Genomic DNA, 227,640 nt, shown 5'->3' with positions numbered 1-227,640 from the left:
GTCGCACGCTGGGAAGTAAACAAGGTCCGTCGCCGCTCCTCGCCACCCGGCCCCGCCCCGGGAGCAGAAGTAATAGCTACTCACTAAAGCCCAGATCAAGAGCAAATCTTGACGGATACAACGTCGATGGTGATAATAAGAGGCAGGAGGTCGGGGTCGGCACCCGCTCCCGTAGTAACGAAGCCTGCGGCGATCCGCAGAGCGCAATTCCGAGCAGGACGCACAGAAGCGTTTCGGTCGTAAGGCGAGACCGAGGTACCGAGCTATATCGGCCAACAGCCCTCACCCGAGGAATGTTGCCGTGAGCTTTCCCGTCCCGCCGATCCGCCCCTCTGCCGAGGTCGATACCGCCGCCCGCATTGCACAGCAGGCACCGCCACTTAGCGACGCAACCCGCGCGCGTCTCGCCCTCCTGTTCAAGCCTTCGGCGGTCGGTCGATGACCGGCAAGCCGGCGCCGGGCCGCGCCGCGAGCGGTCGCGCTGGCATGGAGTCCCGCTGGGCCGCCCACCGCGCCGCGCGCCTCGCAGCAGGTCTCCCCGCGACCGTCCGCGAGGAGCAGGGCCGCAAGCCCGACCGCTTCACGGACCCTGCCATCGAGGCAATCTGGATCGACCGTGCCGAGGCTGCCGGCGTCATCCCCTCAGGCTGCACGTCCACTCAGCGCCGCCGTACCGCGTTCCGCTACGCGCAGGCCGTGACGGCCGAGACCTCGCGTCGCGCCGCCGAGAAGGTCACTACGCCTCTCACCGGGACCGACGAGCGCATTGCCTACTACGAGGCCGAGATTGAGCGTCTGGCGAGCGCCGAGCGGATGGACCGTCGCCGCGCCGATGAGCACCAGCGCCAGCGCGAGGCCGCCGAGTCGATCCTCGCCGACCTTCTGTTTCGCGAGGGTCGCGAGTGAGCGGGCTCGTTCCGCGCTCGCGGGCGGACGTTCTCGACGAGCTCGCGGTCATCCTCGACTCCGTTCGCGACACCGCCGACCCGGCGCGCATCGAGGCCGCCGCACACGCCGCCGCGCGCCGGGTGCCGAGCGTCTACCTCGACAGCGCGGAAGTGTGCCGGCGCATCGTCGACGCGGCACCCGAGGCGGAGGGCAAAGAGCTTCGGGCGATCGAGAAGGCCGCGAAGCGGGGCTATCGTCACGGCGCACTCTCCCTCGAGATCGCGGCTCTCACCCCTGTGAGCAAGCTCGCCGAGGCTTTCGAGTACGAAGAGCGCAAGGCGTACAAGCGGCGCGAGCAGCAGATCAACCGCGAGCTCGCCGACGAGGGTAACGACCGCCCGCCCCTCGTGTCGCATCTTATGGACTGGACAGGGCTCCTCGCCCAGCCCGACCCCGAGTGGGTTCTCGAAGGTGTCATCCCGGAGAGCGGAACGGTCATCTTCTACGGGCCTTCCGGCATCGGCAAGTCTTTCGTCGCGCAGTCCGTCGCCGCAGCCGTCGCCGGAGGTTACGACTGGCTCGGCCGTCCTACCTCTCAGGGCAAAGTTCTCTACGTCTTCGCGGAGGGTGCCTCGGGCGCCGGGAAGCGCTTCCAGGCCCTCTCTGACGCCTGGAACAAGGGCGAGCCTCTGGCGGGTCTCTCGGTGCTCCCGATTGCGCCCGACATGACTTCCGACGCGGACGTGTCGGAGCTCGAAGCCCTCAACGCAGAACACGACTTCGCCGTCATCATCTTCGACACCCTCAACCGCGTTGCCGGTTCGGCCGAGGAGAATTCAGCGACCGCGATGAGCGGAGTGCTGAGCAGTATCGAGCGCATCCGTCGCGCTGGATCTCGCACGACGAGCATCATCGTCTCGCACGCTGGCAAGAACGGTGATCTCCGCGGTTCCACTGCGCTCTGGGCGGCGGCCGACACTGTTCTCGAGCTGAGCGGCGAGCCGGAGCATCTCAAGCTCGAAGCGCGCAAGCAGAAGGACGCCCCGGAGGGGATTGTCGGACACCTTCGCCTCAAGCCCTCAAGCCGACACGAAACGCTCATCGTCGAGGGCGTCGCGCCGGGTCAGGGCACCCCTTCCGGAGCCGTGAGCGCGCGCGTCGAGGAATCGCTTGCTCATTTCGTCCGGTCATTCGGAGAGACAGGTGCCACCCGAACGCAATTCGTCGATCTCCTCGTCGAGCTCGGCGTCGCGAAGAAGAGCACCGCCTTCACCTATGTCAACGACCTCGTGAAGCTCGGCCGTCTCGACGCGGCCCGACAGGGCACACGCGGCACCTACTTGACCCTTCCCACCCGCACCACCTTTCCCATCCCGAGCAAGGAGAACTGACGCATGGCTACCACCACCCTCAGCATCGAGTCCGTTGGCTACAGCGCCGCTTCGGCGGGCTACGGCTACACGACGACGACCATCGTCCGGGGCTCGCGCGTCCCGGCGATCGAGAAGGCCGTTGCCGCCTTCGACAAGGCCCACGCGGCCGACGTCGAGATCAAGCGCAAGCTCGAGGTCGCCCGAACGACCGTCCAGCGCTTCGACGAGATCGCGCAGATGGAGGCGTCCAGCGCCGGAGCGACCGGCCGCAAGTTCGATCCCGCGGAGGTGCGCTCTCGCAAAGTCGCCGCGGTCCAGGCGCTCGAAGACTTGGAGCTCGAAGCCGTCGCCTCGAGCAGCTTCCTGACCTCCGTTCGCAGCGACTACATGACCGCCCTTCGCGAGAACCTCGAAGCGCTTCGCAAGGCCGCCCGCGACGAGGCTGCCGACTGCGCCGTCCGGCTGACGACCGCCCTGGAACTCACCAATAGCACCGCCGAGCGTCTCGGCGCAGTCGTGACGCTTCTCGGGGGCGCGGGTGAGCTCGCGAACGGCATGCAGCCTACGCTCACGGCTCCCCGCACCTCGGCGGACAACATCAACGACGGCGGCTTCCCGAACGTCCTCGCGAGTGTCGCGGCCGGCGAGATCGAGCGGTCGCTCGGGTGGCTCTCACGCTGGACTGCACGCGCCGACGAGGAGGCCGAGGTGCGCAAGGCCGAGGCGAAGAAGGCGAAGGCCGAGGCCGCGGGCGGCGAGGCATGACGACCTCTCTGGATCGCGACTTCGGCGCTCCGGACGACCGCACCTGGACTCTCGACGAGCTCTACGACGAGATCACCCGGCAGGCGGTCGACGCGATCGAGCGGCGCGACGGCGACGTCGTGGCCGTCCTCGACGTCCTCCTCGACGTCGCCCGACTTCGCGGGGGCATCACAGATCACCGGAGCGCGAGCGATGGCCACGGTGACGCCTTCTGACGTCTACAGGGCCGCCGTGGTGGCAGCGATCCGTCAAGAGATCGACCGGCACGACGACGAGCGCTGGGAAGCGCTGACAGCCGCATACCGCGGCATCCGAAGCATCGAGGAAAGGAACCTCTTGTGATCCACGACTGGATGGGGCGACAGGTGCGACTGTCGCCCCGCACCGGGCACCAGATCGACGGCGTGCTTTCCGCTGTCGATCAGTACGGCGTCACTCTGCACGACACCCATCCGACGCATCCGCTGGACGCCGCATTCGAGTGGGGAACCGTCCACATCCCTTGGCGCAACGTCGCCAGCACTCACCTGCTCACCGATACCGAAGGAGACCCCTCGTGACCGATGCACGACACCTCAAGGCCCGCGAGGCTGCGCTTCTCGCCGAGCTCCGCGCCCGCCGTAGCGCAAGCGAGAAGCAGGCCGCTCTCATCACCGGCGACGGAGACGAAGAGACCGCCTACGAGGCGTACAGCGGCCCCCTGAGCACGTCTGAGCGCCAGGCCCGCGCCGTCCTTCACTCGGGCGCACAGCGGACCGACGGCACCGCTTCCGAGCGACAGTCGCGCGCAGCGCGGGGCATCGACCCCGGCGAGGAGAGCGACTACGACCGCAAGCGTCGCCTCATCCGCGAGGCGTTCAACCGTTCGGAGGGCTGAGGGATGCCTTGCCGGGTTGATCGGTCGCCTGAGACGGGGGATCTCGTCGTGTGCGATTGCGGCTACGCGGGAGGCCCGTTCACCAATGCGGGCGAAGCTCGCGACGCCGCGCGACGGCACCGGCACGCCCATCCGAAGCCCCGAACCCCCAGACAGCCCGATCAGGGCGACTAGACCCCCGAGAACACCAACAGAAGGAGAATCACTCGTGCCCACCACACAGGTCGTCCAGACGATCGCTCAACCGTCAGGCTCCGTCGACCTCGCGGCGGTCAAGCTCGCAGCGGCGAAGGTCGTCAACTCGAGCGCTACGACCGCGCACGGCGTCACCGTCGAGTCGATCGCAGGATCGTACACACAGACTGGCGGCCACTCGACCGTCATCCACTTGCTCGTCCGGACCTAACGCGACGACCGGGGCGCCCTGCCAGCTTCGGCCGGTGGGGCGCTTCGGCGTAGGAGGCACCATGACCAACCGTGACGAGCTCGTCGCCCGCCTGCTCATCGAGGAGAGATGGGCGCACCTCCACGCGCGCGGCAACCGTGATGAAGCGAGCGACCTGTCGGCACTCCCGATCGAGCGCGGTGGACTCGGCCGGCGCCTGCACCCGGCGACGCTTAAAGCTCGCATCCGCTCCTACGACGCCAAGCGCGCGCAGCGGCTCGAGGAGCAGCGCAACCAGGAGCGGGAACGCCGCGTGCACAAGGCCGTGCTCGCCGCCATCCGCGCCGACAAGCGTGTCGCCAGCCTCGCCGGGAGCAGCGACCCTGACGCTTACAGTGCCGCTCTACGCGCCTACGAACGGGCTGAGGAGCTCGTCGACAAGCGACGGGTCGAGCACGTTCCCCTCACCCGCTGGATGCGCGACAGCGACGAACTCGACGTCTCCCTCGAACTGCGCGAGGCAGTGCTAGGCATCGAGCGGGCAGGTGACGCAAGGGGCCTCGCGACACTACTGCGACTCCGAGAGATCAGGCGGCGTAGGGTCGCGCGTTCTCCTCACGGACCATCCGCGGGATGAAGAAGAGATCCAAGATCCACCAGATGCCGGCGGCGATGACCATGAAAGTGCCGACGACAAGGCCAATTGTGAACCAGCCGATCCACCACAGGCAGAGAAACCCGATTGCCGAACCGACGCGACCGAGGTAGAAGCGATGCGCGGCGAAACCTCCGAGCAAGATCGCGAGGAGGTAGGCGATGCCGGACTCCTTACGGGCACGCATCACTACTGGGGTGGGCGCATACGCCCCCTGTACCCACTGTGCACCGTCCCACCACTGCATCTGCCCGCCCTGACCGGGATACCAGCCGGGAGGGGGAGAAACGCGGGCGGGCTCAAGGGCTGCCGAGCTCGCGGCCTCGGGGACGACCACGACTCCAGGTCGATAGTTGCGCTGCCAGTGGTCGTAATGCGCGCGCGACAGCGCCTCATCGCTGGCGATAGAGCGCGCCTGCGCGTCGCTCATATCGATTCCCACTGATCGCCGCGCTGCCGGATTGGTGAGCAGCGCGCGGAACTGCTCAAAAGACGTCCCCATAGCCGGAGCATAGCGACCGCGCCGTCGCCCCGCGGAAAAGGGGGAGGCACGACACGGGACGGAGCGACCACTGCTCTTCCCGCAGGCGATATGGTCAACGAATTACCTAGACGGGGGGCACATGTCACACAGGGAGTTGCGGAAGTTCACGGCAGAGAGCCTGGCGGCGACCGCAGACGATTGGAAGTCGATCGCGGGGGAGGACGAGTTCCAGGCCGAGCTATCGACGCTGTTCGAATGGTGCGAGGACCATCTCGAGCATCGGGATGGCGACGCATTCGCTCTGGATCTCTACGACCCGGATACGAACCACACCGGGGCGATCCTCGAAATCGTGCGGACGAAGCGCGGCGTCATGACCAAGCTGCTCAAGTTGTATCCCAGTCCGGAATTTTGGAACGCGGACAGCGACCCTGTTCAACGCGACGCTTTGGGGCGCCTCTACGGCGATGCATTTGTTTCCGTGATTGGGGACGGGATAGGCCTCACCGACCCAAGTGTGATAGGAAGTGGTACGACCGAGGTTGACGAGATCAAAATCTTCGGGCGTACCAACGCCATGTACGAGCTCCTGCGCAGTGTTGTGCTGTTCTGGTCGAGCTCGCACACAGGATGGGACGCTAAGATGGAAGGCCGTTGGCTAGCACTCTCGAGACGAAAGTAGGCGGGTCACGATGATCACCACTCAGGCAGAGTCCATCAGGGGCACTGTGATGCAGGCCTTTGAGTCCCTCACGAGTTCGCAGATCCGCGAACTTGTCCATGCGCCTTACGCGGAGCTCCGATCCGAGCTTCTCATGCCGCTTGCGGCGTGACTTACACAAAGCCCCCGTCCAGACTGGACGGGGGCTTTTTCGTGCCCTCTGCCGCCGGTAATCCGCTCTAACACATCAAAAGTGGCCGCGGTGGCCTTCGCCGGCCTGCTCGTCGTCATCATGCGCAGCGACGAGGTGCGCGGCATCCTGACCGATCTCGTGCGTCGCGCGCTGACCGTGCAATGAACCCGTCGTTAGTCTCTCGACTCCGTGGCCTGGGGGAGCGGGGAGCGGTCGCCGCGGAGTTCGCCGTGGCGCTCCCCGCGGTCCTGATCGTGCTCGCCCTCGGCGTCGGGGCGCTCGGCACCGCGGCGACCACGCTGCGCCTGCAGCACGCGGCGATCGAGGGGGCGCGCCTGCTCGGTCGCGGCGACGACGCGGGGGCGTCGGCCGCCCTCTCCGCGGCCGGGGGCACGATGACGGTGAGCCGCGGCGACGGCCTCGTCTGCGTCGCGTCGTCGGCGGCGGTCGGCCCTCCGCTCGCCCTCCCGCTCCCGGTCTCGGTGGCGCGCGCGTGCGCGCTCGACGGGGGACGCTGATGGCGGGGAGCGTGTCGATGATCGGTGTCGTCGCGGTCGTCGTGGGCGCCACCGTGGCGATGGCGGCCGTCGGCGGTGCGGCCGTGACCGCGCGACGCGTGGCCGGAGCGGCGGATGCCGCGGCGCTCGCGGCGGCCGACACCGCCAGCGGGGCGGTCCCGGGCTTCCCGTGCGACGCGGCGGAGCGGGTGACGGCGGCGGCGGGATGGCAGCTGACGGAATGCCATGTCGACGGCCTGGTCGCCACGGTCACCGTCGCCGGGGCGTACGGTGGAGTTCCCCTCGATGCGCGCTCGCGAGCCGGACCTCCCGATGTCTCGAGCCCGTGAGACCTCCCGGAACCCGGACAGGGAGGCGTGTGTATGGTGTGCATCGAAGAAAGGACCCCAGTGGCAAACGGAAAGAAGCTCGTCATCGTCGAGTCCCCGACGAAGATGAAGTCGATCCAGGGATACCTCGGCGACGACTACGAGGTGCTCAGCTCGGTCGGTCACATCCGCGACCTGGCGTCGAAGAAAGAGATCCCGGCCGACAAGAAGGCCGCGTACGGCAAGTACTCGATCGACGTCGAGAACGACTTCGACCCCTTCTACGTGGTCAACGACCGCAAGACGAAGACGGTCGCCGAGCTCAAGCGCGCGCTGAAGACCGCCGACGAAGTCCTGCTCGCCACTGATGGTGACCGCGAGGGCGAAGCCATCGCGTGGCACCTGCTCGAGGTGCTCAAGCCCAAGGTCCCCGTGCGCCGCATGATCTTCCACGAGATCACCAAGGACGCGATCAAGGAGGCCGCCGAGCACACCCGCGAGCTCGACGTCTCGCTCGTCGACGCCCAGGAGACCCGCCGCGTCCTCGACCGCCTGTACGGATGGGACGTCTCGCCGGTGCTGTGGCGCAAGGTCGGTTCCGGCCGCGAGGGCACGGCGCTCAGCGCCGGCCGCGTGCAGTCCGCCGCCACGCGCATGGTCGTGGAGCGCGAGCGCGAGCGCATGGCGTTCGTCTCCGCGTCCTACTGGGACGTCGAAGCTCTCGCCTCGCAGTCCGGTTCGTCCTTCACCACGCGCCTCAACCGCCTCGACGGCGCCCCCATCGCCCGCGGTGGCGACTACGACGACAACGGTCAGCTGAAGAAGGCCGTCGTGGTCCTCGACGAGGCGGCCGCGCGCGCCCTGGCCGAGGCGATCACCGCCGCCGGCCGCGCCACCGTCGCCAAGGTCGAGGCGAAGCCCGGCACGCGCAGCCCCCGCGCCCCCTTCACGACCTCCACGATGCAGCAGGAGGCCGGTCGCAAACTCTCGATGAGCGCCAAGCACGCCATGGGCGTCGCTCAGCGTCTGTACGAGAAGGGCTTCATCACCTATATGCGTACCGACTCGGTCGCGCTGTCGGGGCAGGCCATCGCGGCCGCCCGCGCGCAGGCCGTGGCGCTGTACGGCGACAAGGCCGTTCCCGCCAACCCCCGCGTGTACAAGAGCAAGTCGAAGAACGCGCAAGAGGCGCACGAGGCCATCCGCCCCTCGGGAGAGAACTTCCGCACGCCGGCGTCGCTGGCATCCTCGCTCGACCGCGACGAGCAGAAGCTGTACGACCTCATCTGGAAGCGCACCGTCGCCAGCCAGATGGCGGATGCCAAGTACGAGACGACCACGGTCACGCTTACGGTGCAGGCGGGGGCCCAGGTCGCCGAGTTCACGGCATCCGGGACCGTCTACACCTTCAAGGGGTTCCTCGAGGCGTACGAAGAAGGCGCCGACGAGAAGCGCAACGACGACGACGCCGACCAGTCGTTGCCGGCCGTATCGGTGGGCGACGAGTTGACGGTGAGCGAGGTCGAGCCGAAGGGCCACAGCACCTCTCCGAAGCCCCGCTACACCGAGGCGAGCCTGGTCAAGGCGCTCGAAGAGAAGGGGATCGGCCGTCCGTCGACCTTCGCGAGCATCATCGGCGTGATCCTCGATCGTGGGTACGTCACCAAGCGGGGGCAGGCGCTCGTCCCGAGCTGGCTCGCCTTCAGCGTGGTGCGTCTGCTCGAGGAGCACTTCGCCGATCTCGTCGACTACGACTTCACGGCCGCGCTCGAAGACGACCTCGACGCGATCGCCCGCGGCGAGCAGCGGCGCACCGAGTGGCTGAAGTCGTTCTACTTCGGGTCTGAGAAGCAGGTGGGCCTGCGTCACATCGTCGACAACCTGGGTGAGATCGACGCCCGCGAGCTCAACTCGACGCGCATCACCGACACGGCGACGCTCCGCTTCGGCAAGTACGGCCCCTACCTCGAGGTCACCGACCCCGCGGCCGACGCCGATGCCAAGCCGCGCATCGTCAACATCCCTGAAGACCTCGCCCCCGACGAGCTCACGCCCGAGAAGGCGCAGGAGCTCATCGACGCGCCCGTCGCCGGCGACCGCGTCCTGGGCGAGAACCCCGACAACGGCAAGCTCGTCGTCGTGAAGGACGGTCGGTTCGGTCCCTACGTGCAGGAGACGGATGCCGAGGAGCCCGAGGAGGTCGACCAGGCCACGGGCGAGGTGGTCGAGGCGCCGAAGAAGCGCGGCGTGAAGAAAGAGGCCGCTCCGAAGCCGCGCACGGCATCGCTGTTCCGGTCGATGTCGGTCGACACGATCGATCTCGGCACGGCCCTGCAGCTGCTGTCGCTCCCGCGCGTCGTCGGCGCCGACCCGGCGACGGGCGAGGAGATCACTGCGCAGAACGGTCGCTTCGGTCCCTACCTGAAGAAGGGCACCGATTCCCGCTCGCTCGACAACGAGCAGCAGATCTTCGACATCACGCTCGAAGAGGCTCTGGCCAAGTACGCCGAGCCGAAGTACGGCGCGCGGCGCGCGTCGAGCGCGCTGAAGGAGTTCGAGGCGGACCCGGTCAGCGGCAAGCCGATCAAGCTGAAGGACGGTCGCTTCGGCCCCTACGTCACCGACGGCGAGACCAACGCCACGGTGCCGCGCGGCGAGAACGCGATGGAGATCACCTTCGAGCGAGCCGTCGAGCTCATCGCCGACAAGCGTGCCAAGGGTCCCGCGCCCAAGCGCGCGGCCGCGGCGCGCAAGCCGGCGGCGTCCAAGACCGCGGCGTCCAAGACGACGGCGACGAAGACGACGGCGACGAAGACGACAGCAACCAAGGCGACCGCGACGAAGACGACGGCGAGCAGGGCCGCTGCGTCCAAGACGACCGCCGCGAAGACCGCCACCGCGAAGACGGCCTCCACGAAGACGGCGGCGACGAAGACGGCGGCGACGAAGACGGCCGCGACGAAGACCGCGACCACGTCGTCGACCACCCGCAAGGCCCCGGCGAAGACCTCGTGACCGGCGCCGCTTCCCGGCCGCTGCACGCCCCTCCGGCGGCGGCGGCCGGGGGTCCCGGCCTGTTCGTCACCTTCGAGGGCGGCGACGGCGCGGGCAAGACGACGCAGGCTTCGCTGCTCGAGCAGTGGCTCGTCGGCGAGGGACGCGAGGTCGTGCGCACGCGCGAGCCCGGCGGCACGGAGGTCGGCGTCCGCATCCGAGACATCGTGCTGCACCACCGCGGCCACATCGCCGCCCGCGCCGAGGCGCTGCTCTACGCCGCCGACCGCGCCCACCATGTCGAGACGGTCGTGCAACCGGCCATCGCGCGCGGCGACGTCGTGATCCAAGACCGCTACCTCGATTCGTCCGTCGCCTACCAGGGGGCCGGACGCGTGCTCGACGCCGATGACGTCCGCGCGCTGTCGCTGTGGGCGACCGGCGGGTTGCTGCCCGATCTCACGGTCCTTCTCGACCTCGACCCGACGGCCGCGCGCCGTCGTCTCGACGCCGACGACAAGCCCTTCGACCGGCTCGAGGCGGAGAAGAGCGACTTCCACGCGCGGGTCCGGGCGGGGTTCCTCACCCTGGCCGAGCGCGAACCCGACCGGTTCGTGGTCCTCGACGCCACGCAGCCGCCCGAAGTCCTCGCCGCCCGCGTGCGCGACGCCGTGTCGGCCCGGGTGAGCTGACGACGACCGACGGGATCGTTTCGCGCGAATCGACGCACACCGTCAGCCGACGCCCAGCAGGGGTGTCGGACCCCGGGCTTAGGGTGGAACGCATGTCCGTCGCGCTCGAGTCGTCTCCGCGGGCCGCCGACGCGGCCCCCTTCCCGTGGGACGCCGTCTGGGGCCAAGACGAGGCGGTCACGACGCTGCGCCACGCGGCATCCGACCCGGCCGCTCTCGCCCACGCCTGGCTCATCACCGGCCCGCCCGGGTCGGGGCGCTCGACGCTCGCCTACGCCTTCGCGGCGGAGCTCATCGCCGACCCCGGCGACGAGCGCGCGCAGCATCAGGTGCTCGCGCGCACGCACCCGGATCTCACCGCGCTGCGGACGGAGCAGGTGGTCATCCGCATCGACGAAGCCCGACGTCTCGTGGAGCGGGCCTCGTTCGCACCGTCTCTCGGACGTCACCGCGTGATCGTGGTCGAGGACGCCGACCGCATGGCCGAGCGCACCTCGAACGTACTGCTGAAGGCCCTCGAAGAGCCGCCCGAGAAAACCGTCTGGGTCCTGTGCGCCCCGAGCGACGCCGATCTGCTGCCGACGATCCGCTCGCGCGTGCGCGTGCTGAGACTGCGGGAGCCCTCTGTCGCCGACGTGGCCGGGCTCATCGTCGAGCGCACCGGCGTCTCCGCCGAGGTGGCCGAAGAATCGGCGCGGCACGCGCAGCGTCACATCGGCATGGCGCAGCGTCTCGCCACCGACGACGACGCCCGAGCCCGTCGGGCGCAGACCCTCGCGGCGGTCCTGGCCGTGCGGGGCATCGGCGACGCGGTCGAGGTCGCGGGGCAGATCGTGCGCCTGGCGACCGACGACGCGAAGGCGCTGACGGCCACGCGCGACGAAGAAGAGCGTCGCGCCCTGCTGCGCATGCTCGGCGTCGCCGAGGGGGCCGCCGTGCCTCCGTCGGTTCGCGGGCAGGTCAACGCGCTCGAAGACGATCAGAAGCGACGGGCGACGCGCAGCCTGCGCGACGGGATCGACCGCGTGCTCACCGACCTCCAGTCGCTGTTCCGCGACGTGGTCATGATCCAGTACGGGCGTGAGGCCGACCTCGTCAACGTCGAGCGGCTCGATGCGCTGCGCGCGCTCGCGACCCAGTGGACGCCCGCGCGGACCCTGGGCGTGCTGGACCGCATCTCCGTGACGCGCCGCAACCTCGAGCAGAACGCCGCACCCCTGCTGGCCCTGGAGAGTCTCATGATCACGGTGGCGAACGGATCCGCGCCGTGAGCCTGCGTCGACGGGTCGCGGCCCTGATCGGCGGCCTCGCGGTCGTCGCCCTCGCACTGTCGGGCTGCCTCTACGCGCAGATCCCGCCGATGGCGCCCGACGGCGGTCGCTCGCTCGCCCCGCAGACGCAGGGCGTCGACGCCGCCCTCCTTCCCTACTACGGGCAGACGCTCACCTGGTCGGCCTGCGGCAGCGCGGGCTTCGACTGCACCACGGTGACCGCGCCGCGCGACTACTCCGACCCGTCGGCCGGTGATCTGAGCCTCGCGGTCATCCGGCACCGTGCGACGTCGGGACAGTCGCTCGGCTCCCTCCTGACGAACCCCGGCGGTCCCGGCGTCAGCGGTGTCGACACCGTCCGCGACTCGCTCTCGCTCGTCGCCGACGAGGCCCTCACCCGGTCGTTCGACGTCATCGGGTTCGACCCGCGCGGAGTGGGTCAGTCGACCGCGGTGTCGTGCTACGACGCCGCGGGGATGGACGCCTATCTCTACGACATCCCTCCGGGAGCCCGGGGGAGCGACGAGCGCAACACCGCTCTCGAACAGCGGCAGGCAGATTTCGCCCAAGCGTGCGAGGCAGGCAGCGACGGCATCCTGCCCTACATCTCCACCGAGAACGCGGCACGCGACATGGACCTGCTCCGCGCGGTGCTGGGCGACGAGAAGCTCAACTACCTCGGGTTCTCGTACGGTTCGCTGCTCGGCGCCACCTACGCGGGGCTGTTCCCCGAGCGCGTCGGACGCATGGTGCTCGACGGCGGCATCGACCCGAGCCTCGCGGGCAGCGAGAGCGGCATCGCCCAGGCGGTGGGCTTCGAGAACGCCCTGCGCGCGTTCATGGCGGACTGCCTGCGCACGTCTGAGTGCCCGTTCTCGGGCTCGGTCGACGACGCGATGGACGACGTGGCGTCGATGCTGGCCCGCGCCGACGCGCGCCCCCTCGCCAACGGCGACGGGCGCCTCCTCGGCGCCGACACGCTGCTCACGGCCATCGTCGCCGCGCTCTACAGCGACCAGAACTGGCCCTACCTGCGTGTGGCCCTGGCCGACGTGCAGAACGGCGACGCCTCCGTCGCCTTCCAGCTCGCCGACTTCTACAACGGCAGGGTCGACGGCCGGTACACCGACAACACCATGCAGGCGCTGCGCGCGTACAACTGCGTCGACTACCCCCGCGAGGACGACGCCGACGAGACCGCGGTGCAGCAGCAACTCGCGCAGGAGGCTCCCGTCGTCGCGCCCTACTGGGTCGGGCCCGATGCGTGCGCGGCCTGGCCCGCGCCCCCGACCGGCGCCCCCGCCGCCATCACCGCTCCGGGCTCGCCGCCCATCGTCGTCCTGGGGACGACGGGCGACCCGGCCACGCCCTACGCCGAAGCGCAGGCTCTCGCCGCCCAGCTGTCGCAGGGCGTCCTCGTCACGTACGTGGGCGAGGGGCACCTCGCCTACAACAAGGGCAACGACTGCGTGAACTCCGCCGTCGACGATTACCTCGTCGACGACACCGTCCCCGCCGCCGACCTGCGCTGCGAGTAGCCCGCCCGCGCCGCCGTGCGCCTACGCTTGATCCGTCACATCCCGAGGAGACCCCTATGACCGCGCCCATCGCCGACCTGGCGACCTACATCGACCACACGCTGCTCAAGCCCGAGGCCACCCGTGCCGACGTCGAGCGCGTCATCGCCGAGGGGGCCGAGCTCGGCACCTACAGCGTGTGCCTTTCTCCCTCGTTCCTTCCGGTGGAGTTGCCCGAGGGCCTCAAGCTCGCGGTCGTGTGCGGATTCCCCAGCGGCAAGCACCACGCCGAGGTCAAGGCCGCCGAGGCGGCCCTCTCGGTGGCGCAGGGCGCGCACGAGATCGACATGGTCATCGACATCGGGGCGGCGATCGAGGGACGCTACGACGTCGTCGAGGCCGAGATCCGCGCCGTCCGCACGGCTGCTCCCGCCCCCACGGTCCTGAAGGTCATCATCGAGTCCGCCGCGCTCTCCGACGAGGCCATCGTCGCCGTGTGCGAGGCCGCGGTCGCCGCGGGTGCCGATTTCGTCAAGACCTCGACGGGCTTCCACCCCGCGGGCGGCGCCACCGTCCACGCCGTCCGGCTGATGAAGCAGACGGTCGGAGATCGCGCCGAGGTCAAGGCATCCGGGGGCGTGCGCACGCGCGCCGCGGCCGAGGAGATGATCGCCGCGGGCGCGTCTCGACTCGGTCTGTCGTCGAGCCGCGACATCCTCGCGGACCGCTCCGCCAGCGGCGACTACTGAGCGCGTACCGCGAGGGCCGCTGAAGCATGTAAGATCGATGATCGTGCACGCGACAGCGCGCACATGCCGCCTTAGCTCAGACGGCAGAGCGATTCACTCGTAATGAATAGGTCAAGGGTTCGATTCCCTTAGGCGGCTCCGAAGGCCCCCACCCGCTTCCACCGGGTGGGGGTCTTTCTTCGTCTACGCGATGATCGGCCCGAGCACTTCTCATCGGCGGAGACCACGGCAGCGCGAGGATGAGCGGCCGCAGACTCCTCATCGCCCCACGCCCCGTGACCCCCCGGGAGCACCGTTCACGCTCCTCCGCTCTCCCATGCCCCGTGCAGGCCCCGGAAGCGCCGAAGAGGCCCGATAGGCTGGGAACTCCCGTTCCGCGCCCTGGTGGCGCCCCTCCCGCCCTCAGGAGCCCCGTTGTCGAACGCCCTCGATGCCCTCATCGAGATCTTCACGTGGGTGGGGCTCGGTGGCGGGTCGCTCCTCGCCTTCGTCGCGGTGTTCCTGTTGCTCCTGGACGGGACGTGGCTCCCGGCGCGTGCGGTGGTGGAACACGTCGACGGCGGCCGCGTCGTGCGCTGGTTCGATGAGCACGGCGGCGTCAACGAAGCGCCCCTCTCCGCTCACGACGACGCGAAGGTCGGCTCCGCCGACATGGCCGACATCTTCTACCGCCGCGGTTCGGCCCACCGCATGCGCCTCACCCGCTCGTCGCCCGTGGTGCGCTTCCTCTCGCTGCTCGCGGGAGGCGTCCTGGCGCTGGGCGTAGTGGCGTTCGTGGTCTCGATCGTCCTGCTCTTCGCCCGCGGCTGACCCGGGGTCACGGCGTCCGCCCGACGCGGATGCCGACGCCGCGGACGATCGTGACGCGTAGGCTCGGCTCATGAGCCGGGCCCTGTTCATCGTCGACGTCCAGAACGATTTCACCGAGCGCGGGGCGCTGGGTGTCGAGGGAGGCGACGAGGTCGCCGCGCGGATCTCGCGCTACCTCGACGCGCACGCGGGGGAGTACGCCGTCGTGGTGGCCTCGCGCGACTGGCATCACGGCGACGACGACAACGGCGGGCACTTCTCCGCCACCCCCGACTTCATCGACACCTGGCCGGTGCACTGCGTGGGCGGCACCTACGGTGCCGAGTACGACGAGGTGTTCGACACGGGTCGCGTCACCCATCACCTCAAGAAGGGACAGGGTCGGCCGGCCTACTCGCTGTTCGAGGGAGTGTCCGACGACGGCGAGACGGCCGCGCAGATCCTCGACGGCCACGGCATCCTTCAGATCGACATCGTCGGCATCGCCACCGACTACTGCGTGCGGGCGTCCAGCCTGGACGCCGTGGCCGCGGGCCGCGACGTGCGGGTGCTCACCGACCTGATCGCCGGGGTGCATCCCGACTCCAGTGCCGCAGCGCTGCGCGAGATCGAGGCGGCCGGCGCCGTCCTCGCGCGCTCAGAGGACTGAGTCGCCCGCGTCGGGCTCCTCGTCGGCGCGGGGGATCGTCACCGTCACGGTCGTGCCCTCGCCCGGGGCGCTCTGGATGCGCACGGTGCCCCCGTGCTCCGACACGATGCGGTGGACGCTCGACAGTCCGATCCCGCGACCACCGTCGGTCGCGACGGCGAACCGGCCCCGCTCGCCCTCGTGCGTGATCGAGGCGAGGTCGTCGGGATGGATGCCGCGACCGTAGTCCCGCACGCGGACCGCGGCGCCCTCGTCGGTTTCGAAGGCGTCGACCTCGATGACGTCGTCGGAGTACTTCGCGGCGTTCTCGAGGACGTTGGCGATCGCGCGTCGCAGTCCGAGCACGTCGGCCCGCACCGGGACGGCATCCATGGTCCCGAAGCGCACGCGCCCGAGGTCGCCGGGGAGCACGAGGGCGACCGCCCCGCGGGCGATGAGGTCGAGGGTGGCGCGACGACGGCCGCGCTCGGACGTGGAATCGACGTCGGCCATGAGCGCCTGGGCCATCGCGACGATGTGGTCGCTGGCCTCGCCCGCCAGACGCAGCAGGCGGTGATCGGGCGGGAGGTCGTCGGCGAGGAGGTCGAGGTAGCCGCGCAGGGCCGTCACGGGTGAGAGCAGGTCGTGCGCGAAGGTGCGCTGCAGGGCGGCGCGCTCGTCGGCCGCCTGCTTCTCGCTGGTGAGGTCGCGCACGATCTTCACGAAGCCGAGCACCTGGCCCTGGTCGCTGCGGATGGCCGAGATCGTCACGCGCGCCCAGAACTCGCTGCCGTCGCTGCGCACGCGCCAGCCGGTGTCTTCGACGTGGCCATCGCGCTGTGCAGCGGCGAGCAGTTGATCGGGGATGCCGCGGCGCCGGGCCTCTTCGCGGTAGAAGCGGGAGAAGTGCGAGCCCAGGATCTCGTCTTCGGTGTACCCCTTGATGCGCTCCGCGCCGAGGTTCCACCCGCGGACGAATCCGCCGCTGTCGAGCTTCACGATGGCGAAGAGGTCGACCTGCTCATCCCAATCGCGCGGGATGGAGCGCCGGATGCTCGTCAACGGGTGCGCGGGGTCGACCCCGGGGACCGTCGGGAGGGTCGGCGGCTCATCGGGCACGGTGGTCATGCGGCCGCGCCGTCGGTCGGGCTGCTTGCTGAAGGCATGGGTCGATCATGTCGTTCCCCGCGCCACTCCACCAGCGATTGACACCGGCTCCCGCGCCGCTCACCGGCTCACGACGAGACCGTGACCAGCGTGCGCTGCCACCCGCTCGACCCATCGGGGGCGATGGGGGCCTGCTCCTGGATCTGCAGGTTCCCCTGCTTGTCGGTCGCGCGGACGGCGATGTAGTGGCTGCCGGCCTCAGCGGTCCACTCGAGGCGCCATTGCACCCACGACTGATCGTTGATCGGCGTCGACAGCTGCGTCTCCTGCCAGTCGCCGTTGTCGATCTGCACTTCGACCTTCTGCACGCCCACGGGCTGAGCCCACGCCATTCCCGCGATCACCACGGTGCCGGCGGGGACGGGGGTTCCGATCTTCGGCGTGTCAACCCGCGACGAGAGCTTGATGGGGGCTTCGGCCGCGTAGCCGCGGGGCGTCCAGTACGCCTCGTCCTTGTCGAAGCGCGTCACCGTCAGCTTCGCGACCCACTTCGTCGCGGAGACGTACCCGTAGAGCCCGGGCACCACCATGCGGACGGGGAACCCGTGCTCGAACGGGAGGGGTTCGCCGTTCATGGCCACCGCGAAGATCGCGTCGAGGTTGTCGTCGGTGAGCGCGCTGAGAGGAGTGGATGCCGTGTACCCGTCCACGCTCTCGGAGAGCACCATGTCGGCATCCGCCTGCACACCCGCCATGCGCAGCACGTCGCGGATGGGGACGCCGGTCCAGATGGCGTTGCCGACGAGGTTGCCGCCGACCTCGTTCGAGACGCAGGTCAGGGTGACGCCGTACTCGTTCAAGCCCATGTTCACGAGGTCGTCGAAGCTCAGCTCGACGGGGGTGTCGACCATGCCCTCGATCTGCAGGCGCCACGTGGTGGGGTCGACGTTGGGGACCGTGAGAGCGGTGTCTACGCGGTAGAAGTCGCCGTTGGGGGTGATGATCGGGCTCAGCCCGTCGATCTCCCAGTTGGCGCCCTCGGGCACGGTGACGGTCGTGCGCGGGGCGGGCAGCCGCAGCGCGTCGCGCGCGGCGGCGACGGAGGAGGTCGTGGCGTTGAGGATGCGCGATCCGACGCCGACGACGACCGCGCCGACCGCGGTGAGCCCGGTCAGCAGCAGGAACTGACGTCGACCGGCGCGGAGGCCCTCGATGTCGCGCTCCTCGGCGGCGGCGACCCAGCGCTTCAGGCGAGCGATGGTGAGGATGAGCACGACCACGCCGCCCACGGTGCCGAGCACCGGCGGCAGCCACGCAAGGGCTCCGGCGCCCGCGCGGGTGATGATGGCGGCGGTGGCGAGCGCCCCGCCGATCCCGAGGAGCACCGCACCGACCGGGCGGAAGCGGTACTGCAGGACTCCGGCGACGGCAGCGGCGACGGCCGCGCCGAGTCCGACGCCCACGAGGAGCGCGATCTTGTCGGTCTCGCCGAACAGCGTGATCGCGAGCTCTTTCAGCGGGCGGGGCACGATGTCGACGATGAACGACCCGACCGCGAGCACGGGGCTGGCCGATCGCGCGACGAGCGCGGCGAACAGCTCGGCGATCGCGAGGAGCGCGGCGGCCGAGACGATGCCGGCCAGGGCCGCCCAGATCCAGGCGTGCGGTCGGCGCACCGTCGTGGTGTCGGTGGTCCGTGCCGCGGTGTCGGTGGTCATGGCATCCCTCGTTTCCGGAGTCACGCACGCGCGACCCTGCCTCGCTACCTGTTCGGAGCGGAGAGGGGATCGGATCGCTCCGGATGCGAACGCACCCGCGCAGGCTCAGAAGGGCGTGCGGGCCGGCGGGCGGGAGGGGGCGAGAGCGAAGGCCGCGACGCCCGACACGATCAGCACCAGAGCGACGGTGAGCCCGGGCGTCACGTGCTCGCCGAGGAGGGGGACGGCCACGAAAGCGGTCAGCACGGGGCTGAGTGCTCCGGCGGCGGCGGGGATGCTGCTGCCGAGGTTCTTCACGGCCACGACGTAGCAGGCCGTCGACAGCAGGCCGGTGCCCACGCCCTGCAGCAGCGCGTACGCGCCCCACGCCGGGAGGTCGATCGAGCCGGTGAACAGCTGCGAGGGCAGCGCACCGGTGGCCGCGAGCGCGAGGGCGGCGACGACGGAGACGAGAGAGACCACGGCGATGACGCCCAGGGGGTCGAGCCGCGTGCGCGCGAGGCCGAGCGTGTAGGCCGCCCAGACGAGACCGGCGGTGAGCAGCACCGCGATCCCGCCGGGTCCGGCGGCGCCTCCGGTGAGGGCAGCGCTGGCAGCGACCCCGGCCACGATCGCGGCGAGGGCGATCAGGCGTTGCCGCGAGAGGGCCGCCCGCCCGCGGATCGCGAGCAGGATGGTGACGAAGAGGGGGACCGTTCCGGGGACGAGCAGTCCGGTGAGGGCCGCCGAGGTGAGATGGGCGCCCCACGCGAACAGCAGGAAGTGGGGGAGTCCCGCGAGCAGGATGAGGCCGATCACGGCCGGACGCTCCGCGCGCAGGCGTCGGAGCGTCCGCGGGATCCAGGGGGAGAGGGCCAGGGCGGGCACGCCGAAGCGCACGATGGCCGCGTCGCCGACGCCCATCCCGACTCCCTCGAGCGCCCGGGTAGACAGGGCGAACGACGACCACAGGCAGACGACGGCGGCGACGGCGGCCAGCCCCACCAGGGTGCGCCGCGAGAGGGCGGAGCGGCGGGCGAGGGGGAAGCTGGTCACCCCGCGAGCCTAGGAAGGGCCTCGCGGCAGACGATTGCGAATCTTGCGTCTAACGATCAGTAATTGGCAGAATCTGCCGCATGGAGTCTCTCGACGCGATCGATCGCCTCATCTTGGCGGAGTTGCAGCGCGACGGGCGCCTCAGCAATCAGGATCTCGCCGATCGGGTGGGCCTCTCACCCTCGCCCTGCCTCCGGCGCGTGCGCCGGCTCGAAGACGCGGGGGTCATCGCGGGCTACCGCGCCGTCGTCTCGCCGCCGGCGGTCGATCTCGCGATCACCGCGTTCGTGCGCTTGCGCCTCGCATCGCACGAGGGCGCGACGGTCGATGCCGTGGAGGAGAAGCTCCGCGCGATCCCCTCGATCGTGGAGGCGCACCTGCTCGCGGGGGACTGGGACTACCTCGTGCGGATCGTCACGCCGACCTTCGAGGAGTACGAGCGCCTGCTGCGCGAGCACCTGCGCTCGATCCCGTCGCTCGCCTCCATCGACACCACGTTCGCGTTCGGCGTCACCAAGCCGCTCTCCCCCCTCCCCGTCGACGGCGGGCACGCCGATCGGCGACGCTGACGGGCGACCGCCCGCTCGCGGCATCCGGAACGGGCGCCCCGGAACGGGCGCCCCGGGGCGGCCGGCCATCCGTGCTCAGCGCGCCCGACGCTGCTTCGCGAGTTTCGCCACCACCCGACGACGCACCTTCTGCACCTTGGGGTCGGTCCACACGCGATAGGCCACGGTCCCCGCCGCCACGGCACGGCCGATCGCCGTTCGCGCGATCACCGCCCCCGCCAGTCCCACGGCTCCGGTTCCGATCCATCGTGCAACGCCCATGGGGGCCTCCCTCTGTCAGGTGGAGTCCCAGCCAACGCGACGGAGGTGAGGATGCCACGCCGCTTGCGCCGCCCGGGGACGGTGTGCTGTGCGCTCAGGCGATGCGCTCGCCCACGGCCGCGGCGAACGGTTCGAGGGCGCTGATGACGTCGTCCGACAGAACCGTGGTGCTCGCGGCGACGGCATCGTCGATCTGGCTCGTCCGCGATGCGCCGATGATGGCGGTCGTGACGACGGGGTCGCGCAGCACCCACGCCACGGCGAGCTGGGGGATCGAGAGACCGGCTTCGCGGGCGACGCCGTCGATGCCGCGGATGCGCTCGAGGTAGTCGTCGGTGAGGGCCGAGGCGTCGAGGAAGCGGCTGTCGGCCGCCCGCGAGTCCGCCGGAACCGAGCCGTCGAGGTACTTGCCCGTGAGCAGACCCTGGGCCAGCGGCGAGAAGACCGCGCTGCCGACGGCGAGCCCGCGCAGCGTCGGGAACAGCTCGGCCTCGGGCGTGCGGTCGAACAGCGAGTACCGCGGCTGGTGGATGAACAGGCGCACGCCCTCGGCGGCGAGCAGCTCGTGCGCGCGGCGGGTGAGGTCGGCGGGGTAGTTCGAGATGCCGGCGTAGAGCGCCTTGCCGCTGCGCACGATGTCGGCGAGGGCGTGCACGGTCTCTTCGATCGGCGTGTCGGGGTCGACGCGGTGCGAGTAGAACACGTCGACGTAGTCGGTGCGCATGCGCGTGAGGCTCTGCTCGAGGGAACGCATCAGGTACTTGCGCGAACCGCCGTCGCCGTAGGGCCCGGGCCACATGTCGTAGCCGGCCTTCGTCGACAGGAACAGTTCGTCGCGGTAGCGACGCAGGTCGGTGTCGAGGACGGTTCCGAACGTCGTCTCGGCCGCGCCGTAGGGCGGGCCGTAGTTGTTGGCGAGGTCGATGTGCACGATCCCGCGGTCGACGGCGTGGCGCAGGATCTCGCGCTGCACGTCGAGGGGGCGCGCGCTCCCGAAGTTCTGCCACAGCCCGAGGGAGATGCGGGGGAGAGGGATGCCGCTGGCTCCGGCCCGCTGGAAGGGGACGTCGTCGTAGCGGGTTGCGGCGGCTTCGAACGGCGAGGTCAGGCGGGGGTCATCGGCGGCGATGGGCATGGGACTGCTGCTCCTGGGAACGGGGACGGGGGCGTTCCGACTCTGCCACGGCGTCCGCGATCCCGGGGGACCGCCGTCGCGTGGCGTCGCCTTGTCCGGGCGCAGCGTGGACGCGGGCCGGGACGCCGTCCCGACCCGCGTCGGGAGCTCAGCCCGCGAGCTCGGCGCGCAGCAGGGCCGCGCCCGCGGTGAGCGCGCTGACCTTGTCGTACGCGACGTGACGCGGGAGGGGCGCCATGCCGCAGTTCGAGCTCGGGACGAGCTTGTCGGCATCCACGAACTCCAGGGCACGGCGCAGCGTGTCTGCCACCTCTTCGGGCGTCTCGATGCGCTCGCTGGCGACGTCGAGGGCGCCGAGCATGACCTTCTTGCCCCGGATCAGCTCGACCAGCTCGATCGGAACGTTCGAGTGGTGGCTCTCGAGCGAGATGGTGTCGATGCTCGAGCGTTGCAGCAGGGGGAAGGACTCCTCGTACTGGCGCCACTCCGAGCCGAGCGTCGCCTTCCAGTCGGTGTTGGCTTTGATGCCGTAGCCGTAGCAGATGTGCACGACGGTCTCGGCGCGAAGTCCCTCGGCGGCGCGCTCGAGGGCGGCGACGCCCCAGTCCTTGAGCTCGTCGAAGAAGACGTTGAACGCCGGCTCGTCGAACTGGATGATGTCCACTCCCGCCGCTTCGAGTTCGCGCGCCTCCTGGTTGAGGATGGTCGCGAACTCCCACGCGAGCTTCTCGCGGCTGCCGTAGTGGCGGTCGGCGAGGGTGTCGATCATCGTCATCGGGCCGGGGAGGGCCCACTTGATCGGTCGGTCGGTCTGTGCGCGCAGGAACGCGGCATCCTCGACGAAGACGGGACCTCGGCGACTCACGGCGCCGACCACGGTCGGCACGCTCGCGTCGTAGCGGTTGCGGATGCGCACCGTCTCGCGGTTCTCGAAGTCGACCCCGTCGAGGTTCTCGATGAAGGTGGTCACGAAGTGCTGACGGGTCTGCTCGCCGTCGCTGATGATGTCGAGGCCGCGACGCTCCTGCTCCTGCACCGCGGCGCGCAGCGCGTCGTGCTTGCCCTCGACGAGCACGTCGCCCTCGAGTTCCCAGGGCGACCACAGCACCTCGGGCTTCGCGAGCCACGCGGGCTTGGGGAGGCTGCCGACGGTCGAGGTGGGCAGGAGGGTCGTCACGGCGGCGGTTCCTTCGCGGGTCATCGGACGGGTGCGGCGTAGTCGGCGGCCCACGCGTCGAGGATGTGACGGTGCGGCGTCACGAAGTGCTCCTCGGCGTAGCGGCCCTGGGTGACCGCGAGTCGGCTGCGCTCCTCGCGGTCGTAGTCGATGCCGGTCCGCACGAACTCGGGCTCGTCGAGCGTCGGCCGGTAGACCTCGCCCGCGGGGCTGACGGCGTTGTAGATCTCGGGACGGTAGATCTTCTGGAACGTCTCCATCGTGGCGATCGTGCCCGCGAGCTGCAGGTCGGAGTACTCCGCGGTGAGGTCGTCGCGGAAGTAGAACGCGAGCGGGGCGACGCTGCCGCGCGGCATGAAGTAGCGCACCTGCAGGCCCATGCGGCCGAAGTAGTCGTCGGTGAGCGAGAAGGAGTCCTGCGCGTACTCGACGCCGAGCACGGGGTGGACCACGCCCGTGCGCCGGTAGGTGCGGCTGGTCGACACGCTGATGCAGATCACGGGCGCCTGCGCGAAGCGCTCGCGGTACGCGTCGGAGTCGAGGAAGTGCTGGAAGATCTTGCCGTGCAGGATGCCGAAGTCCTCGGGCACCGTGAAACCCTCGCCGCCTGCGTTGGCCGCGGGCAGCACGACGCTGAAGTCGTAGTCGCGCAGGTACGACGAGAAGTTGTTGCCGACGATGCCGCGGTGGCGCTCGCCGGTGCGCGTGTCGACGATGCTCACGTCCAGCACCTCGATGACGGGGAACTCCTCGTCATCCGCTCCGTCCCCGAAGCGCAGGTGCACCGAGACGATGTCGAGCTCGACGCGGTACCGGTCGGCGTCTCCCGGGACGAGCTCGTTCAGCCGGTGGTTCATCATCGACAGGGCGTTGCGGAGGTTCTGCTGGCGGCCCGCGCCGCGCGCCAGGTTGGCGAAGTTGGTCGTGACGCGCGAGGACTCTGCGGGGGCGTAGTCCTCGTCGAAACGGGTGGTGGTGATGCTGAACGTGATGTCGTTCGCCATGACGGGCCAATCGGGTGCGGGGGCCGGGTGGGCCCGCTGATGGGAGTGGTCCCATCGTGCGCCGCGAGCTCGGTCATCGGGTAATTCCCGCTCACTATGCGGTGCTATAGCTTGGAGCTATGGCGAAGCGGTCGAGCGGCATCACCCTGCAGCAGCTGCAGTACTTCATCGAGGTCGCCGCCGAGGGCTCCATCTCGGCCGCCGCCGACCTGCTCTACGTCGCGCAGCCCACGATGTCGGCCGCCATGAAAGACCTCGAGACGCGCGTCGGTCGCGATCTGCTCACCCGCTCGGCCCGCGGCGTCACGCTCACGGTCGACGGCGTCGAGTTCCTCGGCTACGCGCGCCAGGTGGTGGAGCAGGCCGAGCTCCTCGAGCAGCGCTACCTCGGCAGGCCCCCCTCGCGCCGCCTGCTCGGCGTCTCCGCCCAGCACTACTCGTTCGTCGTCGACGCGTTCGTGCGCATGGTGAAGGCGACGGATGCCGCGGAGTACGAGTTCTCCCTCCGGGAGACGCGCACCTTCGACATCATCGAAGACGTCCGGACCCTCCGCAGTGAGCTCGGCATCCTGTTCCGCAACGACTTCAACCGCAACGTGCTCGACAAGCTGCTGCGCGATTCGGGTCTGGCTTTCCACCCCCTGTTCGTCGCGGAGCCGCACATCTTCGTCTCGCGGCGGAACCCCCTGGCATCCCGTCGACGCGCCACCCTCGACGACCTCGTCGATCTTCCCCGCCTGACCTTCGACCAGGGCGCGAACAATTCGTTCTACTTCGCCGAGGAGATCCTTTCGACGCTGTCGAGCCGGCAGGAGATCCGGGTGTCGGACCGCGCGACGATCTTCAACCTCATGATCGGCCTCGGCGGGTACACGATCTCGACCGGGATCATCAGCGACGACCTCGACCCCGAGATCGTCGCGGTTCCGCTCGAGGTCGACGAGCAGATCGAGATCGGGTGGATCGGCCGCACCGCCATCCCCCTCACCGAGCAGGCGCAGCGCTACCTCGACGAGGTGCGCGCGGTGGTCGCGGGGTTCGGGGTGATGCTGCTCGACGCGGGGTGACGGATGCCGCCCCGCTCGCTGCATGCCGCTGGCGTGATGCGGGGTGCGAGACACTGACCCGCATGCACGGGGGAGCGCATCGCATCATCGGATCCGTCGCCATCGGCCTGGCGGCACTGCTGGCGGCGGGGTGCGGGGTGATGCACTCGCCGGAGTCGAACCTGGAGGACTCGCTCGCCCGGATGGTGGAGGGGGCGCAAGACTCGCTGTGGCCCTATCGGGCGGACATCGTCTCCGACCCGGAGGCTGCGGTGGCTCGGGTCGGCTCCGTCTCCGACGTCCGTCCCGCGTACGTCGACCCCGCCTTCGTGCCGGCCGGGGGAACCTACAAGCTCCTCGGCGTCACGACATCCGCGGAGGGCACGTCGCTCATCCTCGCGACGTCGGGAGGTTCCGAGACGGGCGGGGGACTGTTCTATGACTACCGCAGCGCGGCGGTCTGCTTCGAGCTGCGTTTCCCGGCCGGTGAGCGGAGGATCGACACCCTGGCCTCCGATTGCACCGACGGGCAGGGGCACGGCCTCGCCGACGTCGCCGAGGTCATCGACTACACGCGCCACGGGGAGCCGCGGTCGATCGACGGCCTCGACGTCCGCCGCACCGTGACCGCCGAGGACTACCCGACGATGCCGTGCCAGTGCTCCAGCGGCGGGACGTGCGACTGCCCGGGCGGGTAGATCCCTCTGCGTCCGACGGGTCAGTGCCAGGATGGGGCATGGCATTCGGGATGGCCCACGACGTACGACGCCCGACGGACTCCTCTCGCGCGGATCGGGTGACGTACGTCGAGCTGTTCTTCGATCTGATGTTCGTTCTCGCGCTGACGCAGTTGTCCGCCTATCTCTTCGAGAACCAGACTCCGCTCGGTGCTTTCGAGGGCATCATCATGGTGTGCGCCCTGTGGTGGGCGTGGGTGTCGACCACGTGGGTGACCAATTGGCTCGACCCGGTGACGCTTCCCGTGCGCGGAGCGGTGGTCGCGCTGGGTTTCGTCGCGCTGGTGATGAGCGTCTCGATCGCGGAGGCCTTCGGCGATCGTGCGTGGGCGTTCGCGATCTCGTACGTCGTCCTCCAGGTCGGGCGCACGGGGTTCATCGTGTGGGCGACGCTCCGTCACGATCGGCGGGTCGCGCACGATTTCGGCCTGATCCTCGGGTGGACCGTCGCCGGCGGCGCCCTCTGGGTCGTCGGCGCCGTGTTGCCGCACGCGTGGCAGCTGCCGTTGTGGACGGCGGCCCTGGCTCTCGAACTGCTCGGCACGATCCTCGGGTACCCGATACCGGGTCGGGGAAAGGTCTTGATCGAATCGTGGGACCTGTCCGGCCCCCACATCGCCGAACGCACCTCGCTGTTCGTCCTCATCGCCGTCGGTGAGGGATTGCTCGTCACCGGCCTCGCTTTCGTCGAGAAGGAGTCGTCGGTCTCATCGGTCGCGTCGCTGACGACGGCGTTCGTCGCGGCCGCGGCCGCGTGGTGGATCTACTTCGATCACGGTGAGCGCGTCGGCGCGGAGGCGATCGAGGCCTCGGACGAGCCGGGCCGACTCGCCCGCACGGTGTACACCTGGGTGCACCTTCCGATCATCGGCGGGATCGTGTTGATGAGCGTGGGCGACAAGGAGATGCTCTCGCATCCCGATCAGCGCAGTGCCGCCGCGACGATCGTCATCGTCGGCGCGCCCCTTCTCTTCCTCGTCGGGACCGCGCTCTTCCGGCGGACTCTCGAAGGACGGTGGTCGCGCGCTCAGCTCTTCGGCCTCGTCGGTCTGGCCGTGCTCGCGGGTCTGGCCGTCTTCGTCCCGCTCTTCGACGCGCTCGCGCTGTCGATCACGGCCGCCCTCCTCCTCGTCGGCGTCGCCGCGGGCGAGACGATCGAGCGGGTGCGTCGTGGTCGCAAGGCGGGGGGATGACCGCTCTCGCGTGTGCCGTGTGGTGGGCCCGGAGGGGCTCGAACCCTCGACCCGCGGATTAAAAGTCCGATGCTCTGCCAACTGAGCTACAGGCCCTGATGACACCAGCCTACCGGGACTGTCGCGCCCGGCGTGCTCACCGCCGCGAGCGCGCGACCACCCAGAACAGGTAGGCCCCGCCGACCACGCCGGTCAGCAGGCCCACCGGGATCTGCAGGGGAGCGAGCGCGCGCTGCGCGATGACGTCGGCGACGACGAGCACGGTCGCGCCGGTGAGGGCGGAGCCCACGAGGGGGATGCCGGCGCTGCCGAGCATCCGCCGCGCGAGCTGCGGGGCGGCCAGGGCGACGAACCCGATCGGACCGGCGACCGCCGTGGTCGTTCCGGTCAGGAGGGCGGCGACGACGATCAGGGCCAGACGCAGCCGCGGCGTGCGCACGCCCAGCGCGCGGGCGGTGTCGTCCCCGAGCTCGAGCGCGCGCAGATCCCGGTGCAGCAGCACGAGCACGAGACTCAGGATGCCGATCGACCCGGCGAGCAGAGCGACGTCGTCCATCGACGTCGCGGCGAGGCTCCCGTGCAGCCACTGATCGGCGTTGCGGGCGACGTCGATCGGGGCCCGCGTCAGCAGATAGTCGTTGACCGCGGCGAGAAGCATCGACAGGGCGATCCCCGCGAGGATCGTGCGCTCGCGCGACACCCCGACGCTGCGCGCGATGAGCATCACCACGACCACGGTGAGCAGGCCGCCCGTCCAGGCTCCGGCCGCCGGCGAGGCGGTGGGGGCGATCACGATCAGGCCGATCAGCGCGCCGGTCGCCGACCCGGCGGTGAACCCGACGATGTCGGGACTGGCGAGCGGATTGCGGGCGAGCGTCTGGAACACCGCGCCGGCGAGCGCGAGGGCGGCGCCGATCAGGAGAGCGGCCAGCACCCGGGGTACGCGCAGTCCGAGCACGACGACGCTCGTGCGGGCGTCGGCGTGACCGGTGAGGGCGGACACGACCTCGGGCAGCGACGTGTGGAACGAACCGGTCGTCAGGCCGACCACGGCGGCGGCGAGGGCGACGGCGAGGGTCACCGCCGTGACGAGGACGCCGCGGCGTCGTCGCGCCTGCACGGCGGGGCGGGTCACGTCGTCCTCCGCAGAACGAGCCACAGCAGCAGCGGGGCGCCCAGGAACGCGGCGACGATCCCCGCCTCGATCTCGCCCGGGGCGGCGATGACGCGACCGAGGATGTCGCTCGCGAGGGTGAGCGCGGCCCCGACGAGGGCGGCGAGGGGGAGGGAGCGGCGGACGTCGGGGCCCACAAGGCGGCGCACGAGGTGGGCGACGAGCAGCCCGATGAAGGCCAGGGGGCCGGCGGCCGAGGTCGCGGTGGCGCACAGGAGGGTGATCGCCGCTCCCGCGCCGACGATGACGACCGTGGGCGACACCCCGAGCGAGCGAGCGACGTCGGTGCCGAGCGCGAGCTGGTCGACGCCGCGCGAGACGACGACCGCCAGGACCGCCCCGACCAGGGCGAACGGAAGGAGCTGCAGGGCCACGTCGGGGTCGCGCCGCTCGAAGGATCCGACCGCCCAGAATCGGAACGACTCGAAAGTGTCGTCGTCGGCGAGGGTGACGATGCGCACCACCGCCGATAGGCACGCGGTCAGGGCGACACCGGCCAGCACGAGTCCGACGGTGTCGGCGCGGCGACCGGAGCGGGCCGCGGCGTTGACGAGGACGGCGGCTCCCGCGGCCCCCGCGAACGCGAACCAGACGTATCCGCCGGCCGTGCCCATGCCGAAGAAGGCGATCGCCGTGACCACCCCCAGGGCGGCTCCCGCGTTCACCCCCAACAGGCCGGGGTCGGCGAGCGGATTGCGCGTCACCGCGCGCATGAGCACGCCGGCGATGCCCAGACACGCGCCCGTCAGGAGGGCAGTGAGGGTGCGGGGCGCTCTCAGTTCGTGGACGATCACGCCGACGGCATCCCGACGGTCCGAGAAGAGGGCGGCGACGACGTCCGCGGGTGCGAGGGGTCGCGAGCCGACGGCCAGCCCGGCGACGGCCAGGGCGGCGACGATCACCGTCATCGCGATGATCCACGCGATGAGCCGCGTCCGTTCGGCGCGACGACGGGTGCCGTGGGGAGGGACCGGCGTCGCGGAGGCGACGGTGGTCGGAACAGGCACAAAGGTAAGGATAACCTCACTAGGTGATCGTCTTTCGTTCCCCGTCCCGTCATGCCCGTTTCCGTCCTCGCCGTCGTGGTGCCGCCTCCCTCGGCATCGGAGCGGTCGCCATCGCCGTCCTCGGCTTGACCGGGTGCGCCGGTCCCGCCCCGACGTCCGGGGTGGATGCCGAGGCCGGAGCCACGGGTCAGTGGGTCGTGGCGCGCGATCTCGAGCCGGGCATGGGCTCGAGCGCGAACGACGGCGTGTTTCCGCGTCAGGTCACGCACTTCGCCGGGGTCACGGAGATCCCTTCGGCGCCGTCGCGCATCGCGGTCGTCTCGACCGGCCAGCTCGACGCGCTTCTCACCCTGGGCGTCGTGCCGACCGCCGCGACCCGCGCCGAGAACAGCGGACTCGTGCCGGCCTACCTGCGCGAGGCCTTCCCCCAGGATGCCGCCTCCCTCGATGCCATGACCGACATCGGCGTGCGCACCGAGCCCGACCTCGAAGCCATCGCCCAGGCCCGCCCCGACCTCATCCTCATCAACTCCACGCGGGGTGCGGAGCTCTTCGACGCGCTCTCGGCGATCGCGCCGACGGTCGTCACGAAGGGCAACGGGGTGAACTGGAAGAGCGACTTCCTGCTCATCGCCGATGCCCTCGGCGATGAGGGCGCGGCACGCGGCATCCTGGACTCCCTCCAGGCGGACAGCGCCGCCTTCGCCTCGACGCACGCGGACGGGGAGCCGACGGTGTCGTTCCTGCAGTCGACCGGTGACCGCACCCGGATCATGGGCGTGCCGTCGTTCGCCGGCGGGGTGGCGCAGGACCTCGGGCTCGGGCGCCCGGCGTCGCAGCAGTTCGACGAGACGTCGCAGGACATCAGCGCCGAGCAGATCGATCTCGCCGACGCCGACCACGTCTTCTACGCGGGGATCGGCCAGGGTCTCGCGTTCATCGAGGACGCCCCGCTGTGGCAGACCCTCGGGGCGGTGGCCGACGGCAACGCCGTGGCCGTGGATTACGACCCGTGGTTCATGAACGCCGGCCCGACGGCGGCGCGACTCGTGCAGGACGAGATCGTCGAGGTCGTCGGTCGAGGCTGACTCCCGCAGGCATGACGAAAGCGAGCGCCGAACCCCCTCGCCTGGGGTCCGGCGCTCGCCGTCAGGTCCGATCGGTCGTCGATCGGTCGGAAGCGTGATCGCTCACGCTCCGAGGACTCACATCGGGGGCATCAGCACCGAGTCGATGAGGTACACGGTCGCGTTGGCGGTCTGGACGCCACCGCAGATGACGTTGGCGTCGTTCACCTTGATCGAGTCACCCGAGCCCGAGACGGTGACGTCCTGGCCCTCGACGGTGGTCTGGGTGCCGTCGATCTCGTCGGGCGTGAGCTGACCGGGGACCACGTGGTACGTGAGGATCTTGGTCAGGGTGTCGGTGTCGGTCTTCAGCGAGTCGATGGTCGCGGCATCGATCTTCGCGAACGCGTCGTCGACCGGGGCGAAGACGGTGAACTCGCTGCCGTTGAGCGTGTCGACCAGGTTCACGTTGGGGTTCAGCTGGCCGCTGACCGCCGCGGTGAGGGTCTTCAGGAGCGGGTTGTTCGAGGCGGCGACGGCGACCGGGTCGGCAGCCATGCCCTCGACCGAGCCGGCGCCCGAGGGAACGGCGGCGGCGTAGTCGGCGCAACCGGGGCCCACGAGGTTGGCGGCGGGGTCCATCATCGACGCCGACGCGGAGGGCGAGGCCTCCATCGAGGGGGCCATCGAGCTGCTGTCCTCGGCGGTTCCGCCCGAGGTGGTGCCGCCCGAGCACGCGGTGAGAGCGAAGGCCGAGCCCAGAACGAGGGCGAGACCGGCGACGACAGGCTTCTTGTTGGTGAGCATGACATTCCTCCGAAATCGTTCGGATCGCGTCTGCGACCCGTCAGGGACACCCCGGTGCGAGGGGCGGTTCGCCGTGGAGCGGCTTACACAGGGTCTTCGGGACCCCCCGGGGATCGGATTGCGGAATGTTGCGAAAGGGCCCCGGATTCCCGTCGTCGTTCGGGGAAAAGCCCAGGTCGGGAACACATAAATATTCTTCAGAATGTTTTTGAAACCGTCCCGGAAGGCGGGCTGCGGGCCGGTCGCCGCCCTCCTTAGCCCAACCGCGACGCGCGCGCACGTACGCGTGACTCCCGGGCGACGTAGGGAATGATGGATGCCATGGTGATCGACGGCTTCGACCTCCCCGACGACGGGGCGGGAGCCGCCGACCAGATCGGCGCCCTTCTCCTCCGGGTCGCCGACGGCGACCGCTCCGCCTTCGCCGCCGTGTACGACGCGCTGTCCGCTCGCGCGTTCGGACTCATCCTGCGGGTCCTCGTGGACCGCGCGCAGAGCGAAGAAGTCCTGCAGGAGGTTTTTCTCGAGGTCTGGCAATCCGCCGCGCGGTTCACTCCGAACAGAGGACAGGGAAGGTCGTGGGTACTCACGATCGCGCATCGACGAGCGGTGGACCGGGTCCGGTCCTCGCAGTCGAGCACGGATCGAGATGTGCGTGCGGGCTTCCGGGATATGGATGTCGCTTACGACGACGTCTCCGAAAGAGTAGAACTGAAAATGGAAGGGCGGCGCGTCGTCGATGCATTGGCGACGCTTCCCGACGCCCAGAAGGAAGCCCTCACGCTCGCCTATTTCGGTGGGTACAGCCAAAGTGAGATCGCTACCCTCGTCGGGGCGCCGCTCGGAACGATCAAAACCAGGATGCGCGACGGATTGTCGCGACTGAGGATGGAAATGGGGGTGGACAAGTGAACGAGAGGGATTTCGCCGACCTCGCCGTCGGACACGCGATGAATGCGTTGTCGGAGGCAGATGAACGCGCGTACCAGGAGGCTTTGGCAGGCAATCCGCACTGGGACCACCATGTCCGCGATGCCAGCGACATCGTCACCGCCATCAGCGCCTCGATCGAACCCGTCGAGCCCCCGCCGTCCGTGCGTGAGGCTCTCTTCGCGCGCATCTCCGACCTTCCGCAGGATTCCGCTCCGATGTCGGTGTCAGCCGGCGCGCAGGCGATGCTCGACGACGAGGACTTCGCCGCCGCGGGTGCCGCCCCTGTCGCCTCCGAACGCGAAGCGGTCGCGGTCGGTCCGTCGGCGGCATCCGGATGGGGACCGCGTCGATGGTTCACCCTCGCCGCCTCTTTCGCCGCCGTCCTCGTGCTCGGATTCGGCGCGGTGACGGTCAGCCAGATCTTCTCCCCGCCGCCCGCCGTGGTCGCCCTGCAGCAGATCGAGGACGCCCCCGACGCCCAGTCGGCGACCACCACGCTGCCCGACGGCACCGTCGCGACCGCGCACTGGTCGCCCTCGACGGGGCAGAGCGTCCTCGTGACCGACGGGATGCCGATGCCCGAGGCCGGCAAGACGTACGAGCTCTGGTTCGTGCGGGGCGAGACGCCGATCGCCGCGGGAACCTTCGAACCGGACGCCGACGGCAAGGCGACCGCCGTGCTGCAGGGCGAGATGCACAGCGGCGACGTGATCGCCGTGACGATCGAGCCCGCGGGCGGCTCGCCCGACGGGACGCCCAGCACGGCTCCGGTCGTCGCCGTCGCCACGGCCTGAGCATCCACGGGGGAGCGGGTCGCTCGCGGCCCACTCGCCCCGGGGCACGCTCTAGCCTGGAACGATGAGCGATTCACCCCGCGAATTCCACAAGCCGGTCCGCCGGCCCGCCGAGCTCTTCGATCGGCTGTTCTCGGCCGAAGATCCGGCGGAGGTCTCGCGCGTCGCCCACAGCACCGCCCAGGCTCTGCTCTCTCGGGTGCGTGCCGATCCGAGCGTCGACGTGGTCGAGCGCCTCGTCGCCTTCACCGACGATCACGGCATCGACGACATCGCGGAACTGTGGTCGCGTTCGCCCGCACGGTCGCTCCCCGGTTCGCTGTGGCGGCTCTACCTGCTGCAGCTGATGATCCACGACGATGCTCCGACCGCGGCGCTGCTCTACGAGCGCGGGAGGGTCGAGATGGCCACCGTCGACGCGGTGGTCGCGGGAGCCCCCGCTCCGGCCGGCCCGGAGGAGCTCGTCCAGCTCATCGACACCATCCTGCGCGGTCTGTTCGAGGGGGACTTCGCGGTGGCCCTCGATCGTGCCGCGGCCTTCTGTCGCGTGCAGGCGGCCGGCTCGACGCACCTCGCCGACGACTACGAGAACACCGAGTCGGAGCGTGCGACCGCCCTCACCACGCGCGCGCTGCGGCTCGCGACGTACGCGGACGACCTCTCGGCCTCGGCCGCGCTCTGGCGCCGCGACGCCCTCAGCTGAGCCTTTGCCCTCAGCTGAGCCTTTGCCCTCGGGGGGCCTCACGTGCCGCGTCGCTGGACCCGCAACAGAGTGGCCTCGACGCTCGACGGGGCCAGGAAAGTCGGGCCCGGAAGCGGGGGATGGCGGCGCGGGCGCTGCGCGGCCGTCCCGCAAAAGAAAAGTGCCGGACCGCAGAACGCCTCTCGGCGCAAGGCCGCTCATAGCGGCAGAAGATGGAGCCCGGGGTTACTGCGGCCCGGCTGTAGAAGTGTAACAAGGCGACCGCGAAGACATTCCCTCGCACGCCCCCGTTGACAAGGCCCGGGCGTGTCGGGCCCCCGGCGTAGGCTCGCTGCATGGCTTGGCGTTTCGCTCTCATGATCGACCCCGTGGCATCCGATGATCAGGGCGGCGATCACACCGGCACTCTCCGCGTCGTCGATCCCGACGCCGCCGCTCTGCCGCTCGGCGAACTGAGCGCGCAGCGCGGAGATGGGGTCTTCGAGTCGATCGGGGTGGTCGACGGGCACCCCCACGAGGTCGGACCCCACCTCGAGCGTCTCGCCCATTCGGCGGCCCTATGCGATCTCCCCGCACCGAACCTCGCCCAGTGGCGCGCGGCGGTCGACCGGGTCGCGACCGAAGCCGGGCCGGGGGAGAGCGTGATCAAGCTCATCCTGAGCCGTGGCGTCGAGGGGGGTCCGCACCCCACGGCGTGGGTCACCCTCGCGGACGCCCCCGACAACACGGCGGCGCGGCGAGACGGGGTGCGTGTGGTGACACTCGACCGCGGTTACCCCCTGGGCGTCCCGGCGCAGTCGCCCTGGCTGCTGCTCGGGGCGAAGACCCTGTCGTACGCCGTGAACATGGCCGCGATCCGCGAGGCCAAGCGCCGCGGGGCCGACGACGCCGTCTTCGTCACCACCGACGGTTTCGTACTCGAGGCTCCCACGGCATCCGTGCTCCTCCGGATCGACGGACGGTTCGTCACCCCGGCGCCGAGCGCGGGCATCCTGCACGGCACGACGCAGCTGAGCGTCTTCGCGCACCTCGAGGGGCGTGGTCTCCTGACCACGTACGAGACCGTCCCGGTGGCCGATCTCTCGCGCGCGGATGCCGCGTGGCTGCTGTCGAGCGTGCGTCTCGCGGCTCCGATCTCCGCCGTCGACGGTGTGCCCGTCGCGATCGACCGCGACCTCACCGACGATCTGAACGCGTTCCTCCTCGAGCGTCGCGACTGAGCGGGGTCCGCGGCGGGGACGGGCGTGTCGGGCCGCGCGCGCGTCGTGATCGAGCGTCTGTCGGAGCGAGCACGCCTCGCGATCGCCCGCGCGACGCGACCAGGTGCAGGCCCGACCGAGCGTGCATCGCGATCGAGCGTGCATCACGATCGACGGCCACCGGGAACGACGAAGGCCCCGCCGGAGCGGGGCCTTCGCGGGGCGTCTTATCCGAAGCGTCCCGAGACGTAGTCCTCGGTGGCCTGCACGGTCGGCGCCGTGAAGATCGTGGACGTGTCGTTGTACTCGATGAGCTTGCCGGGCTTGCCGGTTCCGGCGATGTTGAAGAACGCGGTCTTGTCGCTCACGCGCGAGGCCTGCTGCATGTTGTGCGTGACGATCACGATCGTGTACTCGTTCTTCAGCTCGGAGATGAGCTCCTCGATCGCGAACGTCGAGATGGGGTCGAGCGCCGAGCACGGCTCGTCCATCAGCAGCACGTCGGGTGAGACGGCGATCGCGCGCGCGATGCACAGACGCTGCTGCTGACCGCCCGAGAGGCCCCCGCCGGGCTTGTCGAGGCGGTCCTTGACCTCGTTCCACAGGTTCGCACCCTGCAGCGACTTCTCGACGAGCGCGTCGCCGTCGCTCTTCGAGAGGCGTTTGTTGTTCAGCCGGGCACCGGCGAGCACGTTCTCACGGATCGACATCGTGGGGAACGGGTTGGGGCGCTGGAACACCATGCCCACGTGACGGCGCACGAGCACCGGGTCGACGCCCGGGCCGTAGAGGTCGTCGCCGTCGATCAGCACGCGACCCTTCACATGTCCGCCGGGGATGACCTCGTGCATGCGGTTCAGCGTGCGCAGGAACGTGGACTTGCCGCATCCCGAGGGTCCGATGAAAGCGGTGACGGAGCGAGGCTCGATGTCGATCGAGACGCCCTCGACCGCGAGGAAGTCGCTGTAGTAGACGTTGAGGTCCTGGACCTCGATGCTCTTGGACACGAAGGTGCCTTTCTTGGGCTCAGCGCGCCTTGGGCGCGAACACCGCCGCCACGATACGGGCGATCAGGTTGAAGATGACGACGAGGACGACCAGGAGGAAAGCGGCTCCCCAGGCCTGGGCCTGGGAGGCGTCGATGTCCTGCCCCGGGAAGCTGTACGCGGTGTACGCCATGACGGGGAGGGTCTGCATCGGGCCTTCGAACGGGTTGGAGTTGAAGTTGTCGGTGAAGCTCGCCGCGATGAAGATCGGCGCGGTCTCACCGACCACGCGGGCCACGGCCAGCACGACGCCGGTGATGATGCCCGACGCAGCCGTGCGCAGCACGACCTTGATGATCGTCGCCGAGCGCGGGACGCCCAGGGCGAGCGACGCCTCGCGCAGATCGGCGGGCACGAGGCGCAGCATCTCCTCCGTCGAGCGGATGACGATCGGGATCATCAGCACGGAGAGGGCGATGGATGCCGAGAACCCGCTGAAGGCCTTCGGCCCGACGATCAGGCTGAACAGCGAGAACGCGAACAGACCGGCGACGATCGAGGGGATGCCCGTCATGACGTCGACGAGGAAGGTGATCGCGCGGCGCAGCGGGTTGCTGGGCTGCGCGTACTCGACGAGGTAGACGGCGGCCAGGATGCCGATCGGCACGGAGATGAGGGCGGCGATCCCCGTGATGATGAGCGTTCCCGTGATCGCCTGCCAGGCGCCCGCGGTCGCGACGACCTCGAGGGTGTCGGGGTCGAACGCCGTGCCGCCCACCTGCGTGATGAACTGCAGGTTCACGACAGCGAGTCCCTTGGAGACCACGGTCCACAGCGTCGAGATCAGCGGGGCGACGGCGAGCAGGAAGGCCGCGGTGACGAGCCCGCGCACGACGCGGTCGACGGCTTTGCGGCGGTTCTCGACGATCGAGGAGCCGACGCCGATGGCGATCAGGTAGAGCACCGCGGTGAGGATGAGCCACGCGGCGATGTTGAAGCCGCCGAAGAGCAGCTGCAGGCCGGCGACGACGGCCGCGACGCCGACGAGCACCATCGGCTCGATGAAGCGGGGCAGCTGCCCGCTGGTGAGGGCCAGCGGCGCGGAGGGGGCCGTGACGGTCATGAGCGCTTGCCCTTCTTGCGACCCTTGGCGCCGGGGCCCGTCGCGCCGATGATGTAGCGGGCGAACATGTTGACCGCCAGCGAGATGACGAACAGCATCAGACCGGTGCCGATGAGCGCGGAGCGCTGCAGGTCGGTCGCGATCGGGAAGTTCAGCGCGATGTTGGCCGCGATGGTCTGCGAGTTGTACCCGTCGGTCAGCAGGAGCACCGAGTAGATGAGGCTGGGCGACACGATCAGCGCGATGGCCATGGTCTCGCCGAGGGCGCGGCCGAGGCCGAGGAGCGTCGCCGAGACCATGCCGCTGCGCGCGTAGGGGAACACCGCCAGGCGGATCATCTCCCAGCGTGTGGCACCGAGGGCGAGGGCGGCCTCTTCGTGCAGGCGCGGCGTCTGCAGGAAGATCTCGCGCGTGATCGAGGTGACGATCGGGAGGATCATGACCGCGAGCACCACGCCACCGGTGAGCATGGTCGAACCCGTCGACGACACCGGCCCCTGGAACAGCGGGATCCAGCCGAGGTACTCGTTGAGGAACTCGCCGACGGGCAGCAGCAGCGGGCGCATGACGATGATGCCCCACAGGCCGAAGACGATCGAGGGCACCGCGGCGAGCAGGTCGACGACGTAGCCGAGGGCGCCGGCCACGCGACGCGGGGCGTAGTGCGAGATGAACAGCGCGATGCCGATGGCCACCGGCGTGCCGATGATCATGGCGATGAAGGCCGCCCACACGCTGCCGAAGAGCAGCGGGCCGACGTACTCCCAGAAGTTCGACCACTGCCCGTTCTGGTAGCCGGCGAGGTCGCCTTCGCTCCAGTTGGCCGTGATCGCGGGCAGACCGCGAAGGATGAGGAAGATCGCGACGCCCGCGAGGATGATCATGATCGACACCGCGGCCGTGGTCGACAGACCCAGGAAGACGGAGTCGCCGACCCGGCGCTTGCCCACGATGCTCGTGCGGGCCGGGGTCGGATCGGTCGGTGCGGACGGGGCGGTCTCGGTGTCGGAGACGGTGTCAGTCACGGGGGACCTTACGCTCGGCACGGGTCATGGGTGCTCCTCGGTCGGGTGGTCTCTGAGGATGTCGGCTCAGCGGAGCGTTCGACTCGGGTCGACCGTTCCGATCAGCCCGGCCCGACCCGCACGGAAGGTGCGAGCCGGGCCGAAACCGGAGAGATGTTTACTTGATGGCGGCGAGCGTCTCGGCAGCAGCCTCGAGCACCGAGTCGGGCAGCGGGGCCGAGCCGGCGTTCTTTGCGGCAACCTGCTGGCCGAGCGAGCTGGTCACGAAGCCGAGGTACGACTTCACGAGCTCGGCCTGCTTGGCGTCCTTGAACGAGGTGCAGGTGACGGCGTACGAGACCAGCGGGATGGGGTAGGTCTCGGCGGTGAGCTTCGAGTAGTCGAACTTCTTCGACAGGTCGCCCGTGACGCCGTTGGAGGCGTCGACGGCCGCGGCCTCGAAGGTCGCCGTGACGGCCTCGGGGCTGTAGGCGACGGCGGTGCCGTCCTGGATGACCGACGCCGCGTTCAGGTCGCCGATGGCGGAGTGGTCGGCGTAGCCGATGGTGCCGGAGCCGGCCTTGACGGCCTCGACGACGCCGGAGCCGCCCTTCTGCTTGGAGACGTTGCCCTCGATGGGCCAGTCCTTGCCCGCGGGCGAGGTCCACACCGACGACTGGGTCGCGGCGAGGTAGTTCGTGAAGTTCTGGGTCGTGCCCGAGCCGTCCGAACGCGCGACGGTGGTGATGGCGCCGGCGGGAAGCGCGGTGCCGTTGTCCTTGGTGATGGCCGGGTCGGACCAGTCGGTGATCTGCAGCGCGAAGATCTTCGCGATGGTCTCGCCCGAGAGCTTGAGCTCGGTCACGCCGGGGATGTTGAAGATGATCGCGACACCGTCGAGGTAGACGGGGATGTTCACGCCGCCGTCGGTGCACAGCGCCTTGGACTGGGTCGTCTGGTCGGCGTTGAGGGGCGCGTCGGAGCCGGCGAAGTCGTACGCGCCGCTCAGGAAGTTGGTGACGCCACCGCCGGAGCCCTGCGACTTGTCGTAGTTGATCGTGACGCCCTTGGCCTGGGCGTTGTAGGCGCTGGTCCACGCGGCCTGCGCGTTGGCCTGGGCGCTGGAGCCACCCGCGGTGATCGTGCCCGAGAGGTTCGGGTCGATGCTGAAGGCCACGTCGGACGAGGTGGGGGAGGCTGAGGTGCCCGCGGCGTCGCCGGAGCCCGAGGTGCCGGCGCAGCCGGCGAGAGTCAGGGAGGCCACGGCGGCCACGGAGCCCAGCAGGGCGAGTCGGGAGAGCTTCACGGTGTGAATCCTTCGCATGTTTGGGGACGGAACCCGGTGCAGGGTTCGTCGTGAACGGTAAACAGCGACTCTTAAGAGTCTGCGTTGTGCGGGTGAACGGAAGGTGAACCGGGGCGGCCCGTCCGGGGTGTTTCCCGGGGCCTTGTACTGTTCGTCCCCGTGACGACCTCCGCCTCCGCCGCCCAGGCTCCGCTCGATCGAACGGATGCCGCCGCCCCCGCGCGCACGCTCATCGACCTTCTGTCGGCCGTGGCCGCACGGCATCCCGAGGCCTCCGCGATCGACGACGGATCCGGCGCCCTCAGCTACCGGGAGCTGCTCGCCCGCGTGTGGAAGACGGCCGCCGCCCTGCACGACGCGGGGGTGCGACGCGGCGACCGCGTCGGCGTGCGCATGCCGTCGGGCTCGAAAGAGCTGTACGTCTCGATCCTCGCCGTGATGGCTGCGGGGGCCGCGTACGTTCCGGTCGACGCGGACGATCCGGACGAGCGTGCGCGCCTGGTATTCGGCGAGGCGGGCGTGCGCGGGATCGTCGCCGGGACCGGGGAGTTCGTGCCCGCCGAGGGCGACGGCGACCTCGTGAGGTTGTACGAGGGGGCCGCGCCGCACCCGAGCACGAGCGCCGTGCCGATCGTGGCCCCGCCCACGGTCGACGACGACGCCTGGATCATCTTCACGTCCGGATCGACCGGCGTGCCCAAGGGCGTGGCCGTGTCGCACCGCTCCGCCGCGGCCTTCGTCGAAGCGGAGGGGCGCATCTTCCTGCAGGGCGAGCCGCTCGGCCCGGGCGATCGCGTGCTGGCCGGACTCTCGGTCGCGTTCGACGCCTCGTGCGAGGAGATGTGGCTCGCGTGGGGTCACGGGGCGTGCCTCGTCCCCGCCCCGCGCTCCCTCGTCCGCTCGGGCGAGGACCTCGCGCCGTGGCTGCTGCGGCAGGGGATCACGGTGGTCTCGACGGTCCCCACCCTCGCGGCGATGTGGCCGGCCGACTCGATCGAGAACGTGCGCCTGCTCATCTTCGGCGGAGAGGCGTGCCCGCCCGAACTGGCCGCCCGCCTCGTCGCCGAGGGGCGCGAGGTCTGGAACACCTACGGGCCCACCGAGGCCACGGTCGTCGCGTGCGCGGCACCCCTGGACGGCACCCTCCCGGTGCGCATCGGCCTGCCCCTGGACGGCTGGGCGCTCGCCGTCGTCGACGCGGAGGGACTCCCGGTCGCCGAGGGCGAGGTGGGCGAGTTGATCATCGGGGGCGTCGGTCTCGCGCGCTACCTCGATCCCGCGAAGGATGCCGAGAAATACGCGCCCATGCCGACCCTCGGGTGGGAGCGGGCCTATCGCTCGGGCGACCTCGTGCGCTTCGAAGCGGCGGGGCTCGTCTTTCAGGGGCGCGCCGACGACCAGGTGAAGGTCGGGGGCCGTCGCATCGAACTCGGCGAGGTCGAGTCGGCCCTGCAGGACCTTCCTCAGGTCAGCGCCGCCACCGTCGCGGTGCGCACCACCGACGCCGGCGTCCCCGTGCTCGTGGGATACCTCGTCATGGAGGACGGCCGCGAGCTCGATCGCGCAGCCGCCCGCTCGCTCCTGGCCGAGCGCCTGCCGGCCGCGACGATCCCGCTGCTGGGGGTCGTCGACTCCCTCCCCGTGCGCACGTCGGGCAAGGTCGACCGCGCGGCGCTCCCGTGGCCGCTGCCGGGAGTGGACGCCCCCGCCCCCACCGACTTCTCGGCCGACGAGGCGTGGCTCGCCGAGCAGTGGCAGGCGGTGCTGGGGCTGGCCGTGACCGATCGCAAGGCGGACTTCTTCGATCTCGGGGGCGGCTCGCTCGCCGCCGCGCAGCTCGTCTCCCGCATCCGCGCGCGCGTGCCGGAGTTCTCCGTCGCCGACATCTACGACGTGCCGCGGCTCGGCGCGATGGCCAAGGCCCTCGGGCCCCAGCTGGGCGACGAGACGCCGGCGTCGTTCCACCGGGCGGTTCCGACGCCGCGTGCGACGCAGTGGGTGCAGACCGTGCTCGGTGCTCCGCTGTTCATCCTCTCCGGCATCCGCTGGCTCCTGTACCTGCTCACGGCGTCGGCCATCCTGCAGCTCGTGCCCGGGTTCGAGGTGCTGCCGAGCGTCCCCTGGGGCGTGCTCGTGGTCGGGCTGCTGGTCTTCGCGACGCCGTTCGGGCGCATGGCGATCGCCGTGGCATCCGCGCGACTGCTGTTGGCGGGCGTGCGCGCGGGCGACTATCCGCGCGGGGGCTGGGTGCACATCCGGCTCTGGCTCGCCGAGCAGATCGCCGACCAGGTGGATGCCGTCGGCCTGGCCGGAGCGCCCTGGGTGTCGTACTACGCCCGTGCGCTGGGCGCGCGGATCGGTCGCGATGTGGATCTGCACGCGCTGCCCCCGGTCACCGGTCTACTCGTCGTGGGCGACGGGGCGTCGATCGAGCCGGAGGTCGATCTCACCGGGTACTGGATCGACGGCGACCTCGTGCGCATCGGCGAGGTGCGCATCGGCGCCGAGGCGACCGTGGGCGCCCGGTCCACTCTCGCGCCGGGGACGAGGATCGGCCGTCGCGCCGAGATCGCCCCGGGTTCCGCGGTCTTCGGACGGGTCAAGGCCGACCAGTCGTGGGCCGGGTCTCCCGCCGTCCGCGTGGGCGGAACGGCCAAGGACTGGCCGGCCGAACGGCCGCCGACGCCCACCCGCTGGCTCTGGGCCTATGCGGCGTCGGCGGTGCTGCTCGCGCTGCTCCCGCTCGCCGCGTTCACGGTCGGCGGTCTCGTCCTCGCGCAGGGGATCCGCGGATCGGCGACCCTGGCCGACGCGGCGGGAGCGGCCTTCGCCTGGCTCGTTCCGGCCGTCGCCGTCACGGGACTCGTGTTCGCGGCATCCGTGGTGCTGCTTGTCCGCGTGTTCTCGCTCGGGCTCGCGGAGGGGACGCACCCGGTGCGCAGCCGCGTGGCGTGGCAGGCGTGGACGATCGAGCGTCTGCTGGACGCTGCGCGCACGATCCTGTTCCCGCTGTACTCGTCGCTGTTCACCCCCGTCTGGCTGCGGATGCTGGGCGCGCGCGTCGGCCGTGACGTCGAGGCATCCACCGTCCTTCTCCTGCCGTCGATGGCGCGGATCGAAGACGGCGCGTTCCTCGCCGACGACACGATGGTCGCCTCGTACGAACTGCACGCCGGATGGCTGCGGATCGGGCCGGTGCGCATCGGCAAGCGCGCGTTCCTCGGCAACTCGGGCATGGCCGCCCCCGGTCACCGGGTGCCGCGCGACGGACTCGTGGCCGTGCTGTCCGCCGCGCCGCGCAAGGCGAAGGCCGGATCGTCCTGGCTCGGTTCACCGGCTGTGCGCCTGCGGCGTCTGTCGGCGGAGGGCGACGAATCGCGCACCTACCGCCCCACCGCGGGACTCCGACTCGCCCGCACGCTGTGGGAGCTGTGCCGGTTCGTGCCCGTCGTCGTGACGTGCGCCATCGGCCTCGGGGTCGTGTTCTCCCTCGCGGCGCTGTGGCAGGGCGTCGGACCGGTGTGGACGCTGCTGCTGTCGGGCGTGGTCCTGCTCGCGGCCGGGGCCGTCGCCGCCGGCGTCTCCACGGCGGCGAAGTGGGCGATCGTCGGTGTCATCCGTGCGGGGGAGCAGCCGCTGTGGTCGAGCTTCGTCTGGCGCACCGAAGTGTCGGACACCTTCACCGAGATGGTCGCTGCGCCCTGGTTCGCGCGGGCGGCCGCGGGAACCCCGGCGTTGGCCGTCTGGCTGCGGAGCCTGGGCGCGCGCATCGGTCGCGGCGTGTGGTGCGACAGCTACTGGCTCCCCGAGCCCGATCTCGTGACCCTCGGCGACGCGTCGACGGTCAATCGGGGCTGCGTCGTGCAGACGCACCTGTTCCATGATCGAATCATGAGCATGGACACCGTCGAGCTCGAGCCCGGGGCGACCCTCGGGCCCCACAGCGTGGTGCTGCCGGCCTCGACCCTCGGCGCCCACGCCACCGTCGGTCCCGCCTCGCTCGTGATGCGCGGCGAGACCGTTCCCGTCGGTTCGCGGTGGAGCGGCAACCCCATCGGCCCCTGGCGCGCGGTGAAGGTGCGCGCCTACCAGTCGACGTCGTGAGCACCGCCGACCCTTACGCCCCGCAGAGCGGCGACGTGTCATACGACGTGCTCTCGTACGATCTGACGCTCGGCTACCGCGTCCGCACCAACCGGCTCGAGGGCGTCGCGACGATCCGCGCCGTCGCCCGCGAGGCGCTGTCGTCGTTCGCACTCGACCTGGTGGGACTGCGCACGAGCCGTGTCCGGGTGAACGGGATGCCGGCGCGGTACGCCGGCGGACCGCGCGTGCTGCGCGTCACCCCGGGTGGGTCGATCGCCGCGGGAGACTCCTTCGACGTCGAGGTGACGTACGCGGGCGCTCCGGCCCCGCGGCGCTCGCGGTGGGGCGCCGTCGGGTGGGAGGAGCTGACCGACGGTGCGCTGGTCGCGGGGCAGCCGATCGGCGCGCCCACGTGGTTCCCGTGCAACGACCGGCCCGACAACCGCGCGACGATGCGTATGGAGATCACGGTCGACGACGGCTACACGGTCGCGGCCACCGGCGTCGCCGGGGCGAGCACGCGCCGCGGTGGTCGGGTGACGACGACTTTCACCTCGGACGTCCCCACGGCGACCTACCTCGCTGCGGTGCACGTGGGCCCCTATCGGACGCGCCCTCTCGTCGGCAGTGGGGATGGCGCCGTGCCGGCCGTGGTCGTCACGGCCCCGCCCGCGCTGACGGCGGCCGCCGACCGGGCGTTCTCGACGGTGCCCGACATGCTGCGTCTCTTCGAGCGGTTGTTCGGGCCGTATCCGCAGGAGGCGTGCACCCTCGTCGTGACGGCCGATGAGCTCGAGATCCCGCTCGAGGCCCAGGGCCTCGCCGTCTTCGGCATGAACCACCTCGTCCCCGCCGCCCAGCGGCTCGTGGCCCACGAACTCGCCCACCAGTGGTTCGGCAACAGCGTCGGTCTCGCGCGCTGGAGCGACATCTGGCTGAACGAGGGGTTCGCCTGCTACGCGGAGTGGCTGTGGTCGGAGCAGTCTGGTGCCGCCGACGTCGAGAGCTGCGTCGCCGAGAATTACGCCCGTCTGGCGGCGAAGCCCCGCGATCTGCTGCTGGTCGACCCCGGACCCGACGACATGTTCGACGACCGCGTGTACAAGCGCGGCGCGATCGCCCTGCACGCGGTCCGTCGTGCGCTCGGCGACGGTGCGTTCTTCGACCTCCTCCGCGCCTGGACCGTCGAGCACCGGCATGGGCTGGTCACCACCGATGACTTCCGTCACGCCGTCGAGCGGGCCGGGGGAGCGGATGCCGCGGCGGTCCTGTCGCGCTGGATCGATCACGAGGCGCTTCCTCCGCGTCCCTGAGCGTGGCGCGAAGCGTCAGCGCACGGCGATGGCGGCAACGAGGCCCGCGGGGGCCTCGATGTCGACACCGTTCCAGTTGCGAGGTTTCCTCGCGACGCCTCCGTCACCGACCGCGTGTCGGATGCGGGCCGTCCAGGCCGGACCCTGACCGCGCACCTCCACCCGCGCCGGATCGACCGCGAGACCTCGTCCATCGGCCTTGAGCACGGCCTCGACGCGGGCCCATCCGATCGCATCCTCGCCGCCGTGCGGGAGGATCCGCTCCAGACCGGCGGCGGCGGCGGGGACCGCATCGACGCCGATCCGCGTGTGGTTCCACGTCACCGCCACCACGGCCCACCCCGGTGCGTAGGAGACGGAGACGGCGGCATCCGCCCCCTCCACGCGCGGGCGACCGTGATCGCCCCCGCACGCGGCGCAGCGCGACGAGACGGTCGCGCCGGGGAGCAGCTCAGCGAGGAGGGCCCTCGACGCATCGCGCCGGGGCGAGCCGGCGGAAACCTCCCGCCAGGCCACCTCGACACCGGGCGGAAGCGTCACACCTGCGGTTCGTGCGTCTCGATCGCGACGATGCCCGCGCCGGGGTGCTCGACCGGCACGTGCACCACTGAGAACGCGGCGGGCTCGAGCGCCGAGGCGCTGCCGAGGTAGGAGCCGCTCATGGTGCCCGTCGCCAGCGCGAGCTCGTGCAGGATGTCGGGCAGCACGGGTCCGTGGCTGGCGAGCACGACGGGCTTGCGCGAACGCACCCGCTGCCCGATCACCGACCGGGCGTCGGCGCGGCCGTCTTCCCAGGCGTCCTGGCTGATCGACTCGGCGAACTGCACGCGCTGACCGATCGCCTGGGCGATGGGCGTGGCGGTGCGGACGCAGCGCTCCGCCGGGCTGGAGATCACGCGACGCACCCCGAACGCGAGCAGCGGCCCCACGATCGCCTGGGCCTGGCGTCGGCCGCGGGTGGTGAGCGGGCGGGCGGTGTCGCTACCCTCCCAGTCCTCGCGCGACCGCGCCTTCGCGTGCCGCAGCACGACGATCGGGAACGTCGGCAGGGCGCCCTCGTCGACGATCCGGCAGAACTCGTCGAGGATCTCGATGTCGACGGGGTAGCTCAGCCGCTTCCGCGCCTTCTTCAGACTCACCCACTCGATCGCGGCGACCTCTTTGTTCGGCACGAACGACGAGGTGCGCACGGCCGCGTCGGTCGCTTCGGCCGCCCAGTAGTGCACGATCTTCGTCCGGCCGTTCGGCATCCGATATCTCGACACCCCCACGGGGACGCCCAGGGCGACACGGATGCCGGTTTCTTCGCGGATCTCGCGCACGGCGGTCTCGGCGAGGGTCTCACCGGGGTCGACCTTGCCCTTGGGCAGCGTGAGGTCGCGGTACTTCGTGCGGTGGATGAGGAGGATGCGGAGCTTGCCCTCGATCACCCGCCACACGACACCGCCCGCGGCGTAGACGGCGGTCTCGGTCACCGCGCCGTCCGCGCGCGCCGCTTGCGCTGCACGAGCGCCATCGTGTGCTCCTGCAGGTCGACCAGGGGAGCGCCCTCGGCGTCGGTGCTGTGCCGCGTCCATTCGCCCTCGGAACCGAGGTGCCAGGAACTGGTGCCGTCGTTCATCGCGAGGTCGAACAGCGTCGTCAGCTCGCGAACCTGCGCCTCGTCGACCACCCGGACGAGCGCCTCGACGCGCCGGTCGAGGTTGCGGTGCATCATGTCGGCGCTGCCGATGAACACCTGCGGGTCGCCGTCGTTCGCGAACGAGAAGATGCGCGAGTGCTCCAGGTAGCGGCCGAGGATCGAGCGCACGGTGATGTTCTCGCTCATGCCCGCGACCCCGGGCTTGATCGAGCAGATGCCGCGCACCCACACCTCCACGGGCACCCCGGCCTGGCTGGCGCGGTAGAGCGCGTCGATGATCTGCTCGTCGACCATCGAGTTGACCTTGATGCGCACGCCCGACGGCCTGCCGGCGAGGGCGTTCTGCCGCTCCTTGTCGATGTGACGCAGCAGCCCCTTGCGCAGGTGCAGGGGGGCGACGAGGAGGCGCTTGAACTTCTTCTCGATCGCGTAACCGCTGAGCTCGTTGAACAGACGCGTGAGATCGCGACCGACCTGGTCGTCGACGGTGAAGAGGCCGAAGTCCTCGTAGATGCGACTGGTCTTGGGGTTGTAGTTGCCCGTGCCGACGTGGCTGTAGTGGCGCAGGCGCCCCTCTTCTTCGCGGATGACGAGAGCGAGCTTGCAGTGGGTCTTGAGGCCGACGAGGCCGTAGACCACGTGCACGCCCGCCTTCTCGAGCTTGCGCGCCCACACGATGTTGTTCGCCTCGTCGAAGCGCGCCTTGACCTCGACGAGGGCGAGCACCTGCTTGCCGGCCTCCGCCGCGTCGATGAGGGCCTGCACGATGGGGCTGTCGCCCGAGGTGCGGTACAGCGTCTGCTTGATGGCGAGCACGTGCGGGTCGCGCGCGGCCTGCTCGAGGAAGGCCTGCACACTCGTCGCGAACGACTCGTACGGGTGGTGCACGAGCACGTCGCCCTTGCGGATCGCGCCGAACAGGTCGGCGCGGCCGTTCTGCTCGGGCGGCTGGAAGGCCAGCGCCGTCTTGGGCACGTGGGGCGGGTAGTGCAGGTCGGGACGGTCGATGCGCGACAGGTCGAACAGGCCGCGCAGATCGAGGGAGCCGGGGAGGCGGTAGACCTCCTGGTCGGTGATGTCGAGTTCGCTCAGCAGCAGGTCGCGCGTGACGTCGTCCATGTCGTCGGTGATCTCGAGACGGATGGGCGGACCGAAACGGCGGCGGAGCAGCTCGGCCTCGAGGGCCTGGATGAGGTTCTCGGTCTCGTCCTCCTCGATCGTCATGTCCTCGTTGCGGGTGAGGCGGAACGCGTGGTGGTCGAGCACCTCCATCCCGGGGAAGAGGTCGCCGAGGTGATTGGAGATGAGTTCTTCGAGGGGGAGGTAGCGCACGCCCGGACCGTCGCCGGCGACCTCGACGAAGCGCGGGAGCATGGGCGGCACCTTGAGACGCGCGAACTCCTGCCGCCCGGTGCGGGCGTTGCGGATGCGGATGGCGAGGTTCAGCGACAGCCCCGAGATGTAGGGGAACGGGTGCGCCGGGTCGACGGCCAGCGGCATGAGCACGGGGAAGACGTTGCGCTGGAAGTACTCGGTCAGACGGGCCGCGGTGTCGTCGTCGAGCGAGTCCCAGGTGACGACCTCGATGCCGGCCTCGGCGAGGGCGGGACGCACCTTCTCGGTCCAGGCGGCGGCGTGGCGCAGCTGCAGGCGATGCGCCTCGGCCGAGATGTCGGCGAGCACGTCGAGCGGCGCACGGCCCACGTTGGTGGGAACGGCCAGGCCCGTCACGATGCGACGCTTCAGACCCGCGACGCGCACCATGAAGAACTCGTCGAGGTTGCTGGCGAAGATGGCGAGGAAGTTCGCCCGCTCGAGGACCGGCACGGCGGGGTCTTCGGCGAGTTCGAGTACGCGCTGGTTGAACGCCAGCCAGCTCAGCTCGCGGTCGAGGTAGCGGTGGTCGGGCAGCTGGTCGTCGTCGGCCTCGACGGCCTCGTCGAAGTCGTCGTCGTCGGCGTCGCCGAGCCCGGCATCCAGCGCGTCGTGTTCCATCATCCCCACATCATTGCAGGGGTCGGTGACACGGGAGTGAACACGCGGTTCCGCACGTCTCAGGCGGGGGCGGATGCCGCCGCGGGCGCGTCGTCCTCGTAGACGTTGAACCGGTATCCGACGTTGCGCACGGTGCCGATCAGCTGCTCGAGATCACCGAGCTTCGCGCGCAGTCGTCGCACGTGCACGTCGACCGTGCGGGTGCCGCCGAAGTAGTCGTACCCCCACACCTCGCTCAGCAGCTGCTCGCGCGTGAACACGCGGGAGGGGTGCGTGGCGAAGAAGTGCAGGAGCTGGAACTCCTTGTAGGTCAGGTCGAGCGGCTTGCCGTGCACCTTCGCCGAATACGACGACTCGTCGATCGTGATTCCGGAGGTCTGGATGCGCGTCGACACCTGGTCGACCGTGCGCCGCCCCATCGCGAGACGGATGCGCGCGTCGATCTCGGCGGGGCCCGCGCCCACGAGCACGACGTCGTCGATTCCCCAGTCGGTGGAGACGGCAGTCAGGCCGCCCTCGGTGACGATGAGCACCAGGGGGGCTTCGACGCCGGTGGTCGACATGATCTTGCACAGCGACTTCGCGCCGACGAGGTCGAAGCGCGCGTCGATGAAGATGACGTCGGCGCTGGGCGCGTTGATCAGCTGCGCCGCCTCGGCGGGGATCTGGCGCACGCGGTGGCTCAGCAGTTCGAGCGCGGGCAACGCCGCACCGCCGCCGGGGGCGGAGCTGAGAACGAGAAGCTGAGCCAAGTGGACCTCCCCGCGCGGCCTGCCGCGCACCCGATCATCTTAGGGTGAGGCGCCGCGCCCCACCGTCACCGGCGCTTCGCGTGCATCCGCGAGGCCCTCTGAGTGATGATGGGGGCATGTCGACTCCCGACCTCACCCCCCGACGCACCTTCGGCGGGATCGTCGCCGTCTGGGTGCTCGCCGCTCTGGCCGGGGTGGCGATCGGTCTGTTCGCCCCGGCGGGATGGCGCGCCCAGTGGATCAGCGTCGCCCTCGGCGGCTGCATCATCGCGGCGTTCGCCGTGCAGCTCTGGTACGGCCGGTCGCAGGCCTTCATCCAGCGCATGGCGCTGAGCAGCCTCGGCGCCCTCGTCGTCCTCGGCGTCATCACGGCCGGTTTCGCGCTGGCGCAGCTCGCCGCCCTCTAAGATCGAAGCATGGACCTCCTCGCGCTCGAACTGTTCTTCGTGGGACTTCTCGGCCTCGCCTCGCTAGCGATCGCCTTCGTGTCGGGAACGGTCATCTGGAACCTCTATCGCGGCCAGCGCTGAGCGCTCCCGTGATCGAGATCCCGACCGACCTTCCGGCCGACCTCGTCCCCCTGTCGTGGCTCGTCGGTGTCTGGGAGGGCACCGGCGTCATCGACTACGAGGCCGACGGACGCACCTTCTCGGGCGAGTTCGCGCATCGCGTGAGCTTCAGCCATGACGGCGGCGCCTTCCTCAACTACTCGGCCGACGCCTGGCTCCTCGAGGGTGACGAGCGCCGCCCCCTCGTCTCCGAGATCGGCTACTGGCGACTGGCGCGGCCCGTCGGTGACGCCGACGCCGGTCCCGCTCTGCTGCCGCCGACGGCACCCGCCGTCGAGCGCACCGCCGACGACGTCGAGGCGCTGCGCAACGCCGACGGCGGCTTCGACATCGAGGTGAGCCTCGCCCACGCCGACGGCGTGCTCGAGCTGTACGTCGGGCAGGTGAAGGGCCCGCGCATCGACCTGGCGACCGATGCCGTCGTGCGCACGGCCGGTGCGAAGCCCTACGCCGCGGCGACGCGCCTGTACGGCCTCGTCGACAACCACCTCCTGTGGGCGTGGGACATCGCCGCCCTCGGCCGGGAGCTCGGCTCCCACGCGTCGGCGCGTCTCGCCCGGGCGGAGTGACATGAGCACCCTCACCGACGTCCCCGGTGCCGTGATCGACGACCGGGGACTCCGCCACGTCGGTTCCCCTGTCGCGGAGCAGCGCAGACTGGCCTCCGGTCGCGCCCTCGCCCCGCTCGGCGACAGGCGCGTGATCTCCGTGGGCGGAGACGACCGCCGCAGCTGGCTCGACTCCCTCTCGTCGCAGGCGCTCACGCACCTGGCGCCGGGGGTGTCGACCGAGATGCTGATCCTCGATCCGCAGGGGCGGGTCGAGCACGCGGCATCCGTCATCGACGACGGAGAGACCGCCTGGCTGATCGTGGACGCCACCGACGCCGAGGCGTTGGCCGCGTGGTTGACCCGCATGCGCTTCCGCCTGCGGGTGGAGGTGCGCGAACGCTCCGAGGACCTCTTCGTGGTCGGCGGAACGCGCGAGGCGGTGGCGGGGCTCCGCACCGTCGCGCCCGTCTGGGTCGACCCGTGGCCCGAGGTCTCTCCCGGCGGCTGGGCGTACGCCCGCGTCGAGCCGCACCCCGGCGCCGAACGCGACTGGGCAGAGGCCGTCGTGGATGCCGCGGAGTTCGAGCGACTGATCGACGCCGCCGTGCGCGGCGAGCTGTCGTTGGCCGGCCTCGACGCGGTCGAGGCGTTGCGGGTGGCCGCGTGGCGCCCGCGCGTCGGGGTGGACGCCGACGAGCGTCTGCTCCCGCACGAGATGGATTGGCTGCGCACCGCGGTGCACCTGTCGAAGGGGTGCTACCGCGGCCAGGAGACGGTGGCGAAGGTGCACAATCTCGGGCACCCGCCGCGCCGTGTCGTGGCCCTTCAGCTCGACGGCAGCGACAATCTGCTCCCCGTCCGCGGCGACGAGGTCCTCGCCGGCGACAACGTGGTCGGCACCATCACCTCGGTCGCGGTGCACCACGAAGAGGGGCCGATCGCCCTGGCCCTGGTCAAGCGCACCGCCGCGGACGGGGTGCCGCTCGTGGTCATGACCGCCGACGGTCCGCTCGCCGCCTCCGCCGAGACCATCGTCCCCGCGGATGCCGGTGCGACGGCGGCTGTTCCGCGCCTGCCGCGCCTGGGCCGCCGCCGCAGCAGCACCCAGGAATGAGCGCGGACGAGTCGTCGACGACCGTCGGGGTCGTCGTCCCTCGTTCCCGCTGGAGGTCCACCCTCTCCCGGCGCGTCCACCGCGTGCGCGAGTCGGTGCCCGCGATCGCCCAGATCGTCGTCGCCGCGACGGCGGCATTCGCCTTCGCGCACTTCGTGCTCGGTCACCCGGTGCCCCTGCTCGCCGCGACCGTGACGGTGTCGAGCCTCGGGCTGGTGCGCGATGCCCGACCGTGGCGGGTCGCGGAGACCGTGCTGGGCATGCTCGTCGGCATCCTGATCGCCGAGGTCGTGCTGCTCGTCGCCGGTGCCGGCTGGTGGCAGATCGCCGTGGCGATGGCCGTCACGCTCGTGGTGGCGCGCTTCCTCTCGCCGCAGCCGGGGTTCGGGCTGGCGGCCGTCGTGCAATCGCTCATCGCCCTCGTGCTCGTCTCGGGGGCGCCGTTCCTGCGGCTCGTCGACGGGGCGATCGGCGGTGTCGCGGCGCTCGCGGTGACGGCCCTCATCCCGAGGACGCTGCGGCGCACGGAGCTGCGCGACGCCGATGAGCTGTTCGACGCCTTGGATGCCGCGATGTCGACGATCGTGCGGGCTCTGCGCAAGGGCGACCGGGCCCGTGCGGAGCGCGGTCTGGAACGCGCGCGTTCTCTCCAGACCTACGTCGACGCGTGGAGCGGGTCGTTGGAATCGGGTCGCGAGGTGGCGCGGATCTCACCGTTCCTGCGCCGTCAGCGCACCGAGCTGCAGCGCCACGAGCGCGTGCGGGAGGCCCTCGACCTCGCGACGCGCAACCTGCGGGTCGTGGCGCGCCGCGCCGCCTATCTCTGCGCCGATGGGCAGCCGCGCCCGGTGCCCGCCGATCTGCTCGCCGAGCTCGCCCGGGCGGCCGCCCTCGTGCGCGACGGTCTCGACGACATCTCGATGGAGCCCGCGGCGCGCGAGGCCCTCACCGCGCTCACCCGTCGCCTCGACCCCGCGCGGCTCCTCCCCGACGGCGGGATCGGCGAGCTCAACCTCGTCGCCGCGATGCGCCCGCTCGCGGTCGACCTGCTCGTCGCCGCGGGCGTGCCGTCGGCCGACGCGCGCGCCCTCCTGCCGCGCATCTGAGAGACGCGGGCACGCCGCGCTCGCGCGGATTACCGCGGAGCGACGGCCTCCCACGACACCCCGACCTCGCCCAGTCTCCACCGGTCGCGGCGCACCAGCGGCCAGCCCGCGTCGGCGAGGGCCTGCATCGCGGTGCGCCAGCGGTGCACCGGCCCGAAGGGGGCGACGCTCGCCGCGCGCGCCCACTCGCGATCGAGGGATGCCACGAACCCGTGCACGCGCTCGCCGTCGACGTTGCGGTGGATGAGCGCTTTCGGCAGGCGCTCGGCCGCGATCGCGGGGGAGTCGAGCCCGCTGAGTCGCAGCGAGACCGTGAGGGTGCGGGGGACGGCATCCGCTCCCACCTCCGCCCAGGTGGCGATGCGGCCGATCTCGTCGCACGTGCCCTCGACGAGGATGCCGTCGGGCTGCAGACGGCCGCACATGCGCGCCCACGCCTCGGCGACGTCGGCCTCGTCGTACTGCCGCAGTACGTTCATCGCCCGGATGACGGCCGGGCGCCGCCCGTTCGGCACGGGCACCTCGAAGCCGCCGCGGGCGAAGGAGATGCCGGCGACATCCTCGGCCTGTTCCCTCGCGCGCGAGACCCGGTCGGGATCGATCTCGAGGCCGAGGACGGTGGCATCCGGTCGGCTCCGGTGCAGCCGGGAGAGGAGCTCGAGTGGCGTCACCGCGCTCGCCCCGAAGCCGAGATCGACGACGAGGGGATCGTCCGTCCGGCGCAGCACGGGGTGGCGGGCGATCCACCGGTCGATGCGGCGCAGGCGGTTGGAGCCCGTCGTGCCCCGCGTGGGGCGTCCGACGGGCGAGGGGGTCACTCCGACATGATGCCAGCATCGACTCGGGAGGCGGGCCCGCGCGTCGATAGCATGGGGTCATGCCTCACACGCTGATCCTCCTCCGCCACGGGCAGAGCGAGTGGAACAAGACCAACCAGTTCACCGGCTGGGTCGACGTGCGACTCACCGACCAGGGCAAGGACGAGGCCAAGCGCGGCGGCGAGCTGCTGGCCGAGTCCGGCGTTCTCCCCGACGTGCTGCACACCTCGGTGCTCAGCCGCGCGATCCAGACCGCCAACATCGCGCTCGACGCGGCCGACCGCCTGTGGATCCCGGTGAAGCGCTCGTGGCGTCTCAACGAGCGTCACTACGGCGCGCTGCAGGGCAAGGACAAGGCGCAGACCCTCGAGGAGTTCGGCAACGAGCAGTTCATGCTGTGGCGTCGCTCGTTCGACGTGCCGCCGCCGCCGCTGCCCGCCGACGACCAGTACAGCCAGGTCGGCGACCCGCGCTACGCGGGGATCGACGGCGAGGTCCCCGACACCGAGTCGCTCGCGATCGTCATCGACCGCATGCTGCCCTACTGGCACAGCGACATCGTCCCCGACCTCCAGGCCGGCAAGACGGTGCTCGTCACCGCGCACGGCAACTCGCTGCGCGGCCTCGTCAAGCACCTCGAGGGCATCAGCGACGCCGACATCGCCGAGCTGAACATCCCCACCGGCATCCCGCTCGTCTACCGCCTCGACGACGACATGAAGCCCCTCGGCCCGGGCGAGTACCTCGACCCCGAGGCCGCCGCCGCGGGTGCCGCCGCCGTGGCCGCGCAGGGCAACAAGCACTGACGCCGCGAACACGAAAGGGGGTGGATGCCGCGGCATCCACCCCCTTCCGTGTCCAGGCCGTGATCAGATGACCGGGCTCGGCTCGTGCTCGACCTCGTCGTCGGCGCCGGCCCAGTCGCCGGTCGCGAGGTAGACGACCTTCTTGGCGACCGACACCGCGTGGTCGGCGAAGCGCTCGTGGTACCGGCTGGCCAGGGTCGCGTCGACCGTCGCCGTGGCCTCGCCCTTCCAGGAGTCGCCGAGGACCTTCTCGAAGACGCTCACGTGCAGCTCGTCGATGTCGTCGTCGGCGTCGCGGATCGACTCGGCGATGCGCAGGTCCTGCGTGCGCAGCAGCTCGGCGAGCTTGCGCGCCACGTCGACGTCGAGCTCACCCATGCGGGTGAACGTCGTCTTGAGGCCCTTCGGGATCGCGCGCTCGGGGAAGCGCGATCGCGCGAGCTGAGCGATGTGCTCGGCCATGTCGCCCATGCGCTCGAGCGAGGCGCTCACGCGCAGGGCGGTGACGACGATGCGCAGGTCGCGGGCGACGGGCTGCTGGCGGGCGAGGATCTCGATGGCGAGCTCGTCGAGCTCGACCGCCTTCTCGTCGATGATCGCGTCGGCTTCGATGACCTCTTCTGCGAGGGAGACGTCGCTGGTTCCGAAGGCACGCGTGGCGCGGTCGATCGCGACCGTCACGAGGTCGGCGATCTCGACCAGGCGGCTCTGGACGTCCTCGAGGGACTGGTGGAATACTTCGCGCATCGCGGGTACCTTCCTCGTCGGCGGCACGGCACATGGGTGTCCCGCAACCCTCGGGGATTCTTCCCAGCGAAGGTTAACGAGTGGTGCTGTGACAGTGAATAGTAGCCTCTGCCGCGGCCCGGGCGGGGGTGAACGGCGGGTGACGTCGCATCCGTCCCTTTACGCTGTGGATATGGAACAACCGCAGCTCTCGCTGCTCGCGCTCCTGGCGGGTCTCCTCATCGGGGCCGCGGTGGTCGGCCTCGTCGCCGGAGCCATCCGCTCCCGGAACCGCACCCTGGCGCAGACCTCGACCGAGGTGCCGGAGGGCGTGGAGGCCATGCTGGATGCGATGGACGACCCCGCGTTCGTGTGCGACACGTCGTCGACGGTGCTGGCGCTCTCTCCCGCGGCGGAGGTCTTCGGCGTGCACGCGGGCGAGGTCATCGCGAGCGAGGAACTCAAGCGCGTCGCACGCGTCGCCCGCGACACCGGGGCGGGGATCGCGGAGAACCTCCGGCTGCGCCGCGGCGCGGCTCCCGCCGAACCGAGGCTCGTCGCCGTGCGGGCGACGCCGATCTCGGGGCGCCTCACCCTCCTGGTCCTGCGCGACATCACCGAGCGCGAGCGCGTGGAGGAGATGCGGCGGGACTTCGTCGCCAACACCAGTCACGAGCTGAAGACGCCGGTCGGCGCCGTCAGCCTTCTGGCCGAGGCGATCGAGTCGGCCGCCGACGACCCCGCCCAGGTGCGTCACTTCTCGACGCGCCTGCAGGCCGAGGTGACCCGGCTGAGCGCTCTCGTCAACCGCATCCTGAGCCTGTCGCGTCTGCAGGCGGCCGATGAACTGCGCGACGTGCGCGACGTCTCGATCGACGAGGTCGTGACCGCCGCCGTCGAGGCCTACGCCGTACAGGCCGATGCCGCCCAGGTGACGGTGGTGCGCGGCGGGACCAAGGGGCTGTGGGTGCGCGGAGAGCCGCAGATCCTCACCGAGGCCCTCGGCAACCTGGTCGCGAACGCGATCGCCTATTCGCCGGAGGGGTCGAAGGTCGGCGTGGGGGTCAAGCTCGACGACGGCGTCGTGGAGATCGCCGTGACCGACCGCGGTATCGGCATCCCCGAGAGCGACCAGCATCGGGTCTTCGAGCGCTTCTACCGCGCCGACCAGGCGCGCTCGCGGCGCACGGGAGGCACGGGCCTCGGCCTGTCCATCGTCAAGCACGCGGTCCAGCGGCACGGCGGCGAGGTCCGACTCTGGTCGAAGCCCGCGCGCGGCTCGACCTTCACCATCCGCCTTCCGCTGTCCGAGACCCCCGATCTCGACGGCACCCGCTCCAAGCCGCGTCGCAAGGGCCGCAAGGCCACCGCAGCGATCGCCGTACCCGTGAAGGGAGACACCGCATGACCCGCGTTCTGATCGTCGAGGACGAACCCGATCTCGCCGACCCGCTGGCCTACCTGCTGCGCCGCGAAGGCTACGAGGTCGAGATCGCCGAGGACGGCGCCCTCGCCCTCTCGGCCTTCCGCGAACGGGGGGCGGACATCCTGCTGCTCGATCTCATGCTGCCCGGGATGCCGGGGACCGAGGTCTGCCGCCAGCTGCGGCTGACGTCGCAGGTGCCGATCATCATGCTCACCGCGAAGGACTCCGAGGTCGACATCGTGGTGGGCCTCGAGCTCGGCGCCGACGACTACGTCACGAAGCCGTACTCCACGCGCGAGCTGCTCGCGCGGATGCGGGCGGTCCTGCGGCGGCGCTCGCCCGAAGAGAGCGACCTCGACGACCGCGTGCTGTCGGGTGGACGGGTGGTGCTCGACATCGACCGGCACACGGTGGCCGTCGACGGCAGCGAGATCAACATCCCCCTCAAGGAGTTCGAACTGCTCGAGGTCCTGATGCGCAACGCGGGTCGCGTCCTCACCCGCGGTCAGCTGATCGATCGGGTGTGGGGCACCGATTACTTCGGCGACACCAAGACGTTGGACGTGCACATCAAGCGCATCCGGTCGCGCATCGAGCGCAACCCGAGCGAGCCCAGCATGCTCGTCACCGTCCGCGGTCTCGGCTACCGCTTCGAGGCCTGAGGTCCGGTTCCCGCGATCCGGAAACGACGAAGGCGCCGACGGAGACCGTCGGCGCCTTCGTCGTTCGTGTCAGGACGCGGGAGTCGCGGAAGACGACGGCGTCACGGTCGGCATGACCGGGACCGGGGTCACCGAGAAGGACGGCGCGGGCGTCGGCGCGAGCGTCGAGAGGTAGGCGAGGGCGCCGTCGAGGACGGGCACCTGCATGAGCGATCCCTCGCCGTCGCCGGACTGGAAGTACACCGGGACGGTCGAGCCGGGGACGGCGTCGATGTCGTTCAGGCGCAGCGGCTCGGTGTCGGAGGTGAGGTCGCCGAGGCTGAGCGTCTTGTTCGCGGGCACGATGACGTTGGACTTCACCGCGGAGGAGCCCTCGCCGACCTCGATGCGCAGCGTGAGCGAGTCGGAGGTGTCGTTGACGATGGCGGCCACGAGGTTGCCGGTCGTTCCGTCTTCGTCGGCCACGATGAGCGCGTTGCGCACGTGCAGCGGGCCGGAGTCGGCGGGGACGTTCACGCCGTCGGAGGCGGAATAGTCGATGGTGGTCGCCTGCGGTGCGATGAGGTTGCACCCCGTCGTGCCCAGCACGACAGCGGCACCCACGGCGATGGACGCGATCAGGCGCGTTTTCACGGATCCTCCAAGAACGGCAGACGACATCGGAATCATCCTACGGGGTCCGAGGCGGCGACCCGGCCCCGTCGCCGCCGTACGGGCGCACGGGAGCAGGAGGGGTGCGGAGTGGGCGGAACCTTAGCGCATGCGGGCCTGTGGTATCCTGGATGTTGCCGAAAGGACATAACTCCATGCTTTTTGAGGTTGGCGAGACCGTCGTTTACCCGCACCATGGCGCGGCCACGATCATCGAGGTCAAAGAACGCGTTATCAAGGGCGAGACGAAGAAGTACCTGAAGCTCAACGTCACCCAGGGAGACCTCGTCATCGAGGTCCCTGCCGACAACGTCGACCTCGTCGGCGTCCGTGACGTGATCGGCAAGGAGGGTCTCGATCGCGTCTTCGACGTGCTGCGCGCGCCTTTCACCGAGGAGCCGACCAACTGGTCGCGTCGCTACAAGGCGAACCTCGAGAAGCTCGCGTCGGGCGACGTCATCAAGGTCAGCGAGGTCGTTCGCGACCTGTGGCGCCGCGACCAGGACCGCGGTCTGTCGGCGGGCGAGAAGCGCATGCTGGCCAAGGCGCGCCAGATCCTCGTGTCGGAGCTCGCTCTGGCCGAGAAGACCGACGAAGACCGTGCGAGCGTCGTGCTCGACGAGGTCCTCGCGTCCTGACGCCTCACGATCGGCGCGCACCCTCCGAGGGGTGCGCGCCGATCGTCGTCGCGGGCACGGGCGGGGCGTCGCCGCGCTAGCGTGAACGGGTGACTCTCACTCCGGTTCCGCGCCTCGCGGTCATCGTCGTCGCCGCCGGCTCCGGCTCCCGCCTGCGCGGGGGAGCGCCGAAGGCCTTCGTCGGCCTCGACGAGCGCAGCATCCTGCATCACGCCCTGCGGGGAGTCTTCGCCGCCGAGGCGGCCCAGGTGGTGGTGGTCGTCCCCGACGGGTTCGAGGGGGAGGCGCTCACCGACGCGCGGGACGCGGCGGGCGACCGGACCGACCTGGTCACCGTGGTCACGGGCGGCGCCACGCGACAGGAGTCCGTCGCGGCGGGCCTGGGAGCCCTCTGGGCCGATGTCGAGATCGTCCTGGTGCACGACGCAGCGCGGGCTCTGACCCCGCGCGCGGTGTTCGATCGCGTGGTCGCAGCCCTCGACGCCGGTGCCGTCGCGGTCATCCCGACGCTTCCCGTCGTCGACACGATCAAGCGCGTCGACGCCGAGGGTCACGTGATCGCGGCGGTCGACCGCTCCGAGCTCGCCGCCGCGCAGACGCCCCAGGGGTTCCGTCGCGACGTGCTCGAGGCGGCGTTGCGCAGCGCGGACGACGACCACACCGATGACGCCGCGGCGGTGGCATCCGCCGGTCATCCGGTCCTCACCGTCGAGGGCGACGCGGCGGCGTTCAAGATCACGACGGCCCCCGACCTCGAGCGCGCGCGGGCGATCGTCTCGGAGCGTCCCCTCGCGGCGACGGTCGCCGCCCCGGCGCAGCGGGGTCCGCAGGTGGGCATCGGGACCGACGTGCACGCGTTCGGCGGTGACGGCACGCTGTGGCTCGCCGGACTCGAATGGCCGGGCGAGGTCGCGCTGTCGGGTCACAGCGACGGAGATGCCGTCGCCCACGCGATCGTCGACGCCCTGCTCGCCGCCGCCGGCCTCGGCGACATCGGTACGCACTTCGGCGTGGATCGCCCCGAGTTCGCCGGCGCCCACGCCGACGCATTCCTCTCGCACACGGTGGGTCTGCTGTCGGCGGCGGGCTGGCGCGTGGGCAACGTCTCGGTGCAGGTGCAGGCCAATCGTCCGCGCTTCGCCGCGCGGCGCACCGAGGCGGAGCGCGCACTCGCGGCGGCCCTGGGCGGCGCCGCGGTCTCGGTGAGCGCCACCACGACCGACGGTCTCGGTTTCACCGGGCGCAGCGAGGGCGTCGCCGCCTTCGCGACCGCCCTGGTCCTGCCCGCCTGAGCCCCTCGTCAGAGGCGACGGGTCATGAAGGTCGACAGCGGGTCGGCCGCGTACGGCGGGAACGGGCCGCACTCCTCGAATCCCTCGCTCAGGTAGAGCCGGCGGGCGGGGACGAAGTCGTCGGTGCTCCCCGTCTCGAGCCAGAGGCTCTCGATTCCCCGCTCACGCGCATCGTCGACGATGCGGCGGAGGATCGCCCGGCCGACACCCCGCCCGAGGAACGCATCGACCACCCGCATCGACTTCAGTTCCGCGCGGTCCGCGCCGAGGTCCTTGCACGCGCCGATTCCCGCGAGGTCGCCGTCGACCCACGCCGACCACATCCGGATGCCGTCGGCGGCGAGCCCGTCGACATCGAGCGCGTGCACGCTCTCGGCGGGCGTGTTCGCGAACATCCCCGCCAGGTGCGCGGTCACGAGGGCGCGGACGGCGGGGGAGGACGGATCGTCGGGGCGGATCTCGAGGGTCACCCCGGCACCCTAGTGCGCGGGTGTTTCGAGCGGGAGTCCGCGCCCCGAGCGCACGGAGCGGCGGCGCGCGGCCGACACGGGTCGTGGTCGGGGGCGGCCGGTAGGCTGAGAGGGTGACCGTTCGGCTGTATGACACGAAAGCGCAGGCTCTGCGCGACTTCGTCCCTCTCGACCCCTCGAACGTCACCCTCTACGTCTGCGGCCCGACCGTGCAGTCGGGCCCGCACATCGGGCACGTGCGCGCCGCCCTCGCGTTCGACCTGCTCCGTCGTTGGCTCGCCCATCGCTACGGGCGGGTCACGTTCGTGCGCAACGTGACCGACATCGACGACAAGGTCCTCGCCAACGCCACTCCGGCGGAGCCGTGGTGGGCCCTGGCCTACCGCATGGAGCTCGAGTTCACCCGGGCCTATGCCGCCGTCGGCATCCTTCCCCCCACGTACGAGCCGCGCGCGACCGCGTCGGTCACGCAGATGCAGGAGCTGATCGGCGAGCTCATCGATCGCGGTCACGCGTACGCCGCCGCGGGCGACGTCTATTTCGACGTGCGGTCGTGGCCCGCCTACGGCGAGCTGACCCGGCAGGGCTTGGATGCCATGGAGCCCGCCGCCGACGCCGATCCGCGCGGCAAACGCGACCCGCACGACTTCGCGCTGTGGAAGGGCGCCAAAGACGGGGAGCCGCAGTCGGCGATCTGGGCCTCGCCGTGGGGCCCGGGGCGACCCGGGTGGCACATCGAGTGCTCGGCCATGTCGCGGCGCTATCTCGGTCCCGAGTTCGACATCCACGGGGGCGGGCTCGATCTGCGCTTCCCGCATCACGAGAACGAGATCGCGCAGTCCACCGCCGCGGGCGACGCCTTCGCCCGGTACTGGGTGCACAACGGCCTCGTCACCGTCGACGGGCAGAAGATGTCGAAGTCGCTCGGCAACTTCACCCTCGCCGCCGACGTCCTCGCCGCGCACGACCCGCAGGTCGTGCGTTACGCCCTCGCGGCGGCCCATTACCGCTCGAACCTAGACGTGTCGGATCGCGCCTTCGCCGAGGCGTCCAGCGCGCTCGAGCGCATCTCGACCTTCCGCGAGCGCGCGTCGCGACTCCCCGCCGCCGCCGATGGGCGCACGGACGAACCGGGGGAGATCCCCGCGGCCTTCGCGGCCTCGCTCGACGACGACCTCGGGGTGCCGCAGGCGCTCGCCACCCTGCACGAGACGGTGCGCGCCGGCAACAGCGCCATCGACGCGGGCGACACCGCGGCGGCGATCACCGCCGCGCGCGCGGTCACTGCGATGCTGCGCGTCCTGGGGCTGGACACCGCGGCACCCGCCGCCGCGACGGGAGCGGTCGACACCGCGCTCGACGCCCTCGTGCAGGAGATGATCGCGCAGCGCGCCCGCGCCCGCGCCGACAAGGACTGGGCTGCCGCCGACCGCATCCGCGATGCCGTCGCCGCCGCCGGAATCACGCTGGAGGACACTCCGGCCGGAACCAATTGGAGTATCGATGTCTAAGCCTGGACGCCCGGGAGCACGCAACCCCGGCAAGAAGAAGGGCCCCCTGAAGGGCACCGGCGGGCATTCCCGCAAGGCGCTCGAGGGCCGCGGGCCCACGCCCAAGGCCGAGGACCGCGCGTGGCACCCCGCCGGTAAGCGCAAGGCCGCCCAGGAGCGGTACGCCGCGGCCGGCGGCAAGGCGAAGCCGGGCGTGCGCGCCGTCGGCGGCAACCCGAACCGCAAGAGCCCCAAGGCCTCCGACGACACCGAGACGGTCACCGGCCGCAACTCGGTGCTCGAGGCGCTGCGGGCGAAGATCCCCGCGACCGCGATGTACATCGCGCAGCGCGTCGAGATGGACGACCGCGTGAAGGAGATGCTGTCGATCGCGACGAACCGCGGCATCCCCGTCCTCGAGGTCACCCGCCCCGAGCTCGACCGCATGGCCGGCTTCGACGGCGTGCACCAGGGCGTCGCCCTGAAGGTGCCGCCGTACTCTTACGCGCACCCGCAGGACCTGCTCGAGCAGATCATCGACCGCGGCGAGGTTCCGCTGCTGGTCGCCCTCGACGGCGTGACCGACCCCCGCAACCTCGGCGCGATCATCCGCTCCACCGGTGCGTTCGGCGGTCAGGGCCTGATCATCCCGCAGCGCCGTTCGGCGAGCGTCAACTCGGCCGCGTGGAAGACGAGCGCGGGAGCCGCCGCGCGCATCCCCGTCGCCCTCGCCGCCAACCTCACGGCCACGCTCAAGGAGTTCAAGAAGCAGGGCGTCTTCGTCCTGGGTCTCGACGGCGACGGCGACGTGTCGCTGCCGGCCCTCGAGCTCGCCGACCGTCCCGTCGTGATCGTGGTGGGTTCCGAGGGCAAGGGCCTCTCCCGCCTGGTCACCGAGACGTGCGACCAGGTCGTGTCGATCCCGATCTCGACCGCGACCGAGTCGCTGAACGCCGGTATCGCGGCATCCGTCGCGCTCTACCAGGTGTCGACGCTGCGCGCCGCGAACTGATCCCCGCCCCTCAGGAAGGAACGTCATGCCCCGTATTGCCGTCATCGGAGGAACCGGCTACGCCGGTAGCCACATCGTCGCCGAGGCCGCACGTCGCGGTCACACCGTCGTGTCGGTCGCGCGGTCGGTTCCGACCGAACGCGTCGAGGGCGCGACCTACCTCGAGGGGACCGTCCTCGACGTCCCCGGTCTCGTCGCGCAGCTCGAGGGTGTCGAGGTCGTCGTGTCGGCGGTCGCGCCGCGCGGCGACATGGAGGGCAAGCTCCGCCCCGCGATCGCCGAACTCGTCACGGCCCTGCCCGAGAACGTGCGCGTGGGCGTCGTCGGCGGTGCGGGCGGTTCGCTCGTCTCCGAGGGCGGACCGCGCCTGATCGACACCGACGGCTTCGCCGAGGAGTACAAGCCCGAGGCGCGCGAGGCCATCGGCATCCTCGAAGACCTGCAGGCCGACGACACCGGGCGCGATTGGTTCTACGTGCACCCGGCCGGAGGCTTCGGCGCGTGGGCTCCGGGGGAGCGCACCGGGTCGTATCGCGACGGCGGCGACGTCCTCGTCGTCGACGACAACGGCGACTCCTTCATCGGCGGTGCGGACTTCGCGGTCGCCGTCGTCGACGAGATCGAGAACCCGAAGCACTCGCGCGGACGCTTCACCGTCGGTTACTGAACCGTTCCGTCACGACGAGGCCGTGGCATCCCGGGTCGATCCCGGATGCCACGGCCTCCGTCGTTCCGGGACGATCACGCCGCCGCGGCCCCGGTCGGGCGCGAGATCACACGATCGGCCCGAGATCGCCCGATCGGTACGTGTGCTCTCGGCCCGAGCGTGTGATCTCGTGCGACGGCGACGGCGAGGACGCGGGCCGCGGGCCGCGGCTCAGACGAGATCGCGCCAGTCGACCAGGTCGGTGTCGGTGGTGGGGACCTCACCGGTGGCCGGAGCGTCGGCGTCGGACACCGTGGGGATCGACATCGTGTCGGTCGGCGGACCCATCACGGTCGCCTCGTCGCGGCGGTGGCGCAGGACGTCGTCGATGTATGAGCTGACGACCTCGGCGAGGGGGACCGAGCGCCCGCGCGCCTGCGACATGTACCACCGGTGCTCCAGCACCTGGTGGAACACCTCGGCGGGCTCGAGCTTGGCGCGCAGATCCCACGGGATGGCCATGACGATGGGCTCGAAGACACGGGTCAGCCACTCGTGGGCGACCATCTCCTCGTCGGCGCCCAGTCGCGAGACGCGCGCGCGGAACTCGTCGAGGTCGTTGAGCAGACGGCGCGCCTGGTTCTCTTCGACGTCGAGGCCCGTCAGGCGCAGGAGGCGGCGCTGGTGATGACCGGCATCGACGACCTTCGGCTGGATCGAGACCTGCGTGCCGTCGCTCGCGGTGCGGATCGACATCTCGCCGATGTCGAAGCCGAGGGCGTTCAGGCGATGCACGCGCTCGGTGATGCGCCACGACTCGTCGACCGCGAACGACTCCTTGTCGGTGAGGGCGCCCCACAGCGAGTGATACGACGATACGAGCCCGTCGGCGATGGCGACGGCATCCACCCCGCCCTCGAGCCGGCCGCCGGCTTCGAGGTCCATGATCTCGCCGGCGATGTTGGTGCGGGCGATGTCGAGGTCGTGGGCCCGCTGTCCGGGGCTGAGGCGGTTGCCGTGCAGCTCGCCGGTCTCGGCGTCGACGAGGTAGGCGGCGAACTCGCCGGCATCCCGTCGGAAGAGCGTGTTCGACAGCGAGACGTCGCCCCAGTAGAAGCCCACGTTGTGCAGGCGCACCAGGAGCACGGCGAGGGCGTCGACCAGACGCGTGGCCGTGTGCGGGCGCAGCACCTGCGTGAACAGGGCGCGGTAGGGGAGCGAGAAGCGCAGGTGGGCGGTCACCAGGGCCGCGGGGAGCGGACGGCCCGAGGCGTCGGTGCGTCCGGCGATGACCGCGACGCGGTCGACGCACGGGGCGGCGAGACGGTCGAGGTTGCCGAGCATGTCGTACTCGCGGCGGGCCATCTCCTCGGTGGTCTCCTTGATGGCCACCACGCGGCCGGAGAGGTTCGCGAAGCGCACGAGGTGACGGGAGATGCCCTTCGGCAGGGCGACGATGTGGCTGCTCGGCCAGTCGGCCAGGCCGGTCGACCACGGCAGCTGCAGAAGACCCGGGTCGACGGTGCTGGCGGTGATGCTGAGCGATTCGGACACGGAAACCTCCGGGAAAACGGTGCGGCGCGCCCCCGGCCCGACCAGGTCGGGATGCCGAGGACGCGCCGCGTCGATGCGTGGGTCAGGCGGAGGCGATGGCCCGGTCGGTCAGGCGCTCGCCCGACTCGAGGTCGAACACGTGCACGTGTCCGGGGACCGGGGCCAGCACGACCGTCTCGCCCGCGTTGGGGTGACGGCGACCGTCGACGCGAGCGACGAGGTCGGTGCGCTTGCCGTTGATGTCGACGTGACCGTAGAGGTAGCCGTCGGCGCCGAGCTCCTCGACGAGGTCGACGACGACCTTGAGGCCGCGGCCGTCGGCCGGGGCGACCTGGATGTCCTCGGGACGCACACCGATGGTGACCTCGGAGCCGTGGGCCTTGCCGATGGTGTCGGCCTCGACGGGGACCACGAGGTCGCCGAACTGCACGCCGCCCTCGGCCAGGTCCGCGGTGAAGAGGTTCATCGCGGGCGAGCCGATGAAGCCGGCCACGAAGACGTTCTTGGGGGTCTCGTACAGGTCGCGCGGGGTGCCGACCTGCTGCAGCAGACCGTCCTTGAGGACCGCGATGCGGTCGCCCATGGTGAGGGCCTCGGTCTGGTCGTGCGTGACGTAGACCGTGGTGACGCCGAGGCGACGCTGGAGCGAGGCGATCTGGGTGCGCGTCTGGACGCGGAGCTTGGCGTCGAGGTTCGACAGCGGCTCGTCCATGAGGAACACCTGGGGCTGACGGACGATCGCGCGACCCATGGCGACGCGCTGACGCTGACCACCCGAGAGGGCCTTGGGCTTGCGGGTGAGGTACTGCTCGAGGTCGAGGAGCTTGGCGGCCTCGAGGACGCGGGCCGCGCGCTCCTCCTTGCCGACACCGGCGATCTTGAGCGCGAAGCCCATGTTCTCGGCGACGGTCATGTGGGGGTACAGCGCGTAGTTCTGGAAGACCATCGCGATGTCGCGGTCCTTCGGGGGCACGTCGGTGACGTCGCGGTCGCCGATGAGGATGCGACCCGAGTTGACCTCTTCGAGGCCGGCGAGCATGCGCAGCGAGGTGGACTTACCGCAGCCCGAGGGGCCGACGAGGACGAGGAACTCGCCGTCTGCGACGTCGAGGTTCAGCTTGTCGACCGCGGGGCGGGTTCCGCCCGGGTACAGACGGGTTGCGTTGTCGAAGGTGACGGACGCCATGTTTTCTTCTCCTTCACCGGCAGGTACGTGCCGGACGATCCGTAGTGAATGGAATGAACGGGGGCGACCCCGTGCGCCCGACGTTGGACGCAGGGTCAGTATCGCACGTGTCTGGCCATTTCTCAGCCAGCCTCGTTAGCATCGTTGATCGTTCGCCCCACCCGCGCGTTCCCCCCGATTTCATGCGGCAGTCGTTTATGCCCGGAAGGTTTCATGTCCCACGACCAGACCCCGAACGTTCCCGCCGAACGCGACCGTCGCGAAGCGGTGCGCGAGAAGGCGCAGCAGGTCAAGGCCAAGCAGACGCGCTGGCGCATCGCGCGGCGCTCGATGCTGGCCGTCGGGGCCGTGGCGGTCATCGCCGTGGGTGCGGTGGGCGTCTCCGCGGCGCTGAACTCCCGTGAGGCCCGTTCGCAGGCCCTGCCCGACGCGGCGACCGACGACGGTTTCGTCGTGACCACGGCGACCGGTGTGGCCGACCCGCTCGCCGATCAGACCGTCGACGGCAGCGCCGCGACGATGTCGGCGGATGCCGCGCCCTCGGCCGCCCCGACGCCGGAGCCCACCGGTTCGGCGGCCCCCGTCGACATCCGCGTGTACGTCGACTACATGTCGACCGAGGCGCACGAGTTCCAGGCGGCCAACGCCACCCAGCTGTCGAAGTGGGTCGACGACGGTGCCGCGACTCTCACCTACTACCCGGTCGCCATGCTGACCTCCAAGTCCAACGGGACGAAGTACAGCCTGCGCGCCGCGGGCGCGGCCGCGTGCGTCGCGACCCACGCGTCCGACCGCTTCTTCGCCTTCAACCACGAGCTGCTCACGAACCAGCCCGCGGTGGACTCCGACGGGTACAGCGACCAGCAGCTCGCGGACATGGCGCAGGGCGCCGGCGTCAGCGACGTCGCCACGGTGCGCGACTGCATCGAGGACGAGACCTACACGTCGTGGGCCAAGGCCGCGACCGACCGCGCCATCAAGGGCCTGCCCGACACCGACGGGCGCGCGCTGACGGCGACGCCGACGGTGCTCGTGAACGGAACCGAGTACGTGGGCAACATGGACGACGCGAAGGAGTTCGCCCAGTTCGTGCTGACGGTCGACAGCAACGCCTACTACTCCACGGCCACGCCCACTCCGGCGGCATCCGCGCCCGCCACCCCCGTCGGCTGACCGGCCGACGCATCCCGGCAGGCCGACCGCCCCGTGCGGTCGGCTTCCTTATGAGATTCTGGTGACATGAACGACGAGCTCGAGGACTCCCCACCGCGGCGGTCCGGTGATCAGTTGCGGGTGTGGGTCAGCGAGTTCCTCGGGCAGGGCCACGCCGTGTCGGGCACCATCAAGGTGGTCGCTCAAGAAGACGCCGACCGTCAGGACACGGGCCTGGTCGTGATGAACCTGCGCAACACCACGGCGTCGATCTACATGCAGCCGCGCGGTTACGACGACCCCCTGTGGGAGGCGACGCTCACCGCCCGCCCCGAGGACCTCACGCTGAGTCCGCACGACATGGCGAGCCTCGCCGCGGAGCTCGTCATCGCCGGGAACCTCTGCTCCTTCCTGCAGTTCAAGTCCCTCGAGTGGGATCGCGAGAGCGGCCGGCACGCCTGACGACGTCGCGCGTCGTAGACTCGTTCGCCGGGGCGCTCGTCGCCCCACGCCGGCTTGGCGCAATTGGTAGCGCACCGTACTTGTAATACGGGGGTTGCAGGTTCAAGTCCTGTAGCCGGCACCGACTCGTTTGCGCGGTCCTCGCGCGCGGCCGGGGATCAGGATCCGTGACGCGCGGTCCACTCCCGGAACGGCGCCGTCGCGTCATCCACGCGGATCTGCTCGGCGGGCAGCGACCGGTCCTCGGGCGCCTTCGCGTACTCCCCGTAGAACGTCGCGAGCGTCATCAGCCGGTTGCCGTCCTCGTAGTGCTCGCCCTCCTCGTCGCGCGTCACGGCGTAGAAGAGGCGGTCCGGCTGGGCGTAGTACACCGCGCCGAGGCACATCGGGCACGGGTAGGCCGTGACGTACATGTCGTGACCCGAAAGATCGGTGAGGCCCTTCTCGGCGGCCGCACGGATGGCGCGGATCTCGGCGTGCGCCGTGGGGTCCCCCTCCTGGGCGACGTGGTTGACCGCCTCGACGACGATCTCGCCGTCCTTCACGATGAGGCAGGCGAACGGCTTTCCTCCGGCATCCACGTTGTCGTGGGCGCGGGAGACGGTGAGGGCGGACAGTTCCTGGTGGTTCATGCCTCGACGCTAGGCGCCGGCTGCGTGCGCGAGCCGGGCTGTGCGGAGAGGGCTATCCGTGCTACCGGTCACGACAGGGCGCGCGCGAGGGCGACGAGGAACACCCCGGCCGCGGCGATCGTCACCAGCCCCGCGAGCAGAGCCCCGGCGATCGCGAGCGCGCGCAGGGGTCCCGGGCGCGACCCGGCCTCGCCGGCGAAGAGCAGCGCGGCGACGCCGACGGCAAGCATCACGAGATCGCCGACGAGGCCCCCGGGCGCCCAGACGACCGCCGCCAGAGCCGCCAGTCCCGCGACGAGCGCGATGACGTGACGGACCTGGTGGCGCGGTGATCCGGCGGCGGAGGTCACGGTGCGGCTCCCCGTCAGCGCGGGCGCACGCGGAGCCACCGCGAGCCGTGGGCGCCGAGGGTGAGACCTGCTCCGAGCCAGATCGGTGCCGACGTGACGAGGTCGAGGGCCTCGGGAGCCAGACCCGACAGCGTCAGGGGGTCGATCTCGACCGCGGAGTCCGCGACGTTGGCGATCACGAGCACGCTGAACCCGTCGTCGCCGGGGCGGAGGAACGCGACGACCGACGGCACGCGGGCGTCGAAGGCGATCAGCTCGTTGCCCGCGAACTCGGGCGTCGACCGGCGGACGGCGAGCAGCCGCGTCAGGCGCGAGAACACGCGACCGGCGGGGGTGGTCGCATCCGTGCGCTCGGCGTACGCCTGAGCGGGGCGGAAGGGCCGGTGCACCCACCGGCTGTCGCCCGCCTCCTCCGGACGGCCGGAGTAGCCGTAGTCGTTGAGCTGGGCCACCTCGTCTCCGAGGTACAGCAGGGGGATGCCGCCGGTCGACAGGGCGAGCGCGTGGGCGAGGATGACCCGGTCCTCCCCGCCGGCGTCGCCGGCCTCGATCCCGGCGAGGGATGCCGTGGTGCCGGTGACGCGCGCGTCGCCCGTGCGCGGGTTCTCCTGGAACGGCACGCCGCGCGCGAACGTGCCGGGGGCGCGGCCCACGTAGAAGTCGTTGAGGAAGCGCCGGTGCGGGTATCCGTCGATGCCGAGCTCGGCGGCATCCTCGTCGGCGAAGGTCCAGCCGATGTCGTCGTGGCTGCGCACGTAGTTGACCCACGCGGTGCCTTCCGGGAGGGCGTGACGGCGCTCGAGGGCCTGCTGCAGCAGGCGACCGTCGCGGGTCGCGAGGGCCTCCCAGGTGAGCGCCATCTGCAGGGGGTTGTAGGAGATCTGGCACTCCTCGGGCGAGATGTACGACACCACCTCGTCGGGGTGCACGATCGCCTCCGACTTGAACAGCAGTCCCGGGGCGGCCATGCGCAGCACCGCGTTGAACGCCTGCAGCAGCAGGTGCGCCTCCGGCAGCGACTCGCACGTCGTGCCGAGCCGCTTCCAGATGAAGGCCACGGCATCCATCCGCAGGATCTCCACGCCCTGGTTCGCGAGGAACAGCATCTCTCCGGCCATCGCCTCGAAGACGGCGGGGTTGGCGTAGTTCAGATCCCACTGGAAGTGGTAGAACGTCGCCCAGATCCAGCGACCGTCGTCGAGCTGCACGAACGACCCGGGGTGGTCGTCGGGGAAGATCTCGCGCGTGGTCCGCTCGTACGCGTCGGGCATCTCGCGGTCGGGGAAGATGAGGTAGAAGTCCTCGTACCCCGCCTCGCCGGCGATCGCCTTCTGCGCCCAGCGGTGCTCGTTGCTGGTGTGGTTGAAGATGAAGTCCACCACCAGCGAGATCCCCGCGCGGCGCAGCTCGGCGGCGAGCTCGGCGAGCTCCGCCATGGTGCCGAGCTTCGGATCGACCCGCCGGTAGCTCGAGACCGCGTAGCCGCCGTCGCTGTTGCCCTCGGGGCTCTCGAACAGCGGCATGAGGTGCAGGTACGTCAGACCGAGCTCGCGGAAGTACGGGATGGACTCGCGGATGCCGCTGAGTCCGCCCGCGTACCGATCGACGTAGCAGACGCCGCCGAGCATCCGCTCGTTCTCGAACCACTCCGGATCGCTTTCGCGCGCACGGTCGAGCGCCTTGAGGTCGGCGGGCCGGGATGCCCAGGAGCGTCGGGCGAGGTCGACCACGGAGGCCAACCGCTCGAAGCCGTCGGCGCGCTCGCCGTAGAGGCGGGTGAACAGGTCGTGGAGGCGCGGCAGGTGCACCTCGACGTGGGCGAGGAAGGTGCGGTCGACGTTGTCCGCCGTCAGGTCGGCGAGGATCGCCGAGACGTCGTGGGAGGAGCGCTGGAGCTGTGTCACGGGGAAAGCCTGGCGTATGCCGGGCCCATCCGTCGACAGCGGCGCGGGGTGGGCCCACCGGGGCGCGGCACCCGGCGCCGGGCGGACGCCCCCGTACGATCGAGCGGGGCCCCGGTGCGGGCTCGAGGGAGGAGAGTCGTGTCGGAGCGCGGAACGATCGGCGTCGCCGTCGGCGGAGCGGTGCTGATCGGGGCCCTGACGGCCCTGCAGGCGCGCATCAACGGCACCCTTGGCGCCGAGATCGGCGACGGATTCGTCGCCGCCGCGATCTCTTTCGGCTCGGGACTCGCGATTCTCATAATCCTGTCGGCGCTCCTGCCCGAGGGGCGACGCGGGTTCGGACGGCTGGTGGACGGCATCCGCTCTCGATCCGTGCCGCCGTGGATGCTGCTGGGAGGGCTCGCGGGCGCGTTCACCGTCGCCAGCCAGGGCCTGACGGTCGCCACGATCGGGGTGGCGCTGTTCACGGTCGGTTTCGTGGCGGGGCAGACCACCGGCGGTCTCGTCCTCGACCGGATCGGCTACGGGCCCGCGGGGGTCGTGCCGGTCACGGTGCGCCGGGTGGTGGGCGCGCTGCTGGCGATCGGGGGCGTCGTGGTGTGCCTGTCGGGCGATGCGCTCGGCGGGGTTCCCCTCTGGATGCTGATCGTCCCGGCCGTCGCGGGCGCGGGAGTCGCGTGGCAGCAGGGGACGAACGGCCGTCTGCGCGTCCGCGTGGAGAGCCCGCTCACCGCGACCCTGGTCAACTTCATCGGCGGGACCGTGGTCCTGCTCGTGGCGGCGTCGGTGCACGTCGGCATCGTGGGGGCTCCCCGCGTCGTGCCGACGGAACCGTGGCTCTACGTCGGGGGAGCGGTGGGAGTCGCCTACATCTTCTTGTCGGCGGTGGTCGTGCGACGCACGGGTGTGCTGCTGCTGGGTCTCGGGTCGGTGGTCGGCCTGCTCACGACCTCGGTGCTGCTGGACGCCCTGTGGCCCGCTCCCGCCGCACCCGCGACCCCCGTGGCCCTGCTCGCCGCGGCGGTCGCGATCGCCGGGGTCGTCGTGGCCGCCGTGCCGTGGAGGCGCCGGATCCGCTGAGCGCGCTCGGGGCGGATGCCACGCGACCACCCGGGTATCCGGGCTGCGCCCGCTCGATCGCTCCGCGAACGCGACGACGCCGCCGGCCGGAGCCGACGGCGTCGATCGCACAGGGACGGGCGGGGGTCAGAGGCGCGCCTCGTCGACCTTCCGCCGCTTCTTGCCCCCGGGCATGCGGGACAGGTGCTTCGCGGCATCCACCGTCTTGCGGCGGATCGGACGCGACATCGTCGGCTTGCCGCCCACGTAGAGCCAGCCCAGCAGCACCTCGTGCTTCGCGAGGCCGTGGGCCTTGGCCAGCACCTTGTGGCGCGTGTTGTCATCGGTGCGCCAGAACACCCCGAAGCCCGCCTCGTCGAGCACGAGGCTCAGCATGTGGGCGACCCCGGATGCCACGGCCTCCTGCTCCCACGCGGGGATCTTCTTGGAGCCGAGGTCGGCGACGACCGCGATGATGAGCGGGGCGCGGCGCGGCTTGGAGGAGTACCCCTTCTTGCCGTCCGCCTTGTTCAACGCGCGGGCGAGGATGTCGCGATCGGCCCCGCGGATCTCGATGAGCCGCCAGGGCTTGAGGCTCTTGTGATCGGCGACGCGTCCCGCGGCCGCGACGAAGGCCTCCAGCTCCGGTCCGGTGGGGGCGAGGTCGGTGACCTTCGACCACGACCGGCGGTCGCGCATCGCCTCGAGGGCGCTCATGCTCCGTCGGCGGGGGAGTCGGCGGGCGTGAAGTTCAGCGACAGCGAGTTCATGCAGTACCGGTCGCCCGTGGGGGTGCCGAAGCCGTCGGGGAACACGTGCCCGAGGTGCGAGCCGCAGTTCGCGCAGCGCACCTCCGTGCGCTGCATCCCGTGGCTGTTGTCGTCGAGCAGCTCGACGGCCTCGGGGCGCACCGACTCGTAGAAGCTCGGCCATCCGCAGTGCGAGTCGAACTTGGTCCCGCTCTGGAACAGTTCGGCTCCGCACGCGGCGCAGGTGTAGAGGCCGGCGCGGCTCTCGTCGAGCAGCTCACCGGTCCAGGCGCGCTCGGTACCCGCCTGGCGGAGCACCGCGTACTGCTCCGGGCTGAGCTCGGCGCGCCACTGGTCGTCGGACTTGTCGACGGCGTAGGTCATGTCTTCTCTCCTTCGTCTCCTCCATTGTCTCGTGCCCGGCGCCGCTCAGGTCGTACTGCGATGATTCGGGGGTGGATCAGGATGCCGTCGCCGCCGTCGTCGCACGATACGGGCGCTTCGCCCGCGACGAGGCGCCCGGGAGATCCGCCGTGTACGAGGCGTGGGCCCGCCGTGTGGTCGACGACGCCGACCTCGCCGCCGCGCTGGCCCGGATCCCCGACACGCGCCGTCAACCCCCGCTCGTCTTCGCCGTGACGCGCGTCCTCGGGGCTCCGACCGACGACGTGGACGCCTGGGCGCGGTGGGTCGTCGCGCACGCCCACGAGGTCGAGGCGCAGTGCCGGGTGCGCAGCGTGCAGACCAACGAGCCGCTCCGGTGCGCCGCGCTGCTGCCGGCGCTCGCACGCATCGAGGGTCCGATCGCGCTGCTCGAGGTCGGTGCGAGCGCGGGTCTGTGCCTGTATCCGGATCGCTACTCGTACCGGTACCACCGGGGCGACGAGGTGATCGCCCTCGACCCCCTCGACGGGCCGTCAGCCGTCGAGCTGCACAGTGCGCTGACCGGAGAGCCGACGTGGGCGATGCCCGAGATCGTCTGGCGCGCCGGCATCGACCTGAACCCGCTGGACGCCCGCGAGGACGACGACCGCGCCTGGCTCGCCGGACTCGTCTGGCCGGGGGAGCACGGCCGGCGCGAGCGCATCGTCGCGGCCCTCGACGTGGCCGCCGCGGATCCGCCGCTGCTCGTCGCCGGCGACGGCGCCGAGATGCTCCCGGCGCTCGCCGCGGAGGCCCCGCGGGACGCGACGCTGGTCGTCACGACGCCGGGCGTGCTCGCCCACGTCCCCCGCGCGGGACGCGAGGCGATCATGGATGCCGCGCGCGCCGCGGGCCGCTGGATCACCCTCGACGCCCCCGGGCTGCACGACGGGTGGACCACTCCGGCGCGACCGGAGCAGGGCGGGTTCCGTCTCGCCCTCGACGGCGAGATCCTCGCCGACGTCGATCCTCTCGGCGCGTGGGTGGCGTGGCATCCGGGACGGACGGGCCGCGCGCAGTAGCGTGACGAGCGTGCCTCTCTCCGACCGCGATCTCGCCTTACTCGCCTTCGAGGGTGAATGGCGTCGCCATGCGGGAGCGAAAGAGGAGGCGATCCGGGCCGAGTTCGGCCTGACGCCGGCCCGGTACTACCAGCTGCTCGGTCGCCTCATCGACACCCCCGAAGCCCTCGCGCACGACCCGATGCTCGTGCGGCGCCTGCGCCGTCGGCGCGACGACGCGGCCGCGCAGCTGCGGTCGCGGCTCGGTCGGACGGCCGCGCGCTGATCGGACGCGCAGACTCCGACCGATAGCATCGTCCAATGGCCAGTTCGACCTTCCCTCGGGATCGTTTCGACGACCTGCCGGACTCCACCGGCCGCGTCGGCGCGCACCGCGCGGAGAAGCCGCGTCTGCGCGGATGGATCGTGTTCTTGTGGGCGGCCATCGCGACGCTCGTGCTCATCATCGTCGGGATCTTCGGCACGCTCGTCGCCTCGGGGCGCATCACCTTCGGTTCCGACACCGCTCCGGTTCCGACGGTCTCGGCCGAGCCGACCGTCGCGGCCGTCGTCGACACGACCTATTCCGTGGTCGTGCTCAACGGCACCGGTCAGGACGGCCTGGCGGCCTCGGTACGCGACCAGATCGTGGCGGCCGGATGGTCGGGCGACACCGTCGAGACGGGCGACTCCGACTCGTCCGACTTCGCCCGGACCACCGTCTACTACCGCTCCGAGGGCGACGAGGCCGCGGCGCAGGGGCTCGCCCAGGCGATCGGCGGGGCCGAGGTGGCGCAGAGCGACTTCCTGCAGCCCACCGACGACCCGAACACCCCCGACGACGAGAGCGCCGTCAAGCGCCTCGTCGTGGTGATCGGCCTCGACCGCGCCTCCGGCGCGACCCCCTCGACGACCGCTCCCTGACCCCCGCTGCGCCGCGTGTTTCCGCGGCGTAACAAGTTGGGGGCACGCGCGTCAACAATGGCCGACGGGGCCCGTTCGGCGGCATCCCGCGTGCTTACGATGACCGAGTCATCCAGCAACAGGAGATTCGCATGACGCAGGGCACCGTCAAATGGTTCAACGCCGAGAAGGGCTACGGGTTCATCACCGTGTCCGATGGGCAGGACGTGTTCGTCCACTACTCGAGCATCGAGATGTCGGGCTTCCGGGTCCTCGAGGAGGGGCAGGCCGTCGAGTTCACGGTCGGGACCGGCCAGAAGGGCCCTCAGGCGGAGTCCGTGCGACTGGCCTGATCCGCTGTCGCGAACGCCGTGGCATCCCTCTCCGGATGCCACGGCGTTCGTCGTCTCACGGACGACGTCGTGGCTTGCACTCCCCAGGGGCGAGTGCCAGAATGAGTTAGCACTCGCTTTCGTCGAGTGCCAAAATCTGGAAGTCACCCGTCCGGGAGGGACGACACACTTATGGCAAAGATCATCGCTTTCGACGAAGAGGCCCGGCGCGGTCTCGAGCGCGGCCTCAACACGCTGGCCGACGCCGTCAAGGTGACCCTGGGCCCCCGCGGTCGCAACGTCGTGCTCGAGAAGAAGTGGGGCGCCCCCACGATCACGAACGACGGCGTCTCGATCGCCAAGGAGATCGAGCTCGACGACCCGTACGAGAAGATCGGCGCCGAGCTGGTCAAGGAGGTCGCCAAGAAGACCGACGACGTCGCGGGTGACGGAACCACCACCGCCACCGTCCTCGCCCAGGCGCTCGTGCGCGAGGGCCTGCGCAACGTCGCCGCCGGCGCCGACCCCATCTCGCTCAAGAAGGGCATCGAGAAGGCCGTCAAGGCCGTCACCGACGAGCTGCTCTCCTCCGCCAAGGAGGTCGAGTCCAAGGAGCAGATCGCCGCGACCGCGTCGATCTCCGCCGCCGACCCCGCGATCGGCGAGCTCATCGCCGAGGCCATCGACAAGGTGGGCAAGGAAGGCGTCGTCACCGTCGAGGAGTCGAACACCTTCGGCACCGAGCTCGAGCTCACCGAGGGCATGCGCTTCGACAAGGGCTACATCAACCCCTACTTCGTCACCGACCCCGAGCGTCAGGAAGCGGTCTTCGAAGACCCCTACATCCTCATCGCGAACCAGAAGATCTCGAACATCAAGGACCTTCTGCCCATCGTCGACAAGGTGATCCAGGAGGGCAAGGAGCTCCTCATCATCGCCGAGGATGTCGAGGGCGAAGCGCTCGCGACCCTGGTGCTCAACAAGATCCGCGGCATCTTCAAGTCGGTCGCCGTCAAGGCCCCCGGCTTCGGCGACCGTCGCAAGGCGCAGCTGCAGGACATCGCGATCCTCACCGGCGGCCAGGTCATCACCGAGGAGGTGGGCCTCAAGCTCGAGAACGCGACCGTCGACCTGCTCGGCCGTGCGCGCAAGGTCATCATCACCAAGGACGAGACCACGATCGTCGAGGGTGCCGGTGAGTCGGAGCTGATCGAGGGTCGCGTGACCCAGATCCGTCGCGAGATCGAGAACACCGACAGCGACTACGACCGCGAGAAGCTCCAGGAGCGCCTCGCGAAGCTCGCCGGTGGCGTCGCCGTCATCAAGGCCGGAGCCGCGACCGAGGTCGAGCTCAAGGAGCGCAAGCACCGCATCGAAGACGCCGTGCGCAACGCCAAGGCCGCTGTGGAAGAGGGTGTCGTCGCCGGTGGTGGCGTCGCGCTCATCCAGGCCGGCAAGACCGCTCTGGCGAACCTCGAGCTCTCGGGCGACGAGGCCACCGGTGCGAACATCGTCAAGGTCGCCATCGAGGCCCCGCTCAAGCAGATCGCGCTGAACGCCGGTCTCGAGCCCGGTGTCGTCGCCAACAAGGTCTCGGAGCTCCCCGTGGGCCACGGCCTGAACGCCGCGACGGGCGAGTACGGTGACCTGTTCGCGCAGGGCATCATCGACCCCGCCAAGGTGACCCGTTCGGCTCTGCAGAACGCGGCATCCATCGCGGGTCTCTTCCTCACGACCGAGGCCGTCGTCGCCGACAAGCCCGAGAAGGTCGCCGCTCCCGCGGGCGACCCGACGGGTGGCATGGACTTCTGATCCACGCCTGACGCCTGAGAACGCCCCCTCCTCCGGGAGGGGGCGTTCTTCGTTATGCGGGGCCGCGCCGTGGCCGCGCAGGTCGGCTGCGCGCGGGGGCCGCGCGGTCGGCCGCGCGCGGCTGCCGCGCCGACAAGCCGCGCGGGGGCCGCGCCGTGGCCGCGCGGGTCGGCTGCGCGCGGGGGCCGCTCCGGTGAGCGGCGCGCGGTGCGCGGTGAGCGGCGAGAGCATACGATCGGCGCGAGATCACGGGCTCCGGCGCCGTCGCGTCGTGTGTTCTCGCGCCGATCGTGTGCTTTCGCGGTGCCACGGCGCCTCCGGGCGGGGAGCCGGGGCGGGGAGCCGGGGTGGGCGTCGCGGGGTCAGGCCTCGGGGCGGTAGCCCTCGGGGAGGCGCTCGAGCGGCTGCGTCTCGATCAGGGCGTGCTCGGCGGCGTCGCGACGGTCGGCCAGGGGCAGCGAGACCCGGAACGTCGCGCCCCCGCCGGGGGTGTCGACGACCTCGACCGTCCCGTGCAGCAGATCGACGATGGATGCCACGATCGACAGGCCGAGACCGGATCCTCCGGTCTCGCGCGTGCGCGAGGTGTCGGCTCTCCAGAACCGCTGGAAGATCTGGTCCCGGATCTGCTCGGGAACGCCCTCGCCGTGGTCGATGATCTCGATCCAGCCCATGTCGTTCTCGGCATCCACGCCGATGCGCAAGCCGATGGGGGAGTCGTCGGCGGTGAAACGGCGCGCATTGCCCAGCAGGTTCGCCACCACCTGCCGCACCTTGTTCTCGTCGCCGAGGACGATCGGCGCGAGCCGCGGCGACGAGCGCGTGACGCCCGCCGGCGGCGCCACCGGGGCTTCCCCCGTCGTGGCGGCCGGGTCGGCGGCATCCTTCTGCCGACGGCGCAGGCGCGACAGCGTGGCCCCGGCGATCGCCATGGCGGAGGTGGGCGGAGCCGCCCGCCGGCGGGTGGAGGAGGTCGCCGGGTGGCCACCGGAATCGAGCAGCGGATCGAGGGTGATGGTCGGCAGCACCAGCTCGTCGCGCGAGGTGGTGTCGTCGACGGTCACCTCGCGCTGCGGCGAGGTGACGCGCAGGTCGAGGGCTGCGTCGCGCGCGATCGGGCGCAGATCGAGGGCGGTGATGGAGACGTCGCGTCTCTCGTCGAGGCGGGCCAGGGCGAGGAGGTCCTCGACCAGCGCGCCCATGCGGATCGCCTCCTTCTCGATGCGCTCCATCGACTGGGCGACGTCCTCGTCGGAGCGGATGGCGCCCATGCGGTACAGCTCGGCGTACCCGCGCATCGTCACGAGCGGGGTGCGCAGCTCATGACTGGCGTCGCCGATGAAGCGGCGCATCTGTCGCACGGTGGCATCCCGCTGCCCGAGGGCGCCGTCGATGCGCGCGAGCATCGCGTTGATCGCGGTCTTGAGCCGCCCCACCTCGGTGTCGGGCACGATGTCGGTGAGACGCTGACTGAAGTCGCCGGCCGCGATGTCCATCGCGGTCGTCTCGACCTGCCGGAGGTTGCGGAACGCGAGGGTGACGAGCCACCGGGTCAGAAGAGCGGTGGCGATGAGGATGAGCAACGCCACGAAGGCGTAGATGCCGATGTACGCGGCGACGATGCGGTCGGTGGGCGCCAGAGGCTGCACCACCATCTGCGTGTAGACCCCGGGGTTCCCGGGCACCTGCAGCACCCCGACGCGCGCCAGGAAGTGCGCGCCCGACTCCGGGTCCTCGAGTTCGATGCGCCGATCGATCTGCCCGTACGTCTGCTCCACCGTGAAGGTGGGGGGAAGCTCGGGAAGCGTCTGCGACGCGGTGCCGTTGTAGAAGGCCTCGCGGCGACCGTCGGGTCCGTAGACGACGACCATCGAGCCGATCTGCGGGGCGTTGTCGACCTGCGTGAACTCGATGCCGCCGTCGATCGGCGTCGTGGTGAAGATGCTGTTCGCGATGCTGCCCGCCGCCTGCTGGGCGAGCTGCTCGTCGAGGTTGTTCACCAGGGTGGTGCGCAGGAACACCATGGTCCCGATGCCCGCGGTGAACAGACCGATCGCCAGGAGCGCGACGGTCACGCCGGTGACCTTGGTCCGAAGGCTCAGACCGCGCCACCAGCGCGTCAGCGCATCGTCGGAGGGTGTCAGGACGGCGGCCTTCCGCTCAGGCGCTCTTGCCCGACTTCAGCATGTAGCCGAAGCCGCGCTTGGTCTGGATGAGCGGCTCGGAGGAGTGCGGATCGATCTTGCGGCGCAGGTACGAGATGTAGCTCTCGACGATGCCGGCGTCGCCGTTGAAGTCGTACTCCCAGACGTGGTCGAGGATCTGCGCCTTCGACAGCACGCGGTTGGGGTTGAGCATGAGGTAGCGCAGGAGCTTGAACTCCGTGGGGCTGAGGTCGATCGACACGTCGCCGACGCTGACGTCGTGCGTGTCCTGATCCATGGTCAGCTCGCCGGTGCGGATGATCGACTCCTCGTCGGCCTGCATCGTGCGACGCAGGATCGCCTGGATGCGGGCGACGATCTCGTCGAGGCTGAACGGCTTGGTGACGTAGTCGTCGCCGCCGGCGTTGAGGCCCTCGATCTTGTCCTCGGTCTCGTCCTTCGCGGTGAGGAAGAGGATGGGCGCGGTGTAGCCCGCGCCGCGCAGGCGCTTGGTGACGCTGAACCCGTTCATGTCGGGCAGCATCACGTCGACCACGATCAGGTCGGGTTCTTCTTCGAGCACGGCCGAGATCGTCTGCGCGCCGTTTGCCACGGCTCGCACCTGGAAACCGGCGAAGCGCAGGCTCGTGATGAGCAGGTCGCGGATGTTCGGTTCATCGTCGACGACGAGGATGCGAGGAGCTGTCATCCCCTCATTATCGTGATCCCACCCCGCAATGTGCTGGATATGGAACGGAAAGCCGCGTGCTGATATGCGTCAGGCGGCCGCGGCGTCGATCCCGTCGGCATCCAGGATCGTGTACGCGTACCCCTGTTCGGCGAGGAAGCGCTGGCGGTTCTGGGCGAAATCCTGGTCGACCGTGTCGCGGGCGATGAGCGTGTAGAAGCTCGCCGTGTGGTTCGACTGCTTCGGTCGCAGCAGGCGTCCGAGGCGCTGCGCCTCCTCTTGCCGGGAGCCGAACGAGCCCGACACCTGGATCGCGACGGAGGCCTCGGGGAGGTCGACCGAGAAGTTGGCCACCTTCGATACGACCAGGAGCGGGATGCTGCCGTCGCGGAAGCCCTGGAAGAGCTCTTCGCGCTCGGGGATGGGCGTCGCGCCGGTGATCTGCGGTGCGCCGAGCGCCTCGGCGAGCTCGTCGATCTGGTCGAGGTACTGCCCGATGACGAGAACGCGCTCACCCGGATGCCGCTGCACCAGGCGACGGGTGACGTCGATCTTCGCGGGGGCCGTGGCGGCGAGGCGGTAGCGGTCCTCGTCGGCGGCCGCGGCGTACTCGAGCCGCTCGTCGGCCGGGAGGTCGATGCGCACCTCGTAACAGGCGGCGGGCGAGATGAAGCCCTGGGCCTCGATCTCCTTCCACGGCGCGTCGAAGCGCTTGGGGCCGATGAGGCTGAAGACGTCGCCCTCGCGGCCGTCCTCTCGCACGAGCGTCGCCGTCAGGCCCAGTCGCCGACGCGCCTGGAGGTCGGCGGTGAGCTTGAACACCGGGGCGGGGAGCAGGTGCACCTCGTCGTAGAGCACGAGGCCCCAGTCCAGCGCGTCGAGCAGCGCGAGGTGGGCATACTGGCCTTTCCGCTTCGCGGTGAGGATCTGGTACGTCGCGATGGTGACCGGCTTGATCTCCTTGACCTGGCCGGAGTACTCCCCGATCTCCTCGGGCGTCAGGGTCGTGCGGCGCAGCAACTCGTCGCGCCACTGACGGGCGCTGACGGTGTTGGTGACGAGGATGAGGGTCGTCGTGCGCGTATCGGCCATGGCCCCCGCGCCGACGAGGGTCTTTCCCGCGCCGCAGGGGAGCACGACCACGCCCGACCCGCCCTCGGAGAAGGAGTCGACCGCCTGACGCTGGTAGGGACGCAGGCTCCACCCGTCCTCGGCGAGGTCGATGGGGTGCGGAGTGCCGGGGGTGTAGCCGGCGAGGTCTTCGGCGGGCCAGCCGATCTTCAGCAGCTCCTGCTTGATGTGTCCGCGCGCCCACGCGTCGACCAGGTAGCTGTCGGGGCTCGGGTGCCCGATCAGCAGGGGAGCGATGCGCTTGTTGCGTGAGACCTCGCCGAGGACCGCGGCATCCGTCGAGCGCAGCACGAGGGCGCCCTCGTCGTCGCGCTCGATCACCAGGCGCCCGTACCGGTTGACCGTCTCGCGGATGTCGGTGCTGACCGACGCGGGGACGGGGAAGCGCGACCACTTGTCGAGCGTCTCGAGCATGGCGTCGGCGTCGTGGCCGGCCGCGCGGGCGTTCCACAGACCGAGGCGCGTGATGCGGTAGGTGTGGATGTGCTCGGGTGCGCGCTCGAGCTCGGCGAAGACCGCGAGCTCGTGCCGCGCCGTCTCCGCCTGGGGGTGCGCGACCTCGAGGAGGACGGTGCGGTCGCTCTGCACGATCAAGGGGCCGTCAGACATAGCGTTCGAGTCTACCGGGGTCGCGACGGGCGCGGCGTCGCCCGGCCTCAGTCGACCGGGGCGACCGCGTCGATGTGCGACAGCGGGAGCGTTCGTTCGACGTCGGCGGCCCGGTCGCGACCGCGCAGACGGCCACCGCCCAGCCCCGTCGCCTCGAGGCGGAACACCCGCGCCGACCCGTCGGGCAAGCGCACGGTCACGTCGACGACGGCGCGTGCACGGACGGCCTGATCGAGCTCGCGCTCGAGCCACGCGGCATCCGAATCCCCCGCTCCGCTGCGCAGGCGCTCGAGGAGCGGACCGTAGGTCTCCGCGGGGTCGGGGGCCGGCTGCTCCGCGCCGGAGAGCTTCGCGCGCTCGAGGGCGCGCGGTCGACCCTCGGCGTCGACGGCGACGGCGGGGTAGTGGGCGTCGGTGAGCGCCCAGAACACGACGTCGGCCGACACGTGCGAGACGAGATCGTCGTCGTCTCGGGCGAGCGCGACCGACCGCAGCGACTGGTCGACCTCCATCGATCGGCGCAGCGTCTCGTCGTCGGTCGTCACCCGGGTGAGCTGCGTCTCGGCGTCGACGCCGACGCGTACGCGCCCGTGCTCGGCGGACGTGCGCTCGATCACGTAGGCGAGCGGCTGGGGGAGGCCCGTGAGGGAGATCTCCGTCAGGAACGCGCGGAGCGATTCGGCCGTCTCTCCGGCGGTGATCGCCGCGCCGATGGTGCCGGCGCTGAAGCGGTAGCTGGACGCCTGGGCGCGGGATTCGCGCGCCGCCATCGTGCGCAGTCGCACGTCGAGGTGCGGCGCGAGGGGTCCGGGGGCGATCGCGGTGAGGTCGTTCTGCAGGTAGACGCGGTCGACCTCGGGAGGGAGGAGGTCGCGCAGCGCGGAGGTGTCGAGGTCGCCGCCGGCGGCGAGCGGGGCCGCCCACGGGACGACGCGTCCCGCGCCGTCGAGCAGTCCCCACCGCACGAAGCGACGGATCCACAGCGCGGCGCGCTCGGGGCCCTCGGGGTCGAAGGGGGTTGCGCTCGCCCACTGCTCGCCGGGGATCCAGCCGCCGTCGGCGGACCGGTAGGCCCGCGGGAGGGCGTCGCGCAGGGCGCGGGCCGTTCGGGCCCACCGCTCGAGCGTCGGCAGGCGAAGCCACTCGCGCCCGGACGGCGACACCAGCCACGCGCGATCGTTCGCGCCCAGGAGACCCACGTCGGCCGCGAGCCCGACGAGGAGGTCGGCTTCGGCGGCGGTGGTCACCGCTCCCGCGTCGACGAGCCGGCGACGCTCCGTGGCGCCGAGGGAGCCCGAGCCGATCCGCCCCAGGGGGGACTCGAGGGTGAGCATGAGGATGTCGGCGACGCCGGCCGCGTTCGTGAATGCGGCCTCCGCCGCTTCCGAGGCCGACTCCGCGGGCGCCTCCCTGGTCGCGCCCCGAGGCGGGGACGCGGACGTCACTCCGTCCGGAAGCGCCTCGCGCACCGCGGTCGAGACGCTCGCGAACGGCACGCCGTCGTCTCCGACCAGGGCGTGGCCGACGAGCGCGTCGCGGGCCGCACCGCTCGCGGGCGTGCCCGCGACGGCGTCGAGGAGGACGAGGGCCTCGTCGCGCGAGAGGGAGGGGAGCTCTCGCGCGATCGAGAGGGGATCGAGCAGAGCCTCGGCCGCGTCGAACATGTCGCGCCACGGGCTCGAGGGCGACACGTGACGTCGCGCGAAGAGGCGCGCGAGATCGGCGTCGTCGCGCGCGCCCAACGAGACCGCCAGTGCGCGTTGTGCGGAGGTCTCGGGCACGTCAGCGGGCCTTGTTGGCCCGCGCCCTTCGGACGAAGCTCATGACGAGCACAGCGATCATGAGCGCGAAGCCGATCGGAAGGGCGAACAGCGGGATGACGACGATGACGGGCCAGGCGCCCTGCGTGAAATCGCTGACCCCGGCCGGCTGCGCGAGGATCACGATGAAGAAGCACACGATCGACAGGGCGACCAGACCCAGCGACATGAACGTCAGGATGCGGTCGATGCGTCGGACGGGGACGTCGTCGCCCGGCGTGCTGCCGCCGGTGGTGCGGGTGCTCATCGCGCTCAGCCTACTGCCTGGCGCCGGTGTCGTAGGCTGGAAGACCGGGATCCGCTCGGTTCCCGCGTTCCGCCGCGCGTTCGCGCACATATCCAGCGAGGTGTCCATGCCCACCGGCAAGGTCAGGTTCTACGACGACGAGAAGGGCTTCGGCTTCATCAGCACCGATGACGGCCAGGACGTGTTCCTGCACGCCACGGCTCTGCCCGCCGGAACCCCCGCTCCCAAGGCTGGGACGCGCCTCGAGTTCGGCGTCGCCGACGGCAAGCGCGGCCTCCAGGCCCTGTCGGTGCGCGTCCTCGACGCCCCGGTGAGCCTCTCGAAGCGCTCCCGCAAGCCCGCCGACGACATGGCGATCATCGTCGAAGACCTCGTCAAGCTGCTCGACGGCATCGGGGGAGACCTGCGTCGCGGTCGCTACCCCAACGGCCCGCACGCCCAGAAGATCGCCGCGGTCCTGCGCAAGGTCGCCGATGACTTCGAAGCCTGAGCAGGGCGAGCTCGCGCCGGTCGCCGATGAGCGTCTGACCGGCGCGCACGACCTCGCGCTCTCGGCCCTGCACGAGATCACCCCGGCCGACACGATCGGCCCCGCCGCCGGCTACACGCTCGAAGACGACGGCGTCGTCTCGCTGCGCTTCCACACGCGCCTGTCCGGATACCCGGGCTGGTTCTGGACCGTGAGCGTGGCCGTGGTCGAGGATTCCGAGCCGACCGTTCTCGAGGTCGAACTGCTCCCCGGCGACGGGGCGCTGCTGGCTCCCGATTGGGTGCCCTGGGCGACGCGACTGGCCGAGTATCAGGCGGCCCAGGCCGCTGCGGCATCCGAGGACTCCGACGACGACGCGGATGACGACGACTCCGACGACGACGACTCCGACGACGACGATGACGAGGAGCCCAAGGCGCGCTTCCACGCGGGCGACCTCGACGGCGTCGACATCGACGAGCTCGACGCGGACCACGCGCACGACGACGCCGACGAGGCGGAGTCCGAGTCCGAGGATCACGCCGCCGACGACGAGGACGACGAGTCGGAAGACGACGAGTTCGACGACGACGAGTCCGAAGACGACGACGATCGCGACGAGGGCGAACGCAGCTACTGACTTCTGCTGCACGAACTTCTCCCGCTACGACGAAGGCCGCCCCGCGAGATGCGGGGCGGCCTTCGTCGTACCGGGGTCAGGCGCCGGGCAGGTGCTCGATCGTGTAGTCGATCGCGCCGATGAGACGACGGACGTCGTCGGGCTCGATCGAGACGAAGGTCGCCACGCGCAGCTGGTTGCGGCCGAGCTTGCGGTAGGGCTCCGTGTCGACGATCCCGTTGGCGCGAAGGCTCTTCGCGATCGCCGCCGCGTCGATGCTGTCGTCGAAGTCGATCGTGACGACGACGGGGGAGCGGTCGGCGGGGTCGGCGACGAACGGGGTCGCCAGATCGCTGGCATCCGCCCACGCGTACAGGGCGGAGGACGACTCGGCGGTGCGGGCACCGGCCCACGACAGGCCGCCGTTGTCGAGGATCCAGCCGAGCTGCTCGTCGAGGAGCAGGAGCGTCGCGAGCGCCGGGGTGTTGAGCGTCTGCTGCAGCCGCGAGTTGTCGAGTGCGTTCTTCAGGCTCAGGAACTCGGGGATGTATCGACCGGATGCCGCGATCTTCTCGATCCGCTCGATCGCCGCAGGCGAGACCGCCGCGTACCACAGGCCCCCGTCGGAGCCGAGGTTCTTCTGGGGGGCGAAGTAGTAGACGTCGGCCTGGGCGATGTCGAGGTCGATGCCGCCCGCGGCGCTGGTGGCGTCGATCACGGTGAGGGCTCCGGCATCGCCCGCGACGCGGGTGACCGGGGCGGACACGCCCGTCGAGGTCTCGTTGTGCGGCCACGCGTAGACGTCGACGCCCTCGACGACCTCGGCGACCGTGCGGGTTCCGGGCTCGGCCTTGCGCACGTCGGGGGCCCGCAGCCACGGGGCGGCGGCCGCGGCGGCGAACTTGCCGCCGAACTCGCCGAAGACGAGGTTCTGGCTGCGGTTCTCGATCAGACCGAAGGCGGCGGCATCCCAGAAGGCGGTCGACCCGCCGTTGCCGAGGATGATCTCGTAGCCCTCGGGGAGGCGGAACAGCTGCGCCAGGCGCTCGCGCGTGCTGGCGACGAGGTTCTTCACCGGCGCCTGACGGTGCGAGGTTCCGAGGATCGTCGCCCCGCGGGTGACGAGCGCCTCGAGCTGCGCACCGCGCACCTTCGAGGGGCCGCACCCGAAGCGGCCGTCGGCGGGCAGGAGGTCGGTGGGGAGTTCCACGTGCGGCATGGGTCCGATTCTAGGGTCCCGCTCTTCGCGCGCCCGCGCTCGTGTCGGAGGGGATCGGTAGGCTGGGAGGACTTGCCGCGCGACATCGAGGACTGCTGAATGACCGACCTGATCGACACCACCGAGATGTACCTGCGCACGATCCTCGAGCTCGAAGAGGAGAAGATCGTGCCGCTGCGCGCGCGCATCTCCGAGCGCCTCGGCCACTCGGGTCCGACGGTCTCGCAGACCGTGGGGCGCATGGAGCGCGACGGACTCGTCGTCGTCTCGGAGGACCGCCGACTCGAGCTCACCGACGACGGACGCCAGAAGGCGGTCGACGTGATGCGCAAGCACCGTCTCGCCGAGCGCCTGCTGAGCGACGTCATCGGTCTCGACTGGGCCTACGTGCACGACGAGGCGTGCCGGTGGGAGCACGTCATGAGCGAGCAGGTCGAGCGTCGCCTGGTCGAACTGCTCGGCCACCCGACCGAGTCGCCGTACGGCAACCCCATCCCGGGTCTCGACCAGCTCGGCGACACCGCCAGCTCGACGTTCGACGACGGCGTGGTGGGGCTCGTGCGCAAGCTCACCGACGCGGGTGGTCCGATCTCGGGCACCGTCCGCCGTCTGGCCGAGCCGGCGCAGGTCGATCCCGAGCTCCTCCAGCAGCTGAAGGCGGCCGGCGTCCTGCCGGGGGCGCGCGGCGAGTACCGCTTCAACGAGGGGTATGTCCTGGTGCAGATGGACGGTGTCGACGAGGGTCTCGAACTCCCCGTCGAGGTGGCCTCGCACATCTTCCTCGTCGCCGAGGCGTGACGCGTCGGCCTGAGCGCCGAGGCTGAGCCTTCCCCGGGCATCGGGGACGGGCGGGGTCCGAAGCGTGACTTGTTCGTTATCTTCGGGTAGCCTCTGAGGGTCCACAGGCGAGAAGCCCGCCGTCGGACCCCTCGCGGTTTGCCTCATCGGCTCGTCGTCCGCAGAGGGTGAAGCCCGCACATCGTGCCCCCAAGATCGAGTGCTGACGAGCCAGCGTCATGGACGCAGAGGCGCCGGAGGAACTTTGGCTGAACATAACGATCCCGCTGCGGACCTACCCGAGGACCCCGCAACGGGCCCCACGCGAAAGAGCGCGCGCGCAGACGTCGCCCGCTCGACCCGCCGCCCCGTGACCCCGCGCATCGCCGCGGCCGCGCCGACGACGCGCCCCGCCCCGACCGGCAGTGGCTCTTCGCCGCGCCGCGTCGGCAAGCCGCTGCGCAGCGCCGTGATCCTCTCGATGGTCGCGGGCCTGGTGGCGACGGTCGCGATCCCCGCGTACGCGGCCACCGTGCCCACGACCGAGAAGGTCACGCTGCAGCAGATGTCGGCTCCCGACAACCAGTCGCTGGTCGTCGCGTCCGATGCCACGGCCGAGAGCCTCGACCGCAGCAGCTACTCCGCCACCACCGCGGAAGAGATCCAGAAGAAGAAGGATCAGGAAGCCGCTGCGGCCGCCGCCGCCGAGCGCGCTCGACAGCTGGCATCCGCCGCCGGCGCGTCGGTGTCGAACGTCGACCTGAACATGACCGCCCCGGGCTCGGGGGAGGTGCGCTGGCCGCTGACCAGCTACATCCTCGGCCGTGGCCTGTGGGACTCGGGATACCACCAGGGCGTCGACCTGCTCGCCCCCGGTGGCCAGCCGATCTTCGCCGCCGCGGCGGGCGTCGTGAGCGTGTCGTCGGAGAGCTACGGGGGCTACGGCGTCGGCATCGTCATCGAGCACGTGATCAACGGCCAGAAGGTGTCGACGACGTACGGTCACATGACCTACGGCAGCCGCCAGGTGCAGGCGGGCGACACCGTCGCCGCCGGACAGCTGATCGGCCTCGTCGGCTCCACGGGCAGCTCGACCGCGAACCACCTGCACTTCGAGGTGCACATCAACGGTTCGGTGGTCGACCCCTACGCGTGGCTGCAGCAGAACGCGGGCTGACCCTCCCCTCGTGACGGCGGCGTGCCGGAGACGATCGTTCTCCGACACGCCGCTTTCCGTTTCCCCGCGCAGCCGACCCCGGGCGTGTCGTGGTGGGTTAGCCTGTCAGCGACGTCGGAAGAACCGGAGGGAACGCCGATGAACACCAGTCCGCGCATCCGCACCATGGATGCGCTCGGGCTGCTCGTTCTTCGGCATCGTGTGTTCGGATGCCGCGGTTTCGCCGCGATCACCCAGGCGCTGTCTGTCTAGACAGCGCCTTTTTTCATACCCCTGCGTCTCTGCCGTCGTCGCGAGTCGAACATCCGAGAAGCCGTCTCGGCCATTCGAGAGGAAGCGGAAATGCGCACACTGGTTCTCAACGCGGGCTACGAGCCCCTCGCCGTCGTGTCGTTCAAGCGGGCCCTCGTGCTCGTCATGAACGACAAAGCCACGGTCGTCGAACGCATCGAGGAAGACCCCGTCTGGGCGGCTGCCGGAACCTACGACCGCCCGGCGGTGATCATCCTCACGCGCTACGTGCGGGTGCCCGGGGCCCGGCAGGTGCCGGTGACGCGTCGCGGGGTCCTGCGTCGCGACGCCCACCGGTGCGCGTACTGCGGCAAGGCCGCCTCGACGATCGACCACGTCCTCCCGCGCTCCCGCGGAGGCAAGGACACGTGGGAGAACCTCGTGGCGTGCTGCCTGACGTGCAACAACGTCAAGGGCGACCGCACGCCCCAGGAGATGCGCTGGGAGCTGCGGCTGGTGCCCGCTCCTCCGCGCGGCTCCTCGTGGACCGTCCGGGGGGTCGACAAGAGCGACCCGCGGTGGGAGCCGTATCTGGCGCTCGCCGCCTGAGCCGACGGGTCGGATGCCGTCCGGCCGGGGTCCTGCCCGGCCGGCGATTCCGCGTGCCCGCGACACGGGGCGCGGCGCTGGCCCTGGTCTCGCGAGCGGTAGCGGTGTACGCTAGGCGAATGCATGTTCGCTCAACGAACGTCGACGCATGATCGACAAGACCGTCCCCGACGTCGCGGCCGCCGTCTCCGGCATCCGCGACGGTGCGACCGTGATGATCGGCGGCTTCGGTCGAGCCGGTCAACCGGTCGAGCTCATCGACGCGCTCATCGCCCACGGGGCATCGGGGCTCACCGTCGTCAACAACAACGCCGGAAACGGGAACACCGGTCTCGCCGCCCTCCTCGCGGCGGGTCAGGTGCGCAAGATGATCTGCTCGTTCCCGCGGCAGAGCGACTCCTGGGTGTTCGACCGGCTCTACCGCGCCGGCGAGGTCGAGCTCGAGCTCGTGCCCCAGGGCAACCTCGCCGAGCGCATCCGCGCGGCCGGGGCGGGCATCGGCGCCTTCTTCACCCCCACCGGCTTCGGCACGCAGCTGGCCGAGGGCAAGGAGACGCGCCGCATCGACGGGCGCGACTACGTGCTCGAGTACCCGATCCGCGCCGACGTGGCTCTCATCAGCGCCCGCGCCGCCGACCGCTGGGGCAACCTCGTCTATCGCGAGACGGCCCGCAACTTCGGACCCATCATGGCCGCCGCCGCGACCACCACCGTCGTGCAGGTCGACGAGATCGTGCCGCTGGGATCCCTCGACCCCGAGGGCGTCATCACCCCGGGTCTGTACGTCGACCGTGTCGTCGCCGTCGGCGAGCGTCGCTGGCTCCGCGACGGCGCCTTCGTCGGCGGAGTCGACATCGAGGGCCGACCCCTGGAGTCCGAGGAGGGCACCGCATGACCACCCGCATCTCGCGCTCCGAGCTCGCCGCGCGCGTGGCATCCGACATCCCCGAGGGCGCCGTGGTCAACCTCGGCATCGGCGCGCCCACCCTCGTCGCCGACTACCTGCCCGAGGGGCTCGAGATCGTGCTGCACACCGAGAACGGCATGCTCGGCATGGGTCCCGCCCCCGAGCGCGGCCGGATCGACCCCGACCTCATCAACGCCGGGAAGCAGCCCGTCACCGCGCTCGCCGGGGCGGCCTACTTCCACCACGCGGACTCCTTCGCGATGATGCGCGGCGGGCACCTCGACGTCTGCGTGCTGGGGGCGTTCCAGGTGTCGGCCGGCGGCGACCTCGCGAACTGGTCGACCGGCGAGCCCGGGGCGATCCCCGCGGTCGGCGGGGCGATGGACCTCGCGATCGGCGCGAAGGACGTCTACGTCATGACCGACCTGCTCACCAAGGGCGGCGAGCCCAAGCTGGTCGCATCCTGCAGCTACCCGCTGACGGGCGTCGGGTGCGTCTCGCGCGTCTACACCGACCACGGCGTCTTCGACGTCACCGCCGACGGCTTCCGCGTGCGGGAGCTGTTCGGCGACAACACGCACGCCGAGATCGAGCAGCTCCTCGGCCTGGAACTGGAGTCCTGACCCATGCCCGCTTCCTTCGTCTACGACGCCGTCCGCACGCCCTTCGCGCGGCACGGCAAAGCGTTCGCCGACGTGCGCCCCGACGACCTCGCGGCCACCGTCATGGCATCCGTCGTCGAGCGCACCGGCATCGACCCCGCCCGCATCGAGGACGTGATCTTCGGCGACGCGAACCAGGCGGGCGAGGACAACCGCAACGTGGCGCGCTTCGGGGCACTCCTCGCGGGCTTCCCGTCGTCCGTGCCCGGAACGACCATCAACCGCCTCTGCGGATCGTCTCTGGATGCCGTGATCCAGGGCTCGCGCGCGATCGAGGCGGGCGACGCCGAGGTGATCCTCGCGGGCGGCGTCGAGTCGATGACCCGCGCCCCCTTCGTGGTCGAGAAGAGCCCGCGGCCCTTCCCCGCGGCGAACCAGACGATGTGGAACACCTCGATCGGCTGGCGCATGACCAACCCGCGCCTGCGGAAGGACTGGACGATCTCGAACGGCGAGAGCGCCGAGAAGCTCGCCGAGATCCACGACATCTCGCGCGAGGAGCAGGACGCCTTCGCCGCGCGCAGTCACCGCCTCGCCGCCCGGGCGTGGGCCGAGGGGCGCTTCGCCGACGAGATCGTGCAGGTCGAGGGGCACGCCCTCGCGCGCGACGAGGGAATCCGTGACGACTCCACCGCCGAGGTGCTCGCGGGGCTGCGCCCCGCGTTCCGCGCCGGCGGCACGGTCACCGCGGGCAACTCCTCGCCGATCAACGACGGCGCCTCCGCCGTGCTGCTGGGCGCCGAGGGGGCGCTGGATGCCGAGCCCCTGGCCCGCATCGCCGGGCGGGCCGCGTTCGGCAACGACCCCGACGTGTTCGGCGTCGCCCCCGTCGAGGCCGCGAACCGGGCTCTTGCCCGCGCGGGCCGGTCCTGGGACGAGGTGAGCTTCGTCGAGCTGAACGAGGCGTTCGCCTCGCAGACCCTCGCGTGCGCGAAACTGTGGACGGCCCTCGACCCCGCGCTCCTCAACGAGAACGGCGGTGCCATCGCGATCGGCCACCCGCTGGGCGCCTCGGGCGGCCGCATCATCGCCCGGGCCGCGCACGAGCTGAAGCGCCGGGGCGGAGGGGTCGCGGTCGCCGCGATCTGCATCGGGGTGGGTCAGGGCCTCGCCGTCGTCCTCGAGCGCTGACGCGCGGATAGGGTGAGGCGGTGGACGAGCAGGGTGCCCCCGAGACCGTGCAGGCCTTCGCGCGAGGCCTCGCCGTCATCCGCGCCTTCGACGCGCAGAACCGTTCGCTGACGCTCAGCGACGTCGCCCGCCGCGCCGACGTCACGCGCGCCGCGGCCGGCCGATTCCTCCGCACGCTCGAGAGCCTGGGGTACGTGCGCAGCGACGGGCGGTTGTTCACGCTGACCCCGCGCGTGCTCGAGCTCGGATTCAGCTACCTGTCGGCGTCCACCCTCCCCGACGTCGTGCAACCGCACCTCGAGGCGCTCTCGCGCGCGACCGACGAGAGCGCCTCGGCGGCCGTGCTCGACGGCTCCGACATCGTCTACATCGCCCGCGTGCCGCTGCGGCGAATCATGTCGGTGGGCATCACCGTGGGCACGCGCTTCCCCGCGACGGCGACGAGCATGGGGCGGGTGCTGCTCGCGCACGCGGACGACCGGATCGTGGATGCCGTCCTCGCGGCGCCGCTGCCCGCCTACACGCCGCAGACCCTCACCGACCCGGACGCCGTGCGCGCCGAGCTGCAGCGGGTGCGCGAGCGCGGGTGGGCGATGGTCGACGGCGAGCTCGAGCCGGGACTGACCTCGGTGGCCGTCCCCCTGCGTGCGCGCGACGGGGAAGTCGCGGCGGCCGTGAACGTGTCGATGAGCAGCGGCCGTCACGCCGACGAGGTGGTGCGCGAGCGCTTCGTGCCCGCGATGCTCCGCGAGGTCGCGGCGATGGAGGCCGACCTCCGGCTGCTGTAGCCGAGGCCCCGGTGGCCGTCTTGCGCAGAATCGCCCTCGCCGCGGATCCCCTCGATAGGGTCGGAATGTCGGCGCGATCGATTCCGCGACGACGCGGGGGAGTCTTCGAGTCGAGCTTCGTCCGCGTACGCGAGAGAGTGCCGGTCGCCGCGGAACAGCGCGGCGAGACGCCTCACGCGGAAGGACGACCCTCGATGACCACCGACACCCCCGCCCCCGCGACGGCCGCTGAGCGGACCGGCCTGCTGGACTCCCCGCCCGAGGAACGCTTCGACCGGATCACCCGTCTCGCGCGCGAACTGTTCGACGTCGACTACGCCCTGGTGAACATCGTCGACGCCGACGAGATCTACACGAAGTCGCAGCCCGAGGGGCCGCGCTTCGGCCGATCGCCGCTCGAGGCGGTGTTCTGCGGCGAGACCGTCAAACAGGACGGCCTGCTCGAGGTCGACGACGCCACCGCCGACGAACGGTTCCGCGACATCGCCGCGGTGACGGAGTACGGGATGCGGTTCTACGCCGGCTTCCCTCTGCGCACCGACGACGGGGAGGCCGTCGGCACGCTGTGCCTCCTCGACTCCGACACGCGCTCCCTCGACGCCGCGCAGCGCGCCACTCTCGAACAGTTCGGACGCTGGGCGCAGGCCGAGGTGCGCCAGAGCGACCACGAGGGGCACGCCGCAGCGGCCGATCCCGCCCCGACGCGCGACGGCCTGGACGGCGCCGAAGGCGTGCGCCTGGCAGCCCTCGCGATCCCGCACGGCGTCGTCAGTGGCGACAGCAGCGGATGGCAGCAAGTGGGCGGCAGGGTGGTGCTCACCCTCGCCGACGTCATGGGCAAGGGGGAGGCGGCCGGGGCCGTCGCCGAGGCACTGCTGGGAGCACTGCAGGCGCGACGCGACATGCAGCCGGTCGAGGCCATGCTGTCGGTGGAGGCCGAGGCCCGCTCCGACGGTCGCTACCGCGACGTGTTCGCGACGGTGTTCCACGCGGTCGTGGACGCCGCCTCGGGCGCCGTCGACTTCGTCGACGCCGGGCACGGGCTCACCCTCGTGCTGCACGCCGACGGAACGAGCGAGCGGCTCGACTCCCGCAACCTGCCGCTCGGGCTCCGGCCCGCGGACGTCGAGTGGGAGCCTGGCCGCGTGCGGGTCGGACGGGGCGACCTGCTCGTGAGCGTCTCCGACGGGGCGCTCGACGCGTACGACTCCACCCTCGAGAGCCTCCGCATGATCGGCGACGACCTGCGGGCGGCCGCCGACCCGGGTGGCTTCTTCGACGAGCTCGCCCTCAAGGTCTCGACGCACGAGGTCGACGACGACGTCACGGCCGTCGTGCTGTCGGTGCACTGACCGATCCGGATGCCGGGTCCGCGCGCAGACGCGCGGGTCCCGGCATCCGTGCTCTCCGGGGCTCAGCGGGGGATCACGCGGAACAGGAAGCGCGAGCGGACCATGGCGAAGATGATCCCGATCACCGCCGCGTGGATGAGCGTGCCCTGCCACAGGCTGCCGCGGTCGAGCCCCGGGATGTTCGCCACGGCGAGCACGAAGAACACGTGCACGATGAACACGTACAGGCTGGCCTGGCCGAGGGGGATCCACAGCCACCCCATGCTCTTCTCGATCGGCTTCCAGGCGACCGTCAGCACCGCGTAGCTGCACACCAGGACGAGGGGCAGGTCGAGCAGTCGCCCCCACTCGAGGAAGATGCGCTGATAGCCGGAGTCGTACAGATTCGCGTAGAGGTCGGCGGGGAAGGGCACGGGGGTGAAGCCGTAGGCCTGACCCGCCCAGAGGTACACCAGGATGCCGGCATAGCCGACGACGAAGATCCCCACCCCGATCTTGCCCGGGAGCGAGGTGAGGGCCCGGATGATCTGCCGGCGGTAGAAGCCGATGACCAGGCCATGGGTGAACAGCACCTGCCACAGCGCCAGGGGGAACACCGCATCGAACTGCGAGGGCAGGCGCAGAGCTTCGGGCGCGAAGCCGTGCAGGGCGTACACGCCCCAGCTGAGCGCGAGCACCAGCCACCACAGGCGGCGTTTGATGAGCCACATCAGGGCGGGGTACGCCAGGCTCAGCACCACGAACAGACCCATGATGTTGAACGGCCAGGGCCCCATCTCGAGCAGGAGGAACTGGCGCACCGCGTACCACGGGGGCGGATAGTCGAGCAGGCGCTCGCCGTTGGGATACAGGTCGTACACGCGGCCACTGTCGCCCGTGCCGCCCTCGCCCGTTCCGCGGTCGGTGAACGTCGTGATCGCGGAGGCGTCGACGAAGGGCACGAAACCGATCGCGAAGATCAGCAGGATCACCGCGAGCGCCACGATGTACTGCTTGCGCGCGCGTCCCCACGCCGCCACCGCGGCGCCCCACTCCCCGGCCCTCGCGACCGCCGCGGGGAAGACCATCCCGAGCACGATGCCGCTGAGCAGCACGAAAAGCTCGGCCCCGGTGATCGCGCCGATCGCCTTCAGAGAGGCGTACGCGAACGGGCTCGTCACCTCGATGTGCGTGACGACCACGACCACGATGATGAAGCCGCGCACCATGTCGATGCGCAGGTCGCGACTGGCCGAGGTGTCGTCGTAGCGCCACTTGGGCAGGGCCCGGCCGATGATCCCGGATGCCAGGAACGCCACCGCGAGGACGGCAGCGCTGCCGGTGATCCAGTTCATCTCCTCGTTCGGATCGGCCCCGGCCTGGCGCACCTGCACGGTCGCTGCGGAGCCCCGAGCGGGGGTGACGACGTCGGAGACCGGCCCCCAGCGGATGAGTCCGGTCGAGACGAGGTCGTCGCGCAGGGCGGAGGCCACCTCTCCGTTCGCCGTCGCCCGCCAGTCGACCTGCCGTCCGCCGGCCTCGGCCTCGTCGCGCACGACCTCGAGCCACGTCACCCCGGAGATGAGGGGATGCCGGTCCAGCTCGGCGAGCACCTGCGTCCACCACCCGCGTTTCACCGACAGCTCGGAATCGCCGTCGCGCCCGAAGTCGTAAAGGGCGCCGGTGTCGAGGAGGAGGGTCTTGCCCTCGCCCACGGCGAACCGGTCGTAGAACGACGCGCGCGGGGTGGTCGTGTACCCCCACCGCTCGTCGAGGCGGGCGGCGACCTCGCCGTCCTGCGGAGCGGTGTTGAGCTCGAGCGGGACGTCGCGGCCTGCCGCCGCGGCCGACTCGCCCTTGCCGAAGTAGTAGAGCGACAGGCCCACGCGGTCGACGGAGTCGGCATCCGGGAAGTACGGGCCGTAGGGGTCGTCGGCCTCGGTGAACAGGCCGTCGCCGTCGGTGTCGATCGCGACGCGGTCGCGCGCCGTGATGGCGTCGAGGCGACCGTCGGCTCGCTCGAAGGGGTATCCGGCGCCGTAGGAGGGACTCCACACCGTCTCGGCCGCGGACGAACCCGCGTGCACCGCGGCGGCCACCGTCTCGAACGCGCTCACGTAGGCGGTGGGCTGCTGGCCCCATGAGACCCAGGAGCCGTTCATCTCGGGGGCGAAGCGCACGAACTGCTCGGTGCCGTACTGCGAGCGGTAGCGCTCGAGCCGGGTGTTGAGCTCGGCGGCGTCGGCCTCGGTGAGGGCCGCGAGCTCGACCGAGGGCTCGAGGGTCAGCACCAGGGACGCCCCCTGCGCAGCGACCTGCAGGGCGGCGTGCTGCCACTCCGAGATCGAGCGGGCGTCGAGCGGATACGACACGCGCACGCTGTACATCGCGGGGGTCTCGCCGAGGCGGGTGCGGTACCCGTCGGGGCCGTCGTCGCCCCAGTTCAGCTCGGGCCCGAAGCGCACGCCGTCGGTGGCGGGGGCGGCGGGCGTCGAGGTCGGCGCGGGATCGGCCGTCGGCGTCGGTGGTGCGGTGATCGTGCCCGGGACGGGCACCGCCGCGGGTGTCGCGGCGGCGAGAGCGGGAGCGCCGGTGAGGAGGAGGAGCGCGGCGGCGGCCCCCACGGCCGCCGCGATCCGTCGCACCGCGCGCGTCACGTCCTTCTCGTCTCCAATGTCCACACGTTGCGATCGCCCTCGCGGCGGAAGTCGACGTCGTCGACCCCCGCGTTGGCGAGGGCGAGGCCGCGGCCGCTCTCCTCCTCGGCATCCGCCATGCGCACCGACGCGAGATCGAGCAGGGGAGGATCGCCGTCGTCGCGGAACGTCGCGACCAGCCTCTGTGCATCCGCGAAGAGGTCGAGCGTGAACCGACGCGCATCGGAGTCCCCGCGCGAGTGCTCGACGATGTTGCCGGCGATCTCGATCACCGCGGTCTCGAAGCCGAACCGCGTCGACGGCGTCACCTCGCCCACCTCGTCCCACCATCCGGCGAGCAGGTCGAAGATGGCCTCGAGGCTGGCCGGGGCGACGGCCGCGTCGAGCGAGCCGCGCGCGTCGCCGTCAGTCACGGAGGGCCTCGTCGACGCTCGGGCGGGGACGCAGCACGCGGTCGAGGTTGGTGAGACCGAGGACCATGGTCACCTGTTCGCTCGGTGCGGCCAGTCGCAGATCGCCCCCCGCCTGACGGGCGGTCTTCAGGCACGCCACGAGGGCGCCGAGTCCCGACGAGTCGACGAACTCGGTCTGCGACAGGTCGACGACCACGATGTCGCCCGCGCCGCGCGTGATCTCGGCGGTCACCGTTTCGCGGAACGACTTCGCCGACACCATCGTCAGCCGGCCGCGCGGGGTCACGACCGTTCCGTCGGTGCGGGAATCGATGTCGACCTGGAGCATGTCAGTAACCCTTCGGTAGGTGGTCGGAGGCGGAGTACAGCACCGCACGGATGATGATGCTGAAGACGGCGAGGTCGTAGAGGACCCAGGCGATGTTGACGAGCGGCGCGATGCCCTCGGCCTGGCCGACGGCGTAGCGGATCGCGACGACGCCGAGCGAGGCGACGAGCGCGCCCATCACCCACAGCTGCGGCTTGACCAGGTCCCACCGGGGACGGTTCTCGAGCGACCGGGTCTTCGGAGTCACCGAGAAGCCGAGCGAACGGCCGCGGTAGACGTTGTCGAAGGCGCTCGTGACGGAGCGGATCCACACCGGGAACAGGGCGAGCGAGTACTGCGCGCCCCGCCAGGTCGGTCGTCCGTTCGCCACGACGAGGAAGAGCAGCTGGTTGATGACGAAGAACGGGATGAAGCGCGCGAAGAAGTCCACGCTCCACGCCTGCACGGGCATGACCCCGAACGACAGGTACAGCACGGGGGCGGCGACGTACACGAGGGCAGCGAAACCGGAGAGGTAGCTCCACATCGTGCCGAAGTACATCAGGCGCTGGCCCCAGCTCATCCCCCTCTGCACGAGCGGGTTCTCGCGGAACATCACCTGCATCGTCCCCTGCGCCCACCGCAGGCGCTGGGTGAGCATCGTGGGCAGGTCCTCGGGGGCGAGGCCCTTCGCGAGCACCTCGTCGTGGTACACCGACTTCCAGCCGAGGCCGTGCAGGCGCATCGAGGTGGCCATGTCCTCGGTGACCGAGATCGTGGCGAGGGGCATGATCGCCTGCGCCTCCTCTTCGCGCCCGACGTCGAAGGACTCCACGAGCATGCTGACCGACTCCACCGCGGCCAGCGGCGACAGGCTGCGCTCGCCGAGGGCCTCGAGGGCGAGGTCGTCGAGAGCGGCGAGGGCGGCCGGGTCGCCCGTGACCTCGGCCAGTTCGGCGAGTTCGGCGCGCACCTCGGCGATGTCCTGGTCGGCGAGCTCGCGGCGCACCGCCATGATCTGCCGCTGGAAGGCGTAGGTGAGGTCGGCGAGGGCGTCGCCGCGCGCGATCCCCGCCTTGAGGTCGTCGAGCGCGACCGACACGCGATCGAGGGATGCCACGATCCGGGCGTCGGAGGCGTGCTCGCGCCGCGCGCGGGCGAGGACGCGACGCGAGGAGCGGATGCCGCGGTTGACGGCGAGCGTGACCTCGCCGACGTAGCGCGAAACGCCGAGCTGCATGAGCGCCTCGCGGCGCAGGATCGCGTTGGAGCCGCAGAAGAAGGCGGCGTTCCACCCGTCCTTGGACTGCTGGATCGGGCCGTAGAACAGCGGCGCCTGACTGCCGAGCGGATCGCTGGCCGGCACGTTGGTGAACCACTGCGGCGTCTGCACGAGGGCGACGCGGTCGTCTTCGAACCAGCCGAGCGTGCGGTCGAGGATGTCGGGGGAGGGGATCTGGTCGGCGTCGAGGATGAGGAAGAACTCGCCCTCGGTGACCATCAGGGCGTTGTTGAGGTTGCCGGCCTTGGCGTGGCGCGGGCGGTCGCGCCACGCCTCCGAACGGGTGATGACGCCGATGCCCTCGGCTTCGGCGAGGGCGCGCAGCTCGGCGCGGTCGCCGTCGTCGAGGATCCAGGTCTCGTGCGGATATCGGATCGCCTTGGCGGCGCGGGCGGTCTCCATGACGAGGTCGAGGGGCTCGTTGTAGGTCGTCACGAGGACGTCGACCGTCACGTCATGGCGCAGCGGGGGAGCGTCGTGACGCTCGCGCAGCCGCCACGCGCCGAGGCCGAAGAGGAGGGAATCGATGAGGCTGTACGTCTCGGCGAGGACGAGCGGGACCGCGATCCACCAGGACTCCCAGTTCACCGACGCCAGCCAGCGCCAGGTGATGTAGTTGATCCCCGTCGCCGCCGACAGGATGACGATCACGCGCACCAGGGCCAGGCGTCGTACGCGCGAGACGTCACGACGCCGGGCCTGCCGTCGCAGATCATCGCGACGGATCGTTGTTTCGACGACCAATGGGGGGACCTTCCGTCTTTTTTCATCTTCTCTGAAAACGGGGTCCGTCGTCGATCCTTGACGCGCACGTCCTCGACGCGGGAGGGTACGCCCTCCGGGATGGTGGGAGGCGATCGGAGCGATGTCGGAGGTCGATCGTATCTTCGACCCACAGGGATTGAGACAGTAGAACACATGTTCTAACCTGTGGGAGTGAGGGCGATCGTGAGAGACCAGGTACAGGCCGTACCCGACATCACCGCGCTGCGCGATCGCCTCGAGCGCATGCAGGGGCGGCGCATGGACGCCCCCGTGCTCCCGACGCATCCGGCATTCTCCTCGCTTCTGCCCGGGGGAGGGTTGCGCTCGGGCTCGGCGTACGCCCTCGCCCGGTCGGCGTCGCTGCTGCTGGCGCTGATGGCGCGCCCATCTCAAGACGGCGCCTGGTGCGGGGTCATCGGCATGCCCGAGCTGGGGGCGGAGGCCGCCGAGAAGTACGGCCTCGACCTCGACCGGCTCGTCTTCATCCCCGACCCGGGTCCGCGCTGGCTCGCGGTGACCGCGACGATCACCGAGGTGCTGCCGGTGGTGGCCGTGCGCCCGCCGGCCGGATCCGCGGCCGCGCGGGGAGGGGCCGAGACCACCCGACTGGCCGCGCGCCTGCGCGACCGCGGGTCGGTGCTGCTGGTGCAGGGCGCCTGGCCGCAGGCCGAGGCCGTGATCGACGTGGCCGATCCGCGATGGGCGGGACTCGGGCAGGGGCACGGGTATCTCGCCGGTCGCGAGCTCACGGTGTCGGTCAGCAGTCGTCGCTCGCCCCACCCCCGTCGTGCCCGCATGATGCTCCCCGCGGCCGACGGCTCGATCGAACTGCTGGGCGCCCCCGCCGAGCGCCTCGTCCCGCGCGAGCGCGAGACCTTCCCCGTGCGGGCGGTGGGCTGATGGCGGCGCCGACGCGCAGCCTCGTGCTGTGGTTCCCCGACTGGCCCATCACGGCGTTCGTGCGCGAGGCGGTGTCCCCACCCCGGCCGGATGCCGCCGTGGCGGTGTTCGCGAACAACCTCGTCGTCGCGTGCTCCTGGGCGGCGCGCGCGCAGGGCGTGCGACGCGGTCAGAAGCGACGCGACGCGCAGGCGCTGTGCCCGGGACTGCAGGTGGTGGCCGCCGACCCCGTGCGCGACGCCCGAGCGTTCGCCCCCGTCGTCGCCCGCATCGAGGAGCACGCCCCCGGCGTGCAGGTGGTGCGTCCGGGGCTGTGCGCCCTGCGGGCGCGGGGTCCGGCCCGCTACTACGGGGGCGAGCTCGAGGCGGCGCGCACGCTGATCCGCCTGCTCGACGACGACGGGTACGGCGGTGTGCGCGCGAGCGTAGCCGACGGCGTCTTCACCGCCGAGCAGGCGGCACGCGCGGCCGGCGCCGACGAGCCCGTGCGCGTCGTACCGCCCGGAGAGGCGGGGGCTTTCCTCGCGCCGCTGTCGATCGCGACCCTCGACGACGACGAGTTCGGCAGCCTCCTCTCGCGCCTGGGGGTGCACACCCTCGGCGATCTGGCCGGGCTGCCGGTCGAGAGGATGCGGGAGCGGTTCGGCGAGCGGGGGGTGCGCCTGCACGCCCTGGCCGGGGGACTCGATTCGCAACCGGTGCAGCCGCGCACGCCCCCGCCCGAGCTCCACCGCGACGTCGCCTTCGAGCCTCCCCTCGAACTGGCCGACCAGATCGCCTTCGGCATGCGCGTGGCGGCCGAGGAGTTCATCGCGCGCCTCGGCGCGCACGATCTCGTCTGCACCGAACTGCGCGTCGTGCTGACCGGCGAACGGGGGGAACGCAGTGAACGCGTGTGGTTGCACCCCGGTTCGTTCGACGCCGCCGGGGTGGTCGACCGCGTGCGCTGGCAGCTCGCCGAAGACGCCCAGGGGATCTTCGGCAGCGGGGTGGCGGGGGTGCACATCGAGCCCGAGGCCGTCGACGCCGCCGCGCACCACGCCCGGGGGCTGTTCGGGGCGGGGCCCGACGAGCGCGTGCACCACGCGCTCTCGCGCGTGCAGGCGATGCTCGGCCACCGCGCGGTGGTGACGCCGGTCATCGGCGGAGGGCGATGGCTCGCCGAACGGCAGGTGCTGGTGCCGTGGGGCGACCGGGCCGTCACCGCGAAAGAACGCACGCGCCCCTGGCCGGGGAGCCTCCCCGACCCCCTCCCGACCACCGTCTACCCCGAGCCCCGGCTGGTGGGGGTCACCGACATCGCGGGAGCACCCGTCACCGTGGGCGAGCGCGACGTGCTGAGCGCTCCGCCGGCGGTGCTCGAAACGGCCGGGCACCGCCGACGCATCCAGGAGTGGGCGGGCCCCTGGCCGATCAGCGAGCGCGGCTGGGATCCCCTGCGTGCACGCCGGGCGCACCGGTTCCAGGTCGTCGACGCCGACGGGGGCGCCTGGCTGCTCGTCGTCGAAGAGGGGGAATGGCGAGCGGAGGGGCGCTATGACTGACGCCCGCTCGTCCTCCGCCCGCTCGTCCTTTAGCCGCAGGCGGGCCTCCGTGCCGTCGGCGTCCGACGCGGAGGTGCGCTGATGGGCTGGACCAATCCGCCGGTGAAGTGGTCCGAGCTCGAACGTCTGCTCAGCGACGCCCGACGTCCGACCGGCGCTCCGCCGAACGGCGACGGTGGTGACAGCCCGGCGTGGTCGCACAAGCGCGGCGCATACGTGCCGCCGACGATCGAGCGTCCGGTCGACACCGTGCCGTACGCCGAACTGCACGCGCACTCGTCGTACTCGTTCCTCGACGGAGCCTCCTCGCCCGAAGAACTCGTCGAAGAGGCCGAACGCCTCGGTCTGCACGCCCTCGCGCTCACCGATCACGACGGGTTCTACGGCATCGTGCGCTTCGCCGAAGCGGCCGAGGCCCGTACGGTCAAGACGGTGTTCGGGGCCGAGCTGTCGCTGGGACTCCCCGGCCCACAGAACGGCGAGGCCGATCCGACCGGCTCGCACCTGCTCGTGCTCGCGCGACGCGAAGAGGGCTACCACCGCCTCGCCGCCGCGATCACCCACGCGCAGCTCAGCGGCGCCGAGAAAGGACGCCCGGTCTACGACCTGGAAGATCTCGCCGAACGCGCCGGAGGACCGAGCGACCCCCAGTGGGCGGTGCTCACCGGATGCCGCAAGGGGGCGGTCCGGCAGGCCCTGGCGTTCGAGGGGCCGGCGGGGGCGGCGCGCGAACTCGACACTCTCGTCGAGCTGTTCGGACCCGAGGCCGTGCACGTCGAGCTGATGGACCAGGGCGACCCGCTCGACTCGCGCCGCAACGACGTGCTCGCCGCGCTCGCCGCCGAGCGGGGCCTCCCCACCCTCGCCACGAACAACGTGCACTACGCCGCTCCGCAGAAGCAGGTGCTGGCCGCCGCCGTCGCCGCGGTGCGCGCGAATCGCGGCCTCGACGAGCTCGACGGGTGGCTTCCCGCTCACGCCGGGGCACACCTGCGCTCGGGAGCGGAGATGGCCGCGCGCTTCGCCCGGTATCCGGGGGCGGTGGCGCGCACGGTGGCGCTCGCCGACGAGATCGCGTTCCCCCTGCGCCGGGCCAAGCCGGCCCTGCCGAAGCAGAAGGTGCCCGAGGGGCACACGCCCATGTCGTGGCTGCGGCACCTGGTCTGGGAGGCCGTGCCGAGGAAGTACCCGAATCTCTCCGACGACGACCGCCGCCGCATCGAGCGCGAACTCGAGGTGATCGAGATGAAGGACTTCCCCGGATACTTCCTGATCGTCTACGGCATCGTCGCCGAGGCCCGCCGCCGCGGCATCCTGTGTCAGGGGCGCGGATCGGCCGCCAACAGTGCCGTCTGCTACCTGCTCGACATCACCGCGGTCGACTCCATCTTCTACAAGCTGCCGTTCGAGCGGTTCCTGTCGAGCCTGCGCGACGAAGAACCCGACATCGACGTCGACTTCGACTCCGACCGGCGCGAAGAGATCATCCAGTGGGTGTACAAGGAGTACGGGCGCGAGCGCGCGGCCCAGGTGGCGAACGTCATCCAGTACCGCCCGAAGAACGCCGTCCGCGACATGGCCCGCGCTCTGGGGCACTCACCGGGGCAGCAGGACGCCTGGTCGAAACAGGTCGAGCGGTGGGGAGCGACGCTCGAGACCGGGTCGGATCACGACATCCCCGATCAGGTGATCGAGTTCGCCTCCGAGCTGTTGAAGGCGCCCCGGCATCTCGGCATCCACTCCGGTGGCATGGTGCTCACTGATCGACCGGTGGGCGAGGTGGTGCCCATCGAGCACGCGCGCATGGAGAACCGCACCGTCATCCAGTGGGACAAAGACGACGCCGCGTGGATGGGGCTGGTGAAGTTCGATCTGCTGGGGCTCGGGATGCTCGCGGCGCTGCAGTACTGCTTCGACCTGATCCGGGATGCCACGGGCGAGGTGTGGGAGTTGTCGACCCTGCCGAAAGAAGAGAAGGCCGTGTACGACATGCTCTGCCGGGCGGACTCGATCGGGGTCTTCCAGGTGGAGTCGCGCGCGCAGATGGGACTGCTGCCGCGCCTGCAGCCGCGGAAGTTCTACGACCTCGTCGTGCAGATCGCCCTCATTCGACCCGGGCCCATCCAGGGCGGGGCGGTGCACCCCTTCGTGCGGCGCAAGCTCGGCCAGGAGGAGATCACCTACGTCCACCCCAAGCTCGAGCCGGTGCTGTCGCGCACGATGGGCGTCCCGGTGTTCCAGGAGCAGCTCATGCAGATGGCGGTGGCCGTGGGCAACTGCTCCGCCGAAGACGCCGACCTTCTGCGACGGGCGATGGGGTCGAAGCGCGGGCTCGAGCGCATCGACTCCCTTCGCGAGACGCTGTACGCGGGCATGGCCGAGAACGGCCTGGTCGGTCGGGTCGCCGACGAGTTGTACGCCAAGATCCAGGCGTTCGCGAACTTCGGGTTCGCGGAGTCGCACTCGCTGTCGTTCGCGCTCCTGGTCTACGCGAGTTCGTGGATCAAGCTGCACTATCCGGCGGCCTTCCTGGCGGGACTCCTGCGGGCGCAGCCCATGGGGTTCTACTCGCCCGCGACCCTCACCGCCGACGCCCGCCGGCACGGCGTCGTGGTGCGCCGCCCCGACCTGCTGCGTTCGGAGGTCCAGGCATCGCTCGAACCGCTCGACGACACCACGGTTCCGGCGAGGGGGGCGGATGCCGAGACCCCGCCGGGAGCATCGGGCGGCGGCGCCGAAGGGCCTCCGCGGGGCGTGCCGGCAGGCGGGGCGGGCCGACAGGCCACTCCGCCCCGCGGCGTCGGCGCCGCGACCGGACGCGACACCTGTACGCACCGGGACCAGCCCCCGACCGGGGAGTTCGATCCCACCGCGCCCGACGAGACCCTCGCCCACCGTCGTGACGGGGGCTTCGCCGTGCGGTTGGGGCTCGCGGGGGTGACCGGAATCGGGGTGAAGGTCGCCGAACGCATCGTCGCGGAGCGCGAGAGCGGGGGCGCCTACCGCGACCTGCGCGATCTCGTGCGGCGCACGGGACTCGTCACCGCGCAGATCGAGGCGCTCGCCACGGCGGGGGCGTTCGAGTGCCTCGGGCACACGCGACGCGAGGCGATCTGGCTCGCCGGTTCAGCGGCGATGGACCGTCCGGAGTTCCTCCCCGACTCGATGGTGTCGGTGCAGCCCCCGCTGTTCACCGATGCCTCCAGCTACGAGGTGCTCGCCGCCGACCTGTGGGCGACGGGGCTCTCGGCCGACGACCATCCGTTGACGCATTTCCGCTCCGCACTCGACGCCCGAGGGGTGATCACCTCGCGCGAACTGCGGACGTTCGAGACCGGTCGACGCATCGAGGTCGCGGGACTGGTCACCCATCGGCAGCGACCGGCCACGGCATCCGGAATCACCTTCCTCAACCTCGAAGACGAGCACGGCCTCATGAACATCATCTGCTCGGTGGGGGTGTGGAACAGATACCGCCGCGTCGCCCGCGAATCTCCCGCCCTCATCGTGCGCGGCATGCTCGAACGCTCGGTCGAGGGCGTGACCAACGTCGTCGCCGACGGGTTCACCGACCTGCGTGTCGGGGTCTCGCACGCGTCGCGGGACTTCCGATGACGAGAGACGGCCTCACTAGACTCGGGGCAATCTCGCCCGGTTCCGCACCAGACAGTAGGGGACACGACATGACCGACACGCCCACACCGCCCGACGGCTGGTACCCCGACCCCGCAGGCGGCGGCGGTCTGCGCCGCTGGGACGGCGCGAGCTGGACCGACGAGGTGCGCGCGGTCGACGGATCGCCGCGCGCGTCCTCTCCCGCCGAGGCGGAGTCGTCGAGCGCCGCCGTGGTGGCCGAATCGGAGTCTCCGGTCGCGGGATCGGATGCCGCCGGTGCAGCGGAGTCCGGACGGGAGGCGGCGTCGACCGTTCCGGACGAGCCGGGGGTCGTCACGGCATCCGAGCCCGGTACGACGCCGGAGCCTGTCGCGGGGGGCGAGCCCGCAGCTGCGTCCGAGCCCGCGTCCGCCGAGCCCGTCGCGGGGCATGAGCCCGCGCGCGCCGTCGCGTCCGAGCCCGTATCCGCCGGGCCCGTCGCCGGGTCCGAGCCCGTATCCGCCGGGCCCGTCGCCGGGTCCGAGTCTTTCGTCGCACCCGCCGAGCCCGCGTCCACCGCGCCCGAGCCCGCGCCCGCCGAGCCCGCGTCCACCGCGCCCGAGCCCGCGCCCGCCGAGCCCGCGTCCACCGCGCCCGAGCCCGCACCCGCCGCACCCGCAGCGAGCGTGCCCGAGCCCGCACCCGCCGCACCCGCAGCGAGCGTGCCGCCCGTCATCCCGCCGGTGGCGCCCGTATCGGCGGCCGCTCCGTCGGCGTATCCGTCCGCGCCCGCGTACCCCGGCGCCGCGGCATCCTCCACTCCGCCGGCCTATCCGGGTGCGCCCGTCTACCCGGGCGCGCCGGCCTACCCCGGTGCGAACGCGTCGGCGGGCCCCGCCCCGCGCACCGACATCGCGACCAACACGGTCTGGGTCTGGCTGCTGGCCGTCCTGCCGCTGGTCGGCGTGCTCGCGCTGTTCCTGTTCGACTGGTCCACCTTCATCCAGGAGTCCATCTACGCGCAGGTCTACGGCGGCGGATCCACGGCCACCGAGACGATCGTGTCGGCCGTGACCACGCTGGTGAGCGTCGTCTCCTACGCCGTCACCGTGCTGTTCGCCTTCCTCGACTGGCGCCAGCTGCGCGCGCGGGGGGTCGAGCGGCCGTTCCACTGGGCGTGGAGCTTCTTCGTCGTGATCATCAGCAGCGGGCTGGTCTACGTGATCGGTCGCGCCATCATCCTGCGCAAGCGCACGCGCGGCGGTCTCGCCCCGATGTGGGTGGCCATCGCCGTCAACGTCGTCTCGCTCATCGCGATCATCGGCTGGGGGATCTACCTGCTGTGGCAGATCATCCCGCTGATCGAAGAACTGCAGTACTACGGCTACTGACCCCGCGTGACGGCACCCGGGTGTCGCGCGCGGATGTGACGTCTCGCGTGATGACACCCGGCTGTCGCGCGCGGGTGAGGCGTTTCGCGTGACGACATCCGGGTCTCGCGTCGGGCACCGCGCGCGAGTGTGACGTTTCGTGACGCCGTGCATCGTCGCGTGACGACGACCGGCCTCGCCCTATGTGGGCGACATACGCTCCTCGGGCCGGCGCCTGACGCCGAGAGAGCCGGGGAGGCCACGCATGTCCACACCGTCCATCGCCCAGCAGGTCGACGAGTTCAACGGCGGGTTCGAAGCCCAGATCGGTGATCGCCTGGCCTCGGTGTTCGCGGGGGAGCAGTCCGATCTGCGCGACGCGGGAGTTCCCTCCCACGCGCTCGCTGTCGGTGACCACGCGCCCGACGCCGAGCTCCTCACCGCCGACGCCGCGCCGACGTCCTTCGCCGCGGCGCGTGCCGGCGCCGCCGCGGTGGTCGTCTTCTATCGCGGGGCCTGGTGCCCTTACTGCAACATCACCCTGCGCACCTACCAGCAGGAACTGCTGCCCGCCCTCCGTGACCGCGGAGTCGCGCTGATCGCCGTCTCCCCGCAGACCCCCGAGGGCTCGACGCAGACCGTGACGAACGGCTCCCTCGAGTTCACGGTGCTCTCCGACCCGGCGAACGCGTTGGCCGCCGGCTTCGGCATCGTCACCGAGCCGAGCAGCGCCGCCCGCCAGGCCCACACCGAGCTCGGATTCGACGTGGCCGACAGCAACGCCGACGACACCGCCCGCATCCCGTTCCCCTCGGTCTACGTGATCGATGCGGACGGCACCATCCGTTTCGCCGACGTGCACGTCGACTACACGACGCGCACCGAGGCCGACGAGATCCTCGCGGCGGTCGACCGACTGCAACAGAACTGACCCCGGGCCGCGGGCCCCGCACCGGTCGTCGCCGTGCGGGGCCCGTCAGCTCTGCGGCGCGGCGCGGACCGCCACGATCGCATCCAGGAGCGCGTGGGCGGTCTCGTCCTTCGATCCGGATGCCGTGGCGACGACCCGACCGCCGCGATCGACGATCGTGAGACTGTTGTCGGCCGTCTCGAAGCCGCGGGTCCACCCGACGGCGTTGGCGGCGAGCAGGTCGACGCCCTTGCGCGCGGCCTTGGCTCGCGCGCGTTCGAGCAGCTCATCGTCATCCGCCACCGTCTCGGCGGCGAAGGCGACGATCGTCTGCCCCTCCCGCCGCGCGCCGACCAGGCCGGCGACGATGTCGCGGTTCTCGACGAGCTCGAGGGTCAGCCCGCCGGGGGAGTCCTGCTTGCGCACCTTCTGCTCTGACACCGCGGCCACGGAGTAGTCGGCGACCGCCGCAGCCATGACGATCACATCGGCGTCGGGGGCCGCGGCATCCATCGCCCGTCCGAGCTCATCGGCCGTCGCCACCGAGACGACCTCGATGCGCGGGTCGGGGCGGACATCGGCGTCGAGGTGCGCGGCGACGAGGGTCACCCGCGCGCCGCGATCGGCTGCCGCACGGGCGATCGCGACGCCCTGGCGACCGCTCGAGCGATTGCCGAGGAAACGCACCGGATCGATCGGCTCGCGCGTGCCGCCGGCGCTGACCACGAGCGAGACGCCGTCGAGGTCGCGCGGACCCTCGACGAGGGCGAGGGCGGCCGCGATGATCTCCTCGGGCTCCGACATGCGTCCGGGGCCGGAGTCGCCGCCGGTGAGGGCGCCGTCGGCCGGGCCCACGACGTGGACGCCCCGCCCGCGCAGCACCTCCATGTTGTGCGCGGTCGCCGGGTGCCGCCACATCTCCGTGTGCATCGCCGGAGCAACCACGACGGGCGCGGTCGTGGCGAGGAGCGTCGTGCCGAGCAGATCGGACGCGAGTCCCGCCGCCATCGAGGCGAGGGTGTTCGCCGTGGCCGGGGCCACGATGACGAGATCGGCCGATTGCCCGAGAGCGACATGACGCACCTTCGCGACGTCGTCGTGCACCGACGTGGTCACGGGATTGCGACTGAGCGCCTCCCACGTCGGCAGCCCCACGAAGCGCAGCGCGTCGTCGGTCGGGATCACGTGCACGTCGTGCCCGGCCTTCACCAGGGCGCGCACGAGGCCGACGGTCTTGTAGGCGGCGATGCCCCCGGTCACTCCCACGACGACGAACATCGCTCCAGTCTTCCAGGTCGCCCGGGTCGTCGGCGGGCGTATCCGCGCCGCGCGGGAGCAGGATGCCGCGAGCGGGCCGTCGTGATGTCCGGCTCGCGGCGTGCGGCTGCGGCGGGCGAGTACGCCAGGCGCCCGCGCGAGCGCAGGGGATCCGCCGAGAACAGGACGCCCCGGGGCGGGGCGTCCTGTTCCGGAGCGATGTCCTGTTCTCGGCCGGTGGCTACCCCGGCTCCGAGCGCGAGCCGCACGCCGCGAGCCGCCCGCCGTACGGCTCCGGCCGCCCGCCGCGCGGGTACCGTGGGGGGAATGTGCACGGTCGTGATCGACGTCCCCCGCAGCGCCGGTGAGCCCGTCCGGCTGCTCGCCGTGCGGGACGAGGACCGCGATCGCCCCTGGCGGGGCCTCGGCCCCTGGTGGCCCGCGCACGAGGGGGTGATCGGCGTTCGCGACGATCGCGCGGGCGGTGCGTGGCTCGCGGTCGATCCCGGGGCCGGCCGGCTCGCCGTGCTGCTCAACCGCGAGGACCTCTCCGACCGCGGCGACGACGAGGTGGTCAGCCGCGGCAGCATCCCCCTCGAGGCGGTGGGGCGCGGCATCCCGGATCATCCGGCGACGCGCGGCTTCAACCTCGTCGAGGTGGATGCCGACGGCGCCCACCTCGTGGAATGGGACGGTCTCTCCGCCCGCCGCACGCGCCTCGCTCCGGGCACGCACATGATCGCGCACCACGCCGCTGATGACCCCGGCACCCCGCGGATCGCCCGATGGCTCGAGCCGTTGCGAGCGGCGGGGATCGCCGACGGACCCGAGTGGTGGATGCCGTGGCTCGACGTCGTCGAGCGGGCGACGGTCGACTCCTCGGCCTCGATCCTGCGCCGCGACGAGCACGACGGACACGTGCTCGAGTCGCTGCTCGTCTGCGCCGCGAGTGTCGGTCCGGACGGCGTCGAGGTGCGCGAGGCCACGCTCGCCGAGCCCGGGCGATGGGACGAGGGCATCGCGGCCGGACTCCGCGCGCAACCCGGCGCCGCGATGCCGTCGGCGGCGACCCGCGCCGACGCCGCGCAGTAGGCTGGAACGATCCCGCCTCCGTAGCTCAGGGGATAGAGCGCCGCACTCCTAACGCGGGCGTCGCAGGTTCGAATCCTGTCGGGGGCACCGATTCGCGAGGCGATCCGTCTCCGCGCCGCCGCCGCACCGTGCGCGCCCCGCCGCCGATGTACGCCCCGCCGCAGCGCTTCCCCCGGCCGCCGCGCCCGCCGCCGCCGCCGGACGCCCCGCCGCCGTGCCAGATCACACGTTCGGCGCGAGATCACACGCGCCGCGCCGCACCGAAAGTGTCGTCTCGCGCCGATCGCGTGATCTCGCGCCCCGCCCGTTGCCCCCGCGCCCGCCGCGTGGCATGATTACTGAACGATCGGTCGGAAAACCTCGCAGTCGAGGTCGACGCGACCCCGCCAGAGCCGGCGGGGGAGAGGATGGCGATGACGCAGGCGTTTCTCATCGGCGGTGCACGCACCCCGGTCGGACGGTACGGCGGGGCTCTGGCATCCGTCCGCCCCGACGACCTGGCGGCCCTCGTGGTCAGCGAAGCCGTGGCCCGCGCGGGCGTTCCCGCCGAGGCGATCGACGAGGTGATCCTCGGGGCCGCGAATCAGGCGGGGGAGGACAACCGCAACGTTGCCCGCATGGCCGTGCTGCTGGCCGGGCTCCCCGACGCGATCCCCGGTCTCACCGTGAACCGCCTGTGCGCCTCGGGGATGAGCGCCATCGCGCTGGCCGCGCAGGCGGTGCGCGCGGGCGACGCTGACATCGTCGTGGCCGGGGGCGTGGAGTCGATGACCCGAGCGCCCTGGGTGCAGGCGAAGCCCGAGCGCGCGTGGGCAAAGCCGGGGGCGGCGTTCGACACCTCGATCGGCTGGCGCTTCACCAATCCGCGTCTCGCCGCGCGCGACAAGGCCACGTTCACCATGCCCGAGACCGCCGAGGAGGTCGCGCGCGTCGACGCCGTCTCGCGGGCCGACGCCGACGCCTTCGCGCTGCGCAGCCACGAGAGGGCGATCCAGGCGCAGGATGCCGGGCGGTTCCGCGACGAGATCGTCGCCGTCGAGACCGCCCGAGGCCTGGTCGACACCGACGAGGGGCCGCGGCGCGACACCTCGCTCGACGCGCTCGCCGGGCTCCGGCCGGTCGTGAAGGGAGGCGAGGTCGTGACGGCCGGGAACTCCAGCTCCCTGAATGACGGTGCCTCCGCGATCGTCGTCGCCAGCACCGACGCGGTCGAGCGCTACGGGCTGAGGGCGCGAGCGCGCATCGTCTCGCACGCCTCCGTGGCCCTCGCCCCCGAGATCATGGGCCTCGGCCCCGTGCCCGCGACGGAGAAGGCTCTCGCGAAGGCGGGGCTGTCGGCATCCGACCTCGGCGCGGTCGAGCTGAACGAGGCTTTCGCCTCGCAGTCACTCGCGTGCATGCGCCGGCTGGGTCTCGACCCCGAGATCGTCAACGCCGACGGCGGCGCGATCGCGCTCGGACACCCGCTGGGCTCGAGCGGGTCGCGGTTGCTGGTGACCCTGCTCGGCCGCCTCGAGCGAGAGAACGCGCGATACGGCCTCGCGACGATGTGCGTCGGCGTCGGCCAGGGCACGGCGATGATCGTGGAGCGGGTCGATGGCTGACGCGGGGGAGGGCCGGGTGCGGGCCGGCGCGGGGGATGCGGGCGCAACCTCGGTGATCCGCGCAACCTCAGTCGCCTCTCCCGCGGGTCGGGCTGAGGATGCGCGAATCGCGGAGGATGTGCGCGTGGCGGCGGCGCCGCGGCACGCGACGGGGGAGCTCGCGGAGGATGGGCGTACGACGGCGCCGGCGCCGGGGCTCCCGCAGGACGCGCCCGCGGCGGAACCCGACGCTCCCCGCCTCCGCATCGACGCTACCGCCGACCGCGTCGTGGCGACCCTCGACCGTCCCGAGCGCCGCAACGCGATCGACCAGCGGATGGTCGACGAACTGCACGCCCTCTGCGCCCAGCTCGAGGAGAACCCGCGCGCGCTCGTCCTCACCGGCGCCGACGGGATCTTCGCCGCCGGGGCCGACATCGCCCAACTGCGCGAGCGCACCGGCGACGACGCCCGCCGCGGCATCAACGCCACGGTCTTCGATCGCATACGTCACCTGCCGATGCCCGTGATCGCGGCCGTCGACGGCTTCGCGCTCGGCGGGGGCGCCGAGCTCGCCTACGCCGCCGACATCCGCATCGGCACCCCGCGCGTGCGCTTCGGCAACCCCGAGCCGGGGCTCGGCATCATCGCCGCGGCCGGAGCGTCGTGGCGACTGCCCGAGATCGTCGGTCACGCCCGCGCGAGCGAGCTGCTGCTCACCGCTCGCGTGATCGACGCCGACGAGGCTCTCGCGTGGGGGCTGCTGTCGAGCGTGCACGAGCCCGAGGCGTTGCTCGACGCTGCGCACGCGATCGTCGACCGCATCGCGGCCAACTCCGCCCGCGCGACGATCCTCACCAAGCGCGCCCTGCTCGCGCCCCGCGCCGAGCACCCCGCGATCGACGGCGAGCTGCAGGCCGAGTTGTTCGACAGCGCCGACAAGCGCGCCCGCATGACCGCTTTCCTCGAGAGGAAGAAGAAGTGACGCTTCCCGAGATCACGTCTCCCGCCCACGCCGCCGCCGCGCGCGGCCGCGATGCCGCGCCCGGAACCGCCGTGTCCGGAACCGCCGCCGCGCCGGGCCCCTCGACCGCCCGGCCCGCGGCATCCCTTCCCGCCCGAGTCGGCGTCCTCGGCGGAGGCCGCATGGGCGCCGGCATCGCGCACGCGTTCCTGCTCGCTGGAGCGCGCGTGCACGTCGTCGAGCGTGACGCGGCAGCGGCCGACGGCGCGCGTGACCGCGTCGAGACCGCTCTGTCGCGCTCCGCGCAGAAGGGCGTCGAGATCCCGGATGCCGCCACCCTCACCGTCGGCACCGACACCGCCGCGCTCGCCGGCGCGGGCCTCGTGATCGAGGCCGTCCCCGAGGATCGCGCGCTGAAGCTCGACGCCCTCGCGCGGATCGAGGGGGCCGTGCACGACGACGCGGTCGTGGCATCCAACACCTCCTCCATCTCGATCGATGCGCTCGCCGCCGCGCTCCGCCGCCCGCAACGGTTCCTCGGCCTGCACTTCTTCAACCCCGTGCCGGCATCGGCCCTCGTCGAGGTGGTGACCGGGGCGGCGACGTCGCCCGAGGTGGTGGGCGCGGCGACGGCCTGGGTCGAGGCCATCGGCAAGACCGCCGTCGTCGTGCGCGACGCCCCGGGCTTCGCCTCCAGCCGCCTCGGCGTCGCCCTCGGCCTCGAGGCGATCCGCATGCTCGAAGAAGGCGTCGCGAGCGCGCACGACATCGACACGGCGATGGAGCTGGGATACCGGCATCCGATGGGGCCCCTCCGCACGACCGACATCGTCGGACTCGACGTGCGCCTGGGCATCGCCGAAGAACTCGAGCGCGCGTTCGGCGCGCGCTTCACCCCGCCCGCGCTGCTGCGAGAGCTCGTCGCCCAGGGGCACCTGGGTCGCAAGACCGGCCGCGGATTCTACGAATGGAGCGAACGATGACGTTTCTGCCGAGCTACGTGAACGGCGCGTGGTGGACGCCCGCCGATGACCCCGACGCGGCGATCGTGCGCGACGCCTCGACGGGTGAGGAGATCGTGCGGGTCAGCACGAAGGGGCTCGATCTCGCCGGAGCCGTCGCCTTCGCACGCCGCGAGGGTCAGAAGAGCATCGGCGCCCTCACCTTCCCCCAGCGCGCGATGGTGCTGAAGAACCTCGCGATCGCCCTGAACGAGCGCCGCGAAGAGCTCTACGCCCTGTCGGAGCGCTCCGGCTCGACCCGGCGCGATTCGCTCAGCGACATCGACGGCGGCATCGGCGTGCTCTTCACCTTCTCGTCGAAGGCGCGGCGCGAACTCCCCGCCGGAAAGGTCGTGCTCGACGGACCGATCGAGCCGCTGTCGAAGGACGGCTCCTTCCTCGGTCGGCACGTCTACACGCGCCTGCCCGGGGTCGCGGTGCAGATCAACGCGTTCAACTTCCCGATGTGGGGAGCGCTCGAGAAGTTCGCGCCCGCCTTCCTCGCCGGACTCCCCACGATCGTGAAGCCCGCGACCCCGACGGCGTACATCGCCGAGGCGTGGGTGCGCATGGTCGTCGAGACCGGACTGCTCCCCGAGGGTTCCCTGCAGCTGGTCAGCGGCAGCGTCCCCGGTCTGTTCGACCTGCTCGACCTCGGCGACACGGTCGGTTTCACCGGCAGCGCCGCGACCGCTGAGCGCCTGCGCGCGCAGGCGAAGCCGGGCGTGCGGTTCACGAGCGAGACCGACTCGATCAACGCCTCCATCCTCGGCCCCGACGCGGTGCCCGGCACCCCCGAGTTCGACGCGTACGTGAAGCAGCTGCTCGTCGAGATGACCACGAAGGCGGGACAGAAGTGCACCGCGATCCGCCGGGCGATCGTGCCGGCCGGAACGACGGATGCCGTTGCCCAGGCCCTTCGCGACAAGATCAGCGAGCGCGTGGTCATCGGCGACCCGCGCACCGCGGGCGTGACGATGGGGCCGGTCGTCTCGATCGCGCAGCGCGACGAGGTGCTGCGGCAGGTGCGCGCGCTCACCGACGCCGGCGGACGGTTCGTCGTCGGTTCGGACGAGGTGCCCGAGGGTGTGCCCGCGGAGGGCGCGTTCCTGCAGCCGATGCTGCTGTCGTTCGCGGATGCCACGACCCCGGCCGTCAACGACATCGAGGCGTTCGGACCTGTCGCCAGCATCGTCGAGTACGCCGACGTCGCGGAGGCGGCGGCCATCGTGGGGCGCGGCGGCGGCTCCCTCGTCACGAGCGTCGCCACCCACGACCCCGACGTCGCGACCGAGCTGCTCACCCGCATGGGCGCGATGAACGGCCGCGTGCTCTTCCTCGACCGCGACGACGCGCGCACCTCCACCGGACACGGCGCCCCCGTCCCGCACCTCGTGCACGGCGGACCCGGCCGCGCCGGCGGCGGCGAGGAGCTCGGTGGCATCCGGTCCGTCCTGCATTACATGCAGCGCACGGCGATCCAGGGCTCCCCGCGCATGCTCACCGCGCTGACCGGGGTGTGGCATCCGGGAGCCGAGACCGACTCCGCCGGCACGCACCCCTTCCGCAAACCGCTCTCGGAGCTGAGGATCGGGGATGCCGTGGAGTCGGCCGAACGCGAGGTCACGCTCGACGACATCGAGGTGTTCGCAAGATTCACCGGCGACACGTTCTACGCGCACATGGACGAGGAGTCGGCCGCGGCGAACCCGTTCTTCCCGGGACGTGTCGCGCACGGGTACCTGCTCGTGTCGTGGGCGGCGGGGCTCTTCGTCGACCCGGCGCCCGGCCCGGTGCTGGCGAACTCGGGGCTCGAGAATCTCCGCTTCCTCACCCCCGTCTCACCCGGCGATCGCATCCGCGTCGCCCTGACCGCCAAGCAGATCACCCCGCGCGAGACCGACGAGTACGGCGAGGTGCGGTGGGATGCCGTGATCCGCAACCAGGATGCCGAGATCGTCGCGCAGTACGACGTGCTGACGCTCGTGGCGAAGACGTGGGCTCCCGTGGCGGTGCCCGCATGAGCCTGCGGCCGATGATGCGCAACGACCGGGCGTCGGCGATGCTCGGCATGGTCGTCGAGCACGACGCGCCGGGGGAGTCCCGCGTGTCGATGACCGTGCGCGACGACATGCTGAACGGCTTCGCGATCACGCACGGCGGGCTCGTCTTCACCCTCGCCGACACGGCGTTCGCGATCGCGTGCAACGAGGACGAGCGGGTGACGGTCGCCGGCGGCGCCGACATCACGTTCCTGAAGTCCACGACGGCCGGGCAGACCCTCACCGCGTCCGCCGTGCGCCGCGCGCGCAGCGGCCGGACGGGCTTGTACGACATCCGCGTGACCGACGAGACGGGCGACCTCGTCGCCGAGGTGCGCGGCCGCAGCATCACGACGGATCGGCGTCCGCCGGTTCCGGTCCCTTCGACGGGCTCAGGGACCTCGGCCGTTGCGCCGGTGGCTGAGCCTGTCGAAGCCTCCGGCCCCCGACCCGAGCGGGTTCCGGTCCCTTCGACGGGCTCAGGGACCTCGGCCGTTGCGCCGGTGGCTGAGCCTGTCGAAGCCTCCGGCCCCCGACCCGAGCGGGTTCCGGTCCCTTCGACGGGCCCAGGGACCTCGGCCGTTGCGCCGGTGGCTGAGCCTGTCGAAGCCTCCGGCCCCCGACCCTCACCCGACCACCAGCGCAGCGCCGCGCTCCCCACCACGGAGGTGTCCCGATGACCCTGACCACCGCATCGCGCCCGGACTTCCTGGCATCCGTCGATCCCACCGGCATCCCTCTCGACAGGCTCCGCGCCCTGCAGCTCGAGCGCCTGCGGTGGACGGTGCGCCATGCCTACGACAACGTCGCTCTATACCGCCGGAAGTTCGACGAGGCGGGCGTGCACCCCGACCACATCCGCACGCTCGACGACATCCGCCTGCTGCCCTTCACGACCAAGGCCGACCTGCGCGAGACCTACCCCTTCGGCATGTTCGCGGTGCCGATGGCCGACGTCCGCCGTATCCACGCCTCGTCGGGCACCACCGGGCGTCCCACCGTCGTCGGGTACACGGCCGGAGACCTCGACCGGTGGGCCGACCTCGTCGCCCGCTCGCTGAGCGCCGCCGGCATCCGCCCCGGGGATCGCGTGCACAACGCCTACGGCTACGGACTGTTCACCGGGGGCCTCGGCGCGCACGCGGGCATCGAGCGCCTCGGCGCGACCGTGATCCCGATGTCGGGCGGGCAGACCGCGCGTCAGGCGCAGCTCATCCAGGACTTCGAACCGGATGCCATCCTCTGCACGCCCAGTTACCTGCTGACGATCGCCGACGCGCTGGAGGCGGCCGGCGTGGATCCGCGCTCGACCTCGCTGCGCGTCGCCGTGCTCGGGGCGGAGCCGTGGACGAACGAGATGCGCCGGGAGATCGAGCGCCGCCTCGACCTCGTCGCCGTCGACATCTACGGCCTGAGCGAGGTGATGGGCCCGGGTGTGGCATCCGAGAGCGCCCTCACGAAGGACGGACCGCACGTGTGGGAAGACCACTTCCTCCCCGAGACGATCGACGGCGACACGGGGGCGCCGGTCGCGGACGGAGAGCTCGGCGAGCTCGTGTTCACCTCGCTCACGAAGGAGGCCTTCCCGGTCATCCGCTACCGCACCCGCGACCTCACCCGACTGCGCCCCGGCACGGCGTTCCCCGCGATGCGCCGCATCGAGAAGATCACCGGCCGCAACGACGACATGATCATCCTGCGCGGCGTGAACCTCTTCCCGACGCAGATCGAGGAGATCGTGATGGGCATCGAGACCCTCACCCCGCACTTCGTCCTCGAACTGCGTCGGGAGGGGCGGATGGATGCCATGACCGTGCGCATCGAGCGGCACCCGGCCCTGGAGCGCGAGGTGTGCGAGGCCGCGGGCGTGGTGCTGCGGCAGCGCATCAAGGTGCTCATCGGGACGAGCGTCGACGTGCGCGTGGAGGAGCCGGGCGTCCTTCCCCGCAGCGAGGGCAAGTACAAGCGCGTCTACGACCTGCGCTGAGCCGCCGGCGCACCCGTTGCGGACCGCCGCGCCCGCGGATACACTTTACTGAACGATCGGTCTGTAAAAGGAGTCGACGATGACGATGACCGCACCCCCCAGCGACGTCCGGGACGGCGAGGAGATGTTCCACGACCTCATCGAGGCGGACGGCCGCATCGAGCCGCGCGACTGGATGCCCGACGCCTACCGCCGCACGCTCATCCGCCAGATCTCGCAGCACGCGCACTCCGAGATCATCGGCATGCAGCCCGAGGGGGCGTGGATCACCCGCGCGCCGAGCCTCAAGCGCAAGTCGATCCTGCTCGCCAAGGTGCAGGACGAGGCGGGGCACGGTCTGTACCTCTACTCCGCGGCGCAGACGCTCGGCATCACGCGCGACGAGATGACCCAGCAGCTCGTCGACGGCAAGGCGCGGTACTCGTCGATCTTCAACTACCCGACCCCGACGTGGGCCGACATGGGCGCCATCGGGTGGCTCGTCGACGGCGCTGCCATCTGCAACCAGGTGCCGCTGTGCCGCGCGTCGTACGGACCCTACGGTCGGGCGATGGTGCGCATCTGCAAGGAGGAGTCGTTCCACCAGCGACAGGGCTTCGAGATCCTCCTCACCCTCATGCAGGGCACCGAGGAGCAGCGCGAGATGGCTCAGGATGCCGTGAACCGCTGGTACTGGCCGAGCCTGATGATGTTCGGACCCCCGGATGACGACTCGCCCAACTCGGCGCATTCGATGGCGTGGAACATCAAGCGCTTCAGCAACGACGAACTGCGTCAGCGATTCGTCTCGATGCTCGTGCCGCAGGCGGCCGTGCTGGGAGTGACTCTGCCCGACCCCGAGCTGCGCTACGACGACGAGAGCGGCGAGTACGTCATGGGCGAGATCGACTGGACGGAGTTCCACGAGGTGCTCGCGGGCCGCGGACCGCTCAACACGATGCGCCGTCAGCACCGCCGCGACGCGCACGAAGAGGGAGCCTGGGTGCGCGAAGCCGCCGCGGTTTACGCCGCGAAGAAGAGCGCCGCCCGCACCGAGACGGCGGCCGCCTGATGGCCACGCCCGGAGGCAGCCCCGCCGAGACCTGGCCCCTGTGGGAGGTCTTCGTCCGCGCGAACCGCGGCCTCAGCCACGTGCACGTCGGTTCGCTGCACGCGCCCGACGCCGAACTCGCCGTCCGCAACGCCCGCGACCTCTACACCCGTCGCGGTGAGGGCGTGTCGGTCTGGGTCGTTCCCTCGGATGCCGTGACGACGAGCGATCCGGGAGCGAAGGGCGCCTTCTTCGAGTCGCCCGCGGGCAAGAACTACCGGCACGCGGTGTACTACACCGCCTCCGAGGGGGTGCCGCACCTGTGAGCATCTCGACCGATCACGGGGACCGGTCCCTTCGACGGGCTCAGGGACCTGGCTCGGCGTCGGTGGCTGAGCCTGTCGAAGCCGCCGATCCGCACGGCGCCGACCCGCACGGTGCTGACCCGCACGGGGATGTCTCGCTCGACGCGCGCGAGCTCGCGGCCGAGCTCGCCGGGGGAGAAGACCGTGCCACCGACCCCGACGTCGCCGCCTACGCGATGCGGCTCGGCGACGACGCGCTGATCCTCGCCCAGAACCTCTGCGGCTGGATCGCCCGCGCCCCCGAGCTCGAAGAAGACGTCGCCCTCGGCAACATCGCCCTCGACCTGATCGGCCACGCGCGTTCCCTGCTGCGTTACGCCGGCACCTACGACGGCCGCAGCGAGGACGACCTCGCCTACTGGCGCGACGAGTGGGACTTCCGCAGCGCCTGGTTGTTCGAACTGCCGAACGGCGACTTCGCGCACACGATCGCCCGTCAGCTCCTGGCATCCGCGTATCTCCTTGAGCTGTATCGCGAGCTCGTGGCATCCTCCGATCCCGTGCTCTCGGCGGTCGCCGCCAAGGCCGAGAAAGAGGTCGACTACCACCGCGACCACGCCGTGCAGTGGACGCTGCGCCTGGCGGGCGGGACCGAGGAGTCGCGCCGACGCTTCCTGGTCGGCCTCCACGACACCTGGCCCTACCTCGACGAGCTGTTCCGCGACGAGCCGCTCCACGACCGCCTCGAGGGAATCGCCGTGCGCCCCTCCACGCTGCGCGGGCGGGTCGACGAGGTGCTGGCCGCCGTGCTCGCCGAAGAAGACGTCGCCGTGCCCGCGATTCCCGCCTCGTCCGCGGGCGGACGCGAGGGGCGTCATCACCCCGCTCTCGGGCCGTTGCTCGCCGAGATGCAGGTGCTCGCCCGCCGCCACCCGGGGGCGACGTGGTGACCCCGACCCTCGAACGCGCCCGCGAGATCGCGGCGGCCGTCGTCGATCCCGAGGTGCCGGTGCTGACGATCGACGACCTCGGAGTGCTCCGCGACGTCCGTCTCGACGGCGACACCGTGACGGTGACGATCACGCCCACCTACTCGGGGTGCCCGGCGGTCGACGCGATCCGCGACGACATCGTCCTCGCCCTCACCTCGGCCGGCTTCGACGACGCCGTCGTGAAGACGACGCTCACGCCCGCGTGGACCACCGACTGGATGAGCGACGAGGGCAAGCGCAAGCTCACCGCGTACGGCATCGCCCCGCCCACCGGTCGCGCGCCGGCGGGTCCCATCCGCGTGAAGCTCAGCGTCGCGTGCCCCCGCTGCGGTTCCCTGAACACGCGCGAGGTCTCGCGCTTCGGCTCGACCTCGTGCAAGTCGCACTGGGAGTGCCGCGCGTGCCTCGAACCCTTCGACCACTTCAAGGCCCTGTGATGACGACGACCGACACGGATGCCGCGACCCCGGCCCTCTCGACCCCGGCCCCCTCGACCCTCGGCGCGGTGCGCGAGACCGGCGGGCGCGCCCGCGCGAGATTCCACACCCTGCGGGTCGCCGACGTGCGCCCGCTGACCCCGAGCGCGATCGAGGTGACTTTCGCCGTCCCCGACGAACTCGCCGACGCCTTCGACTACGCCGCCGGGCAGTACGTCGCCCTGCGCGCGCGCGTCGACGGCGACGACCTGCGCCGCTCCTATTCGCTGTGCCGCCCGCCCGCGCGGGGCCGCATCAGCGTCGGCATCAAGCGCGACCCGGACGGGCGCTTCTCGAGCTGGGCGCACGAGGGCCTGCGTCCGGGCGACGAGATCGAGGTGATGAGCCCGCAGGGCACCTTCGTCTCGAAAGCATCGACCACGACCGGACACGTCGTCGCGATCGCCGCGGGCTCCGGGATCACGCCGATCATGGCGCTCGCGACCGACGTGCTCGAGCGCTCCGCTCAGAGCCGCATGACGATCGTCTACGCCAACCGCTCCTCGACCGACGTGATGTTCGTCGATGAGCTCGCCGACCTGAAGGACCGCTATCCCTCGCGTCTCACGCTGCACCACGTGCTCTCGCGCGAGCAGCGCGCGGCGCCGGTGTTCTCGGGCCGCATCGACGAGGAGCGGCTGCGTCTGATCCTGTCACGGCTCATCAACCCGGCATCCGTCGACGAGTGGTTCCTGTGCGGACCGTTCGCCCTCGTCGAGCTGTGCCGCGAGACGCTCGCCGAGGCGGGTGTTGCGCGCGAGCGCGTCCGCTTCGAGCTGTTCACCGCGGGCGATGGCGACGCCCCCGCGCAGACCGGGGGAGCGCGCCCGGTGCGCGTGCGCGCCGACGAGCCGGTGCGGCGGATCGACTTCACGCTCGACGGTCAGTCGGCATCCGTCGACAGCCCGGTCGAAGCGAACGAGACGATCCTCGCGGCGGCCCTGCGGGTACGTCCCGACGTGCCGTTCGCGTGTGCGGGAGGGGTGTGCGGCACGTGCCGCGCACGGGTGATCGAGGGGTCGGTCTCGATGAGCGAGAACTACGCCCTCGAACCCGACGAGATCGAGCGCGGATACGTGCTCACGTGCCAATCCCACCCGACCTCCGACGCGGTCCGCGTCGATTACGACGGGTGAGCGCCGTGATCGACTACCGCTTCGCCGACGACGTCGCCGAGATCGTCCTCGACGCCCCCTCCCGGCGCAACGCCCTGGGCCTGACGGATCTGCACGACCTCGCCGCCGCCTACGACCGCGCCGAGGCCGACGGGGCGCGCGCCGTGCTGCTGCGCGGGGAGGGGCCGTCGTTCTGCGCCGGCCGTGACATCTCGGGCGTCGACCCGGCGACCGACGACGTCGCCGCCTACCTCGACGACACGCTCACGCCCCTGCTGCGCCGCATGGCGGACTTCCCCGCACCGACCTTCGCGGTGGCGCACGGCGCGTGCCTGGGCGTCGGGCTCGGCCTGCTCATCGCGACCGACGTCGTGTACGTCGCCGACACCGCGAAGATCGGTTCGCCCTTCGCGGCCCTGGGGGCGACCCTCGACTCCGGCGGCCACGCGCTCTTCGCCGAGCGGCTCGGCATCCACGCGACCCTCGACCTCGTCTACACCGGGCGCCTGCTGTCGGGTGAGGAGGCGGTGCGGGCGGGGATGTTCTCGCGCGTGTTCCCCGCCGCCGAGGTGCAGGATGCCACGACCCTGGCCGCGCGCCGGGCCGCGGCGGGACCCACGGCCGCGTTCCGCGCGAGCAAGCGCATCGTGGCGGCGATCCGCGACGAGCGGCGGGGGCTGTGGGAGGCGATGGCGCTCGAGAACCGCGCGCAGGCGGCGCTCGCCGCCACCGACGACTATCGCGAGGGCTTCGCCGCGTTCCAGGCCAAGCGCGCGCCCTCGTTCACCGGACACTGACGCGGCCCGGCCGGTTCGCGCAGGGTGCGGTCGTCGCCCCGCACGACAGGGCGCCGCACTGCTTGAATCGGGGGATGCCGCGCATCGACGACGACGACGACGAACTCGCGACCCTCCGACGCCGGGCCTTCGCGCCGGGCGCCGACATCTCCGCCGACCCCGCGGCCGTGGAGCGTCTGATCGAACTCGAGCAGCGCGCGCGCGACGCCCTCGCGGGTGACAAGAGCCACCCGCCGCGCGGCGGGGAGCCCGACCCCGTCGCGGTCGACGCCCCGGACGACGCGGAGGCGACCGAGGACGACGGCGAGATCGCCCGCCCGCGTCGGAGGATGCCGCGCGTGCGGCGTTCCACGGCCGTCCTCCTCGCCGGGGCGGCGCTCACCGTGGCGACCCTGCTCACGGCGCTCGTGATCGTGCAGCGCGTGCAGACCGATCCGCTGCAGGTGGGGGCCACCCAGGTCGCGCGGCTGGCCCCCGACCCCCCGTTCGAGATCCCGACCTCGCTGTACCGCGGGATCACCGGCAACGTGAAGGCCTACGCCGCCTTCGAGGGCTTCCGCCCGGTGACCTACCCGTCGTTCCGGGCAGGGGAGGGCGCGGCGAGGTGCATGACGGTGTACCAGCCCGACCTGTTCGACGAGAGCGAGGACGGGTACGGCTACGAGGGGCAGTTCCTCCTGCCCTCGTGCGCGGCGGGTCTGTTCCCCGCGACCTTCACGATCCTCCTCACCGAAGACACTCCCGAGCGCGCGGCCACCACGCTTCCCGCCGACACGGCCCTGCAGTTCGTCTATGACGAAGACCTCGATGAGGTCGTGGTCTTCCGCGGCTGAGGCCGCCGGATACGACGATGCCCCGGCGCGCGGGCCGGGGCATCGTCGAGAACGCGTGAGCGCGTCACGCGCGGATCACGCGGCGGTGGTCACCGCGAACTGCACCGACCCCTGCGGGTCGATCTGCGCGTCGAGCACGCGGTCATCGAGCACCGCGGCGGCGTCGGTGTCGAGGAACACGCGCGCTCCGGAGTTCTCGACGACGGTGTCGGCCGGTTCGGGGGCGTCCACGACCGACAGCGCGAACTGCGACTCGGGGGAGCCCGCTCCCGCGATGCGCACGCCGCCCTGCGGGGCGTCGGGGAACTGCGCGGTGATGGTCTTTACGGCGGTCGTGGCCTCTTCGGTGAGCGTCAGCATGGGTGACTCTCCTTCTCTGATCGACGACAGGAGTCAGCCACGATGCCGAGAATCCGGGCCGCTCTCAACTCCTCGCGGCCATTGCCAGGGGTTTCCCACCGGTCGTCCAGGGGTCAGGGGAGCAGTCCCGCGCGCCGCGCACGCGTGACGGCGGCGTGCCGCGTCGAGGCGTCGAGCTTCGACATCGCCGACGCGAGATACGACTTCACGGTGGTCTCGCGCAGGCCGAGGGATGCCGCGATCTCGCCGTTCGTCGAGCCGACGGCCGCGCACGCGAGCACGTCGACCTCGCGCCGGGAGAGGTGCAGGTCGGCGTCGGCGGTCGAGGCGGCGGCGTCACCGGTGAGCGCGGCCAGGCGCGCCTCGATGTCCTCCAGTCGGCGGCGCACGGCGTCATCGCCGACGGTGGCGGCGAGGCTGCGCAGCTGCGCGTAGCTCTCGCGGATCTCTTCGCGCGCCCCCGCGCTCAGCCCGCCCTCGGGGGCCGGCGCCGCGGCCATCCGCCGCTCCACTTCGGCGCGCACCCGCAGCTCGGTGCCGAGCTCGCCGGCGACGTCGAAGGCCGGTCGGGCTTCGACCTCGCCGACCTGCGACTGCGCCCACGATCCGCAGTACAGCACCCCGCGCGCCGCTCCGCCCACGAGCACGGGTACCGCGAACAGCGTCGCGATGCCCTCGCCGAGGATCGCGCGGTCGTAGTCGTGGGTGATCGAGCGGGCGGTGCGGTAGTCGAGGGTCATCCGCGGGCGGCGTTCGACGAGGGCGCGACCGCCCAGCCCGCGGGTCGCGTGCACGACGAGTCCCTCGATGCTGCGCGTCCGCGCCCCGACGATCGTGGTCACGTGCACCGCTCCGTCGTGTTCGAGACCGCCGAAGGCCACGGGGAAGTGCGTGCGCCGGGCGAGCTCGCTCACGGCGTGCGACACCAATCTGGTGTCGTCTCGAAGTGTGGACGGTGCAGCCACGCACTACCTACTTCCGGGGGTGACGGCGTCGTCGCCGCGTTTCGTAGCGTCGACCCTACCACCGGGGAAGCGCCAGCCGACCCGGACTTTTCCCCCGAACGGCGCAGCGTGGCGCTGCGCCGGACTCATGAGGCAAGGAGGCCACATGACGGACCGTCGGATCGACGACGCGCACACGAGCGGCGTCGACTACATCGCGGTCGAGGAGTCCGCCCCGTTCCGGGAGTTGAAGCGGCGTCAGCGCAGCTTCGTCTTCCCCCTCGCGGTGGCGTTCCTCGTCTGGTATTTCATCTACGTCCTGCTGTCGTCGTTCGCGCCGGGCTTCATGGCCCAGCCGGTGTCGGGCGCGATCACGGTGGGACTCCTGTTCGGACTCGGGCAGTTCGTGACCACGTTCGCCATCACGATGGGCTACGTCGCCTACGCGAACCGTCGCCTCGACCCGGGGGCCGAGGCCCTCCGCGATGAACTCGAGCGCGCCGAGGGAGGTCGCTCGTGAACGACGTGCTCGCCGCCGTGGAGGCCGCCGTGCAGACGGTCGAGAACAACCCGGTGCTGAACATCTCGATCTTCGGGGCGTTCGTCGCGGTGACGCTGTTCATCGTCATCCGCGCCAGCCGCAACAGCAAGACGGCGGCCGACTACTACGCGGCAGGCCGCTCGTTCACGGGCCCGCAGAACGGCTTCGCGATCGCCGGCGACTACCTGTCGGCGGCGTCGTTCCTCGGCATCGTCGGCGCCATCGCGATCAACGGCTACGACGGCTTCCTGTACTCGATCGGATTCCTCGTCGCGTGGCTCGTGGCGCTGCTGCTCGTGGCCGAGCTGATGCGCAACACGGGCAAGTTCACGATGGCCGACGTGCTGTCGTTCCGGCTCAAGGAGCGTCCGGTCCGTATGGCGGCCGCAATCACCACGCTCGCGGTGTGCTTCTTCTACCTCCTCGCTCAGATGGCGGGTGCCGGCGGCCTGGTGTCGCTGCTGCTCGGGATCACCGAGCGGGTGGGGCAGTCGATCGTGGTGGCCGTCGTCGGCATCCTGATGATCGTGTACGTGCTGATCGGCGGGATGAAGGGCACGACCTGGGTGCAGATCGTCAAGGCGTTCCTGCTCATCGGCGGTGCCGTGGTCATGACGGTGTGGGTGCTCGCCATCAACGGCTTCAGCCTCAACACCCTGCTCGAGAGCGCCGTGGCGGCGTCGCCCAAGGGTGATGCGGTGCTGGCCCCGGGCCTGCAGTACGGCAAGAACCCGTGGGACTTCATCTCGCTCGCCCTCGCCCTCGTGCTGGGCACCGCGGGTCTGCCGCACGTGCTCATGCGGTTCTACACGGTCCCCACCGCGAAGGAGGCCCGTCGCTCGGTGGTCTGGGCCATCTGGCTGATCGGCCTGTTCTACATCCTCACCCTCGTCCTCGGTTACGGTGCGGGAGCCCTCGTGGGGGCGGATGCCATCCTCGCCGCGCCCGGCGGCGTCAACGCGGCCGCTCCGCTGCTCGCGTTCGCGCTCGGCGGTCCGCTGCTGCTCGGATTCATCTCGGCGGTGGCGTTCGCCACGATCCTCGCGGTGGTGGCCGGTCTGACGATCACGGCGGCGGCCTCGTTCGCGCACGACATCTACGCGAACGTCGTGAAGAAGGGCGACGTCCCGCCCGACGGCGAGGTCAAGGTCGCTCGTCGCACGGTGATCGTGATCGGCGTGCTCGCGATCCTCGGCGGCATCGGCGTGCAGGGGCAGAACGTCGCGTTCCTGGTGGCGCTGGCGTTCGCCGTCGCCGCCTCGGCGAACCTGCCGACGATCCTGTTCTCGCTGTTCTGGCGCCGGTTCACCACGCGCGGCGCGGTGTGGAGCATGTACGGCGGCCTCGGGTCGGCGCTCGTGCTGATCTTCCTCTCGCCGGTCTTCTGGGGCACGCCCACGAGCGTGTTCGTGAACACCGGGGTGGCGATCTGGCCGTTGAACAACCCCGGCATCGTGTCGATCCCGCTGGGCTTCTTCCTCGGGTGGCTGGGCTCGGTCACCTCGCGCACGGCCGAGGACCGCCGCAAGGCGGCCGAGATGGACGTGCGCTCGCTCACCGGTTTCGGCGCCGAGAAGGCCTCGAACCACTGATCCGGTCACGCCCGGCCCCCCTGCGGGGCCGGGCGTCGCCGTGTCCGCACCTGCGCCCCGACCCCGGCCTATCCGGTCGCCTGCAACCTCTCGCCCCGCACGACACGGCTCTCGAGGTCGAGCAGGTACTCCTTGACCTCGGGGTGCCCGCCGTACTCGCCGATCGACCCGTCGGCGCGCACGACCCGGTGCACCGGCACCACGATCGAGAACGGACTCGAGGCGCACGCCGTGCCCACGGCGCGGGCGGCGCGCGGAGCGTCGGCCATGAGCGCCACCTCGCCGTACGAGGCGACCTCTCCATAGGGAATGTCGCGAGTCGCCTCCAGCGCCGCCCGCGTGAATCCGCGAACGAGGCGCCAGTCGAGACCGACGTCGAACGTGCGTCGCTCGCCGGCGAAGTACTCGTCGAGCTGCGCGCAGAGGGGCTCGCCGACCGCGGCACCGGGTTCGGGGACGACGCCCAGACGCTGGGAGATCTCGGCGCGCGCGAGGTCGATCCCGTCGTGCGCGACATCGAGACGCACGAGGGCGTCGTCGATGAACGTCAGCAGGATCGGACCGAGGGGACCGTCGTATTCGGTGCTCGTGACTGTGCTCATGCCCTCATCCTCTTCACGGCCGCCGGGGCCCGCTGCGCCGCGGCCTCGAGATGGGGAGGATGCCGGTCATCCGGCGCCTGGGGAGGAAGAGCCGGTGGCGCGGCGTGTCGTCGATTGTCGCGAAACTCGCCCCCGCTGCGCGCGATCCCGGACCGCCCGGCTTAGTCTGACAGGTGTGTGGCGAGCTGAGGACGGTACCGTGATCGGTGCCGACGGAGACGATTCGACGTCGTCCGTCGATCCGGGCGAGCTGCGATTGTCGGAGCCCGGCATCGTGGTCCGCCACGTCGCCGACCCCGAGCGCGATCGCATCCGCGCCGAGGCGGCCGCCCTGGGCGGGAGGTCGACGCTGCTGCGTTTCGACGACGCGCTCGACGCGGGCATCGACATCACCAAGGCGCACCCGGGCTCGCTCCCGCAGTTCATCACCGGGCGCGCGACCATGCTGTCCAACCTGTTCCGCGACGAGGTCGCGCTGCGCACCGCGCGCATGGCCGCAGACCGCATCACCGCCAAGAACGTCGAACTGCGCACCGCGCGCGGTCTCGAGCCTGTGCACCTCGCCGTGGGGCTGTCGGCGTGGAAGATCGGGGGAGTGGAGTGGTCGGCCCCCGTGCTGCTGCGCCCGCTCGCGATCCGCCGTCATCACGGCGACTTCGAGCTCAAGCTGCACGGCGCGTTCGTGATGAATCCCGAGCTCGCGCGCGCGTTCCGCACGCACCTCGGCATCCAGATCGACAGCGCCGCCCTCGCGGGCCTCGCCTACGACCAGGGCGTCTTCAAGCCGCAGCCGGTCATCGACCACATCCGCCGGTTGACCTCGCACGTCCCCACCTTCGTGGTGCACCCGCGCCTGGTCATCTCCTCGTTCGCCGACGTCGGCTCGGGCATGGCGCGCGACACCCACGACCTCGACGATCCGCTGCTGAACGCGCTCGCCGGTCACCCCGACGATCGGGCCCGCATCTCCGTCCGTCGTGACGACCCGGTCGTCGTCAGCCCCGACGAGCGCGCGCCCGCCGCAGACACGCTGCTCCTCGACGCCGACGCCGAGCAGGAGCGCGTCCTCGCGCGCATCGCCGCAGGGCACTCCCTGGCCGTGCACACGCTGCCGGGCACCGGGGGCACGCAGACGGTGATCAACGCGATCGGGCAGCTCGTGCACGACAACAAGCGGGTGCTCGTCGTCAGTGCCCGCCGCTCGACGCTCGACGGCATCCGTCACCGCCTCGCCGGCGTCGGACTCACCGGCCTCGCCGTCTCTCCCCACCACGTGCGCCGCGACCTCATCCGCGCCATCGGCCGCAACGAGAAGGCCGAGCAGCCCAAGGTCGCCGAGATCGACGACGCCCTCGTGCGCCTGCGCACCGTGCTGCGCGACTACCGCTCGGCCGTCACCGAGCCGCACCTCGCGCTGGGGGTCTCGGCGCTCGACGTGCTGCGCGCGCTGACGTCCCTGGCATCCACTTCTCCCGCCCCCTCGACCGAGGCGCGCTTCGATCTCGCGACGCTCGAGCGCCTCGCGGGCCGCCGCGACGCTGCCGCCCGCGCCCTGGCGATGGCCGCGCGACTGGGGGAGTTCCGCTTCGGCCCCGATGACTCGCCGTGGTACGGCGTGAGCTTTACGCGCACCGAAGACGCGCGCGCCGCGCACGACCTCGCCGGCAAGCTGCACGCGCACGAGGTGCCGCGGCTGCTCGAGCGCGGGTACGAGCTCATCGCGCAGACGCGCATGCGTCCGTTCCAGACGGTGTCGGAGCTGGGTGCCTACCTCAGGCTCCTGCAGGGGATCCGCGAGTCGCTCGATCGCTTCAGCCCGAGCGTGTTCGAGCGTCCGCTCGGCGAGCTGATCGACGCGCACTCGCCGCGTCGCGACGCGTCGGCGATGAGCGGCCCCAACCGCCGACGCCTCAAGCGCCTGTCGAAGGAGTACGTGCGGCCGGGTGTGCACGTGCCCGACATGTACGAGGCGCTCGTGCGCATCCAGCAGCAGCGCACCGAGTGGCAGCGCGTCGTCGAGGCGGGCGTCACCCCCGAGGTGCCGCTGGGCCTGGCCGACGTGCACGTCGCCTGGCAGCGCACCGACGCCCTGCTCGGCGAACTCGACCAGATCCTCGGTCGCCAGGGCTCCGAGCGTCTGGCGACCCTCCCCGTGCAGCGCCTCATCCGCACCCTCGCGGGACTCGCCGCCGAGTCGACCTTCTTCGACAACCTCGTCGAGCGCGCGCAGCTGCGCTCCGAGCTCGCCCGCCTGGGCCTCGAGCAGCTGCTCATCGAACTGTCGGTGCGCCACGTTCCCGAGGAGCGCGTGGGCGCCGAGCTCGAGTTCGCGTGGTGGCAGTCTGCGCTCGAGCACCTGCTGCGCACCGACCGCGCCCTCCTGGGGGCGAACACGAGCGTCGTCGACCGCCTCGAGCGCGACTTCCGCCTGGTCGACGAGGCGCACGCCGCCGCCGCCGGCCCCCTGCTCGCCGCGCAGCTGGCGACCCAGTGGCGCATCGGCATCGTCGATCACGCCGATGAGGCCGCCGCGCTCAAGCGCGCTCTCAAGGACGGTCTGCACACGGCGCAGGAGATCTCGGATGCCGCTCCCGCCCTCCTGCGCACCCTCGCGCCGGTGTGGCTCGCGTCGCCGTACGAAGTGCCCGACGTGCCGCACGACCTGGCCTTCGACGTCGTGATCATCGCGGATGCCGCGGCCCTGAGCCTCGCCGAGGCGACGCCCGCCCTGCGCCGCGCCCGGCAGGTCGTGCTGTTCGGCGACCCGGTCGTGCAGAAGCCCACGCCCTTCCGCGTGAGCGCGGCGATCGCCGCGGCCCCCGACGGTGCCGATGCCGACTCCGACGAGGTCCCGTTCGACGAGACCTCGGTCTTCGAGCGCATCGCCGAGCTGCTGCCGGTGGAGACCCTCACCCGCAGCTACCGCGCCGGGGGAGAAGACCTGTCGCAGCTCGTCAACGACGCTTTCTACGGCGGCGAGATCGTGTCGCTGCCGTGGGCGGGTTCGTACCTGGGCCGCGGGAGCCTCAGCGTCGACTACGTCGAGGGCGGTGTCGGCGCGCCCGACCCCGTCAGCGGAGCCGTCGAGAGCCCCGACGCCGAGGTCGCCCGTGTCGTCACCCTCGTCGTCGAGCACGCGGTGAACCGCGCGTCGGAGTCGCTCATGGTCGTCACGGCGAGCCGCAAGCACGCCGAGCGCGTGCGGGCCTCCGTGGTCGCGGCGCTCGCGGGGCGCTCCGACGTGGCCGAGTTCGTGTCGAGGGATGCCGCCGAGCCGTTCGCCGTGCTCACCCTCGAGGAATCCGTGGCCGAGAGCCGCGACCGCGTGGTGTTCTCGCTCGGCTTCGGTCTGACCCGCCACGGGCGCGTGCTCAGCGACTTCGGCGACCTGTCGACGCCGGACGGGGAGCGCCTGCTCACGGTCGGCATGACCCGTGCGCGCCGCTCGATGGTGATCGTGTCGTCGATCCGTCCCTCGGCGTTCGACGACGGTCGCCTCGAGCACGGCGCCGCGACGCTCATGGGCATCCTCGGCAACGTGGCCGCGCGGGGCCGCGAGAGCCGCCTCGAAGACCTCGCCGACCCGCTCACCCGCGCTCTCGCGCGCGAGCTGCGCCGTCTCGGCGTCGAGGTCGACGTCGACTACCGCGGTCTGCTCCCGCTCGTCGCCCGGCACAAGGGCAAGGCCGTCGTGGCCGAGAGCGACCCCGAGACGATCGGGGAGTCCCTGCGCGAGACGCTGCGCCTGCGGCCGCAGATCCTGCGTCGCCTCGGCTGGCACTACGTGCGCGTGCACGCGTTCGACCTCTACAGCGACCCCGCCGGAGTCGCGGCCCGCATCGCGGAACTGCTCGGGATCGCCCCCGACGACACCGCCGCGCCCGACTCCACGACCGAGCCGCTCGACCTCCCCGGCTGAGCGCCCGTATGACCGAGAATCCGGATGCCACGGTCTCCGGTGCCGCGCCGGTGAGCTCGGCGCCGTCGCCGGGCACGGACATTCCCGCGGCGGGAGCGTCGGCGGCCGAACGCGGCGACGCCTCCGACGCCCGCCAGCCGGTCGTCCGCGTGCGCGGGGCGCGGCGCGCACGGCTTATGGCCGCACCGGGGACCACGGCGGAGCCCGCCCCCGCCGATGACCCCGCGCGGGGCGCGGGCGCCCGCCCGGCGGCATCCGGACCCAACGACGAGCGCATGATTCGCGAGGTCCCTCCGCACTACTGACGCGAAGCCTCTCGGTCGATACCCCGCACGGGCCTGAGCGGGCGCCCACGCGCAACGGCGCCCGGGCCGGGAGGTCGTCCCGGCGCGGACGCCGTCTCACGCGAGAGCGCGGTTCAGAGCTTGTTCTGCCGCTCCAGCAGATCGCGGATCTGCACGAGCAGCTCCTGCTCGGTGGGGAGCGCGGGCTCCTCGGTGGCCGCCTTGTCGACTCCCGCGCGCGCAGCGGCGATGGCCTTCCACCGGTTCATCGGGTACACGAAGACCAGGTAGACGACGATCGCCACCGCGAAGAAGCTGATGATGGCGGTCAGCAGGCCACCGAGGGGGAAGACGACCTGCTGGCCGTAGATGCCCGTGATGGTGGGCCCGACCTCTCCTGTGTCATTCGGCTTGTAGAACACCTCGATCAGCGGCGTGATGACAGCGCTGACGATGGCGTTGACCACGGCGGAGAACGCCGCTCCGATGACGACCGCGACCGCGAGGTCGATGACGTTGCCTCGGAGGATGAACTCCTTGAATCCCTTGATCATGCGCTGGCTCCCCTTCTGCCGCGCCGACCCGGTCTCAGGAGGCCGAAGAGGGAGCGGACGTCTTCGTTTCCGACTTCGATGATGTCGAAGAACCCGAGGAGGCGCCACCGGACGATCCCGCGCTCGACCCGCGCGAGTCGGTGCGGTAGAACCCCGAGCCGTTGAAGGTCACGCCGATGGAGCCGTACTGCTTGCGCACCTCGCCGCCGCACTCCGGGCACTCGGTGAGGGCCGCGTCGGAGAAGGACTGCACGGCGTCGAAGCGGTGGCCGCACTGCTTGCAGGCGTAGGAGTAGGTGGGCATCGGTGTTCCTTCGGGTGGTCAGGCGGGGTGAGCGGCGATCGCGACCGTGCGCGTGGGGGTGACCACGCCCGTGACGGGCTGATCGTGCACGTCGCGGGGCACGTCGTCGACGAATTCGGAGTCGAAGATGACCGCGTACACGGGCGGGCACTTCTCCATCGAGCCGAGGGTCTTGTCGAAGTAGCCGCGGCCCCAGCCGAGCCGCATCCCGTTGCGGTCGACGGCGGCGGCCGGGATCACCAGCAGGTCGACGTCGTTGACGGCAATGGGACCCAGCACGTCGCCTACGGGCTCGGGCAGGCCGAACATGCCCTCGGTGATCTCGGTGTCGGGGGTCGCGACGCTCCAGTCGAGCAGTCCGTCCTCCCGGGTGATGGGCAGGAGCACCCGGATGCCGCGTTCCACCGCACCGGAGACGAAGGCGTGGGTACCCGGCTCGGTCGGCGTCGACAGGAAGCACGAGATGCTCCGTGCGCCCAGGCGATCGACGAGCGCGTCGAGCTGTTCTTTGACCCCGACCTCGGCCACCTCGCGCGAATGGGCGGAGACGGTCTGGCGGCGTTCGCGCAGATCGGCGCGCAGTGCGCGCTTGGCCTGCTCGATGCGATCCGGCATGCGGGTAAGTCTACGTGCGCGCGTGTTGCCGACGGTGTCGCGCGGTCCCGCTAGGGTATGGCCATGCCTCATAAGCCCTTCAAGGCCGTCATCCCGGCCGCTGGACTCGGTACTCGCTTCCTCCCGGCCACCAAGGCCATGCCCAAAGAGATGCTGCCGGTGGTCGACAAGCCCGCCATCCAGTACGTCGTCGAAGAGGCGACCGGGGCCGGCATCCAAGACGTCCTGATCATCATCGGGCGCAACAAGAACAACATCGCCAACCACTTCGACTCGATGCCCGAGCTCGAGACGAAGCTGCGCGAGAAGGGCGATCACGACAAGCTCGCCAAGGTCGAGCACTCGTCCGATCTGGCCGACGTGCACATGGTGCGACAGGGCGAGCCCAAGGGCCTCGGCCACGCGGTGCTGCGCGCGCGCAGCCACGTCGGCGACCACCCCTTCGCGGTGCTCCTCGGCGACGACCTCATCGACGAGCGCGACCCGCTGCTCGAGAAGATGATGGCCGAGTACGACAAGCGCGGCGCGACGGTCATCGCCCTCATGGAGGTCGACCCCTCGCAGATCCACCTCTACGGTGTCGCGGCCGTCGAGCCCACCGACGACGACGGCGTCGTCAAGGTCACGCAGCTCGTCGAGAAGCCCAAGGCCGAGGACGCTCCCTCGAACCTGGCCATCATCGGCCGCTACGTGCTCGGACCCGACGTGTTCGACATCCTCGAGCGCACGGAGCCCGGCAAGGGCGGCGAGATCCAGCTGACCGACGCGCTCGAAGAGCTCGCCACCGGCGGCGGCGACGGGGGCGGCGTGTACGGCGTCGTGTTCCGCGGACGCCGCTACGACACGGGCGACCGCGTGGACTACATCAAGGCCATCGTGCAGCTCGCCGCCGACCGCGACGACCTGGGCCCCGCCCTGCGTCCGTGGTTCAAGGAGTTCGCGCAGGGTCTCTGACCCGGCGGGGCGACATGGATCTATCGATCCCGAGGCGGCACGGCGAGGTGTCGATCCGTCTCATCCGCAACCGCGATGCGCGAGTGCTGCAGCAGCAGCTGATCGACAACCGCTCGTGGCTGCGCCCGTGGGAGGCCACGAGCCCCGACGGCCCCGTGTCGTTCGACATGCGGCTCGGCATCCGTCGTCTTCTGCAGCAGTACCGTGACGGCCTCGGCGTCCCCTTCGTGATGGCATGGGACGACGAGGTCGCCGGGCAGTTGAACGTCTGGGGCGTCTCCCGGGGTTCGCTCGCGTCGGCGACGATCGGCTATTGGGTGGCCGAGGAGTTCGCCGGTCGCAACATCACGACCGTCAGCGTGGCGATGGCGACCGACGTCTGCTTCACCGAGCTCAATCTGCACCGGGTCGAGATCTGCATCCGCCCCGAGAACCACGCGAGCCTGCGCGTGGTCGAGAAGCTCGGCTTCCGGTACGAGGGGCTCCGTCGCCGGTACATCCACATCGACGGCGACTGGCGCGACCACTACGCCTTCGCCCTCGTGCGCGAAGAGGTTCCGCACGGCGTGCTCGACCGCTGGTCGCGAGGGCAGGTGCCGCCCGACGCGGCGCGCATCCCGCCGGCCGACCGCATCTGAGGCCGCTCGAGCACCGACAAGGCTGTGGCGCTCCGCCCCGCTTCGCCTCGGGTCGTGTCGCCCTGTTCCGCGCCGGGGCGCGCCGAGACGGCATCCCGCTGACAACCCGTGCGCAGGATGCCGCCGTCTCGTCACCGGCGGCGCGCATTCTCGCGCCGAGACGCATTCCCGCCGATCGGACGCGACGACACGCGGGAGGATGCCGAGGTGTGATCTCTCGGTGACCTACCTTTATCCCATGGGTGGCCAGGTGCTGAGCGGCGGGGTGATCGTCTTCGTGGCGGTCGCGCTGTGGTTGGTCTATCTCCTGCCGTCGTGGCAGAGCCGGCACCGGTTCACCTCCGCCGAACGCAACGCCGTGCGCCTCAACCAGGCCCTCCGCGTGCTCGCGGAAACCGCCGAGACGCCGCGCGAGGTCCACCTCGAACTGACCGCCCGCACCGCGCACCAGCAGCACAAGCTCGCGCGGCAGGTGCAGGCGCAGCAGGCGCAGGCCGAACTGGCCGCCGCCAAGGCGCGCCTCGAGGTCGCGAAGCTCGAGAGCGCCCGCGACCGCGACGTCGTGAAGGAGCAGCGCGCGGCGGCGATCGAGCTGGCGCGCGCCGAGCGCGCCGCGGCGGTCGAGGTCGCTCGGGCCGAGCGCGCCGCCGCCCTCGAGAAGACGCGTGCCGAGCGCGCCGAGGCCGTGGAACGCGCGAGAGCCGTTCAGGCCGCGGCCGTCGCCGTCCCCGCCGCGCGGCGGGCGCGCGTGCGTCGCCGCTTTCGTCTCGTCGTGTCCGTCGCGCTGCTGGCCGGGCTGATCTCCTTCGGGTTCGGCGCCGTGCAGGTCGTCGGCGGTGCGTCGCCTGTGCTCCTCGCGAGCGGAGCGGCCATCGTGCTGGCATCCCTTCTCATCCTGCGTCGGATCTCGGTCGTCGCCTCTCGCACCGCGACGCGCCCGGTCGAGGTGACGGTGCGCCACGCGGTGGCCGAGGTGCAGGACGTCGCCCTCGTGCCCGAACCGCGCCCGACCTGGACGCCTCGCGAGCTCCCGCGCCCACTCGTGGCGTCGGTGGGGTCGCGCGCCGCCGCGGCGGTCGACGAGCAGCTCGCGCGCGAGGCACTGCGCGCCGCCGCCCGCGAGGAGGCCGCCCGCCAGATCGCGGCCGAGCAGGCTCCCACGCCGATCGAGACGGCACGTCCGGTCGCTGCCGCCCCCGTCGCCTCCCCGTGGGCGACCATGGGCTACGTCGACGACAGCGAGATCGAGAACCACGTCCAGCGGCTCCTGGCGCGTCGCGCGTCGGGGGAGTGAGCCCCGTCCGCGTCGACGGATCGGATGCCGCGAGGGCCTCGCTCAACAGGCATGCGTTCAGCGGCATGTCCATAACCGTCCCGCGCCCGCGGTCGCGCAGCGGCGCGCCCGGGATACGGCCCGCGTCAGGTGACGCGCATGTGACGTGATAGTGTTTACGAGGTTTCCGGGCCTGTGGCGCAGTTGGTAGCGCGCCTCGTTCGCATCGAGGAGGTCAGGGGTTCGAATCCCCTCAGGTCCACCACTCACGAAGGCGCCGCACCCCGCTCGGGGGCGGCGCCTTCGTCGTCACTCCGGTCCTGCGCCCTCGGATCCGCGGATCGCGGCCGGGAGGGCGATGCGGAAGACGGTGCCGCCGTGAGCGCCCGCGTGGGCGGAGATGCGACCGCCCAGGCGCTCGGTCAGCCGCGCGGCGATCGAGAGGCCGAGGCCCGAGCCCACGCGGCGCACGTCGCGGTAGCGGTCGCGGAGAACGCCCCGCTCGAAGGCGTGGGCGAGGTCGTCGTCGGACAGCCCGGGGCCGGTGTCGGCCACCGAGATCACCGCCCCGTCCGCGTCGGCGACGACGTCGAGGCGGATGCGGGTTCCCGCGGCGCTCACGCGCAGGGCGTTCTCGACGAGGCCGTCCACCACCTGCCGTACGCGCAGCGGGTCGTTGATGACAGCGGCATCCGCTCCGGCGTCGACGACCACCGCGACCCCGGCAGTGTCCGCGGCCGCCCTCCAGGCCGCCTCCGCGTCCGCGAGCAGAGCGCGCAGCTCGACGTCGCGCGGCCGGATCGGGAAGTCGTCGGCCTCGAGGCGGGCCAGGGCCAGCAGGTCGTCGGTGAAGGCGGACAGCCGCGCGGCCTCGGCATCCAGGGTCTCCCCGACCTCGGCCAGACGTGACGGGGGGACGAGTCCGTCGCGCAACGCCGAGGCGTAGCCCCGGATGGCGGTCATCGGCGTGCGCAGCTCGTGGGAGACGGAGAGGAGGAATTCCCGTTGGCGCGACTCGGAGTGGGCGAGCGCGGCACCGACCGCCTCGAGAGAGCGCTCGACGTCGCGGATCTCGTCGACCGGACTCGCGGTGAAGACGATACGGCGGTCGCCCCCGGCGATGCGGCGCGCGGCCGCGGCCAGCCCGGCGAGCGGGCGGGACAGACGGCGGCTCGCGATGAGCGCCGCCACCGCCGCCGCGGCGAATCCGATCGCGAGGGCGAGACCGACGCGTGCGAGGATGTCGACACCGAGCGACCGCACGCGACGCAGATCCTGCGCGACGACCACCGCACCCCCACCGGCGACGGGGCGCGCCTCCACCGCGAAGGCTGCGCGGTCGCGGTGGACGGTGGTCGACACATCCGCCCCGGCCGTGACCTGCTCGCGCACCTGCGCGTCGACGAGGGACGCGGCCGATCCGTGGACGCTCCCATCGGGGTCGACGAGAGCGACGAGGGCGTCGGGGTCGCTGAGGGCGGACAGGCCCGCGACGACGGCGTTCCGGGCGTCGGCGGAGGCCGCGGCGAGGCGGTCGGCCTGAGTGGCCACGGCTGCCCGCGCCGCGGAGACATCGACGGCCTGCAGGAGGGGCAGGGCGGCGGCCGCGGTCGCGACGACGGCCACCACCGCCACGAGCATCGTCGTGCGCGTGATGATGCGCCGCAGCGGGCCCTTCACGCGTCGATGGCGTAGCCGACGCCGCGGATCGTGCGGATGCGGTCGGGCGCCCCGAGCTTCGCGCGCACCTGGGCGATGTGGGTGTCGACGGTGCGGGTTCCCGAGTAGTCCGCAACGCCCCACACCTCCGACAGCAGCTGCGTGCGGGAGAACACCTGGCCGGGGCGACGCATGAGCTGGGCCAGCAGGTCGAACTCCGTGGCGGTCAGCTCGACCGGGCGACCCTCGACGCGAACGGTGCGCCGCACGGCGTCCAGCTCGCAGGTGCCCACCGTCAGCAGGTCCGACGATGCCGTCACGCGGGAGCGGCGCACGAGGGCCTTCACGCGCGCGACGAGCTCGCGCGGTGAGGCCGGCTTGGTGAGGTAGTCGTCGCCGCCGAGCTCGAGCCCCAGGATGCGATCGACCTCGGCGTCGCGGGCGGTGGAGAACAGCACGGGCGTCCAGTCGCCCGCCTCGCGCAGGCGCCGAACGAGCTCGATGCCGTCGATCCCGGGGAGTCCGATGTCGACGACGGCGGCCACGGGGCGGAGTCGCGTGATGTCGAGCAGGCCCGAGCTCCCGTCCCGGGAAAGGTGCACGCCGAAGCCCGCCTCTGCGAGGTAGAGGCGGGCGACGTCGGCGAGAGAGGGTTCGTCTTCGACGACCACTACGAGGCCGCGGTCCTGCGTCATGGGCACAGGGTGGGCGACTGTGCAGCAGCGGGCTGTGAGGGCGGCCGGTGCTCACTTCAGGGCGGCGCGTACCGTTTTGGCGTCGCTCGTGGCGGTCGACACGGCGGTACGCACGCCCGCGAGCTGGTCGTGCACGTGCGACAGCGCCGTCGGGTCGGCCTTCACGGCATCCGGCGACAGGGCGAGCGCGGCGGAGGCGAGGCCGTCGACGTCGGACTGCGCCGTCGAGATCTGCGTCTCGAGGTCGGTGAGAGCGGCGGTCGCCGCGGGCGTGCTCTTGTCGGCGTGCGCGGTCAGGGCGGCCGACAGCTTCTTCTGCTCGGCCTCGAGGCGGGGGAGCGTCACCGAGGTGACGCGGTCCGCGGTCGCGGCGGCGCGCACCTGGGGCAGGGCGACCTCCCGCACGCGGAACGCGTCGGCGGCCGTCCGCACGGCGTCGCGCACCTGCGACACCGACGTCGCCGCCGCGATCGTCGTCTGGAGCGTGCGGATGCCGTCGAGATCGTCGTTCTCGATGGCGAGGGCCTTCGCGCGGTCGGCGTCGTCGAGGTGGGTGTCGGCGGTCGTGCGGGATATCTGCGCGGTGAGGGCGTCGATCCAGCGGGTGGCCGTGTCGGTCGCGCGCGACTGGGCCGTGGCCAGATCCACGCGCGGGTGGGCGGAGGCGCCGGGCGCCGGGGTCGCCGCCGAGGCCGCGGCCGGGACGGCGACGGCTGCGGCAAGGGCGAGGGCGGTGACGGCGATCGGGGCGAGGAAGGAAGAGGTTCTCATGCGTCCACTGTCGGTCGTGGATGTGGCCGGTCCGTCAGGCGATTGTGCGGATCGTGTCAGGATCACCGTGCCCGTGCGCGAGCTGTCCCGCTAGGCTCTCGCTCACCCCGATCGCCCGAGCACGAAAGCCGCGCTGCGCCATGATCCTCGCCCATGACATCTCCGGTTCCGGTCCGCTCCTCGTGCTCGTGCACGGCATCACCGAGGACCGTCGCAGTTGGGACCCCGTCGATCTCACGGCATCCTTCACCGTCGTCCGCGTCGACGTGCGCGGCCACGGCGCGTCGCAGGTGGCGGAGCCCTACGACATCCCGACCCTCGCGTCCGACGTCCACGACACCGTCGTGCGGCTGCAGGAGCAGGGCCTCGTCCCCGACGGCCCGCCGGTCGTCGTCGGTCACTCGATGGGCGGCATCGTCGCGACGGCGTACGGAGCGCTCTTCCCCGCTCGCGCGATCGTGAACGTCGACCAGCCGCTGCACCTGGCCGGGATGCAGCAGCAGATCCAACAGGCCGAGGCCATGCTGCGCGGCGAGCAGTTCCCGTTGTTCATCCACGGCATGTTCGCGCAGATGGCGGGAGGATTGGATGCCGCAGAACTCGACCGCGTGAATGCCATCCGCGCTCCGAAACAGGACGTCGTCCTGGGGATGTGGCGTCCCCTGCTCGACGACGCGCCCGAGGACCTGTCAGCGCTGGTGGATCGGCTCACGGCGGTGCCGTCCGACGTGCCCTACCTCGTCATCACCGGACTCGACGCGGGTCCCGAGTACGCGGCGTGGCTGCAGGATGCCATCCCGCACACCGTCCACGAGGTGTGGCAGCCACCGACCCACTACCCGCACCTTGTCGACCCCGCGCGCTTCGTCGCTCGCGTCGAGGCGTTCGCGGGCTGAGCGCCACTCCGCTGGATCCCGACGAGGCGGGAGAGCCCGGCGGGGGATCGCGCGGTCGGGTCAGTCCGCCGCGGCGCCCTCGGCCCAGCCGCCCGGCGCCGCGACGTTGAACATCCACGCCACGCCCCACGGATCGACGACCTCGCCGTAGAAGTCGCCCCACACCTGCTTCTCGAGCGCCTGCGTCACCTCGGCGCCGCGTTCGACGAAGCGGTCGTAGAAGCCGCGCACCCGGTCGAACTCGTCGCTCATGAACGCGGCGTGCGTGCGACTCGCGCCCCACCCCTGCGCGGGCTCGTCGAAGCCGTCGGCACCCATCACCGTGAACCCCTCGGCGCGCAGCTCCGAATGCATCACGCCGTCGGCGGGGGCGTCGGGGATGCCGAAGTCGGAGAACGTGTTGATCGTCAACTCGCCGCCGAAGACCGACTGGTAGAAGGTCATCGCCTCACGGGCGGCGCCGGCGAACGAGATGTAGACGACGAGCGAGGTGGCCATGCGGCATCCCTTCTGCGACGACACGGATCGGCGCCCACGTTAGTCCCGGGCGGGGGAGAGGGGAAAGGCCCTCACGCCCCCCGGAACGTCCGCAGCTGGGCGAGCAGCCGCGGGGCGCTCGCGTCGAAGGTCCGGCCGCCCACGACGACGCCGACCACGAAGACCGCGACACCCCAGACGGATCCGATGCCGAGGGCGAGCCACCCCGCGGTCAAGGAGCCCGTGACGGTGGAGATGATCGCGGGGACCACCGCCGGCAGCGACACCACCGCGACCAGGCCCCAGCAGAGCAGGAACGCCAGGAACATCGAGAACGTCGATCCCGGCACCCGCTTGAACGGCGAGTCGCCCGGGGCAGGGGTGGGGACGACGAGGAGCGCGGAGCTGACGGCGCTGACACCGAGGCCGACCAGGGTCAGCGCGAGCGAGGCACCGAGAACCGCCGGCAGAAGATCCCACCGCCCGGCGATGGCGACGGTGGCGACGTCGATGATCAGCACGAGCGGAACGCTGACGGTCGCCGCGCCCAGCATGCGACCGAGGCGGTCGTCTCGCCCTCTGATTCCCGTCTGCAGCACCGTCGCGAACGCCGTGCCGTCGTACGAGACGTCGGTGTACGCCAGGACGCCCGCGAAGAAGCCCACCAGCAGCCCCGACAGCGCGAACAAGGACCCCGACGTGTGGCCACCGGAGTACACGAGCATCAACACCGGTATGACCGGCGGGATCAGCAGCTGCCGCAGGTAGCGCATGTCCCGCGTCCACGACGTCAGCGATCGCGCCCACGTCGCGCCGACGGGGGTGGAGGGCATGACGCCGAACCACCCGAGCGATCCGCGGCGGCTCCGCGCCGCGGATCGGGAGGGCGGAGCGACGACGGATGCCGACAGGCTCCGCCACCACAGGAACCACAGCAACGCCAGGGTGGCCACGGCGATGAGCAGGCGGAGGGCGCCCGTGAGCCACGCCCCGGTGGCGAGGTCGCCGGGCACGGCCCAGGCGGCGCCGATCGGCGTCCACGACAGGGCGTCGACGATGCTCTGCAGTTGCACTCCCTGGTCGGTGGCGGCGCGTAGGGCGTTCATGACGCCGATCAGGAGCGGACTCGCGAAGATCAGCGCGAGGAAGCCGACGAGTCCCACGATCTCGCGCGTGCGACGCCCGCCGCCCAGCCCTCCGGCCAGTGCGGCGACCGCCCGCGACGCGACGACGCAGATGAGCACGCCGAGCGGCACGCACACGACCGCCGCGATCGCGGCCACCGGCTCGCGCGCCCACACCAGGAACGTCGCGAGCGCGCCGAGCGAGGTGGCGATGCCGGGCACGCCGGTGACGCCGCCGGCGGTGATGGCGACCATCATCTGCCGCGTCGTCATCGGGAACGGCGCGAGCTTCGCCGGGTCCAGGGTGGTGTCGATTCCCGCGGCGAACACCGGTCCGATGACCCAGCCGAGCGTGAGCAGGGCGCCCGCGGCCGTCACGGCGGCGCGCGCGATGTCGAAGTCGAGGGTGCCGACGAAGAACAGTCCGACGCCCGCGAGGAGGAGCATCCAGAGCGCCCCGAGCACGCCGAGGATGAAGCCGACCAGCTGCATCGGGCTCCGCATGAGGGTGTTGCCCAGCACGCGGAAGCGGATCCTCAGGACTGTCGCAACCACTGCGGCCCCTCCGAGTGGTGGCGACCGCCCACGAGGTCGACGAAGCGATCCTGCAGCGTCTGCGTGCCCCGCACCTCGTCGACGGTCCCGGATGCCAGGAGCCGGCCTTGCGCGATGACGGCGACGTGATCGCACATGCGCTGGACCAGATCCATCGAGTGGCTCGACACGATGACCGTGCCGCCCGACGCGGTGTACCCGCGCAGGATGTCCTCGATGTTCGCCGCCGACACGGGGTCGACCGACTCGAAGGGTTCGTCGAGAACGAGCAGACGGGGCGCGTGCACCAGGGCGCACGCCAGGGCGACCTTCTTCGTCATGCCCGCGGAGTAGTCGACGACGGGGGTACCGGCGGCCTCGCCGAGGTCCATGATGCGCAGGAGGTCGGCCGTGCGCGAGGCGACCTCGTCGCGATCCAGACCGAACATCATGCCGGTGTAGGTCACCAGCTGCTCGCCGGTGAGCCGATCGAACAGGCGCACGCCGTCGGCGAGGTTGCCGATGAGGCGTTTCGCCTCGACGGGCTGCGCCCACACGTCGACGCCGTGGATGAGGGCGCTCCCGGCATCGGGGCGCAGCAGGCCCGTGGCCATCGACAGCGTCGTGGTCTTGCCCGCGCCGTTCGGTCCGACGAGTCCGTAGAACGACCCGGTCGGCACGGTCAGATCGAGACCGGCGACCGCGGTCTTCTCCCCGAAGCGCTTCACGAGTCCGGCGAGTCGCATCGCGGGCGGTCCGTCGCCCGTCGACGCGGGGACCACGGCATCCGGCAGCACGGTCGGCGGCACCGCCGCCGGGGTCTCACGGGAAGAATCGGTCACGTTCTCGAACCTCTCTCTGCGGGCGATCGCCCGCGGGTGTGTGCCGGATCCTGCTCGTCAGTATCGGATGGCGTCGATGACCTTGACGCGGACGGCGACGAGGGCCGGGAGCAGACCGGCGATCGCCCCGACCACCGTCGCGGCGACGAGGCCGGTGACGGCGGCGTCCACCGGGAACGGCGGGAAGTCCGTGACCATGCCCTGGCCGATGACCTCGCGCACGATAGGGGACTGCACGACGAGGATCGACACGATCACCCCCGCGGCCCCCGCGACGACCGTGGCGACGACGCTCTCGAGCATGACGGCGAAGAAGACGCGGCTGGCCGTCGCCCCGAAACTCCGGCGGATGCCGATCTCGCGTACGCGCTGCTTGACGGTCACGAGGGCGATGTTCACCAGGCCCAGCGCCCCGAGCAGCAGCACGAGCACCGCGATGCCGATGACGACCATCTTCGTCACGAGGAACGGGTCGTCGCCGTAGGTGGCCCAGTCGCGCCGGTCGGCGGTCACCTCGACACCGGCGCCGAGAGCCGCGCGCAGGTCGCGCTTGACGACCTCGGTGAGCTGGTCGGCGATCTCGGGCGGGACCCACATCTCGTACTGCGGCATGCTCGGCCCGCCGTAGGGGTCGTTCGGCGAGGCCGCGGCCTCACCGCGTTCCCCGGCCGTCGCCTTCTGCATCGCCTGCAGCTGGTCGTTGAGCATGAACATGGTGGGTTCGGTCTCCCACGACGCCACCGGAGTCACCCCCACGACGACGGCGCGCACCCCGCCGGAGGGGATGCCGGACGCGGCGTTCGGCACGCCCTGCCCGCCGAGCGCGACGACCGGGTGGGTCTCGAGCGGAGGGCGGCCCATGCGGTCCCAGAAGATCTCGCTCACGATGATGCGCGGCGCGAGCTGCTGGGCGTCGAGATCGGTGAACCACTCGCCCTCGCTGATCTGCACGCGGTGCATCTCGCCGTAGGGCTGATCGACCGCCTGGGTCGCGACCTGCACGATGCCGTCGGGGAAGGGGACGGCCTGCTGGAGCGGGAGCGCGCGGCTGGCGTACGTGATGCCGTAGCGCTCGACGACCTCGTTCCAGGCCGCGTCGATCTGGGGCGCCGTGAGCTCACCGCCGTCGGTGCGGTAGGCCGAGACCGACAGGCTCGCCGGGCGTCCGGACTGCCGTTCGCTCAGCTCCTGGGTGGCCTGCTGCACGATCGCGCCGAGGGCGACCACCGTGGTGAGGGAGCACACCGCGACGGCGACTCCCACGAGCGACAGCAGCACGCGCGTGCGGTGCACCCGCACCTCCTGCCACGCCTCGAGGAGGGCTCCGACCATCGAAGTGACGGCGCCCATCAGCCCTGACCCTCCCGCTCTCGATCAGCGGGGCCCGCCGGGCGGTCCTCGTCCTCGAGGGTCGCGGTGGCCCCGCCGAGACCCAGAAGAGCGAGTCCGTCGTCGGCCGCGGTCGCGGCATCCGCCGACGCCGGAGCCATCTCGCGTCGGCCGCGACGCGTGAGCGGCTCGAGGGTCGGATCGTCGACGGGCGTCAGCACGCCGCGGTCGAGGCGGAAGTGACGGCGCGCGCGCCGGGCGATGGTCGGGTCGTGCGTGATGATCACCTGCGCGGCGCCGGTCCGCTCGGCGACCTCGTCGATGAGCTCCATGACGCTCTGCCCGGTGTCGAGGTCGAGGGCGCCCGTCGGCTCGTCGGCCAGGATCAGCCGCGGCCCCCGCACGAGGGACCGCGCGATCGCGACGCGCTGCTGCTCGCCGCCCGACAGACGGTCGGGCATGCTGTGCAGGCGGTGCTCGAGGCCGACGAGCGCGAGCATCTCGGTCGCGATCTTCGTACGGCGCCAGAACGTGCGCCCCGACGCGTAGAGCAGCGGCATCGTGACGTTCTCGAGCGCCGTGCGCCCCGGCAGCAGGTTGAACTGCTGGAAGACGAACCCGATCGCGGCGCCGCGCAGGCGGTCGCGCTGCGCCGCCGAGTACGACCGCACGGGGCGGTCGTCGAAGAGGATCTCCCCGCTGGTGGGCAGATCGAGCAGACCGAGCATGTTCAGCAGGGTCGACTTTCCCGAGCCCGACCGCCCCACGATCGACACGTGGTCGCCGGGTTCGATCTGCAGGTCGATCCCGTTGAGGATCGTCAGAGCGGGCTGGTCCTGCGGGATCACCGTGCGGGTGACCTCGCGCAGCGAGAGCAGGCTCATCCGGCCGTGGCCGCTTCGCAGTACATCGACCCGTCCGGATAGGTCGTGCAGCCGTCGTTCGCCGGCGCCATCGCCCCGGGCGCGAACTCCAGGAGCTGATCGCCCTCGGCCACCCCCTGCGTGATCTGCACCTGCGTGCCGTCGGTCAGACCGAGCGCCACCGGGCGCTCCTCGGTCGTGCCGTCGGCATTCATGATCCACACGGTGCCGCTCTGGGCGGCGCCGCGCACGGCGGTCGTCGGGACGACGAGCACGTTCTCGGCCCGCCCGCCGGCGATGGTCATCTCGGCGGCCAGTCCCGAGAACACCGTCACGTCCGACGGAACGGTGCAGGTCGCCGTCGTGCCCGAGCCGGAGCCCGCACCCCCCGAGCCGCTGACCGCTCCGCCCGCGGCGGTCGAGCTCTCGGACGCGTCACCGCCGCTGCCGGCGAGGGGAGTGGTGATGCGCAGGTTGCCGCACGTGAAGGCAGCCGGACCGCCGGTGATCGTCACCGTCGCCTCGGTGGGCCGGTCGAGCAGGCGGTACTGCTGCGCCGGCTCGAGGGTCCCGCTCACCGAGAAGGTCGGCGGAGCCACCGCACCCGCCGCCATCCCGATCGTGACCTCCTGGCCCGAGATGACCGAGAGCGAACTCAGGATGCCGCCCGCCGGCGCCGTGACGTCCTGATAGCGGAAGATCGCCGGCTTGGGTTTGCCCTCGGCATCCACGCTGTCAGCGGGATCGCGCTCGATCGGGACCTTGACGTCGAAGACCACGTCGCCCTGAGCGACCGTCGCGCCCTGCGCGATGAAGATCTTGTTCACGGTGCCCGCGGCGGTCGACTTCATCGCCACGGCCGGGTCGGCGGCCACGGTGGCCGAGACGACGACGTCGTTGGTGATGGTGCCCAGGGCCGCGACCGTCGTCGGTTCCACGATGCTGCCCGTCGGCATCGCGGGAGACGCATCGACGGGGCGATCGGGGAAGAACGCCAGCTTGATCAAGGCCGCCGCCACCACGGCGACGAGAAGGATACGCAGAATCGGAAAGACCCACGTGCGTGCGATCCCCATGAAACCCCCCGGAACGGAAATCGTCGTCATCGAACATCCCCACCCTAGGGGGGTGCGCGTCGCGACGACGGCCGGTTCGGCCCGCGCGCTCGGGAAATCATCCTCGGGGATGACGCGCACGGCATCCGTCGTCCTCCCCGCGGCGGAGAACGACGGATGCCGCGGCCCGACCGTTCGAGACGGGGGCCGCGGCATCCGCGGGGCGAGGGGTCAGTCCTTCGGCGGGGCCACCACGCGCGGGGTCGTCGGATCGAGCGGGGCGCCGGTGGCCAGTCGCGCGTGGCTGCGCGAGTAGGCGAAATAGATCGCGAAACCGAGGGCGAGCCAGATGAGGAAGCGCAGCCAGGTCTCGACCGAGAGGTTGAGCATCAGGTAAGTGCAGATGAGGGCCGACAGGATCGGCAGCACCGGGCTGAACGGCACGCGGAAGCCGCGCTTGAGGTCGGGACGCTTGCGCCGCAGCACGATCACGCCGATAGAGACGAGCACGAACGCCGACAGCGTGCCGATGTTGACCATCTCTTCGAGGACGCCGATGGGGGTGAGCCCGGCGACGATCGCCACGATGACCGTGACGATGATCGAGATGACCCAGGGGGTGCGGAAGCGCGGGTGCACCTTGGCGAGTCCGCCGGGGAGCAGGCGGTCGCGCGACATCGCGAAGATGATGCGCGTGGCGCCGATGAGCAGCGTCAGCACGACGGTCGTCAGACCCGCCACCGCGCCGGCGGCGATGACCGTGGCCATCCAGGTCTGCCCGTGGAAGGCGAACGCGTTCGCGAGGGCCGCCGACGGGTTGAGGTCGGAGTAGGGGACCATGCCGGTCACCACGACCGCGACGGCGCAGTAGAGGATCGTGCAGATCACGAGCGACGCGATGATGCCGATCGGCAGGTCGCGCTGGGGCCGCTTGGTCTCCTCGGCGGTGGTGGCCACGACGTCGAAGCCGATGTAGGCGAAGAACACCAGGGCCGCACCTGCGAGGATGCCGCCGACGCCGAAAGTCGCGGGCTCGAGTCCGGAGAGGAACTGCAGCAGCGGCTGCGTGAGGCCGGAGGCCGATTCGGTGGGCACCGAGTCGGGCACGAAGGGGCTGTAGTTGGCCGGGTTGATGAACATGATGCCCGCGATGATCACGAACAGCACGATGAACAGCTTCACGGCCACGAGCACGAGGTTGACGCGCAGCGACTCCTTGATGCCGAGGGTCATCAACCCGCCGAGCACGAGGACGAGCAGGATCGCCGGCAGGTCGACGACTCCGCCGTACGAGATCGCGGCGGGGAGGGTGATGCCGATCTGCTCGAGGAACGTGCCCAGATAGGCGCTCCACCCCTGGGCCACGACGCTCGCGCCCAGGAACATCTCGAGGATGAGGTCCCATCCGATGATCCAGGCGAACAGTTCGCCGAGGGAGGCGTACGAGAACGTGTACGCCGAGCCCGAGACCGGGACGGTCGAGGCGAACTCCGCGTAGCACATGGCCGCGAGACCGCACGCGATCGCGGCGATGATGAAGCTGATGACGACGGCGGGTCCGGCGACGTCGTGGGCGGCGCGACCGGTGAGGGTGAAGATGCCCGCGCCGATCACGACGCCGACGCCGAAGACGGTCAGATCGACCGCGCTGAGGGACTTCTTGAGCCGGAACTCCGGCTCATCGGTGTCGGCGATGGACTGCTCCACCGACTTGGTACGGAAAAGGCTCACGCGACGCTTCCCTGTCTCGACGGATCTCTGTCTCGGGCGATGTCCGGGGAGCGAACACCACCCCCGGAGGATAGTCCCCCGGGAGCGCCGTGACCATCACCCCCTCGACCGGCCGCGCTCGAGATATCACACGAATAGTCATGCGGGTAATTCATCGAATGGCGGTGTATTGTTTTTCGTATTATGGCTATGAAGCACATCACCCACCTCGTCGACGATCTCGACGGAACCGTCCTCGAAGACGGACAGGGAAAGCAGATCACCTTCTCGGTCGAAGGCCGCGCTTATGAGATCGACCTTTCCGACCGCAATGCCGACAAGTTCTATTCGGCAATCGCGCCTTTCGTGGATGCCGCTCGTTCGGTTTCCCGCGGCGCCTCCACCGCGCGTCGTTCGCGTTCGCCGCGACGCGCGAACGACGTCGATCTCGGTGCCGTCCGCGAATGGGCTCGCGCCAATGGACACACGGTGAGCGACCGCGGTCGCGTTCCCGCGTCGATCCTCGACGCCTACGCGGACGCCAATTCCTGATATCACTCCCGAGGAGTCGGCCCGCGCGACGGCGGCCGACATCGCGTCGAGTGCGGTGACGCAATTCGCCGTACTCGACGCTCTTTTCGGCGGTGTGTATTCGAGTGGCATCCCGGTTTCCTCCCTCGCCGCGCTCGGCGACACCGGAATCGGGTGCTGCGAAGGGTTGGGCGGAGAAGTCGTCCTGATCGACGGCGTGCCCTTCGAATGCACCCCCGACGGCCCGCCGCGGCGGATGTCGGAGGAGGAGACCCTTCCGTTCGTCGACGTCTGCACGCTCGGCTCCGGCCCGTCGACCACGGTCGGAGAGGTCGACTCCGCGGGTCTCGATGCCCTCGTCGCCGAGCGACTGGCCAGCCGGAACTTCTTCCACGCCGTGCGTCTGGACGGCGTGATGACGCGGGTGCGCACGCGGGTGACGCGTCGCGAGCTCCCGCCGTTCCGCCCGCTGGCGGAGGTCGCCGCGGAGCAGATCGAGACCGAGACGACCGACCGCGCGGGGTCGCTCGTGGGGTTCTGGATGCCGGCGATCTATCAGGGCATCGCGGTCGCGGGTCTGCACCTGCATTTCCTCAGCGACGACCGCGAGATCGGCGGGCACGTGCTCGATGTGCGCGTGCGTCGCGGTCGACTGCGCGTCACCGCCTATTCGCGACTTCAGTTGCAGCTCCCCGACGACGAACAATTCCGTCGGACCGAGCTCACACATGACGAGGATCACCGCATCGTCGCGGTCGAGAGTCGACCCGCGATGTTCTCGGACGGTGAAAGCTGACGAAGGAGCGGGTGAATTCGCAATCCTTCTCCCCGGGGCGGGGCGATTCACCGTCCTACGATCGCCCCATGGCGAAAAAGCACATCACTCAGCTGATCGATGATCTCGATGGCGTGGTCATCGATGACGGAAAGACGGTGAACTTCTCGCTCGACGGCCGTTCGTACGAGATCGATCTGTCCGAAGAGAATGCGAAGAAGATGCGCGACGCGTTCTCGCCCTTCATTTCGGCGGGTCGCGCAGTGGGATTCTCCGCCGGACCGGCGCGAAAAGCCCCGCGCGGTCGACCGGCGCCCACGAGGGATCTCGTCGACGTCCGATCCTGGGCGGAGAAGAACGGACATTCCATCAATACCCGCGGGCGGATATCGGCCGCCGTTCTGGCCGCGTACGACGCCGCGCACTGACGCGCATGAGAAGAGCCGGATGCCGTGACGACGGCATCCGGCTCTCTGCGTCCCGGGCGTGTCAGACGAGCGCGTTCTCGCCCGCGCCGACGGCGAGACGCTCGGCGGCGAGCCCCTCGGCGGCGGCGAGCGGGGTGACCCCGCGCGACGCGGCCTCGTCGAAGATGCGGCGCACGGTGTCGCCGATGTCGGCCACGCGGCCCATGATCTGCTCGAGCGTTCCGCGCTGCTTGGCGACGAGGTCGAGGTAGATCACTCCACCGGCGTTGACGACGAAGTCGGGTGCGTAGAGGATGCCGCGCTGCGCGAGCCGTTCGGCGCCGGAGCGTTCGGCCAGCGGGTTGTTGGCGGGGCCGCAGACCGCGCGCGCGTCGAGGGCGTCGATCACCGCGTCGGTGAGAACGCCGCCGATGCCGGCGGGCACGAACACATCGGCGGGGACCAGGTGGGCCTCGCTCGGCTCGACCCAGGCGGCGCCCAATTCGGCGGCCAGGGCGCGCTTGGCGGGGTTGACGTCGGTGACGGTGAGCGTCGCTCCCTCGGTCGCGAGACGCTCGGCGAGGCGGCTTCCCACCTGACCGAGACCGGCGATCGTGATGCGGCGCCCGGTGACGTCGTTGGTGCCCACGGCGCGCTCGAGGGTCGCGATGAGCGAGGCGTAGACGCCGAGGCTCGTGGGACCGGCGGGCTCGCCCGAGCCTCCGACCGTGTCGGGGAGCCCGACCACGTGCGCGGTGCGCTCGCTCACGACGAGCATGTCGTCGGTGGTCGAGCCCACGTCTTCGGCCGTGCGGTACAGGCCGCCGAGACTCTCGACGGCATCGCCCAGGTCGAGGAAGGCGGCACGGCGACGGTCGGCGTCGAGCACGGTGCCCGGGGGCAGACCGATGACGCTCTTGCCACCGCCCGCGTCGAGACCGGCGGCGGCGTTCTTCAGGGTCATGGCCGCGGACAGGCGCAGGGCATCGCCGAGAGCGTCGGTCCACGAGGGATAGGTCCACAGCCGGGCGCCGCCGAGGGCGGAGCCGAGCACCGAGGAGTGAAGGGCGACGGCGATGAACAGGCCGCTGCGGCGTCCCGTCATCACCTCCACGCGCTCGTGGGCGAAGTCGGGCAGGGGCAGGGCGTTGGTCATCGCGTTCCTTGTCGTCGGCCGCCTTGTGGGCGGCACGTTCCGGAGCCGCGGCGTTGCGGCATCCACCCTCCATTCTGTCGCGAGACGCCGTCGCGCGCGACGCCCGCGCGGTCTCGTTCGCCGAGATCACACGATCGGCGCGAGATCACATGCGCGCGACGGTGCGGAAGATGTCCGGTCGCGCCGATCGTGTGCTCTCGCGGGGGATCGACGCGGGCGGGGCGCCCGCGGGGGCCGTCGTAGGCTGTCGGGCATGGTTGACGCCCTTCCCGCCCGGAGCCGTCTCGTCGCCGCGTCGCTGGCGGCCGCCGGCATTTCCGGCGAGATCATCGTGCTTCCGGATGCCGCGTCCACGGCGGCCCTGGCCGCTGCGGCCCTGGGCGTCGAGGTGGGCGCGATCGCCAACAGCCTGGTGTTCTGGAGCGACGACGAGCCTCTGCTGGTCATGACCAGCGGAGCGCACCGCGTCGACACGGCGGCGCTGGCGGAGCGGCTCGGGCGCGGGGCGATCCGCCGGGCGACGCCGGAACAGGTGCTCGCCGCGACCGGCCAGCCGATCGGGGGAGTCGCGCCGACCGGCCACCCCGCGGCGCTGACGACCGTCGTCGACGAGGACCTCGCGGCGTTCGATGAGATCTGGGCCGCCGGGGGGACGCCGCACACGGTGTTCCCGCTGACGTTCGACGAGCTCGTGCGGCTGACCGGCGGGACGGTCGAGCGCGTCGCCTGAGGGCGGCGGCATTCGCGTGGTGCGGCGCGGCCGCCCTGGGACGAGGGGGCGCGTCGACGACCTCGTCCCACTTTTGGTGGGTCGGGCGGTGCGTCACCGGCGATAAGTGGGACAGGCACCGCGCTTTTCGGGACGAGGGGTGCGTTGAGGACCTCGTCCCAGTTTTGGTGGGTCGGGCGGTGCGTCACCGGCGATAAGTGGGACAGGCACCGCGCTTTTGGAGACGAGGGGCGCCCCGGCGCAGCGAGGAAGCGCGCGAAGAAGGGCCGGGCGGCGCCGCACGCGGGGCGCCGCCCGGCGGCTCACGCCTGGGGGGAGGGCGTGAGCGCCGTCAGGCACACCACCGCGGCCGCCGCCGACCACGCCTGCGGGCGGCAGGCGGCCGGGTACGGGGTGGGCACCGACGAGTGGGAGCGCGGGTCGCCGGAGTGCAGCTCGGGCACGCGGTAGGCGAAGCCCTCCGCGGCATCCAGGAGCCCCTCGACGACCGATCGCGCCGGAGCGGCGAGTCCCGCGCGGAGCATGCCGTGCGCGGCGATCGCGGTGTCGTGCACCCAGACGCTGCCGCCGTGGTACGACACCGGCCAGTATCCGGCGGCTCCCGTCGACATCGTGCGGATGCCGTACCCGCTCGACATGCTCTCGCCGAGCAGCAGATCGGCGATGTGCGCCTCCTCGTCGGGGGAGAGGATGCCGGTGCCGAGCAGGTGCCCGATGTTGCTGGTCAGCGTGTCGACGGGACGCTTGTCGCGGTCGAGGGCGACGGCGGGGTAGCGGCCCTCGGGCGTCTCGACCCAGTACGTCTCGGCGAAGCGGCGCTTGAGGTCGGCGGCCCAGGCGCGCCAGAACGCGACGTCGTCGGCATCCGTCGCCTCTCCGAACTCCGCGAGCAGGTCGGCTCCGGCCAGGGCGGCCTCGTACGCGTACGCCTGCACCTCGCACAGGGCGATGGGTCCCTCGGCGAGGCGGCCGTCGCGCCACTGGATCGAGTCGCCGGAGTCCTTCCAGCCCTGGTTCGACAGGCCCGTGCCGAGGCGGTCGATGTAGTCGAGGAAGCCGTCGCCGTCGCTGTCGCCGCTGTCGCGGATCCAGCCGAGGGCCCCGCGGAGCGCCGGGAGGAGTTCGCGCACCTCTTCGTCGGGCATGCCGGCCCGCCACGCGTCGGCGAGAAGGCAGATCCACAGGGGCGTCGAGTCGACGCTGCCGTAGTACTTCGGCGGCAGCACGATGCCCTCGCCGGGGATCTCGAGCGCCGAGGCGCGCAGCTCGTGGAGGATCTTGCCGGGTTCCTGGGCGGTCTGCGCGTCGTCGTCGGTTCCCTGCAGGCGCGCGAGCACACGGAGGGTGGATGCCGCGATCTCGCGGTCGAGGGGGAGGGCCAGGCGCGCCGCCCAGATCGAGTCGCGGCCGAAGAGGGTGAAGAACCACGGCGCTCCCGCGGCGAAGAACTCGTCGCGGGGGTGTTCCGGGAGCACGAGCCGCAGCGCGTCGAGGTCGTCGAGCGCCGTGCGCAGCCACCGAGCGAGCCGCGGGTCGGAGGAGCGTGCGGCGACCGCCGCGGCATCCCACCGCGCGGGGGCGGTGGCCGAGCCGACGACGAGGGTGTCATCGCGCAGGCTCAGCGTCCAGCCGACGGTGACCTCGCCGAACGCGGGGATCTCGATGCTCCACGCCGCGTCGACCCCGTCGGTCCCGGATGCCACGAGGGCGCCCGGAGCGGCCAGCTCGAGCCCCTGCGGACCGGCGTCGACGCGCGCGATGTCGCCCTCGACGTGGATCCGGGCGGGCCGGGGCCGCGCGTGGTCCGACTTCACCTCGTGCAGCTGGGCGAACTCGGGGGTGAGGCGCAGGCGCAGCGTGGCCCGGACGGGACGGTCGACGCGCGAGGCGACGGTCCACGCCTCGCTCACGACGCCGTCGTCGACCCGACGATCGCGCAGCAGGCGCACCTTGGGGTCGGGGGTCGAGTCGTCGACGCCGCGCAGGATGCCGCCGAAGACCACGCGCGAGGCGCCGTCGGGCGCGGTCGAGATCCACTCGATGGGCGACTCGTCGCACGACGCGACGAGCGAGGCGACATGGCGGACGTCGCCGTGGTAGACGCCGTGGACGGCGGCGGCGCCCATGTCGCCGGAGCCGTCGGACCACGCCTGGGTGGGCGCGCGCAGCACGATCAGGGCGTCGTTGAGCAGGGGTTGCAGGGGCATGGTCTCGGTGGTCGTCCCGTTCGGCGAGGTGGTGGGGGCGGTGGTCATTCTTTGACGGCTCCTTCGCTGGCGTTCATGATGCGGCGCTGGAAGATGAAGAACACCACGGCGACAGGGATCGTCATCAGGGCCGCGGCCGCGAGTTTGAGGGGGAATTGGCTGCCCTGGCTGAGCTGACCGCTCGCGAGGGACGCCACGCCCTTGGTCAGGGTGGTCAGCTCGGGCGACTGGGTGGAGATGACGAAGTGGCTGAGCTCGTTCCACGAGCCCTGGAACGACAGGATCACGATTGTGATCAGCGCGGGCCGCGCCATCGGCAGCACGACCGACCAGAACACGCGGAAGGTGCCCGCTCCGTCGATCCGGGCCTGCTCCTCGACGGACGGCGGGATCGACTCGAAGAAGTTCTTCATGATGAACACGCCCGCGGCATCCACGAGGAGGGGCAGGATCATGCCCGCGTACGAGTCGTACATGCCCAGCTGATTGATCACGAGGAACTTCGGGATAAGCAGCACCACGGCCGGCACGGCCATGACCGCGACGAGCCCGGCGAACACGATGCCGCGACCGCGGAACTGCAGGCGAGCGAGCGCGTACCCGGCGAGGGAGTTGAAGAACACCCGGCCGAGGGTGACGAACACCGTCACCACGATGGAGTTGCCGAACCACACCGGGAAGTCGGAGTTGAGGAACAGTCTCTCGTAGGCCGCCCACGTGAAGGGCTGCGGCACGAGCGAGATCGGGTCGGCCGCGGCCGCGGCATCCGTCTTGAACGACGTCGCCACCTGCACGAGGAACGGATAGATGTAGACGAGCGCGAGCACGAGCAGCAGCACGTACAGGCCGATCTGCCAGCGCAGGGTCTTCGCCGACATGCGGTGCTTCGCGGGGCGCGTGGGGCCGTCGACGCGCTGCTCGGCGAGGACGGTCGTCTGGGGGGAGGCCGTGGCGGTCATCGCGTGACCCCCTTCTGCGCGCGCACCTCGTACTGACGGATGCGACGTCGCGAGACCGGGCGATCGCGCAGCACGAAGCGCTGCAGGATCGTCAGCGCGACGATGATGACGAACAGCACGAACGCGATCGCCGCGCCCTGGCCCCACTGCTGCGAGAGGAACGCCGACGAGTAGCTGAGGTAGGCCGGGGTGAGGGTGGTCTTGCCGGGGCCGCCCTGGGTTCCGGTGTAGATCTGATCGAACACCTGCCAGGTGCCGATGAGGCCGAGCGTCAGCACGGTGAAGAGCACGGGCTTGAGCTGCGGCAGGGTCACGCGCCAGAAGCGCTGCCAGCCGTTCGCGCCGTCCATCATCGCGGCCTCCTGCACGTCGGCGCCGATGTTCTGCAGGCCCGCGATGAACAGGAGCATGAAGGTGCCCGAGGTCGTGAACACCGCCATGAGGATGAACGCCGACATCGCCACCGAGGGTCCGGCGAGCCAGTCCCACCACGACACGCCCAGCATCGTGTTGCCGGTGAGTACGGCGGGACCGCTGGTGACGCCGACCGCGGCGAGCAGGTTGTGCACGACGCCCGAGGGGTCGCTGAACCAGTTGGGGCCGTTGATGCCGAGCCACGACAGCACCTCGTTGACGGCACCGGATGCCGAGAAGAGGAAGAGCCACAGCACCGTGATGGCGACCGAGCTGGTCACGGAGGGGAAGTAGAAGGCGGTGCGGAAGAGGCCGCGACCGCGCAGGACCGCGCGGTTGACGAGCACCGCGAGGAAGAGCGAGAGGGCCGTCTGCAGCGGGACGACCAGCAGCACGTACCAGGCGTTGTTGCGCAGGGCCGTGCCGAAGTCGCGCTCGGCGAGCCCGCCGCCCGTGGTGACGGCGGCGTAGTTGTCGAGGCCGACGAAGCCGACGCTCGGGGAGAAGGGACTTCCGCGTCCGGTCCAGTCCGAGAAGCTCACCCACAACGCCATCAGCACGGGGACGAGCAGGAACACGCCCAGGATGATCAGCACGGGGGCGGTGAAGAGCCAGCCGGCGGCGGCCTCGCCGCGCCGGATCCCCGCGGAGGGGGACCCGGCGCGACGCGGCGCTGTGGTGAGAGCACTCATGAGGGGGTCGCTTACTTGACGATCGCCTCGAGGTTGGACTGCGCCGTCTTCAGCAGCGCCTGCGGGTCGCCGGTCTTCAGCGACTCCAGCTGCGCGTTGAAGTCGGTGATGACATCGGCGGCACCGGCCATGTTCGGCGGGAACTGCGCGTAATCGGCGCCGGCGAGGAACGCGGTCTTGTCGGGGTTGGCGGTCGACCACGCGTCGGCAGCCGACTGGATCGAGGGCATCGGGCCGAACGCCTTCGAGAAGGCCAGCTGCTGGTCGGTGCCGGTCAGGTACTCCACGAGAGAGCGGGCCTGCTCCTGGTTGCCGCTGTCGGCGGCCATGCCCCAGCAGTTGGTGAACTGCAGCGTGCCCTTGCCGCCGGGGCCCGCGGGGAGTTCGGCGACCTGGTACTTCACGGTGGGGTAGTCGGCCGACATCGCGCCCGAGATCCAGTTGCCCTCGATGACCATCGCGGCCTTCTGGGTGCCGAACGCCTCGCCGCCCCAGCCCGCGCCCACGTCGGAGGCGAAGGCGAAGGTGCCGTCGTTGAGGTGCGTCTTGACGTAGTCGAGCGCCTCGACGTTGGCCGCGCTGTCGGCGGTGGCCTTGCCGTCGGTGACGAGTCCGCCGCCGGCCTGGGCCATGAACGCGCCCACGCGCTGGTACTCGGCGCCGAACGCCAGGCCCACGCGGCCGTCGGTGGTGAGCTTCTGGGCGACGGATGCCAACTGGTCCCACGTCGTGGGGATGTCGGCATCCGTGAGTCCCGCCGCCGCCCACAGGTCGGTGTTGATGATCAGCGCGAGCGTCGAGAAGTCCTTGGGGGCGCAGAAGAACTGACCGTCGACGGTGAAGTTGTCGACGAGGGAGGGGTAGAAGTCGCTCTTGTTCGACAGGTCGTCGCCGTACGCCTGGATCGATCCGTTCGCGGCGTAGCCGGCGAGGGCCTCGGGGGCGAGGTAGAACAGGTCCGGCGGAGAGCCCGCGGCGAAGCCCTGCGAGAGCTGCTGGGGGAGGTCGTTGGCGGTCTGGACCTCGGCTTCGACGCCCGACTGCTCGCTCCACGCGGCGACGGCGTCGGTGACGGCCTGGGTTTCGGCGTCGCCCGAGGAGCCGATGAGCAGGGTGAGTTTGCCGCCGCCCGAGGCCTGGCCGTCGCCGGGGGTGTCGTTGAAGCCCGAGCCGCAGGCGGTGAGCGTGAGGGCTCCGGTGGCGAGCAGGGCGCCGGCGGTGAGCCAGAGGCGGACAGGGTGCCGTGTCATGTGTCTCTCTCCTTCGATGAGGCATGCGACCCCTCCGGGTGCTCGGAGGGCCCGTCTTTTTGAACGTTCAAATGACGGTTCGACAAAGGTAAGGAACGGCGGGGCCGCGTGTCAAGCCGTCGCGGCGCCGACCCTTTAGGCTGACGAGACCGCGAGGGCGCGCACCGCGCCGCGCACGGAGGCGCCAGCGGTAAGGGATCCGTATCGCGGAGAGGGGAGGACGGCGATGATGAAAGCGCCCACCGTCGACGACGTCGCCCGCGTGGCGGGAGTCTCCCGCCAGACCGTGTCGAACGTCGTCAACACCCCCGACATCGTGCGCGAGACCACGCGGCTGCGCGTGGAGGCCGCGATCGCCGAGCTCGGCTATCGCCCGCACGCCGCCGCGCGGCGCCTGCGCACGCGCCGCAGCTCCACCATCGGCATCCACCTCGATCCCTACGCGGGAGGCATCGCCGGGGTCGTGCTCGACCGCTTCGTCCACGCCCTCACCGAGAGCGCGGGCGAGCGCGACATGCGCGTGCTGCTCTACGCCGCGCGCACCGCCGAAGAGGAGATCGACCGGCTGTCCGACCTGCTGGAGGGGGGAGAAGTGGATGCCGTCGTCATCACCGGAACCTTCCACGGCGACCCCCGCACCGGGTGGCTGAACGCGCGGGGTCTGCCGTTCGTGTCGTTCGGTCGGCCGTGGGGCGAGGACGACGTCGAAGCCCCCGCGCACCTGTGGGTCGACGTCGACGGCGCCGCCGGGACGCGGGCGGCGACCACACACCTGCTCGAGGTCGACGGGGCGCGGCGCATCGCCTTCCTCGGCTGGCCCGAGGGCTCGGGGACGGGCGACGAGCGCGAACGCGGGTGGCGCGAGAGCGTCGGGCCCGCGCGCGGACCGCGCTGGGTCGTCGAAGACAGCGTCTCCCTCGCCCGCGACGCTGTCGCGGCGGAGCTCGCGACGCGATCCGACGTCGACGCCATCGTGTGCGCGAGCGACTCCCTCGCGATCGGCGCGCACCTGGCCACGGCCCTGGCCGGGCGCACCGACGTGCGCATCGTGGGATTCGACAACACCCCGGCGGCCGAGGCCCTCGGACTGTCGAGCGTCGAGCAGCTGCCCGAGCGGGTGGCATCCGGGGTGCTCGAACTGCTCATGGGAGACGGGACGGTCGTGGCCCCGCGCGCCGCGACCGCCGGCGCCGCGCACGTGCTCGTGGAGCCGCGGCTCGTCGTGCGCTGACGCGCGGCGCTTGCGGCGCTGCCGTGCGCTGCCCCGACCCCGGCGATGCTCGACCACCGGGGCGGGGAGTGTGCAGCGGGGCAATGCGCGACCACCGGGGCGGGGAATGTGCAGTGGGGCGGGTTGGGTGCGCCCCGGTGCACGTATCGCGCCCCGACCCGGCGGGGGCGCGGCAGTGGCGGCCGGCCGGCACGCGCCTCGGTCGGCCCGGATCAGGCGGGGCGGCCGATGCGGCGGGCGAGCTCGGCGGCGGTGGCGGATGCCGCGGACGCCAGCGCCGCGGCATCGCGCGGCGGTCCGTCGGCCGGCCACGTGATCGCCACGGCCGCGGCGGGCCAGCCGGCGTGGTCGAGCACCGCCGCGGCGACGGAGCGGAATCCGGGGGTGACCTCGCCGTTCTCGCTCGCGTAGCCGGCCGCGCGCACCTCCCGGAGCACCTCGCGCAGCGCGCGCGGGGTCGCGGGGCCCAGGACGTGTCGCTGGGTGAGGGTCGTGGCATCCGGGAAGAGGGCGCGCACCTGCTCGCGGGGGAGCGCGGCGAGCATCGCCCGACCCGTGGCGGTGAGGTGCGCGGGCAGGCGCACGCCCACATCGGTCACGAGCGCGGGGCGGCGGGGCGCGCGCTCTTCGACGATGTACAGCACGTCGCGACCGGCGAGCACGGCGAGGTGCGCGCTCTCGCCGACGCGATCCGACAGGGCGGCGAGCAGCGGTCGGCCGAGGCGGGCCAGCGGCTGCTGCCGCGCGTAGCCGCCGCCGAGCTCGAACGCCGCCGTGCCCAGGCCCCACCGGCGATCTCCGGGCAGGTGCACGACGTACCCGTGCTGCTCGAGAGTGGAGAGCAGGTGGTACACGCTCGAGCGGGGGATGCCGAGGGTCGTCGCCATCGTCTGCGCGGCCATCGGGCCGGGCTGACGCGCGAGCAGCGAGAGGATCCGCAGCGTCTGATCGGCGGCGGGGACCTGCGGGCGGAGATTGTCTGGCATGACAGACACAGGATGCCAGAACCCCGTCGTTCCGCGACAGCGGACGCGGTGGAATCTCCTCATGCACACGAGCGTCACCGTCGGATCCACCCCCCTCACCCCGCGCGAGGTCGTCGAGGTCGCGCGCCACGATGCGCGCGTGGTCGTCGACGCCGACGCCCTGCAGCGCGTGGCCGACACCCGGGCGCTCATCGAGGGTCTGGCCGACGACCCGCAGCCGCACTACGGCATCTCGACCGGCTTCGGGGCGCTCGCGACCACCTTCATCGCCGAGGACCGGCGCGCCCAGCTGCAGGCGAGCCTCATCCGCTCGCACGCCGCGGGAACCGGCGCCGAGGTCGAGCGCGAGGTCGTGCGCGCCCTCATGCTGTTGCGCCTGCAGACGCTCGCCACCGGCCGCACGGGCGTGCGGCCCGTCGTCGTCGAGACCTACGCGGGCCTGCTGAACGCCGGGATCACCCCGGTCGTGCGCGAGTACGGCTCGCTCGGCTGCTCGGGCGATCTCGCGCCGCTGTCGCACGTCGCGCTCGCCGTGATGGGCGAGGGAGAGGTGCGCGACGCCGCGGGGCGAGCGCTCCCGGCCGCCGACGTCCTCGCCGCGGCGGGCATTGCGCCCGTCGCGCTGCGCGAGAAGGAGGGCCTCGCCCTCATCAACGGCACCGACGGCATGCTCGGCATGCTGCTGCTCGCCCTGCACGACCTCGAGATGCTGCTCACCACCGCCGACGTCGCGGCGGCGATCTCGATCGAGTCGCAGCTGGGGACGGATGCCGTCTTCGCGGCCGATCTCATGGCGCTCCGCCCGCAATTCGGTCAGGCCGCCTCCGCCGCGAACCTGCGCTCCTTCCTCGCCGGCTCCCCGATCGTGGCGAGCCACCGCGGCCCGGAGTGCACGCGCGTGCAGGACGCCTACTCGCTGCGCTGCACCCCGCAGGTGCACGGAGCAGCGCGCGACACGATGGCCCACGCCGCGCAGGTCGCCGAGCGCGAGCTGGCATCCGCCGTCGACAACCCCGTCGTGACGGTCGACGGACGCGTCGAGTCGAACGGCAACTTCCACGGCGCCCCCGTCGCGTACGTGCTCGACTTCCTCGCGATCGCCGTGGCCGACGTGGCGTCGATGTCGGAGCGGCGCACCGACCGCGCGCTCGACGTGGCGCGCAGCAACGGACTGTCGCCCTTCCTCGCCGACGAGGTGGGTGTGGACTCCGGCCTGATGATCGCCCAGTACGCGGCGGCGGGGATCGTGTCGGAGCTCAAGCGTCTCGCTGCCCCGGCCTCGGTCGACTCGATCCCCTCGAGCGCGATGCAGGAGGATCACGTGTCGATGGGATGGGCCGGTGCCCGCAAGCTCCGGCGCGCGATCGACGGCCTCGCCCGCGTCCTCGCGATCGAGGTGCTCACCGGATGCCGCGCCCTCGACCTGCGCGCGCCCCTGCAGCCCGCGGCGGCCACCGGGGCGGTGCGCGACGTCGTCCGCGGCCGCGTCGAGGGCCCCGGGCCCGACCGCTTCGTCTCGCCCGAGATCGAGGCGGTCGCCGACCTCGTCGCCTCGGGAGCGATCGCGCGCGCAGCGACCGAGCACGCCGCGACCGAGCCCGTCGCCTCCCGCGGCTGACCCCCCGTCCGTTCCGTCCGATCGAAGGAGATCACGCCATGACCGACACCACCCTCCCCGCCTCGACCCCGGATTCTGCGACGCCGTCACGTGGCGAGGCCGAGGCCGCCGCATCCGCTCGCCGCTCTTCGATCCACGCGCCCCGCGGGGCCGCCCGCTCCGCGAAGAGCTGGGGGGCGGAAGCCGCCAAGCGCATGCTCATGAACAACCTCGACCCCGAGGTCGCCGAGCGCCCCGACGATCTCGTCGTCTACGGCGGAACCGGGCGGGCCGCCCGGTCGTGGGAGGCCTACGACGCGATCGTGCGCACGCTCGACGACCTCGAACCCGACGAGACGCTGCTCGTGCAGTCGGGGAAGCCCGTCGGCGTCTTCCGCACGCACGAGTGGGCGCCGCGCGTGCTCATCGCGAACTCGAACCTCGTCGGCGACTGGGCGACGTGGCCCGAGTTCCGCCGGCTCGAAGACCTCGGGCTCACGATGTACGGGCAGATGACCGCGGGCTCGTGGATCTACATCGGCACGCAGGGCATCCTGCAGGGCACGTACGAGACCTTCGCCGCCGTGGCGCGCTCGCTCGGGCGGGAGTCCCTCGAGGGCACCCTCACCCTCACCGCCGGCTGCGGTGGCATGGGCGGCGCCCAGCCGCTCGCCGTGACGATGAACGGCGGCGCCGTGCTCATCGTCGACGTCGACCGCGCGCGTCTCGACCGGCGCGTGGCGCACGGCTACCTCGACGAGGTGGCCGACGACCTCGACGCCGCGATCGCCCGGGTGAGCGCCGCCCGCGACGCGGGTGAGGCCCTCTCGGTCGGCGTCGAGGGGAACGCGGCCGAGATCTTCCCGGAACTGCTCGCCCGCGGCATCCGGATCGACATCGTCACCGATCAGACGAGCGCGCACGACCCGCTGTCGTACCTCCCCATCGGCGTCGCCGTCGATCGCTGGAAGGCCGAGGCCGCCCGGGATCCCGAGGACTTCACCCGCCGCGCGCGCGAGAGCATGGCCGCTCACGTGCGGGCGATGGTCGGATTCCAGGATGCCGGAGCCGCGGTGTTCGACTACGGCAACTCGATCCGCCGCGAGGCGGAGCTCGGCGGCTACGACCGCGCGTTCGCCTTCCCGGGGTTCGTGCCGGCGTACATCCGCCCGCTGTTCGCCGAGGGCAAAGGACCGTTCCGCTGGGTGGCGCTGTCGGGAGACCCCGAGGACATCGCCAAGACCGATCGGGCGGTCGCCGAACTCTTCCCGCACGACACGGCCCTGCACCGCTGGCTCGAGAAGGCGGGCGAGCAGGTGCACTTCGAGGGGCTGCCGGCCCGCATCTGCTGGCTCGGTTACCAGGAGCGCCACCTCGCGGGGCTGAGATTCAACGAGATGGTCGCCTCGGGCGAGCTGTCGGGGCCGATCGTGATCGGTCGCGACCACCTCGACGCGGGATCCGTCGCCTCCCCCTACCGCGAGACCGAGGCCATGGCCGACGGTTCGGACGCGATCGCCGACTGGCCGCTGCTGAACGCGCTGCTCAACACCGCGAGCGGGGCGTCGTGGGTGTCGATCCACCACGGCGGGGGCGTCGGCATCGGTCGCAGCATCCACGCCGGACAGGTGTGCGTCGCCGACGGGTCGGACCTCGCCGCCGAGAAGCTCGCGCGCGTGCTGGTGAACGACCCCGGCACCGGCGTCATGCGACACGTCGACGCCGGGTACGACCGCGCCCGCGAGGTGGCGGCCGAGCGCGGACTGACGGTGCCGATGTGGTGAGCGGGGCCGGTGCGGGGAGCGGCGCGGAGGTGACGGGCGCGCCCGCGACGGACTCCTTCTGGCTGACCGGCATCGCCGAACTCACCACGAACGCCGCCGTTGCGGGCGACCCGTGCGGCACGATCCGCGACGCCGCGGTGCGCGTGCACGCCGGACGCGTCGCCTGGGTCGGAACGACGGATGCCGCCACCTCGAGCGCGCACCGTCCCGGTCGGGACGGCCTCCCCGTCGTGGACGCCGCCGGTCGCGCCGTCGTCCCGGGCTTCGTCGACAGCCACTCGCACCTCGTGTTCGCGGGAGACCGGGCGGACGAGTTCGCCGCGCGGATGGCCGGACGGTCGTATGCCGCCGGCGGCATCCGCACCACCGTGGCGGCCACGCGCGCCGCCTCCGACGACGACCTCCGCCGGCGTCTGCGCGCGCTCGTCGACGAGTGCCGCGCGCAGGGGACCACGACCCTCGAGATCAAGACCGGATACGGCCTCGACGTCGAGACCGAGACACGGCTGGCGCGCCTCGCGGCGGAGGTGACGGAGGAGGTGACCTTCCTCGGCGCGCACGTCGTCCCCGCCGAGTTCGCGGGAAGGCCCGACGACTACATCGCCCTCGTCACCGGCGCGATGCTCGAGGCCGCGGCTCCCTTCGCGCGCTGGATCGACGTATTCTGCGAAGACGGGGCGTTCACGGCCGACCAGTCCCGGCGCGTGCTCGACGCGGGTCGCGCGCGGGGGCTCGGCATCCGGGTGCACGGGAACCAGCTCGGGTACGGCGCCGGGGTCGCCCTCGCGGTCGCATCGGGGGCCGCGGCCGTCGACCACTGCACCTACCTGACCGACGACGACCTATCGGCGCTCGCCGCGTCCACCACCGTCGCGACGCTGCTGCCGGGTGTCGAGTTCTCGACGCGGCAGCCCTACCCCGACGCGCGGCGACTGCTCGACGCGGGAGTGACCGTGGCCCTGGCGAGCGACTGCAACCCGGGCTCGAGCTTCACCAGTTCGATGCCGCTCATGATCGCCCTCGCGGTGCGTGAGATGGGGATGACGCCGGCCGAGGCCGTGTGGGCGGCGACGGCCGGGGGAGCGCGCGCCCTGCGGCGCACCGACGTCGGACGCATCGCCCCGGGGGCACGGGCCGACCTCGTGCTGCTCGAGGCGCCCAGCCGCGTGCACCTGGCCTACCGGCCCGGCGTTCCGCTCGTACGGCGGGTGTGGAAGGACGGCGTCGAGGTCTGAGGTCGCGGCGGGGCGGGGTGGGGCGGGGTGCGGCGGCGGGCCCGGGGTGCTCGGGCGTCGGCGCGATGTCGGTGATTCGCGCAGAGTCCGCTGAGCTTTAGGGGTTCGGGCTGAGGGTGTGCGGATCGCCGAGGTTGTGCGCGGCGCGCTCCGGCGTCGGCGCGATGTCGGTGATTCGCGCAAAGTCCGCTGGGTTTTACGGGTTCGCGCTGAGGTTGTGCGGATCGCGGAGGTTGTGCGCGGCGCGCTCGGCGCAGCGGGCCCGGCGCGGCAGGGTCGGCGCGGGCGGCGGATGGCCGTCGTGCTTTGGATGCGCATGCGGCCGGGTGCGCCCGGGCTCGGCGCCGGGTTACGGCGTGAACAGCTCGAACTCGTCGGGGGCGATGACGTCCACGTCATCCCAGGTACCGTCGTTCCACGTGAAGACGGCGACGGCGCACGTGACCATGCGGACGTCGCGATCGGCGAGGCGCGAGACGAGGGCGCTCATGCCGGGGTCGTGAGCGACGACCATGACCTCGTCGCCTCCGGCGGCGCGGGCCGTCGCCAGCAGTCGGTCGGGCTCGGCGAGATAGAGCTCGGCGTGCTCGGTCAGGGCGGCGTCGAACGTCTGCGCGAACACTGCGGCGGTGTCGCGCGCGCGCAGCGCCGTGCTCGACACGATGGTCTCGGGCCGCACGCCGGCGCGCAGCACCGCGCGGGCCACCGCCGGGGCGTCGCGACGGCCGCGGTCGTTCAGCGGGCGATCGTGGTCGTCGAGGCCCTCGTCGGCCCAGTCCGACTTCGCATGTCGTGCGAGCACCAGTTGAATCATCGTCGTTCCGCCTTTCCTGCCAGGAGTTCCAGAACGCACAGGGCGGCCAGTCGCACCGTGCGGCCGTCGTCGGTGTCGGCCGTGGCGTCCACCTCGACGATGTCGGCGCTGCTCACACCGGGGTCTCGAGCGAGGCCGCGCACCAGGGCGCGCAGCTCCCACGCGGCGAGTCCTCCCGGGACGCTCGCGGGACACCCGGGGGCGACGGAGCGGTCGCACACGTCGACGTCGATGTCGAGGTGGATGCCGCCGTCGTCTCCGGCGATCGCCCGGGGGGCCGCGGGGGTGTGCCGCCGGGCGGAGACCGCGGCGTCGGCGTCGGTCGCGGGCGCTGCGGCGGTGCCCGCGTCATGACCCGCCTCTTCCGCCGGCGCCGGCGTGCCCGCGTCGCATCCCGTGATCGCTGCCGGCGCCGTGGTGCCGGCCGCGGGATCGGAGCCCCCGCCCGCGACGTGCAGGGCGTGGGCGACGACGTCGTCGATCCCGCGTCGGCGCAGCTCGTCGAGGGTGATGACGGTGATCCCGGCCTCGGCGGCACGGCGCGCGTAGGCCGCGGAATTGGCGAAGTCGGCGATCCCGATCTGCACGATGCGGCGCGGATCCAGGCCGTCGGCGATGAGGCGTCGCACGGGCGACCCGTTGGATTCGCCGTCGCGCAGGTCGAAGTGCGCATCGAGCGTGATCAGCCCGCGCGCACCGCGGCCCTGGGCGACCGCGTAGGTCGCCGAGTTGTCGCCGCCGAGGGCGATGACCAGTCGGGCCGCGGAGAGAGCCGTGACGGCCGCACGCACGCGCCCCTCTCCGTCGCGACCGTCGGGCTCGTCGACGTCGCCCGCGTCGGCGACGCGCAGCACCTCCGTGAGATCGAGTGCGGGCGGCCCGATCAGGGTGGGCGAGAAACGGCGCAGGGCGGCGCGGACCGCCGCGGGGGTGTCACCGGCTCCGGTGGGCGACAGAGAGGTGCGCCAGGCGGGGACCCCGAGGAGCACGGCGTCCACGGTTCCGGTCGGCGGGGGCCAGTCTCCGGCCCGCGGCCAGAGGGGATCGACGGACAGAGTGCTCATGCGGCCACGTAGACCCAGGCGCGAAGGCCGCTCGCCAGTGTCACGGCGGCGCGGCGGTACAGCGCGACCTCGTACTCGTCGGCCGCGTCGAGCTCATCGGCGGTGAGCCGCAGGACCCGGCCGAAGACGCGGTCGCGGGGGTCGTCGGTGCGGCGGAGGATGGGGTGCTTGTCGAGGCCCGAGAGCTGGGCGACCCGCTCGTCTCCCACATCGGTCCACTCGAGGCGGAAGCCCGGGAGCGTATCTTCGGCCCCCTCGAGCAGGCGGCCGAACGTGTCGAGCTGCACGTCGGGCAGCTGCAACGTCCCATAGGAGAAGAGGCACTCCTCCGGCCCCGAACCGTCGCTCACGAGGCTCAGGCTACCGAGGGTCGCGCGTGGTCGGGCGGTGCGACGCGGGATCGATCCGCGCGTGCGTTCACGGACCGTCACGAGCCCCAGGCGAAATGCGCGACCGTGAAGATCACGAGTCCCGCCAGCGCCCCCACGATGGTGCCGTTCAGGCGGATGTACTGCAGGTCGCGGCCGACCATGAGCTCGATCTTCTCGGTCGTCTCCTCGGCATCCCACCGTTCCACGGTGTCGGTGATGATCGAGGCGATGTCGTGACGGTAGCGGCCGACGACGAACACGGCCGCATCGGTGACCCAGCCGTCGACCCGCTTCTGAAGCGTCTCGTCGTGCTGCAGGCGCTCGCCCACCTCGGCCAGCGCGGCAGCCGCGCGGCGGCGCAGGGCGCTGTCGGGGTCGGCGAGCGAGCGCAGCAGCCCGGCCTTGGCCGTGTTCCAGGCGTCGGCGGCCAGCTGACGCACGCGCGGGCTGTCGAAGACGGCGGCCTTGGCCTCTTCGAGCCGCACCATCGTGGCCGGGTCGTGCTGCAGGTTGTCGGCGAGGCGGGCGAGGTAGCCGTCGATCGCGCCGCGCGCCTGATGCCGGGGATCGGCGCGCACGGCGTCGACGAACTGCACCGCCTCGCGATAGACCGTGTCGTCGACGAGGCGCGCCGCCATGCTCGGCACCCACGAGGGCAGACGGCGCGAGACCAGCCCCTGGAAGGTGTCGCGGTTGTTGCCGAGCCAGACGGCGATGTTGTCGAGCGCGAGATCGACCGCGCCGTGGTGCGCTCCGGAGCCCACCACGCGCTGCAACCACCCGCCGATGGACGGACCCCAGTCGGGGGAGAGCAGGTGCTCGCGCGCGAGGTCTTCGATCAGGCCCTGCACGTCGTCGTCGTCGAGGGCGGTGAGCACGCTCGTCGCGAGAGTGGCGCCCTCCGCGGCGACACGTTCGGCGTGCGGGGGATCGGCCAGCCACGCCCCGGCTCGCGCCGACAGCGGGGTCGACTCGAGCTTGGCGCGCACCACGTCGCCCTCGAGGAAGTTGGTCTCGACGAACTCGCCCAACTGGCGGCCGATCTCGTCTTTGCGGCGCGGGATGATCGCGGTATGCGGAATGGGCAGGCCGAGCGGATGCCGGAACAGGGCGGTCACCGCGAACCAGTCGGCGAGCGCCCCCACCATGCCGCCCTCGGCCGCGGCGCGGACGTACTGCAGCCACTCGACCTCTCGCTGCAGCGGGAACGACACCGCGAAGACGAGGGCCATCGCGAGGAGCGCGCCGAGGGCCACGCCCTTCATGATGCGCAGGGCGCGGCGCCGCTCCTGATCGGCCGGGCTCAGCGCGGCCGTGGGCGTGCGGGCCATCAGCTCGTCACCGGACCGAGCCAGGCGGCCGCGGCTGTCGCGTGCGCGGACTCCGGGTCGGAGGGGTGGAACATGCCGGCCAGCACGTCGCGGTACAGCCGGCTCAGCTCGGTGCGGGAGAAGTAGGACGAGCCTCCGCCCACCAGGATGGCGTCGTCGACCACGGACTTGGCCGTCGTCACCGCGCGGTGCTTGACCCCGGCCAGCAGCGAGAACCACCGTCCGCCGTGGTCGACCAGGGTGTCGACGTCGTGCGAGAGCACCGCGAGCTGCGGAGGAAGCGCGTCGTAGGCGAGCACCATGCCCGCCACGCGGCGGCGGATGTCCGGGTCGTCGGCGTAGACGGCGCCCGTCTTCTTCGACCGACGCACGGTCGCGGCCTCGACCGCGAGATCGAGGGCGCGGCGGGCGATGCCGGTGTAGACCGAGGCGAGCAGGATCTCGAACACCGCGAAGATCCCGAACACCAGCGCGTCGGGCTGCGGGCCCGGGTCGAGCCGGCGCACCACGCGATGCGCGGGTGCGTGCGCTCCGCGCAGCTCGGTGGTGCGGCTCTGCGTCCCGCGCATGCCGAGGGTGTCCCAGTCGTCGCGCGCGACGACGGCGTCGTCGTCGCGGTCGAGGAACGCGAACACCATCTTGGGCCCGTCGGCGGAGGTGCTGTCGAGCCCGTGCACGCCAAGGTGATCCCACGCGGGGGAGAGGGAGGTGAAGATCTTCGTGCCCGTGAACCGGTACCCGCCCTCGCCGTCGGGCTCGGCGGTGGTGTCGCTGCCGAACAGCACGAGGTCGTTGCCGGCCTCGCTGATGCCGAACGCGAAGACCTCGCCGGCGGCAGCGCCCTGGGCGACGAACGCGAGATCGTCGATGCCGCGGTCGTGGAGCACCTTGGCCACGCCCGTCCACACGAGATGCATGTTGACCGCGAGGGCCGTCGCGGGCGCGGCTCCGGCCAGGCGCTGCTGCAGCACCGAGGCCTGGGCCAGGCTCAACCCCGCTCCGCCCTGCTCCGTCGGGACCAGGATGCCGAGGTACCCCGCCGCGCGCAGGTCGTCGAGGTCGTCGTGCGGGAACGTGTTCTCGCGGTCGTGCACCACCGCGCGCTCGCGGATGCGCGCGAGCAGATCGTCGGGCAGGTACCGAGCCGGATCGAACGAGGTCATGGCATCCATTCTGCTCGTGCCCACCGACATCGCGGCCGTGCGCCCGCCGCGGTGGCGGCGCCCCGCCCGCCGATCGCCCCCAGAATGGATGCCATGATCTCGACCGAGATGGCCCTGGCCCTGCGCGAGGCGGGTCTGGTGTGGCATCCGCGTTCCGGCGACCGGTTCCAGCTTGACGAGCCCGAGTTCGAGGCCGACGTGTTCACCGTCAGCGACATGACCGTCGAGCCGCGCGACTATCCGACCGGACGAATCCTCGCGTTCAACGGCACCACCGAGTGGGCGTTGGACTCGGTCGCGACCGAGGAAGCGCTGTGGCTGCCGTCGGAGCTGCAGTTGCGCGAGATGCTGCGCTCGACTTTCCGCTCGCTGCGCCGGCTCTCGGACACCTACGAGGTCGAGATCTCGGTCGGCGGATCGACCCTCGTCTTCGACCACCCCTCGCCCGAGGACGCCTACGCCCTCGCCGTGCTGGAGCTGCTGCGCCGGACGCACTGAACGGCGGGGCCGCCGCGAACCGGCGCCGCTGCGCACGGGTACGCGTCCTCGGAGCGCACGGGCCGGGAGGGGAGCGGATGCCGGGGTGCCCGGCATCCGGTCAGGTGATCGTCTCGACGGGTTCGGTGTCGGGGATCGGGCTCGAATCGCGGTGACGCAGGTCGGGGAAGCCGCGTACGAACACCGCGGCGACGATGAAACCGGCCACGGCGAACGCCGCGGCGGCGATGTACGCGCCGGTGGGACCGATGCCGTCGACGAGGAACCCCGCCACGGCCGACCCCGCGGCGGCGCCGATGAGCTGGCCCGTGCTGATCCAGCCGTAGGCCTCGGCGGTCTCGCTGAAGCGGACGCTCGCGGAGGCCATCGCGAACATCACGGCGAGGGCGGGCGCGATGCCGGCGCCCGCGACGAGCAGGGTCGCCCCCAGCCACCACGCGTTGAGCGAGACGATCGTGAGCGAGAGGCCGAGGGCGACGATCGCGAGGCGGCGCGCCATGGCCCACGGGCCGATCGGGATGTGGCCGAACGAGAGCCCGCCGGCCAGGCTGCCCACCGCGAAGACCGCCAGGATCAGGCCCGCCTCGAGGCCGCCGTGGTCGAAGGTGGCGACGACACCGGCCTCGACCGCGGCGCACGCGCCGATGAGCAGGAACCCGGTGGCGGTGGCGAGGATGACCGGCGGCTTCGTGAGCACACGCCCCAGGCCGCGGCGGCTGCGCGGGATGCGCACGCGACCGACCTCGGGGCTGAGGATGAACCACGCACCGCCGCCGAGCAGGATGACGACCACCAGCAGCAGCCCGGGGACCGTGCCGACCTGCGTCGCGACGAGCGTGATGAGCACCGGCGCGAGCACCCAGATGATCTCCTGCAGGGAGGCGTCAAGGGAGTACAGCGGGGTCAGCTGCTTCGAGTTGACCATCTTGGGGTAGATGGTGCGCACCGCCGACTGGATCGGCGGGGTCGAGAGTCCGGCGACGAGACCGAGGGCCATGTACAGCGGCAGGGGCATCTCGATCAGCGCGAGGGTCGCGATCGCCGCCGCGCACACCAAGAGCGTGACGGTCAGTACCCGGCGCATGCCCCAGCGGCCCATCCAGCGGCTCGTGACGGGACCCGCCACGGCCTGTCCGATGCTCGTGGCGGCCAGCACGAGGCCCGCGGCGCCGTACGAACCCGTGACGTGCTCGATGTGCAGGAGCACGGCGAGGCTCGTCATCCCGTTGGGGAAGCGCGCGGTCAGCTGCGCGGCGATGATGCGCCCCACGCCAGGGGTTCGAAGGAGTTCGCGGTAGCCGGCCACCGGTCAACGTTACAGCCGACCTCCGACATCCGTGCCGACGGTCGGTGTCGTGCCGGGGCCGGTCCGACGCGGACGCCGCGGGGTCGCGCTGCGCCGTGCTGTGCCGCGGTGTGCCGCACCGCGTCGTGCCGCACCGCGCCGCGGCGCGCCGCGCCGGGCCGCGCCGGGGTCGGGGAGCGGATGCCGCGAGGTCACACGTTCGGCGCGAGATCACACGGTGGGCGGGTGGCGGATGCGGTGTTCTCGCGCCGATCGCGTGATCTCGACGGGGCGGACGGTGCGCCCGGTCGGCGACACGCCGCGACACGCCGGAGGACGAATTCCACCGCCTGTGCAATGTCGGAACCCCCGTCTAGCGTCCGGTCTGTGGACAGATGGGCTCGACCGCGACGACAACCGCGGAATCGCGCCTGTCAACGACATCCGGGAAGGGGGTCGATCTGTGGATGGAACCGTGGACAACCTGTGTTGTACATGGGGAGAGACGGTGGAAAATCACACGGATGTAACTACTACCCCTTGTGGTTACTCCCGATGTCCGTCCCCATATGTAGTATTGAGGTCCCGGCGAGCCCTGCCCGCCCGGACGACGATTTTCCAGGGGAGAGAGAGAACGACATGGCGATCACGGTCTACACCAAGCCGTCCTGCGTCCAGTGCACCGCGACCTACCGCGCACTCGACTCGAAGGGCATCGAGTACAACGTGCTCGACCTGTCCGAAGACCCGTCGGCGCTCGAGCAGGTCAAGTCGCTCGGGTACCTGCAGGCCCCCGTCGTCATCACCGACGAGGACCACTGGTCGGGCTTCCGTCCCGACAAGATCGACGAGCTCGCGTCGCGCCTCGCCTGATCCGGCGACAGGCACTCAGACCCCTGTCATGAGCGCTGTCGTGTCGGCGACCGAGGCCCCGCTGCTGGTCTACTTCTCGAGCGTGTCGGGCAACACCGCGCGTTTCATCGAGAAGCTCGGCAAGCGGGCCGTCCGCATCCCGCTGCGGCCGACCGATCCGCCCCTCCACATCGACGAGCCCTTCGTGCTGGTCACCCCCACCTACGGCGGGGGTGCCGGCCGGGGCGTCGAGAAGGGCGCGGTCCCCAAGCAGGTCATCCGCTTCCTCAACGAGGAACGCAACCGACGAAACATCCGCGGAGTCATCTCCGCGGGGAACACGAACTTCGGCGACGCCTTCTGCCTCGCCGGCGACATCGTCGCGCGCAAGTGCGCGGTGCCGCATCTATACCGACTGGAAGTTTTCGGCACCCCCGACGATGTCGAGCGGGTCACCGAGGGATTGGAACGATGGTGGAAGTTGAGCTGACCGACGTGGACTTCAAGACCGAAGCGCGGTTCGAGGGGCTGGATTACCACGCCCTCAACGCGATGCTGAACCTGTACGACGCCGACGGCAAGATCCAGTTCGACGCCGACAAGCGCGCGGCGCGGGAGTACTTCCTGCAGCACGTCAATCAGAACACCGTGTTCTTCCACTCGCTCAAGGAGCGCCTCGACTACCTCGTCGAGAAGGAGTACTACGAGCCCACCGTGCTCGCGAAGTACTCGATGGAGTTCATCCAGGAGCTCAACGACCGCGCGTACGGCGCGAAGTTCCGCTTCGAGACCTTCCTCGGCGCGTTCAAGTACTACACGAGCTACACGCTCAAGACCTTCGACGGGAAGCGCTACCTCGAGCGTTTCGAGGACCGCGTCGTCATGACCGCCCTCGCCCTCGCCGACGGCGACCAGCGCCTCGCGGTGCAGCTGGTCGACGAGATCATCTCCGGTCGTTTCCAGCCCGCGACCCCCACGTTCCTCAACGCCGGCAAGGCGCAGCGCGGCGAGCTCGTGTCGTGCTTCCTGCTGCGCATCGAAGACAACATGGAGTCGATCGCGCGCGGCATCAACTCCGCCCTGCAGCTGTCCAAGCGCGGTGGCGGCGTGGCCCTGCTGCTGTCGAACATCCGCGAGTCGGGTGCGCCCATCAAGCAGATCGAGAACCAGTCGTCGGGCATCATCCCCGTCATGAAGCTGCTCGAAGACAGCTTCAGCTACGCCAACCAGCTCGGCGCGCGTCAGGGCGCGGGCGCGGTGTACCTCAACGCGCACCACCCCGACATCCTGCGCTTCCTCGACACCAAGCGCGAGAACGCAGACGAGAAGATCCGCATCAAGACGCTGTCGTTGGGTGTCGTCATCCCCGACATCACGTTCGAGCTCGCCAAGAACGGCGAGGACATGTACCTCTTCTCGCCGTACGACGTCGAGCGCGTGTACAAGAAGCCGTTCGGCGACATCTCGGTGACCGAGAAGTACCGCGAGATGGTCGACGACCCGCGCATCAAGAAGACGAAGATCAACGCGCGCGAGTTCTTCCAGACCCTCGCCGAGATCCAGTTCGAGTCGGGTTACCCGTACATCATGTTCGAAGACACGGTGAACAAGGCGAACCCCATCGCCGGACGCATCAACATGTCGAACCTGTGCTCCGAGATCCTGCAGGTCAACACGCCGACCACGTACAACGAAGACCTCTCGTACGACAACATCGGCAAAGACATCAGCTGCAACCTCGGCTCGATGAACATCGCCCTGGCGATGGACGGCCGCGACCTGGGCCTGACGGTCGAGACCGCGATCCGCGCCCTCACCGCCGTGAGCGACCAGAGCCACATCGCTTCGGTCCGCTCGATCGAGGACGGCAATGACCGTTCGCACGCCATCGGCCTCGGGCAGATGAACCTGCACGGCTACCTCGCTCGCGAGCACGTCTACTACGGCTCCGAAGAGGGCATCGACTTCACGAACATCTACTTCTACACGGTGCTGTTCCACGCGCTGCGGGCCTCGAACCGCCTCGCGATCGAGCGCGGCATCTCGTTCGACGGCTTCGAGAACTCCACCTACGCGTCGGGCGAGTTCTTCGACAAGTACACCGACCAGGTGTGGGCTCCCGCGACCGAGAAGACGAAGGAGCTGTTCGCCGGCATCCCGATCCCGACGCAGGACGACTGGCGCGAACTGAAGGCCTCGGTGCAGGCCCACGGCATCTACAACCAGAACCTGCAGGCGGTGCCTCCGACCGGTTCGATCTCGTACATCAACAACTCGACGAGCTCGATCCACCCGATCGCCTCGAAGATCGAGATCCGCAAGGAAGGCAAGCTCGGCCGCGTCTACTACCCGGCGCCGTTCATGACGAACGAGAACCTGGAGTACTACCAGGACGCGTACGAGATCGGCTACGAGAAGGTCATCGACACGTACGCCGCCGCCACGCAGCACGTCGACCAGGGACTGTCGCTGACGCTGTTCTTCAAGGACACCGTCACCACGCGCGACATCAACAAGGCCCAGATCTACGCCTGGCGCAAGGGCATCAAGACCATCTACTACATCCGTCTGCGTCAGCTGGCACTCGAGGGCACCGACATGACCGAGTGCGTCTCGTGCATGCTCTGACCCGCTGACCACCATCGATCAAGGACACAGGAACGACATGGCTGAGAAGCTGCAGTTGCTGAACCACGTGCAGGCCATCAACTGGAACCGCATCCAGGACGACAAGGACCTCGAGGTCTGGAACCGTCTGGTGAACAACTTCTGGCTGCCCGAGAAGGTGCCGCTGTCGAACGACATCCAGTCGTGGAACACGCTCACCCCTGAGGAGCAGACCCTCACGATGCGCGTGTTCACGGGGCTCACGCTCCTCGACACGATCCAGGGCACGGTCGGCGCGGTCTCGCTCATCCCCGATGCGATCACCCCGCACGAGGAGGCCGTCTACACGAACATCGCGTTCATGGAGTCGGTGCACGCCAAGAGCTATTCGTCGATCTTCTCGACGCTGTGCTCCACGAAGGAGATCGACGAGGCGTTCCGCTGGTCAACCGAGAACGAGTTCCTTCAGAAGAAGGCGCGCATCGTCATGGATTACTACCGTGGCGACGACCCACTCAAGCGCAAGGTCGCCTCGACGCTGCTCGAGTCGTTCCTGTTCTACTCGGGCTTCTACCTGCCGATGCACTGGTCGAGCCGGGCGAAGCTCACCAACACGGCCGACCTGATCCGCCTCATCATCCGCGACGAGGCTGTGCACGGCTACTACATCGGCTACAAGTTCCAGCGTGGTCTCGAGACGGTCGACGAGGCGCGGCGCCAGGACATCAAGGACTACACGTTCTCGCTGATGTACGAGCTCTACGACAACGAGGTGGGCTACACGCAGAGCCTCTACGACTCGGTCGGCCTGAGCGAGGACGTCAAGAAGTTCCTGCACTACAACGCCAACAAGGCGCTGATGAACCTCGGCTACGAGGCGATGTTCCCGTCGTCGGTGACGAACGTGAACCCGGCGATCCTGTCGGCCCTGTCTCCCAATGCCGACGAGAACCACGACTTCTTCAGCGGCTCGGGTTCGTCGTACGTCATCGGCAAGGCCGAGGCGACGGAAGACGACGACTGGGACTTCTGACCGGACCTTCATCGAGAGCCCCGCGCGAGCAATCGCGCGGGGCTCTTCTCGTGCGCGTTCACGTCTCCTATGAGGTAAAGCTCAGAGCCTATTACCTATAGGATGGCACGGTGCAACGCCCCCCGCTCAGCCCCCGCTCCGTCATCGCCACGGCCGCCGACCTCGCCGATGCCCACGGCCTCACCGAGGTGACGCTCTCGGCCGTCGCCCGCGTCCTCGACGTGCGCACGCCGAGTCTTTACGGCCACGTGCGCGACCTCGCCGCCCTGCGCGACGGGGTGACGATCCTCGCCCTCGGCGAGCTCGCCGACCGCGCGGGCGAGGCGATCGCCGGGCGGTCGGGGCGTGAGGCCCTGCGCGCGCTGTGCGACGCGCACCGCGACTACGCGCGCGCCCACCCCGGCCGCTGGGAGAGCCTGCAGCGCCGCGCCGGCGACGCCGTCGTGCGCAGTGACGAGGCCGCCCGATCGAGTCGGGGGCTCGGCGCGGTCCTCCGCGGCTACGGGATCGACGAGAGCGACCGCGTCCACGCGACGCGGCTGGTCGGGTCGTTCCTCAACGGCTTCCTCCATCTCGAGCACGTCGGCAGCTTCGCGCACAGCGCCCCACCGGCCGACGACTCCTGGGCGCTGCTCATCGACCGCCTCCACGGGCTGCTGGCCCACTGGCACACGAAGGACACGAAATGATCACCACCCCCCTGACTCTCGATCTCGTCCGCGGCGGCGCCGAGCTCGAACCGGTCGGGCATGGCTCGCGCCTGCGCCTGCACCGACTGCCGCTGCCGTACCGGTCGCGCGAGGCCGACGCCCAGTTGACGATGGTGGAGCGCCAGCCGTCCGGCATCCATCTGCGCTTCCGGACGACCGCGACCGTGATCGTCCTGCGCCTGCACGCGACGCGGGTGTCGTACCGGGGTCTCGAACGCGCGCGCGGCCAGGTCGACGTCCTCGTCGACGACGTGCTCGTGCAGCGACGGCCGCTCGAGGCCGGTGACGCCCTCGAGCTCGACCTGTCCACCGGCGGCGCGACCCCGCGGCCCGGCGAGGACGACGTCGTCACGGTGCGCCCGCTCGCGCCCGCGGAGAAGACCGTCGAGATCTGGCTGCCGCACAACGAGCAGGTCGACCTCGTCTCGCTCGACTCCGATGCCCCGCTCGCCCCGATCGACGACCCGCGACCGGTGTGGGTGCACCACGGCAGTTCGATCAGTCACGGCTCGAATGCGGCCGCGCCCACCGAGATCTGGCCGGTCGTCGTGGCCCGCGCCGCGGGCGTGCAGCTGCGCAACCTCGGCTTCGGCGGGAGCGCCATGGTCGACCCGTTCCTGGCCCGGGTCATCCGGGACCAGGATGCCGACCTCATCAGCGTCAAACTCGGCATCAACGTCGTGAACGCCGACGCCATGCGCGCCCGCGCGTTCGTTCCCGCGGTCCACGGTTTCCTCGACACCATCCGCGAAGGGCACCCCGACACCCCGATCCTGGTGGTGTCGCCGATCCACAGCGGCATCCACGAGAAGACCCCCGGACCGGGGGCGTTCGATCCCGAGAGCCTGCGCGAGGGGGCCGCCCGGTTCGTCGCGACCGGCTCGGCCTCCGAGGTCGCACGGGGCGCGCTCACGCTCGAGGTCGTGCGCGATCTGCTGGCAGGGGTCGTCGCCGCGCGATCGGATGATCCGGCTCTGCACTACCTCGACGGCCTGTCGCTGTACGGCGCCGACGACGCGGTCGCCCATCCGCTGCCCGACGGTCTGCACCCCGACACGGAGACGCACCGGCTGATCGGCGAGCGATTCGCGGCGGCGGCGTTCGCGGCGGGAGCGCCCCTCGGTCGCTAGGGGGAGCGAGGGTCCGGCCGACCACGCGCGCTCTCGGCGCGGGCGCTGAGAGGGGAGCGCGGACGGATGACGCGGGGCGGTCGGTTCAGGCCGGCCACTCCCGGGCCTCGAGCCGCTCGAGCAGCAGCTCGACCGCCGAGCCCTCCATGCCGCGCACCCAGCGCTGCGTCTCGGAACCGCGCGACGACACCGTGCGCCCGCGTTCGCCGCGCTCGAGCCGCACCTCGACCTTCCCCGATGCGACGCCGACCCCGCGCAGCACGCCGGCGGCGACCATCGCGGCGAGGGGATCGTGCAGGGCGCACCGGCGGTCGGGGAAGACGCGACCGGCGTAGAAGTCGAGGTACAGCGGCAGCATCGCGGCGAGCGCCTGCGGAAGGGCGCCGGGGATCGCCGCCAGACGCACGAGGTCCGCCTCGTCGAGCGTCTGCGTCATCGTGACGTCCAGCGGCACGAGCGTGGTGTCCCACTCCTGCGCGAACACGAGGGCCGCGGCTTCGGGATCGTTGTGGATGTTCGCCTCGGCCCACGCCGTGACGTTCCCCGAGTGCGCGAAAGCGCCGCCCATCACGACGAGGCGGTCGAAGGCGGCGACACCCGAAGCCTCGGCGTAGGCCGCGAGATTCGTCAGCGGACCGAGGGCGAGAACGACGAGATCCGGATGCCGCGTCGCCAGGTGATCGATGAGCTCGACCGCAGGGCGAGCGTCGTGGGCTCGCGCGGCGGCGGTCAGGGCGATGCCGCCGACGCCGTCGTCACCGTGCACGTGCGGAGCGCCACCGGCGTACGCGCGCTCGCGGAAGTCGTGCGCACCCACGGCGACGGGGATGTCGTGCACCCCGGCGAGCTCGAACAGCGAGAGCGTGTTCGCGGCCGCGCGGGCGGCATCCGTGTTCCCCGACACCGTCGTGACCCCCACGACCTCGACGGCCGGCTCGGCCAGCAGGTAGGCCAGGGCGAGGGCGTCGTCGATGCCGGTGTCGCAGTCGACGAGGATCGGGCGGCGGGTCATGCGCCCGCTCCGTAGGTGTCGAGGTGCGAGAGGCGGGGTTGCGACGCCGGGTCGGCGACCGCGGCCGCCCCCACCGCGCAGGCCCGTGCGAGGGCCTCTTCTTCGCCGTCACCGCGCAGGATCCCGCAGACCAGGGCGGCGCAGAACGCGTCTCCGGCGCCGACGGTGTTCACGACGATCGCGGGGACGCCGGGGGCGGATGCCACGAGCTCGCCGTAGCGGTACAGGCGCGCGCCCGCGGCGCCGAGGGTCACGCACAGCAGTTGGGCGTCGTGCAGCTCGGGGAGCTGGGCGTACTCGGTCTCGTTGACGATCACGAGATCGCACGCGTCGATCACCGACCGGGGGAGCGGGCGGGCGGGGGCGGCGTTGACGGCGAGGAAGCTCGACACCCGCGCGGCGGCGATCACCACGTCGTCCGCGACCTCGAGCTGGAGCAGGACCGCGCTGTCGGGCTCGATGCCGAGCCGCGATGCGTCGATCCCGGCGTTGGCCCCCGGGCACACCACGATCGAGTTCTCACCCGTCGCGTCGACGACGATCAACGCCGTCCCGGTCGCGGCCCGCACCGTCTGCACGCCCGACGCGTCGATGCCGTCGGCCGCGAGCTGCGCGCGGATGCCGCGCCCGTCGAGGTCGTCGCCCACCGCGCCGATCAGTCGGACGGCGGCTCCCAGACGCGCCGCGGCGACCGCCTGGTTCGCGCCCTTGCCGCCCGGGCCGCGCTGCAGCACGCCGTCGGCGACGGTCTCTCCCGCCGCGGGGGCGCGCTCGACGCGCGCGGTGAGGTCGACGTTGATCGCGCCGACGACGGTGAGGGAGGGGGAAGCCATGCGCGGCTCCTTTCGAGAGGTCCGGGTCACCCGCGCGCCGCGCGCCGACGCAGACCCGCCGACACGATCGCGACCACCGTACCGACCGCGACGCCGATCACCGTCTCGATCACGCGGTCGCGCAGCAGCAGGTCGGGGGAGGCGGGCGAGGCGAGCGAGATCATGAGCAGAGCGAGCGGGGTGATGAAGAGCATCGCGATGCCGTAGTTGCGTCCGACGAACAGCTCCGCTCCGGCCTGCAGCACCACCGCGACCACGATGACGAGCCACGGCGGGAGGTGCAGGGCCAGCAGCCCCGCCGCGATCAGCACCCCGAGCAGGGTGCCGACCAGTCGTTGGACGCCGCGGATCAATCGGGCCGTCACGTGCGCGCCGCCCACGGCCGCGACCGCGCCCACCATGGCCCAGTACCAGTGCGTGCCGACCAGCAGGGCGCCCGCGACGCCCGCGAGCAGGGCCGCGGTGCCGACGGTGGCCGTCATCTCCCACGCGACTGAACCGATCGGCGGTCGCGGTCGGGTCGGGCGCGCCCACGACCCGCGGCGGGCGAGCACGAATACCACGGTGACGAGGAGGCTCCACAGCACGCTGGCCCCGCCGACCGCGACGACGGTCGCGAAGGTGGAGGCCGTCGCCGGGAAGCTGGCGGTGGCGCCGGCGGCGAACACGGAGAAGAGGGCACCGGGCGGATGCCACTGGGCCCGGTAGGCGAAGAGCGTCACGACCGCGGCGACCACGGCGACGACCGCGACGCTGACCGGCGCCGGGGTCGACAGGGCCGAGAGGGCCGTGCCCACGATCATCGAGCCGACGAGGATCGCCCCCGCCGTCGCCTGCATGCGCACGCGGGTCCGCGGAGCGTCGGTGCGGCCGTAGAGGGCGGCGAACGCGCCGAAGCTGGCGTAGACCGCCAGGTCGAGGCGGTTCAGCAGCAGAAGAGCGATCAGGGGGACGCCGACGCTGAGCACCGCCCGCACCGCGACCCGGTGGTCACCGCGATGGGGTCCGACCCGGATGACACCGGTCCACACGCGCCCCCGGGATTCCGCCACCGGTCCAGCCTACGCGTCGGACGGTGCGTGCCCGGCTCTCCCGTCGCGGCCTCACGGCCGTGGCATCCGGGGCTTCATCTGGTGGGGTGAAGGAATGGATGCCGACCGCGAGAAGGGCCCCATCGAGCCCGGTCCCGAGCCCGACACGTCCACGGCCGCCGAGGGCGAGCGGTCGAGTGAGCGACGGCGAGGTCGTCTCGACGTCGAACGGAGCAACGGGACCGCGCACGCGCTCTGCGTAGGGTGGGAAGCCCCGACCGATCGAGGAGAGACGTGTTCCGCACGCCCTTGACCCTGTTCCGCACTCTCGCGATCGCCGAGGCGATCTCGTGGACACTGCTCATCGCCGGCCTCATCCTTCGCGCCACGGCCGACCTGTCGGTGGCGGTGTCGATCGGCGGCGGCATCCACGGCTTCGTCTTCCTCGCCTACGGCGCGACGGCCGTGCTCGTGGCGCTGAACCAGCGATGGGGTGTCGGCCCGGCCGTGGTCGCGATCGTCAGCGCGGTCATCCCCTATGCGACCGTGCCGACCGAGATCTGGCTGCACCGCACGGGACGCCTGCGCGGCGCGTGGCGCCTCGACGAGACCGCGGATCCGCGCGACCGGCGCCCGCTCGACCGCCTGCTGCGGTTCTTCCTGCGGCGCCCCGCAATGCTGGGCCTGATCCTCGTGGCCCTCGTCGCGGTGGTCTTCGCGGTGCTGCTGATCCTGGGCCCTCCCGGCGGAAAGGGCTGACGCCTCCTTCACGGTCGCGGGTTTCAGCGCACGTGGATGCGCACGCTCGCGGGGGCGATGCGGCACGTCGCGAGGAAGGTCTCGACGGTGCCCGAGACGGTCGCCGCGGCCCGGCCGACGCCGAGGAACGCGACCGCGCTCTGGCGGGCGCGCTGACTCGCCGCGTGATCGATGAAACGCCGCATGACGCCTCCCGCGCGGCCCGAGTACGACACGTCCAGTTCGACGCCCAGCACCGGGCCGGTGACCGACTCGACCCGCCACTCGACCGCGGCGACGCCTCCGCCGCGGCTGGTCATGACGAGCGAGATCGACCCGCATTCCTCCCCGCCGACCTGCTCGGTGCGCAGAGGCTCGGATGCCGGGGTCGTGTCGGCTCCGCACAGCGAGATGGCGTGCAGTCGCGCGTACTCGCGGCCGTTCGCGGTGATGCTGGAGCAGTCGGCGAGCATCGGGGTCGAGGCGGTGTCGTCGAGGGGATCGGCTCCGGTGACGGTGCGGATCGGGGTGTCGACCGCGACCAGGGGCGCCGTGCGGAACGCGGCGGTGGGGCCGGCACCAGGGGCGGAGGCGCCCTCGACCGCGCTCGCGCCGATCGGGGCGGGGGCGAGGCCCGCGGCCACGATAGCGGCGACGATCAGCGGGGTCGTGACGGCACGAGAGCGCACGGTCCTCACCTCCTCGTCGAGCGAGGTCGAATCTACGCCGCCGAGCGGAGGCGGCGCCATGGCATGGGTTGGGCGTCACGGGTCGGGCGTTGCGAGACGGGCGTTCCGGGCCGGGCGTCGCGGGTCGGTGGGGTGACCCGTCGTCACGAGCCGGGCGGGGCGGCCCGGACGTCGCGGGCCGGGCATTGCCGGCCGGGCGTTGCGGGCCGGACGTCACAGGTCGGACGGCCCGGGGTCGGCGAGCCCGGGCGGGAGCGGCGTCGCGCGTCGCGCGTCGCCGCCGGCGTCACCGCGCGGTCGACACCGTCACGGTGAACTTGCGGTCACGGGCGATCTGCCGCGTGGGACCCACGATGCGCTCGAGGGCGGGGCGGTACTGAAGGGCGGAGTTCCACACCGTCCACAGTTCGCCGCCCGGTCGCAGCACGCGGGCCGCGTCCGCGAACATGCGGGGAGCGAGACCGTCGGCGAGGGCCGCTCCGGCGTGGAACGGCGGGTTGAGCGCGATGAACGACGCGGAGTCATCGGCGTGCGTCGACAGCACGTCGTCGCGCTGCACGCGCACGCGGTCGCCGACGCCGTTGGCCGCGGCGGTGGCGCGCGCCGAGGCGACAGCGACGGCCGATTGATCGCACGCCAGGACGAGCAGGGAGGGATGCCGCACGGCCAGAGCGCTGGCGACCACGCCGGTGCCGCAGGCGAGGTCGATCGCCTCCGCGGCGCGGGGCTCCGGGAGGTGCGCGAGCAGCAGACGCGTGCCGATGTCGATCGAGGCGCCCGCGAAGGCGCCGCCGAAAGCGCGCACGTGGATGCCGTCGACAACCGCGGCTTCCGGGGTCGGTGCGGCCCCGTCGTGGGGTCCGCGCGCGAAGAGGACGCGCGACTTCTGGCGAGCGTGCGAGACGTCGACCCGGTGGAAGCGGTCGCGCAGCACGTCGTTCATCGCGAGGGTCATGTGCTTGAGACGACCGCCCGCGACCACGACGACCTCGGGGTCGGCGTGCAGGGCGATCAGTCCGGCGATGTCGGCCAGCGCGCGCAGCGAGCGCGGCAGCCGCAGCAGCACGACGCGCGCGCCGCTCACGAGGTTCGCGTCGAGCGGGAGAGAGGCGAAGGTGCCGTCGAGCCCCGTGTCGGCCGCATTGGCGGCGAGGGCCCGCTCGCCGAGCAACTCGTCCTGGTGCACCCGGATGCCGCGTGCTCCGGTGGCGGCGGAGGCCAGGGTGAGCGCTCCGTGCGTGTCGCCGATCACGACGAGCGCTCCGTGCGGAAGGTCGGCGCGCGCGGCATCCGACTCGTCGAGGATCAGCCGGTCGGCGGCGTCCACGGCCCCCAGATCGGGGCCCTCGAGATCGGGGCGGCGACGGAGGGCGTCGAACGAGAAGGGCACCGTGCAACGGTACCGGGCGGGTCGGTGCGGTTCGCGCCGGAGCGCGCGTGCACGCACCGCGTCGGGGACGAGGGGGCTCGACCCGCGCCGGGAGCGCTTACCGGGTGCCGAAGTGGAAGGGCAGGGCCAGCGACGCCGACACCAGCAGGATGCCGAGGGCGAAGAACAGCGCGGGGGCCGCGAGCGAGAACGACAGTCCGGTCAGCAGCATGCCGCCGACGAACAGGATGAGCGAGACGATGAACATGGGGATCCCTTCGGTCGGTCCAGGCTATCGTGCCGCGTCACCGGAACCGGCCGCGCGACGGGCGGGTTGCGTCGCGGGGGCGGCGGCATCCGCTTCCGGTGAGGGGGGCACCGCGCGGCCGAGGGCGGCGTGCACCCACAGCGTGCTGCCCGCGACGGCGGCGGGCATGACCGCCACCGCCCCGAGCGGCACGAGGAAGCAGAGCTGCGTGGCGACGCCGAAGCCGAGCGCGCGGGCGCGGTGCGCGCGGATGATCGCGCGGCGGGCGCGACGGTCGAGGCCTCGAGCGGAGAGCGCCCGGGAGGTGAGCTCGTCGGCCAGCAGCCAGCCGGTCAGCAGCACGCCGGCGATGAAGCCCACGACCCCGCCGACGAAGGGGATGAGACCCAGGAGCCACGCGAGAAGAGCCGCCGGGATGCCGCGCAGAACGAGCAGGGCGCTGTCGCCCACCGCGCGCCAGAAGCCGTAGTCGGCGTCGGGGACCTCACCGGTCGCGCTGTACTCGGTCGCGCGCCAGATGCGGTCGTAGAAGGGCTCGCCGACGGCGAGGGTCACGGCCGTGAACGACACGACGGCCAGCAGGAGGGCCGCACCGAACGACGCGACGCCGATCGCGGTGCGCAGCGCCCCCGCCCAGAACGGGACCCACCCGTCGGCGAACGGCGTCCAGTCGTCGACGAGGCCGGGGAGGGCGATGCCCCACGTCACCAGCGCGGCACCGAACACGAGACCCACGAGCGTCCCGGGGATGAGGCCGAGCGCCATGGCCCCCGGGGTGCGTCGCCACTGACCGAGGCCGCGGAGCAGCAGGCCTGCCCCGGCGAGGAATTCGCGCATGCGGGAAGTCTGGCAGAGGCCACCGACACCGAGCGGTCGGTGCCCGGGTGTCGGAGGCCCCTGCCAGGATGCGGGTATGCGCATCCGCACGACCTCGACCCAGCGCACGTATCGCTACGTGCGTCTCGCGATCATCGGGGCGACGGTGTTCCTCGCGGTGGGCGTGGGGATCGAGGTAGTCACCGGCGGCGCCCTCCCCTCGGTGAGCGCGTCGTACTACACGCCCGCGGGGCCGGTCTTCGTGGGGACGCTGACCGCGATCGCCCTCGCGCTCCTCGCCCTCTCGGGTCGCAGCGTGGAGCAGGGGCTGCTCGACGTCGCCGCCGTGCTCGCGCTCGTGATCGCCTACGTGCCGACATCGGTCTCGTGCGGCACGGCCACGCGATGCGTGCCCGTCGCTCTGCGCGCGACCGTGGCGAACAACGCCGCGGCGGTGGCATCCGTGGTCCTCCTGGGGGTGGTCGTGGCGCTGATCCTCGCGCGGGTGCAGGGCACGCTGAGCCGGGGAGTCGTGCTGACGGCCGCGGTGATCGCGGCGATCGTGGTCGCCGGGATCGTCGTCGGGGCGCTGGCGCCCGAGCTCTTCCTCGCGGGGGCGCACGAGGTGGCGGCCGTCGCCTTCTTCGTGCTCATCGCGGTGGTCGCCGGCCTCGCGGCGTGGCGGCCGCAGTCGCGCGCCGCCGCGCACGGGCGATTCCGGGCGGTCTACGCCGCCGTGGCCGCGGGGATCGCCGTGACGCTCCTGGCACTGGTCGGGGGAGTCCTCGCGGGGGTGGACCGACGCGGTTTCCCGGTGGTGCTGGTGGGGGAGTCGCTCGCCCTGGTGCTGTTCGCGGTGTTCTGGATTGTGCAGACGGTCGAGCTCTGGCGCGAGGTCGACCCGGCGATCACGTCGCCGCGGGAATAGCCGCGGGGGTGAGGCGTTGAACTTGATACGACGGTGCTCAAGTTGCAGACTTGAGTCCACCGCACTCACGTATCACAGGAGACGGAATTGCCCGACAACTTCACCCCCGGCGCCGGGGAAGACGGCGCCCAGTCGTTCGACGAGTTCCTCGCGCGCTACCTCGCGGGCGAGCAGGCGCGTGCCGAGCGGTCGATCGATCTGAGCCGCTTCCTCAGCGCCCGCACGCAGGACGCCCTGCAAGAGGCCGGTCGCTTCGCGCTCGGCCGCGGTCAGCGCGAACTCGACGCCCTTCACGTGCTGCACGTGCTCGTGGGCCGCTCGCCCGCGAAGGACGCCGTCGCGCGCCTCGGGGCCGACCCCGCCGCGATCGCGCGGGCGGCCGAGAGCCGCCTCCCCGCCGCGGGTGCCCCGGCGCACGTCGACGGCGCCGTGGTTGCCGGATCCGTGCAGCGGGCCCTCTTCCACGCGTTCCAGGTCGCCCGCGCGGCCGGATCCACCTATGTCGACCCCGACCACCTGTTCTTCGCCCTGGTGCTCGCGCAGGACGCCCCCGCCGGGCAGATCCTCGCGCAGGCGGGCGTGACCGCCGAGGCCCTCACGCAGGGCGTGCGCGAGACGGTCGTGGGCGGCGAGCAGCCGGAGGCCCCGAGCGAGGCGGCATCCGCCACCCCGAACCTCGACCGCTTCGGCACCGACCTCACCGCGCGCGCCGCGGCCGGAGAACTCGACCCGGTGATCGGCCGCGCCGACGAGATCGAGCAGACCATCGAGATCCTCAGCCGTCGCACGAAGAACAACCCCGTGCTCATCGGCGAGGCCGGTGTCGGCAAGACCGCGGTCGTCGAGGGACTCGCGCGCGCCATCGTCGCCGACGAGGTCCCCGAGCAGCTCCGCGGCACCCGCGTGGTCGCCATCGACCTCGCCGCGATGCTCGCCGGCGCCCGCTACCGCGGCGACTTCGAAGAGCGCCTCACCCAGACGATGGACGAGATCTCGGCATCCGAGAAGCTAGTCGTCTTCATCGACGAGGTGCACACCCTCGTCGGCGCGGGCGGGAGCGGCGACGGATCGATGAACGCCGGCAACATCCTCAAGCCCCGACTCGCCCGCGGCGACGTGCACCTCATCGGTGCGACGACCCTGCGCGAGTACCGCACGATCGAGAAGGATCCCGCCCTCGAGCGGCGCCTGCAGCCCGTGCGCGTGGGCGAGCCCTCGATCACGGATGCCGTGGAGATCCTGCGCGGCCTGCGTCCGGCGTACGAGCAGCACCACGCCGTCACCTACACCGATGACGCCCTGCGCGCCGCGGTGGAGCTGAGCGACCGCTACCTCTCCGACCGCGTGCTGCCCGACAAGGCGATCGACCTCATCGACCAGGCCGGAGCACGCCTGCGTCTGCGTCTGGGCGTCACGGTCGACACGTCGGCGCTGCTCGAGCGTCTCGCGACCCTCGAGGCCGACAAGAACGCCGCCGTCTCGGCCGAGCACTACGAGGAGGCCTCGCGCCTGCGCGACGAGATCGCCGCGGTGCAGAGCCGGCTCGATGACGCCACGGCCGCCCCGCGCGGTGCCGCGGTGGTGGACGAACCCGAGATCGCCGCGGTGATCAGCCGGGCCACCGGAATCCCCGTCGCCCGGCTCACCGCGACCGAGCGCGGTCGCCTCGCCGAGCTCGAGACCGAGCTGCACGCCCGCGTGATCGGGCAGGACGACGCGGTCGCCGCCGTCGCCAAGGCCGTGCGCCGCAACCGTACCGGCATGGGCGACGAGAACCGGCCCGTCGGATCGTTCCTGTTCCTCGGCCCGACCGGGGTCGGCAAGACCGAGCTGGCGAAAGCCCTGGCCGGTTCGCTCTTCGACGACGACGGGGCCGTCATCCGCTTCGACATGAGCGAGTTCGGCGAGCGGCACACCGTGTCGCGCCTGATCGGTGCCCCTCCGGGATACGTCGGCTACGACGAGGCCGGACAGCTCACCGAGCGCGTGCGTCGCAACCCCTACGCGGTCGTGCTGTTCGACGAGATCGAGAAGGCGCACCCCGACGTGTTCACCCTGCTGCTGCAGGTTCTCGACGACGGGCGCCTCACCGACGGCCAGGGACGCACGGTCGACTTCCGCAACACCGTGATCGTCATGACCTCGAACCTGGGCGCCGAGGTGCTGGCATCCCGCTCCGGAGCCATCGGCTTCACCACCACGGGGCGCGAGTTCGCCGACGACGACCTGCGCGACCGCGTGATGGGCAAGCTGCGCGAGGCCATGCGGCCGGAGTTCCTCAACCGCATCGACGACATCGTGCTCTTCCGCAAGCTCGAGAAGGCGCAGCTGCGCGAGATCGTCCGTCTGCTGCTGGGCGCCACCTCGCGTCGTCTGTCCGCGCGCGAGGTCACCCTCGAGGTGACGGATGCCGCCGTCGACCGTCTCGCCGAGGTCGGATACGAGCCCGAGTACGGCGCGCGCCCCCTGCGGCGCGTCATCCAGCGCGAGATCGACGACCGCATTGCCGACCTCTTCGTCTCCGGCGAGCTGAGCGACGGCGGGACGGTGACGGTGGATGCCAGCGCCTCGGGCTTCGTGGTCATGCCCGTCGTGTCGGCGCTCGCGGCCTGACTGGGTTCCGTGATCGACGCCCCCGGTGCTTCGGCGCCGGGGGCGTTCGGCATGCGGTGGCGCGGTGCTGCGACACAACGCAGGAGTTGCGGGGTCCGCCGTCCGACGTCGCGGGATGCGGGTGGCGTGCGGACGTGGATGTCCTGCGTTGTGTCGGCGCGGCGCGCGTGAGCTCGACGGCTGGTCGCCGCCGGGAGAACCGGAGTGGCGGGTGCTGCGGCGGCGGGTCGTCGCTCGACTCCGCAGGACGGAGGAACGGGCGGGCCGGATGCCGCCAGCCCTGCCGCGATGTCGGAGGTTCGGGGCAGAGTAGACCCATGAGTCGTATCGGCACGATCTTCAGCCCGTACCCGCACCCGCCCGAAGAGCTGCGCGATGCCGCGCGCGCGGCGGAGGACGCCGGTGTCGAGGAGCTCTGGCTGTGGGAGGACTGCTTCCGGTCGTCGGCGTGGGCGGCTGCCGCCGCGGCGCTCGCCGTGACCGATCACCTGCGGATCGGCGTCGGCATCGCGCCGCTCTCGCTGCGCAACGTCGCCGCCTCCGCCATGGAGGTCGCCACCATCGAGCGGATGTTCCCCGGCCGTCTGCTGCCGGGGTTCGGTCACGGCGTGCAGGACTGGATGCGGCAGGTCGGAGCCAAGGCGGCCTCGCCCCTCACCCTCATGCGGGAGCAGCTCCCCGCCCTCCGCGCGCTCCTCGCAGGCGAGACCGTGAGCGCCGAAGGGAGGTACGTGCGCCTGCGCGACGTCACCCTCGACTGGCCGCCCGCTTCGGCGCCCCTGGTCTACGCCGCCGCCGAGGGTCCGAAGACGCTCGCTCTCGCGGGAGAGGTGGCCGACGGCGTGGTGCTCGACAGCCGTCACACGGTGGCCGAGATCGCCGCCGCCGTCGAGACCGTGCAGGCCGCGCGTCGTGCCGCGGGCCGCGAGGGCCGAGCCGATGTCGTGGCCTACGTGCTGACGGCTTTCGGTCCCGGAGCGGGGGAGAGGGCCACGGCCGCACTGCGCGATCGTCCCGATGCGCACGATCGCGTGCTGGCCGGGTCGGTGAGCGATGTGGCCGAGGGTGTCGCCCGGTTCCAGGCGGCCGGGGTCGACGACGTCGTGCTGCTGCCCACCGACGATGCGGATCTCGGGGCGTTCTTCTCCGCGGTCGGGCAGGTCTCCCTCGAGATCCCGGCTGCCGGAGGCGTGTCGTGACCGGGGTCGTCTCTCTGGGGGTCGCCGGATCGCTCGGGCCCGACGCGATCGCCGCCCTCGCGCCCGCTGTCGAAGAGGCCGGATTCCACACGCTCTGGGTCAACGACACCCCGACGGCGACGCCCTCGCGCCGCTCGCCGCGGCCGCGCGCGTCACCGAACGGCTCCATCTCGCCACCGGCGTCGTGCCCGTCGACCGGCGTCCCGCGGGCGAGATCGCCGAGCACGCGGCATCCCTGGGTCTCCCTCTCGAGCGTGTGACGATCGGCATCGGCTCGGGCATCGCCCGGCAGGGCGCCCTCGCCCGCGTGCGCGAAGCCACCGAAGTCCTGCACGACGCCGGGCTGCCGCGCGTGCTCGTCGGGGCGCTCGGGCCCAGAATGCGTCGACTCGCCGCCGAGCGCGCCGACGGGGTGCTGCTCAACTGGGTCCCTGCTCGCGAGACCCGCGAGCAGGCGGCCGCGCTGCACGCGATCGCGCCGCGCACCCGCGTCGCCGTCTACGTGCGCACCGCGATCGACGCGGAGGCCCGCGAACGCCTCGAGGCCGAGACGGCCCGCTACGCCGCCTTCCCGAATTACGCCGCGAACTTCGAACGGATGGGGGTGGATGCCATCGACACGACGATCCGCGACGGCGTCGACCTCGCGGCGGCCGTCGACGCGTACACCGCCGCCGCCGACGAGGTCGTGCTCCGCGCGATCGTGCCGCACGACACGGTCGAGGCGTACGTGGACTTCGTCCGGCGAGCGGCGCCGACGGCCGGGAGAGGGGAGCGGCGCCCCTAGGGTCGTGGCATGAGCATCTCGATCGCCGGACTGCCGCCCCTCGCGTGGACCGGGAGCCACGGGCAGGCGGAGTACGACACCCCCTCGGGCGAGCTGACCCTGCGGGCGCGCGCGGGCGTCGACTGGACGAACGATGCGACCGGGGGACCGGCTCAGCACGAGGCGACAGCCCTCGCGTTCGACGCCCCCGCGGGCGACTTCGTGCTGTCGGCCCGCGTCCGGGTGCGCGGAAAGCGAGGGACGTTCGACGCCGGAGCCCTCGCGGTGTGGAGCGACAGCGCGCACTGGGCCAAGCTGTGCAACGAGTACTCGCCCCAGGGCGAGGCGATGGTCGTCAGCGTCGTGACGAACGAGTTCTCCGACGACGCGAACGGTCCGCTGCTCGACGCCGACGCGGTCTTCCTGCGGGTCGCGCGCGTCGGAGAGGCCTTCGCCTTCCACTTCTCCCGCGACGGCCTCGCCTGGCACTTCGTCCGCGTTTTCCGCCTGCACAGCCCCGCCCCTCTCGCGGTCGGGTTCCTCGCTCAGGCGCCCCTCGGCGACGGGGCGACGGCGGTGTTCGACCGGATCTCCTTCGCGACGACCACCCTGTCCGACCTGCGCGATCTGAGCTGAATCACCCGCGCGATCGGTGAGGTCGGCAGCGTCGGGTGGAGCTCCCGGGTCAGCGCACCAGGCGGACGGTCTCCTCCATCGGCCCGAACGACGACTGCGCCCCGTCGGGGATGAACCCGTTGCGACGGTAGAACGCACGGGCGCGGGGATTGTCGGCCGCCACCCACAGTGAGGCCGGGCGTTCGCCCAGCACCGCGTCGAGCAGGCCCTGCCCCGCGCCGGAGCCGTGCGCGGCCGCCAGGACGTACAGCATCGTCAGCTCCTCCGGCCGCACGGCGTCGGCATCCGTCGTCTGCTGCACGGCGGCGAACCCGACGATGCGATCCCCGGCGACGGCGACCATCGTCGAGAAGACGTCTTCGGCGAGGTTCGAGCGCCACATCCCGATCCGCGGCTCGACGGCGAACCACGGGCTCGCGTCCGGATCCTCGACGAAGCGACCATACGTCTCGCGCCACGACGTGGCGTGCACGAACGCGATCCCCTCGGCATCCTCGGGTCGCGCGGGCCGGATGGTGATGCTCTCCTCAGCGGGCGGCGTCATGCCGGGAGCCTAGAAGACCCGGATGCCGCGCCGCCGAGGACGCGCGGAAGTCGTGCCCTCCGGCCCCGCCCGAGGAGATGTTCGTTTCGCGGGAACCGCTCGTGTGCGCCGTGAATGACCCCGCGCCGAGGCGGCGGTGGCAGACTGACCGGATGCCACGACGTCGAGGACTCACGCTCCGCTCGATCTCCCGCGGGGTCCTGGCCCTGCTGCTGGTGGCGGCGGGCGTCGGTCACCTCACCTGGGGGCGGCGCGGATACCGCATCGTCGTGCCGGGATGGGCCACGCGACTGCTGCACACCGACAAGGACGCGATCGTCGTGGCATCCGGTGCCGTCGAGGTGGTGCTGGGGGTCGCGCTCATCGGGCTCCCGGCCGAGCGTCGGCGCGTCGGGACAGCGATCGCGGCGTTCTTCGTCGCGGTGTTCCCGGGGAACGTGCACCAGTGGCGCACCGGGCGTTCGGCACCCGGTCTGAACACCGATCGCTCGCGCTTCCTGCGGCTGTTCCTCCATCCGCCGCTCGTCGCGTGGGCGTGGTGGGCGACACGCGAGCGCTGACGCTCAGGGCGGTGCGCGCGCTGTCACCCGTCTCTGTGCGCCGGGGCCGAGACCTTGTCCCACTCATGGCCGGTGGCGGGGGCGTGAACCGGCGATAAGTGGGACGAGCACCGCCATATTCGGGACGAGGTCGGCCGTCGTCGCCGCGACCCGTACTGCCTTACGCCGTCGCGCGAACACAGCCCCGCAGCACCTCGCGCCAGAGCGCCCCTCACCCGAGCGCCCGCGACAGAGCCGCTCCGCCCCACCCCGCAGCGCCCCACCCCGGGGCCGCGCCTCAAGCCGCTTCGTCCAGCCCCAGTACCCCGGTCTCGAAGGCGGCGCGGGCCAGGACCTTGTATCCGTGCTCGGGGAAGAACACCGTGAGGCGATCCTCCTCGACCCCCATCACCGTGCCGGTACCGAACTCGCCGTGGTGCACGGTGGAATCGATCCGGATGCCGTCGGCGTCGGCCGCAGCGGCATCCGGGGCCTCCGTCTCGATCGGCGCAGGAGCGACAGCCCCCGCGTCGCAGCGGTCGCACGAGCCGCACTGCGCGGGAGTGTCGACCCCGAAGTACTCGAGCAACGCGCGGCGGCGGCAGTGTGTGGTCTCGGCGTAGCCCCGCATGATCTCGATGCGCGAGGCGCGGATGCGCTCCTCGGCCTCGTCGCGGTCGCGAACGGCGGCCACGGCGTCTCCGGCTGACGCCTTCGTGCGCGCCGACACCCCGTCGGGGCCCGACTCGGCGAGCTCGCAGGCGACGAGCTGGTTGAGCACGCGTCCGATCGCGCGGGTGGAGCGGCCCGAGGCTGCGGCGATGTCCTTCGCGCGCAGCGGCGTCTTCGACCGCCGCAGTTCGTCCCACACCCCGGCGACGTCGGCCCGCTTGCTGTGCCCGCCGGCGAAGAAGGACCGCAGCGAGAAGTCCTCGGCGCGATAGTGCAGGATCGCCCGCGCGGGTCGACCGTCGCGCGCGGCGCGGCCGATCTCCTGCGCGTACGAGTCGAGCGACTCGGTCACGTCGGCGTGGACGACGAGCCGCACGTCGCTCTTGTCGACGCCCATGCCGAACGCCGACGTCGCCACCACGACGTCGAGCTCTCCCGCGCTCCACGCCCCGTGCACCTCGTCGCGCCTCTTCTGCGCCATGGCACCGTGATACGCCGCCGCGTGCAGGCCGAGGGCGGCGAGCTCGTCGGCGTAGGCGTCGGTCTCTTTGCGGGTCGCCACGTACAGCAGCGCCGGGCCGCCGGCATCCTGCACGTCGGCGATCACCGCGCGGCGCTTGTCGTCGTCGTGCTCGTGCCGGCGCACGGACATGTGGATCTCGGGGCGGTCCATGCCGCGCACCTCGAGGTGCGGATCGCGCATGCCCAGGCTCGAGACGATGTCGTCGCGGACGGGAGCGGATGCCGTGGCGGTGAGGGCCAGCACGGGCGGGCGCCCGAGCGCCTCGACCGCGTCGCCGATGCGCGCGTAGTCGGGACGGAAGTCGTGCCCCCACGCCGAGACGCAGTGGGCCTCGTCGACCACGACGAGGCGCACGTCGGCGCGCGCCAGCCGGTCGAAGACCTCGCTGTTGGCCATCTGCTCCGGGGCGAGGAAGGCGTAGACCGCGTCGCCGCCCTCGATGGCCGCCCACGCATCGCGCTTCGCGCGGGCGCTCGTGCGGGAGTTGAGGGCGACGGCGGCGGGAGCGTCGGGAGCGCGGTCGATCGAGTCGATCTGGTCGCGCTGCAGCGCGAGGAGAGGGGAGACGACGACGGTCACCCCACCTAGCTCGCACCCGGCGATCTGGTACACCGCCGACTTACCCGCCCCGGTGGGGAAGACGACGAGGGTGTCGCGTCCGCTCACGACGGCGTCGATGGCCTCGGCCTGGCCCGGGAGGAGGTCGTCCCACCCGAAGACCTCGCGGGCGGTGCGAGCGGACTGCTCGAGGGTGGCGGGAGCGTTCACGAGGACCTCATTCCTGGGGGAGGCTCCCCAGCACACCCCAGACCTCCGACATCGGATCGGGGGTTGCGGGCGGGGCCGCCGTGTGGTCTGCGTTCTCCGTCGCCCGCGCGGGTTCGCATCGGGTGGGGATGCCACGCGACCGACGCCGACGCAAGCGTCGGAGCGATGTCGGAGGGGGATGCCAGGATGCCGACATGCTCTTCGGTGACATCGAGACGACCCTCGCGGCGGTCACCGCGACCCGGTCGCGCCTCGCGAAGGTCGACGCCCTCTCGACCCTGCTGCGCGGACTCGAACCGGGCGAGATCGTGCCCGCGGTGGGAATGCTCACGGCCTCCCCGCGACAGGGCCGGCTCGGGGTCGGGTGGAAGACGCTGTCGAGTCGGGGCGGCTCCCACGCCGAGACCGCGTCGCTGAGCGTGTCCGACGTCGACGGGGCGTTCGAGCGGCTCGCCGCTCTCGGCGGCAGCGGCTCGGCGGCGCAGCGCACCGCGCTGCTCGACGACCTCGCCGGTCGAGCCACCCCGGGGGAGTGGAACCTCCTCGTCCGCGTCATGACGGGGGAGCTGCGCACCGGGGCGCTCGAGGGCGTGCTCGTCGACGCCATCGCCGCGGCATCCGGTCGCGAGGGGGCAGCGGTGCGTCGCGCGGCCATGCTGTCGGGCGACCTGGGAGAGACGGCACTCGTCGCCCTCACGGGCTCGCCCGCCGACCTCGACGCCGTGGGTCTCGTCGTCGGCCGCGGGGTGCAGCCGATGCTCGCCTCCCCTGCGACCTCTGTCGCCGATGCCGTGGCCGTCACGGGGCGCGCGTCGGTGGAGTACAAGCTCGACGGCGCGCGCGTGCAGGTGCACCGCCGGGGCGACGAGGTGCACGTCTACACCCGCACGCTCGCCGACGTCACGCACCGCGTCCCCGAGATCGTCGAGGTGGTCCGCTCGCTCCCGGTCTCCTCCGTGATCCTGGACGGCGAGACCCTCTCGCTCGATGACGACGGAGCGCCACGGCCCTTCCAAGACACGATGGCGCGCTTCGGCGCGGAGGCCGCGCGCGCGATCGCCCTGCGACCGTGGTTCTTCGACATCCTGCACCTCGACGGGCGCGATCTCGTCGACGAGCCCCTCGCCGACCGGCTGACGCAGTTGGATCGCATCGCTTCCGCATGGCGCATCCCCGCGGTGGTCACCGACGACGTCGAGGCCGCCGACGCCTTCGCCCGCGCCGCTCTCGCGGCGGGCCACGAGGGGGTCATGGTGAAGGGGCTCGACGCTCCCTACACCGCGGGGCGGCGCGGCAAGAGCTGGCTCAAGGTGAAGCCGGTGCACACGTTCGACCTCGTGGTGCTGGGCGTCGAGCGCGGGTCGGGGCGACGGTCGGGGTGGTACTCCAACCTGCACCTGGGCGCCCGTGATCCCGAGGGGCGGTTCGGCGAGCCCGGTGGTTTCGTCATGGTCGGCAAGACGTTCAAGGGGCTCACCGACGAGCTGCTGCAGTGGCAGACGGCGCATTTCGCGGAGCGCGAGAGCGGCGAGATCCCCGGTGGCATCCGTGTGTCCGCCGACACGGTCGTCGAGATCGCGATCGACGGCGTGCAGCGCTCGGTGCGCTATCCCGGCGGCGTGGCGCTGCGCTTCGCCCGCGTGAAGACGTACCGTCCCGACAAACCCGCGGCCGAGGCCGACACGATCGACACCCTGCGCGCGATGCTCCCGGGCGGCGCCGCAGCAACGGAAGGATGACACGATGAGTCTGGCCCCCTGGCTCGACGGCGAGCTCGGCTACCGCAGCTTCGGCACCCCCGGTGCCCCGCGTGCGGTGTTCGTCCTGCGCACGGGAGACGTCGCGACGACCGATCCCGACGCGCGCGTGACGTCGGGGTTCGACGTGCGCGTGGTCGCTGTGGGGCTCGACGCCCCCGAACTCGAGGACCCGCCCGTCTTCGGCGGGCAGACACCGGCCGGTCTCACGGTCGACGCACTGCGTGAGCTGCTGGAGCGCGAGGCGCCCGGCGCGACGGTGGGCCTGGTGGGCGAACGATCGGCCGGTCCGATTGCGATCTACCTGGCCGCGGCGATGGGGCCGGTCGTCGACCGTCTCGCGATCGTCGGCGTCGAGAGCCCCGTCGACCCCCTGAGCCGCGACCTGCGCACTCCGCTGCTCGACCACCTCGACGCCGAAGCGCTCGTCATCGTGGGCGGCCAGGGCCCCGCGGGGCACGACGACGCCCGCTGGTACGTCGACCGCATGCGCGCGGCCGAGCTGCAGATCGTCCCCGACGACGAGATCGGCTCGGTGAACGGGCACGTCACGCTCACGTCGGTCTGGCAGCGCGTCCTCGCCCACGTCGCGCCCGGCGCCGAGCGGCGCTGACCCGCCGCGCCGTCCCGCGGCGCTTGGACCCGACGCCCCGCCACGCCTCGCGCAGCCGCGCGACGCAACGCCCCGCCGCGCCCCGCCGCGCTCCGCGCGGCCGCGCGACCTAACGCCCCGCCGCGCTCCGCGCATCCGCGCGACCTAACGCCCCGCCGCGCCTCGCGCAGCCGCGCGACCCAATGCCCCGCCGCGCCTCGCGCAGCCCGACGCCCCGCCGCGCTCCGCGCAGCCCGGCGCCCCGGCTCAGCCCCGCGCGACGGCGCGGACCTGCACGACGTTCGACTCCTCGTCGACCTCGACGTGATCGGTCTGGGCCTTGAGGAAGTCCGAGAAGCTGCGGAACCCGAGGGCCTTCTCGCTGAACGAGGGGTCGAGGCGCTTCATGAGGTCCTTGACCGCCGACGCGTGCAACCACTCGCCGTCGGCGCGCTCCGCCTCGAGCTGCATCGCGCGCTCGAGCAGGTCGACCGCCGGGTCCTTCGAGCGCTTGCGGGCCCGCGGACGAGAGGGCGCGGCATCCTTGTCCTTCTTCGTCTCGGAGAGCTTCGGGATGCCCGGCAGGGAATCGTACGCATCGAAGCGGTCGCACGCGGCGGCGAGCGACTTCGCCGTCGAGCCGGCCACGCCCACGCCGACGACGTAGCGCCCCAGCCGCTTGCAGCGCTGCGCGAGGGGGACGTAGTCGCTGTCTCCCGCGACGATGACGACGTGCGTCAGGTCGGGCAGGCGGAACATGTCCTCGACGGCATCCACCGCGAGACGGATGTCGGCGCCGTTCTTCGCGTACGCCGCGGCGGGGAAGAGCTGCACGAGGTCGACCGCGCGCGCCACCAGTTGCGAGCGGTACTCGGCGTTGACGGGCGCCGACCAGTCGGCGTAGGCGCGCGTGAGCACGAGGGTGCCGAACGACGCGGCGTAGTCGATCACGGCGCCGACGTCGATCGTGGCCTTGGTGAGGCGCTCGGCGATCTCGGGGTCCATCGGGTTCTCGGCGATCTTCTGCCGATCGCGCGAGTAGGCGTTGCGCCCGTGCACCCGGTCGTACCACGACATCACGATGTTGTCGAAGTCGAGATAGACGGCGACGCGGGCGCTCTGGGTGTCGGGCATGACTCCAGTCTGACCCGTGGCGAGGCCTGCGAGTAGCCACGGCGCGCGTCGACCGCTCGTTACGGGCGCGCGAAGCAGATCCCGGATGCCGCCGGGCCGCGCCCGTGCCGATGCCGCGGCGGTCGGCTCGCCCGCGCAGCCCCGCCCGCGCCGACCCCGCGCCGCCGCGCCCGCGCCGGCCCAGCGGCGCCGCCCTGCCCGCGCAAACCCCGCGCCGCCCCGCCCCGACCGCGCGGGCGGAGGGACGGGGCTCAGGCGGAAACCGACGCGGCGGGCGTCAGCGCTCGCCGGGGTAGACGACCCCGATCTGGCGGCGCACCTCGTCGAGCACGCCCATGATCGCCACGGTCTCGTCGATCGGGAGGACGTCGCTCGAGATGGCTCCGTCGGCGACGAGACGTTCGGCCGCGAGCGCCTGGAACTGCATCCCGCGTCCCTCGACCTTGCTCGTGTACTCCTCGGCGACCTTCTCGTCGGGCGTGATGACCCGGAACGAGGTGGGGGAGTACCAGACCCGGTCGACCTCGATGCGGGCCTCGGTGCCGACGATCTGCGCCGAGGTGGCGCCGGCCGCACGCGACGACGACACGGTGGTCGACATCGCGCCCCCGGCGTGGACGAACATCGTCGCCACCTCGGCATCGCTGTCGGCGTCCGAGAGGCGCGCGAGGGCCGAGATGCGCTCGGGCAGTCCGAGCACGTCGACCGCGAACGAGATCGGGTAGATCCCGAGGTCGAGGAGGGCCCCGCCGCCGAGGGCGAGATCGTTCAGTCGGTGGGTGGGGTCGGTCGAGATCTTCTGCGTGTGGTCGGCCGAGACGAGGCGGATCTCGCCCAGGGTGCCCGCGGCGAGGATCTCGCGGATGCGGACCATGTGGGGCAGGTAGCGCGTCCACATCGCCTCCATCGCGAGCAGGCCCTTCTCGGCGGCCTTGTCGCGGATCGCGGCGGCCTCGGGGGCGTTGAGGGTGAACGGCTTCTCGACGAGGACGTGCTTGCCGTGCTCGAGGGTGAGCAGGGCGTTGTCGACGTGCGAGGGATGCGGGGTGGCGATGTAGACGATGTCGACGTCGGGATCGGCGACGAGCTCCTCGTACGACCCGTGCGCGTGCGGGATGTCGTACTGCGCCGCGAAAGCGCGAGCGCTGTCGAGGCTGCGCGAGCCGACGGCGGTGACGTCGAGTCCCGCCGTGCGCAGGTCGGAGGTGAAGGCGTGCGCGATGCCGCCCGTTGCGAGGATGCCCCAGTGCAGTCCGGTCATGCGCTCCACCGTATCCGTGGTCGCAGCCCCGCGGCGCGGACGGGCCGCTGTGCGAAGATCCCCTCCGTCCCGCTGCGGGCGGCGGCCCGCCGCCGGAGCGGCCCGTTCGTCCGCCCCGCGATCCGCGCCTGTCCGGCCGGCGCGCGCGGTCCTAGGCTCGGGGCATGACGCCCGTCGATCGCTTCCGCGAGCTCCTGGCCATCCCGACGGTGTCTCGGCCCGATCCGTCCGAGACCGACGCGTCGGCCTTCGCGCTGTTCCGCGCGGCCCTCGAGCGCCTCTACCCGCTGACCCACGCGCACCTCGAGCGCGAGATCGTCGCCGGAGACTCCCTGCTGTACCGCTGGAGGGGCGCGACGCCCGATGCTCCGCTGCTGCTGCTCGCGCACCAGGACGTCGTGCCCATCGACGGTCAACCCTGGCGTCACGACCCCTTCGCCGCCGAGATCGTGGGAGAGGGGGCGGATGCCACGATCCACGCGCGCGGGGCGATCGACGACAAGGGCGCCCTCGTCGCCATCTTCGAGGCGGTCGAGGCCGCGCTCGCCGAGGGCGTGGTGCCGCGCACCGACGTCTGGTTGGCGTTCGGCCACGACGAGGAGACGCGCGGCACGGGCGCGCGGGCGATGGCCGGGGTGCTCGCGGAGCGGGGCGTCCGGCCGGCCCTGGTGCTCGACGAGGGCGGGGCGGTCGTCGACGGCGCCGTGCCCGGTGTCGCGGCTCCCACCGCGATGATCGGGGTCGCCGAGCGCGGGGTGGCGACGTTCGACCTCGTCACGCGGGAGGCCGGGGGACACGCCTCGACGCCGCCCGCGCTGCCCGCCACCGCTCGACTGGCCCGGGCGATCGACCGTCTGCGGCGCCGCCCGTTCCCGCGGCGCCTGGCTCCGCCCGTGCGGGCGATGCTCGCCACCGCCGCGGCCCACGTCGGCGAGCCCCTGGCGACGGCGTTCCGCCGCTCGCGCACGACGGCTCCGGTGCTGACGAGCGTCCTGTCGGCCCTCGGTCCCGAGACGAACGCGCTCGTGCGCACCACCGCCGTGGTGACGCGCCGCGAGGGATCCGCCGGCGAGAACGTGCTGGCCACCACGGCCCGCGCGAGCGTGAACGTGCGGCTGCTGACCGGCGACACACTCGCCGACGTCGCGATCCACCTCCGCCGGGCGGTGCGCGACCCGCTCGTCGACATCGAGCTGCGCCACGGCGATGACCCGTCACCGGTCTCGCCGTGGCGGGGCGAGCCGTGGCGACGCCTGTCGCGAGCGGTGACCGCGACCCTCGGGGACGACGTCGTGCCCCTCCCGTACCTGCAGTTGGGGGCGAGCGACAGCCGGTTCTACACGGGGCTGACCGATGCGGTGTACCGCTTCGCGCCGTTCCACCTCACGCGGAGCGAGCGTGACGCCCTGCACGCCCCGGACGAGCGCATCCGCGTCGACGTCTGGCTCCGCGGCATCCGGTTCTACGGTTCTCTCCTGCGTTCCTGACGCGCTGGCCGCGGCCCCCGCGCTGCGTGCTCCCCGTGCCGCCCGCGCTGCGCGCTGCGTGCCGCCCGCGCTGCGCGCTGCGTGCCGCCCGCGCTGCGCGCTGCGTGCCGCCCGCGCTGCGCGCTGCGTGCCGCCCGCGCTGCGTCCCGCCCGCGCTGCGCACCGTCCGCACCGCTGTCCCCGTCGCTCTCTTGTCGCGAGACTGCACGCGGCTGACATCCCGATCGCCGCCCGCAGCCGTCTCGTCACGCGGATGCCGTCTCGCCGCGCGCGCGGGGCCGCCGGGGCGCAGCGCGAACGACGGTGAGGGGGACGCGCGACGTCGGTTATCCTCGTGTGACCGGTCACGCAAACGCGCGCGACCCGCAATGAGGCGACTGATGAGCGACACCGACATCCCGGAGGCGGCGGGGCGCGCCCCGAGCATCCGCGACGTCGCGCGACTCGCGGGCGTGTCGTACCAGACCGTCTCCCGCGTCATCAACAACAGCCCGGCGCTGCGCCCCGAGACGGCGGCGAAGGTGCGTTCGGCGATCGCCGAGCTGAAGTTCGTGCCGAATCAGGCGGCGCGGGCCCTCGCCACCAGCCGGTCCAAGCTCATCGGGGTGCTCGGGCCCCGCACGCCCACGCACGGCGTCGCCTCGATGGTGCAGGCGATCGAGTCGGCCGCGCGAGCCGCCGGGTACCGCTTGACGGTGACGAACCTCGCCACGAGCGCGGCCGACGACGTGCGCTCGTCGATCGACCACCTCATGCAGCAGTCGATCGAGGGACTGATCGCCGTGGCGCCGCAGACGCGGGTCGTCCCGATCCTCGACGAGCTGAAGCTCCCCGTGCCGGTGCAGATCATCGCCTCCAGCGGCACCTCGAGCTCGTACAACGATCAGACGGCGGGAGCCCGCGCCGCCGTGCGGCATCTCATCGAGCTGGGACACACCCGCATCCTGCACATCGCCGGTCCCCGCGACTGGGTCGAGGCCGATCATCGCATGCGCGGTTATCTCGCCGAGATGGATGCCAACGACCTCTCGCCCCGCCCGCCGGTGCTGGGGGGCTGGAGCGCGCAGTTCGGGTTCGAGGCGGGTCTGGAGCTCTTGCGCACCGAGGACGCCACCGCGGTCTTCGCGGGCAACGACCATATGGCGCTGGGGTTCATGCATGCCGTTCGGGCCATAGGTCGGTCGGTGCCCGAGGACATCTCGGTGGTGGGCTTCGACGACGTCCCCGAGTCGGCGCACCTCTGGCCCCCGCTCACGACGGTGCGTCAGGACTTCTCCGGGATCGGGACGCGGGCGGTGACGGATCTGCTCGCCGCCCTCGGCGAGTCGCCGGGAGAGGGCGCGCCCTCCGAGCCCGATCATCTGCGCTTGATCGTGCGGTCGTCGACGGCTCCGCCCTCTCGGTGAATTCGTCACGTTTCGGCAACGGCTGGTCATCTCGCGCACCGGGACTTGACAGATTCTCCCGACCGCGAGGTAGCATCACACACACGATGTGAACGGTCACATGACCGGTCGCACAGGCCGACGGGACTCGCTGCGGAGCGGATCCGTCGAGACGAAGAGGTTTCGAACGACGCGGGTGGCCCGCCTCGCCGAACGGCTTCGTTTCGCCCCGTCGCCGCGTGCGTCCGATCGGTGCCTCGCTCGCAGGACGCGGTGGGCTCCATGGGGAGAGACCGCACCACATACCCAACGGAGGGAACCAGAGTGAAGAAGCACAGCATGCTCAAGGCGGTCGCGGGAGCGGGCGTCCTCGCGCTCGGCATCGGCCTCGCCGGTTGCGCGGGAGACCGCACCGGCGGCGGCGCCGGCGACTCGCAGGAAGCGGGCGGCACCATCGGTGTGGCCATGCCGACGCAGCAGTCGGAGCGGTGGATCGCCGACGGCAACAACGTCAAGTCGCAGCTCGAGGAGCTCGGCTACCAGGTCGACCTGCAGTACGCCAACGACGACATCCCCACGCAGGTCTCGCAGATCGAGAACATGATCACCACGGGCGCCAAGGCCCTGATCATCGCCTCGATCGACGGCACCACGCTGACCGACGTGCTGCAGCAGGCCAAGGACGCGAACATCCCCGTCATCGCGTACGACCGCCTGATCAACGGCACCGAGAACGTCGACTACTACACGACGTTCGACAACTACAAGGTCGGCGTGCAGCAGGCCACCTCGCTGCTCACGGGCCTCGGCGTCCTCGACGCCTCGGGCAAGGAGACGGGCGCTGCCGGTCCCTTCAACGTCGAGCTGTTCGCCGGTAGCCCCGACGACAACAACGCCACCTTCTTCTGGAAGGGCGCGATGGACACCCTGCAGCCGTACATGGACAAGGGCACGCTCGTCGTCCCCTCCGGTCAGACCGAGTTCGGCCAGGCGGCCATCCTCCGCTGGCTGCCCGAGACGGCGCAGAAGCGCATGGAGAACATCCTCACCGTCATCGGCGGCACCAAGCTGCAGGGCGTGCTCTCGCCCTACGACGGCCTGTCGATCGGCATCATCTCGGCCCTCACCTCGGGTGGCTACTCGGCCGACGCCCTCCCGGTCATCACCGGTCAGGACGCCGAGGTCGGCTCGATCAAGTCGATCATCGCCGGGGAGCAGTACTCGACGATCTTCAAGGACACGCGCGAGCTCGCCAAGCAGGCCGTGACCATGGTCGACGACATCCGCAAGGGCGAGGACCCCGAGGTCAACGACACCGAGACGTACGACAACGGCAAGAAGGTCGTCCCCTCGTACCTGCTCGAGTCGACGATCGTGACGAAGGACAACTACAAGGAGATCCTCGTCGACAGCGGTTACTACACCGAGGCCGACCTGGGCTGATCCACCCCGGGAGGGCGTTCCACCGCCCTCCCGCCCCGCCTCCGCCGCGACCCGCCCGGGTCGCGGCGGAGGCTCCCGCGGGTCTGCGGCATCCGCACCCGCCCCACCATCCCGACCGGCCACGAGCCGGTTCTGCAAGGAGGACCTCGTGAGCACCATCCTCGAGATGCGCTCGATCACCAAGGAGTTCCCCGGCGTCATCGCGCTCGCCGACGTGTCGCTGACCGTCGAGCGCGGAACGGTTCACGCCATCTGCGGCGAGAACGGCGCCGGCAAGTCGACCCTCATGAAGGTGCTCAGCGGTGTGTATCCCGCGGGCGACTACCGCGGTGAGATCGTCTTCGACGGCAACACCGTCGAGTTCAAAGACATCCGCGACAGCGAAGCGGCCGGCATCGTCATCATCCACCAGGAGCTCGCCCTGAGCCCCTACCTCTCGATCGCCGAGAACATCTTCCTCGGCAACGAGATCACCCACCGCGGACTCATCGACTGGGATGCCACGAACCGCGAGGCGGCGAAGCTTCTCGCGCGCGTGGGTCTCGGCGACAGCCCCGACGTTCCGGTCAACGAGATCGGCGTCGGCAAGCAGCAGCTCGTCGAGATCGCCAAGGCCCTGTCGAAGGACGTCAAGCTCCTCATCCTCGACGAGCCGACCGCAGCACTGAACGACGACGACTCCGAGCACCTGCTCGATCTGATCCGCCACCTGCGCGGCCAGAACATCACCTGCATCATCATCAGCCACAAGCTCAACGAGATCCGCGCGATCGCCGACGAGGTCACGATCATCCGCGACGGCCGCACCATCGAGACGCTCGACGTCGCGACCGGCGGAACGAGCGAGGACCGCATCATCCGCGGCATGGTGGGCCGTGAGCTCGAGAACCGCTACCCCGACCGCGACGTCGAGATCGGCGACGAGGTCCTGCGCATCGAGGACTGGAACGTCAGCCACCCCACCGACGCCAACCGCACCGTCATCCACCAGGCCAACCTGAACGTGCGCGCGGGCGAGGTCGTCGGCATCGCGGGTCTCATGGGCGCCGGACGCACGGAGCTGGCGATGAGCGTGTTCGGCAAGAGCTTCGGCTCGCGGATCTCGGGCAACGTCTACATCCGGGGGAAGAAGGCCGACACCTCGACCGTGCCCGCCGCCATCCGCAGCGGCCTGGCCTACGTGACCGAGGACCGCAAGGGCGCCGGTCTCAACCTCATCGACACGATCAAGCGCAACATCTCGCTCGCCGGCATGCGCAAGCTCGTCAAGGGCGGCTGGGTCGACGGCGACGAGGAGTACCTGGTCGCCAACCGCTACCGCAAGTCGATGAACATCAAGGCACCCAGCGTCGACGTGGTCGTGGGCAAGCTCTCGGGCGGCAACCAGCAGAAGGTCGTGCTGTCGCAGTGGCTGTTCTCCGACCCCGAGGTGCTCATCCTCGACGAGCCGACGCGCGGTATCGACGTCGGCGCGAAGTACGAGATCTACACGATCATCAACTCCCTCGCGGCGCAGGGGAAGGGGGTGCTCGTCATCTCCTCGGAGCTGCCCGAGCTCCTCGGCATCTGCGACCGCATCTACACCCTCAGCGAAGGCCACATCACCGGCCAGCTGCCCATCGAAGAGGCCACTCCGGAGGCCCTCATGGTGCTCATGACGAAGGAAAAGGAAGCCGACCATGTCAGCGCTTGACAACACCGTGACCCCGCAGGGGCCCGCAACCCCGAAGGGTCCCGTCGGCGGGGGCGCCGGCAGTGGCAGTGCGGGCGGCGCCGGCGGCCTCGTGCAGTTCTTCACCTCGCGCCTGCGCGAGATCGGCATCTTTATCGCGCTGATCGTGATCGTGCTGCTGTTCCAGGCCCTCACCGGCGGACGCCTGCTCACGGCCGGCAACGTGTCGAACATCATCGTCCAGAACAGCTACATCCTGATCCTCGCGATCGGCATGGTGATGATCATCATCGCCGGTCACATCGACCTCTCGGTCGGTTCGGTCGCCGCCTTCGTCGGCGCCGTGTCGGGTGTGCTGATCGTGCAGTGGGGCCTGCCCTGGTGGCTCGGCATCCTGCTCTCGCTCGTCCTGGGCGCGGTGGTCGGCATGTGGCAGGGCTTCTGGGTCGCGTACATCGGCATCCCGGCGTTCATCGTCACCCTGGCGGGCATGCTCCTGTTCCGCGGTCTCACGCAGATGACCCTCGGCAACACCCAGATCACGCCCTTCCCGACCGAGTACCGCGCGCTCGGCGGCGGCTACCTCTTCCCCGATCTCTTCCCCGCGGCCACCTCGCCGGCGGAGTGGATCACCGTCGCCCTCGGCGCCCTGACCCTCGTGCTGTTCGTGTTCTCGCAGGTGCGTCAGCGCGCCAAGCGTGCGGCCCTCGAGCTGCAGAACGAGCCCACTGCGGCGTTCCTGGTGAAGGTCATCGGCGGCGGCGCGCTCATCGCGTACCTGACCTACCTGCTGGGCGTCGCTCCCGGCTCGCGCGGCACGCCCATCGTGCTCGTCGTGCTCGCGGTGCTGATCATCGGCTACTCCACGGTCATGAGCCGCAGCGTCTTCGGTCGTCACATCTACGCGATCGGCGGCAACCGCACCGCCGCGAAGCTCTCGGGCATCAACACCCGTCGCGTGGACTTCATGCTGTTCGTGAACATGGGCGTCCTGGCGGCCCTCGCCGGCATCGTCTTCACGGGACGTCTGAACTCCGCCGGTCCCGGCGCCGGAAACCTCTTCGAGCTGGATGCCATCGCGGCATCCTTCATCGGTGGGGCCGCGGTGCAGGGCGGCGTCGGCCGCGTGGTCGGCGCGATCGCCGGTGGTCTGGTCATGGGTGTGCTCAACAACGGCATGTCGCTCATGGGCATCTCGACCGACGTGCAGCAGTTCATCAAGGGTCTCGTGCTGCTGCTGGCCGTGGCCTTCGACGTGTGGAACAAGAACCGCACCCGCGGTTGAGTCCCCGCTCCTCCGGTAACGCCCCGTCGCTTCGAGCGGCGGGGCGTTGCCCGTTTTCCGGGGGAGGATGGAGGGGATGACACGCTCCCACGCCCTCCGTGCCGCCGCGGCACTGCTCGCCCTGACTCTCGGCCTCGCCGCGTGCGCCCCGGCGCAGGGGAGCGCCGCGGGCTCGAGCGACGGGTCGAGCGACGGGGCGGGCGTGGTCGGGGTGGCCCTGCCGACGGCGGCCGACGCCCTGTGGAGCCGCGGCGGCGACGCCCTGCGCCGGGAACTCGTCGTGCGCGGCTACCGCGTCGACCTGCAGTTCGCGGCCTCCGACCCGCGGACGCAGGCCGCGCAGGTGCAGAACATGCTCACGAAGAGCGCGGATGCCGTGGTCGTCGCGCCGTGGGCATCCGAGGAGCTGGCGCCGGCCCTGGCCGCCGCCGCCGACGACGGCGTCCCCGTCGTGGAGTTCGGCCCGTCGCCGGCGGATGCCGCTGATCTCGGCCGCGCCCAGGCCGAGGCGCTCCTCGCGGACCTCGCCGACGCCCCGAGCGTCGCAGAGCCGTCGCCCGAGGCGACGCCGACCCCCACGGCATACGGGTCGACGCCGTCGGGGGAGGCGTCGCCCGGCGCGGTGTCCGGGACGGACGCGGTGCTCGAGACGGGCGCGGTGCCCGGGGCCGACGCGGTGCCCGCGACCGCGCCGGTGCGCCTCGCGGTGCTGGCCGCCGGGGTCTCCGACGAGGGGGAGCAGAGCCGGTACGAGGCGGCCCTCGCCACGCTGCAGCCGGCGCTCGACGCGGGACGCCTCGAGATCGTCTCGGGAGCCACCCTCGAGGCGGCCGAGGTGGGCGGCGACACCGCCGAGAGCCGCGCCTCCGCGGCCGAGAAGCGCCTCCGCGACCTGCGCGCGGGGGCGGTGGTCGAGGCGCCGACCGCGGTGCTCGCCCTCGGCGACGCGGTCACCCGCGGAGTGGTGACGGCGCTCACCACGACGGCCCCGCCCACCGCGGACGAGACGGCGTCGCCCACCCCGACTCCGGCGACGACCGCCGCCGCGGTCGCCCCCGCGCCGCTCGTGGTCGGCTCGGGCGCCGATCCGGTGACCGTGCGCGCGCTGCGCGACGGCGCGATCGACGCGACCACCTTCGCCGATCCCCGCGCGCTCGTGCCCGCGACCGCCGACCTCGTCGAGGCACTGCTCGCCGGCGACGACACCGCGTCCGACGAGACGCCGGAGGTCTTGCCGAGCATCCTGCGCGCCGACGACGTCGAAGAGCTCGTGGCCTCGGGATGGATCTCGGCCGACGAGCTGTGAACCGTTTTCGGGATAACCCGAATCGCGGCGGGGGCTGACCGGGCGGTGCGCGCGCCGGCCGCGCCCTAGCGTGGGACGCATGACCACGGCATCCGTTGTTCCGCCTCCGCCCCCGACACCGGGCGGGTACACCGCCCCGGCCGACCCCGCCTCGACCGCGACCGTCGTGCCGCAGAAGGTGCGCGTCGCCTCGCCCGGCCGCGTGGCCGGGGCCGCGGCGCACCTCGCCGCCCTGGGCGTGGTGGGTCCCGCGGTCTTCACGGGCCTGTTCAGCCTGCTCGGCTCGGGGTTCGGACTGCTCGCGGCCCTGCTGGTCGGGGTGCTCGTGCTCGTGGTCTTCGTCTACGCGCTCTTCGCCGTCGCCTGGTTCGAACGCGCGCGCGTCGACGGTCTCTACGACCTCGGGCTCGCCCCGCTGCGGCCGCGGCGCAGCCCCAAGCACGGGTTCGTCGGCGTGCTGCACACGATCTGGCTGCAGGCCATCGACCCGCTGCAGTGGCGGGCGGTGGCGTCGTTCACGATCGCGACCGTTCTCGGCATGGTGACGCTGACGGCCCTCGCGGGGTTCGCGTGGGGTCTCGCCCTCGCCGTCAGCCCGGTGTTCGGGTGGACGAACACCCGCTTGTTCGACCTCATCCCGCTCCAGGGCGCCGCCGCCCCCTTCGTGGGGATGATCGCCGTCATCGGGGGCCTCGCGGTCGTCGTCGGCCTGGCGATCCTCGACGGTGTCATCGTGCGGGCGATCTTCGTCCCCTCGCGCGAGGCGCAGCTGCTCGAGCAGGCGCGAACCTCCGACACCCGGCGCGCAGGAGCGGTGCGTGCGGCCGAGGTGGAACGCACCCGCATCGAGCGCGACCTGCATGACGGCGTCCAGCCGCGCCTGGTCTCGATCGGCATGACCCTCGGCCTCGCGCAGACGAAGATCGACGACGACCCCGAAGCGGCGAAGGCCCTCGTCGCCGAGGCGCACGCCTCCACCAAGTCGGCCATCACCGAACTGCGGCAGCTGGCCCGCGGCATCCACGCGTCCGTCCTCGAGGACCGGGGGCTGGATGCCGCCCTCTCGGCCCTGGCGTCGCGCTCGCACATCCCCGTGACCCTCGACGTGCGGCTCCCGCGCCGCTGCGGTCGCGCGACCGAGGAGGCGGTGTACTTCGCGATCGCGGAGGCCCTCACCAACGCCGCGAAGCACTCCCGCGCCGCCGCCTGCCGCGTCGACGTGCGCGTGCGCGACGACGGCTCACTCTGGGCCCGCGTCGAGGACGACGGCCTGGGCGGGGCGCGCATCGTGCCCGGCGGCGGTCTCGACGGCATCGTCAACCGCGTCACGGCGGCGGGCGGCACGGCGCGCATCGACAGCCCGCAGGGCGGTCCGACGACGGTGGAGGTGACGGTCCCGTGCGCATCCTGATCTGCGAGGACTCCGTCCTTCTGCGCGAGGGCCTCGTGCGCCTTCTCGCCGACGATGGTCACGAGGTGGTCGCCGCTCTCGCCGACGCCGGCGGTCTCGACGCCGCCGTCGTCGAGACCGCGCCGGAGCTGTGCATCCTCGACGTCCGGCTGCCGCCGACCTGGACCGACGAGGGCATCCGCGCGGCCATCGCGCTGCGGTCGCGGCATCCGGGGCTGGCCGTGCTCGTGCTGTCGCAGTACGTCGAGGAGCGGTATGCGAGCGACCTGATCGCCGACGGCCAGGGCGCCCTGGGGTACCTGCTGAAGGACCGCGTGGCCGATGTCGCCGACTTCCTCGCCGCCGTCGCCTCGATCGCGGCCGGCGCCACCGTGCTCGACCCCGAGGTGGTGGCGCAGCTGCTCACCCGGCGTCGGCGCGACGAGCGCCTGCAGAGCCTCACCGAGCGCGAGCGGGCCGTGCTCGCGCTCATCGCCGAGGGACGCTCCAATCAGGCCATCGCCGCCGCGCTGTTCGTCAGCGAGGCGAGCGTCGAGAAGTACATCACCGCCATCTTCACCAAGCTCGGACTGGAGCAGGACGAGACCGGCAACCGCCGCGTCATCGCCGCTCTCGTGCACCTGGGCCACGACCACACCGGAGCGACCTCATGACCGCGAACGCCCCCCTCCCCGCCCCCGACCGCCCGCGACGTCGCGGCCCCGCCTTCGCCGTGTCGATCGCCGTGATCGTGGTCGGCGCGTGCGTGGCCCTCGGCACGGTGGCCGGAACCGGCGCCTCGGCGGTCGTCGTGCTGCGCGACGCCGACCGCAGCTCGAGCCGTGTCGACGACGCGGAGCAGGCCGCGGGTTCCCTCGACATCGACATCACCGGGGGAGCGCTCACGATCGCGTACGGCGACGTCGCCAGTGCGCGTCTCGACGCCGCGCAGAACCGATCGCGGTGGACGTTCGAACGGCGCGGCGACTCCCTGCGCGTGGCCTCACCGAACGGGACTTTCGTCGGGTGGGGGACGGGATCGTCGGCCACACTCACCCTGCCGCGGGAGTGGGCTGTCAGCGGCGTCGGCGTCGACGCGCAGGTGAGCGGGGGCACGCTCGACCTGCAGGGCGACTACGGCACGGTGTCGATCCGGATCGCGGGCGGGACGACCTCGCTGAGCGGCGCGGCCTCTCAGATCGATCTGAACGTGTCGGGGGGATCGGCTTCGGCGCAGCTGCGCGACGTCGGCACCGCCGCGATCGAGGTGGCCGGAGGAGAGGTGACGGCGCAGCTGCGCGGCTCCACCCCGTCGCGCACCGACGTCGAGCTCACCGCCGGATCGATCGACCTGCGGCTGCCCGACGACGATTACCGCGTGAGCGTCGACGACGGCCTCGGGCAGGTCGACAACGGGCTGCGCCAGAGCTCCACGGCCACGGCCGAGGTCGACGTCACGGCCACGATGGGCGAGGTGCGCCTGCGGTCGTGACCTCCCGCGTGCCGTTCGCCCCCGCTCACGCCGCGGGGACGGGCGGCTTCCGCGCCGGGGCGGAGACGGGCGCGGAGCCGCGGCGGCGGAGGTTGGTGATCGCGATGGCCGCCAGCACCAGCGCCATCCCGAGGGTCTGCGCGAGGGTGAGGGACTCCCCGCCGACGAGCACGCCGAGAGCGATCCCGGTGACCGGGTTGAGCAGGCCGATGAGTCCGACCGTTCCGGCCGGCAGGCGGCGGAGCCCGGTGAACCAGCAGACGAAGGCCAGGGCCGTCGCGACGACCGCAATCGCGGCGTAGGCGGCCACGCCCGCGGCATCCACTCGAGGGGGACTCCCCTCCACGACGGTGGCGACGAGGACGAGGGCGATCCCGCCCGCGGTGAGCTGCCAGGCCGTCATCGCGAGAAGCGGGGTGTCATCGCGCCACCGGGTGGTGAGGATCGCCCCCAGCGACGAGGCGAGGAGGGCGAGCACCGACGCCGCGATGCCCAGGGGAGCGACAGCGCCCGCGCTCCAGCCCACGACGAGAAGGACACCCAGGATGCCGACGGCGCAGGCCAGCGCCCACCGCAGGCTCGGACGCTGCGCGAGCAGGGGCCACGCGAGACCCGCCAGGGCCAGGGGAGCCAACGCCATCATGGACGCCGCGATCGACGAGGGCAGCGCCTGCGCGGCGACGTAGACCAGGACGAAGAACGCTCCGAAGTTGAGCAGGCCGAGAAGGGACGCCCGCCACCACCACGAACCGACCGGCCGGCGCCGGGCCAGGGCCCACAGCAGGAGACCTGCGGGCAGGGCGCGCAGGGCGGCTCCCCACAGGGGGGCGTCCGCCGGCAGAAGGTGGCGGGTCACGACGTAGGTCGCGCCCCACGCGATCGGAGCGATGGCGGTGATCGCGACGGTGCGCCAGGTGGTTTCCATGGAAGACACTTTAGCTTCCACGGAAGATAAAGTGGAGGGATGACCGCACCCGATCGCGTCGACACCCTCACCGCGCAGTGGCGCGCCGAGCGCCCCGACCTCGACCCCTCCCCGATGCAGGTGATCGGCCGCCTGCACCGCCTCGCCGACCACCTGCGCGAGGAACTGACCGCCGTCTACCGGCGGTACGGCCTCGGCGAGGGGGAGTTCGACATCCTCGCCGCCCTCCGCCGTGCCGGAGAGCCGTTCGCCGCAGCCCCCGGAGAGCTCGCGCGCCACACGATGGTGACCAGCGGTGCGGTCACCAAGCGCGTCGACCGGCTCGTGGCATCCGGTCTCGTCGTGCGCGACGACGACGCCGACGACGGACGCGCGCGCGTCATCCGTCTGACGGCTGCGGGGCGCCGCGTGATCGACGAGGCCTTCGCCGCCCACCTCGCGAACGAGGAGCGTCTGCTCGCGGGCCTCGATTCGGCGCAGCGCCGCGGCCTCGAGGCGCTCCTGCGCGCGTGGGGCGGTGCGCTGGGCGTCTGAGATCGGGAGCCGACGCGGACCCGGGGATCGGAAGCGACGATCCCCGGCGACTCACGCGCCCTTGAGCGCCTTCGCGATGCGCTGCGGCGAGACCGGTTCGGCGGTGCCGAGGCGCTGGGCGAAGAGGCTCACGCGGAGCTCCTCGAGCAGCCACCGCGTCTGAACGAGGTTCGCGGGCGCGTCGGCGGGCAGGGGGATGACACCGCCCGCCTCCGTGAACGCGGTCGCGGAGCGCTCGTACTCGGTCATGCGCTGACGGTCGCGCCCGGGGTTGTCCGACAGGGTCGTCACGCGCTCCAGCGCCCCCGCGAGGTAGCGGGGGTAGTGCTGCAGGCGGTGCAGGCCGGTTCGCGCGAGGAACCCCGGGAAGATCAGCCCCGACACCTGACCCCGCACGTCGTTGAGCGCGCCCAGGAGCGTGATGGACGCGGCATCCTTCATCGCCCTCTCGACCTCGCGCTGCGCGAGCAGGATCTTCGCCGCGAGCGAGACCGTCTGGAAGGTGCGTTCGACCGAGACAGCCGAGAACGCATCCCGTACCCGCTCGAAGTCGGCCCTCGTGCGCACCACCCCGGTCGGCGCCTCGCGCAGCAGCACGTCGTCGGCCAGGGCCACGCGCGCATCCTCGATCAGCGCCTTCGCGTTCTGGTACGGGGATGCCGCGAGCGCGAGCTTCTCGTTCGCGGTGAGGTGGTCGAGGACGTAGGTGGCGGGGGAGGGGACCGCGAGCAGCATCAGGCGGCGGATGCCGGCGCGGGTGAGACGCGCGGCATCCTCGGGGGTGGCTTCGACGCGCAGGGTGACGCTGTCGCCGTCGTCGACGAGCGCCGGGTAGCCGCGCACGACACCGCCGGCGACCGGGGTGTCGACGACCTCGGTGAGCTCGTCGAGATCCCACGTGGTCAGCTTCCCGCGGGCGGCGAATGCGGGGGAGGCCTCGGCGACCTTCGCGGCCTTCTGCGCCGGTCGCGCGATGGTCGACTCCACGCTTGACCGGGCCTTGTCGGCCAGACGCCGCTGCAGGGCCCGGAGGTCGCGGTCGCTGCCGATCGCGCGGCCCCGGCCGTCGACCGCGCGGAAGGAGGGCAGCAGGTGCGCGGGCACCCGCCCGAGCTCGAAGTCGGCCGCGCTCACGCGCTGATTGGCGACCCGCTGCACCTGGGCCGCGAGGGCGTCGACGAGCGTCGTCTTCGGCAGCCCGTTCGCGTGCTCGGGCCCCTTCTCGGCGAGCTCGGCCGAGAATTTCTCGGCCCAGTCGGCCGCGGGCACGACGTTGCGGCGGATCGTCTTCGGCAGGGCGCGCAACAGGGCCGTGACGAGCTCGTCGCGCATGCCGGGCACCTGCCAGTCGAAGCCGTCCGGGCGCAGCTGCGCCAGCAGCGGCAGCGGCACGACGACCGTGACGCCGTCATCGGGCGCCCCCGGCTCGAAGCGGTACGCGAGGTTCAGCGTCTGATCGCCCTGGCGCCACCGCGCGGGGAACGCGCGGTCGTCGCCCTGCGCCCGATCGCCGGTGAGGTCGGACTCGCGCAGGTCGAGCAGGTGGGGCGTGCGGTGGACGGCATCCTTCCACCACGCCTCGAACGAGCGCACGTCGGTGACGTCCGCGGGGATGCGGGCGTTGTAGAACGCGAAGACCGCCTCGTCGCCGACGAGGATATCGCGGCGGCGCTCGCGCTCCTCGATCTTCTCGAGCAGGCGGCGCTGCTCGAGATTGCGGCGGAGGAACGCCGTGAGGCGCTTGTCGAGCACCGAGGGATCCCACTCACCCTCGACCAGCGCGTGGCGCACGAACATCTCGCGCGCGAGCGGACGGTCGAACCGCGCGAGCTGCACGCGGCGTCGCCCGACGAGCTCGACCCCGAACAGGGTGACCTTCTCGTAGGCCGCGGCGGAGCCGGCATCCTTCGACCAGTGCGGCTCGCTCAGCGAGCGCTTCACGAGGTCGGGGGCGAGCTCTTCCGCCCACGCGGGGTCGACCGCGGCGACCGTGCGGGCGAACAGGCGCGAGGTCTCGACGAGCTCGGCGGCCATGACCGCCGACGGACGCCTCTTCTTCAGCCCTGATCCGGGGAAGATCGCGAAGCGGGCCCCCCGCGCGCCGACGTACTCGCCTTTGACGGGGCGGGTCTCGCCGGGAGCCTTGCGGTCCTTGGCCTGCGCCATCGTGCGGGGATCCAGGATGCCGAGGTGCGACAGCAGCCCGGACAGGATCGCGCGGTGGATGGCGTCGCCCGCGGCGTGCCCCTCCGGCGCGGTGTCTCCGGAGCCTCGTCCCACTTTTGTCGGTGCATGTCCCACTTTTTGCGGGTGGGAGCCGCTCGCACCGGCCATCTGTGGGACAGGGTTCTTCGCGCCGCGCCCGGAGCCACCGTCACGCCCGCGCCCGCGCTCGCCGTCGCGCCCGGCACCGCCGTCGCCGCGCTCCGCGCCGAGCGACCGCAGCTGCCGGTGCACGTCCATCCACTCGCGCACGCGCACGTAGTTGAGGTGCTCGCTGCGGCACAGGCGCCGGAAGGCGCTCGAGCCGAGCTCGGCCTGCTTCTCCTGCAGGTAGTCCCACAGGTTCAGCAGCGACAGGAAGTCGCTCGTCGGGTCGGTGAACCGCGCGTGGAAGCGGTCGGCCTCCTCGCGTCGCTCCTCGGGACGCTCGCGCACGTCCTGGATCGACATGCCCGACACGATCGCGAGCACCTCCGACGTGACGTCGCCGCGCCGCGCCTCGATGAGCATGCGGGCGAAGCGCGGGTCGATCGGTAGCCGCGCGATCTCGCGGCCGATCTCGGTCAGGCGGGGGCCGCGATCGTCGCCGCGCCCGCGCGAGCGGTCTCCGCGGCCGTCCCGCTGCCGGGACGGGTCGCCGTCGCCGCGCACGTCGCGCTCGCGCTCCGACGCGGCGGCGGATCGCGACCCGGGCGCGGGCAGCTTCACCGCGCCGAGCTCCACGAGCAGGTCGAACGCCGCCTTCACGCCGCGCGAATCGGGCGGGGTGAGGAAGGGGAAGGCCTGGATGTCGCCGAACCCGAGCGAGAGCATCTGGAGGATGACGGATGCCAGCGACGTGCGCAGGATCTCGGGCTCGGTGTACTCGGGGCGCCGGGTGAAGTCGTCTTCGGAGTAGAGGCGGATCGCGACACCGGGCGAGGTGCGACCGGCGCGGCCGGATCGCTGCTGCGCCGACGCCTGCGAGACGGCCTCGATCGGCAGGCGCTGGATCTTGGAGCGGTTGCTGTACCGCGAGATGCGCGCGGTGCCGGTGTCGACGACGTAGCGGATGCCGGGGACGGTGAGGCTCGTCTCGGCGACGTTGGTGGCGAGGATGACGCGGCGGCGCACGCCCGCGACGGTGGAGCGCTCGAAGACGCGGTGCTGCTCCGCGGCGGAGAGGCGGCCGTACAGCGGCAGCACCTCGGTGGGGGCGGCGTCCTTCTGGTACGCCCCGCGGATGGCATCCGCCGCGTCGCGGATCTCGGCCTCGCCCGGGAAGAAGACGAGCACGTCGCCCGCGGGTTCCCGGTCGAGCTCCCGCAGGGCGGCGACGACGGCGCCGACCTCGTCGGCGTCGTCGCCCTCGCGCGCAGAACTCCTGACTTTCTGCGCCCCCGTCCCCGCGCGGCCGCGCGACGACGGGGCGGCGGGGCCGTCGGCATCCGGATCTTCAGGAGTTTCGTCCGCGCCGTCCAGCGGCCGGTACCGGATCTCGACCGGGTACGTCCGCCCCGACACCTCGATCACCGGCGCGGGCGTCGGCTCGCCGCCGGGCTCGGCGGGGGCGGCGGCGAAGTGCCGCGCGAAGCTCTCGGGGTCGATCGTCGCCGAGGTGACGACGACCTTCAGATCCGGACGCTTCGGCAGGATGCGACGGAGGTAGCCGAGCAGGAAGTCGATGTTGAGCGAGCGCTCGTGCGCCTCGTCGACGATGATCGTGTCGTAGCGGCGGAGCAGCCGGTCGCGGTGGATCTCGTTGAGCAGGATGCCGTCGGTCACCAGCGCCACGCGCGTGTCGGCCGACACCTTGTCGGTGAAGCGCACCTTATAGCCGACGGTCGAGCCGAGCGGCACCTGCATCTCGTCGGCGATGCGCTCGGCGATCGTGCGCGCGGCGATGCGGCGGGGCTGGGTGTGCGCGATCGAGGTGCGCCCCAGCTCGAGGCAGATCTTGGGCAGCTGCGTCGTCTTTCCCGAGCCGGTCGCGCCGGCGACGATCACGACCTGGTGGTCGCGGATCGCGCGCGCGATCTCGTCCCGCGCCGCGCTGACGGGCAGCTCGGGCGGGTAGACGATGACGGGTTCGACAGACACAGCCTTCCAGGGTATCGCTCGCGGGCCGGGTGCGCCGCCGGATCCGCGGGACGCGCTACGGCATGGCCGCCTTCTGGTCCAGGATCCGGCGGGCTGCGGCATCCACCTTCGCGGCGAAGGCCGGATCGGTCCGAGCGCGCGAGAGCACCGCCTGATGCATCTCGGGGTAGACCGAGGGGTCGGCCGAGACGAGCAGCAGGTCGACGCCGGCGTCGATCGCCAGGGTCGCGCGATCGGCGGGCGACCAGGGCTGCACCTGGCGCGCGGCGGAGAGGTCGTCGACCGTGACCACCCCGTCGAAGCCGACGCGGTCGCGCAGCACGCCCACCACCGCGGGCGAGAAGGCGGCCGGCGCCGAGGGGTCGATCTGCGCGTAGATCGCCGTCGAGAGCATGACCACCGCGTCTCCCTGCGGCAGCACCGCGGAGTACACGCCCACGTCGGGCCCGTCGGCGGTGACCGTCTGGTCGGTCACGCCGGTGGAGTAGTCGGTGTTGTCGTCGACGTGCCCCAGCCCCGGGAAGTGCTTGAGGGTCGGCAGCACGCCGCCGTCGCGCATCCCCGCGGCGAAGGCGCCCGACTTCGCGGCGACGGTCGCCTCGTCGTAGCCGTACTCGCGCGCCAGTTCGCCGATCGGGGGATTGGATGCCGCGAACTCGGCGCTCGTGACGATGTCGGCCACGGGCGCGAGGTTCATGTCCACCCCGGCCGCGGCGAGCTGGGCGCCCCAGGCTCCCGCGCTCGCGCGGAGAGCGGCGTCGTCGGACCGTGCCTGATCGAGCGCGGAGGGGATGCCGTCGAACCCCGGGCCCGACAGCACCTGCACGGTGCCGCCCTCCTGGTCGGTCGCGACCCACAGCGGGGGCCGACCGGCGGGCACCGTCGAGGTGAACCCGCTCACGAGCTGCGTGATCGCGTCGGTTCCGGCATCCGATCGCCCGTGCAGGAAGATCCCGCCGATGTGGTCGTTCTGCACCGCCGCGAGCGTCGTGGGGTTCGCCCCCTCGACGGAGGTGCCCACCATGAACAGTTGCCCGACCTTGTCTTCGAGGCTCATCCCCGCGAGCGGGTCGAGCGTGGGAGTGGGAGTGGGCGTCGGCGTGGAGGTGGGGGTGGGGGATGCCGAAGGGGTAGCGGGCGCGTCGGCGGCCGGTGCGCAGCCGGACAGGGCCAGCGCGGCGGTCGCCACCAGCAGCGGGAAGCGGGCGGGGGTCTTCACCCCTCGATGCTCGCCCATCGACCTGAACGTCCGGTCCCGGCCGGCGAGCTGCGTCCCGCCCGTCGGGACCTGCTCAGCCGTTGCCGGCCGAGCAGGTCGCCTGATCCGCCTTGGTGCCCTTGATGTTCTCGGGCAGTTCGACGACGGGCGCGGCGCTCGTGTCGGGGGAGGCACTGGCATCCGGGGCGGGCGTCTCCTCGGTCGGGGCGGTGGGCTCCTCCGTCGGTGCGGACGGATCGGCGATCACGCCGCCGTTGGATCCCTCGGCGCCCGTGATGGCGAGGGGGGCGTTGGCGGCGAGCGCCTCGAACAGCACCTGCGCCGAGGCCTCGTCGGGGACGACGCGGTTGCTGTCGTAGGGGTCGTCGACCACGGGGTACTGCACGAACGTGATGTCGGAGAACGGCACGTCCTTCAGCGTGTAGGCGAGCTGGGCGATGCGGACGGGGTCCGCGAGGCTCTCGCTCGGCTGGATGTTGTTCACGGCGGTGTTCGCCAGGCCGATGAGGGTGCCGGGGTTGGAGAGCACCTCGTCACTGCGCAGCTTGTTGACCAGTCGCGACATGTACTGCTGCTGGTTGCCGATGCGGGCGAGGTCGCTGCCGTCGCCGATGCCCTTGCGCGTGCGCAGGAAGGCGAGGGCGTCGAAGCCCTTCACCACGCGGGGTCCGGGTTCCCACTGGATGCCGGCATCCGGGTCGTCGATCCCCTTGCCGCCGATGCAGACTTCGATCCCGCCGATCGCGTCGGTGATGTTGACGACGTTGCCGAAGCTCACCTTCGCGGCGAAGGGGATGCTCTGCCCGGTCAGGTTCGAGATCGTGTCGGCGACGCAGGGCAGGCCGCCGTCCTCGTAGGCCGTGTTGATGGAGGCGCGATCGGTGCCGCCGAAGACCGTGCCGTCCGTCCCGACGCACTCCGGGATCGCGACCTGCAGGTCGCGGGGGAACGACACCACGGTCGCGCGCCGCGGGTTGGCCGAGACGTGCAGCAGCATGTTGACGTCGTTGCGTGCGCCGTCGTTCTCGGGGTCGGAGCACCGCGGTCCGAAGGCGGCCGCGACGACGTCGTCGCACTCGTCGGTGCCGACCACGAGCACCGTGAACGGTTCGGCGTATTCGCTGAGGGCGGGCGGCTCGGCCGGGGCGTCCTTGAGCGGGACCGCGGCCTCCTGCAGGCGGTTGGTCAGCGTCCACGCGTAGAAGCCGCCCACGGCCACCCCGGCCACGACGATCACGGCGGCGGCGATCGCGAGCAGGCTGAGGCCGCGGCGGATACCGGAGGCGGGCCGGCGGCGCGCGTGCTTCGGGGAGGGGGTGGCGTGCATGGGGTCAGTCAACCACGCGCGCGCGGGCGCGTCTCGGCGGCGGGCCGGTCGGGCCGGCGAGCTCGCAGCGCATGGGGGAGGGGCGTCAACCCCCGGCCCGGTGTCGCAGGGGGCTCCTAGGCTTGTCGTCATGACCGTTCCTTCTGTTCAGCTCAACGACGGAAACTCCATCCCCCAGCTCGGCTACGGCGTGTTCCTCGTGCCCGCCGACGACGCCGAGCGCGCCGTGTCGGAGGCCCTCGAGGTCGGCTACCGCCACATCGACACCGCCGCCATCTACAAGAACGAAGAGGGTGTCGGCCGCGCCCTCGCCGCGAGCGGCATCCCGCGCGACGAGCTCTTCATCACGACCAAGCTCTGGAACGACCGCCACGACGGCGACGAGCCGCTCGCCGCGATCGACGAGAGCCTGCAGAAGCTGCAGCTCGACGCCGTCGACCTCTACCTGATCCACTGGCCGACGCCGAAGAACGACAACTACGTGCACGCCTGGCAGAAGATGATCGAGATCCGCGAGGCGGGCAAGACCCGCTCGATCGGCGTCTCGAACTTCCTCGTGCCGCACCTCGACCGCATCGTCGCCGAGACCGGTGTGACGCCCGTGGTCGACCAGATCGAGCTGCACCCCGCCCTCAGCCAGCGCGAGATCGCGGCCTGGGGCCAGGAGCACGACATGCACATCGAGTCGTGGGGCCCGCTCGGCCAGGGCAAGTACGACCTGTTCGAGCTGCCCGCGGTGAAGGATGCCGCCGAAGCGCACGGCAAGAGCCCCGCCCAGGCCGTGCTGCGCTGGCACATCCAGCACGGCTTCATCGTGTTCCCGAAGTCGGTGCGCCGCGAGCGCCTCGAAGAGAACTTCGACCTCTTCGACTTCGAGCTCACCGCCGACGAGATGGCCGCGATCGACGCCGTCGACCCCGGCGACGGCTCGGGGCGCGTGGGCACGCACCCCGACGACCTCAACTGAGGTCGGCGCTCCCGCGCGCATGAACCGCCTCGCGAACGCCTCGAGCCCCTACCTGCGGGCCCACGCCGACAATCCCGTCGCGTGGTTCCCCTGGGGGCGCGAGGCGTTCGCGCTCGCGGCCGAGAGAGACGTCCCCGTGATGATCTCGATCGGGTACAGCACCTGCCACTGGTGCCACGTCATGGCTCGGGAGTCGTTCCAGGATGCCGAGACCGCCGGCATCCTGAACGACGGCTTCGTGTCGATCAAGGTCGACCGCGAGGAGCATCCCGACGTGGATGCCGCGTACCTCGACGCCGCGAGCGCGTTCACCCCGCATCTGGGGTGGCCGCTGACCGTGTTCGCGAGTCCCGAGGGGCGCGTCTTCTACGCCGGCACATACTTTCCGCCGACGCCCCGCCCACCGCAGCCGTCGTTCCGTCAGGTTCTCGCCGCGGTTCGCGAGGCGTGGACCGAGCGGCGCAGCGAAGTGGATGCCACGGGCTCCTCGCTGCGCGACGCTCTGGCCGCCGCGGCGACGGCGGCGGCCGACGCGGCGCCGACGCTCGATCAGCTCGCTTCCGCAGCGCGCTCCGTCGCGGCGCGCGAGGATCGCGAGTACGGCGGGTTCGCCGCCGGCCCCGCCTTCGAGACGCCGAAGTTCCCGAACACGCCCGTGCTGCGGTTCCTGCAGCACCCGGCGCTGAGCCCCGACGTTCCCGAGGCCGCAGACGTGGCATCCCGGGCCCTGGCGGCGATGGTCGCGTCCGACCTGCACGATCCCGTCGAGGGCGGCTTCTTCCGCTACGCCACGCGGCGCGACTGGAGCGTGCCGCACTACGAGCGCATGCTCACCGACAACGCCGGACTGGTCGAGGTCGCCCTCGCCGCGGGTGACGAGGCCGCCGCCGTCGACGCCGCCCGTTTTCTCGTCGACGTGCTGCAGCTGCCGTCGGGAGGGATCGCCGCGGCCCAGGATTCCGAGTCGATCATCGACGGGGTCCGCAACGAGGGCGGGTACTACCGCGTCGCCGACCGTTCCGCGCTGCAGCCCCCGGCTTTGGATGCCAAGGTCGTCACGGGATGGAACGGTCACGCGATCGCCGCCCTCGCCGCCGCCGGTGCGCGCACCGACCCGCGCTTCCTCGAGGCGGCGCGCTGGGCGGCCGACGCCGTGCTCGAGAGCAATGTCGCCGACGACGGCCTCCTCCGCCGCGCGTCTCTCGACGAGATCCGCTCCACCGCCCCCGCCACGCTCGAGGACTACGGCGGACTCGCCCGCGGTCTCCTCGCCCTCGCCCGGGCGACCGGCGAGGCGGCCTACGCCGCGCGGGCGCGCGCGTTGGTCGACCTGTGCCTCGGCGACGACGGCATCCACCCGCCCGGTGGGGGCGATGCCGTGCTCGTCGCGCAGGGAATGCAAGCGCACGGCGTGCCGAGCGACGGCGCGTCGCCCTCGGGGCCGTCGGTGTTCGCCGCGGCCGCCCTCGATCTGTGGCGTTTGGGTGCGGGGGAGCGCTACCGCGACGCCGCCGATGAGCTGGTGCGCGCCGCCGCCGATGTCGCCCTCGCGTCGCCGCTCGCCCACGGAGCGATCCTCGAGGTGGCCGCGGGGCTCGCGACCGCTCCCCGTCAGATCGTGGTCGTCGGCGAGAAGGATGCCGAGATCGCCGACGCCGCGCGTCGCGTCACCGCCGACGTGGTCGCGGTGGTGTCGCCCACGCAAGCGGAGGCGTTCGCGGCGGCGGGCTTCGAGTTGTTCGAGGGCAAGGTCGCACGGGGCGGCGAAGCCACCGCCTACGACTGCCGCGCGTTCGCGTGCGCCCTGCCGACGACGGATCCTTCGCGCGTGGTCTGACGCGCGTGGTCTGAGGCGGAAGCCGCCCGAGCTGTCACCGCGCTGATCAGCTCACGGCCCGGCGGGCGAAGGACCGACACGGCGACACGCGCCTTCGGGTGAAGTCGACGCAGAAGACCCCCGTCATTCCGCGGCTCGGGCCCGAACCTGGGAGTAACCGATGCCTAACCTCGGCGCAGCCTGAATCCTCGGGCGTCGTCGACCGCCACGCCGGCGGCCCTCCGGGGGTGGCATGTTGCTCTCTTCTCGTCTGTGGTTCGCGTCCCTGGTCACCGCAGTGGCGCTCGTCGTGGGAGTGGGCGTTCCCCTCGATGCCGCGACGGCCGTGACCCGTGTGCAGACCCCACCCGTCGATGTGCGTCCGGACGACGCCCCGGCACTGCCCTCCGTCGACGAGACGGCCGATGACCCCGATCTCCCGTCGGGGTCGTTCGACATACCCGATACCCCCGATGTCATCGAACCCGCGGAGGCTCCCGCGGCCGTCGAGCGTCCGCCGATCTCCGACGCGGTCGCGGAGTGGGAGAAGCGGTCCGTCCCGACGTCCGGACTGCGTCTGACCGACGAGTCGGAAGACAGCACCCGCTTCACGAGCGACTCCGGTTCGACCGTGACGCGCATCTCGTCGCAACCGGAACGAGCGCAGGCGGAGGACGGCGAGTGGGTCGACGTGAACACCGCCGTCTCTCGCGATGGGGACGGATGGAGGGTGAAGAACCACCCCCTCGATCCGGTCTTCCGCGGAGGAGCAGACGACACCCCGGCGGTGACCGTCTCGCGAGAAGGTCACGATGTCTCGTTCGAACTCCTCGGAGCTCAGGCGGGAGACGTCGTCGCGCCCTTCTGGTGGTGGGACGACTGGGAGGAGCTGACCTACCGCGACGTGTCGGGCACAGCTGACCTGGAGTATCGCGTCGAGCCGGGTGGGGTGAAAGAGAGTCTGGTTCTGGATGCCGCCCCCGCCCACCGTTCGGCGTGGACGTGGCGTATCGACGCCGGCTCGCTCACCCCGACCCTCGGCGAGGCGGATTCGGTCGTCTTCACCGACGCGTCGGGCGCAGAGGTCCTCATGATCCCCACCCCGATCGCCACCGATTCCAGCGGAATCGACGGGGAGAGCAGTGACGCCCAGGTCGCTTTGCGGGTCTCTTTGGGCAGAGCGGGCGATGGCTCGTGGCGCTACACGTTGCGCGCCGACCCGAAGTGGTTGCGCGATCCCGCGCGGGTGTACCCGGTGCGCATCGACCCGACCGTCATGAATCCGAATGGCGCCACCGCGTACAAGTCCGACGGCACCGTATGGCGTGGCGCCCAGATGATCGGGAACACCCGTGAGGGATCGCGCAACAGATACTGGCGATCGGTCGTCTCCTACGACTACGGCAACCTTCCCGGACAATTCATCGCCGCCGCCGGGATGGGGGTCGGCTATGACGGTCAGGGCACCACCTCGTGGCAGCAGGGCTGGGTGCAGCACGCCAGCGCCTTCTCCTACAACGGGATGGGCTCTCACCTCGGGTATTTCAACCTCTCCGGCGGGTGGTCCGACGTGGAGGGTGACGGCATCACCTCGAGGCTCGCGAACAACCTGCGCATCGGTGATCGCCCCGCGTTCATGATCGGCGGCTGGGAGGGCTCGTCGTACTCGATGAAGCGGGTGCAGTCTGCGCTGTGGGTCGAGTCGTGGGGGTATCCCTCGGTCGGAGGCTGGGGGCCGGCCGACGGAGGAACGGGAGTGTCACTGACGCCCACCCTGGGTCTGCGGGCCTCGAATCCGGGTAACCGACCACAGCAGTACGCATTCGAATTGGCCACCGACCCGGGGATGACGAACATGGTCGTCACGCGCGGCTGGGAGAGCGGAACGCAGTTCCAGATCCCTCCCGGCCTTCTGCGCACCGGAACTTCGTACTACTGGCGCGTGTCGCTCGTCGACGATCTGAACGGCCTGTGGGGACAGTCGACCTACCGCCAGTCTCCCGTATATAGCTTCCGCACCAACGAAGTGCCGCTCCCGGATGCCACGACGGCGTCGCCGGGTAGCCCTGTCACCGAGACGCCGGCCACCGTGACGACCCTGACTCCGACCCTTCGCGTCGGCGCCGTCTCCGACACCGACAGCGTCGGCGGTTCCATGAGCTACCAGTTCAAAATCGCCACCGGTCAGGACGCGCGATCGGGCGCCGTCGTGACGTCCGGGTGGGTCCGCGCCGAGAACGGCGTCGCCTCATGGACGGTGCCGGCGGGAACCCTGCAGGACGGCGGGGTGTACTCGTGGACGGTCACGACGAATGACGGCAGCGATACGCGCTGCGACAACGGGTGGGTCCGTCGCATCCGCGCCGATCTCCGCCTCGGCGCCTCAGGACCGTCGCCCTACGACACCGCCGGCGCGGTGACGACGAACCTGGCGAACGGCAACGTCAACGTCTCGTTCGCCTCGCCTACCGTCACGACCTTGGGCGGCGCGATGGGGATGTCGTTCACGTACAACTCGCAGGAGGTCCCGGGGTCGAACCGCGGCTTGGTGGGGGAGTACTTCGATGCTCGGATTGCCGGTGTCGAACCGACCGCCCCGAGCGGGTACACGTTCGAGGGGAAGACCCCGGTCCTCGTCCGCACCGATCCCGCGGTCTCGTTCCAGTGGGGTCTCGCCGCCCCCGGTGAGGCGCTACCGGTAAACCATTGGCTGGTCCGTTGGACGGGTTTCCTCGCCCTCCCGTCCGAGATCACGGGACGCGATGTGCGGTTCGGCGCGACGCATGACGATGGCATCCGCGTGACGTACGACGGTCGGAAAGTCCTGGAGAAGTGGCAGGGCGGGTCTTGGGTCACGCCGGGCGATACATCGACGAGGGCCGAGGGCGGAGCCAAGCCCATTCAGGTGGAATATTACGAAGAGACCGGCGACGCGCACGTCGACCTCTGGATCGAATACACGCCCGATGGTGCGTCGGCGCCCGTGCGCGTGAACGTTCCGCCGGATTGGTTCACCAAACGCGTCACGACGCTGCCGCAGGGGTGGGGGGCCTCGGTGCCGCTCGCAGGCGCCGCGGCGGCATGGGTCTCGGCGCAGGTCAGCGACGCGTCCGTCGTCCTCACGGACACGACGGGCAAAGCCCACACGTACACGAGGGCCTCCGCGGGTGGTTACACCGCTCCATCCGGTGAGTACGGCGTCCTCTCCCTCGACGGCAATGGATGGGTCGTCTTCACCGACGAAGACGGCACGGTCTACCACTTCACGAAAGAAGGACGGGTCGCCTCGGCGACGCCACCGGAGGACGTGCGCAAGGCCGCGGCGCCACAGGGCGTTCTGAATGCGAACGGGGTCACCACCGAGGTGGTCGACCCGGTGTCCAAGAGCGGGGATCAGTATCTGCGCAGAGTGGTCTTCGGTTACCAGAGCGGTGACCGCTCGTCGTGCCCGGAGCGATCCGGCGCGGGGTACGCCAAGGCCCCGGTCGACATGCTGTGCCGCATCTCGTACCCCGACGGCTCGCAATCGCACCTCTTCTACAACCTGAACGGACAACTCGCGGCGATCCTCGATCCCGGCGACGAGCTCACCCTCTTCGGCTATGACAGTGCGGGCGGTCTGCTGAGCCAGATCCGGGATGCCACGGCCAACGACAGCATCCCGGTTCCGGCGGCCGATGGCGACGACCCCGCCTCCACGCTCATCGCCTACGACGCCGGACGTGCGAAGTCGATTACGCTCCCCGCTCCCGACGGGAGGACGCGAACAGATCGTCCGTCACACACCTATACCTACGGGGAGGGCGCGACCAAGGTCGCCGTCGCCGGTCTCGAGGGGGTGTCGCAGACGGTCACCTACGACGGGGCGTGGCGGACGACATCGACGACCAGCGCGATGGGGGTGACCACCTCGCAGCGGTGGCATCCGACGAAAGATCTCGTCCTCTCGACGACGGATGCCGGCGGGCTGGCGTCGACGCGGGTGTACGACGCCCTGGACCGCCCGGTCGAGACGTACTCCGCAGCGCCGGCCGCGTGCTTCGGCGCCGACCGTCGTCCGGTGGCCGACGCGCAGAGCGTTCCCGGGTGCGGGGTCTCGCCCGCGCGGGCGACCACCGTGTACGACCAGGGGCTCCGCGGATTGCAGGTGGCGTACTACTCCAACACGAAGAAGCTCGCGGGTAAGCCCGATGCGTATGCACTCGGGGTGGGCGGCGCGGACGGTGCGTTCGAGAAGGACTGGGGCCTGGGGTCGCCTCTCCCCGGCACCGTTTCGGCGGACAACTTCTCCCTCCGGGCCACGGGTCTGATCACCTTCGCTCAAGCCGGGACGTATCAGTTGCGCACGGTGAGCGATGACGGGACGCGTGTGTGGCTGGATGACGTGCTCATGGTCGATCGGTGGGTCGATCAGGGGCAGATCCCCGCCGAGAGCCCGTCGTTCCAGGTCGGTCAGGGCGAGGTCCGGCGCGTCCGTGTCGAGTACTACGAGAACGGAGGCGGAGCTCGCGTCGACCTGCAGTGGAAGCCGCCGGGGGCGAGCGCGTTCGAGGTCGTTCCCGGGAGTCGTCTGCGTCCCGACTACGGTCTCGTGACGACGTCAACCGTGGAGGACTCCACGTCGGTCGCGGGTGCCGCGGCGCCCTCGATGGTCACCGAGAAGACGTATCAAGACCCCATCGTCGGCCAGGTCTCCGCGGTGACGGTCGACCCGGGCGGTCTGGGGCTGAAGAGCACCGCGACCTGGGAGACGGCGAACGGCTCGGGCTGGCTGCGGCAGAAGTCCAAGGCGCTGCCCGCGGCCGCGGCATCCGGATCGATCACGGATGCCAACAGCACGACGCGCGCGTACTTCGGCGACTCCGAGCAACTCGCCGAAGACACGTGCGGCGTGCCCGCGGGCACCCGTCAGTTCGGGATGGTGAAGTCGTCGACCGGACCGACCCCGGCGAGCGGTCCGGCGATCGTCACGTCGTACGTCTACGACGTGATGGGGCGCACGGCGGGAACGCGCGTGACGGGGGACACGGGGTGGTCGTGCACGACGGTCGACGCTCGGGGTCGCACGGTGAAGGAGGTCTCGGTGGGTGGCGCGGGGGTCGCGACCGACACGGTCACGACCTCGTACACGTCGACCTCTTCTGGTCTGACCGTGACGGTGGTCGGGTCGCCGGTGCCCGGGTCGAGTACGTCGGCGACCACGACGAAGACGGATCTTCTGGGTCGCGTGGTGTCGTACACCGACGTGTGGGGCGTCGTGACGACTCCCGAGTACCAGCCCTTGACCGGTCGGGTCCTGCGCGTGACGACGGCCGGCCCGGGCGTCCCGTCGTCGACGACGGCTTTCGCCTACGACCGTGACGGCAAGACGACCACGGTCACCTTCAACGGGCAGCAGTACGCGGCGTCGTCGTTCGATGCGAAGCAGCGGATCGCGCAGGTGTCGTACCTCGGCGGCTCGGCACTGGGGGTGTCCTGGGATGACCGACGCGGGACGATCGGGTCGCAGACCTGGTCGTTCCCCTCGTCACCGTCGATCATCGATGAGGTGTCCCGGTCGGCGGCGGGTCGGATCGTCCGCGAGAGCATCTCGCGGGATGGGCGGTCTTTCGACTCGACATACGGATATGACGCAGCGGGTCGTCTGGTGTCGGCGAAGATCCCGGGCCACGAGCTGACGTATGAGTTCGCATCGTCCGGCGGGTGCGGTCCGAGTGCGGCCGCGGGAGCGTCGGGGAATCGCACGCGATTCGTGGACGCTTACTCGGCGCCGGGGGCGTCATCGCCCTGGGTCACGACGACGCAGTACTGCTATGACGCGGCGGATCGTGTGCTGGCGAGTTACGTGTCGAACCCGGTGCCGGGTGCGTCGCAGATCGTGGACGGGTTCAACACGGATGAGATCTCGTACGACGTGCGGGGCAATACGACGCGCTTGTCGAATCTGTTGTTGTCGTTCGACGCGGAGAACCGTCATGTCGGGACGCGGACGTATGCGGGCTCATTGGTGTCGGTGGTGCGGGATGGTTCGGGTCGTGTGGTGTCGCGGACGGTGGATCCGGCGGGTGATGCTCCGGCGGTGACGTCGCGGTATGTGTATGCCGGGGCGGGTGATTCTCCGTGGGCGGTGGTGTCGGGGGATGCCGGGGTGACGGTGTTCTTGTCGTTGCCGGGTGGGGTGACGGTCGATGTGCCTGTCTCGGGTGCGGTGGTGTGGTCGTATCCGTCGTTGCAGGGGCACACGCTCACGACGGGGGACGGTTCAGCGGCGTCGGGGGTTCAGCTGTTCGATCCGTTCGGTCAGCCCGTGGATCCGGTGACGCTGGCGATCGGAACGGCCGCGGCCGACGGGTCGGGGGCGGTGAGCGGTACTTCTGGGTGGCATCAGGGGGCGCAGAAGCTCGTCGATACGACCGAGGCGACCCTGTTGGTCGAGATGGGTGCTCGGTTGTATGTGCCGGCGTTGGGCCGGTTCTTGCAGGTGGACCCGGTCGAGGGCGGGGTCGATAACGACTACGTCTGGCCGACGGATCCGATTGGGAAGAACGACCTGAGTGGAAATTTCGCCCTTGCCGCGGCCGCGCCGCTACTTGCGTTCGGACCGTGGGGGTGGGCGGCGCTCGCGGCTGTGGTTGTCGTGGTCATCCTGGTTTCGATCGCTTCGACGCCGAACTTTCAGCGCGGGATAGGTACCCTGTTCGCGCGTAGGCGCGAAAACTCGGAGTCGAAAGAACATGCGAAGAATGCCAGGCCATCGTCGCTCAATAAGCATCAGAAGGGACAGGCTCGCAAAGGGCAGCGCTACACGGACAAAAAGCGTCAGCGACCGAATTGGAACCAGCGATAGAGAAAATGGATTTTCATATGGAAGACCGGGAACGGGGTCGGCGGCCCGAGCCAGCAAGCGTTGCGCTCACGTCTCTGGAGGAGAGGGCGAGGCTTGAGTACGAGAGCGGCAACTACTCCGTGGCCGAAAGGCTCATGCGTTCTGCTGTCGAGCTCGACGGTGCGGACGCTTCCACATACTTCAATCTCGGCCAGATTCTCTACGCTTCCGGCGACTACCTCGGTGCTATTGAGGCATATGGTCTTTCGGTTGACGAAGTCGACGACGCGCTTCTAAATCGGGGTCTATGCTGGGAGATGGTCGGCGAATTCGACAAGGCTCGCGCGGACTATTTGTCAGTCCTGCGGGCGCACGAAGACGATGTAGATGCCTTGGTGAACGTCGGGACCCTCGAGTTAGGCGAGGGAAACATCGAACTCGCAAAGAAATACCTTCTGCAGGCCGCGGCGCTCGACGAGAAATGCAACTGGCAGCTGGCTGATGCGTTTCTGGAGGACGGAGACTTTCGGCGAGCGGAGAGGGCCCTTGAGCTAGCTTTGAAAGCTGGCGAAAGCCGAGCTTGGTTGCAGCTGGAGGAACTCAGGGGAAGGATGAGCTGAGATCCGGATGGCGCCTGCGAAATCCGAAGCGCAATTACTCCTCAGGTGGGCGGTTCTGAAGACTCTTGAATGAAGGTCCGCGTGCGGTCGGGGCACTGATCGCTTCGACCGCGGCGGTGCGATGTCGAGACAGCGAAGGACTTGACCCCACACGCGCCATCGCTGCTCAAGATCCCCTCGTGACCGACGTCGGATCACGTTCGATCTCTCTATTTTCGACGAGGACGCAGGCGCACATGCGCCCCGATTGCCACCGCGCACGGAAAATCCACGGCAGCTTGCGGTCTGATACCGCTCCTTCTTGGAAGCCGTCTCATGTCGTACGATGACATCTTGAGAGATGTCTCCGACGCAGTCTTGGTGTGTACCGGATGCGTGACCGTAGATTTGCTATTTCGGCCGAGACGGCGGGTATCGCGGAAGTCTTCTTTGTGAAGTGTCAGACCTGTCTCCTCAGTTCCCCTGAGAATCTCGATCAATGGCGTGATGATGGCAGGTCTTTCCACGTTGATGCAGGAGCATGTTTGTCAGGGATTGCTGAAGCAGAGCGGTCGCGAAGCTGAATGGAGAATCAGTCAGGTTCCTTGCGGCCACCGATCTCAAGGCTGTTCGCCTGAAACCCGACGTGTCGGGTATCCGAAATCGTCCTCCGTGTCGACGAGGACCGTCTCTCCCCTCGCCGGGTGAATCGCGGGACGAACTTGACAGCCGACTGCGGCGTTTGCGTCCGGTCGGCGGCAAACGTCCAGCGGTTAGATGAGCCACACTCGGACCGTCCGTACGCACGCCACGTCACCCGCGACGCAGGCATTCCGGGAGGTACCTGTGGCATCCGAACTCCGTTCCACCATCGTGACGGTGATGTCGTCGTGCGCGCTTCTGCTCACGCTCGCGCTCCCGGCCGAGGTCGCGCACGCTGAGACGGCACCGACGACGCCGACGGAGTCCTCGGTCTCGGACGACAACGCTCCCGACGTCGCCCCGGGAAACGAACCGTTCACGCCCCCTCAGATACCGGAGGGGTCTTTCGACATTCCCGACGCAGTGGTGTCGCCGGCGCCGCCCTCGGTGGAGCCGATCGTTCGCCCGCCTGTCGGCGATGCCGTGGCGACGTGGCGCGGCAGTTCCCCGTCGCCGGAAGTTCTCGACGCACTTCGCCGGTCTCAATCGTCGAAGGCGGATCACACGTCGTCCTCCGCCGAATCCGGCGAAGCGATGACGAAGCCGCAATCCACGGTGGATGGCCAGATCAAGTCGCGCGGGGTGGAGACGCGTCTCCGACACGCGCGTCTGCAGCGAGAGCGCAGTATGTTCCTTCGCCGCTTCTGCGCAGGAGGCTCTGGTGCGACCTCAGAAATCGGAGGAGGTCGCTGTCGACCGTCTTCTGGTGGCCCGCGCCCGTCGATGAAGATGCTCGTCGACTGAGCCGCTCCGGAACACACTCCTCCGCGGCTCTCGCACAAACCGAGCGGACGTCTGAAAATCCCGCGGCCTCCTCGAGGAACCTCGCCCCGTCGCACCCTCCATCGCCACCCGCCCCCCTGTCGGAGCCCGCAGCGTCACTCCAGGAGGTGCCGCAGGAACCTCCTCGGCGCCTCCAGGAACCCCCGCTGCAAGCGCACCAGCTCCAGGTCGTCCCACGTGCTCTCGCGGATGCCCCACTCGCCCAGCTCGAGGATCGTCGCTCCCGGCAGAGC

The 227,640-nt window shown here is 71.3% G+C and carries 210 protein-coding genes, 5 tRNA genes and 1 pseudogene (1 of these 216 only partly in view); 130 read left to right on the top strand and 86 right to left on the bottom strand.

What is annotated here, in order from left to right:
• Positions 1-438 precede the first annotated feature (438 nt).
• From AB1K56_RS01325 to AB1K56_RS01290, 8 genes are all read left to right on the top strand, one after another.
• Positions 439-906 carry a hypothetical protein gene (locus AB1K56_RS01325; RefSeq protein WP_371204200.1) on the top strand — a complete coding sequence of 156 codons (468 nt, stop codon included), beginning with the start codon at positions 439-441 and terminating at the stop codon, positions 904-906.
• Positions 903-2,279, top strand: coding sequence for an AAA family ATPase (locus AB1K56_RS01320; RefSeq protein ID WP_371204199.1), 1,377 nt, complete (start codon positions 903-905; stop codon positions 2,277-2,279). Before AB1K56_RS01325 ends, AB1K56_RS01320 begins: the two co-directional genes overlap by 4 nt.
• A 3-nt stretch (positions 2,280-2,282) precedes the next feature.
• Positions 2,283-3,026, top strand: coding sequence for a hypothetical protein (locus AB1K56_RS01315; RefSeq protein ID WP_371204198.1), 744 nt, complete (start codon positions 2,283-2,285; stop codon positions 3,024-3,026).
• Positions 3,023-3,241: a hypothetical protein gene (locus AB1K56_RS01310; RefSeq protein WP_371204197.1), complete on the top strand. Its 219-nt coding sequence runs from the start codon at positions 3,023-3,025 to the stop codon at positions 3,239-3,241. The genes AB1K56_RS01315 and AB1K56_RS01310 overlap by 4 nt, the downstream gene beginning before the upstream one ends.
• A gap of 123 nt (positions 3,242-3,364) precedes the next feature.
• Complete coding sequence (locus tag AB1K56_RS01305; RefSeq protein WP_371204196.1) at positions 3,365-3,586, top strand: LSm family protein; 222 nt, start codon at positions 3,365-3,367, stop codon at positions 3,584-3,586.
• The gene (locus AB1K56_RS01300; protein ID WP_371204195.1) at positions 3,583-3,903 is read left to right on the top strand and encodes a hypothetical protein; all 321 of its coding nucleotides are present in this window, start codon (positions 3,583-3,585) and stop codon (positions 3,901-3,903) included. The genes AB1K56_RS01305 and AB1K56_RS01300 overlap by 4 nt, the downstream gene beginning before the upstream one ends.
• 208 nt (positions 3,904-4,111) lie before the next feature.
• Positions 4,112-4,309, top strand: coding sequence for a hypothetical protein (locus AB1K56_RS01295; protein ID WP_371204194.1), 198 nt, complete (start codon positions 4,112-4,114; stop codon positions 4,307-4,309).
• Positions 4,310-4,370: 61 nt separating this feature from the next.
• Complete coding sequence (locus tag AB1K56_RS01290) at positions 4,371-4,925, top strand: hypothetical protein (protein WP_371204193.1); 555 nt, start codon at positions 4,371-4,373, stop codon at positions 4,923-4,925.
• On the opposite strand, the gene AB1K56_RS01285 is transcribed toward AB1K56_RS01290, so the two are convergent.
• The gene (locus AB1K56_RS01285) at positions 4,876-5,445 is read right to left on the bottom strand and encodes an NINE protein (protein WP_371204192.1); all 570 of its coding nucleotides are present in this window, start codon (positions 5,443-5,445) and stop codon (positions 4,876-4,878) included. The genes AB1K56_RS01290 and AB1K56_RS01285 overlap by 50 nt on opposite strands.
• Positions 5,446-5,566: 121 nt before the next feature.
• Between AB1K56_RS01285 and AB1K56_RS01280 the strand changes: the two genes are divergently transcribed.
• The 12 genes and pseudogenes from AB1K56_RS01280 (at position 5,567) to AB1K56_RS01225 (ending at position 15,789) form a co-directional block, all read left to right on the top strand.
• Positions 5,567-6,109: a hypothetical protein gene (locus AB1K56_RS01280; RefSeq protein ID WP_371204191.1), complete on the top strand. Its 543-nt coding sequence runs from the start codon at positions 5,567-5,569 to the stop codon at positions 6,107-6,109.
• Positions 6,110-6,341: 232 nt separating this feature from the next.
• Positions 6,342-6,446: pseudogene (locus AB1K56_RS01275) on the top strand (DUF4244 domain-containing protein); the annotation flags it as partial.
• Positions 6,443-6,799, top strand: a complete 357-nt coding sequence (locus AB1K56_RS01270) for a TadE family type IV pilus minor pilin (protein WP_371204190.1) — start codon at positions 6,443-6,445, stop codon at positions 6,797-6,799. The pseudogene AB1K56_RS01275 and the gene AB1K56_RS01270, both read left to right, overlap by 4 nt.
• Before the next feature lie 17 nt (positions 6,800-6,816).
• The gene (locus tag AB1K56_RS01265; RefSeq protein WP_371204189.1) at positions 6,817-7,128 is read left to right on the top strand and encodes an Rv3654c family TadE-like protein; all 312 of its coding nucleotides are present in this window, start codon (positions 6,817-6,819) and stop codon (positions 7,126-7,128) included.
• Between the two features lie 60 nt (positions 7,129-7,188).
• Positions 7,189-10,122 carry a type I DNA topoisomerase gene (topA, locus tag AB1K56_RS01260; RefSeq protein ID WP_371204188.1) on the top strand — a complete coding sequence of 978 codons (2,934 nt, stop codon included), beginning with the start codon at positions 7,189-7,191 and terminating at the stop codon, positions 10,120-10,122.
• The gene (gene tmk / locus AB1K56_RS01255; RefSeq protein ID WP_264631288.1) at positions 10,119-10,793 is read left to right on the top strand and encodes a dTMP kinase; all 675 of its coding nucleotides are present in this window, start codon (positions 10,119-10,121) and stop codon (positions 10,791-10,793) included. The genes topA and tmk overlap by 4 nt, the downstream gene beginning before the upstream one ends.
• A 92-nt stretch (positions 10,794-10,885) precedes the next feature.
• Positions 10,886-12,064, top strand: a complete 1,179-nt coding sequence (locus AB1K56_RS01250) for a DNA polymerase III subunit delta' (RefSeq protein WP_371204187.1) — start codon at positions 10,886-10,888, stop codon at positions 12,062-12,064.
• The gene (locus AB1K56_RS01245; RefSeq protein WP_371204186.1) at positions 12,061-13,602 is read left to right on the top strand and encodes an alpha/beta hydrolase; all 1,542 of its coding nucleotides are present in this window, start codon (positions 12,061-12,063) and stop codon (positions 13,600-13,602) included. The genes AB1K56_RS01250 and AB1K56_RS01245 overlap by 4 nt, the downstream gene beginning before the upstream one ends.
• Before the next feature lie 56 nt (positions 13,603-13,658).
• Positions 13,659-14,330 (top strand): deoxyribose-phosphate aldolase, encoded by a 672-nt coding sequence (gene deoC, locus AB1K56_RS01240; RefSeq protein ID WP_136586674.1) that lies wholly within the window; start codon positions 13,659-13,661, stop codon positions 14,328-14,330.
• Positions 14,331-14,395: 65 nt separating this feature from the next.
• Positions 14,396-14,468 (top strand) — tRNA-Thr (locus tag AB1K56_RS01235).
• Positions 14,469-14,744: 276 nt separating this feature from the next.
• Positions 14,745-15,140: a hypothetical protein gene (locus AB1K56_RS01230; RefSeq protein ID WP_371204184.1), complete on the top strand. Its 396-nt coding sequence runs from the start codon at positions 14,745-14,747 to the stop codon at positions 15,138-15,140.
• Positions 15,141-15,210: 70 nt separating this feature from the next.
• Positions 15,211-15,789, top strand: coding sequence for an isochorismatase family protein (locus tag AB1K56_RS01225; protein WP_371204183.1), 579 nt, complete (start codon positions 15,211-15,213; stop codon positions 15,787-15,789).
• On the opposite strand, the gene AB1K56_RS01220 is transcribed toward AB1K56_RS01225, so the two are convergent.
• The 3 genes from AB1K56_RS01220 to AB1K56_RS01210 all read right to left on the bottom strand — a co-directional run bounded on the left by AB1K56_RS01220 (position 15,778) and on the right by AB1K56_RS01210 (position 19,628).
• Positions 15,778-16,896, bottom strand: coding sequence for an ATP-binding protein (locus tag AB1K56_RS01220; RefSeq protein ID WP_371204182.1), 1,119 nt, complete (start codon positions 16,894-16,896; stop codon positions 15,778-15,780). The two genes, AB1K56_RS01225 and AB1K56_RS01220, sit on opposite strands and share 12 nt — an antisense overlap.
• A 107-nt stretch (positions 16,897-17,003) precedes the next feature.
• Complete coding sequence (locus AB1K56_RS01215; RefSeq protein ID WP_371204181.1) at positions 17,004-18,593, bottom strand: molybdopterin-dependent oxidoreductase; 1,590 nt, start codon at positions 18,591-18,593, stop codon at positions 17,004-17,006.
• 105 nt (positions 18,594-18,698) lie between these two features.
• A complete protein-coding gene (locus tag AB1K56_RS01210; RefSeq protein WP_371204180.1) occupies positions 18,699-19,628 on the bottom strand; it encodes a DMT family transporter in 930 nt (309 codons plus the stop codon).
• A gap of 80 nt (positions 19,629-19,708) precedes the next feature.
• Between AB1K56_RS01210 and AB1K56_RS01205 the strand changes: the two genes are divergently transcribed.
• Positions 19,709-20,197: an Lrp/AsnC family transcriptional regulator gene (locus tag AB1K56_RS01205; protein ID WP_371204179.1), complete on the top strand. Its 489-nt coding sequence runs from the start codon at positions 19,709-19,711 to the stop codon at positions 20,195-20,197.
• 75 nt (positions 20,198-20,272) lie between these two features.
• On the opposite strand, the gene AB1K56_RS01200 is transcribed toward AB1K56_RS01205, so the two are convergent.
• The 4 genes from AB1K56_RS01200 to AB1K56_RS01185 all read right to left on the bottom strand — a co-directional run bounded on the left by AB1K56_RS01200 (position 20,273) and on the right by AB1K56_RS01185 (position 23,774).
• Positions 20,273-20,458: a hypothetical protein gene (locus AB1K56_RS01200; RefSeq protein WP_136586667.1), complete on the bottom strand. Its 186-nt coding sequence runs from the start codon at positions 20,456-20,458 to the stop codon at positions 20,273-20,275.
• Positions 20,459-20,552: 94 nt separating this feature from the next.
• Positions 20,553-21,593, bottom strand: coding sequence for an aldo/keto reductase (locus tag AB1K56_RS01195; protein ID WP_264631221.1), 1,041 nt, complete (start codon positions 21,591-21,593; stop codon positions 20,553-20,555).
• Between the two features lie 148 nt (positions 21,594-21,741).
• Positions 21,742-22,770, bottom strand: a complete 1,029-nt coding sequence (locus AB1K56_RS01190) for a methionine synthase (protein ID WP_371204178.1) — start codon at positions 22,768-22,770, stop codon at positions 21,742-21,744.
• A gap of 20 nt (positions 22,771-22,790) precedes the next feature.
• Positions 22,791-23,774, bottom strand: a complete 984-nt coding sequence (locus tag AB1K56_RS01185; RefSeq protein ID WP_371204177.1) for a putative oxygenase MesX — start codon at positions 23,772-23,774, stop codon at positions 22,791-22,793.
• A gap of 119 nt (positions 23,775-23,893) precedes the next feature.
• Between AB1K56_RS01185 and AB1K56_RS01180 the strand changes: the two genes are divergently transcribed.
• The 3 genes from AB1K56_RS01180 (at position 23,894) to AB1K56_RS01170 (ending at position 26,750) form a co-directional block, all read left to right on the top strand.
• A complete protein-coding gene (locus AB1K56_RS01180) occupies positions 23,894-24,841 on the top strand; it encodes a LysR family transcriptional regulator (protein WP_136586663.1) in 948 nt (315 codons plus the stop codon).
• Between the two features lie 62 nt (positions 24,842-24,903).
• Positions 24,904-25,518 carry a hypothetical protein gene (locus AB1K56_RS01175; protein ID WP_371204176.1) on the top strand — a complete coding sequence of 205 codons (615 nt, stop codon included), beginning with the start codon at positions 24,904-24,906 and terminating at the stop codon, positions 25,516-25,518.
• A 38-nt stretch (positions 25,519-25,556) separates the two neighbouring features.
• Positions 25,557-26,750, top strand: coding sequence for a low temperature requirement protein A (locus AB1K56_RS01170; protein WP_371204175.1), 1,194 nt, complete (start codon positions 25,557-25,559; stop codon positions 26,748-26,750).
• Positions 26,751-26,770: 20 nt separating this feature from the next.
• On the opposite strand, the gene AB1K56_RS01165 is transcribed toward AB1K56_RS01170, so the two are convergent.
• From AB1K56_RS01165 to AB1K56_RS01155, 3 genes are all read right to left on the bottom strand, one after another.
• A tRNA-Lys gene (locus tag AB1K56_RS01165) sits at positions 26,771-26,846 on the bottom strand.
• A gap of 40 nt (positions 26,847-26,886) precedes the next feature.
• On the bottom strand, positions 26,887-27,885 hold the full coding sequence (locus AB1K56_RS01160) for a FecCD family ABC transporter permease (RefSeq protein WP_371204174.1): 999 nt from the start codon (positions 27,883-27,885) through the stop codon (positions 26,887-26,889).
• A complete protein-coding gene (locus AB1K56_RS01155) occupies positions 27,882-28,931 on the bottom strand; it encodes a FecCD family ABC transporter permease (RefSeq protein WP_371204173.1) in 1,050 nt (349 codons plus the stop codon). Before AB1K56_RS01155 ends, AB1K56_RS01160 begins: the two co-directional genes overlap by 4 nt.
• Before the next feature lie 23 nt (positions 28,932-28,954).
• Between AB1K56_RS01155 and AB1K56_RS01150 the strand changes: the two genes are divergently transcribed.
• Positions 28,955-30,019, top strand: a complete 1,065-nt coding sequence (locus AB1K56_RS01150; RefSeq protein WP_371204172.1) for an iron-siderophore ABC transporter substrate-binding protein — start codon at positions 28,955-28,957, stop codon at positions 30,017-30,019.
• A gap of 117 nt (positions 30,020-30,136) precedes the next feature.
• On the opposite strand, the gene AB1K56_RS01145 is transcribed toward AB1K56_RS01150, so the two are convergent.
• Positions 30,137-30,805, bottom strand: a complete 669-nt coding sequence (locus AB1K56_RS01145; RefSeq protein ID WP_371204171.1) for a fasciclin domain-containing protein — start codon at positions 30,803-30,805, stop codon at positions 30,137-30,139.
• 321 nt (positions 30,806-31,126) lie between these two features.
• Here AB1K56_RS01145 and sigK point away from each other — a divergent pair, with 321 nt between their 5' ends.
• The 4 genes from sigK (at position 31,127) to AB1K56_RS01125 (ending at position 34,455) form a co-directional block, all read left to right on the top strand.
• Complete coding sequence (sigK, locus tag AB1K56_RS01140) at positions 31,127-31,717, top strand: ECF RNA polymerase sigma factor SigK (protein ID WP_371204170.1); 591 nt, start codon at positions 31,127-31,129, stop codon at positions 31,715-31,717.
• Positions 31,714-32,532, top strand: a complete 819-nt coding sequence (locus AB1K56_RS01135; RefSeq protein ID WP_371204169.1) for an anti-sigma factor domain-containing protein — start codon at positions 31,714-31,716, stop codon at positions 32,530-32,532. Before sigK ends, AB1K56_RS01135 begins: the two co-directional genes overlap by 4 nt.
• 64 nt (positions 32,533-32,596) lie before the next feature.
• Complete coding sequence (locus tag AB1K56_RS01130; protein WP_371204168.1) at positions 32,597-33,235, top strand: DNA-directed RNA polymerase subunit beta; 639 nt, start codon at positions 32,597-32,599, stop codon at positions 33,233-33,235.
• Between the two features lie 335 nt (positions 33,236-33,570).
• Positions 33,571-34,455 carry an aminodeoxychorismate lyase gene (locus AB1K56_RS01125; RefSeq protein ID WP_371204167.1) on the top strand — a complete coding sequence of 295 codons (885 nt, stop codon included), beginning with the start codon at positions 33,571-33,573 and terminating at the stop codon, positions 34,453-34,455.
• Positions 34,456-34,661: 206 nt separating this feature from the next.
• Here AB1K56_RS01125 and pstB read toward each other — a convergent pair whose 3' ends face one another.
• From pstB to AB1K56_RS01105, 4 genes are all read right to left on the bottom strand, one after another.
• The gene (pstB, locus tag AB1K56_RS01120) at positions 34,662-35,441 is read right to left on the bottom strand and encodes a phosphate ABC transporter ATP-binding protein PstB (protein ID WP_264631205.1); all 780 of its coding nucleotides are present in this window, start codon (positions 35,439-35,441) and stop codon (positions 34,662-34,664) included.
• A gap of 19 nt (positions 35,442-35,460) precedes the next feature.
• Positions 35,461-36,543 (bottom strand): phosphate ABC transporter permease PstA, encoded by a 1,083-nt coding sequence (gene pstA, locus AB1K56_RS01115; protein ID WP_371204166.1) that lies wholly within the window; start codon positions 36,541-36,543, stop codon positions 35,461-35,463.
• Positions 36,540-37,568: a phosphate ABC transporter permease subunit PstC gene (gene pstC, locus AB1K56_RS01110; RefSeq protein WP_371204165.1), complete on the bottom strand. Its 1,029-nt coding sequence runs from the start codon at positions 37,566-37,568 to the stop codon at positions 36,540-36,542. The genes pstA and pstC overlap by 4 nt, the downstream gene beginning before the upstream one ends.
• Before the next feature lie 157 nt (positions 37,569-37,725).
• Complete coding sequence (locus AB1K56_RS01105; protein ID WP_371204164.1) at positions 37,726-38,853, bottom strand: phosphate ABC transporter substrate-binding protein PstS; 1,128 nt, start codon at positions 38,851-38,853, stop codon at positions 37,726-37,728.
• Positions 38,854-39,012: 159 nt separating this feature from the next.
• Between AB1K56_RS01105 and AB1K56_RS01100 the strand changes: the two genes are divergently transcribed.
• Positions 39,013-42,957 carry a Pls/PosA family non-ribosomal peptide synthetase gene (locus tag AB1K56_RS01100; protein ID WP_371204162.1) on the top strand — a complete coding sequence of 1,315 codons (3,945 nt, stop codon included), beginning with the start codon at positions 39,013-39,015 and terminating at the stop codon, positions 42,955-42,957.
• Positions 42,954-44,252, top strand: coding sequence for a M1 family metallopeptidase (locus AB1K56_RS01095; protein WP_371204161.1), 1,299 nt, complete (start codon positions 42,954-42,956; stop codon positions 44,250-44,252). The genes AB1K56_RS01100 and AB1K56_RS01095 overlap by 4 nt, the downstream gene beginning before the upstream one ends.
• Positions 44,253-44,267: 15 nt before the next feature.
• On the opposite strand, the gene AB1K56_RS01090 is transcribed toward AB1K56_RS01095, so the two are convergent.
• From AB1K56_RS01090 to AB1K56_RS01075, 4 genes are read right to left on the bottom strand one after another with little or no spacing between them, the layout of a single operon-like run.
• Entirely contained in the window at positions 44,268-44,792 is a 525-nt protein-coding gene (locus AB1K56_RS01090) for a 4'-phosphopantetheinyl transferase superfamily protein (RefSeq protein WP_371204160.1), read from the bottom strand.
• A complete protein-coding gene (locus tag AB1K56_RS01085; RefSeq protein ID WP_136586648.1) occupies positions 44,789-45,727 on the bottom strand; it encodes an NUDIX domain-containing protein in 939 nt (312 codons plus the stop codon). Before AB1K56_RS01085 ends, AB1K56_RS01090 begins: the two co-directional genes overlap by 4 nt.
• A complete protein-coding gene (locus AB1K56_RS01080) occupies positions 45,724-47,892 on the bottom strand; it encodes an RNA degradosome polyphosphate kinase (RefSeq protein ID WP_371204159.1) in 2,169 nt (722 codons plus the stop codon). The genes AB1K56_RS01085 and AB1K56_RS01080 overlap by 4 nt, the downstream gene beginning before the upstream one ends.
• 56 nt (positions 47,893-47,948) lie before the next feature.
• Positions 47,949-48,641, bottom strand: a complete 693-nt coding sequence (locus tag AB1K56_RS01075) for a winged helix-turn-helix domain-containing protein (RefSeq protein WP_076676835.1) — start codon at positions 48,639-48,641, stop codon at positions 47,949-47,951.
• A 116-nt stretch (positions 48,642-48,757) separates the two neighbouring features.
• Here AB1K56_RS01075 and AB1K56_RS01070 point away from each other — a divergent pair, with 116 nt between their 5' ends.
• The 4 genes from AB1K56_RS01070 (at position 48,758) to AB1K56_RS01055 (ending at position 51,981) form a co-directional block, all read left to right on the top strand.
• Positions 48,758-49,048: a hypothetical protein gene (locus AB1K56_RS01070; protein WP_136586646.1), complete on the top strand. Its 291-nt coding sequence runs from the start codon at positions 48,758-48,760 to the stop codon at positions 49,046-49,048.
• Between the two features lie 131 nt (positions 49,049-49,179).
• Positions 49,180-49,779 (top strand): FABP family protein, encoded by a 600-nt coding sequence (locus tag AB1K56_RS01065; protein WP_371204158.1) that lies wholly within the window; start codon positions 49,180-49,182, stop codon positions 49,777-49,779.
• A gap of 1 nt (position 49,780) precedes the next feature.
• Positions 49,781-50,875, top strand: coding sequence for a folate-binding protein YgfZ (locus tag AB1K56_RS01060; protein WP_371204157.1), 1,095 nt, complete (start codon positions 49,781-49,783; stop codon positions 50,873-50,875).
• Positions 50,872-51,981 carry an aromatic acid exporter family protein gene (locus AB1K56_RS01055; RefSeq protein WP_371204156.1) on the top strand — a complete coding sequence of 370 codons (1,110 nt, stop codon included), beginning with the start codon at positions 50,872-50,874 and terminating at the stop codon, positions 51,979-51,981. Before AB1K56_RS01060 ends, AB1K56_RS01055 begins: the two co-directional genes overlap by 4 nt.
• A 29-nt stretch (positions 51,982-52,010) precedes the next feature.
• On the opposite strand, the gene AB1K56_RS01050 is transcribed toward AB1K56_RS01055, so the two are convergent.
• A complete protein-coding gene (locus tag AB1K56_RS01050) occupies positions 52,011-52,799 on the bottom strand; it encodes a class I SAM-dependent methyltransferase (protein WP_371204155.1) in 789 nt (262 codons plus the stop codon).
• Between the two features lie 59 nt (positions 52,800-52,858).
• On the opposite strand from AB1K56_RS01050, the gene AB1K56_RS01045 reads away from it, so the two are divergent.
• Positions 52,859-53,605, top strand: a complete 747-nt coding sequence (locus AB1K56_RS01045) for a phosphoglyceromutase (protein WP_136586642.1) — start codon at positions 52,859-52,861, stop codon at positions 53,603-53,605.
• A 63-nt stretch (positions 53,606-53,668) separates the two neighbouring features.
• Here AB1K56_RS01045 and phoU read toward each other — a convergent pair whose 3' ends face one another.
• The gene (gene phoU / locus AB1K56_RS01040) at positions 53,669-54,352 is read right to left on the bottom strand and encodes a phosphate signaling complex protein PhoU (protein WP_371204154.1); all 684 of its coding nucleotides are present in this window, start codon (positions 54,350-54,352) and stop codon (positions 53,669-53,671) included.
• 172 nt (positions 54,353-54,524) lie between these two features.
• Between phoU and AB1K56_RS01035 the strand changes: the two genes are divergently transcribed.
• Together AB1K56_RS01035 and AB1K56_RS01030 are read left to right on the top strand one after the other, a co-directional pair.
• Complete coding sequence (locus AB1K56_RS01035) at positions 54,525-55,739, top strand: cell wall metabolism sensor histidine kinase WalK (protein WP_136586640.1); 1,215 nt, start codon at positions 54,525-54,527, stop codon at positions 55,737-55,739.
• On the top strand, positions 55,736-56,419 hold the full coding sequence (locus tag AB1K56_RS01030) for a response regulator transcription factor (protein WP_136586639.1): 684 nt from the start codon (positions 55,736-55,738) through the stop codon (positions 56,417-56,419). The genes AB1K56_RS01035 and AB1K56_RS01030 overlap by 4 nt, the downstream gene beginning before the upstream one ends.
• A gap of 69 nt (positions 56,420-56,488) precedes the next feature.
• On the opposite strand, the gene AB1K56_RS01025 is transcribed toward AB1K56_RS01030, so the two are convergent.
• Positions 56,489-57,052, bottom strand: coding sequence for a DNA modification methylase (locus AB1K56_RS01025; protein ID WP_371204153.1), 564 nt, complete (start codon positions 57,050-57,052; stop codon positions 56,489-56,491).
• Between the two features lie 173 nt (positions 57,053-57,225).
• Here AB1K56_RS01025 and AB1K56_RS01020 point away from each other — a divergent pair, with 173 nt between their 5' ends.
• Positions 57,226-57,708, top strand: coding sequence for a CarD family transcriptional regulator (locus tag AB1K56_RS01020; RefSeq protein ID WP_013585821.1), 483 nt, complete (start codon positions 57,226-57,228; stop codon positions 57,706-57,708).
• Between the two features lie 89 nt (positions 57,709-57,797).
• The gene (ispD, locus tag AB1K56_RS01015) at positions 57,798-59,000 is read left to right on the top strand and encodes a 2-C-methyl-D-erythritol 4-phosphate cytidylyltransferase (protein WP_371204152.1); all 1,203 of its coding nucleotides are present in this window, start codon (positions 57,798-57,800) and stop codon (positions 58,998-59,000) included.
• 8 nt (positions 59,001-59,008) lie between these two features.
• On the opposite strand, the gene AB1K56_RS01010 is transcribed toward ispD, so the two are convergent.
• Positions 59,009-59,470 carry a GNAT family N-acetyltransferase gene (locus tag AB1K56_RS01010; RefSeq protein WP_371204151.1) on the bottom strand — a complete coding sequence of 154 codons (462 nt, stop codon included), beginning with the start codon at positions 59,468-59,470 and terminating at the stop codon, positions 59,009-59,011.
• A gap of 113 nt (positions 59,471-59,583) precedes the next feature.
• Between AB1K56_RS01010 and cysS the strand changes: the two genes are divergently transcribed.
• Genes cysS through AB1K56_RS00995 form a run of 3 tightly spaced genes read left to right on the top strand, consistent with a single transcriptional unit; the run spans position 59,584 to position 62,639 of the window.
• Positions 59,584-60,981 carry a cysteine--tRNA ligase gene (gene cysS / locus AB1K56_RS01005; RefSeq protein WP_371204150.1) on the top strand — a complete coding sequence of 466 codons (1,398 nt, stop codon included), beginning with the start codon at positions 59,584-59,586 and terminating at the stop codon, positions 60,979-60,981.
• Positions 60,974-61,972 carry a 23S rRNA (guanosine(2251)-2'-O)-methyltransferase RlmB gene (gene rlmB / locus AB1K56_RS01000; RefSeq protein ID WP_264631870.1) on the top strand — a complete coding sequence of 333 codons (999 nt, stop codon included), beginning with the start codon at positions 60,974-60,976 and terminating at the stop codon, positions 61,970-61,972. Before cysS ends, rlmB begins: the two co-directional genes overlap by 8 nt.
• Before the next feature lie 25 nt (positions 61,973-61,997).
• Complete coding sequence (locus AB1K56_RS00995; protein WP_371204149.1) at positions 61,998-62,639, top strand: NAD(P)-dependent oxidoreductase; 642 nt, start codon at positions 61,998-62,000, stop codon at positions 62,637-62,639.
• Positions 62,640-62,849: 210 nt separating this feature from the next.
• On the opposite strand, the gene AB1K56_RS00990 is transcribed toward AB1K56_RS00995, so the two are convergent.
• Together AB1K56_RS00990 and AB1K56_RS00985 are read right to left on the bottom strand one after the other, a co-directional pair.
• Complete coding sequence (locus AB1K56_RS00990) at positions 62,850-64,172, bottom strand: DUF4032 domain-containing protein (RefSeq protein WP_136586633.1); 1,323 nt, start codon at positions 64,170-64,172, stop codon at positions 62,850-62,852.
• A gap of 82 nt (positions 64,173-64,254) precedes the next feature.
• The gene (locus AB1K56_RS00985; RefSeq protein WP_264631850.1) at positions 64,255-65,358 is read right to left on the bottom strand and encodes an ABC transporter ATP-binding protein; all 1,104 of its coding nucleotides are present in this window, start codon (positions 65,356-65,358) and stop codon (positions 64,255-64,257) included.
• 213 nt (positions 65,359-65,571) lie between these two features.
• On the opposite strand from AB1K56_RS00985, the gene AB1K56_RS00980 reads away from it, so the two are divergent.
• The 3 genes from AB1K56_RS00980 to AB1K56_RS00970 all read left to right on the top strand — a co-directional run bounded on the left by AB1K56_RS00980 (position 65,572) and on the right by AB1K56_RS00970 (position 67,093).
• The gene (locus tag AB1K56_RS00980; RefSeq protein ID WP_136586631.1) at positions 65,572-66,531 is read left to right on the top strand and encodes a thioredoxin domain-containing protein; all 960 of its coding nucleotides are present in this window, start codon (positions 65,572-65,574) and stop codon (positions 66,529-66,531) included.
• A gap of 66 nt (positions 66,532-66,597) precedes the next feature.
• Entirely contained in the window at positions 66,598-66,972 is a 375-nt protein-coding gene (locus AB1K56_RS00975; RefSeq protein WP_371204148.1) for a hypothetical protein, read from the top strand.
• Between the two features lie 48 nt (positions 66,973-67,020).
• Positions 67,021-67,093: transfer RNA gene (locus AB1K56_RS00970), tRNA-Thr, on the top strand.
• Between the two features lie 37 nt (positions 67,094-67,130).
• Here the strand turns inward: AB1K56_RS00970 and AB1K56_RS00965 are convergent.
• The 3 genes from AB1K56_RS00965 to AB1K56_RS00955 all read right to left on the bottom strand — a co-directional run bounded on the left by AB1K56_RS00965 (position 67,131) and on the right by AB1K56_RS00955 (position 69,858).
• The gene (locus tag AB1K56_RS00965) at positions 67,131-67,604 is read right to left on the bottom strand and encodes a nucleoside deaminase (protein WP_371204147.1); all 474 of its coding nucleotides are present in this window, start codon (positions 67,602-67,604) and stop codon (positions 67,131-67,133) included.
• A 68-nt stretch (positions 67,605-67,672) separates the two neighbouring features.
• The gene (locus AB1K56_RS00960) at positions 67,673-67,954 is read right to left on the bottom strand and encodes a hypothetical protein (RefSeq protein ID WP_371204146.1); all 282 of its coding nucleotides are present in this window, start codon (positions 67,952-67,954) and stop codon (positions 67,673-67,675) included.
• A 14-nt stretch (positions 67,955-67,968) separates the two neighbouring features.
• Positions 67,969-69,858, bottom strand: coding sequence for an amylosucrase (locus AB1K56_RS00955; protein ID WP_371204145.1), 1,890 nt, complete (start codon positions 69,856-69,858; stop codon positions 67,969-67,971).
• Positions 69,859-69,996: 138 nt separating this feature from the next.
• Here AB1K56_RS00955 and AB1K56_RS00950 point away from each other — a divergent pair, with 138 nt between their 5' ends.
• Positions 69,997-70,938 carry a DMT family transporter gene (locus AB1K56_RS00950; RefSeq protein ID WP_371204144.1) on the top strand — a complete coding sequence of 314 codons (942 nt, stop codon included), beginning with the start codon at positions 69,997-69,999 and terminating at the stop codon, positions 70,936-70,938.
• A 126-nt stretch (positions 70,939-71,064) separates the two neighbouring features.
• Here the strand turns inward: AB1K56_RS00950 and AB1K56_RS00945 are convergent, their stop codons facing one another.
• Positions 71,065-71,634 (bottom strand): nitroreductase family protein, encoded by a 570-nt coding sequence (locus AB1K56_RS00945; protein WP_167494180.1) that lies wholly within the window; start codon positions 71,632-71,634, stop codon positions 71,065-71,067.
• Positions 71,631-72,050 (bottom strand): peptide-methionine (R)-S-oxide reductase MsrB, encoded by a 420-nt coding sequence (gene msrB, locus AB1K56_RS00940; RefSeq protein ID WP_136586625.1) that lies wholly within the window; start codon positions 72,048-72,050, stop codon positions 71,631-71,633. The genes AB1K56_RS00945 and msrB overlap by 4 nt, the downstream gene beginning before the upstream one ends.
• Positions 72,051-72,121: 71 nt before the next feature.
• Between msrB and AB1K56_RS00935 the strand changes: the two genes are divergently transcribed.
• The 5 genes from AB1K56_RS00935 to groL all read left to right on the top strand — a co-directional run bounded on the left by AB1K56_RS00935 (position 72,122) and on the right by groL (position 76,137).
• A complete protein-coding gene (locus AB1K56_RS00935; RefSeq protein ID WP_371204143.1) occupies positions 72,122-73,111 on the top strand; it encodes a DUF2332 family protein in 990 nt (329 codons plus the stop codon).
• A 10-nt stretch (positions 73,112-73,121) separates the two neighbouring features.
• Complete coding sequence (locus AB1K56_RS00930) at positions 73,122-73,376, top strand: DUF3263 domain-containing protein (RefSeq protein WP_371204142.1); 255 nt, start codon at positions 73,122-73,124, stop codon at positions 73,374-73,376.
• A gap of 35 nt (positions 73,377-73,411) precedes the next feature.
• A complete protein-coding gene (locus AB1K56_RS00925) occupies positions 73,412-74,014 on the top strand; it encodes a LytR C-terminal domain-containing protein (RefSeq protein ID WP_136586622.1) in 603 nt (200 codons plus the stop codon).
• A gap of 131 nt (positions 74,015-74,145) precedes the next feature.
• Complete coding sequence (locus AB1K56_RS00920; RefSeq protein WP_076676782.1) at positions 74,146-74,346, top strand: cold-shock protein; 201 nt, start codon at positions 74,146-74,148, stop codon at positions 74,344-74,346.
• A gap of 171 nt (positions 74,347-74,517) precedes the next feature.
• Entirely contained in the window at positions 74,518-76,137 is a 1,620-nt protein-coding gene (gene groL / locus AB1K56_RS00915; protein WP_076676780.1) for a chaperonin GroEL, read from the top strand.
• A 362-nt stretch (positions 76,138-76,499) separates the two neighbouring features.
• On the opposite strand, the gene AB1K56_RS00910 is transcribed toward groL, so the two are convergent.
• From AB1K56_RS00910 to AB1K56_RS00890, 5 genes are all read right to left on the bottom strand, one after another.
• Positions 76,500-78,161 (bottom strand): sensor histidine kinase, encoded by a 1,662-nt coding sequence (locus AB1K56_RS00910; protein ID WP_371204645.1) that lies wholly within the window; start codon positions 78,159-78,161, stop codon positions 76,500-76,502.
• A gap of 136 nt (positions 78,162-78,297) precedes the next feature.
• Entirely contained in the window at positions 78,298-78,990 is a 693-nt protein-coding gene (locus tag AB1K56_RS00905) for a response regulator transcription factor (RefSeq protein ID WP_371204141.1), read from the bottom strand.
• 69 nt (positions 78,991-79,059) lie between these two features.
• Positions 79,060-80,709 carry a DNA repair helicase XPB gene (locus AB1K56_RS00900; protein WP_136586620.1) on the bottom strand — a complete coding sequence of 550 codons (1,650 nt, stop codon included), beginning with the start codon at positions 80,707-80,709 and terminating at the stop codon, positions 79,060-79,062.
• Between the two features lie 47 nt (positions 80,710-80,756).
• Positions 80,757-82,490 (bottom strand): helicase-associated domain-containing protein, encoded by a 1,734-nt coding sequence (locus AB1K56_RS00895; protein WP_371204140.1) that lies wholly within the window; start codon positions 82,488-82,490, stop codon positions 80,757-80,759.
• A 1-nt stretch (position 82,491) separates the two neighbouring features.
• Entirely contained in the window at positions 82,492-82,776 is a 285-nt protein-coding gene (locus tag AB1K56_RS00890) for a multidrug ABC transporter ATPase (protein ID WP_136586619.1), read from the bottom strand.
• A 106-nt stretch (positions 82,777-82,882) separates the two neighbouring features.
• Here AB1K56_RS00890 and AB1K56_RS00885 point away from each other — a divergent pair, with 106 nt between their 5' ends.
• Both AB1K56_RS00885 and AB1K56_RS00880 read left to right on the top strand, forming a co-directional pair.
• Positions 82,883-83,266, top strand: coding sequence for a cold-shock protein (locus tag AB1K56_RS00885; RefSeq protein ID WP_076676768.1), 384 nt, complete (start codon positions 82,883-82,885; stop codon positions 83,264-83,266).
• Complete coding sequence (locus AB1K56_RS00880) at positions 83,250-83,885, top strand: DUF3027 domain-containing protein (RefSeq protein ID WP_371204139.1); 636 nt, start codon at positions 83,250-83,252, stop codon at positions 83,883-83,885. Before AB1K56_RS00885 ends, AB1K56_RS00880 begins: the two co-directional genes overlap by 17 nt.
• A 76-nt stretch (positions 83,886-83,961) precedes the next feature.
• Here the strand turns inward: AB1K56_RS00880 and serC are convergent, their stop codons facing one another.
• On the bottom strand, positions 83,962-85,083 hold the full coding sequence (serC, locus tag AB1K56_RS00875) for a phosphoserine transaminase (protein ID WP_371204138.1): 1,122 nt from the start codon (positions 85,081-85,083) through the stop codon (positions 83,962-83,964).
• A 99-nt stretch (positions 85,084-85,182) separates the two neighbouring features.
• On the opposite strand from serC, the gene AB1K56_RS00870 reads away from it, so the two are divergent.
• From AB1K56_RS00870 to AB1K56_RS00835, 8 genes are all read left to right on the top strand, one after another.
• Complete coding sequence (locus tag AB1K56_RS00870) at positions 85,183-85,881, top strand: metal-dependent transcriptional regulator (protein ID WP_136586616.1); 699 nt, start codon at positions 85,183-85,185, stop codon at positions 85,879-85,881.
• A gap of 349 nt (positions 85,882-86,230) precedes the next feature.
• Complete coding sequence (locus AB1K56_RS00865) at positions 86,231-87,037, top strand: M23 family metallopeptidase (RefSeq protein WP_371204137.1); 807 nt, start codon at positions 86,231-86,233, stop codon at positions 87,035-87,037.
• Positions 87,038-87,379: 342 nt separating this feature from the next.
• On the top strand, positions 87,380-87,877 hold the full coding sequence (locus AB1K56_RS00860; RefSeq protein WP_136586615.1) for an HNH endonuclease: 498 nt from the start codon (positions 87,380-87,382) through the stop codon (positions 87,875-87,877).
• 148 nt (positions 87,878-88,025) lie between these two features.
• A complete protein-coding gene (locus AB1K56_RS00855; RefSeq protein ID WP_371204136.1) occupies positions 88,026-88,772 on the top strand; it encodes a 3-oxoacid CoA-transferase subunit A in 747 nt (248 codons plus the stop codon).
• Entirely contained in the window at positions 88,769-89,407 is a 639-nt protein-coding gene (locus AB1K56_RS00850) for a 3-oxoacid CoA-transferase subunit B (protein WP_371204135.1), read from the top strand. Before AB1K56_RS00855 ends, AB1K56_RS00850 begins: the two co-directional genes overlap by 4 nt.
• A gap of 3 nt (positions 89,408-89,410) precedes the next feature.
• On the top strand, positions 89,411-90,577 hold the full coding sequence (locus AB1K56_RS00845) for a thiolase family protein (RefSeq protein WP_264631812.1): 1,167 nt from the start codon (positions 89,411-89,413) through the stop codon (positions 90,575-90,577).
• A 20-nt stretch (positions 90,578-90,597) separates the two neighbouring features.
• Positions 90,598-91,365 carry an IclR family transcriptional regulator C-terminal domain-containing protein gene (locus AB1K56_RS00840; RefSeq protein ID WP_371204134.1) on the top strand — a complete coding sequence of 256 codons (768 nt, stop codon included), beginning with the start codon at positions 90,598-90,600 and terminating at the stop codon, positions 91,363-91,365.
• A 194-nt stretch (positions 91,366-91,559) separates the two neighbouring features.
• Entirely contained in the window at positions 91,560-92,717 is a 1,158-nt protein-coding gene (locus AB1K56_RS00835) for a PP2C family protein-serine/threonine phosphatase (RefSeq protein ID WP_371204133.1), read from the top strand.
• 62 nt (positions 92,718-92,779) lie between these two features.
• Here the strand turns inward: AB1K56_RS00835 and opgC are convergent, their stop codons facing one another.
• From opgC to AB1K56_RS00815, 4 genes are read right to left on the bottom strand one after another with little or no spacing between them, the layout of a single operon-like run.
• Entirely contained in the window at positions 92,780-95,353 is a 2,574-nt protein-coding gene (opgC, locus tag AB1K56_RS00830) for an OpgC domain-containing protein (protein WP_371204132.1), read from the bottom strand.
• Complete coding sequence (locus AB1K56_RS00825; RefSeq protein WP_371204131.1) at positions 95,350-95,766, bottom strand: ATP-binding protein; 417 nt, start codon at positions 95,764-95,766, stop codon at positions 95,350-95,352. Before AB1K56_RS00825 ends, opgC begins: the two co-directional genes overlap by 4 nt.
• On the bottom strand, positions 95,759-96,094 hold the full coding sequence (locus AB1K56_RS00820) for an STAS domain-containing protein (protein ID WP_136586607.1): 336 nt from the start codon (positions 96,092-96,094) through the stop codon (positions 95,759-95,761). The genes AB1K56_RS00825 and AB1K56_RS00820 overlap by 8 nt, the downstream gene beginning before the upstream one ends.
• Position 96,095: 1 nt before the next feature.
• The gene (locus AB1K56_RS00815; protein ID WP_371204644.1) at positions 96,096-98,012 is read right to left on the bottom strand and encodes a glycosyltransferase family 2 protein; all 1,917 of its coding nucleotides are present in this window, start codon (positions 98,010-98,012) and stop codon (positions 96,096-96,098) included.
• 291 nt (positions 98,013-98,303) lie between these two features.
• Between AB1K56_RS00815 and AB1K56_RS00810 the strand changes: the two genes are divergently transcribed.
• The 5 genes from AB1K56_RS00810 (at position 98,304) to AB1K56_RS00790 (ending at position 106,459) form a co-directional block, all read left to right on the top strand.
• Positions 98,304-99,020 (top strand): hypothetical protein, encoded by a 717-nt coding sequence (locus AB1K56_RS00810; protein WP_371204643.1) that lies wholly within the window; start codon positions 98,304-98,306, stop codon positions 99,018-99,020.
• The gene (locus tag AB1K56_RS00805) at positions 99,020-100,564 is read left to right on the top strand and encodes a DNA polymerase Y family protein (protein ID WP_371204130.1); all 1,545 of its coding nucleotides are present in this window, start codon (positions 99,020-99,022) and stop codon (positions 100,562-100,564) included. Before AB1K56_RS00810 ends, AB1K56_RS00805 begins: the two co-directional genes overlap by 1 nt.
• Before the next feature lie 81 nt (positions 100,565-100,645).
• The gene (locus AB1K56_RS00800) at positions 100,646-104,179 is read left to right on the top strand and encodes an error-prone DNA polymerase (protein ID WP_371204129.1); all 3,534 of its coding nucleotides are present in this window, start codon (positions 100,646-100,648) and stop codon (positions 104,177-104,179) included.
• Between the two features lie 68 nt (positions 104,180-104,247).
• A complete protein-coding gene (locus AB1K56_RS00795) occupies positions 104,248-105,549 on the top strand; it encodes a DUF2510 domain-containing protein (protein ID WP_371204128.1) in 1,302 nt (433 codons plus the stop codon).
• 244 nt (positions 105,550-105,793) lie between these two features.
• Positions 105,794-106,459 carry a peroxiredoxin-like family protein gene (locus AB1K56_RS00790; RefSeq protein ID WP_371204127.1) on the top strand — a complete coding sequence of 222 codons (666 nt, stop codon included), beginning with the start codon at positions 105,794-105,796 and terminating at the stop codon, positions 106,457-106,459.
• A gap of 45 nt (positions 106,460-106,504) precedes the next feature.
• On the opposite strand, the gene coaBC is transcribed toward AB1K56_RS00790, so the two are convergent.
• On the bottom strand, positions 106,505-107,716 hold the full coding sequence (coaBC, locus tag AB1K56_RS00785) for a bifunctional phosphopantothenoylcysteine decarboxylase/phosphopantothenate--cysteine ligase CoaBC (protein ID WP_371204126.1): 1,212 nt from the start codon (positions 107,714-107,716) through the stop codon (positions 106,505-106,507).
• 306 nt (positions 107,717-108,022) lie between these two features.
• On the opposite strand from coaBC, the gene AB1K56_RS00780 reads away from it, so the two are divergent.
• The 15 genes from AB1K56_RS00780 (at position 108,023) to AB1K56_RS00710 (ending at position 121,912) form a co-directional block, all read left to right on the top strand.
• Positions 108,023-108,787, top strand: a complete 765-nt coding sequence (locus AB1K56_RS00780) for an NRDE family protein (protein WP_371204125.1) — start codon at positions 108,023-108,025, stop codon at positions 108,785-108,787.
• Positions 108,788-108,801: 14 nt separating this feature from the next.
• A tRNA-Arg gene (locus AB1K56_RS00775) sits at positions 108,802-108,874 on the top strand.
• Positions 108,875-109,200: 326 nt separating this feature from the next.
• Positions 109,201-110,391 (top strand): acetyl-CoA C-acyltransferase, encoded by a 1,191-nt coding sequence (locus tag AB1K56_RS00770; RefSeq protein WP_371204124.1) that lies wholly within the window; start codon positions 109,201-109,203, stop codon positions 110,389-110,391.
• A 244-nt stretch (positions 110,392-110,635) separates the two neighbouring features.
• On the top strand, positions 110,636-111,355 hold the full coding sequence (locus AB1K56_RS00765) for an enoyl-CoA hydratase/isomerase family protein (RefSeq protein ID WP_371204642.1): 720 nt from the start codon (positions 110,636-110,638) through the stop codon (positions 111,353-111,355).
• A gap of 161 nt (positions 111,356-111,516) precedes the next feature.
• Positions 111,517-112,317, top strand: a complete 801-nt coding sequence (locus tag AB1K56_RS00760) for a 3-hydroxyacyl-CoA dehydrogenase family protein (protein WP_371204641.1) — start codon at positions 111,517-111,519, stop codon at positions 112,315-112,317.
• Positions 112,314-114,359 (top strand): phenylacetic acid degradation bifunctional protein PaaZ, encoded by a 2,046-nt coding sequence (gene paaZ / locus AB1K56_RS00755; RefSeq protein ID WP_371204123.1) that lies wholly within the window; start codon positions 112,314-112,316, stop codon positions 114,357-114,359. Before AB1K56_RS00760 ends, paaZ begins: the two co-directional genes overlap by 4 nt.
• Positions 114,356-115,057, top strand: a complete 702-nt coding sequence (gene paaI / locus AB1K56_RS00750; RefSeq protein ID WP_371204122.1) for a hydroxyphenylacetyl-CoA thioesterase PaaI — start codon at positions 114,356-114,358, stop codon at positions 115,055-115,057. Before paaZ ends, paaI begins: the two co-directional genes overlap by 4 nt.
• Positions 115,054-116,364 (top strand): AMP-binding protein, encoded by a 1,311-nt coding sequence (locus AB1K56_RS00745; RefSeq protein ID WP_371204121.1) that lies wholly within the window; start codon positions 115,054-115,056, stop codon positions 116,362-116,364. Before paaI ends, AB1K56_RS00745 begins: the two co-directional genes overlap by 4 nt.
• A gap of 79 nt (positions 116,365-116,443) precedes the next feature.
• Positions 116,444-117,415 carry a 1,2-phenylacetyl-CoA epoxidase subunit PaaA gene (gene paaA, locus AB1K56_RS00740; protein ID WP_371204120.1) on the top strand — a complete coding sequence of 324 codons (972 nt, stop codon included), beginning with the start codon at positions 116,444-116,446 and terminating at the stop codon, positions 117,413-117,415.
• Complete coding sequence (gene paaB / locus AB1K56_RS00735) at positions 117,415-117,720, top strand: 1,2-phenylacetyl-CoA epoxidase subunit PaaB (RefSeq protein WP_055838158.1); 306 nt, start codon at positions 117,415-117,417, stop codon at positions 117,718-117,720. Before paaA ends, paaB begins: the two co-directional genes overlap by 1 nt.
• A 62-nt stretch (positions 117,721-117,782) precedes the next feature.
• Positions 117,783-118,649 carry a 1,2-phenylacetyl-CoA epoxidase subunit PaaC gene (gene paaC, locus AB1K56_RS00730; RefSeq protein ID WP_371204119.1) on the top strand — a complete coding sequence of 289 codons (867 nt, stop codon included), beginning with the start codon at positions 117,783-117,785 and terminating at the stop codon, positions 118,647-118,649.
• Complete coding sequence (gene paaD / locus AB1K56_RS00725; protein WP_136586877.1) at positions 118,646-119,128, top strand: 1,2-phenylacetyl-CoA epoxidase subunit PaaD; 483 nt, start codon at positions 118,646-118,648, stop codon at positions 119,126-119,128. Before paaC ends, paaD begins: the two co-directional genes overlap by 4 nt.
• Positions 119,128-120,303, top strand: a complete 1,176-nt coding sequence (gene paaE, locus AB1K56_RS00720; protein ID WP_371204118.1) for a 1,2-phenylacetyl-CoA epoxidase subunit PaaE — start codon at positions 119,128-119,130, stop codon at positions 120,301-120,303. The genes paaD and paaE overlap by 1 nt, the downstream gene beginning before the upstream one ends.
• A 5-nt stretch (positions 120,304-120,308) precedes the next feature.
• Complete coding sequence (locus AB1K56_RS00715; protein ID WP_371204640.1) at positions 120,309-121,079, top strand: enoyl-CoA hydratase/isomerase family protein; 771 nt, start codon at positions 120,309-120,311, stop codon at positions 121,077-121,079.
• A gap of 74 nt (positions 121,080-121,153) precedes the next feature.
• Complete coding sequence (locus AB1K56_RS00710) at positions 121,154-121,912, top strand: hypothetical protein (RefSeq protein WP_371204117.1); 759 nt, start codon at positions 121,154-121,156, stop codon at positions 121,910-121,912.
• Positions 121,913-121,987: 75 nt separating this feature from the next.
• Here AB1K56_RS00710 and AB1K56_RS00705 read toward each other — a convergent pair whose 3' ends face one another.
• Both AB1K56_RS00705 and AB1K56_RS00700 read right to left on the bottom strand, forming a co-directional pair.
• Complete coding sequence (locus tag AB1K56_RS00705; RefSeq protein WP_136586591.1) at positions 121,988-122,272, bottom strand: Fe-S cluster assembly protein HesB; 285 nt, start codon at positions 122,270-122,272, stop codon at positions 121,988-121,990.
• 113 nt (positions 122,273-122,385) lie between these two features.
• On the bottom strand, positions 122,386-123,237 hold the full coding sequence (locus AB1K56_RS00700) for a response regulator transcription factor (protein ID WP_371204115.1): 852 nt from the start codon (positions 123,235-123,237) through the stop codon (positions 122,386-122,388).
• A 145-nt stretch (positions 123,238-123,382) separates the two neighbouring features.
• On the opposite strand from AB1K56_RS00700, the gene AB1K56_RS00695 reads away from it, so the two are divergent.
• Entirely contained in the window at positions 123,383-123,736 is a 354-nt protein-coding gene (locus tag AB1K56_RS00695) for a DUF485 domain-containing protein (RefSeq protein WP_371204114.1), read from the top strand.
• On the top strand, positions 123,733-125,349 hold the full coding sequence (locus tag AB1K56_RS00690) for a cation acetate symporter (RefSeq protein WP_205822754.1): 1,617 nt from the start codon (positions 123,733-123,735) through the stop codon (positions 125,347-125,349). Before AB1K56_RS00695 ends, AB1K56_RS00690 begins: the two co-directional genes overlap by 4 nt.
• Before the next feature lie 68 nt (positions 125,350-125,417).
• On the opposite strand, the gene AB1K56_RS00685 is transcribed toward AB1K56_RS00690, so the two are convergent.
• Positions 125,418-125,951, bottom strand: a complete 534-nt coding sequence (locus AB1K56_RS00685; RefSeq protein ID WP_371204113.1) for a methylated-DNA--[protein]-cysteine S-methyltransferase — start codon at positions 125,949-125,951, stop codon at positions 125,418-125,420.
• A 199-nt stretch (positions 125,952-126,150) separates the two neighbouring features.
• Between AB1K56_RS00685 and AB1K56_RS00680 the strand changes: the two genes are divergently transcribed.
• Complete coding sequence (locus AB1K56_RS00680; RefSeq protein WP_371204112.1) at positions 126,151-129,870, top strand: AAA family ATPase; 3,720 nt, start codon at positions 126,151-126,153, stop codon at positions 129,868-129,870.
• Between the two features lie 8 nt (positions 129,871-129,878).
• Complete coding sequence (locus AB1K56_RS00675) at positions 129,879-130,175, top strand: hypothetical protein (RefSeq protein WP_371204111.1); 297 nt, start codon at positions 129,879-129,881, stop codon at positions 130,173-130,175.
• A gap of 113 nt (positions 130,176-130,288) precedes the next feature.
• Here the strand turns inward: AB1K56_RS00675 and mscL are convergent, their stop codons facing one another.
• From mscL to AB1K56_RS00660, 3 genes are read right to left on the bottom strand one after another with little or no spacing between them, the layout of a single operon-like run.
• Positions 130,289-130,708, bottom strand: coding sequence for a large conductance mechanosensitive channel protein MscL (gene mscL, locus AB1K56_RS00670; RefSeq protein ID WP_371204110.1), 420 nt, complete (start codon positions 130,706-130,708; stop codon positions 130,289-130,291).
• Positions 130,709-130,742: 34 nt separating this feature from the next.
• Positions 130,743-131,012, bottom strand: a complete 270-nt coding sequence (locus AB1K56_RS00665) for an FmdB family zinc ribbon protein (protein WP_136586585.1) — start codon at positions 131,010-131,012, stop codon at positions 130,743-130,745.
• 18 nt (positions 131,013-131,030) lie between these two features.
• Complete coding sequence (locus AB1K56_RS00660; protein ID WP_264631787.1) at positions 131,031-131,627, bottom strand: 5-formyltetrahydrofolate cyclo-ligase; 597 nt, start codon at positions 131,625-131,627, stop codon at positions 131,031-131,033.
• Positions 131,628-131,690: 63 nt separating this feature from the next.
• Here AB1K56_RS00660 and galU point away from each other — a divergent pair, with 63 nt between their 5' ends.
• From galU to AB1K56_RS00640, 4 genes are all read left to right on the top strand, one after another.
• Positions 131,691-132,581 carry a UTP--glucose-1-phosphate uridylyltransferase GalU gene (gene galU, locus AB1K56_RS00655; RefSeq protein WP_076676699.1) on the top strand — a complete coding sequence of 297 codons (891 nt, stop codon included), beginning with the start codon at positions 131,691-131,693 and terminating at the stop codon, positions 132,579-132,581.
• Between the two features lie 14 nt (positions 132,582-132,595).
• Positions 132,596-133,219, top strand: coding sequence for a GNAT family N-acetyltransferase (locus AB1K56_RS00650; RefSeq protein WP_264631785.1), 624 nt, complete (start codon positions 132,596-132,598; stop codon positions 133,217-133,219).
• Between the two features lie 220 nt (positions 133,220-133,439).
• A complete protein-coding gene (locus tag AB1K56_RS00645; RefSeq protein WP_371204109.1) occupies positions 133,440-134,513 on the top strand; it encodes a large exoprotein in 1,074 nt (357 codons plus the stop codon).
• Between the two features lie 168 nt (positions 134,514-134,681).
• Positions 134,682-134,757: transfer RNA gene (locus tag AB1K56_RS00640), tRNA-Ala, on the top strand.
• Positions 134,758-134,801: 44 nt separating this feature from the next.
• On the opposite strand, the gene AB1K56_RS00635 is transcribed toward AB1K56_RS00640, so the two are convergent.
• Genes AB1K56_RS00635 through AB1K56_RS00625 form a run of 3 tightly spaced genes read right to left on the bottom strand, consistent with a single transcriptional unit; the run spans position 134,802 to position 137,617 of the window.
• Positions 134,802-136,172, bottom strand: coding sequence for a sensor histidine kinase (locus AB1K56_RS00635; protein ID WP_371204108.1), 1,371 nt, complete (start codon positions 136,170-136,172; stop codon positions 134,802-134,804).
• A complete protein-coding gene (locus tag AB1K56_RS00630) occupies positions 136,169-136,846 on the bottom strand; it encodes a response regulator transcription factor (RefSeq protein ID WP_371204107.1) in 678 nt (225 codons plus the stop codon). Before AB1K56_RS00630 ends, AB1K56_RS00635 begins: the two co-directional genes overlap by 4 nt.
• A gap of 51 nt (positions 136,847-136,897) precedes the next feature.
• Positions 136,898-137,617, bottom strand: a complete 720-nt coding sequence (locus AB1K56_RS00625) for a hypothetical protein (protein WP_371204106.1) — start codon at positions 137,615-137,617, stop codon at positions 136,898-136,900.
• A gap of 140 nt (positions 137,618-137,757) precedes the next feature.
• Between AB1K56_RS00625 and AB1K56_RS00620 the strand changes: the two genes are divergently transcribed.
• Positions 137,758-138,513, top strand: a complete 756-nt coding sequence (locus AB1K56_RS00620) for an alpha/beta fold hydrolase (RefSeq protein WP_371204105.1) — start codon at positions 137,758-137,760, stop codon at positions 138,511-138,513.
• Positions 138,514-138,573: 60 nt separating this feature from the next.
• On the opposite strand, the gene AB1K56_RS00615 is transcribed toward AB1K56_RS00620, so the two are convergent.
• The 7 genes from AB1K56_RS00615 to AB1K56_RS00585 form a co-directional block, all read right to left on the bottom strand.
• On the bottom strand, positions 138,574-139,011 hold the full coding sequence (locus AB1K56_RS00615) for a VOC family protein (protein WP_371204104.1): 438 nt from the start codon (positions 139,009-139,011) through the stop codon (positions 138,574-138,576).
• A 71-nt stretch (positions 139,012-139,082) separates the two neighbouring features.
• On the bottom strand, positions 139,083-140,669 hold the full coding sequence (locus AB1K56_RS00610; protein ID WP_371204103.1) for a hypothetical protein: 1,587 nt from the start codon (positions 140,667-140,669) through the stop codon (positions 139,083-139,085).
• The gene (locus AB1K56_RS00605) at positions 140,651-141,394 is read right to left on the bottom strand and encodes an ABC transporter ATP-binding protein (protein WP_264631888.1); all 744 of its coding nucleotides are present in this window, start codon (positions 141,392-141,394) and stop codon (positions 140,651-140,653) included. Before AB1K56_RS00605 ends, AB1K56_RS00610 begins: the two co-directional genes overlap by 19 nt.
• 153 nt (positions 141,395-141,547) lie before the next feature.
• Positions 141,548-142,840 carry an ABC transporter permease gene (locus AB1K56_RS00600; protein ID WP_371204102.1) on the bottom strand — a complete coding sequence of 431 codons (1,293 nt, stop codon included), beginning with the start codon at positions 142,838-142,840 and terminating at the stop codon, positions 141,548-141,550.
• Positions 142,840-143,703 carry an ABC transporter ATP-binding protein gene (locus AB1K56_RS00595; RefSeq protein ID WP_371204101.1) on the bottom strand — a complete coding sequence of 288 codons (864 nt, stop codon included), beginning with the start codon at positions 143,701-143,703 and terminating at the stop codon, positions 142,840-142,842. Before AB1K56_RS00595 ends, AB1K56_RS00600 begins: the two co-directional genes overlap by 1 nt.
• Positions 143,700-144,788 (bottom strand): hypothetical protein, encoded by a 1,089-nt coding sequence (locus AB1K56_RS00590; protein WP_371204100.1) that lies wholly within the window; start codon positions 144,786-144,788, stop codon positions 143,700-143,702. The genes AB1K56_RS00595 and AB1K56_RS00590 overlap by 4 nt, the downstream gene beginning before the upstream one ends.
• 180 nt (positions 144,789-144,968) lie before the next feature.
• Positions 144,969-146,468, bottom strand: coding sequence for an amino acid permease (locus AB1K56_RS00585; RefSeq protein WP_136586573.1), 1,500 nt, complete (start codon positions 146,466-146,468; stop codon positions 144,969-144,971).
• Positions 146,469-146,657: 189 nt separating this feature from the next.
• On the opposite strand from AB1K56_RS00585, the gene AB1K56_RS00580 reads away from it, so the two are divergent.
• From AB1K56_RS00580 to AB1K56_RS00570, 3 genes are all read left to right on the top strand, one after another.
• The gene (locus AB1K56_RS00580; RefSeq protein WP_319801387.1) at positions 146,658-146,999 is read left to right on the top strand and encodes an Lsr2 family protein; all 342 of its coding nucleotides are present in this window, start codon (positions 146,658-146,660) and stop codon (positions 146,997-146,999) included.
• A gap of 55 nt (positions 147,000-147,054) precedes the next feature.
• Entirely contained in the window at positions 147,055-147,774 is a 720-nt protein-coding gene (locus AB1K56_RS00575; RefSeq protein ID WP_371204099.1) for an acetolactate decarboxylase, read from the top strand.
• A gap of 68 nt (positions 147,775-147,842) precedes the next feature.
• On the top strand, positions 147,843-148,181 hold the full coding sequence (locus AB1K56_RS00570) for an Lsr2 family protein (protein ID WP_264631887.1): 339 nt from the start codon (positions 147,843-147,845) through the stop codon (positions 148,179-148,181).
• Positions 148,182-148,242: 61 nt separating this feature from the next.
• On the opposite strand, the gene AB1K56_RS00565 is transcribed toward AB1K56_RS00570, so the two are convergent.
• A complete protein-coding gene (locus AB1K56_RS00565; protein ID WP_371204098.1) occupies positions 148,243-149,316 on the bottom strand; it encodes a Glu/Leu/Phe/Val dehydrogenase dimerization domain-containing protein in 1,074 nt (357 codons plus the stop codon).
• A gap of 253 nt (positions 149,317-149,569) precedes the next feature.
• Between AB1K56_RS00565 and AB1K56_RS00560 the strand changes: the two genes are divergently transcribed.
• On the top strand, positions 149,570-150,046 hold the full coding sequence (locus AB1K56_RS00560; RefSeq protein ID WP_371204097.1) for a YbaK/EbsC family protein: 477 nt from the start codon (positions 149,570-149,572) through the stop codon (positions 150,044-150,046).
• Positions 150,047-150,348: 302 nt separating this feature from the next.
• On the opposite strand, the gene AB1K56_RS00555 is transcribed toward AB1K56_RS00560, so the two are convergent.
• The 4 genes from AB1K56_RS00555 to AB1K56_RS00540 all read right to left on the bottom strand — a co-directional run bounded on the left by AB1K56_RS00555 (position 150,349) and on the right by AB1K56_RS00540 (position 155,568).
• Positions 150,349-152,301, bottom strand: coding sequence for a glycogen debranching N-terminal domain-containing protein (locus AB1K56_RS00555; protein WP_371204096.1), 1,953 nt, complete (start codon positions 152,299-152,301; stop codon positions 150,349-150,351).
• Positions 152,298-153,131, bottom strand: a complete 834-nt coding sequence (locus AB1K56_RS00550) for a carbohydrate ABC transporter permease (protein WP_371204639.1) — start codon at positions 153,129-153,131, stop codon at positions 152,298-152,300. The genes AB1K56_RS00555 and AB1K56_RS00550 overlap by 4 nt, the downstream gene beginning before the upstream one ends.
• Positions 153,132-153,208: 77 nt before the next feature.
• Complete coding sequence (locus AB1K56_RS00545; protein ID WP_136586566.1) at positions 153,209-154,318, bottom strand: carbohydrate ABC transporter permease; 1,110 nt, start codon at positions 154,316-154,318, stop codon at positions 153,209-153,211.
• An 11-nt stretch (positions 154,319-154,329) separates the two neighbouring features.
• Positions 154,330-155,568: an extracellular solute-binding protein gene (locus AB1K56_RS00540; protein WP_371204095.1), complete on the bottom strand. Its 1,239-nt coding sequence runs from the start codon at positions 155,566-155,568 to the stop codon at positions 154,330-154,332.
• A gap of 226 nt (positions 155,569-155,794) precedes the next feature.
• Here AB1K56_RS00540 and AB1K56_RS00535 point away from each other — a divergent pair, with 226 nt between their 5' ends.
• Positions 155,795-156,799 carry a LacI family DNA-binding transcriptional regulator gene (locus AB1K56_RS00535; RefSeq protein ID WP_371204094.1) on the top strand — a complete coding sequence of 335 codons (1,005 nt, stop codon included), beginning with the start codon at positions 155,795-155,797 and terminating at the stop codon, positions 156,797-156,799.
• 212 nt (positions 156,800-157,011) lie between these two features.
• Here AB1K56_RS00535 and AB1K56_RS00530 read toward each other — a convergent pair whose 3' ends face one another.
• The gene (locus tag AB1K56_RS00530) at positions 157,012-157,785 is read right to left on the bottom strand and encodes an IclR family transcriptional regulator (protein WP_371204093.1); all 774 of its coding nucleotides are present in this window, start codon (positions 157,783-157,785) and stop codon (positions 157,012-157,014) included.
• Positions 157,786-157,846: 61 nt separating this feature from the next.
• On the opposite strand from AB1K56_RS00530, the gene hutH reads away from it, so the two are divergent.
• The 3 genes from hutH to hutI all read left to right on the top strand — a co-directional run bounded on the left by hutH (position 157,847) and on the right by hutI (position 162,401).
• On the top strand, positions 157,847-159,403 hold the full coding sequence (hutH, locus tag AB1K56_RS00525) for a histidine ammonia-lyase (RefSeq protein WP_371204092.1): 1,557 nt from the start codon (positions 157,847-157,849) through the stop codon (positions 159,401-159,403).
• Positions 159,404-159,441: 38 nt separating this feature from the next.
• On the top strand, positions 159,442-161,166 hold the full coding sequence (gene hutU / locus AB1K56_RS00520) for a urocanate hydratase (protein WP_371204091.1): 1,725 nt from the start codon (positions 159,442-159,444) through the stop codon (positions 161,164-161,166).
• A gap of 62 nt (positions 161,167-161,228) precedes the next feature.
• Complete coding sequence (gene hutI / locus AB1K56_RS00515; RefSeq protein ID WP_371204638.1) at positions 161,229-162,401, top strand: imidazolonepropionase; 1,173 nt, start codon at positions 161,229-161,231, stop codon at positions 162,399-162,401.
• Positions 162,402-162,750: 349 nt separating this feature from the next.
• Here hutI and AB1K56_RS00510 read toward each other — a convergent pair whose 3' ends face one another.
• The 5 genes from AB1K56_RS00510 to AB1K56_RS00490 form a co-directional block, all read right to left on the bottom strand.
• Positions 162,751-163,203 (bottom strand): histidine phosphatase family protein, encoded by a 453-nt coding sequence (locus AB1K56_RS00510; protein WP_371204090.1) that lies wholly within the window; start codon positions 163,201-163,203, stop codon positions 162,751-162,753.
• Between the two features lie 8 nt (positions 163,204-163,211).
• Complete coding sequence (locus AB1K56_RS00505) at positions 163,212-164,279, bottom strand: arginase family protein (protein ID WP_371204089.1); 1,068 nt, start codon at positions 164,277-164,279, stop codon at positions 163,212-163,214.
• Positions 164,276-164,629, bottom strand: coding sequence for a gamma-glutamylcyclotransferase family protein (locus AB1K56_RS00500; protein ID WP_371204088.1), 354 nt, complete (start codon positions 164,627-164,629; stop codon positions 164,276-164,278). The genes AB1K56_RS00505 and AB1K56_RS00500 overlap by 4 nt, the downstream gene beginning before the upstream one ends.
• Positions 164,630-164,706: 77 nt before the next feature.
• Complete coding sequence (locus AB1K56_RS00495; RefSeq protein WP_136586558.1) at positions 164,707-165,981, bottom strand: DUF445 domain-containing protein; 1,275 nt, start codon at positions 165,979-165,981, stop codon at positions 164,707-164,709.
• Positions 165,981-167,144: an acyl-CoA dehydrogenase family protein gene (locus AB1K56_RS00490; RefSeq protein WP_371204087.1), complete on the bottom strand. Its 1,164-nt coding sequence runs from the start codon at positions 167,142-167,144 to the stop codon at positions 165,981-165,983. The genes AB1K56_RS00495 and AB1K56_RS00490 overlap by 1 nt, the downstream gene beginning before the upstream one ends.
• A gap of 93 nt (positions 167,145-167,237) precedes the next feature.
• On the opposite strand from AB1K56_RS00490, the gene AB1K56_RS00485 reads away from it, so the two are divergent.
• Complete coding sequence (locus tag AB1K56_RS00485) at positions 167,238-167,642, top strand: pilus assembly protein CpaE (RefSeq protein ID WP_136586556.1); 405 nt, start codon at positions 167,238-167,240, stop codon at positions 167,640-167,642.
• A gap of 100 nt (positions 167,643-167,742) precedes the next feature.
• On the opposite strand, the gene AB1K56_RS00480 is transcribed toward AB1K56_RS00485, so the two are convergent.
• On the bottom strand, positions 167,743-168,948 hold the full coding sequence (locus AB1K56_RS00480) for an MFS transporter (RefSeq protein ID WP_371204086.1): 1,206 nt from the start codon (positions 168,946-168,948) through the stop codon (positions 167,743-167,745).
• A 618-nt stretch (positions 168,949-169,566) separates the two neighbouring features.
• Between AB1K56_RS00480 and nrdH the strand changes: the two genes are divergently transcribed.
• The 6 genes from nrdH (at position 169,567) to AB1K56_RS00450 (ending at position 175,259) form a co-directional block, all read left to right on the top strand.
• Complete coding sequence (gene nrdH, locus AB1K56_RS00475; protein ID WP_055838040.1) at positions 169,567-169,800, top strand: glutaredoxin-like protein NrdH; 234 nt, start codon at positions 169,567-169,569, stop codon at positions 169,798-169,800.
• 28 nt (positions 169,801-169,828) lie between these two features.
• Complete coding sequence (gene nrdI, locus AB1K56_RS00470; protein WP_136586554.1) at positions 169,829-170,269, top strand: class Ib ribonucleoside-diphosphate reductase assembly flavoprotein NrdI; 441 nt, start codon at positions 169,829-169,831, stop codon at positions 170,267-170,269.
• On the top strand, positions 170,251-172,407 hold the full coding sequence (gene nrdE / locus AB1K56_RS00465) for a class 1b ribonucleoside-diphosphate reductase subunit alpha (RefSeq protein ID WP_371204085.1): 2,157 nt from the start codon (positions 170,251-170,253) through the stop codon (positions 172,405-172,407). The genes nrdI and nrdE overlap by 19 nt, the downstream gene beginning before the upstream one ends.
• Positions 172,408-172,444: 37 nt before the next feature.
• A complete protein-coding gene (gene nrdF / locus AB1K56_RS00460; RefSeq protein ID WP_264631757.1) occupies positions 172,445-173,419 on the top strand; it encodes a class 1b ribonucleoside-diphosphate reductase subunit beta in 975 nt (324 codons plus the stop codon).
• 110 nt (positions 173,420-173,529) lie between these two features.
• Positions 173,530-174,108 carry a TetR/AcrR family transcriptional regulator gene (locus AB1K56_RS00455; RefSeq protein ID WP_371204084.1) on the top strand — a complete coding sequence of 193 codons (579 nt, stop codon included), beginning with the start codon at positions 173,530-173,532 and terminating at the stop codon, positions 174,106-174,108.
• The gene (locus tag AB1K56_RS00450; RefSeq protein WP_371204083.1) at positions 174,105-175,259 is read left to right on the top strand and encodes a GDSL-type esterase/lipase family protein; all 1,155 of its coding nucleotides are present in this window, start codon (positions 174,105-174,107) and stop codon (positions 175,257-175,259) included. Before AB1K56_RS00455 ends, AB1K56_RS00450 begins: the two co-directional genes overlap by 4 nt.
• Positions 175,260-175,344: 85 nt before the next feature.
• On the opposite strand, the gene AB1K56_RS00445 is transcribed toward AB1K56_RS00450, so the two are convergent.
• From AB1K56_RS00445 to AB1K56_RS00435, 3 genes are read right to left on the bottom strand one after another with little or no spacing between them, the layout of a single operon-like run.
• On the bottom strand, positions 175,345-176,271 hold the full coding sequence (locus AB1K56_RS00445; protein WP_371204082.1) for a nucleoside hydrolase: 927 nt from the start codon (positions 176,269-176,271) through the stop codon (positions 175,345-175,347).
• Positions 176,268-177,104 (bottom strand): PfkB family carbohydrate kinase, encoded by an 837-nt coding sequence (locus AB1K56_RS00440; protein WP_371204081.1) that lies wholly within the window; start codon positions 177,102-177,104, stop codon positions 176,268-176,270. The genes AB1K56_RS00445 and AB1K56_RS00440 overlap by 4 nt, the downstream gene beginning before the upstream one ends.
• Before the next feature lie 26 nt (positions 177,105-177,130).
• Complete coding sequence (locus AB1K56_RS00435; RefSeq protein WP_264631747.1) at positions 177,131-178,156, bottom strand: FUSC family protein; 1,026 nt, start codon at positions 178,154-178,156, stop codon at positions 177,131-177,133.
• Between the two features lie 273 nt (positions 178,157-178,429).
• Here AB1K56_RS00435 and AB1K56_RS00430 point away from each other — a divergent pair, with 273 nt between their 5' ends.
• Entirely contained in the window at positions 178,430-178,894 is a 465-nt protein-coding gene (locus AB1K56_RS00430) for a DUF3817 domain-containing protein (protein WP_371204080.1), read from the top strand.
• Positions 178,895-178,917: 23 nt separating this feature from the next.
• On the opposite strand, the gene AB1K56_RS00425 is transcribed toward AB1K56_RS00430, so the two are convergent.
• The 4 genes from AB1K56_RS00425 to AB1K56_RS00410 form a co-directional block, all read right to left on the bottom strand.
• Entirely contained in the window at positions 178,918-179,562 is a 645-nt protein-coding gene (locus AB1K56_RS00425; RefSeq protein ID WP_371204079.1) for a hypothetical protein, read from the bottom strand.
• 286 nt (positions 179,563-179,848) lie between these two features.
• A complete protein-coding gene (locus AB1K56_RS00420; RefSeq protein ID WP_371204078.1) occupies positions 179,849-180,952 on the bottom strand; it encodes a class I SAM-dependent methyltransferase in 1,104 nt (367 codons plus the stop codon).
• 97 nt (positions 180,953-181,049) lie between these two features.
• Positions 181,050-181,199 (bottom strand): hypothetical protein, encoded by a 150-nt coding sequence (locus AB1K56_RS00415; RefSeq protein WP_167494175.1) that lies wholly within the window; start codon positions 181,197-181,199, stop codon positions 181,050-181,052.
• A gap of 24 nt (positions 181,200-181,223) precedes the next feature.
• A complete protein-coding gene (locus AB1K56_RS00410; protein ID WP_371204077.1) occupies positions 181,224-182,036 on the bottom strand; it encodes an EI24 domain-containing protein in 813 nt (270 codons plus the stop codon).
• Positions 182,037-182,112: 76 nt separating this feature from the next.
• Between AB1K56_RS00410 and AB1K56_RS00405 the strand changes: the two genes are divergently transcribed.
• The 5 genes from AB1K56_RS00405 to AB1K56_RS00385 all read left to right on the top strand — a co-directional run bounded on the left by AB1K56_RS00405 (position 182,113) and on the right by AB1K56_RS00385 (position 188,157).
• Complete coding sequence (locus AB1K56_RS00405; protein WP_371204076.1) at positions 182,113-182,943, top strand: hypothetical protein; 831 nt, start codon at positions 182,113-182,115, stop codon at positions 182,941-182,943.
• Between the two features lie 87 nt (positions 182,944-183,030).
• Positions 183,031-185,556, top strand: coding sequence for an ATP-dependent Clp protease ATP-binding subunit (locus AB1K56_RS00400; RefSeq protein ID WP_371204075.1), 2,526 nt, complete (start codon positions 183,031-183,033; stop codon positions 185,554-185,556).
• A gap of 317 nt (positions 185,557-185,873) precedes the next feature.
• Positions 185,874-186,755: an LLM class flavin-dependent oxidoreductase gene (locus AB1K56_RS00395; RefSeq protein WP_371204074.1), complete on the top strand. Its 882-nt coding sequence runs from the start codon at positions 185,874-185,876 to the stop codon at positions 186,753-186,755.
• Positions 186,756-186,939: 184 nt separating this feature from the next.
• A complete protein-coding gene (locus AB1K56_RS00390) occupies positions 186,940-187,542 on the top strand; it encodes an LLM class flavin-dependent oxidoreductase (RefSeq protein ID WP_371204073.1) in 603 nt (200 codons plus the stop codon).
• Positions 187,543-187,551: 9 nt separating this feature from the next.
• Complete coding sequence (locus AB1K56_RS00385) at positions 187,552-188,157, top strand: DUF1349 domain-containing protein (protein WP_371204072.1); 606 nt, start codon at positions 187,552-187,554, stop codon at positions 188,155-188,157.
• A gap of 49 nt (positions 188,158-188,206) precedes the next feature.
• Here AB1K56_RS00385 and AB1K56_RS00380 read toward each other — a convergent pair whose 3' ends face one another.
• Positions 188,207-188,701: an N-acetyltransferase family protein gene (locus AB1K56_RS00380; protein ID WP_371204071.1), complete on the bottom strand. Its 495-nt coding sequence runs from the start codon at positions 188,699-188,701 to the stop codon at positions 188,207-188,209.
• Positions 188,702-188,853: 152 nt separating this feature from the next.
• On the opposite strand from AB1K56_RS00380, the gene AB1K56_RS00375 reads away from it, so the two are divergent.
• Positions 188,854-189,261 carry a hypothetical protein gene (locus AB1K56_RS00375; RefSeq protein WP_371204070.1) on the top strand — a complete coding sequence of 136 codons (408 nt, stop codon included), beginning with the start codon at positions 188,854-188,856 and terminating at the stop codon, positions 189,259-189,261.
• Between the two features lie 277 nt (positions 189,262-189,538).
• On the opposite strand, the gene AB1K56_RS00370 is transcribed toward AB1K56_RS00375, so the two are convergent.
• Entirely contained in the window at positions 189,539-191,203 is a 1,665-nt protein-coding gene (locus tag AB1K56_RS00370) for an ATP-dependent DNA helicase RecQ (protein ID WP_371204069.1), read from the bottom strand.
• 194 nt (positions 191,204-191,397) lie between these two features.
• Here AB1K56_RS00370 and AB1K56_RS00365 point away from each other — a divergent pair, with 194 nt between their 5' ends.
• The gene (locus tag AB1K56_RS00365) at positions 191,398-192,942 is read left to right on the top strand and encodes an ATP-dependent DNA ligase (RefSeq protein WP_371204068.1); all 1,545 of its coding nucleotides are present in this window, start codon (positions 191,398-191,400) and stop codon (positions 192,940-192,942) included.
• A gap of 4 nt (positions 192,943-192,946) precedes the next feature.
• Positions 192,947-193,573 carry a hypothetical protein gene (locus AB1K56_RS00360; RefSeq protein WP_371204067.1) on the top strand — a complete coding sequence of 209 codons (627 nt, stop codon included), beginning with the start codon at positions 192,947-192,949 and terminating at the stop codon, positions 193,571-193,573.
• A 246-nt stretch (positions 193,574-193,819) separates the two neighbouring features.
• Here the strand turns inward: AB1K56_RS00360 and AB1K56_RS00355 are convergent, their stop codons facing one another.
• Together AB1K56_RS00355 and AB1K56_RS00350 are read right to left on the bottom strand one after the other, a co-directional pair.
• On the bottom strand, positions 193,820-194,686 hold the full coding sequence (locus AB1K56_RS00355) for an NYN domain-containing protein (protein WP_136586533.1): 867 nt from the start codon (positions 194,684-194,686) through the stop codon (positions 193,820-193,822).
• A 277-nt stretch (positions 194,687-194,963) separates the two neighbouring features.
• Positions 194,964-195,947: a Gfo/Idh/MocA family protein gene (locus tag AB1K56_RS00350; RefSeq protein WP_371204066.1), complete on the bottom strand. Its 984-nt coding sequence runs from the start codon at positions 195,945-195,947 to the stop codon at positions 194,964-194,966.
• A gap of 164 nt (positions 195,948-196,111) precedes the next feature.
• On the opposite strand from AB1K56_RS00350, the gene AB1K56_RS00345 reads away from it, so the two are divergent.
• The 9 genes from AB1K56_RS00345 to AB1K56_RS00305 all read left to right on the top strand — a co-directional run bounded on the left by AB1K56_RS00345 (position 196,112) and on the right by AB1K56_RS00305 (position 207,407).
• Positions 196,112-197,434 (top strand): M20/M25/M40 family metallo-hydrolase, encoded by a 1,323-nt coding sequence (locus tag AB1K56_RS00345; RefSeq protein WP_371204065.1) that lies wholly within the window; start codon positions 196,112-196,114, stop codon positions 197,432-197,434.
• 380 nt (positions 197,435-197,814) lie between these two features.
• Complete coding sequence (locus AB1K56_RS00340; protein ID WP_371204064.1) at positions 197,815-198,840, top strand: LacI family DNA-binding transcriptional regulator; 1,026 nt, start codon at positions 197,815-197,817, stop codon at positions 198,838-198,840.
• Positions 198,841-199,158: 318 nt separating this feature from the next.
• On the top strand, positions 199,159-200,262 hold the full coding sequence (gene chvE, locus AB1K56_RS00335) for a multiple monosaccharide ABC transporter substrate-binding protein (RefSeq protein WP_371204637.1): 1,104 nt from the start codon (positions 199,159-199,161) through the stop codon (positions 200,260-200,262).
• 166 nt (positions 200,263-200,428) lie between these two features.
• On the top strand, positions 200,429-201,955 hold the full coding sequence (gene mmsA, locus AB1K56_RS00330; RefSeq protein ID WP_136586864.1) for a multiple monosaccharide ABC transporter ATP-binding protein: 1,527 nt from the start codon (positions 200,429-200,431) through the stop codon (positions 201,953-201,955).
• Complete coding sequence (mmsB, locus tag AB1K56_RS00325; RefSeq protein WP_240752664.1) at positions 201,942-203,219, top strand: multiple monosaccharide ABC transporter permease; 1,278 nt, start codon at positions 201,942-201,944, stop codon at positions 203,217-203,219. Before mmsA ends, mmsB begins: the two co-directional genes overlap by 14 nt.
• A gap of 76 nt (positions 203,220-203,295) precedes the next feature.
• Positions 203,296-204,525: a substrate-binding domain-containing protein gene (locus AB1K56_RS00320; RefSeq protein ID WP_371204063.1), complete on the top strand. Its 1,230-nt coding sequence runs from the start codon at positions 203,296-203,298 to the stop codon at positions 204,523-204,525.
• A 79-nt stretch (positions 204,526-204,604) separates the two neighbouring features.
• Entirely contained in the window at positions 204,605-205,936 is a 1,332-nt protein-coding gene (locus tag AB1K56_RS00315) for a sensor histidine kinase (protein WP_371204062.1), read from the top strand.
• Positions 205,924-206,589: a response regulator transcription factor gene (locus AB1K56_RS00310; RefSeq protein ID WP_136586527.1), complete on the top strand. Its 666-nt coding sequence runs from the start codon at positions 205,924-205,926 to the stop codon at positions 206,587-206,589. Before AB1K56_RS00315 ends, AB1K56_RS00310 begins: the two co-directional genes overlap by 13 nt.
• Positions 206,586-207,407, top strand: a complete 822-nt coding sequence (locus AB1K56_RS00305) for a hypothetical protein (RefSeq protein ID WP_371204061.1) — start codon at positions 206,586-206,588, stop codon at positions 207,405-207,407. Before AB1K56_RS00310 ends, AB1K56_RS00305 begins: the two co-directional genes overlap by 4 nt.
• A gap of 25 nt (positions 207,408-207,432) precedes the next feature.
• Here AB1K56_RS00305 and AB1K56_RS00300 read toward each other — a convergent pair whose 3' ends face one another.
• Complete coding sequence (locus tag AB1K56_RS00300) at positions 207,433-208,332, bottom strand: DMT family transporter (protein WP_371204060.1); 900 nt, start codon at positions 208,330-208,332, stop codon at positions 207,433-207,435.
• A 39-nt stretch (positions 208,333-208,371) separates the two neighbouring features.
• Between AB1K56_RS00300 and AB1K56_RS00295 the strand changes: the two genes are divergently transcribed.
• On the top strand, positions 208,372-208,866 hold the full coding sequence (locus tag AB1K56_RS00295) for a MarR family winged helix-turn-helix transcriptional regulator (protein WP_371204059.1): 495 nt from the start codon (positions 208,372-208,374) through the stop codon (positions 208,864-208,866).
• Positions 208,867-208,917: 51 nt separating this feature from the next.
• Here the strand turns inward: AB1K56_RS00295 and AB1K56_RS00290 are convergent, their stop codons facing one another.
• From AB1K56_RS00290 to AB1K56_RS00280, 3 genes are all read right to left on the bottom strand, one after another.
• On the bottom strand, positions 208,918-213,168 hold the full coding sequence (locus AB1K56_RS00290) for a DUF3418 domain-containing protein (protein WP_371204058.1): 4,251 nt from the start codon (positions 213,166-213,168) through the stop codon (positions 208,918-208,920).
• Between the two features lie 55 nt (positions 213,169-213,223).
• Positions 213,224-214,387 carry a glycoside hydrolase family 3 N-terminal domain-containing protein gene (locus tag AB1K56_RS00285; RefSeq protein WP_371204057.1) on the bottom strand — a complete coding sequence of 388 codons (1,164 nt, stop codon included), beginning with the start codon at positions 214,385-214,387 and terminating at the stop codon, positions 213,224-213,226.
• A 73-nt stretch (positions 214,388-214,460) separates the two neighbouring features.
• On the bottom strand, positions 214,461-215,714 hold the full coding sequence (locus AB1K56_RS00280) for an LCP family protein (protein WP_371204056.1): 1,254 nt from the start codon (positions 215,712-215,714) through the stop codon (positions 214,461-214,463).
• A gap of 130 nt (positions 215,715-215,844) precedes the next feature.
• Between AB1K56_RS00280 and AB1K56_RS00275 the strand changes: the two genes are divergently transcribed.
• From AB1K56_RS00275 to AB1K56_RS00255, 5 genes are all read left to right on the top strand, one after another.
• Positions 215,845-216,681, top strand: a complete 837-nt coding sequence (locus AB1K56_RS00275; protein WP_371204055.1) for an aldo/keto reductase — start codon at positions 215,845-215,847, stop codon at positions 216,679-216,681.
• Between the two features lie 19 nt (positions 216,682-216,700).
• Positions 216,701-218,518 carry a thioredoxin domain-containing protein gene (locus tag AB1K56_RS00270; RefSeq protein ID WP_371204054.1) on the top strand — a complete coding sequence of 606 codons (1,818 nt, stop codon included), beginning with the start codon at positions 216,701-216,703 and terminating at the stop codon, positions 218,516-218,518.
• Between the two features lie 235 nt (positions 218,519-218,753).
• Complete coding sequence (locus AB1K56_RS00265; protein ID WP_371204053.1) at positions 218,754-225,344, top strand: PA14 domain-containing protein; 6,591 nt, start codon at positions 218,754-218,756, stop codon at positions 225,342-225,344.
• Between the two features lie 5 nt (positions 225,345-225,349).
• Positions 225,350-225,943, top strand: coding sequence for a tetratricopeptide repeat protein (locus AB1K56_RS00260; RefSeq protein WP_371204052.1), 594 nt, complete (start codon positions 225,350-225,352; stop codon positions 225,941-225,943).
• An 825-nt stretch (positions 225,944-226,768) separates the two neighbouring features.
• A complete protein-coding gene (locus tag AB1K56_RS00255) occupies positions 226,769-227,368 on the top strand; it encodes a hypothetical protein (protein ID WP_371204051.1) in 600 nt (199 codons plus the stop codon).
• A 134-nt stretch (positions 227,369-227,502) separates the two neighbouring features.
• Here AB1K56_RS00255 and AB1K56_RS00250 read toward each other — a convergent pair whose 3' ends face one another.
• Positions 227,503-227,640: the final stretch of an AAA family ATPase gene (locus AB1K56_RS00250; protein WP_371204050.1), read on the bottom strand. It continues 624 nt past the right edge of the window; 138 of the gene's 762 nt are visible here — the last part of the coding sequence; its start codon lies beyond the right edge, outside the window — the gene reads right to left on this strand; its stop codon occupies positions 227,503-227,505.

The sequence above is a fragment of the Microbacterium sp. BWR-S6Y genome, from assembly GCF_041379845.1.
Lineage (GTDB): Bacteria > Actinomycetota > Actinomycetes > Actinomycetales > Microbacteriaceae > Microbacterium > Microbacterium hydrothermale.
Note: the sequence above shows the minus strand (reverse complement) of the source record. Positions and strands in the feature narration are given on the sequence as shown.

Bases quoted from the DNA above. Each gene is read 5' to 3' on its own strand.
- AB1K56_RS01325 (WP_371204200.1), top strand. From the start codon at position 439: ATGACCGGCAAGCCGGCGCCGGGCCGCGCCGCGAGCGGTCGCGCTGGC.
- AB1K56_RS01315 (WP_371204198.1), top strand. From the start codon at position 2,283: ATGGCTACCACCACCCTCAGCATCGAGTCCGTTGGCTACAGCGCCGCT.
- AB1K56_RS01310 (WP_371204197.1), top strand. From the start codon at position 3,023: ATGACGACCTCTCTGGATCGCGACTTCGGCGCTCCGGACGACCGCACC.
- AB1K56_RS01290 (WP_371204193.1), top strand. From the start codon at position 4,371: ATGACCAACCGTGACGAGCTCGTCGCCCGCCTGCTCATCGAGGAGAGA.
- AB1K56_RS01285 (WP_371204192.1), bottom strand. From the start codon at position 5,445: ATGGGGACGTCTTTTGAGCAGTTCCGCGCGCTGCTCACCAATCCGGCA.
- AB1K56_RS01280 (WP_371204191.1), top strand. From the start codon at position 5,567: ATGTCACACAGGGAGTTGCGGAAGTTCACGGCAGAGAGCCTGGCGGCG.
- AB1K56_RS01270 (WP_371204190.1), top strand. From the start codon at position 6,443: ATGAACCCGTCGTTAGTCTCTCGACTCCGTGGCCTGGGGGAGCGGGGA.
- AB1K56_RS01265 (WP_371204189.1), top strand. From the start codon at position 6,817: ATGATCGGTGTCGTCGCGGTCGTCGTGGGCGCCACCGTGGCGATGGCG.
- AB1K56_RS01250 (WP_371204187.1), top strand. From the start codon at position 10,886: ATGTCCGTCGCGCTCGAGTCGTCTCCGCGGGCCGCCGACGCGGCCCCC.
- deoC (WP_136586674.1), top strand. From the start codon at position 13,659: ATGACCGCGCCCATCGCCGACCTGGCGACCTACATCGACCACACGCTG.
- AB1K56_RS01225 (WP_371204183.1), top strand. From the start codon at position 15,211: ATGAGCCGGGCCCTGTTCATCGTCGACGTCCAGAACGATTTCACCGAG.
- AB1K56_RS01220 (WP_371204182.1), bottom strand. From the start codon at position 16,896: ATGACCACCGTGCCCGATGAGCCGCCGACCCTCCCGACGGTCCCCGGG.
- AB1K56_RS01215 (WP_371204181.1), bottom strand. From the start codon at position 18,593: ATGACCACCGACACCGCGGCACGGACCACCGACACCACGACGGTGCGC.
- AB1K56_RS01205 (WP_371204179.1), top strand. From the start codon at position 19,709: ATGGAGTCTCTCGACGCGATCGATCGCCTCATCTTGGCGGAGTTGCAG.
- AB1K56_RS01200 (WP_136586667.1), bottom strand. From the start codon at position 20,458: ATGGGCGTTGCACGATGGATCGGAACCGGAGCCGTGGGACTGGCGGGG.
- AB1K56_RS01195 (WP_264631221.1), bottom strand. From the start codon at position 21,593: ATGCCCATCGCCGCCGATGACCCCCGCCTGACCTCGCCGTTCGAAGCC.
- AB1K56_RS01185 (WP_371204177.1), bottom strand. From the start codon at position 23,774: ATGGCGAACGACATCACGTTCAGCATCACCACCACCCGTTTCGACGAG.
- AB1K56_RS01180 (WP_136586663.1), top strand. From the start codon at position 23,894: ATGGCGAAGCGGTCGAGCGGCATCACCCTGCAGCAGCTGCAGTACTTC.
- AB1K56_RS01175 (WP_371204176.1), top strand. From the start codon at position 24,904: ATGCACGGGGGAGCGCATCGCATCATCGGATCCGTCGCCATCGGCCTG.
- AB1K56_RS01170 (WP_371204175.1), top strand. From the start codon at position 25,557: ATGGCATTCGGGATGGCCCACGACGTACGACGCCCGACGGACTCCTCT.
- AB1K56_RS01145 (WP_371204171.1), bottom strand. From the start codon at position 30,805: ATGCTCACCAACAAGAAGCCTGTCGTCGCCGGTCTCGCCCTCGTTCTG.
- sigK (WP_371204170.1), top strand. From the start codon at position 31,127: ATGGTGATCGACGGCTTCGACCTCCCCGACGACGGGGCGGGAGCCGCC.
- AB1K56_RS01130 (WP_371204168.1), top strand. From the start codon at position 32,597: ATGAGCGATTCACCCCGCGAATTCCACAAGCCGGTCCGCCGGCCCGCC.
- AB1K56_RS01125 (WP_371204167.1), top strand. From the start codon at position 33,571: ATGGCTTGGCGTTTCGCTCTCATGATCGACCCCGTGGCATCCGATGAT.
- pstA (WP_371204166.1), bottom strand. From the start codon at position 36,543: ATGACCGTCACGGCCCCCTCCGCGCCGCTGGCCCTCACCAGCGGGCAG.
- AB1K56_RS01080 (WP_371204159.1), bottom strand. From the start codon at position 47,892: ATGATGGAACACGACGCGCTGGATGCCGGGCTCGGCGACGCCGACGAC.
- AB1K56_RS01070 (WP_136586646.1), top strand. From the start codon at position 48,758: ATGTCGACTCCCGACCTCACCCCCCGACGCACCTTCGGCGGGATCGTC.
- AB1K56_RS01060 (WP_371204157.1), top strand. From the start codon at position 49,781: ATGAGCACCCTCACCGACGTCCCCGGTGCCGTGATCGACGACCGGGGA.
- AB1K56_RS01055 (WP_371204156.1), top strand. From the start codon at position 50,872: ATGAGCGCGGACGAGTCGTCGACGACCGTCGGGGTCGTCGTCCCTCGT.
- AB1K56_RS01045 (WP_136586642.1), top strand. From the start codon at position 52,859: ATGCCTCACACGCTGATCCTCCTCCGCCACGGGCAGAGCGAGTGGAAC.
- phoU (WP_371204154.1), bottom strand. From the start codon at position 54,352: ATGCGCGAAGTATTCCACCAGTCCCTCGAGGACGTCCAGAGCCGCCTG.
- AB1K56_RS01035 (WP_136586640.1), top strand. From the start codon at position 54,525: ATGGAACAACCGCAGCTCTCGCTGCTCGCGCTCCTGGCGGGTCTCCTC.
- AB1K56_RS01030 (WP_136586639.1), top strand. From the start codon at position 55,736: ATGACCCGCGTTCTGATCGTCGAGGACGAACCCGATCTCGCCGACCCG.
- AB1K56_RS01020 (WP_013585821.1), top strand. From the start codon at position 57,226: ATGCTTTTTGAGGTTGGCGAGACCGTCGTTTACCCGCACCATGGCGCG.
- rlmB (WP_264631870.1), top strand. From the start codon at position 60,974: ATGTCTAAGCCTGGACGCCCGGGAGCACGCAACCCCGGCAAGAAGAAG.
- AB1K56_RS00995 (WP_371204149.1), top strand. From the start codon at position 61,998: ATGCCCCGTATTGCCGTCATCGGAGGAACCGGCTACGCCGGTAGCCAC.
- AB1K56_RS00985 (WP_264631850.1), bottom strand. From the start codon at position 65,358: ATGGCGTCCGTCACCTTCGACAACGCAACCCGTCTGTACCCGGGCGGA.
- AB1K56_RS00980 (WP_136586631.1), top strand. From the start codon at position 65,572: ATGTCCCACGACCAGACCCCGAACGTTCCCGCCGAACGCGACCGTCGC.
- AB1K56_RS00975 (WP_371204148.1), top strand. From the start codon at position 66,598: ATGAACGACGAGCTCGAGGACTCCCCACCGCGGCGGTCCGGTGATCAG.
- AB1K56_RS00965 (WP_371204147.1), bottom strand. From the start codon at position 67,604: ATGAACCACCAGGAACTGTCCGCCCTCACCGTCTCCCGCGCCCACGAC.
- AB1K56_RS00945 (WP_167494180.1), bottom strand. From the start codon at position 71,634: ATGAGCGCCCTCGAGGCGATGCGCGACCGCCGGTCGTGGTCGAAGGTC.
- msrB (WP_136586625.1), bottom strand. From the start codon at position 72,050: ATGACCTACGCCGTCGACAAGTCCGACGACCAGTGGCGCGCCGAGCTC.
- AB1K56_RS00925 (WP_136586622.1), top strand. From the start codon at position 73,412: ATGGCCAGTTCGACCTTCCCTCGGGATCGTTTCGACGACCTGCCGGAC.
- AB1K56_RS00920 (WP_076676782.1), top strand. From the start codon at position 74,146: ATGACGCAGGGCACCGTCAAATGGTTCAACGCCGAGAAGGGCTACGGG.
- groL (WP_076676780.1), top strand. From the start codon at position 74,518: ATGGCAAAGATCATCGCTTTCGACGAAGAGGCCCGGCGCGGTCTCGAG.
- AB1K56_RS00910 (WP_371204645.1), bottom strand. From the start codon at position 78,161: ATGGTGTTCCTGCGCACCACCCTGGTGAACAACCTCGACGAGCAGCTC.
- AB1K56_RS00905 (WP_371204141.1), bottom strand. From the start codon at position 78,990: ATGACAGCTCCTCGCATCCTCGTCGTCGACGATGAACCGAACATCCGC.
- AB1K56_RS00900 (WP_136586620.1), bottom strand. From the start codon at position 80,709: ATGTCTGACGGCCCCTTGATCGTGCAGAGCGACCGCACCGTCCTCCTC.
- AB1K56_RS00890 (WP_136586619.1), bottom strand. From the start codon at position 82,776: ATGAGCACCCGCACCACCGGCGGCAGCACGCCGGGCGACGACGTCCCC.
- AB1K56_RS00885 (WP_076676768.1), top strand. From the start codon at position 82,883: ATGCCCACCGGCAAGGTCAGGTTCTACGACGACGAGAAGGGCTTCGGC.
- AB1K56_RS00880 (WP_371204139.1), top strand. From the start codon at position 83,250: ATGACTTCGAAGCCTGAGCAGGGCGAGCTCGCGCCGGTCGCCGATGAG.
- serC (WP_371204138.1), bottom strand. From the start codon at position 85,083: ATGCCGCACGTGGAACTCCCCACCGACCTCCTGCCCGCCGACGGCCGC.
- AB1K56_RS00870 (WP_136586616.1), top strand. From the start codon at position 85,183: ATGACCGACCTGATCGACACCACCGAGATGTACCTGCGCACGATCCTC.
- AB1K56_RS00860 (WP_136586615.1), top strand. From the start codon at position 87,380: ATGCGCACACTGGTTCTCAACGCGGGCTACGAGCCCCTCGCCGTCGTG.
- AB1K56_RS00855 (WP_371204136.1), top strand. From the start codon at position 88,026: ATGATCGACAAGACCGTCCCCGACGTCGCGGCCGCCGTCTCCGGCATC.
- AB1K56_RS00850 (WP_371204135.1), top strand. From the start codon at position 88,769: ATGACCACCCGCATCTCGCGCTCCGAGCTCGCCGCGCGCGTGGCATCC.
- AB1K56_RS00845 (WP_264631812.1), top strand. From the start codon at position 89,411: ATGCCCGCTTCCTTCGTCTACGACGCCGTCCGCACGCCCTTCGCGCGG.
- AB1K56_RS00835 (WP_371204133.1), top strand. From the start codon at position 91,560: ATGACCACCGACACCCCCGCCCCCGCGACGGCCGCTGAGCGGACCGGC.
- AB1K56_RS00820 (WP_136586607.1), bottom strand. From the start codon at position 96,094: ATGCTCCAGGTCGACATCGATTCCCGCACCGACGGAACGGTCGTGACC.
- AB1K56_RS00805 (WP_371204130.1), top strand. From the start codon at position 99,020: ATGGCGGCGCCGACGCGCAGCCTCGTGCTGTGGTTCCCCGACTGGCCC.
- AB1K56_RS00800 (WP_371204129.1), top strand. From the start codon at position 100,646: ATGGGCTGGACCAATCCGCCGGTGAAGTGGTCCGAGCTCGAACGTCTG.
- AB1K56_RS00795 (WP_371204128.1), top strand. From the start codon at position 104,248: ATGACCGACACGCCCACACCGCCCGACGGCTGGTACCCCGACCCCGCA.
- AB1K56_RS00790 (WP_371204127.1), top strand. From the start codon at position 105,794: ATGTCCACACCGTCCATCGCCCAGCAGGTCGACGAGTTCAACGGCGGG.
- coaBC (WP_371204126.1), bottom strand. From the start codon at position 107,716: ATGTTCGTCGTCGTGGGAGTGACCGGGGGCATCGCCGCCTACAAGACC.
- AB1K56_RS00780 (WP_371204125.1), top strand. From the start codon at position 108,023: ATGTGCACGGTCGTGATCGACGTCCCCCGCAGCGCCGGTGAGCCCGTC.
- AB1K56_RS00770 (WP_371204124.1), top strand. From the start codon at position 109,201: ATGACGCAGGCGTTTCTCATCGGCGGTGCACGCACCCCGGTCGGACGG.
- AB1K56_RS00760 (WP_371204641.1), top strand. From the start codon at position 111,517: ATGGGCGCCGGCATCGCGCACGCGTTCCTGCTCGCTGGAGCGCGCGTG.
- paaZ (WP_371204123.1), top strand. From the start codon at position 112,314: ATGACGTTTCTGCCGAGCTACGTGAACGGCGCGTGGTGGACGCCCGCC.
- paaI (WP_371204122.1), top strand. From the start codon at position 114,356: ATGAGCCTGCGGCCGATGATGCGCAACGACCGGGCGTCGGCGATGCTC.
- AB1K56_RS00745 (WP_371204121.1), top strand. From the start codon at position 115,054: ATGACCCTGACCACCGCATCGCGCCCGGACTTCCTGGCATCCGTCGAT.
- paaA (WP_371204120.1), top strand. From the start codon at position 116,444: ATGACGATGACCGCACCCCCCAGCGACGTCCGGGACGGCGAGGAGATG.
- paaB (WP_055838158.1), top strand. From the start codon at position 117,415: ATGGCCACGCCCGGAGGCAGCCCCGCCGAGACCTGGCCCCTGTGGGAG.
- paaE (WP_371204118.1), top strand. From the start codon at position 119,128: ATGACGACGACCGACACGGATGCCGCGACCCCGGCCCTCTCGACCCCG.
- AB1K56_RS00710 (WP_371204117.1), top strand. From the start codon at position 121,154: ATGCCGCGCATCGACGACGACGACGACGAACTCGCGACCCTCCGACGC.
- AB1K56_RS00705 (WP_136586591.1), bottom strand. From the start codon at position 122,272: ATGCTGACGCTCACCGAAGAGGCCACGACCGCCGTAAAGACCATCACC.
- AB1K56_RS00695 (WP_371204114.1), top strand. From the start codon at position 123,383: ATGACGGACCGTCGGATCGACGACGCGCACACGAGCGGCGTCGACTAC.
- AB1K56_RS00685 (WP_371204113.1), bottom strand. From the start codon at position 125,951: ATGAGCACAGTCACGAGCACCGAATACGACGGTCCCCTCGGTCCGATC.
- AB1K56_RS00675 (WP_371204111.1), top strand. From the start codon at position 129,879: ATGACCGAGAATCCGGATGCCACGGTCTCCGGTGCCGCGCCGGTGAGC.
- mscL (WP_371204110.1), bottom strand. From the start codon at position 130,708: ATGATCAAGGGATTCAAGGAGTTCATCCTCCGAGGCAACGTCATCGAC.
- AB1K56_RS00665 (WP_136586585.1), bottom strand. From the start codon at position 131,012: ATGCCCACCTACTCCTACGCCTGCAAGCAGTGCGGCCACCGCTTCGAC.
- AB1K56_RS00660 (WP_264631787.1), bottom strand. From the start codon at position 131,627: ATGCCGGATCGCATCGAGCAGGCCAAGCGCGCACTGCGCGCCGATCTG.
- galU (WP_076676699.1), top strand. From the start codon at position 131,691: ATGCCTCATAAGCCCTTCAAGGCCGTCATCCCGGCCGCTGGACTCGGT.
- AB1K56_RS00650 (WP_264631785.1), top strand. From the start codon at position 132,596: ATGGATCTATCGATCCCGAGGCGGCACGGCGAGGTGTCGATCCGTCTC.
- AB1K56_RS00630 (WP_371204107.1), bottom strand. From the start codon at position 136,846: ATGACGCAGGACCGCGGCCTCGTAGTGGTCGTCGAAGACGAACCCTCT.
- AB1K56_RS00625 (WP_371204106.1), bottom strand. From the start codon at position 137,617: ATGAGAACCTCTTCCTTCCTCGCCCCGATCGCCGTCACCGCCCTCGCC.
- AB1K56_RS00620 (WP_371204105.1), top strand. From the start codon at position 137,758: ATGATCCTCGCCCATGACATCTCCGGTTCCGGTCCGCTCCTCGTGCTC.
- AB1K56_RS00615 (WP_371204104.1), bottom strand. From the start codon at position 139,011: ATGGCCACCTCGCTCGTCGTCTACATCTCGTTCGCCGGCGCCGCCCGT.
- AB1K56_RS00605 (WP_264631888.1), bottom strand. From the start codon at position 141,394: ATGCGACTCGCCGGACTCGTGAAGCGCTTCGGGGAGAAGACCGCGGTC.
- AB1K56_RS00600 (WP_371204102.1), bottom strand. From the start codon at position 142,840: ATGGGCGCCGTCACTTCGATGGTCGGAGCCCTCCTCGAGGCGTGGCAG.
- AB1K56_RS00595 (WP_371204101.1), bottom strand. From the start codon at position 143,703: ATGAGCCTGCTCTCGCTGCGCGAGGTCACCCGCACGGTGATCCCGCAG.
- AB1K56_RS00590 (WP_371204100.1), bottom strand. From the start codon at position 144,788: ATGACGACGATTTCCGTTCCGGGGGGTTTCATGGGGATCGCACGCACG.
- AB1K56_RS00580 (WP_319801387.1), top strand. From the start codon at position 146,658: ATGAAGCACATCACCCACCTCGTCGACGATCTCGACGGAACCGTCCTC.
- AB1K56_RS00570 (WP_264631887.1), top strand. From the start codon at position 147,843: ATGGCGAAAAAGCACATCACTCAGCTGATCGATGATCTCGATGGCGTG.
- AB1K56_RS00565 (WP_371204098.1), bottom strand. From the start codon at position 149,316: ATGACCAACGCCCTGCCCCTGCCCGACTTCGCCCACGAGCGCGTGGAG.
- AB1K56_RS00560 (WP_371204097.1), top strand. From the start codon at position 149,570: ATGGTTGACGCCCTTCCCGCCCGGAGCCGTCTCGTCGCCGCGTCGCTG.
- AB1K56_RS00555 (WP_371204096.1), bottom strand. From the start codon at position 152,301: ATGACCACCGCCCCCACCACCTCGCCGAACGGGACGACCACCGAGACC.
- AB1K56_RS00550 (WP_371204639.1), bottom strand. From the start codon at position 153,131: ATGTCGGCGAAGACCCTGCGCTGGCAGATCGGCCTGTACGTGCTGCTG.
- AB1K56_RS00545 (WP_136586566.1), bottom strand. From the start codon at position 154,318: ATGAGTGCTCTCACCACAGCGCCGCGTCGCGCCGGGTCCCCCTCCGCG.
- AB1K56_RS00540 (WP_371204095.1), bottom strand. From the start codon at position 155,568: ATGACACGGCACCCTGTCCGCCTCTGGCTCACCGCCGGCGCCCTGCTC.
- AB1K56_RS00535 (WP_371204094.1), top strand. From the start codon at position 155,795: ATGATGAAAGCGCCCACCGTCGACGACGTCGCCCGCGTGGCGGGAGTC.
- AB1K56_RS00530 (WP_371204093.1), bottom strand. From the start codon at position 157,785: ATGCCAGACAATCTCCGCCCGCAGGTCCCCGCCGCCGATCAGACGCTG.
- hutH (WP_371204092.1), top strand. From the start codon at position 157,847: ATGCACACGAGCGTCACCGTCGGATCCACCCCCCTCACCCCGCGCGAG.
- hutU (WP_371204091.1), top strand. From the start codon at position 159,442: ATGACCGACACCACCCTCCCCGCCTCGACCCCGGATTCTGCGACGCCG.
- AB1K56_RS00505 (WP_371204089.1), bottom strand. From the start codon at position 164,279: ATGAGCACTCTGTCCGTCGATCCCCTCTGGCCGCGGGCCGGAGACTGG.
- AB1K56_RS00495 (WP_136586558.1), bottom strand. From the start codon at position 165,981: ATGGCCCGCACGCCCACGGCCGCGCTGAGCCCGGCCGATCAGGAGCGG.
- AB1K56_RS00490 (WP_371204087.1), bottom strand. From the start codon at position 167,144: ATGACCTCGTTCGATCCGGCTCGGTACCTGCCCGACGATCTGCTCGCG.
- AB1K56_RS00485 (WP_136586556.1), top strand. From the start codon at position 167,238: ATGATCTCGACCGAGATGGCCCTGGCCCTGCGCGAGGCGGGTCTGGTG.
- nrdH (WP_055838040.1), top strand. From the start codon at position 169,567: ATGGCGATCACGGTCTACACCAAGCCGTCCTGCGTCCAGTGCACCGCG.
- nrdI (WP_136586554.1), top strand. From the start codon at position 169,829: ATGAGCGCTGTCGTGTCGGCGACCGAGGCCCCGCTGCTGGTCTACTTC.
- nrdE (WP_371204085.1), top strand. From the start codon at position 170,251: ATGGTGGAAGTTGAGCTGACCGACGTGGACTTCAAGACCGAAGCGCGG.
- nrdF (WP_264631757.1), top strand. From the start codon at position 172,445: ATGGCTGAGAAGCTGCAGTTGCTGAACCACGTGCAGGCCATCAACTGG.
- AB1K56_RS00450 (WP_371204083.1), top strand. From the start codon at position 174,105: ATGATCACCACCCCCCTGACTCTCGATCTCGTCCGCGGCGGCGCCGAG.
- AB1K56_RS00445 (WP_371204082.1), bottom strand. From the start codon at position 176,271: ATGACCCGCCGCCCGATCCTCGTCGACTGCGACACCGGCATCGACGAC.
- AB1K56_RS00440 (WP_371204081.1), bottom strand. From the start codon at position 177,104: ATGGCTTCCCCCTCCCTCACCGTCGTCGGCGCGATCAACGTCGACCTC.
- AB1K56_RS00415 (WP_167494175.1), bottom strand. From the start codon at position 181,199: ATGTTCATCGTCTCGCTCATCCTGTTCGTCGGCGGCATGCTGCTGACC.
- AB1K56_RS00410 (WP_371204077.1), bottom strand. From the start codon at position 182,036: ATGCGCGAATTCCTCGCCGGGGCAGGCCTGCTGCTCCGCGGCCTCGGT.
- AB1K56_RS00405 (WP_371204076.1), top strand. From the start codon at position 182,113: ATGCGCATCCGCACGACCTCGACCCAGCGCACGTATCGCTACGTGCGT.
- AB1K56_RS00395 (WP_371204074.1), top strand. From the start codon at position 185,874: ATGAGTCGTATCGGCACGATCTTCAGCCCGTACCCGCACCCGCCCGAA.
- AB1K56_RS00385 (WP_371204072.1), top strand. From the start codon at position 187,552: ATGAGCATCTCGATCGCCGGACTGCCGCCCCTCGCGTGGACCGGGAGC.
- AB1K56_RS00380 (WP_371204071.1), bottom strand. From the start codon at position 188,701: ATGACGCCGCCCGCTGAGGAGAGCATCACCATCCGGCCCGCGCGACCC.
- AB1K56_RS00375 (WP_371204070.1), top strand. From the start codon at position 188,854: ATGCCACGACGTCGAGGACTCACGCTCCGCTCGATCTCCCGCGGGGTC.
- AB1K56_RS00365 (WP_371204068.1), top strand. From the start codon at position 191,398: ATGCTCTTCGGTGACATCGAGACGACCCTCGCGGCGGTCACCGCGACC.
- AB1K56_RS00360 (WP_371204067.1), top strand. From the start codon at position 192,947: ATGAGTCTGGCCCCCTGGCTCGACGGCGAGCTCGGCTACCGCAGCTTC.
- AB1K56_RS00355 (WP_136586533.1), bottom strand. From the start codon at position 194,686: ATGCCCGACACCCAGAGCGCCCGCGTCGCCGTCTATCTCGACTTCGAC.
- AB1K56_RS00350 (WP_371204066.1), bottom strand. From the start codon at position 195,947: ATGACCGGACTGCACTGGGGCATCCTCGCAACGGGCGGCATCGCGCAC.
- AB1K56_RS00345 (WP_371204065.1), top strand. From the start codon at position 196,112: ATGACGCCCGTCGATCGCTTCCGCGAGCTCCTGGCCATCCCGACGGTG.
- AB1K56_RS00340 (WP_371204064.1), top strand. From the start codon at position 197,815: ATGAGCGACACCGACATCCCGGAGGCGGCGGGGCGCGCCCCGAGCATC.
- chvE (WP_371204637.1), top strand. From the start codon at position 199,159: ATGCTCAAGGCGGTCGCGGGAGCGGGCGTCCTCGCGCTCGGCATCGGC.
- mmsA (WP_136586864.1), top strand. From the start codon at position 200,429: ATGCGCTCGATCACCAAGGAGTTCCCCGGCGTCATCGCGCTCGCCGAC.
- mmsB (WP_240752664.1), top strand. From the start codon at position 201,942: ATGTCAGCGCTTGACAACACCGTGACCCCGCAGGGGCCCGCAACCCCG.
- AB1K56_RS00320 (WP_371204063.1), top strand. From the start codon at position 203,296: ATGACACGCTCCCACGCCCTCCGTGCCGCCGCGGCACTGCTCGCCCTG.
- AB1K56_RS00315 (WP_371204062.1), top strand. From the start codon at position 204,605: ATGACCACGGCATCCGTTGTTCCGCCTCCGCCCCCGACACCGGGCGGG.
- AB1K56_RS00305 (WP_371204061.1), top strand. From the start codon at position 206,586: ATGACCGCGAACGCCCCCCTCCCCGCCCCCGACCGCCCGCGACGTCGC.
- AB1K56_RS00300 (WP_371204060.1), bottom strand. From the start codon at position 208,332: ATGGAAACCACCTGGCGCACCGTCGCGATCACCGCCATCGCTCCGATC.
- AB1K56_RS00295 (WP_371204059.1), top strand. From the start codon at position 208,372: ATGACCGCACCCGATCGCGTCGACACCCTCACCGCGCAGTGGCGCGCC.
- AB1K56_RS00280 (WP_371204056.1), bottom strand. From the start codon at position 215,714: ATGCACGCCACCCCCTCCCCGAAGCACGCGCGCCGCCGGCCCGCCTCC.
- AB1K56_RS00275 (WP_371204055.1), top strand. From the start codon at position 215,845: ATGACCGTTCCTTCTGTTCAGCTCAACGACGGAAACTCCATCCCCCAG.
- AB1K56_RS00270 (WP_371204054.1), top strand. From the start codon at position 216,701: ATGAACCGCCTCGCGAACGCCTCGAGCCCCTACCTGCGGGCCCACGCC.
- AB1K56_RS00260 (WP_371204052.1), top strand. From the start codon at position 225,350: ATGGATTTTCATATGGAAGACCGGGAACGGGGTCGGCGGCCCGAGCCA.